The sequence below is a fragment of the Orbus sasakiae genome (genome assembly GCF_039542345.1).
In the GTDB taxonomy this organism is placed as follows: Bacteria; Pseudomonadota; Gammaproteobacteria; order Enterobacterales; family Orbaceae; genus Orbus; species Orbus sasakiae.
This window is the reverse complement of sequence record NZ_BAABHY010000001.1, coordinates 1,499,461-1,730,146: the sequence shown is the minus strand read 5'-3', so window position 1 is coordinate 1,730,146 and position 230,686 is coordinate 1,499,461. Positions and strand designations below refer to the sequence as shown.

Annotated in this window: 205 protein-coding genes, 2 other RNA genes and 5 pseudogenes (1 of these 212 cut by a window edge); 118 read left to right on the top strand and 94 right to left on the bottom strand. The window is 37.3% G+C overall.

Going from position 1 to position 230,686, the window contains the following annotated elements:
- Positions 1 to 138: 138 nt before the first annotated feature.
- Both ABEA36_RS07585 and lysC read right to left on the bottom strand, forming a co-directional pair.
- Positions 139 to 387 carry a GlsB/YeaQ/YmgE family stress response membrane protein gene (locus ABEA36_RS07585; protein ID WP_345490501.1) on the bottom strand — a complete coding sequence of 83 codons (249 nt, stop codon included), beginning with the start codon at positions 385 to 387 and terminating at the stop codon, positions 139 to 141.
- Between the two features lie 174 nt (positions 388 to 561).
- Complete coding sequence (gene lysC, locus ABEA36_RS07580; RefSeq protein WP_345490499.1) at positions 562 to 1,932, bottom strand: lysine-sensitive aspartokinase 3; 1,371 nt, start codon at positions 1,930 to 1,932, stop codon at positions 562 to 564.
- A gap of 375 nt (positions 1,933 to 2,307) precedes the next feature.
- On the opposite strand from lysC, the gene ABEA36_RS07575 reads away from it, so the two are divergent.
- From ABEA36_RS07575 to rplS, 7 genes are all read left to right on the top strand, one after another.
- On the top strand, positions 2,308 to 2,430 hold the full coding sequence (locus ABEA36_RS07575; RefSeq protein ID WP_345490497.1) for a hypothetical protein: 123 nt from the start codon (positions 2,308 to 2,310) through the stop codon (positions 2,428 to 2,430).
- 196 nt (positions 2,431 to 2,626) lie between these two features.
- Positions 2,627 to 4,048, top strand: a complete 1,422-nt coding sequence (locus ABEA36_RS07570) for a hypothetical protein (protein ID WP_345490495.1) — start codon at positions 2,627 to 2,629, stop codon at positions 4,046 to 4,048.
- A 193-nt stretch (positions 4,049 to 4,241) separates the two neighbouring features.
- Positions 4,242 to 4,565 carry a hypothetical protein gene (locus tag ABEA36_RS07565; RefSeq protein WP_345490493.1) on the top strand — a complete coding sequence of 108 codons (324 nt, stop codon included), beginning with the start codon at positions 4,242 to 4,244 and terminating at the stop codon, positions 4,563 to 4,565.
- Between the two features lie 189 nt (positions 4,566 to 4,754).
- Entirely contained in the window at positions 4,755 to 5,003 is a 249-nt protein-coding gene (rpsP, locus tag ABEA36_RS07560; protein WP_345490490.1) for a 30S ribosomal protein S16, read from the top strand.
- A gap of 35 nt (positions 5,004 to 5,038) precedes the next feature.
- Positions 5,039 to 5,566: a ribosome maturation factor RimM gene (gene rimM, locus ABEA36_RS07555; protein WP_345490488.1), complete on the top strand. Its 528-nt coding sequence runs from the start codon at positions 5,039 to 5,041 to the stop codon at positions 5,564 to 5,566.
- Positions 5,567 to 5,611: 45 nt separating this feature from the next.
- Positions 5,612 to 6,364 (top strand): tRNA (guanosine(37)-N1)-methyltransferase TrmD, encoded by a 753-nt coding sequence (trmD, locus tag ABEA36_RS07550; RefSeq protein WP_345490486.1) that lies wholly within the window; start codon positions 5,612 to 5,614, stop codon positions 6,362 to 6,364.
- A gap of 30 nt (positions 6,365 to 6,394) precedes the next feature.
- Positions 6,395 to 6,745 (top strand): 50S ribosomal protein L19, encoded by a 351-nt coding sequence (gene rplS / locus ABEA36_RS07545; protein WP_345490483.1) that lies wholly within the window; start codon positions 6,395 to 6,397, stop codon positions 6,743 to 6,745.
- A gap of 161 nt (positions 6,746 to 6,906) precedes the next feature.
- Here rplS and ABEA36_RS07540 read toward each other — a convergent pair whose 3' ends face one another.
- From ABEA36_RS07540 to ABEA36_RS07515, 6 genes are all read right to left on the bottom strand, one after another.
- Entirely contained in the window at positions 6,907 to 8,097 is a 1,191-nt protein-coding gene (locus ABEA36_RS07540; protein ID WP_345490481.1) for a BaiN/RdsA family NAD(P)/FAD-dependent oxidoreductase, read from the bottom strand.
- A gap of 20 nt (positions 8,098 to 8,117) precedes the next feature.
- The gene (locus ABEA36_RS07535) at positions 8,118 to 8,684 is read right to left on the bottom strand and encodes a hypothetical protein (protein WP_345490479.1); all 567 of its coding nucleotides are present in this window, start codon (positions 8,682 to 8,684) and stop codon (positions 8,118 to 8,120) included.
- 11 nt (positions 8,685 to 8,695) lie between these two features.
- Positions 8,696 to 10,825 carry an AAA family ATPase gene (locus tag ABEA36_RS07530; protein WP_345490477.1) on the bottom strand — a complete coding sequence of 710 codons (2,130 nt, stop codon included), beginning with the start codon at positions 10,823 to 10,825 and terminating at the stop codon, positions 8,696 to 8,698.
- A 13-nt stretch (positions 10,826 to 10,838) separates the two neighbouring features.
- Positions 10,839 to 12,470 (bottom strand): hypothetical protein, encoded by a 1,632-nt coding sequence (locus ABEA36_RS07525; protein ID WP_345490475.1) that lies wholly within the window; start codon positions 12,468 to 12,470, stop codon positions 10,839 to 10,841.
- 324 nt (positions 12,471 to 12,794) lie between these two features.
- Positions 12,795 to 14,231, bottom strand: a complete 1,437-nt coding sequence (locus ABEA36_RS07520) for a 6-phospho-beta-glucosidase (protein WP_345490473.1) — start codon at positions 14,229 to 14,231, stop codon at positions 12,795 to 12,797.
- A 12-nt stretch (positions 14,232 to 14,243) separates the two neighbouring features.
- Positions 14,244 to 16,115, bottom strand: coding sequence for a beta-glucoside-specific PTS transporter subunit IIABC (locus tag ABEA36_RS07515; RefSeq protein WP_345490471.1), 1,872 nt, complete (start codon positions 16,113 to 16,115; stop codon positions 14,244 to 14,246).
- A gap of 175 nt (positions 16,116 to 16,290) precedes the next feature.
- Here ABEA36_RS07515 and ABEA36_RS07510 point away from each other — a divergent pair, with 175 nt between their 5' ends.
- Positions 16,291 to 16,995: a GntR family transcriptional regulator gene (locus ABEA36_RS07510; RefSeq protein ID WP_345490469.1), complete on the top strand. Its 705-nt coding sequence runs from the start codon at positions 16,291 to 16,293 to the stop codon at positions 16,993 to 16,995.
- 226 nt (positions 16,996 to 17,221) lie between these two features.
- On the opposite strand, the gene ABEA36_RS07505 is transcribed toward ABEA36_RS07510, so the two are convergent.
- From ABEA36_RS07505 to ABEA36_RS07495, 3 genes are all read right to left on the bottom strand, one after another.
- The gene (locus ABEA36_RS07505) at positions 17,222 to 19,372 is read right to left on the bottom strand and encodes a carbon starvation CstA family protein (protein WP_345490467.1); all 2,151 of its coding nucleotides are present in this window, start codon (positions 19,370 to 19,372) and stop codon (positions 17,222 to 17,224) included.
- A 334-nt stretch (positions 19,373 to 19,706) separates the two neighbouring features.
- Positions 19,707 to 20,426: a two-component system response regulator BtsR gene (btsR, locus tag ABEA36_RS07500; protein WP_345490465.1), complete on the bottom strand. Its 720-nt coding sequence runs from the start codon at positions 20,424 to 20,426 to the stop codon at positions 19,707 to 19,709.
- On the bottom strand, positions 20,426 to 22,117 hold the full coding sequence (locus ABEA36_RS07495; RefSeq protein WP_345490463.1) for a LytS/YhcK type 5TM receptor domain-containing protein: 1,692 nt from the start codon (positions 22,115 to 22,117) through the stop codon (positions 20,426 to 20,428). Before ABEA36_RS07495 ends, btsR begins: the two co-directional genes overlap by 1 nt.
- Before the next feature lie 91 nt (positions 22,118 to 22,208).
- Between ABEA36_RS07495 and trmB the strand changes: the two genes are divergently transcribed.
- On the top strand, positions 22,209 to 22,952 hold the full coding sequence (trmB, locus tag ABEA36_RS07490) for a tRNA (guanosine(46)-N7)-methyltransferase TrmB (protein WP_345490461.1): 744 nt from the start codon (positions 22,209 to 22,211) through the stop codon (positions 22,950 to 22,952).
- 45 nt (positions 22,953 to 22,997) lie between these two features.
- A complete protein-coding gene (locus tag ABEA36_RS07485) occupies positions 22,998 to 23,873 on the top strand; it encodes an MBL fold metallo-hydrolase (RefSeq protein WP_345490459.1) in 876 nt (291 codons plus the stop codon).
- Positions 23,874 to 23,970: 97 nt separating this feature from the next.
- On the opposite strand, the pseudogene ABEA36_RS13265 reads toward ABEA36_RS07485, so the two are convergent.
- Positions 23,971 to 24,236, bottom strand: a pseudogene (locus ABEA36_RS13265) (aldehyde dehydrogenase family protein); the annotation flags it as partial.
- A gap of 477 nt (positions 24,237 to 24,713) precedes the next feature.
- Between ABEA36_RS13265 and ABEA36_RS07475 the strand changes: the two are divergent.
- The 13 genes from ABEA36_RS07475 to fba all read left to right on the top strand — a co-directional run bounded on the left by ABEA36_RS07475 (position 24,714) and on the right by fba (position 38,582).
- Positions 24,714 to 25,472 carry a DeoR/GlpR family DNA-binding transcription regulator gene (locus ABEA36_RS07475; protein WP_345490455.1) on the top strand — a complete coding sequence of 253 codons (759 nt, stop codon included), beginning with the start codon at positions 24,714 to 24,716 and terminating at the stop codon, positions 25,470 to 25,472.
- Positions 25,473 to 25,674: 202 nt separating this feature from the next.
- Positions 25,675 to 26,400: an oxygen-insensitive NADPH nitroreductase gene (nfsA, locus tag ABEA36_RS07470; protein WP_345490453.1), complete on the top strand. Its 726-nt coding sequence runs from the start codon at positions 25,675 to 25,677 to the stop codon at positions 26,398 to 26,400.
- Complete coding sequence (locus ABEA36_RS07465; protein ID WP_345490451.1) at positions 26,400 to 27,572, top strand: histidine-type phosphatase; 1,173 nt, start codon at positions 26,400 to 26,402, stop codon at positions 27,570 to 27,572. Before nfsA ends, ABEA36_RS07465 begins: the two co-directional genes overlap by 1 nt.
- Positions 27,573 to 27,661: 89 nt before the next feature.
- Entirely contained in the window at positions 27,662 to 28,357 is a 696-nt protein-coding gene (aat, locus tag ABEA36_RS07460) for a leucyl/phenylalanyl-tRNA--protein transferase (protein ID WP_345490921.1), read from the top strand.
- 74 nt (positions 28,358 to 28,431) lie between these two features.
- Positions 28,432 to 30,258 (top strand): extracellular solute-binding protein, encoded by a 1,827-nt coding sequence (locus ABEA36_RS07455; protein ID WP_425571898.1) that lies wholly within the window; start codon positions 28,432 to 28,434, stop codon positions 30,256 to 30,258.
- Positions 30,259 to 30,273: 15 nt separating this feature from the next.
- Positions 30,274 to 31,347, top strand: a complete 1,074-nt coding sequence (locus tag ABEA36_RS07450; protein ID WP_345490447.1) for a microcin C ABC transporter permease YejB — start codon at positions 30,274 to 30,276, stop codon at positions 31,345 to 31,347.
- Between the two features lies 1 nt (position 31,348).
- Positions 31,349 to 32,407: an ABC transporter permease gene (locus ABEA36_RS07445; RefSeq protein ID WP_345490445.1), complete on the top strand. Its 1,059-nt coding sequence runs from the start codon at positions 31,349 to 31,351 to the stop codon at positions 32,405 to 32,407.
- Complete coding sequence (yejF, locus tag ABEA36_RS07440; protein WP_345490443.1) at positions 32,404 to 34,098, top strand: microcin C ABC transporter ATP-binding protein YejF; 1,695 nt, start codon at positions 32,404 to 32,406, stop codon at positions 34,096 to 34,098. Before ABEA36_RS07445 ends, yejF begins: the two co-directional genes overlap by 4 nt.
- Before the next feature lie 332 nt (positions 34,099 to 34,430).
- The gene (locus ABEA36_RS07435; protein WP_345490441.1) at positions 34,431 to 34,883 is read left to right on the top strand and encodes a PTS sugar transporter subunit IIA; all 453 of its coding nucleotides are present in this window, start codon (positions 34,431 to 34,433) and stop codon (positions 34,881 to 34,883) included.
- A 12-nt stretch (positions 34,884 to 34,895) separates the two neighbouring features.
- Positions 34,896 to 35,180: a PTS sugar transporter subunit IIB gene (locus tag ABEA36_RS07430; protein WP_345490439.1), complete on the top strand. Its 285-nt coding sequence runs from the start codon at positions 34,896 to 34,898 to the stop codon at positions 35,178 to 35,180.
- A 24-nt stretch (positions 35,181 to 35,204) separates the two neighbouring features.
- Positions 35,205 to 36,590, top strand: coding sequence for a PTS ascorbate transporter subunit IIC (ulaA, locus tag ABEA36_RS07425; RefSeq protein WP_345490437.1), 1,386 nt, complete (start codon positions 35,205 to 35,207; stop codon positions 36,588 to 36,590).
- 113 nt (positions 36,591 to 36,703) lie between these two features.
- Positions 36,704 to 37,663 carry a carbohydrate kinase family protein gene (locus ABEA36_RS07420; RefSeq protein WP_345490435.1) on the top strand — a complete coding sequence of 320 codons (960 nt, stop codon included), beginning with the start codon at positions 36,704 to 36,706 and terminating at the stop codon, positions 37,661 to 37,663.
- Positions 37,664 to 37,721: 58 nt separating this feature from the next.
- The gene (gene fba / locus ABEA36_RS07415; protein ID WP_345490433.1) at positions 37,722 to 38,582 is read left to right on the top strand and encodes a class II fructose-1,6-bisphosphate aldolase; all 861 of its coding nucleotides are present in this window, start codon (positions 37,722 to 37,724) and stop codon (positions 38,580 to 38,582) included.
- A 57-nt stretch (positions 38,583 to 38,639) separates the two neighbouring features.
- On the opposite strand, the gene nfsB is transcribed toward fba, so the two are convergent.
- Positions 38,640 to 39,284 carry an oxygen-insensitive NAD(P)H nitroreductase gene (gene nfsB / locus ABEA36_RS07410; protein ID WP_345490431.1) on the bottom strand — a complete coding sequence of 215 codons (645 nt, stop codon included), beginning with the start codon at positions 39,282 to 39,284 and terminating at the stop codon, positions 38,640 to 38,642.
- Between the two features lie 715 nt (positions 39,285 to 39,999).
- Between nfsB and ABEA36_RS07405 the strand changes: the two genes are divergently transcribed.
- The 15 genes from ABEA36_RS07405 (at position 40,000) to ABEA36_RS07335 (ending at position 58,461) form a co-directional block, all read left to right on the top strand.
- Positions 40,000 to 41,082: a Gfo/Idh/MocA family protein gene (locus tag ABEA36_RS07405; RefSeq protein ID WP_345490429.1), complete on the top strand. Its 1,083-nt coding sequence runs from the start codon at positions 40,000 to 40,002 to the stop codon at positions 41,080 to 41,082.
- A gap of 10 nt (positions 41,083 to 41,092) precedes the next feature.
- Positions 41,093 to 41,989 carry a sugar phosphate isomerase/epimerase family protein gene (locus tag ABEA36_RS07400; RefSeq protein WP_345490427.1) on the top strand — a complete coding sequence of 299 codons (897 nt, stop codon included), beginning with the start codon at positions 41,093 to 41,095 and terminating at the stop codon, positions 41,987 to 41,989.
- Positions 41,990 to 42,009: 20 nt separating this feature from the next.
- Positions 42,010 to 43,320, top strand: a complete 1,311-nt coding sequence (locus tag ABEA36_RS07395) for an MFS transporter (RefSeq protein WP_345490425.1) — start codon at positions 42,010 to 42,012, stop codon at positions 43,318 to 43,320.
- 180 nt (positions 43,321 to 43,500) lie between these two features.
- Positions 43,501 to 44,403, top strand: coding sequence for a 50S ribosomal protein L3 N(5)-glutamine methyltransferase (prmB, locus tag ABEA36_RS07390; protein WP_345490423.1), 903 nt, complete (start codon positions 43,501 to 43,503; stop codon positions 44,401 to 44,403).
- A gap of 24 nt (positions 44,404 to 44,427) precedes the next feature.
- Positions 44,428 to 45,513, top strand: a complete 1,086-nt coding sequence (gene aroC / locus ABEA36_RS07385) for a chorismate synthase (protein WP_345490421.1) — start codon at positions 44,428 to 44,430, stop codon at positions 45,511 to 45,513.
- A 220-nt stretch (positions 45,514 to 45,733) separates the two neighbouring features.
- Positions 45,734 to 46,498 (top strand): TSUP family transporter, encoded by a 765-nt coding sequence (locus ABEA36_RS07380; RefSeq protein WP_345490419.1) that lies wholly within the window; start codon positions 45,734 to 45,736, stop codon positions 46,496 to 46,498.
- Between the two features lie 299 nt (positions 46,499 to 46,797).
- Positions 46,798 to 48,129 carry a hypothetical protein gene (locus tag ABEA36_RS07375; protein WP_345490418.1) on the top strand — a complete coding sequence of 444 codons (1,332 nt, stop codon included), beginning with the start codon at positions 46,798 to 46,800 and terminating at the stop codon, positions 48,127 to 48,129.
- A gap of 413 nt (positions 48,130 to 48,542) precedes the next feature.
- Positions 48,543 to 49,799 carry a serine hydroxymethyltransferase gene (gene glyA / locus ABEA36_RS07370; protein WP_345490417.1) on the top strand — a complete coding sequence of 419 codons (1,257 nt, stop codon included), beginning with the start codon at positions 48,543 to 48,545 and terminating at the stop codon, positions 49,797 to 49,799.
- Positions 49,800 to 49,947: 148 nt separating this feature from the next.
- A complete protein-coding gene (locus ABEA36_RS07365) occupies positions 49,948 to 50,388 on the top strand; it encodes an SdrD B-like domain-containing protein (protein ID WP_345490416.1) in 441 nt (146 codons plus the stop codon).
- 219 nt (positions 50,389 to 50,607) lie between these two features.
- Positions 50,608 to 51,111 carry a hypothetical protein gene (locus ABEA36_RS07360; RefSeq protein WP_345490414.1) on the top strand — a complete coding sequence of 168 codons (504 nt, stop codon included), beginning with the start codon at positions 50,608 to 50,610 and terminating at the stop codon, positions 51,109 to 51,111.
- Between the two features lie 207 nt (positions 51,112 to 51,318).
- Positions 51,319 to 52,260: a CYTH domain-containing protein gene (locus tag ABEA36_RS07355; protein ID WP_345490412.1), complete on the top strand. Its 942-nt coding sequence runs from the start codon at positions 51,319 to 51,321 to the stop codon at positions 52,258 to 52,260.
- Between the two features lie 18 nt (positions 52,261 to 52,278).
- Positions 52,279 to 55,095 carry a bifunctional [glutamate--ammonia ligase]-adenylyl-L-tyrosine phosphorylase/[glutamate--ammonia-ligase] adenylyltransferase gene (gene glnE / locus ABEA36_RS07350; RefSeq protein WP_345490410.1) on the top strand — a complete coding sequence of 939 codons (2,817 nt, stop codon included), beginning with the start codon at positions 52,279 to 52,281 and terminating at the stop codon, positions 55,093 to 55,095.
- A 424-nt stretch (positions 55,096 to 55,519) separates the two neighbouring features.
- Positions 55,520 to 55,768: a FeoA family protein gene (locus ABEA36_RS07345; protein WP_345490408.1), complete on the top strand. Its 249-nt coding sequence runs from the start codon at positions 55,520 to 55,522 to the stop codon at positions 55,766 to 55,768.
- On the top strand, positions 55,765 to 58,101 hold the full coding sequence (feoB, locus tag ABEA36_RS07340) for a Fe(2+) transporter permease subunit FeoB (RefSeq protein WP_345490406.1): 2,337 nt from the start codon (positions 55,765 to 55,767) through the stop codon (positions 58,099 to 58,101). The genes ABEA36_RS07345 and feoB overlap by 4 nt, the downstream gene beginning before the upstream one ends.
- A 114-nt stretch (positions 58,102 to 58,215) precedes the next feature.
- Complete coding sequence (locus ABEA36_RS07335) at positions 58,216 to 58,461, top strand: FeoC-like transcriptional regulator (RefSeq protein WP_345490404.1); 246 nt, start codon at positions 58,216 to 58,218, stop codon at positions 58,459 to 58,461.
- Positions 58,462 to 58,463: 2 nt separating this feature from the next.
- Here the strand turns inward: ABEA36_RS07335 and ABEA36_RS07330 are convergent, their stop codons facing one another.
- From ABEA36_RS07330 to xseB, 14 genes are all read right to left on the bottom strand, one after another.
- Positions 58,464 to 59,480, bottom strand: coding sequence for a nickel/cobalt transporter (locus tag ABEA36_RS07330; RefSeq protein ID WP_345490402.1), 1,017 nt, complete (start codon positions 59,478 to 59,480; stop codon positions 58,464 to 58,466).
- The gene (locus tag ABEA36_RS07325; protein ID WP_345490400.1) at positions 59,471 to 60,103 is read right to left on the bottom strand and encodes a DUF1007 family protein; all 633 of its coding nucleotides are present in this window, start codon (positions 60,101 to 60,103) and stop codon (positions 59,471 to 59,473) included. Before ABEA36_RS07325 ends, ABEA36_RS07330 begins: the two co-directional genes overlap by 10 nt.
- A 208-nt stretch (positions 60,104 to 60,311) precedes the next feature.
- Positions 60,312 to 62,318: a transketolase gene (gene tkt / locus ABEA36_RS07320; RefSeq protein ID WP_345490398.1), complete on the bottom strand. Its 2,007-nt coding sequence runs from the start codon at positions 62,316 to 62,318 to the stop codon at positions 60,312 to 60,314.
- An 80-nt stretch (positions 62,319 to 62,398) separates the two neighbouring features.
- A complete protein-coding gene (gene tal / locus ABEA36_RS07315) occupies positions 62,399 to 63,349 on the bottom strand; it encodes a transaldolase (protein ID WP_345490396.1) in 951 nt (316 codons plus the stop codon).
- A gap of 585 nt (positions 63,350 to 63,934) precedes the next feature.
- The gene (locus ABEA36_RS07310; RefSeq protein WP_345490394.1) at positions 63,935 to 64,903 is read right to left on the bottom strand and encodes a sugar-binding transcriptional regulator; all 969 of its coding nucleotides are present in this window, start codon (positions 64,901 to 64,903) and stop codon (positions 63,935 to 63,937) included.
- Positions 64,904 to 65,234: 331 nt separating this feature from the next.
- Complete coding sequence (gene pgl / locus ABEA36_RS07305; protein ID WP_345490392.1) at positions 65,235 to 65,930, bottom strand: 6-phosphogluconolactonase; 696 nt, start codon at positions 65,928 to 65,930, stop codon at positions 65,235 to 65,237.
- Positions 65,931 to 65,940: 10 nt separating this feature from the next.
- Positions 65,941 to 67,413, bottom strand: coding sequence for a glucose-6-phosphate dehydrogenase (zwf, locus tag ABEA36_RS07300; RefSeq protein WP_345490390.1), 1,473 nt, complete (start codon positions 67,411 to 67,413; stop codon positions 65,941 to 65,943).
- 377 nt (positions 67,414 to 67,790) lie between these two features.
- Positions 67,791 to 68,075: a 50S ribosomal protein L25 gene (rplY, locus tag ABEA36_RS07295; protein ID WP_345490388.1), complete on the bottom strand. Its 285-nt coding sequence runs from the start codon at positions 68,073 to 68,075 to the stop codon at positions 67,791 to 67,793.
- A gap of 122 nt (positions 68,076 to 68,197) precedes the next feature.
- Complete coding sequence (locus tag ABEA36_RS07290; RefSeq protein ID WP_345490386.1) at positions 68,198 to 68,773, bottom strand: 5-formyltetrahydrofolate cyclo-ligase; 576 nt, start codon at positions 68,771 to 68,773, stop codon at positions 68,198 to 68,200.
- A gap of 19 nt (positions 68,774 to 68,792) precedes the next feature.
- Positions 68,793 to 68,974, bottom strand: a non-coding RNA gene (gene ssrS / locus ABEA36_RS07285) — 6S RNA.
- 65 nt (positions 68,975 to 69,039) lie between these two features.
- The gene (gene zapA, locus ABEA36_RS07280) at positions 69,040 to 69,336 is read right to left on the bottom strand and encodes a cell division protein ZapA (protein WP_345490384.1); all 297 of its coding nucleotides are present in this window, start codon (positions 69,334 to 69,336) and stop codon (positions 69,040 to 69,042) included.
- 7 nt (positions 69,337 to 69,343) lie between these two features.
- Positions 69,344 to 71,200 (bottom strand): 1-deoxy-D-xylulose-5-phosphate synthase, encoded by a 1,857-nt coding sequence (gene dxs / locus ABEA36_RS07275; RefSeq protein ID WP_345490382.1) that lies wholly within the window; start codon positions 71,198 to 71,200, stop codon positions 69,344 to 69,346.
- 36 nt (positions 71,201 to 71,236) lie between these two features.
- Positions 71,237 to 72,121, bottom strand: a complete 885-nt coding sequence (gene ispA / locus ABEA36_RS07270; protein ID WP_345490380.1) for a (2E,6E)-farnesyl diphosphate synthase — start codon at positions 72,119 to 72,121, stop codon at positions 71,237 to 71,239.
- A gap of 16 nt (positions 72,122 to 72,137) precedes the next feature.
- Complete coding sequence (gene xseB, locus ABEA36_RS07265; protein ID WP_345490378.1) at positions 72,138 to 72,380, bottom strand: exodeoxyribonuclease VII small subunit; 243 nt, start codon at positions 72,378 to 72,380, stop codon at positions 72,138 to 72,140.
- Positions 72,381 to 72,771: 391 nt separating this feature from the next.
- On the opposite strand from xseB, the gene hpt reads away from it, so the two are divergent.
- From hpt to tamB, 3 genes are all read left to right on the top strand, one after another.
- A complete protein-coding gene (gene hpt, locus ABEA36_RS07260; RefSeq protein ID WP_345490376.1) occupies positions 72,772 to 73,308 on the top strand; it encodes a hypoxanthine phosphoribosyltransferase in 537 nt (178 codons plus the stop codon).
- A gap of 151 nt (positions 73,309 to 73,459) precedes the next feature.
- Positions 73,460 to 75,139 (top strand): autotransporter assembly complex protein TamA, encoded by a 1,680-nt coding sequence (tamA, locus tag ABEA36_RS07255; protein WP_345490918.1) that lies wholly within the window; start codon positions 73,460 to 73,462, stop codon positions 75,137 to 75,139.
- A gap of 3 nt (positions 75,140 to 75,142) precedes the next feature.
- On the top strand, positions 75,143 to 78,967 hold the full coding sequence (gene tamB, locus ABEA36_RS07250) for an autotransporter assembly complex protein TamB (protein ID WP_345490374.1): 3,825 nt from the start codon (positions 75,143 to 75,145) through the stop codon (positions 78,965 to 78,967).
- Positions 78,968 to 79,594: 627 nt separating this feature from the next.
- On the opposite strand, the gene ABEA36_RS07245 is transcribed toward tamB, so the two are convergent.
- The gene (locus ABEA36_RS07245; RefSeq protein WP_345490372.1) at positions 79,595 to 79,831 is read right to left on the bottom strand and encodes a YecH family metal-binding protein; all 237 of its coding nucleotides are present in this window, start codon (positions 79,829 to 79,831) and stop codon (positions 79,595 to 79,597) included.
- 448 nt (positions 79,832 to 80,279) lie between these two features.
- On the opposite strand from ABEA36_RS07245, the gene ABEA36_RS07240 reads away from it, so the two are divergent.
- The 10 genes from ABEA36_RS07240 to hxpB all read left to right on the top strand — a co-directional run bounded on the left by ABEA36_RS07240 (position 80,280) and on the right by hxpB (position 92,780).
- Positions 80,280 to 82,304 carry a KUP/HAK/KT family potassium transporter gene (locus ABEA36_RS07240; protein ID WP_345490370.1) on the top strand — a complete coding sequence of 675 codons (2,025 nt, stop codon included), beginning with the start codon at positions 80,280 to 80,282 and terminating at the stop codon, positions 82,302 to 82,304.
- A gap of 110 nt (positions 82,305 to 82,414) precedes the next feature.
- Positions 82,415 to 82,711, top strand: coding sequence for a YfcZ/YiiS family protein (locus ABEA36_RS07235; RefSeq protein ID WP_345490368.1), 297 nt, complete (start codon positions 82,415 to 82,417; stop codon positions 82,709 to 82,711).
- An 84-nt stretch (positions 82,712 to 82,795) separates the two neighbouring features.
- Positions 82,796 to 83,254 (top strand): phosphohistidine phosphatase SixA, encoded by a 459-nt coding sequence (sixA, locus tag ABEA36_RS07230; protein WP_345490366.1) that lies wholly within the window; start codon positions 82,796 to 82,798, stop codon positions 83,252 to 83,254.
- Positions 83,233 to 86,799: an exodeoxyribonuclease V subunit beta gene (gene recB / locus ABEA36_RS07225; protein WP_345490364.1), complete on the top strand. Its 3,567-nt coding sequence runs from the start codon at positions 83,233 to 83,235 to the stop codon at positions 86,797 to 86,799. Before sixA ends, recB begins: the two co-directional genes overlap by 22 nt.
- 179 nt (positions 86,800 to 86,978) lie before the next feature.
- Entirely contained in the window at positions 86,979 to 88,289 is a 1,311-nt protein-coding gene (gene ugpB, locus ABEA36_RS07220) for a sn-glycerol-3-phosphate ABC transporter substrate-binding protein UgpB (protein WP_345490362.1), read from the top strand.
- 60 nt (positions 88,290 to 88,349) lie between these two features.
- Positions 88,350 to 89,231 carry a sn-glycerol-3-phosphate ABC transporter permease UgpA gene (gene ugpA, locus ABEA36_RS07215; protein ID WP_345490360.1) on the top strand — a complete coding sequence of 294 codons (882 nt, stop codon included), beginning with the start codon at positions 88,350 to 88,352 and terminating at the stop codon, positions 89,229 to 89,231.
- Positions 89,231 to 90,079, top strand: coding sequence for a sn-glycerol-3-phosphate ABC transporter permease UgpE (gene ugpE, locus ABEA36_RS07210; protein ID WP_345490358.1), 849 nt, complete (start codon positions 89,231 to 89,233; stop codon positions 90,077 to 90,079). Before ugpA ends, ugpE begins: the two co-directional genes overlap by 1 nt.
- A gap of 58 nt (positions 90,080 to 90,137) precedes the next feature.
- Complete coding sequence (locus ABEA36_RS07205; RefSeq protein ID WP_345490356.1) at positions 90,138 to 91,241, top strand: ABC transporter ATP-binding protein; 1,104 nt, start codon at positions 90,138 to 90,140, stop codon at positions 91,239 to 91,241.
- A 49-nt stretch (positions 91,242 to 91,290) separates the two neighbouring features.
- Positions 91,291 to 92,043: a glycerophosphodiester phosphodiesterase family protein gene (locus ABEA36_RS07200; RefSeq protein ID WP_345490354.1), complete on the top strand. Its 753-nt coding sequence runs from the start codon at positions 91,291 to 91,293 to the stop codon at positions 92,041 to 92,043.
- Positions 92,044 to 92,099: 56 nt separating this feature from the next.
- A complete protein-coding gene (gene hxpB / locus ABEA36_RS07195; protein ID WP_345490353.1) occupies positions 92,100 to 92,780 on the top strand; it encodes a hexitol phosphatase HxpB in 681 nt (226 codons plus the stop codon).
- A gap of 276 nt (positions 92,781 to 93,056) precedes the next feature.
- Here the strand turns inward: hxpB and ABEA36_RS07190 are convergent, their stop codons facing one another.
- Both ABEA36_RS07190 and ABEA36_RS07185 read right to left on the bottom strand, forming a co-directional pair.
- Positions 93,057 to 94,316, bottom strand: a complete 1,260-nt coding sequence (locus tag ABEA36_RS07190; RefSeq protein WP_345490351.1) for an MFS transporter — start codon at positions 94,314 to 94,316, stop codon at positions 93,057 to 93,059.
- A gap of 128 nt (positions 94,317 to 94,444) precedes the next feature.
- Complete coding sequence (locus tag ABEA36_RS07185; protein WP_345490349.1) at positions 94,445 to 95,569, bottom strand: 5-methyltetrahydropteroyltriglutamate--homocysteine S-methyltransferase; 1,125 nt, start codon at positions 95,567 to 95,569, stop codon at positions 94,445 to 94,447.
- A 282-nt stretch (positions 95,570 to 95,851) separates the two neighbouring features.
- Here ABEA36_RS07185 and sstT point away from each other — a divergent pair, with 282 nt between their 5' ends.
- From sstT to ABEA36_RS07170, 3 genes are all read left to right on the top strand, one after another.
- A complete protein-coding gene (sstT, locus tag ABEA36_RS07180; protein ID WP_345490347.1) occupies positions 95,852 to 97,105 on the top strand; it encodes a serine/threonine transporter SstT in 1,254 nt (417 codons plus the stop codon).
- Positions 97,106 to 97,253: 148 nt separating this feature from the next.
- A complete protein-coding gene (gene lexA / locus ABEA36_RS07175; RefSeq protein WP_345490345.1) occupies positions 97,254 to 97,868 on the top strand; it encodes a transcriptional repressor LexA in 615 nt (204 codons plus the stop codon).
- Positions 97,869 to 97,923: 55 nt separating this feature from the next.
- A complete protein-coding gene (locus tag ABEA36_RS07170; RefSeq protein WP_345490343.1) occupies positions 97,924 to 98,292 on the top strand; it encodes a hypothetical protein in 369 nt (122 codons plus the stop codon).
- A gap of 52 nt (positions 98,293 to 98,344) precedes the next feature.
- Here ABEA36_RS07170 and ABEA36_RS07165 read toward each other — a convergent pair whose 3' ends face one another.
- The 3 genes from ABEA36_RS07165 to ABEA36_RS07155 all read right to left on the bottom strand — a co-directional run bounded on the left by ABEA36_RS07165 (position 98,345) and on the right by ABEA36_RS07155 (position 100,873).
- On the bottom strand, positions 98,345 to 98,665 hold the full coding sequence (locus ABEA36_RS07165; protein ID WP_345490341.1) for a Dabb family protein: 321 nt from the start codon (positions 98,663 to 98,665) through the stop codon (positions 98,345 to 98,347).
- A gap of 159 nt (positions 98,666 to 98,824) precedes the next feature.
- On the bottom strand, positions 98,825 to 99,652 hold the full coding sequence (locus tag ABEA36_RS07160; RefSeq protein WP_425571876.1) for a phosphoenolpyruvate hydrolase family protein: 828 nt from the start codon (positions 99,650 to 99,652) through the stop codon (positions 98,825 to 98,827).
- 12 nt (positions 99,653 to 99,664) lie between these two features.
- Positions 99,665 to 100,873 (bottom strand): Tm-1-like ATP-binding domain-containing protein, encoded by a 1,209-nt coding sequence (locus ABEA36_RS07155; protein ID WP_345490338.1) that lies wholly within the window; start codon positions 100,871 to 100,873, stop codon positions 99,665 to 99,667.
- A 178-nt stretch (positions 100,874 to 101,051) separates the two neighbouring features.
- Here ABEA36_RS07155 and ABEA36_RS07150 point away from each other — a divergent pair, with 178 nt between their 5' ends.
- Complete coding sequence (locus ABEA36_RS07150) at positions 101,052 to 101,684, top strand: TetR/AcrR family transcriptional regulator (RefSeq protein WP_345490337.1); 633 nt, start codon at positions 101,052 to 101,054, stop codon at positions 101,682 to 101,684.
- On the opposite strand, the gene pagP is transcribed toward ABEA36_RS07150, so the two are convergent.
- The 8 genes from pagP to ABEA36_RS07110 form a co-directional block, all read right to left on the bottom strand.
- Positions 101,655 to 102,203 (bottom strand): lipid IV(A) palmitoyltransferase PagP, encoded by a 549-nt coding sequence (gene pagP / locus ABEA36_RS07145; protein ID WP_345490335.1) that lies wholly within the window; start codon positions 102,201 to 102,203, stop codon positions 101,655 to 101,657. The two genes, ABEA36_RS07150 and pagP, sit on opposite strands and share 30 nt — an antisense overlap.
- 305 nt (positions 102,204 to 102,508) lie before the next feature.
- Positions 102,509 to 103,756, bottom strand: a complete 1,248-nt coding sequence (locus ABEA36_RS07140) for a zinc-binding dehydrogenase (RefSeq protein ID WP_345490333.1) — start codon at positions 103,754 to 103,756, stop codon at positions 102,509 to 102,511.
- Positions 103,757 to 103,825: 69 nt separating this feature from the next.
- The gene (locus ABEA36_RS07135) at positions 103,826 to 104,656 is read right to left on the bottom strand and encodes a mannose/fructose/sorbose PTS transporter subunit IID (RefSeq protein WP_345490331.1); all 831 of its coding nucleotides are present in this window, start codon (positions 104,654 to 104,656) and stop codon (positions 103,826 to 103,828) included.
- An 11-nt stretch (positions 104,657 to 104,667) separates the two neighbouring features.
- The gene (locus tag ABEA36_RS07130; RefSeq protein WP_345490330.1) at positions 104,668 to 105,477 is read right to left on the bottom strand and encodes a PTS mannose/fructose/sorbose transporter subunit IIC; all 810 of its coding nucleotides are present in this window, start codon (positions 105,475 to 105,477) and stop codon (positions 104,668 to 104,670) included.
- 37 nt (positions 105,478 to 105,514) lie between these two features.
- Positions 105,515 to 106,006 (bottom strand): mannose/fructose/sorbose PTS transporter subunit IIB, encoded by a 492-nt coding sequence (locus ABEA36_RS07125; protein WP_345490328.1) that lies wholly within the window; start codon positions 106,004 to 106,006, stop codon positions 105,515 to 105,517.
- Entirely contained in the window at positions 106,003 to 106,416 is a 414-nt protein-coding gene (locus tag ABEA36_RS07120) for a PTS sugar transporter subunit IIA (protein WP_345490326.1), read from the bottom strand. Before ABEA36_RS07120 ends, ABEA36_RS07125 begins: the two co-directional genes overlap by 4 nt.
- Positions 106,417 to 106,427: 11 nt before the next feature.
- Positions 106,428 to 107,231: an SDR family oxidoreductase gene (locus ABEA36_RS07115; protein ID WP_345490323.1), complete on the bottom strand. Its 804-nt coding sequence runs from the start codon at positions 107,229 to 107,231 to the stop codon at positions 106,428 to 106,430.
- Between the two features lie 77 nt (positions 107,232 to 107,308).
- Entirely contained in the window at positions 107,309 to 108,274 is a 966-nt protein-coding gene (locus tag ABEA36_RS07110; RefSeq protein ID WP_345490321.1) for a sugar-binding transcriptional regulator, read from the bottom strand.
- Between the two features lie 392 nt (positions 108,275 to 108,666).
- Here ABEA36_RS07110 and citG point away from each other — a divergent pair, with 392 nt between their 5' ends.
- Positions 108,667 to 109,557 carry a triphosphoribosyl-dephospho-CoA synthase CitG gene (gene citG, locus ABEA36_RS07105; protein WP_345490319.1) on the top strand — a complete coding sequence of 297 codons (891 nt, stop codon included), beginning with the start codon at positions 108,667 to 108,669 and terminating at the stop codon, positions 109,555 to 109,557.
- Between the two features lie 15 nt (positions 109,558 to 109,572).
- Here citG and ABEA36_RS07100 read toward each other — a convergent pair whose 3' ends face one another.
- Together ABEA36_RS07100 and ABEA36_RS07095 are read right to left on the bottom strand one after the other, a co-directional pair.
- Complete coding sequence (locus ABEA36_RS07100) at positions 109,573 to 110,274, bottom strand: response regulator (protein ID WP_345490317.1); 702 nt, start codon at positions 110,272 to 110,274, stop codon at positions 109,573 to 109,575.
- Between the two features lie 17 nt (positions 110,275 to 110,291).
- On the bottom strand, positions 110,292 to 111,884 hold the full coding sequence (locus ABEA36_RS07095) for an ATP-binding protein (RefSeq protein WP_345490315.1): 1,593 nt from the start codon (positions 111,882 to 111,884) through the stop codon (positions 110,292 to 110,294).
- A 271-nt stretch (positions 111,885 to 112,155) separates the two neighbouring features.
- Here ABEA36_RS07095 and ABEA36_RS07090 point away from each other — a divergent pair.
- The 7 genes and pseudogenes from ABEA36_RS07090 to citX all read left to right on the top strand — a co-directional run.
- Positions 112,156 to 113,448 (top strand): annotated as a pseudogene (locus ABEA36_RS07090) (2-hydroxycarboxylate transporter family protein); the annotation flags it as partial.
- Positions 113,449 to 113,537: 89 nt separating this feature from the next.
- Positions 113,538 to 114,383: a fumarylacetoacetate hydrolase family protein gene (locus tag ABEA36_RS07085; RefSeq protein ID WP_345490313.1), complete on the top strand. Its 846-nt coding sequence runs from the start codon at positions 113,538 to 113,540 to the stop codon at positions 114,381 to 114,383.
- A 5-nt stretch (positions 114,384 to 114,388) separates the two neighbouring features.
- Positions 114,389 to 115,435, top strand: coding sequence for a [citrate (pro-3S)-lyase] ligase (gene citC, locus ABEA36_RS07080; RefSeq protein WP_345490311.1), 1,047 nt, complete (start codon positions 114,389 to 114,391; stop codon positions 115,433 to 115,435).
- 4 nt (positions 115,436 to 115,439) lie between these two features.
- The gene (gene citD / locus ABEA36_RS07075; protein WP_345490309.1) at positions 115,440 to 115,730 is read left to right on the top strand and encodes a citrate lyase acyl carrier protein; all 291 of its coding nucleotides are present in this window, start codon (positions 115,440 to 115,442) and stop codon (positions 115,728 to 115,730) included.
- Complete coding sequence (citE, locus tag ABEA36_RS07070; RefSeq protein WP_345490307.1) at positions 115,727 to 116,614, top strand: citrate (pro-3S)-lyase subunit beta; 888 nt, start codon at positions 115,727 to 115,729, stop codon at positions 116,612 to 116,614. Before citD ends, citE begins: the two co-directional genes overlap by 4 nt.
- Positions 116,615 to 116,663: 49 nt before the next feature.
- Positions 116,664 to 118,160, top strand: a complete 1,497-nt coding sequence (gene citF / locus ABEA36_RS07065) for a citrate lyase subunit alpha (RefSeq protein WP_425571897.1) — start codon at positions 116,664 to 116,666, stop codon at positions 118,158 to 118,160.
- Positions 118,161 to 118,221: 61 nt separating this feature from the next.
- Positions 118,222 to 118,767: a citrate lyase holo-[acyl-carrier protein] synthase gene (citX, locus tag ABEA36_RS07060; protein WP_345490303.1), complete on the top strand. Its 546-nt coding sequence runs from the start codon at positions 118,222 to 118,224 to the stop codon at positions 118,765 to 118,767.
- A 48-nt stretch (positions 118,768 to 118,815) separates the two neighbouring features.
- On the opposite strand, the gene ABEA36_RS07055 is transcribed toward citX, so the two are convergent.
- Positions 118,816 to 120,069, bottom strand: a complete 1,254-nt coding sequence (locus ABEA36_RS07055) for a mechanosensitive ion channel family protein (RefSeq protein ID WP_345490301.1) — start codon at positions 120,067 to 120,069, stop codon at positions 118,816 to 118,818.
- 232 nt (positions 120,070 to 120,301) lie between these two features.
- On the opposite strand from ABEA36_RS07055, the gene clpB reads away from it, so the two are divergent.
- From clpB to fabR, 7 genes and pseudogenes are all read left to right on the top strand, one after another.
- Positions 120,302 to 122,872, top strand: a complete 2,571-nt coding sequence (gene clpB / locus ABEA36_RS07050) for an ATP-dependent chaperone ClpB (protein ID WP_345490299.1) — start codon at positions 120,302 to 120,304, stop codon at positions 122,870 to 122,872.
- Between the two features lie 267 nt (positions 122,873 to 123,139).
- Entirely contained in the window at positions 123,140 to 124,150 is a 1,011-nt protein-coding gene (argC, locus tag ABEA36_RS07045) for an N-acetyl-gamma-glutamyl-phosphate reductase (RefSeq protein WP_345490297.1), read from the top strand.
- 15 nt (positions 124,151 to 124,165) lie between these two features.
- The gene (gene argB / locus ABEA36_RS07040) at positions 124,166 to 124,939 is read left to right on the top strand and encodes an acetylglutamate kinase (protein WP_345490295.1); all 774 of its coding nucleotides are present in this window, start codon (positions 124,166 to 124,168) and stop codon (positions 124,937 to 124,939) included.
- A 99-nt stretch (positions 124,940 to 125,038) separates the two neighbouring features.
- Positions 125,039 to 126,256: pseudogene (locus ABEA36_RS07035) on the top strand (argininosuccinate synthase); the annotation flags it as partial.
- A 331-nt stretch (positions 126,257 to 126,587) separates the two neighbouring features.
- A complete protein-coding gene (gene argH / locus ABEA36_RS07030; protein WP_345490293.1) occupies positions 126,588 to 127,973 on the top strand; it encodes an argininosuccinate lyase in 1,386 nt (461 codons plus the stop codon).
- A gap of 181 nt (positions 127,974 to 128,154) precedes the next feature.
- Positions 128,155 to 129,078, top strand: coding sequence for a DNA-binding transcriptional regulator OxyR (gene oxyR / locus ABEA36_RS07025; RefSeq protein WP_345490292.1), 924 nt, complete (start codon positions 128,155 to 128,157; stop codon positions 129,076 to 129,078).
- 12 nt (positions 129,079 to 129,090) lie between these two features.
- Complete coding sequence (gene fabR, locus ABEA36_RS07020) at positions 129,091 to 129,756, top strand: HTH-type transcriptional repressor FabR (protein WP_345490290.1); 666 nt, start codon at positions 129,091 to 129,093, stop codon at positions 129,754 to 129,756.
- A 113-nt stretch (positions 129,757 to 129,869) separates the two neighbouring features.
- On the opposite strand, the gene ppa is transcribed toward fabR, so the two are convergent.
- Positions 129,870 to 130,397, bottom strand: a complete 528-nt coding sequence (gene ppa / locus ABEA36_RS07015; RefSeq protein ID WP_345490288.1) for an inorganic diphosphatase — start codon at positions 130,395 to 130,397, stop codon at positions 129,870 to 129,872.
- Between the two features lie 58 nt (positions 130,398 to 130,455).
- On the bottom strand, positions 130,456 to 130,980 hold the full coding sequence (yjgA, locus tag ABEA36_RS07010) for a ribosome biogenesis factor YjgA (RefSeq protein ID WP_345490286.1): 525 nt from the start codon (positions 130,978 to 130,980) through the stop codon (positions 130,456 to 130,458).
- A 342-nt stretch (positions 130,981 to 131,322) separates the two neighbouring features.
- On the opposite strand from yjgA, the gene pmbA reads away from it, so the two are divergent.
- The 3 genes from pmbA to ABEA36_RS06995 are packed head-to-tail and all read left to right on the top strand — an operon-like array spanning position 131,323 to position 135,628.
- Positions 131,323 to 132,690 carry a metalloprotease PmbA gene (pmbA, locus tag ABEA36_RS07005; protein WP_345490284.1) on the top strand — a complete coding sequence of 456 codons (1,368 nt, stop codon included), beginning with the start codon at positions 131,323 to 131,325 and terminating at the stop codon, positions 132,688 to 132,690.
- 9 nt (positions 132,691 to 132,699) lie between these two features.
- Positions 132,700 to 134,433: a SulP family inorganic anion transporter gene (locus ABEA36_RS07000; RefSeq protein WP_345490282.1), complete on the top strand. Its 1,734-nt coding sequence runs from the start codon at positions 132,700 to 132,702 to the stop codon at positions 134,431 to 134,433.
- Positions 134,423 to 135,628, top strand: coding sequence for a CinA family nicotinamide mononucleotide deamidase-related protein (locus ABEA36_RS06995; protein ID WP_345490280.1), 1,206 nt, complete (start codon positions 134,423 to 134,425; stop codon positions 135,626 to 135,628). Before ABEA36_RS07000 ends, ABEA36_RS06995 begins: the two co-directional genes overlap by 11 nt.
- A 51-nt stretch (positions 135,629 to 135,679) precedes the next feature.
- Here ABEA36_RS06995 and bamD read toward each other — a convergent pair whose 3' ends face one another.
- Positions 135,680 to 136,459 (bottom strand): outer membrane protein assembly factor BamD, encoded by a 780-nt coding sequence (gene bamD, locus ABEA36_RS06990; protein ID WP_345490278.1) that lies wholly within the window; start codon positions 136,457 to 136,459, stop codon positions 135,680 to 135,682.
- A gap of 175 nt (positions 136,460 to 136,634) precedes the next feature.
- Between bamD and rluD the strand changes: the two genes are divergently transcribed.
- Both rluD and pgeF read left to right on the top strand, forming a co-directional pair.
- Entirely contained in the window at positions 136,635 to 137,624 is a 990-nt protein-coding gene (gene rluD, locus ABEA36_RS06985; RefSeq protein ID WP_345490276.1) for a 23S rRNA pseudouridine(1911/1915/1917) synthase RluD, read from the top strand.
- 6 nt (positions 137,625 to 137,630) lie between these two features.
- Positions 137,631 to 138,362 carry a peptidoglycan editing factor PgeF gene (pgeF, locus tag ABEA36_RS06980; protein WP_345490274.1) on the top strand — a complete coding sequence of 244 codons (732 nt, stop codon included), beginning with the start codon at positions 137,631 to 137,633 and terminating at the stop codon, positions 138,360 to 138,362.
- Positions 138,363 to 138,887: 525 nt separating this feature from the next.
- On the opposite strand, the gene hemW is transcribed toward pgeF, so the two are convergent.
- From hemW to efpL, 4 genes are read right to left on the bottom strand one after another with little or no spacing between them, the layout of a single operon-like run.
- Entirely contained in the window at positions 138,888 to 140,015 is a 1,128-nt protein-coding gene (gene hemW, locus ABEA36_RS06975) for a radical SAM family heme chaperone HemW (protein WP_345490272.1), read from the bottom strand.
- Positions 140,016 to 140,018: 3 nt separating this feature from the next.
- Positions 140,019 to 140,912 (bottom strand): tRNA 2-thiocytidine(32) synthetase TtcA, encoded by an 894-nt coding sequence (gene ttcA, locus ABEA36_RS06970; RefSeq protein ID WP_345490270.1) that lies wholly within the window; start codon positions 140,910 to 140,912, stop codon positions 140,019 to 140,021.
- Between the two features lie 17 nt (positions 140,913 to 140,929).
- Positions 140,930 to 141,649, bottom strand: a complete 720-nt coding sequence (locus ABEA36_RS06965; RefSeq protein WP_345490268.1) for a phosphatase PAP2 family protein — start codon at positions 141,647 to 141,649, stop codon at positions 140,930 to 140,932.
- Positions 141,650 to 141,669: 20 nt separating this feature from the next.
- Positions 141,670 to 142,242, bottom strand: coding sequence for an elongation factor P-like protein EfpL (efpL, locus tag ABEA36_RS06960; RefSeq protein ID WP_345490266.1), 573 nt, complete (start codon positions 142,240 to 142,242; stop codon positions 141,670 to 141,672).
- 95 nt (positions 142,243 to 142,337) lie between these two features.
- Between efpL and ABEA36_RS06955 the strand changes: the two genes are divergently transcribed.
- Together ABEA36_RS06955 and ABEA36_RS06950 are read left to right on the top strand one after the other, a co-directional pair.
- Complete coding sequence (locus ABEA36_RS06955; protein WP_345490264.1) at positions 142,338 to 142,610, top strand: YkgJ family cysteine cluster protein; 273 nt, start codon at positions 142,338 to 142,340, stop codon at positions 142,608 to 142,610.
- Between the two features lie 95 nt (positions 142,611 to 142,705).
- Entirely contained in the window at positions 142,706 to 144,157 is a 1,452-nt protein-coding gene (locus tag ABEA36_RS06950) for an amino acid permease (protein ID WP_425571875.1), read from the top strand.
- 72 nt (positions 144,158 to 144,229) lie between these two features.
- On the opposite strand, the gene infA is transcribed toward ABEA36_RS06950, so the two are convergent.
- The 4 genes from infA to ABEA36_RS06930 all read right to left on the bottom strand — a co-directional run bounded on the left by infA (position 144,230) and on the right by ABEA36_RS06930 (position 147,975).
- On the bottom strand, positions 144,230 to 144,448 hold the full coding sequence (infA, locus tag ABEA36_RS06945) for a translation initiation factor IF-1 (protein WP_025315083.1): 219 nt from the start codon (positions 144,446 to 144,448) through the stop codon (positions 144,230 to 144,232).
- 290 nt (positions 144,449 to 144,738) lie between these two features.
- Positions 144,739 to 145,788 carry an L-idonate 5-dehydrogenase gene (gene idnD, locus ABEA36_RS06940; protein WP_345490184.1) on the bottom strand — a complete coding sequence of 350 codons (1,050 nt, stop codon included), beginning with the start codon at positions 145,786 to 145,788 and terminating at the stop codon, positions 144,739 to 144,741.
- Between the two features lie 10 nt (positions 145,789 to 145,798).
- Positions 145,799 to 147,148: an MFS transporter gene (locus ABEA36_RS06935; RefSeq protein WP_345490182.1), complete on the bottom strand. Its 1,350-nt coding sequence runs from the start codon at positions 147,146 to 147,148 to the stop codon at positions 145,799 to 145,801.
- A 59-nt stretch (positions 147,149 to 147,207) separates the two neighbouring features.
- Entirely contained in the window at positions 147,208 to 147,975 is a 768-nt protein-coding gene (locus ABEA36_RS06930; protein WP_345490180.1) for an SDR family oxidoreductase, read from the bottom strand.
- A 244-nt stretch (positions 147,976 to 148,219) separates the two neighbouring features.
- Here ABEA36_RS06930 and ABEA36_RS06925 point away from each other — a divergent pair, with 244 nt between their 5' ends.
- Complete coding sequence (locus ABEA36_RS06925; RefSeq protein WP_345490178.1) at positions 148,220 to 148,921, top strand: FadR/GntR family transcriptional regulator; 702 nt, start codon at positions 148,220 to 148,222, stop codon at positions 148,919 to 148,921.
- Positions 148,922 to 149,027: 106 nt separating this feature from the next.
- Positions 149,028 to 150,281 carry an enolase C-terminal domain-like protein gene (locus ABEA36_RS06920; RefSeq protein WP_345490916.1) on the top strand — a complete coding sequence of 418 codons (1,254 nt, stop codon included), beginning with the start codon at positions 149,028 to 149,030 and terminating at the stop codon, positions 150,279 to 150,281.
- A gap of 47 nt (positions 150,282 to 150,328) precedes the next feature.
- Here the strand turns inward: ABEA36_RS06920 and prmA are convergent, their stop codons facing one another.
- Genes prmA through ABEA36_RS06905 form a run of 3 tightly spaced genes read right to left on the bottom strand, consistent with a single transcriptional unit; the run spans position 150,329 to position 152,936 of the window.
- A complete protein-coding gene (prmA, locus tag ABEA36_RS06915) occupies positions 150,329 to 151,213 on the bottom strand; it encodes a 50S ribosomal protein L11 methyltransferase (RefSeq protein WP_345490176.1) in 885 nt (294 codons plus the stop codon).
- 2 nt (positions 151,214 to 151,215) lie between these two features.
- Entirely contained in the window at positions 151,216 to 152,649 is a 1,434-nt protein-coding gene (gene panF, locus ABEA36_RS06910) for a sodium/pantothenate symporter (protein ID WP_345490174.1), read from the bottom strand.
- Between the two features lie 8 nt (positions 152,650 to 152,657).
- Positions 152,658 to 152,936, bottom strand: a complete 279-nt coding sequence (locus tag ABEA36_RS06905; RefSeq protein WP_425571874.1) for a YhdT family protein — start codon at positions 152,934 to 152,936, stop codon at positions 152,658 to 152,660.
- 119 nt (positions 152,937 to 153,055) lie between these two features.
- Here ABEA36_RS06905 and ABEA36_RS06900 point away from each other — a divergent pair, with 119 nt between their 5' ends.
- The 3 genes from ABEA36_RS06900 (at position 153,056) to plsY (ending at position 156,998) form a co-directional block, all read left to right on the top strand.
- The gene (locus ABEA36_RS06900) at positions 153,056 to 153,256 is read left to right on the top strand and encodes an alternative ribosome-rescue factor A (RefSeq protein ID WP_345490172.1); all 201 of its coding nucleotides are present in this window, start codon (positions 153,056 to 153,058) and stop codon (positions 153,254 to 153,256) included.
- Between the two features lie 296 nt (positions 153,257 to 153,552).
- Entirely contained in the window at positions 153,553 to 156,384 is a 2,832-nt protein-coding gene (gene uvrA, locus ABEA36_RS06895) for an excinuclease ABC subunit UvrA (protein ID WP_345490912.1), read from the top strand.
- A 23-nt stretch (positions 156,385 to 156,407) separates the two neighbouring features.
- Positions 156,408 to 156,998 carry a glycerol-3-phosphate 1-O-acyltransferase PlsY gene (gene plsY, locus ABEA36_RS06890; protein ID WP_425571873.1) on the top strand — a complete coding sequence of 197 codons (591 nt, stop codon included), beginning with the start codon at positions 156,408 to 156,410 and terminating at the stop codon, positions 156,996 to 156,998.
- On the opposite strand, the gene ABEA36_RS06885 is transcribed toward plsY, so the two are convergent.
- Together ABEA36_RS06885 and mtnN are read right to left on the bottom strand one after the other, a co-directional pair.
- Complete coding sequence (locus ABEA36_RS06885; RefSeq protein ID WP_345490170.1) at positions 156,995 to 157,636, bottom strand: TRIC cation channel family protein; 642 nt, start codon at positions 157,634 to 157,636, stop codon at positions 156,995 to 156,997. The genes plsY and ABEA36_RS06885 overlap by 4 nt on opposite strands.
- Positions 157,637 to 157,653: 17 nt before the next feature.
- Positions 157,654 to 158,346 (bottom strand): 5'-methylthioadenosine/S-adenosylhomocysteine nucleosidase, encoded by a 693-nt coding sequence (gene mtnN / locus ABEA36_RS06880; RefSeq protein ID WP_345490168.1) that lies wholly within the window; start codon positions 158,344 to 158,346, stop codon positions 157,654 to 157,656.
- Between the two features lie 200 nt (positions 158,347 to 158,546).
- Between mtnN and ABEA36_RS06875 the strand changes: the two genes are divergently transcribed.
- Together ABEA36_RS06875 and ABEA36_RS06870 are read left to right on the top strand one after the other, a co-directional pair.
- A complete protein-coding gene (locus ABEA36_RS06875; protein WP_345490166.1) occupies positions 158,547 to 159,317 on the top strand; it encodes an SDR family oxidoreductase in 771 nt (256 codons plus the stop codon).
- A 40-nt stretch (positions 159,318 to 159,357) separates the two neighbouring features.
- The gene (locus ABEA36_RS06870; RefSeq protein WP_345490164.1) at positions 159,358 to 160,227 is read left to right on the top strand and encodes a co-chaperone YbbN; all 870 of its coding nucleotides are present in this window, start codon (positions 159,358 to 159,360) and stop codon (positions 160,225 to 160,227) included.
- Positions 160,228 to 160,475: 248 nt separating this feature from the next.
- Here ABEA36_RS06870 and map read toward each other — a convergent pair whose 3' ends face one another.
- The 3 genes from map to yaaA form a co-directional block, all read right to left on the bottom strand.
- Positions 160,476 to 161,267, bottom strand: a complete 792-nt coding sequence (gene map / locus ABEA36_RS06865) for a type I methionyl aminopeptidase (RefSeq protein WP_345490162.1) — start codon at positions 161,265 to 161,267, stop codon at positions 160,476 to 160,478.
- A 238-nt stretch (positions 161,268 to 161,505) separates the two neighbouring features.
- Positions 161,506 to 162,456, bottom strand: coding sequence for an AEC family transporter (locus ABEA36_RS06860; protein ID WP_345490160.1), 951 nt, complete (start codon positions 162,454 to 162,456; stop codon positions 161,506 to 161,508).
- 23 nt (positions 162,457 to 162,479) lie between these two features.
- On the bottom strand, positions 162,480 to 163,286 hold the full coding sequence (yaaA, locus tag ABEA36_RS06855) for a peroxide stress protein YaaA (RefSeq protein WP_345490158.1): 807 nt from the start codon (positions 163,284 to 163,286) through the stop codon (positions 162,480 to 162,482).
- 119 nt (positions 163,287 to 163,405) lie between these two features.
- Between yaaA and ABEA36_RS06850 the strand changes: the two genes are divergently transcribed.
- The 5 genes from ABEA36_RS06850 (at position 163,406) to mukB (ending at position 171,262) form a co-directional block, all read left to right on the top strand.
- The gene (locus tag ABEA36_RS06850; protein WP_345490156.1) at positions 163,406 to 163,633 is read left to right on the top strand and encodes a YccJ family protein; all 228 of its coding nucleotides are present in this window, start codon (positions 163,406 to 163,408) and stop codon (positions 163,631 to 163,633) included.
- A gap of 12 nt (positions 163,634 to 163,645) precedes the next feature.
- Positions 163,646 to 164,566 (top strand): ribonuclease Z, encoded by a 921-nt coding sequence (gene rnz / locus ABEA36_RS06845; RefSeq protein WP_345490154.1) that lies wholly within the window; start codon positions 163,646 to 163,648, stop codon positions 164,564 to 164,566.
- A 192-nt stretch (positions 164,567 to 164,758) separates the two neighbouring features.
- Positions 164,759 to 166,081, top strand: a complete 1,323-nt coding sequence (gene mukF, locus ABEA36_RS06840) for a chromosome partition protein MukF (protein WP_345490152.1) — start codon at positions 164,759 to 164,761, stop codon at positions 166,079 to 166,081.
- A 40-nt stretch (positions 166,082 to 166,121) separates the two neighbouring features.
- On the top strand, positions 166,122 to 166,853 hold the full coding sequence (gene mukE / locus ABEA36_RS06835; protein WP_345490908.1) for a chromosome partition protein MukE: 732 nt from the start codon (positions 166,122 to 166,124) through the stop codon (positions 166,851 to 166,853).
- 2 nt (positions 166,854 to 166,855) lie between these two features.
- Complete coding sequence (gene mukB, locus ABEA36_RS06830) at positions 166,856 to 171,262, top strand: chromosome partition protein MukB (RefSeq protein ID WP_345490150.1); 4,407 nt, start codon at positions 166,856 to 166,858, stop codon at positions 171,260 to 171,262.
- A gap of 121 nt (positions 171,263 to 171,383) precedes the next feature.
- On the opposite strand, the gene ABEA36_RS06825 is transcribed toward mukB, so the two are convergent.
- The 7 genes from ABEA36_RS06825 to ABEA36_RS06795 all read right to left on the bottom strand — a co-directional run bounded on the left by ABEA36_RS06825 (position 171,384) and on the right by ABEA36_RS06795 (position 177,700).
- Positions 171,384 to 172,064, bottom strand: a complete 681-nt coding sequence (locus ABEA36_RS06825; RefSeq protein ID WP_345490148.1) for a molybdenum ABC transporter ATP-binding protein — start codon at positions 172,062 to 172,064, stop codon at positions 171,384 to 171,386.
- A 3-nt stretch (positions 172,065 to 172,067) separates the two neighbouring features.
- Positions 172,068 to 172,757 carry a molybdate ABC transporter permease subunit gene (gene modB, locus ABEA36_RS06820; RefSeq protein WP_345490146.1) on the bottom strand — a complete coding sequence of 230 codons (690 nt, stop codon included), beginning with the start codon at positions 172,755 to 172,757 and terminating at the stop codon, positions 172,068 to 172,070.
- Positions 172,754 to 173,512, bottom strand: a complete 759-nt coding sequence (gene modA / locus ABEA36_RS06815) for a molybdate ABC transporter substrate-binding protein (protein ID WP_345490144.1) — start codon at positions 173,510 to 173,512, stop codon at positions 172,754 to 172,756. Before modA ends, modB begins: the two co-directional genes overlap by 4 nt.
- A 206-nt stretch (positions 173,513 to 173,718) precedes the next feature.
- Positions 173,719 to 175,185 (bottom strand): IMP dehydrogenase, encoded by a 1,467-nt coding sequence (guaB, locus tag ABEA36_RS06810; protein ID WP_345490142.1) that lies wholly within the window; start codon positions 175,183 to 175,185, stop codon positions 173,719 to 173,721.
- 119 nt (positions 175,186 to 175,304) lie between these two features.
- Entirely contained in the window at positions 175,305 to 176,711 is a 1,407-nt protein-coding gene (locus ABEA36_RS06805; RefSeq protein WP_345490140.1) for a heavy metal sensor histidine kinase, read from the bottom strand.
- Positions 176,692 to 177,390, bottom strand: a complete 699-nt coding sequence (locus ABEA36_RS06800; protein ID WP_345490138.1) for a heavy metal response regulator transcription factor — start codon at positions 177,388 to 177,390, stop codon at positions 176,692 to 176,694. The genes ABEA36_RS06805 and ABEA36_RS06800 overlap by 20 nt, the downstream gene beginning before the upstream one ends.
- Before the next feature lie 142 nt (positions 177,391 to 177,532).
- A complete protein-coding gene (locus tag ABEA36_RS06795; RefSeq protein WP_345490136.1) occupies positions 177,533 to 177,700 on the bottom strand; it encodes a hypothetical protein in 168 nt (55 codons plus the stop codon).
- Positions 177,701 to 177,956: 256 nt separating this feature from the next.
- Between ABEA36_RS06795 and purE the strand changes: the two genes are divergently transcribed.
- The 5 genes from purE to amtB all read left to right on the top strand — a co-directional run bounded on the left by purE (position 177,957) and on the right by amtB (position 183,088).
- Positions 177,957 to 178,487 carry a 5-(carboxyamino)imidazole ribonucleotide mutase gene (gene purE / locus ABEA36_RS06790; protein WP_345490134.1) on the top strand — a complete coding sequence of 177 codons (531 nt, stop codon included), beginning with the start codon at positions 177,957 to 177,959 and terminating at the stop codon, positions 178,485 to 178,487.
- 23 nt (positions 178,488 to 178,510) lie between these two features.
- A complete protein-coding gene (gene purK, locus ABEA36_RS06785) occupies positions 178,511 to 179,578 on the top strand; it encodes a 5-(carboxyamino)imidazole ribonucleotide synthase (RefSeq protein WP_345490132.1) in 1,068 nt (355 codons plus the stop codon).
- A 12-nt stretch (positions 179,579 to 179,590) separates the two neighbouring features.
- A complete protein-coding gene (gene dgt, locus ABEA36_RS06780; protein WP_345490130.1) occupies positions 179,591 to 181,081 on the top strand; it encodes a dGTPase in 1,491 nt (496 codons plus the stop codon).
- Between the two features lie 337 nt (positions 181,082 to 181,418).
- On the top strand, positions 181,419 to 181,757 hold the full coding sequence (gene glnK / locus ABEA36_RS06775; RefSeq protein WP_345490128.1) for a P-II family nitrogen regulator: 339 nt from the start codon (positions 181,419 to 181,421) through the stop codon (positions 181,755 to 181,757).
- A 47-nt stretch (positions 181,758 to 181,804) separates the two neighbouring features.
- The gene (gene amtB, locus ABEA36_RS06770) at positions 181,805 to 183,088 is read left to right on the top strand and encodes an ammonium transporter AmtB (protein WP_345490124.1); all 1,284 of its coding nucleotides are present in this window, start codon (positions 181,805 to 181,807) and stop codon (positions 183,086 to 183,088) included.
- Positions 183,089 to 183,136: 48 nt separating this feature from the next.
- Here the strand turns inward: amtB and hslU are convergent, their stop codons facing one another.
- Both hslU and hslV read right to left on the bottom strand, forming a co-directional pair.
- Positions 183,137 to 184,465 carry an ATP-dependent protease ATPase subunit HslU gene (gene hslU / locus ABEA36_RS06765; RefSeq protein ID WP_345490122.1) on the bottom strand — a complete coding sequence of 443 codons (1,329 nt, stop codon included), beginning with the start codon at positions 184,463 to 184,465 and terminating at the stop codon, positions 183,137 to 183,139.
- Between the two features lie 25 nt (positions 184,466 to 184,490).
- Positions 184,491 to 185,018, bottom strand: a complete 528-nt coding sequence (hslV, locus tag ABEA36_RS06760) for an ATP-dependent protease subunit HslV (protein ID WP_345490120.1) — start codon at positions 185,016 to 185,018, stop codon at positions 184,491 to 184,493.
- Between the two features lie 574 nt (positions 185,019 to 185,592).
- Here hslV and leuA point away from each other — a divergent pair.
- The 6 genes from leuA to tmaR all read left to right on the top strand — a co-directional run bounded on the left by leuA (position 185,593) and on the right by tmaR (position 194,088).
- Positions 185,593 to 187,137, top strand: coding sequence for a 2-isopropylmalate synthase (gene leuA / locus ABEA36_RS06755; protein ID WP_345490118.1), 1,545 nt, complete (start codon positions 185,593 to 185,595; stop codon positions 187,135 to 187,137).
- Positions 187,138 to 187,192: 55 nt separating this feature from the next.
- Positions 187,193 to 188,272 (top strand): 3-isopropylmalate dehydrogenase, encoded by a 1,080-nt coding sequence (gene leuB, locus ABEA36_RS06750; RefSeq protein ID WP_345490116.1) that lies wholly within the window; start codon positions 187,193 to 187,195, stop codon positions 188,270 to 188,272.
- A 70-nt stretch (positions 188,273 to 188,342) separates the two neighbouring features.
- Positions 188,343 to 189,755, top strand: a complete 1,413-nt coding sequence (gene leuC, locus ABEA36_RS06745; protein WP_345490114.1) for a 3-isopropylmalate dehydratase large subunit — start codon at positions 188,343 to 188,345, stop codon at positions 189,753 to 189,755.
- A gap of 8 nt (positions 189,756 to 189,763) precedes the next feature.
- Positions 189,764 to 190,369: a 3-isopropylmalate dehydratase small subunit gene (gene leuD / locus ABEA36_RS06740; protein ID WP_345490112.1), complete on the top strand. Its 606-nt coding sequence runs from the start codon at positions 189,764 to 189,766 to the stop codon at positions 190,367 to 190,369.
- Between the two features lie 409 nt (positions 190,370 to 190,778).
- A complete protein-coding gene (locus ABEA36_RS06735) occupies positions 190,779 to 193,535 on the top strand; it encodes an autotransporter outer membrane beta-barrel domain-containing protein (RefSeq protein WP_345490110.1) in 2,757 nt (918 codons plus the stop codon).
- A gap of 232 nt (positions 193,536 to 193,767) precedes the next feature.
- Positions 193,768 to 194,088, top strand: coding sequence for a PTS system regulator TmaR (gene tmaR / locus ABEA36_RS06730; RefSeq protein WP_345490108.1), 321 nt, complete (start codon positions 193,768 to 193,770; stop codon positions 194,086 to 194,088).
- A 67-nt stretch (positions 194,089 to 194,155) separates the two neighbouring features.
- Here the strand turns inward: tmaR and yciH are convergent, their stop codons facing one another.
- From yciH to tmk, 4 genes are all read right to left on the bottom strand, one after another.
- A complete protein-coding gene (yciH, locus tag ABEA36_RS06725; protein ID WP_345490906.1) occupies positions 194,156 to 194,476 on the bottom strand; it encodes a stress response translation initiation inhibitor YciH in 321 nt (106 codons plus the stop codon).
- Between the two features lie 10 nt (positions 194,477 to 194,486).
- Positions 194,487 to 195,185, bottom strand: a complete 699-nt coding sequence (gene pyrF / locus ABEA36_RS06720; protein ID WP_345490106.1) for an orotidine-5'-phosphate decarboxylase — start codon at positions 195,183 to 195,185, stop codon at positions 194,487 to 194,489.
- A gap of 105 nt (positions 195,186 to 195,290) precedes the next feature.
- Positions 195,291 to 196,298 carry a DNA polymerase III subunit delta' C-terminal domain-containing protein gene (locus ABEA36_RS06715; protein WP_345490104.1) on the bottom strand — a complete coding sequence of 336 codons (1,008 nt, stop codon included), beginning with the start codon at positions 196,296 to 196,298 and terminating at the stop codon, positions 195,291 to 195,293.
- Positions 196,285 to 196,923, bottom strand: a complete 639-nt coding sequence (tmk, locus tag ABEA36_RS06710) for a dTMP kinase (protein WP_345490102.1) — start codon at positions 196,921 to 196,923, stop codon at positions 196,285 to 196,287. The genes ABEA36_RS06715 and tmk overlap by 14 nt, the downstream gene beginning before the upstream one ends.
- Before the next feature lie 318 nt (positions 196,924 to 197,241).
- Between tmk and ABEA36_RS06705 the strand changes: the two genes are divergently transcribed.
- Entirely contained in the window at positions 197,242 to 197,430 is a 189-nt protein-coding gene (locus ABEA36_RS06705) for a hypothetical protein (protein ID WP_345490100.1), read from the top strand.
- 51 nt (positions 197,431 to 197,481) lie between these two features.
- Here the strand turns inward: ABEA36_RS06705 and ABEA36_RS06700 are convergent, their stop codons facing one another.
- Positions 197,482 to 198,132, bottom strand: coding sequence for an NAD(P)H-dependent oxidoreductase (locus ABEA36_RS06700; RefSeq protein ID WP_345490098.1), 651 nt, complete (start codon positions 198,130 to 198,132; stop codon positions 197,482 to 197,484).
- Between the two features lie 16 nt (positions 198,133 to 198,148).
- Entirely contained in the window at positions 198,149 to 199,420 is a 1,272-nt protein-coding gene (locus tag ABEA36_RS06695; RefSeq protein WP_345490096.1) for an AmpG family muropeptide MFS transporter, read from the bottom strand.
- 241 nt (positions 199,421 to 199,661) lie between these two features.
- Between ABEA36_RS06695 and ABEA36_RS06690 the strand changes: the two genes are divergently transcribed.
- Positions 199,662 to 200,654, top strand: coding sequence for a 2-hydroxyacid dehydrogenase (locus tag ABEA36_RS06690; protein WP_345490903.1), 993 nt, complete (start codon positions 199,662 to 199,664; stop codon positions 200,652 to 200,654).
- A 42-nt stretch (positions 200,655 to 200,696) separates the two neighbouring features.
- Here the strand turns inward: ABEA36_RS06690 and ABEA36_RS06685 are convergent, their stop codons facing one another.
- Genes ABEA36_RS06685 through galE form a run of 3 tightly spaced genes read right to left on the bottom strand, consistent with a single transcriptional unit; the run spans position 200,697 to position 202,700 of the window.
- Positions 200,697 to 201,281: a Maf family protein gene (locus ABEA36_RS06685; protein ID WP_345490094.1), complete on the bottom strand. Its 585-nt coding sequence runs from the start codon at positions 201,279 to 201,281 to the stop codon at positions 200,697 to 200,699.
- Positions 201,278 to 201,691 (bottom strand): GNAT family N-acetyltransferase, encoded by a 414-nt coding sequence (locus tag ABEA36_RS06680; RefSeq protein ID WP_345490092.1) that lies wholly within the window; start codon positions 201,689 to 201,691, stop codon positions 201,278 to 201,280. Before ABEA36_RS06680 ends, ABEA36_RS06685 begins: the two co-directional genes overlap by 4 nt.
- Complete coding sequence (gene galE / locus ABEA36_RS06675) at positions 201,684 to 202,700, bottom strand: UDP-glucose 4-epimerase GalE (RefSeq protein WP_345490090.1); 1,017 nt, start codon at positions 202,698 to 202,700, stop codon at positions 201,684 to 201,686. Before galE ends, ABEA36_RS06680 begins: the two co-directional genes overlap by 8 nt.
- 248 nt (positions 202,701 to 202,948) lie before the next feature.
- On the opposite strand from galE, the gene ffs reads away from it, so the two are divergent.
- Positions 202,949 to 203,044, top strand: an RNA gene (gene ffs / locus ABEA36_RS06670) — signal recognition particle sRNA small type.
- 247 nt (positions 203,045 to 203,291) lie between these two features.
- Positions 203,292 to 204,188: a protease HtpX gene (gene htpX / locus ABEA36_RS06665; protein WP_345490088.1), complete on the top strand. Its 897-nt coding sequence runs from the start codon at positions 203,292 to 203,294 to the stop codon at positions 204,186 to 204,188.
- Positions 204,189 to 204,247: 59 nt separating this feature from the next.
- Here htpX and ydiK read toward each other — a convergent pair whose 3' ends face one another.
- Positions 204,248 to 205,297, bottom strand: a complete 1,050-nt coding sequence (ydiK, locus tag ABEA36_RS06660; RefSeq protein ID WP_345490086.1) for an AI-2E family transporter YdiK — start codon at positions 205,295 to 205,297, stop codon at positions 204,248 to 204,250.
- Positions 205,298 to 205,470: 173 nt separating this feature from the next.
- Here ydiK and eco point away from each other — a divergent pair, with 173 nt between their 5' ends.
- Positions 205,471 to 205,968 (top strand): serine protease inhibitor ecotin, encoded by a 498-nt coding sequence (gene eco, locus ABEA36_RS06655; protein ID WP_345490084.1) that lies wholly within the window; start codon positions 205,471 to 205,473, stop codon positions 205,966 to 205,968.
- A 64-nt stretch (positions 205,969 to 206,032) separates the two neighbouring features.
- Here the strand turns inward: eco and tolC are convergent, their stop codons facing one another.
- Entirely contained in the window at positions 206,033 to 207,388 is a 1,356-nt protein-coding gene (gene tolC / locus ABEA36_RS06650) for an outer membrane channel protein TolC (protein WP_345490082.1), read from the bottom strand.
- A gap of 139 nt (positions 207,389 to 207,527) precedes the next feature.
- On the opposite strand from tolC, the gene nudF reads away from it, so the two are divergent.
- Both nudF and cpdA read left to right on the top strand, forming a co-directional pair.
- A complete protein-coding gene (gene nudF / locus ABEA36_RS06645) occupies positions 207,528 to 208,160 on the top strand; it encodes an ADP-ribose diphosphatase (RefSeq protein WP_345490079.1) in 633 nt (210 codons plus the stop codon).
- Positions 208,161 to 208,325: 165 nt separating this feature from the next.
- The gene (gene cpdA / locus ABEA36_RS06640) at positions 208,326 to 209,156 is read left to right on the top strand and encodes a 3',5'-cyclic-AMP phosphodiesterase (protein ID WP_345490077.1); all 831 of its coding nucleotides are present in this window, start codon (positions 208,326 to 208,328) and stop codon (positions 209,154 to 209,156) included.
- 25 nt (positions 209,157 to 209,181) lie between these two features.
- On the opposite strand, the gene cls is transcribed toward cpdA, so the two are convergent.
- From cls to fldA, 5 genes are all read right to left on the bottom strand, one after another.
- Positions 209,182 to 210,639, bottom strand: a complete 1,458-nt coding sequence (cls, locus tag ABEA36_RS06635; RefSeq protein ID WP_345490901.1) for a cardiolipin synthase — start codon at positions 210,637 to 210,639, stop codon at positions 209,182 to 209,184.
- An 11-nt stretch (positions 210,640 to 210,650) separates the two neighbouring features.
- Positions 210,651 to 211,112: an acyl-CoA thioester hydrolase YciA gene (gene yciA / locus ABEA36_RS06630; protein WP_345490075.1), complete on the bottom strand. Its 462-nt coding sequence runs from the start codon at positions 211,110 to 211,112 to the stop codon at positions 210,651 to 210,653.
- A gap of 12 nt (positions 211,113 to 211,124) precedes the next feature.
- Entirely contained in the window at positions 211,125 to 211,667 is a 543-nt protein-coding gene (locus ABEA36_RS06625) for a septation protein A (RefSeq protein ID WP_345490073.1), read from the bottom strand.
- Positions 211,668 to 211,753: 86 nt separating this feature from the next.
- A complete protein-coding gene (gene fur, locus ABEA36_RS06620) occupies positions 211,754 to 212,206 on the bottom strand; it encodes a ferric iron uptake transcriptional regulator (RefSeq protein ID WP_345490071.1) in 453 nt (150 codons plus the stop codon).
- A gap of 162 nt (positions 212,207 to 212,368) precedes the next feature.
- Complete coding sequence (gene fldA, locus ABEA36_RS06615; RefSeq protein WP_345490069.1) at positions 212,369 to 212,881, bottom strand: flavodoxin FldA; 513 nt, start codon at positions 212,879 to 212,881, stop codon at positions 212,369 to 212,371.
- Between the two features lie 384 nt (positions 212,882 to 213,265).
- On the opposite strand from fldA, the gene sucC reads away from it, so the two are divergent.
- From sucC to ABEA36_RS06565, 10 genes and pseudogenes are all read left to right on the top strand, one after another.
- Positions 213,266 to 214,438 (top strand): ADP-forming succinate--CoA ligase subunit beta, encoded by a 1,173-nt coding sequence (sucC, locus tag ABEA36_RS06610; protein WP_345490065.1) that lies wholly within the window; start codon positions 213,266 to 213,268, stop codon positions 214,436 to 214,438.
- A 16-nt stretch (positions 214,439 to 214,454) separates the two neighbouring features.
- On the top strand, positions 214,455 to 215,324 hold the full coding sequence (sucD, locus tag ABEA36_RS06605; RefSeq protein ID WP_345490063.1) for a succinate--CoA ligase subunit alpha: 870 nt from the start codon (positions 214,455 to 214,457) through the stop codon (positions 215,322 to 215,324).
- A 109-nt stretch (positions 215,325 to 215,433) separates the two neighbouring features.
- Complete coding sequence (locus ABEA36_RS06600) at positions 215,434 to 217,011, top strand: cytochrome ubiquinol oxidase subunit I (RefSeq protein WP_345490061.1); 1,578 nt, start codon at positions 215,434 to 215,436, stop codon at positions 217,009 to 217,011.
- A gap of 19 nt (positions 217,012 to 217,030) precedes the next feature.
- Positions 217,031 to 218,167 (top strand): cytochrome d ubiquinol oxidase subunit II, encoded by a 1,137-nt coding sequence (cydB, locus tag ABEA36_RS06595; RefSeq protein WP_345490059.1) that lies wholly within the window; start codon positions 217,031 to 217,033, stop codon positions 218,165 to 218,167.
- A gap of 310 nt (positions 218,168 to 218,477) precedes the next feature.
- On the top strand, positions 218,478 to 219,350 hold the full coding sequence (locus ABEA36_RS06590) for a carbohydrate ABC transporter permease (RefSeq protein ID WP_345490057.1): 873 nt from the start codon (positions 218,478 to 218,480) through the stop codon (positions 219,348 to 219,350).
- Positions 219,351 to 219,402: 52 nt separating this feature from the next.
- Positions 219,403 to 220,182 (top strand): annotated as a pseudogene (locus ABEA36_RS06585) (carbohydrate ABC transporter permease); the annotation flags it as partial.
- An 11-nt stretch (positions 220,183 to 220,193) separates the two neighbouring features.
- Positions 220,194 to 221,012 (top strand): phosphodiesterase, encoded by an 819-nt coding sequence (locus ABEA36_RS06580; RefSeq protein WP_345490055.1) that lies wholly within the window; start codon positions 220,194 to 220,196, stop codon positions 221,010 to 221,012.
- A gap of 3 nt (positions 221,013 to 221,015) precedes the next feature.
- Positions 221,016 to 222,101: an ABC transporter ATP-binding protein gene (locus ABEA36_RS06575; protein ID WP_345490053.1), complete on the top strand. Its 1,086-nt coding sequence runs from the start codon at positions 221,016 to 221,018 to the stop codon at positions 222,099 to 222,101.
- Positions 222,102 to 223,418, top strand: a complete 1,317-nt coding sequence (locus ABEA36_RS06570) for an ABC transporter substrate-binding protein (protein WP_345490051.1) — start codon at positions 222,102 to 222,104, stop codon at positions 223,416 to 223,418.
- 136 nt (positions 223,419 to 223,554) lie between these two features.
- Complete coding sequence (locus tag ABEA36_RS06565; RefSeq protein WP_345490049.1) at positions 223,555 to 224,292, top strand: type 1 glutamine amidotransferase; 738 nt, start codon at positions 223,555 to 223,557, stop codon at positions 224,290 to 224,292.
- 43 nt (positions 224,293 to 224,335) lie between these two features.
- Here the strand turns inward: ABEA36_RS06565 and ABEA36_RS06560 are convergent, their stop codons facing one another.
- The 3 genes from ABEA36_RS06560 to ABEA36_RS06550 all read right to left on the bottom strand — a co-directional run bounded on the left by ABEA36_RS06560 (position 224,336) and on the right by ABEA36_RS06550 (position 228,269).
- Positions 224,336 to 225,715: an L-serine ammonia-lyase gene (locus ABEA36_RS06560; RefSeq protein ID WP_345490047.1), complete on the bottom strand. Its 1,380-nt coding sequence runs from the start codon at positions 225,713 to 225,715 to the stop codon at positions 224,336 to 224,338.
- Positions 225,716 to 225,858: 143 nt separating this feature from the next.
- Complete coding sequence (locus ABEA36_RS06555; RefSeq protein ID WP_345490045.1) at positions 225,859 to 227,034, bottom strand: amidohydrolase; 1,176 nt, start codon at positions 227,032 to 227,034, stop codon at positions 225,859 to 225,861.
- Positions 227,035 to 227,066: 32 nt separating this feature from the next.
- Positions 227,067 to 228,269 carry an MFS transporter gene (locus ABEA36_RS06550; protein WP_345490042.1) on the bottom strand — a complete coding sequence of 401 codons (1,203 nt, stop codon included), beginning with the start codon at positions 228,267 to 228,269 and terminating at the stop codon, positions 227,067 to 227,069.
- Positions 228,270 to 228,466: 197 nt separating this feature from the next.
- Here ABEA36_RS06550 and ABEA36_RS06545 point away from each other — a divergent pair, with 197 nt between their 5' ends.
- A complete protein-coding gene (locus ABEA36_RS06545) occupies positions 228,467 to 229,390 on the top strand; it encodes a LysR substrate-binding domain-containing protein (RefSeq protein WP_345490041.1) in 924 nt (307 codons plus the stop codon).
- A 79-nt stretch (positions 229,391 to 229,469) separates the two neighbouring features.
- Here ABEA36_RS06545 and ABEA36_RS06540 read toward each other — a convergent pair whose 3' ends face one another.
- The 3 genes and pseudogenes from ABEA36_RS06540 to ABEA36_RS06530 all read right to left on the bottom strand — a co-directional run.
- On the bottom strand, positions 229,470 to 229,898 hold the full coding sequence (locus ABEA36_RS06540; RefSeq protein WP_345490039.1) for a hypothetical protein: 429 nt from the start codon (positions 229,896 to 229,898) through the stop codon (positions 229,470 to 229,472).
- 57 nt (positions 229,899 to 229,955) lie between these two features.
- Entirely contained in the window at positions 229,956 to 230,186 is a 231-nt protein-coding gene (locus tag ABEA36_RS06535) for a hypothetical protein (protein WP_345490037.1), read from the bottom strand.
- Positions 230,187 to 230,605: 419 nt separating this feature from the next.
- Positions 230,606 to 230,686: pseudogene (locus ABEA36_RS06530) on the bottom strand (DUF4393 domain-containing protein) (its annotated part continues 435 nt past the right edge of the window); the annotation flags it as partial.

Here is a 230,686-nt window from a genome sequence, read left to right as displayed (position 1 = left end):
ATTCGTTATTTTGTGATAAGACATTCTGAATGAACGCATTCAATACATTATGGGAGAAGTCAGATTAAAATGAAACGTTGCAGATAGATGAGGAATAATATTTGGCGGATGGACTCCGCCAATATTGAGAGTAGAAAATTATTTTTTGATTTGACGATAAATAAAAATCACCAGTAATGAACCTAAAACAGCAACAATTAAGCTATATAGGTTAAATCCGGTCACGCTGCCGCCCCAACCAAAAAATGTACTGATGTAGCCACCAACAACAGCACCAACAATACCTAGAATAATGGTCATAATAAGACCAACGTTACGCATAGGCATGATAAACTTAGCTAACCAGCCTGCGATTAAGCCTAAAATAATCCAACTCAAAATACCCATAATAATTTCCTCTTTTACCATTGATTATAATTTTATTCTACTACCTAGATTTTAAAAATCTAGCGGCTAATCATATTGGATGAAATAGATTTTATCAATTGATTTATAAAAATAAAATGCTCTAAGATGGTTATTTAATCAATGGGCATGACTGCCCATTAGGAATATAGATGGCTATTCAAATATCGCGTGGTGTAGAATTTTAACAATATTTTCAGCATCACTGCTTTTAACTAAGAAGCAAATATTATGTGTGCTTGCGCCAAAACAGGCTAGGCGGATACTAAATTGGTCAAGTTGCCCAAACACTTGTTTTGCCATGCCTTTAGTTGTCGTTAGGTTATTGCCAATGAGCGCTACTAAGGCTAAATCTTCTTGAACCTCAACACAACATACCGTTGACAGTTCATCAATCAATTCTTTAGTTAATAGGCTGCTACCATCAGTATTTGTACCGGTGGTATCAATTGTTACTGCAACGCTAACTTCTGATGTTGTAACGAGATCAACCGAAATACTGTGTTTAGCCAATATGGCAAACACATTCGCCAAAAAGCCTTGTGCATGTAGCATATTAAGGCTATTTAATGTCAGTAAAGTTTGTTTACGGCGTAATGCTACAGCTCTAAATAATGGTAAATCCGAGGTAATGCTGTTTGCATTGTAAACAATGGTTCCACCAGCGCTAGGGGCTTTGCTTGAACCAACAAATACGGGAATGTTACTGCGAACCGCTGGCACTAATGTTGCTGGGTGAAGTACTTTTGCGCCAAATGTTGCCATTTCAGCCGCTTCAGCAAAGGTGATTTCATCAATTCGCTTAGCATTAGGTGCAATGCGCGGATCTGTTGTATAGATTCCGGCAACATCAGTCCAAATGTCAATTTGAGATGCGTTTAATGCTTCACCTAATAATGCTGCGGTGTAATCACTACCACCACGACCAAGTGTTGTCGTTTTACCAGAGCTTTCACTACCAATAAAGCCTTGAGTAACAATGATTTGATTACTGTTTAAGGATTTTAAATGCGCACAGCAAAGTTGTTTGATTTCATCAATTTTAGGGCTGGCTTTACCAAATTTACTATCCGTTCGCATGACTTTACGTACATCAAACCACAATGCATTTTTGTGTTGTTCTTTTAGCACTTCAACGAATAAACGCGATGACATCATTTCACCATGACTCACTAACTCATCAGTAAGCGCTGCAGATGTCGCTAAACTTGCTGCTTCTGAGAGGAACGCAATATTACTAATGATTTGATCAATGTCTTCACGTAGTGATGGATTTTCAGGTAATTGCTCGAGTATATTATATTGAATTGTTTGAATTTTAGCGATGTGCTGTTTACGAATTTCGGCTTCGCGGCCTTCAGCTAAAGCAACCAATAAATTGGTAATGCCTGCTGATGCGGATAGTACGACGACTTTTACATTAGGGTTTGAAATAACAATATTTGCACTGTTACACATTGCCTGATAATCGGCAACACTTGTGCCACCAAATTTTGCGATAACACATGGTTGATTTGGACTGCTCATCTTTTCCTCGTTATTACTCTCAGCAAAATGCCGTTATAAAATCAGTGTTTACCGTATTGTACAGATTTTATTTGATTAACATAGTCGCAATTAAAAAATATTATGTTTCATTAATTTTCAAAAAAGAACATGATATCTTTGATTAAAAAGTAAGACAAAATATCAATATATTCGTGATTTACCCACTTTGCAAAGAAAGGAATTCAAATTATAATCAGCACAATTATTATTGGTTTCATATAAAAATGTAATGCATAGTACATCATTTTTATACTGAAATCATATGTTACAACAATATATTAATAAGCATTATTAATATAAAAATTTGGTAAAATTAAATAAAAAACAAACGACTAACTATAAAAGGAGAGGTAAATGTGTTATAATGTAGATAGCAGCACAGCACAGCACAGCACAGCACAGCACAGCACAGCACAGCACAGCACAGCACAGCACAGCACAGCACAGCACAGCACAGCACAGCACACAGATAAGTAGTTACTCATCTGAAGGTACAAATTCTTGTACAGCGTACCGATATCGACATTCTTTATTTAAATCGAGTTCTAATCTAAATCCACAATCTGATTTCCATTCCATCTTATTGCTGAATATAAATTCAAAGTTATCGTCACGTTTCAACGTATTAAGTTTATTGCTAACCACTATTGTTTTTAATCAAAGATCGCGTTTTTTGTTGCGACGGAATGTTCATACAAATGCATTGGAATCAAATACCAATGCGCCAGCTGGACTATCAAGCTACCCCCCTACATTGTTCCGCGTATTCAAAAGTATATTGGGGCTATTATCGTGTTTAGCGTTATTTGTAACAACAGTAACAACTGGGCAATCTGCGTTATCAGCCAAAACGGCGAATACGATTCATGGCACTGCGCCGTATTTAACATTTGACGGTGAGACGAAGGTGACGAACACGGATGAGCTTTTAGGGATTAAGTTATCGGACGGAACGAGTTATACGAAGTTAACTAATACATCAACAGCGTTGTCACCTATAGAATTGCCGGTTGCTGATCAGACATTCAGTGATGTTAAAACCTTAATTCCTGTTACGTTAACGACGGTGAACTTAAGTACGTTGATAAGTTCGCCGTATAATCGTTGGGGTGATGATGATGGGGATGGACAAGGAGCTGTAGGTGTCAGTGCTACAGGAAGTTTAAGCTTGAGTTTAAAGGATGTGAATAATAATCCAGTGGGTTTAACTGATACGTTAGAAGGATGTAAATCGCCTTATACGTTAACGTTAACGAGCACAGAGGGTACATTAAGTACGCAATATGGCGACCCACATAGCACGTCTTTCACCACCACGAGTACAAGTTACTATATCAAACCGAAGTTTAACGCGCCGTATGTGTGCTTTGCTCGGCCGAATTTAATGTTTAACTACGGCAGCCAAGCTGAATGGATTAGTACTAAAGGGTTTAAACTACAAGACTTAGGTTTACCAAGTAGTAATTTCCCACGAACGGGCTTTCACGGTGCATTTTTTGACTTAACGGTTGTTGGTGCGACGGTTGATGATGTGATGACAGCTACTGGTTCAACAATAAGCTTGGGAGGGGTAACGGTAGGATTAACGTCTCAGTCAACAAATGTGGTAAGGGTGACGTTAACTGGCCCAAACAACGCAAGTGGGGGAGGTAGCTTTACGCCATCGAGCTTCATAATCAAATCGAGTGCAACGAATGAAATCTATAGTTTCGAATTAAGCAAATGGTATGTTGCGAAGTCAGGCGGTGCTGGGGGTTACTCTGCAACACAAACCTATTGTAGTGGTTTAACAGGTGGCTATCGCGTACCGAGTGTGAGCGAGTACACGAATGGGAATGGCAGTGGCTGGACTGGTGGTTTGAGTGGTTGGAGTAATAATACTTATGCCAGAGCAATAGGAGGGGGATTATTTGCTGAGTGGGGCTTCGCTTATAATGGCTATTACAGCAGTAGTGATTTTCAGTATAACCGCTACTGGGCGGTCGAGCAGGATAGCTCCCGCACCTATCAGTACCATGTGTTATCACCCTTTGGCGGAATAGCTTATGCAGACTCCTCCACAATAGAGTATAGCGCGGCGTGCGTCACGCCTTAGAAGTAACGTGCAATATCATGTTACAAGATTGAGCTGCAAAATTTAAGTCATGCAGACATGAGGTATCAAGGTTTACTTTCTCGCGCCTTTTGGGTAAACGAAAAGCGCGAGTAGCCAGTCCAACCTTAGTTCTAAGTATTTTAACAATGGTTGTTTTATTTTATAGAACAATCAATTAAAAAGGGTTATTTTAATGAACACAAAACAAATCCTTGAAATTGAGGATTTATACCCTAAAACCGTTAATTTTATTTTGCAGGGTTTATTTATTAAAGTGCATAACCGTTCTTTTTATATTGTGACCGAGTTAATTGGTAAAAAGCTAATACCAACGTGCAGCTATGTTAAAAGTGCCAATAACCGTTTTGTGATTAAGGGTGGGTTTCCGGCTAAACAATTTATGCAACTCTTCCCAGACGCAGTGTTTACCGAGTGGGGCTATCAATTAGTAGGGGATTTTAATTTAGCTGCTTATGAGGTTTGGTTAGCTAATTGGGAATCTCGATTGGCGAGCTGACAGTAAATTCATTTACTGTCGTCGAGTCCAAAAAACACCGTTGTTGGCAATTGAAATCAATGATTGCACTTTAGTCAAAAAAGAGTATAATTCTGGGGCTTTTATTTCTGTTTTGCCGATGTGCTTTTTAGTGCATTTGCAAGATAGTCATTAACCAAGCAATATATAATTTAATTTTAAGAGGAAGTTATGGTAACTATTCGTTTAGCTCGTGGCGGTTCTAAGAAACGTCCATTTTATCAAGTCGTTGTGACTGATAGCCGTAACCCACGTGATGGTCGTTTTATCGAGCGCGTTGGATTTTTTAACCCAATCGCACAAGGTAATGCAGAAGAATTACGTTTAGATCTAGATCGCGTAAATCACTGGGTAGGTTTAGGTGCTACTGTTTCTGATCGTGTTAACGCACTAATCAAACAAGCACAAAAAGCTGCTTAATCATTATTGAATAACAGCTAAAGAGTAACATGTAAATGAATACTGAAAATTTAATCGTCGTAGGCAAGCTTGGTTCAAGTTATGGCATTCGTGGTTGGCTTAGGGTTTTTTCATTTACAGAAGATCCAAATAGTCTTTTTGATTATACACCGTGGTATATTCAAAGAGCGGGTAAATGGCAAGAAGTTGAAGTTGAAAGCTTTAAGCCACATAATCAAGATACCATTGTCAAACTTAAAGGCATTAACGATCGAGATGAAGCCAACGCATTAACGAATTTTGAAATTTTTGTTGATGTACAAAAATTGCCAGATCTTGAAGACGGTGATTTTTATTGGAAAGATCTGATCGGCTGTAAAGTGGTAACGGTAAATGGCTATGATTTAGGTCAAGTTGTTGATCTAATGGAAACCGGCTCAAACGATGTGCTCGTGGTCAAAGCAAATTTAAAAGATGCATTTGGAGCAAAAGAACGTTTGATTCCGTTTGTTGAAGATCAATTTATTAAACAAGTTGATTTATCAATTAAACAAATCACAGTGGATTGGGATCCTGCTTTTTAATTTTGTTATCAAAATTAAAATCACTAATGTCTTTGGGGGCAAAGCATGAAAATTGGCGTAATTAGCCTATTTCCTGAGATGTTCCAAGCAATTACAAGTTATGGTGTAACAGGTAGGGCCGTTAAAAACAGTTTATTGGACGTTCAGTATTGGAATCCACGTAGTTTTGCTTATGATAAGCATAAGACGGTTGATGATAGACCGTACGGTGGTGGCCCTGGCATGTTAATGATGGTGCAACCTTTACGTGATGCGATTCATGCGGCAAAAGCGCAATTGGGATCTGATACAAAAGTGATTTATCTGTCTCCACAAGGGCGTAAACTCGATCAAAAAGGGGTTTATGAGTTATCTAAGCAAAGTAAGATGATTCTTATTTGTGGTCGATATGAGGGCATAGATGAACGCATAATCCAAACCGAAATTGATGAAGAATGGTCAATTGGGGATTATGTGTTAAGTGGTGGTGAGTTACCGGCAATGGTGATGATTGATGCAATAGCTCGGTTCATTCCTGGTGTATTGAATCATGAATCGTCAGCAGAAGAGGACTCTTTTGCTAATGGTTTACTTGATTGCCCACACTATACTCGCCCAGAAGTGTTAGATGAAATGGCGGTGCCTGACGTGTTAATGTCCGGTCACCATGAAGAAATTCGTCGCTGGCGATTAAAGCAATCTCTAGGACGGACTTGGCTTAGAAGAGAAGATCTTCTAAATAATCTAGCTCTGACTGACGAAGAACAGCGTTTACTTGCTGAATTCAAACAAGAATACAGCACAAAACAAAGTAGCTAAGTTTTCAGTGTAACTAGGAAGAGAATTAATATGAAAAATGCAATTATTCAGCAAATAGAACAAGAACAGATGAAAAAAGACATTCCTGCTTTTCGTCCGGGTGATACCGTTGAAGTAAAAGTATGGGTTGTTGAAGGTAACAAAAAACGTCTTCAAGCATATGAAGGTGTGGTTATCGCTATTCGTAATCGTGGTTTACACTCTGCATTCACTGTACGTAAAATTTCAAACGGTGAAGGTGTTGAGCGTGTGTTCCAAACTCACTCACCAGTAGTTGATTCAATCAGCGTTAAACGTCGTGGTGATGTTCGTCAAGCTAAACTATACTACCTACGTGAACTTCGTGGTAAAGCTGCTCGTATTAAAGAGCGTCTTAACTAATTTTACGATTTCACAAAAAATCTTAAAATATAAGAGAAATAGCCACTCAATTAGTGGCTATTTTTTATTCCAGATATCGTTTCCTACCCCAAAAGTGTTTGTTCTGATGTAAACATACCCTATTTACCGTGAAAGTTATTGGTTAATTTTCGAATGCATTGTTATTTTTCATTAATGATTTCACTTGCACAGGCATAGGCACTGCTCCAAGCCCATTGAAAATTGTATCCACCTAACCAGCCACTAACATCGACCACTTCACCAATAAAATAGAGATCAGGGATTGATTTACTTGCCATTGTTTTTGACGATAAGGCATCAGTACTTACGCCGCCTAAGGTGACTTCTGCGGTACGGTAGCCTTCAGTACCATTTGGAATAATCTGCCAATCGTAAAGCTGTTCAATCAACTGGGATTGTTGCTTTAAATTAAGCTGTTTTAGCGTAATATCTTCTATAATATGAAGCTCAATCAGTACTTCAATCAGTCGCTTAGGCAATATTTTAGCTAAAATGGTTTTTAACTGTTGATTGGCGGCTTGTTCACGTTGTTGGTCAAAAAAATCAGCCAAATCGAGGTCTGGGACCAAGTTAATATGTACGATGTCGCCGGCTTGCCAATAGCTTGAAATCTGAAGTATAGCCGGTCCAGATAACCCTCTGTGCGTAAATAGAACATTACCTTTAAACTGCTGATGCTTAACCGAGACATTGGCAAATACTGAAATACCGGCAAGTTGTGATAAAATGTCAAGTAATGTCGGTTGTAATGTAAAAGGAACAAGACCCGCTCTAATTGGAGTGACGGGTAAATGAAATCTTTCTGCAATCTTATAGCCAATAGGCGTTGTACCCAGCCTAGGCATTGATAAGCCACCCGTTGCAACAATCACTTTATTTGCGCTGATTGGACCGTGAGATGTATCTAATAAAAAACCGGATTCAGTTTGTTTAAGATCAAGCAATTCAGTTTGCATTTTTAAAGTGACATGCCCTTTATGACATTCATTTAGCAACATATCAACGATATTTTGTGCACTTACGTCACAAAATAATTGGCCATGCTCTTTTTCATGATAAGCAATTTGGTATTGATTAACGAGTTGAATAAAGTCCCATTGAGTATAGCGTTTTAACGCAGATTTACAAAAATGAGGATTATTTGATAGATAGTTGCCAGCGTCAATATTTAGATTGGTAAAATTACAATAGCCGCCACCAGACATTAAAATTTTGCGTCCCACTTTTTTACCGTTATCAATAACAGTGACGTTAAAACCGTTTTGTCCCAGAATACTCGCACAAAACAAGCCGGCAGCGCCGGCCCCAATGATGATTATTTTTTGTTGCATACATTAACTATTAAACATTATCAAGGTTGAGAAGGTTGATTAACTGGAGATAATTCGTGGCAATTGATATGCAATACATTTGGATAAATATTAAAATACATTGTCATACGCATACGAACCCCATATGAGGTGACTTCACATCGAGTTAATCCTGTCGGTACACTTGAACCGATCGCATCAGGTAAAAAAATATTACCATGATGTATGATATTCCATGCGTGATGAAAAATCGAAGGTTTAATCCTAAAATAAAGCGACGATTCACTATCGCAAAATTGTGTATGGCATCCCCTTACTCCCCAAATATTATCGTCAGGGTAAATTTCTTCTGAATGATTAAGATAAACGACTTCTTGTTTGTATGTTGCAAAGTAATAGCCTAATAACAAAATAAAATAGAGTAGAAAAGGGACCAATAAAGTGCCAAGGAGCATCAATATGCCCCTTTTGTATACAAATTCATCATACTTGTTATAAGTGTATCTTACCCATAGTTTCTTATACCAACCCAAAACAATACTGAGTTTGCAACTCACATATTGCACTAAAGCAATGAGCTTTTGCAAAAAATTACGCAGTTGCTGCATTGGTTATTTCCTCAATGTTTAGAAAATGTAATGTCAAATTTATGCGACTCTCTATTATAAACGGCATTAAAATGACCTTGATCATGAGGATTAAGCAAAATATGGTTAACAATAATTGGTCTGATATTTGTTTTAATATATCCAGGTAATCCCCTCGCACCGCGAATTAAGTCATAATGATCCTGACAAAATGCACTAATACAGCTATCTTGCATATTAATAGCAAGTCCTCTTGCTTGATAAGATTTATTTAATTTGGTTATCTCTCGTCGAATAATTTTTTCAATAACCTCAATCGGCAAACGTTTAAAATGTAAAATATTTTCACGTCCATTAAAACGATTAAGAAGTTCTGAACGATAAGTATTATTCAGCTCATTGGTTGCAAGTTCACGTGCACTTTCATCTGATAATTCTGGATTTAAGTAGTAAGGTTGACCAATGTTGGATGTCATAATTATCATAATATCTGAAAAATCAACAGTTCGACCGACATTATCCGTTAACCGCCCATCAGAAAGGACTTGTAAAAATATATTAAACACATCAGGATGTGCTTTTTCTATTTCATCAAAAAGATAAATTCCGACTGGTTTTTTACGAACTGAGTTGGTTAAAATACCACCAGCTTCAAATCCTTCATAACCTGGTGGTGCGCCTATCAATTTTGCGACAGCGTGCTTCTCCATATATTCAGACATATCAAAACGGACTAATGATTTTTCATCACCATAAACATATTGTGCCAATGCCTTTGCCATCTCAGTTTTACCAACTCCAGATGGACCTAAGAATAGATAAGATACCGCTGGGCCTGATTCATCTAATGTATCAACTTTGGCAACTTTAACTGAGTTTGCAACATGTTTGACAACACTATCTTGACCAAAAATACGTGAGAGTAAATTCGTTTCAAGATTGATCAGATTTTCCACTTCATTTTCATCAAGTTTATTAGCAGAAATGCCAGATATTTTACTAAATTCAGCAATAACTTCATGACGCATTAATCGTAGATCTTTATTCGCTAGCATAACCAGTTGATTGTGTCGGACATTATTTTGCTCAATTTCTTTATCAATCTGACGAATTTTCTCTTTAATTTTACTCACAGCAGGTGAATCAAAGCCACTCGATGTCAGTTGAGCAAATGTTTTTACCGCGGCGGATTCAGGGACTATATTATTCTTTTCTTCTTCCTGTAGAACACTGATTTCATCTTGTAAGGTAAAACGTAATGTTTCAGCATCACGTTGATATTGATAAGTTTTACTGATTTCAGCTTTTAAATCTTGCCAATCATTTTGCCATTGTGTTAGTTGGCTTTGCAGCTGATGACGTTTTGCCTCATCGGTTGTTTTTGCAATTTGATATGTTAATTCTGTAATGACGGGATGCTGCTTATGGGTAAACTGTCGATAGCTTGCTAAGGCTCTATCCAGTAGTGAAATAGCTCGTTGTGGTTGTGCACCACCAAGACCTAAGCTATCTCGATATTTACTTGTTAAATGAATTGCCTCATCGACCGCGGCGGAATCTACTTCTATTTTATGATGTTCCGAGAGTTCTTTAGCAACCGCTGTTACGATTGCTTTTAAATCACTACCCATTGGTTCTTTTACATCATATAGCGTATATAATTCAGCCATATTTGTACTAGCTTTTAAAACACTACTGAGCTTTTCGTCTCGAACTTCCAGTATTACCTGAAAGTTATTCGATTTATCGGCATTGTTTAATGCATTGATAAAATGAGAGTTACCTGTATTATGGGCTCCCTCCAAAAAATTTGCAGTATCCGTAATGATTAATACAGACTCAGGGGTTTGCATTAATTTTTTTAAAATACCCTGAAATTCATTATTGATTTTACTGCTATCACCACTAGCAAAAAGGGCATCTGTATTTAACCAAAAAAGTTTTTTGACAATTAAATCAAACGGAGTGTCTGGAAATGTTTTTGCTGCTTGCAATCCTAATGTGAGGGCTGAAACCCCCACACCAGTTGGTCCAGTTAATAAAAGTGAATTTGATGAACGACGGATCAGAATTGATGAAATACGTTCTAGATCATGTTCTCTACCAACCAACGAAAAATGGGGATGTTTAGCTAGATATTCACGTCCTCTGACTAAGTACATAGTGAATTCCTTATCACAGTTTAAATGGTGAGGTCGTACCTGACTCGGTCTTTTTGGTGTCAGTTTTTTGTGATAAAACATCACTTGTGACAGCAATAAAATCACGTGTATCGGTCTGAACATCCTTAGCCATTTTTTCGATTTCTTCTAAGTTTGAACGCATTGTTTCAAGTGCTGAACGCGTAATTTCTGTTGCTTCACGTTGTGTATCACCAAATTCAGCCAAGTTTTGTAACATAAGTTCAAGATCATTATTAATTTCATCGCGACCCGTTGCAATACGGATGGCTTCATTTTTAGCTATATCGTTTGTTACTCGAGCCATTTCAGCAAGTGTGTTACCTGCCATAGATTGCGCTTCATTTATTGCAGCAGAGTTAACGGCTGTCACGACCACACTTAATTGTGATGCTACTGATGCAATACCTCGTGAGTGCATTGCTCGTGCACTTTCGACTTGTTTTTTTGTTGCAGTTTGCATATTACGAATTTTAATGGCTTCAGTAGTTAGCTCACCATAAGTTTGCATTGTATCAACCGTTGCTGTCGATACTGTATCAATATGTTCATCCAAATTACGACAAGTTTCATCTAACTTCATAGATTCAAGTAAATTATCGCCAGTGTTTTTTTCATCAAGTTCTTTACGACGTTCACGATGTGCTTTTTCGACCTTTTTCGTCGCCTCATTCATAATGGCATAGATTTGAATCATGTTACCGTTATTATCGCCGAGCCCTTCAATTTGTTTTACCATTTTTTCAAGGTGACCACGGATAGCACCAAAACGCTCTTTACCTTGATTAACAAATTTTAAAGCTGAACCCACCATTTCAGCTTGACGTTGAGTATGTTCTTCTGATGTTAAATTCAGTAGTTCTTTTAGTTTTTCAACTTCGATTGATTTTGAACGCTCAGCCTGATGGCTTTGAATTTCTTGATTGATGTTGTTAAGTTCTTGACGTTTTTTGTCAATATCTTGTTTAAGACTTTCTATTTTATTTTCATTGGAAAGAATTTTAGCTTTGGATGCTGCTTTGATTTGGCCTAATCCAAAAAAGCTTTTGTCTTGTTGTAATAGATAAATTTCATCTTGCAGAGTCGTGATTTCTGATTGAAGATGGGTAATATGGCTTTCAATATCGTTTTTTTGTTGATTTTTAGCACTATCCCATTCTTGGTCTGCTTTGATTTGTGCAAGTGCGTTTCGTGTTTCGCCATTTTGACGTAAATTATATAATGCGTCAGTGATTTCTGTTAATGGGGTAATTTTATCAATAAAATCATTAAGGTCATCATTAAAATCAGCATACACTTTCTGTAATTCAGCAAACACTTCAGTATCTGTCATTTGAATGCGTTGCTTAGACATCTCTTCTGAAATCGATTGTAAATACTCTTTAAAAGTATCAAATTCTTGGACTTTTAAGCGGTCCACTTCTTTGTCATCAGTAAATTCTAGAATTTGTGTAACATTTTCGACTTTTTCTTCAAGTGAAAAGCTATCTGAAAAGATCACTTTGAAAAAAGCGTTATCTTTAATATCAGCAAGTGGATTTTCAGATTTGGCGGTTTTAGGTCGTTGTCTGGTTAGATATTCATTGCGTTCTAAACTAGCGAGCTTCTTACTTGTAGATCCTGTCATTTTCTATTCCTTATTATAATGTTACATGTTTTAATTAATTCAAATGAAGATTCATCAATACCTTAAGTTTATAGCTATCATCGGAACTATAAAAATAAAATGTATTATCTAATTAGCGTAATAATTTGGCAAGTTAAAGCTCAGCATATTAAGGTATTTAACAACATAATTTTGAATAAATGATGAGAAAAAATAGGGTGACACAAGGCGATTTTACGGCGTGATTGTTTTTATTAATAAAATGCTAGAAGCCAAAATATTACCATTTTAGTCAAAATAGTAATGACTAAAATGGTAATCAGGAAATTTGAAATTACAAAATCATTATTTTAAATTTTCACCATTGGTATCAATAACCGATTTATACCAGTTGAATGAATCTTTCTTATAACGTTTCATCGTACCGTTACCCGCATTATCACGATCAACGTAAATAACGCCATAACGTTTTTTCATTTCACCGGTAGTAAATGATACAACGTCAATGATTCCCCAAGCGGTATAACCCATTACGTCCACGCCATCATAATGAATCGCTGTTAACATGGCTTTAATATGGGCTGCAAGATAGTCGATACGCGGTTGATCATGAATTTGGTGGTCACCCTCAACTTCATCGATAGCACCAAAACCATTCTCGACGATGAATAATGGTAATTGGTAACGATCATATAAACGATTTAGTGTGTAACGTAAACCTTCAGGATCGATTGGCCAACCCCAGTCACTACTTTTAATATAAGGATTTTCAACAGCATTAGGTAACGCGCCATTAACAATGTTATCACGGTTTTCATTCTTAACATCGGCTTTAACAACGGTTGACATATAATAGCTAAAACCGATGTAATCTACGGTACCTTTTTTAAGACAGGCTAAATCTTCTTCAGTAATATCTAATTGATAGCCTTCACGCTCAAATTCTTTTAATGCATATGAGGGGTAGTAACCACGTACATGTACATCGGCAAAGAAAAAGCGTTGATGCATGGCGATTTCAGATGCCATCATATCATCAGGATTACATGAGAATGGATAAATAGGGACATGCGAAACCATACAGCCAATTTGGAAATCAGGGTTAATTTTTTTACCAGCAATGACTGCTTTAGCGCTTGCTAAAAGTTCATAATGTGCAACTTGGTAAAGTACTTCTTGTGGATTTTCACCTGCTTTAACCTGAACACCAGAGTTTGTCCAAAAGAAGATAGGGTTGCTGGTATCCATTTGATTGTTAATTTCGTTAAATGTCATCCAATATTTAACTTTATGTTTGTAACGCTCAAAACACGTAATGGCAAAGCGTTCAAAAAAGTCGACGACTTTACGATTACGGAAGCCGCCATATTCACGGGCTAAATGCAATGGAATTTCAAAATGTGATAAGGTAATTACCGGTTCAATACCATGGGCAATTAGCTCGTCAAATACTGCGTCATAAAAACGTAAGCCTTCTTCATTAGGCTCTAATTCATCGCCTTTAGGAAAAATTCGAGTCCAAGCAATCGAGGTTCGAAGGCATTTTAAGCCAAGTTCTGCGAACATTTTAATATCATCTTTATAATGGTGATAAAAATCGATTGCAGTATGGTTTGGATAAAATTTATCAGCTTCGATATTTTGCGTTATTTGTCTTGCAACCCCATGTGCACCTGCTGTCATTACATCAACAACGCTTGGCCCTTTTCCGCCTGCATCCCAGCCACCTTCAAATTGGTGAGCGGCTAATGCTCCGCCCCATAAAAACGTTTTGTTAGTCATATCGCTACCTCGTTATTGCTTAATTGTAAATAAATCATCTTGTGGTGTAATTCGGGTCTTTTCGGTCACCGTTATCTGCTGATATTGAGCCGAGTTAAGAATAATAATTGGTGTAATTAACGGGTATCCAGCTTGTTTAATTGCGTCGGCATCAAATGTCATCAGTAAATCCCCTTTTTTGACTTTTTGATCTAATTTAACGTGATATTGGAACTCATTATTGGTTAAATTCACGGTATCAAGGCCAACATGAATAAGCAGTTCGACCCCATCATTTGAGACTAATCCGATTGCATGTTTAGAACTTTCAAATACCGCCGAGACTTCTCCATCACATGGGGCATAAACATGGTTATCTGTTGGAATAATTGCAATGCCATCACCCATTAACTTTTCAGCAAATGCGGGATCTGGGACTTGACTGAGTTCAACTACATCACCCGTCATTGGACTTGTGATCTGCACACTTTCAAGTAAAATTTTTGGTGTGTCATCTTCACACTCTGTGGTGGTTGTTTTATCTTCACCAGTACCGAGTAATTGAATGAATAAAATTGGACCAAAAAAGCCAATCGCACAACCGATAACGATACCAATGAATGACGTTGGAAATAGGGGACTTATACCATTTACAATTGTTAATGGTCCGGGTAATCCGGCATAAGCAAAATAGTATGGTGAAAAGAAACCAGCAACGATGCCACCAACACACGCTGAAATACAGCCATAAATAAACGGTTTTTTATAACGTAAGTTGACACCATATATGGCGGGTTCAGTAATACCAAATAAACCGGTAATAAATGCCGATAATGAAACGCCTTTCATATCTTTATTTTTGGTTTTAAGATAAAAGCCCATTGCTGCACCCACTTGACCAATAACCGCAATGGTTTGGAATGCTTGGAAAGAATCACGGCCATACATTTCAAAGTTAGCTAATACAACGGGTGTAATTCCCCAATGTACACCAAAAATAACAAATACTTGCCAAACTGCGCCAATAATTCCACCTGCAATCGATGGTGCAATATTCACTAACCAGTTATAGCTATCAGCGATGTAATGCGCCGCATTAGCAGTTAAGGGACCCACAACAAGTAATGTTAATGGAACCATCACGATCATACTGATTAATGGCAATAACAGCGGTTTCATAACACTGTGCAAGCGCGGTTCTAAAAAACGCTCTAAATAAGATAAAAGCCAGACTAAAAATAGTGGCGGCAATACCGTTGAACCGTAGGTGGTTTCTGATAATGCGATACCAAATAAATCAATTTCTTGACCTGATTTTATTAACATTGCCAGCTCACTCCATGTCGGTGAAAGTAAGGCTGCACAACAGGCTACCGCAATGTATAAATTACAACGGAAATGTTGTGATGCGGTAATCGCGATAAAAATAGGTAAAAAAGCAAAGGGTGACCAAGAAATAAAACTAAAAATTTGGTAGGTCCCTGTTGTACTAAAAGAAGGGAAAGCTAATGTGAGTAAAATTAAGCAACCTTGTAAAATCCCTGCACCCGCAAGTATATAGATGAATGGTGCAAAAACGGCAGACATGGTTGCGATCACACGATTTAATATACTGTTTTTATCGGTAGTGGTGACTTTTCCATCTGTTTTTACTAGTTGAGTAAATGCATCATAAACTTTATCAACATGGGTTCCTATTACGATTTGTATTTGTCCCCCTTTTTCAACAACGGTAATCACGCCAGGTAATTTTGCTATGCGTTCTTTAGCACCCTCAGGTGTTGTTTGTGTCACTAAACGTAAACGCGTTGCGCAGCGGGCTACGGTGACGATGTTCTCTTCACCACCTAACTCGTTCAAAATATCATGAGCGAGTTTGGTGTAGTCTCTGACTTTTGATGACATTATTAAAACTCCTTTATATTAAGTTTTTTTATACTATACACAATCAATAAAATTGTTAATAACCAATTTTATTGATTGTGATCTTGATCAGGTTTTATTTTTAGTTTAAATGTTAGAGTATCCAATATAAAATAGCGCGGTGAGCCTGTTACCAAACGATTAAAGAGAATATTGGATGCTTAAATATCAAGATGTTGCTTTGCGAATTAAACACATGATTTATCAGCAGGAATTACCTAAAGGTACCCAGTTGGCAAATATTGAAGAGTTGATTAACCAATATCAGGTGAGTCGTAGTACGATTATTAAGGCACTAGATCGTCTTGAACGTCATGGTGTAATTTATCAGGTACAAGGAAGTGGTATTTTTGTGCGTCAGCGCAAAAAAAGTGGTTATCTCAACTTTATGGAAAGCCACGGTTTTACGGTTGACCTACAAGATTTACCCGGTTCATCAACCGTCTTTAATGTTGATATTGTTAAACCTGATGCGCAAGTTCAAGAAAACCTACAATGTGATGCCGATGAGGAAGTCTACTTCATTAAGCGATTACGTTTTGTTGATGGTAAGGTTTATGGCCTTGAACAGTCTTATTACCGTAAAAAATTGGTGCCATATTTAAACAAGGAAATTGCTGAAAATTCGATTTTTAGTTATATCCGAGATATCTGTAATATTAATATTGGTTTTTCAGATAAATACATTCAAGTTACTAAATTGGATGCTGAAATGGCAAGTTATATTGGCCTTCCTGAAGGGGATCCTGCACTATTTGTGGAAGAAATTTTTTATACGACATCAGGTGAGCCATTCGATTTTTCACGCGTTGTGTATCATTGTGAGAATACCAAATTTTGTGTACAAGGGCATGCAAAATAGTCATTAATTGTCTGATTAAACAACTATTCTCATGCAATGTCTTTATTACTATCACGTAGCTTACGTTTATTTTATTTTTACACGATTTTAGCAAAAAAATACCCGATGCGTTTAAGCATCAGGTATTGGCTTACACCGTTTTAACTTAACATACATCTATTACAATTAAAAAGTACTGCTTTTATAAAACACTCACCCTATGGGTGATAGGGTGAGTCGATTTATGTTAATGAGACATGGATGTTTTTACGCCACCTTCTGGTACTGGGACATAAGGTGTCTCTTTATCGGTTCTCTCTTTGTTATTGCGAACTTTAAGTGCCGTTCGAATACCATAGAAAATAATGCTATATACGACGATTAAGAATAAAATGCTGAGTCCGGCATTCGTGTAATTGTTAATCACGATATGGTTCATATTGCTAATTTGCTGTGTGGTGAGCGTTGGATCTTCAGCAATACGACGATTGTATTCTTTCGCTAAGTATAGGAAACCTTCTAATTGTGGGTTGTCGCTAAATAGTTTCAGACCAAGAGCCCAAGTTGTACAAATCAATAGCCAGATAGCCGGTATAACCGTTACCCAAATATATTGTGCACGTTTCATTTTGATGAGTACAACGGTTGCTAAGACTAATGCTACCGCTGCTAGCATTTGGTTTGATATACCAAATAGAGGCCATAAACTTTTCACTCCTCCGAGTGGATCAACAACGCCTTGATAGAGTAAATAACCCCATAAACCCACGCAACCTGCTGTCCCGATAATACCGGCAATCAGTGAATCCGTTTTTTTCAAGAAGGGTACAAAGTTACCTAATAAATCTTGAAGCATAAAGCGGCCAGAACGTGTACCGGCATCAAGTGCAGTTAAGATAAATAACGCTTCAAATAAAATCCCAAAGTGATACCAAAAGCCCATATCAGCACCAGGTAAAATTTTATGGAAGACATGTGCAATACCGACAGCTAGGGTTGGAGCACCACCTGCTCTATTTAGTACTGAAGGCTCGCCGATATCTTTGGCTGTTTGCAGTATCTCTTCAGGTGAAATAGTAAAGCCCCATGAACTGACTGTTGCAGCAGCGTGTGCTGTAACATCTTTTAGTTGTTCCATAATTAATGGTGCCGCTTGCGGATCACCTAAATTATGTAAATTCGGCATGGTAAAACCAAGTCCGGCAGGAGGCGTATTCATGGCAAAATATAGGCCAGGTTCAATGATTGATGCTGCAACTAAAGCCATAATTGCAACAAACGATTCCATTAACATTGCACCATAACCAATAAAACGGGCATCTTTTTCATTAGCAAGCAGTTTTGGTGTTGTCCCTGAAGCGATTAATGCATGGAATCCGGATACTGCACCACAAGCGATAGTGATGAATAAGAATGGCATTAATGCCCCTTTCCAAACCGGACCTGTACCATCAATATATTGGGTAACTGCAGGCATTTTAAGATCAGGATTAATAATCACAATACCAATCGCTAAACCGACAATCACACCAATTTTTAAAAAGGTTGCTAAATAGTCACGAGGTGCCAAAATTAACCATACGGGTAGTAGGGCTGAGATGAAAGCATAACCAACTAATACATAAGTAATGGTGGTGTCTTTAAATGTTAATGCAGGTCCCCAATATGGGTCATGTGCGATCACGCCACCGAACCAAATGGATAATACCAGTAAAACAATACCAATGACAGACACCTCAAGAACGCGACCAGGACGAATAAATCGCATGTAAATTCCCATAAATAAGGCGATAGGTACGGTTGAACATACTGTAAAGACACCCCATGGGCTTTCAGCTAAGGCTTTAACCACGATTAATGCAAGTACGGCTAAGATGATTAACATAATCAAGAAACAACCAAATAGTGCAATTGTTCCTGGAATTTGCCCCATCTCTTGTTTGATCATTTCACCCAGTGAAGAGCCATTACGGCGAGATGAAAGGAATAATACCATAAAATCTTGTACAGCACCGGCTAACACAACACCAGCAAGCAGCCATAAAGTACCTGGCAAATAACCAACTTGCGCAGCCAGAACTGGGCCAACTAATGGGCCAGCACCTGCGATTGCCGCAAAGTGGTGACCAAATAAAACATATTTATTGGTCGGGACATAATTTAAGCCATCGTTGTTAATAACGGCTGGTGTGGCTCGGGTTGGGTCGAGTTGCATGACTTTATTCGCGATATAAAGGCTGTAATAACGGTAAGCCACTAAATAGACTGACACCGCTGCGGCAACAATCCATAGCGCGCTGACATGTTCACCGCGTCTTAATGCTACTACTGCTAAACAACATGCACCAATAAATGCCAGCAGCACCCATGGTATATGCTTCAGATATTTGTTATTCATTATATTTTCCTTAGATACTAGAACAATTAATTTCTAAAATTAACCAACGCTATAGTAAATAAGCTAAGAACTGAAATATATTGTGATTTAACTGACTGGTTAAATAGTTAAAGTGAGTGGTTTAAAACTGGGGATAAATGGTTTTACTATCTTGTTATTTAGTCGTAACTTTATGCTCAAAGCTTAATAGTACTTTTATGAGGATTGGATTTATTCGTATAGTGGTAGTCATATGCAATCAAATCGGTCAATTAGGATATCTCGAATAAATCAATCCCATATTTTTATTTTCAATAGATTGAAAGAAGTGGATCACGATTAAATAAAATGTCACTTAGACAAGCCCTAGCTGTTCTTTTAATGGTTTTAAATAGCGGCGACTGACGGGTACCGACGCGCCATTTGTTAAGATAATATCAGTGTGACCAGCTTGATCAAAACGAATCTCTTTCAGTTGTTTAATATTTACTAAATATTGGCGATGGCAGTAAATCAGAGATGTTTTATCCTCTAATGTTTTAAGCGTCAGTTCGGTAAAGTATTCACAATTATCTTTATTAAAAACATAAACACCGCTTGCCCTAGAATTCACATAATAAATATCATCGGGGTTGAGTAAATAGATTTTATTATGACCAGTACTTGGAATATATTTTAATTGGTGACTACTATCAAGGCGCGTTACATCTTGTTTACTTGGGCTGTTCAATAACCGTTGTATTGTTTTATTCAAACGTCCCGATTCAATTGGTTTGAGCAGATAATCAAATGCTTGTTCCTCAAAAGCTTTAATTGCATATTGTTCATAGGCAGTCAAAAACACAATATGCGGCATGTGCTCTGGGTCTAGCATGCTGAGCATCTCAAGACCACTGATTTTTGGCATTTGGATATCCAGAAAAACCACATCAGGATTGACACTATGTATGGTTTTTATTGCCTCAAATGCATTGCTACATTCAGCAACAATATGGATATGTTGATTTTGATTAAGCAGACAGCGTAAATTTTCACGAGCAAAAGGTTCATCGTCTACTATCATGACATTTAGCATCAATTTTTATCCTTTTCCATTGGTAGTGTCAAAATTACACGGGTATAAATATCAGGCTGGCACTCAATTCTCATTCCGTATTGTTCTCCATAACGGATTTGAATACGTTTATGTACTAGGTTGATTCCCAATCCTTGGTTATCTTTAAACGCTTCACGATAATTACCCGCATTATCTTCAACTTCAAGTGTTAATAAATCATGTAGTTGGTAAGCTCGAATCGTCACCACGCCTTGCCCAAGCATTTGTGATACGCCATGCTTTATGGCATTTTCTACTATCGGTTGAAGCGAAAATGCGGGTAAATGTGCACTTTCTAATTTGCTAGGGACATTGATTATAATATCTAGTTTATCCATAAAACGCAGTTTTTCAATTTCCAGATAGGCTGTTATGTGATCGAGTTCATCTTTTAGTGTTACTATTTCTTCTGGTCGCTTCAAATTTTTACGGAAAAACGTCGAAAGATTTTGAACTAACTGAGAGGCTTGTTGTTCATCGCGTCGAATCACAGCAAGCAAAGTATTTAAAGCATTAAATAAAAAGTGAGGGTTAACTTGGGCATGTAATAGTTTAATTTCTGTTTGTGACAACATTTGCTGATAACGTTGGTTTTGCCCTGCTAAAATTTGTGCTGAAAGTAAGCTTGCAATACCTTCGCCTAAAGTCCGATTAATCGTACTAAATAAGGTATTTTTAGCCTCATAAAGCTTAATCGTACCCACGACTTTATTATTCTCACCTCGTAATGGGATGACCAATGTTGACCCTAATCGACAATGTTTGTTGATAGAGCATTGATAAGGCTCATGAATACCATCTAGATACTTTACTTCATCATCTTCAATCGACTGTAGTGTCGCTTTTGAGGCGATAGGCGTGCCGGGTAGATGATGATCACTTCCTATACCGATAAAGGCTAAGATTTTATCGCGGTCCGTAATTGATACTGCACCAACACCAAGTTGCTGATAGATAATATGTGCAACTTTAGTGCTGTTTTCCTGATTAAAGCCATTACGTAATAGCCCCTCTGTACTTGCTGCAATACTTAATGCTTTAGATGAAAACGCAGAGGTGTATTTTTCAAACATGGCTTTGCGGTCTAGCAATATTCGCATGAACATAGCTGCACCAACACTATTGGCGACAATCATAGGCGCAGCGATACTTTGCACGGCATGAAGCACAACATCAAATGGTTTAGAAAAGAGTAAAATCATCACCATTTCTAATGACTCCATTAAAATGGCTAAGATGGCAATTAACAGTGGATTATAGATAAGATCAACACGGCCTTTCTTCATTAAAACATAATGAACCAGACCACTAATGAGTCCAATTAAAATTGTTGAGATCATACACATTTCTGCGGTTATTCCACCTAATGTGTAGCGATGTATTCCCCCAGTTAGACCAACCAAGAGCCCAACATAGGGACCGCCCAACAACCCACCTAAAATTGCCCCCGTTGCACGCGTGTTAGCAATGGTGTCTTCAATATGTAGGCCAAAATAAGTTCCCATGATACAAAAGAAAGAGAAGATGACATAACACAATAATTTATGCGGAAGATGTACTGTCACTTGCATAACAGGAATAAACAATGGTGTTTTACTCAGTAAATAGGCAATAACTAAGTACACGCACATTTGTTGTAAGAGTTGTAATATTAAATTAAATTCAAACATATTTGTCTTGTATAATTTGGTTACACGCTAGCGACAGATTCTAACTTACGATAAACTATTAAGCTAATTTATTGTATAGCAAGATAATCAAATGAATAAAAAAGACGAGATAAATCTTAAAAACAGCATGATGACATCTGAAATTATGCCTGATGGCCGACCTCGCCGTCAGATTCGTAGTTTTGTGTTACGTCAAGGGCGTCTAACAAAAGGTCAAGAGCATGCATTTCATGCTTTATGGCCAACGTTGGGAATTGACTATCGTGCAAGTCTAATTGATTTTACACAGATATTTAATAATCAAAATCCCATTACGTTAGAGATAGGTTTTGGTATGGGAGCTTCTTTTGTTGAGATGGCAACTGCCGCGCCACAGGAAAATTTTTTAGGTATCGAAGTGCATCAGCCTGGTGTTGGGGCCTGTTTAATGGCTGTGCAACAAGCTGAACTAAGTAATGTCAGAGTGATGTGCCATGATGCGGTTGAAGTACTTAACAATATGATTCCTGATAATTCATTAGCTAAAGTCCAAATCTTTTTTCCCGATCCTTGGCATAAAGCTAAACATAATAAGCGACGCATCATACAACCTGAATTTGTACAGTTATTAAGGCAAAAGCTCACTATCGGTGGAGTGCTACATCTCGCAACAGATTGGAAAAATTATGCAGAACATATGTTGGAGGTTTTAAACAGTGCAAGTGGCCTTGTTAATTTATCGGGAGATGGCATGTATATTCCAAGACCTGACTATCGGCCATTGACTAAATTTGAAAATCGTGGCTTAAATTTAGGGCACGGTGTATGGGATTTACAATTTGAACGCATTGACTAGTGTTAGTCATTATTGCTTTAAATAACTAAAATGGGAGAGGGTCATATGGCATTGTTAAAACGATTAGTGTTTTTATGCTCAATAGTATTGATGTTAGCGGCTTGTACTACTCAGCAAGCAGGAAAAATTAGCGCTTTTTCAGTTTATAACCCAAATAATAACGCGATTTTTCCAGTTACTTCGACGATTTTTTATAATCAATATGAGGCGATGTTAGTCGATGCCCAATTTACCGTACAAGATGCGCAGCATATTGTTGAAAAAATTCAAAAAAGTGGTAAACCTCTAACATTAATCTATATTAGTCATAGTGATCCTGATTTTTATTTTGGTCTTGATACAATTTTAAACGCTTATCCCAATGCACGTGTCGTGGCAACACAAGCAACCGTTGATAGAATTAAACAAACCAGTACTGATAAATTAAAGTATTGGCGTAGCCAATTAGGTAAACAAGCTCCAACAAAGATTGTTGTGCCAAATATATTAGCGAATGATGTGGTTTATTTTGGCGATGAAGTCTTTGAAATTAAAGGTCATGATGCATCACATACTTATCTTTGGTTACCCTCAATGAAAATGATTGTTGGAGGGGCTCTTTTATCAAACAATATGTATGTTTGGACTGCTGATGCCAAAACACCACAAGCTCGCTTAAATTGGGATAGTACGATTGTTGATATGCTGAATTTACAGCCACAAGTAGCTATTCCTGGTCATTATCTAGGTCCGCAGCCACAAGGTATTGAGGCAATTGATTTTACTCATCAGTATCTCAAAACATTCGACTATATATTATTAAGTCGAAGTTCAGTAAATGATGTAATAAGCAGTATGAAAAAGCTTTACCCTGATCTAGGTGGGGAGATTAATCTTGATATGAGTACAAAAATTACGTTAGGTGAGATGAAATTTGATTAGTGTTTCAGTATAATTAGCCCTACCATTGGGTGGGGTTATTGAGCTCGGTTCTATTGATGGTAAAACGTTTCAAGTACGCACTCTTCAATCTGTTCTAAATGCCGCTGACCACTTTGGCTGTGTAGCGGTAGTTGGCGGTTTTCGACATTCGTTGCCATCGTCGATAAAGAATCCCCCATCATTAGCGCAGCGGCGCCAGCTGCAAGATCGATACGATTCCTCTCTGCACTTCACCTAATGCTTAAGATCGATTTTTACCATTTTATAATGTGATCAAATGGGCTAATTCTTGTTTATTTTTCATTAATAACTGTTGATAACTAAACAGAATACGTGACGACGCGAAACCGCAATGTTAGACCATTTAATCAATGTATTATGTATAATTTGAGCAACGTCTGATAATCCCGAGTTGGTCGATAGGGTGACGACATCAATCACTTTTTTGTGGCTGGATTGATAACTTTCTCAAAACGATCAGTGTGACTCTCTATCCATTGCCTATTAACATTATTTTTAATTTTTCTGATCTGACTCATTGTTTTTCTCTAATTAAGTAGCACAGATAAAATGTCAGTCTAGTTATATCGTAAGTCAGAATCTTTTTTGTGATGAGCGTAACTTTTTGATACTTGATGAATATACTTTGACTATTTTTTGATTTTTTTTTGAATTTAAGATTTTTAATAAGAATAAATGAATATATTTTGATTCTTTTTGTTAGCGTTTTATATATTCTTGATAAATAATTTATGGCAGAATACAGAAATTAAGTATATGTACATACTAAATACAGACTGAAAAAGTTTATTTTTATTCATCTCAAGAGCGAAGCAAAATATGAAAGAAAAAAGAATTTATCAAATTGCTGATTATATTCAATCGATGGGGGTCGTATCGATGGATGAGCTATGTGAACATTTTGCGATTTCGATGAGTACATTGAGACGTGATATTAATATTTTGCTCAGTCAAAATAGCGTACAAAAAGTATACGGTGGGGTCGCTTCAAAAGAGCATGGACTGATTCCATTTGAAAACCGCGATACGATTAATAAATCAGATAAATCACTAATCGCAAAAAAAGCAGCTCAGCTTATTGATTCAAATGAATTAATTTTTATTGATTCAGGTACAACAACACGCGATATATTAAAATATCTACCTGAAAAGGTGACTAAGTTAACCATTTTAACGAATAACTTAGATGTCATTAATGATGTTGCCGATAGACCCGACATTAGCCTGCTTGTGCTTGGTAATATTTTTAAACATTCAACGCGCTCTTTTGTGGGTAATGATACGCTTGATATTATTGAAAAGTATAATATTAATAAAGCTTTTATGGCTGCAACAGCCGTATCGATTGAAAATGGCTTAACTAATTCTGATATACAGGAGTATGAGTTAAAAAAACGTATTGTGCGTAAAGCGCATCAGGTTTATTTATTAGCTGACGCATCAAAATTTGACCATGCGACATTACTCACTTATGCACAATTAACGGATTTATCTGCTATTGTGACCTCTAAGGCGATTCCTGAGAAATATCGGCATTATTTTGAAGACCATAACATTGATGTTTTTTTATGTAAATAGCCCTATTATTACATTAAAAAGTTTTATTCAAAACGTTAACTTGCAGTGAAGTTTGAGTCTTAAATGCTGGATTATTATTGTTTATATGGATTTATTAAATCCGAGAAAACACTCTAAATCAGCACAATTTATATATTAAAATTGTTCGCTATAAAGCATAATTGAAAAATTATTTTGGCTATTTTTATTAAAAGGCTATGTTATGAATAATTCAACAATTGACTTACTTTGTCGCCATCGTTCCATTCGTGCTTATTTATCGACAGCCCTCTCTGACGAGCAAATTGATTGCATATTTAAAGCGGCACAAGCTGCATCAAGTTCAAGTTTTTTACAATGTTCTACTATCATTCGCATCACAGATCAGGATAAGCGCCAACAATTAGCACACGATGCAGGTGAGCAATCTTATGTCATGAGTGCACCTGAATTTTGGGTATTTTGTGCCGATTTTAATCGACATCATCAGATTGATTCTTCAGTCAATTTAGGTAAAGCAGAGCAGCTATTACTAGGTTGCATTGATACTGCAATCATGGCTCAAAATGCAGTAGTCGCTGCGGAATCATTAGGGTTAGGTTGCGTGTATATTGGTGGTGTCCGTAATCATATTGACCATGTAACAACCTTGTTAAAGCTACCGCGTTATGTTTTACCGTTGTTTGGGCTATGCATAGGTTATCCCGATCAAAATCCTGACCCTAAACCGCGTTTACCAAGATCGTTAATATTTTTTGATAATGAATATCAAATGATGGATAAGACTATATTGAGCCAATATGATCAACAGATGAGTCAATATTATTCAGAACGCCCAACAAATCAAAAACCGGGTGGTTGGAGTGATAAAATTCCTACAACGATTAATAAAGAGCAGCGAGATTTTATGCTTAGCTATTTACATAAACAAGGGTGGATTACGAAATAATGGACGCGCTTGAACTGCAACAAGTGATTGTATTTAGTCGACACGGTATTAGAACTCCTTTACCAAATACGATTAATTTTTTAAAAACAGTGACGCTAAAACATTGGCCTAGTTGGGATTGTCCAGCGGGGTATTTAACCACTCGAGGTGGTATATTAGAGAGTTATTTTGGTGATTATTTTATTAAATGGTTAGCAAGCAAACACTTGAAGCTCTCGGCAGAAGATGTGTTTGTGTATGCTAATAGTCTCCACCGCACTGTGGCTACGGCACAATATTTCACGCTCGGTGCTTTTTCGGGTTTAGATATTCCTGTTAAGCATAAATATCCTATCGAAAGAATGGATCCTATTTTTAATCCCATTATTCATAATGATTGTGCCGACTTCAAAAATGGGTTGATTGATAATATTAGACAATTTACGGGGTCATCACAATTAATTGAAAAACTCGATGAACAGTTAATACCTGCCTATCGATTACTGGCGAATATTTTAGATTACAAGCACTCTTCACTTTATCAACAGTATCAATGTGAGTTTGAACAATTACCGACTATGATTGATTTTGTTAAAAATGATGAGCCGATTTTGAATGGTCCTCTTGCTATTGGGACCGCGGTTGCTGATGCTTGGACCTTACAATATTATTCGGCATTTGCAAAACAGGATATTGCATGGGGGATGATAAATAGTCATGAACAGTGGAAAATAATCACTGATATTAAGAATCAGTATATTAATTTATTATTTAAGTCACCAACATTATCTCGGCATATTGCCAAACCTTTGATTACATTTATCGCATCACTATTTGAATCTCAACAACATAAATTTAGTTTGCTTGTGGGACACGATAGCAATATTGCCGCATTTCTTGGGGCATTAGGATTTAAAAATTATCAATTGCCTGAGCAGTGTGAAACGACACCCATTGGTGGTAAAGTTGTGATGTGTCGTTATTATGATCGTCATGTTGACCAGCACTATTTTAAAGTTGAATATCTTTATCAGTCGTTTGAACAAATTCATCTCGGTGTACCATTGACAGCCAATAATCCACCAAACCATATAACATTAACCCTTTCTGATAAAGCACCTAATTCGCAAGGGATGTATTTATGGCAAGAGATTAAACAACGCGTTACACATTATCTATCTGACGAGATTTAATAAGACCGTCGTTTATAAAAGAACACATTTTTACACTGGACTTGTGTATACTATTAAATTAATTAACCATGTGAATTTGGATTGGATAAATTGTGTCACTACCCGTGTTAGATCATTCATTGATTTTCCCTTCTCCACATACCGCACTGAGTGAACCCAATGGTTTGTTAGCAGTGGGAGGCGATTTATCTTCTCATCGATTACTTGCAGCTTATCAGCACGGTATTTTCCCATGGTTTAGTGAAGATGAGCCAATTCTATGGTGGTCACCTGACCCGCGAGCAGTTCTGAATCCAACCCAGTTCAATGCTAATCGTACGTTTAGAAAATTCTTAAATAAATGTCACTATGAAGTAACAATGAATACACATTTTTCTGCTATTATTCAAGGATGTGCAACTTTTCATGAAGATACATGGATTACAGATGAAATGATCGACGCTTATATTGAACTTCATCAATTAGGCTTTGCTCATTCAATTGAAGTTTGGCAAAATAATCATTTAATTGGTGGGTTATACGGTGTCGCTCAAGGTGCTTTGTTTTGTGGTGAATCGATGTTTAGTCTTAAAACAAATGCCTCTAAAATTGGTTTATATGCCTTCGCGCTTCATTTTGCTCAAAATGGCGGTCAGCTAATCGATTGCCAAGTGTTAAATGAGCATACCGCCTCGTTAGGCGCATATGAAATACCGCGCGACACTTACCTGTCTTATTTAAAACAGTTACAAAACCGTATCATTAATCATGATTGTTTTAGTCAGCAATACATTGACTATCACTAAGTGATGGAGAACATAAGTTGAACGCTATAAAAAAAGTATTAGAGTCAGTGACATTCTTAATCATAACACTGGGTATGTTTTCTTTTTTAGCTTTTGCTGATGATGATAATATCATCGAAGTTACTGATGCGGTAGCGGCGCCCCAAACAGAACAAATCATCACTAAAACGGCATTTTCCTTGATAGGAGACCCTAAATACTCGTCTGATTTTACACATTTTGATTATGTGAATCCTAATGCTCCAAAAGCGGGTCGTATCACACTTGCCGAAATCGGTTCATTCGATAATTTTAATCGTTATGCAAGCCGAGGCTCAACAGAGCGTAATACTGATATGATTGATGAATCACTCTTTAGCCAATCAAGTGATGAGTTAACGAGCTATTACCCATTAATCGCCACATCAATTACCTATTCAGATAAATATCAGTGGGCAGAGGTAACGATAAATCCCAATGCCTATTTTAGCGATGGCGTACCTATTACGGCAGAAGATGTCGAATTTTCATTTCACAAGTTCATGACAGAAGGTGTATCTCAATATAGTGTCTACTATGCTGGTGTCACAGTTAAAGCCATTGATAAAGATCATGTACGGTTTGAAATTCCTACCCCCAACCGCGAACAACTACTCAGTTTTGTGGGGAATTTTAAAGTCTTAGCTAAACATTTTTGGCAAGATAAAAATTTTGCAGAGCCGTTAACAACGCCACCTATTGGTAGCGGCCCTTATGTTATTAGTCGCTATAAATTAGGTCAATATGCTATTTATCAGCGAGATCCTAATTATTGGGCAAAAGATCTTCCTGTCAATCGCGGTAGTTATAATTTTGATGAAAAACGTATCGATTATTATTTAGATGATAGTGTTGCATTAGAAGCTTTCAAAGCCGGAGAATATGATTTTAGAGCGGAAGGGCAGCCTAAAAATTGGTTTACTCAGTATCAAGGCACTTACTTTGATAATCATCAAATCATTAAACAACAAGATGAAGTTAAAAGCGCAGTTAATGCTCGTTGGTTAGCATTCAACCTTGAAAGGCCAATATTTAAAGATGTTAAAGTTAGACAAGCTTTAACACTTGCTTTTGACTTTGCGTGGCTTAATCATGCTTATTATTATGATAGTTATAAGCAACCAATGAGTTTTTTTGAAAATACAACTTATGCCGCTGTTGGTAAACCTGACCCGATGGAATTAGAGTGGTTAGTGCCTTATGCCGATATTATTCCTAAAGCAGCTTTTAATGAGGCATATCATATTGATGCCAGTGATGGTAACGGTTTTAATCGTCAAAATTTATTAAAGGCAAGAGAATTGTTACTCGAAGCGGGTTGGATTATTAAAAATAATCAATTAATCAATCAAACATCAGGTCAACCTTTTGAGTTTGAATTATTAACCTATATGGCTTCAGATATTAAATATGCGATTCCTTTTCAACAAAGTTTAGCTAAATTAGGGATCACGATGACTATTGCATCCGTCGATTACCCTCAAATCAACCATCGAATGCGTGAACGCGATTACGATATGATGCCGACCCTCTATTATGGTATTGCTTATCCTACGTCTCAGTTAAAAGTGATTTGGGGTAGTGAATATTTAAGTTCAAGTTGGAATTCGTCGGGTTTACATAATCGAGCGATTGATGAATTGATCGAACAAATTCCTCATTATATTGATGACCAACAAAATTTAACTGCATTGGCTAGAGCATTAGATCGTATTTTAACTCATGAATATCCCATGATTCCAATGTGGTATCCTCGTTATATTTATTACGCGTATTGGAATAAATTTATGAAACCGCAAACTAAACCACGGTATAGCATTGGGCTCGATACTTGGTGGTATGATGCTGATAAAGCAACGCAGTTAACCAAAAATAATGAGTAGTAAGGATTATCACATATGTTAAGTTATCTTATTCGTCGATTATTACTGATTATTCCTACATTATTGGTTATTTTAACGATTAATTTCTTTATTGTACAAATCGCTCCAGGTGGGCCGGTTGATCAAGCCATTACAATGTTGGAAATGGGGCCGCAATCCAGTTCTGGTTTATTACCCGGCAGTGAGATCCAAAATGTTAGTGATCATAATCCGTTATATCGTGGTGCCAGAGGGCTCGACCCTCAAATTATTGCCGAGATTGAAAAGCAATATGGTTTTGATAAACCGATATGGCAACGTTATTATGAGACAGTAAAAAACTTTATCTGTTTTGATTTCGGCAACAGCTTTTTTAAAAGCGAATCGGTTGTTGGCTTAATCATTAAAAGTTTACCGGTTTCAATTTCATTGGGATTGTGGAGTACATTACTTATCTATTTTATTTCCATTCCGCTTGGCATACGTAAAGCAGTAAAAGATGGCTCTAAATTTGATTTTTGGTCCAGTATTATCATTATTATTGGTTATGCTATTCCGTCATTTTTATTGGCAGTATTATTAATTGTGCTTTTTGCAGGGGGAAGTTATTGGGATATTTTTCCATTAAGAGGGCTTGTGTCAGCAAACTTTGATCAACTTGATATATGGTCAAAAATTAAAGATTATTTTTGGCATATTTGTTTACCAACAATTGCAATGGTGATTAGTGGCTTTGCGTCGTTAACTATGTTAACTAAAAATTCATTTTTAGATGAAATTCGTAAACAATATGTGGTGACAGCCAAGGCAAAAGGACTGAGTAATAAACAGGTGTTATATCGTCATGTTTTTCGTAATGCGACTCTTTTAATTGTTTCGGGTTTTCCTGCTGCCTTTATTGGAGTCTTGTTCACGGGAGCCTTACTTATTGAAATTATTTTTTCGTTAAATGGACTTGGTTTACTCGGTTATGAAGCTATCATCCAGCGCGATTATCCGGTTATTTTTGGATCACTTTACATTTTTACTTTAATTGGGCTAATCACAAAACTGATTACGGATTTGACTTATATGTTAATCGACCCTCGTATTGATTTTGAGGCACGCTAATATGGTCACTCAACACGCTTTAAATCGGCAGGCAAAACCGCTTTCAATAAACCAAATGCGTATAAAACGTTTTAAACAAAATCGACGTGGTTATATTTCATTATGGATTTTTATTATCTGTTTTATTATGAGCTTATTTGCTGAATTTTTTATTAATAATAAACCAATCATGATTAAATATCAGGATCAGTTCTATTTCCCAATTGTAAAAGATTATGTCGAAACCGATTTTGGTGGTGAATTTTCGACCACAGCCAATTATTTGGATCCAACCATTAGCCGTAAAATCAAGCAAGATGGTTTTATTATTTGGCCACCATTTCGTTATAGTTATAACACCTTAGTTTATAATACCAAAACAACGTTTCCGACGGCACCATCATCACAAAATTGGTTAGGAACAACTGATGCAGGTTTCGATGTACTCGCTAATATTGTATATGGTTTTAGAATTTCGATATTTTTTGCCATACTATTAACATTGATCACGTCGGTCATTGGTATTTTTATTGGTGCAATACAAGGCTACTATGGCGGTAAGGTTGATCTTGTCGGACAACGTTTTATTGAAATCTGGAGTGGTTTACCGGTACTTTTTGTGATCATTTTATTATCCAGTATTATGCCTTTAAGCTTTTGGTGGTTATTAGCCATTACTGTATTATTTGGTTGGATGGCATTAGTTGGCGTCGTTCGAGCTGAGTTTTTAAGAACACGAAATTTTGATTATATCCGTGCAGCAAGAGCCCTTGGTGTGAGTGACAGTAAAATTATGTTTAAACATATTTTACCTAATGCCATGGTGGCAACCTTGACCTTGTTACCTTTTATTTTATGTGGCGCCATTTCAACATTAACATCACTTGACTTTTTAGGGTTTGGTTTACCACTAGATGCACCATCATTAGGTCGGTTACTATTACAAGGTAAAAATAATTTACAGGCACCATGGCTTGGGATCAGCGCCTTTTTAGTCATCGCGACATTGTTATCATTACTCATTTTTATTGGAGAAGCGGTACGTGATGCCTTCGATCCAAATAAAGGAGGTTTACGATGAATCAACCTTTATTGTCGATTCGTGATCTGAGTATTGCGTTTGAGCATAATCCTGTTGTTAAACAAATCGATCTCGATATTCATGCATCAGAAACCGTTGCCCTAGTCGGCGAGTCTGGGAGTGGTAAATCGGTTACCGCATTGTCCATTTTACGTTTGCTTGATGAACATCTGGTAAATTATCCCTCAGGTGAAATTTGGTTTGAAAATAAAAATTTACTAAACGTTGATGAAAAATCGATAAGACAAGTTCGCGGTAATCAAATAAGTATGATTTTCCAAGAGCCGATGTTATCGCTGAACCCTTTACATACCATCGAAAAACAGTTGAATGAAGTTTTATCTATTCATCGTGGTATGCGTACAAACCAAGCACGAACTGAGATTATTGAATATCTTGACCGCGTTGGCATTAAAAATGCCAAGCAGCGTTTAAATAACTATCCACATCAGCTGTCTGGTGGTGAAAGACAACGCGTGATGATTGCAATGGCCATTTTGACGCACCCTAAATTACTGATTGCAGATGAACCAACAACGGCATTAGATGTATCGGTTCAAGCTCAAATTATTCAGTTGCTTAAAGAACTGAAACAAGAACTCAATATGAGTATGTTATTTATTACCCATAACTTATCCATTGTGAAACAAGTCGCCGATAAAGTGGCTGTAATGAATAAAGGTCAAATTGTAGAATTCAATAATCGACAACGCATTTTTTTAAGACCGCAACATGAATACACTCAATTATTGTTGAATTCACAGCCACAAGGCGATCCTGTTGCTCTCCCTAAAGAACCTGGAATTTTACTGAATGTTAATCATTTAAATGTCACAGTTAAAACAGGTAAAGGCCTATTTAAAAAGCAAAAAAGGATGTTAATTGATAATGTTGGTTTTGCTATACATCAAGGTGAATGTGTTGGATTGGTGGGGGAGTCAGGTTCTGGTAAAAGCACAACCGCTTTAGCTATTTTACGTCTTATCAAATCGACGGGTGAAATTGTATTTGATAGTAAACAGCTCTCAGATTTAAGTCAGCGAAAACTTTTACCATTCCGTAGCAGAATACAGGTTGTTTTTCAAGATCCTTTTTCATCACTTAATCCTCGATTTAATGTAGAACAAATTATTAGCGAAGGGTTATTGACGCATAAAAAAATGACTGTGGCACAACGAGAACAGAAAGTGATTGATATTATGCAAGAAGTGGGTCTGGATCCAAATAGCCGACATCGCTATCCTATGGCGTTCTCTGGTGGTCAAAGACAACGTATCGCGATTGCAAGAGCGTTAATTTTGGAACCCGAATTATTGGTTTTAGATGAACCGACTTCTTCCCTCGATCGTACAGTACAATTGCAAATTATTCATTTATTGAAATCGTTACAACAGTCACATCAATTAAGTTATTTATTTATTAGCCATGACTTATCCGTTGTTTATACATTTTGTCACCAAGTCATTGTTATGCAAGAAGGTAAAATTGTAGAGCAAGGTAGTCGGGATAAAGTGTTTAATGATCCCGAGCAAGCTTATACTAAAAAATTGTTGTCATTTTTAGATAGACCCGTTAAAGCAAAACCAAAACTGAATCCGAATTATCATCCACAGCCGGTAACGACACCACGTAAAAAAGATCCCAATAAAGTGAATTGGAGTGATGCATTGCTGATAAGACGAGAGGATTGATTCACGTTGCATGATAATTGCATTTTTTCTAGCGATTAAAGTTTAATCATTTTGTTTATTTATTTAGCAGAAATAGCAAATTTCCGTGATAGTTATCACAAAAAATAGCCAATTACATACAATTTTTACTGTCAAACTGGCTATTACTGATTAGATAAATTTTATAAAGTTAAATAAAATCATATAATTGAGTTTTTATTGATTTTATTGTAACTACTAATAGTTTGAACTCAATCACATTCTATTTTTTATGGTGTGATGGCCATCACAAACTCTCACTCACACGCTCTGCATAATATTCTCACTTAATGACCCCTAGTGAGAGATTATGTATGAGTATCATTTTCAATTCATCGCTAATTGCACTCAATGTTGTATGTCAAACACCTGAGCAGGTGATTGAAAAATCAGGACAACTTTTGTTTGATGCAAAGCTCTGCTCAGCGGATTATATTACTGCGATGAAACAAGTCTACCACGAATATGGTGCCTATATCGTGCTTGATCATGGTATTGCTATGCCGCATGCCAGACCTGATCGCGGTGTTTTAGCTAACGGATTTTCAATAATGACACTTGCACAACCTGTTAGCTTTGGGCATCCCGAATTTGATCCGGTACATGTTGTGATTAGTATCGCCAGTCAACAGTCTTCTAGTCATCTAACAATGATCCAACTTATTGCAAATTTAATCGAACAGGGCATCGTAAAAGTCGCGATGCAGGCAACAACACAAAAATATTTATTTGATTTTATTCATCCACTTATAACTGAAGAGAAATAAGAGAGGTTTGCTATGTTAAGAATTCGTGCAGTGTGTGGTAATGGTATCGGTAGCTCATTAATGGCAGCGAATCATGTTAAAAATCTATGTAATGAATTAGGTATTAAGGCTGATGTCGCATCGATTGATTTTGCAAATGCCGTAGGTGAAAGGGCTGATCTCTATGTCACGATTAAAGATTTAGCAAGGCAATTTCCTGATCAATCAAAAGTGGTTGTTATTCGCAGTTATGTTAATAAGAAACAGATTGCCGAAGATATTACCGAAAGATTACAACAACTAGCCGCCAATCAATAATCCTATTATCTTATGAGGTTTACTATGCAAGCTTTACTTTCATTCTTAACCGATATTTTTAGTCAGCCAGCATTCTTGATGGGTATCATCGCATTTGTTGGATTAGTCGCACTACGCTCACCATTTAACAAATTATTAACTGGGACATTAAAACCTATTTTAGGTTATTTGATGTTAAGTGCAGGGGCAGGTGTCATTGTGAGTAATTTAAATCCACTCGGTGATATCATTGAAGCAGGATTTAATATTCGAGGTGTGATTCCAAATAATGAAGCGATTGTTTCTGTTGCTCAGCAAATGCTAGGTGTAGAGACAATGAGTATTTTGTTACTAGGTTTTATTATTAATCTCATTATTGCTCGCTTTACTAAATATAAATACATCTTTTTAACTGGACATCACTCATTTTTCTTAGCTTGCTTATTTTCTGCGGTTTTACAAGCAGCGCATTTTTCTGGCTGGTGGTTAATTGCGATTGGCGGCTTTTTATTAGGTTCATGGTCCGCTATTTCCCCTGCAATTGGTCAACGCTATACCAAACAAGTGACTGATGATGGTGGCATCGCAATGGGGCATTTTGGTTCCTTAGGCTATTATTTGTCGGCTTTTATCGCTAAGCGAGTGGGTAATAAAGCAGACTCATTTGCGGATACAGAAATTTCAGAAAAATGGGGTTTTTTACGTGATACGACTGTAACAACAGGGATTATCATGGTCATTATTTACTTAATTTGTAGTTTAGTGGCTGGTACCCAATACATGAAAACGATTACCGAACTTAACCCGCTAATCTTCTCGATTTTATGCGGTCTACAGTTTGCCGTTGGTGTGGCTATTGTTTACAACGGTGTTCGTCTTATTTTAGGTGATTTGGTGCCCGCTTTCCAAGGGATTAGTCAAAAAATTATTCCAGATTCAATTCCAGCTGTTGATTGTGCTGTATTTTTTACGTTTAGCCCAACGGCAGTCGTGGTCGGTTTTATTTGTTCATTCATTGGTGGTTTAGTTGGGATGTTTATACTTGGTGGTGTTGGAATGGCCTTGATTATTCCAGGGATGGTTCCTCATTTCTTCTGTGGTGGTACATCTGGTGTGTTTGCTGACAAATTGGGTGGTAAACGCGGCTGTATTATTGCTTCATTTATTGGCGGGATCTTATTAGCATTTCTACCTGCTCTATTATTGCCTGCTTTAGGTGAATTAGGATTCCAAAACTCAACGTTTGCTGATTTTGACTTTGCCGTATGGGGAATCGTAATTGGTAACTTGTTTACACAATTTGGTCAAATCGCTATTTATGCTATTTGTGTCGTATTACTGATTACGCTATTGCTACCATTTTGCTTTAAGTCAGTCAAAGTGGTGGGTGATACCAAAACGTTAGATGAATTAAATAAATCATCTAAATAGCATCTTCGATTGAGCTTAAAAATAAGCTCAATCTCCTAATCCATAACGTTTTATTACTAATGAAAATTGGTAGATAGGGTTTTTGTAACTAAATTAAAGATAGAGGCATCATTATGACAATACTTTCTGTTGGCTTTGCCTGTTACGATCAGTTTTTCTTTACTACAACTTATCCAAAAGAGAATAGCAAAGCATTTTCTTATGATTTTATAGAAAGTGGTGGAGGGCCTTGTGCTAATGCAGCTTATCTATTGGGATTGTGGGGTGAAAATATTTATTATATAGGCCATTTAAATAATGATATTTATGCACAAAAAATCGTTAGTGAATTTGACGAAGTTGGCGTCAATACTCAACACATTATCTTCTCAGATCAAATGATTACACCACTGGCATCGGTACTCGTTAATAACCAAAATGGTTCACGTACTATCGTGACGCGTAAACTTAATCTCCCACCACCATTAATCGATGCCGATAAAATTAAGCTTAATCAATTAGTCTCACATTTACTAAACAATGAACGTGAGTTGGCCATTTTAATCGATGGCCATGAACCCGAACTGAGCGAGTATCTTATTGAACAATTACCCCACGCTAAAGTCGTGATGGATGCGGGGAGTTTACGTGAAAGTAATTTGGATTTGGCAAAGTACACCGATTACTTGGTTGCCAGTGAAAATTTTGCTTTGTCATATGCTGGATTGGATACCTTTACTAGTAAAAAACAGATTGAAAGCACGTTAAAACAAATTCAGTCCATTACCAAAGGGAACGTTTTTATTACGTTGGGTGAAAAAGGCTGTGCTTATCTTGAACTCAATAAAGTAAAAATTATTCCCGCTTTTATTTGCCAGTCAATTGATACGACAGGAGCTGGAGATATTTTTCATGGCGCATTTATTTATGGTGTGAGTTATGGCTGGAGCATTGACGATACGATTTCATTTGCCAGCTTAGTTGCGGCGATATCAATTGAACGCAAAGGGGTGCGTGATGCTATGCCAAATTTATTTGAAATTAATAAAGCTGAAAATCGCTTTGAACGTAATTTAACCGACTATTTTAAATAGTTATTAATTAAATCTAAATTTATTACTGCTTAATTTTAAGCGTCTAAAGGAGTCCATTATGTTAGTCTCAATGAATGCTATGCTTAATCGTGCTTATCAACAACACTATGCAGTTGGTCAATTTAATATCAATAACCTTGAATGGGTTGCAACGGTATTAAAAACGGCCAAGCAAAATCGTTCTCCTGCTATTTTAGGGGTATCTGGCGGTACGATTAAGCATATGTTAGGATTCAAAACCATTAGTGATATTGTTAAAAATGCGATGGATTATCTTGATATTGATGTACCGATCGCGCTGCACTTGGATCATGGTCAAAGCTATGAATCTTGTATTGATGCGATTAAAGCAGGCTTTAGTTCAGTCATGTTTGATGGTTCGCATCTTCCCTTTGATGAGAATCTTGCTATTACACAACGTGTGGTGGATTATGCACATAAACGTGGCGTCTCAGTAGAGGCGGAACTTGGTACGATTGCAGGTAGTGAGGATGGTATTGTTAATTCACATGTCATTTATGCTGATCCACAACAATGTTTACAAATGGTACAGCAAACTCAGGTTGATTGTTTAGCTGCAGCACTGGGTTCAACACATGGATTGTATAAGGACAAAGCTAAATTAGGCTTTAAAGAGATGGAACATATTTCTCACCTTATCAATATTCCGTTAGTATTACACGGTGGAACGGGGATTTGTGATGAAGATATGCTTAAAGCAATCAGCTTTGGTACCGCTAAGATCAATGTTAATACTGAAAATATGTACACTTGGTGTGTTGAGGTTGAACGTCTTTTTGCAGAAAAGGGCGAACATGATATTAATGATCCACGTAAAGTCATTAATCAGGGTTTAAAACCAGTGGCAGATAAAATCAGTGAAAGAATGCGTTTATTTGGTTCTGTAAATCGTTATTAATCACTTCAACAAAAGGATTTTAGGGGTATCCCTAGAATCCTGTATTGATAAAAATCACTATAAAATCGTAAAAATTTGTTCATTAGGTAGACGTGATTTTGGACGTTGTGCATTGCTATCGTTAGCTGCTCGATAACCAATCGTGGCAACAACCACACTTTTTAAACCTTTTGCTTTGAGATCTAAAATTTCATCCATTTTTGCACTGTCATAGCCTTCAATGGCCGTTGAGTCAATGCCAATTGCTGCCGCAGCAAATAGTAATTGACCTAATGCGATATAAATTTGTTTACTTTCCCACTGAATTTGTGACTCAACTGTTGTGCTGTTCAGATTAACAAAATAGTGGCGGCCTTTGTCTTGTCCTTCTTTAAGATCTGCTGAAGGGTAGCGACCATCTTTATCTTCTTGTTCTAAAACATTGTGTAAATGCGTTTCATCTAAAGGGGTTTTTGCACAAAATACGATAGTGTGAGATGAATCAACCACTCTAGGAAGATTAAAATCTGGGATGGCTGGCACGATTTTTTGTTTCGCTGCATCACTTTCAATCACGATAAAATGCCAAGGTTGTGAATTAACAGATGACGGGGTATTTCTTAGCACGGCTAATAGCTGCTCGATTTGCTGTGCTGGGATTTTTTTACTTTTGTCATAATGTTTGGTGGTATAACGGTAATTCGAAATTTCAACAATATTCATGTCTTGGCTCCAGTTTAAGATTACATCTTTATTATAAGCACTTTAATGATAATTTAAATGAATATTTTTATTGATCCTCTTGCTTGTTTTTTGTGAAATGGGGAGACCTTTTTTTATGATAGCAAATCTCATCTCTAAATTAGCGAGATAAGTTTATAACATGGCTTTCTATGGAAGTGTATTTAAAATGGTGCGCAAATCATTCTCTCATAATCAGTCTAACTGACTATAGGTTGCTTGATGTGGCTAACGTGATAATGTTTAAATATTTTGCCTATCTATCTTTATACTCAATATCATCAATGTTAATTGTATTGGCTGAACAACGCGTACATTAATTAAACTTTTTCCTAGGTGCGTGTTCACACATGGTAACTGACTAGGCTGTACTCGATTTTATAAATGTTATTAACGAGATGACGTTTATGGCGCATCAATCTATCAAAATCGTTGTGTAAACCTCTTCTAATCAAAAGATATAAAAAGGTAAAAATATTTTATTTATAGAATAATCATAGGGTTGATTTTGATATGAGCCAAAGTATGGGGAAGGTTATGTAGACTGTCCCTGACTAAATACATTTAAAATGTGACCGGTATCAAAAAATCAGAAAACTGATATTGAACAATTTTTGATGTATTTATACCATACAAATATTCTAAATTGTTACCAGTAACATTATTGATGAATATTAAAAAAAAAGGTAATTGAGCTATGACTAAATTAAGAACAGCATTAGTAGGTTGTGGTAAAGTTGGGCATTTTCATGCTAAAGCATTTGCCCGTTTAGCGCAGTCAGAATTTACAGCCGTGTGTGACGCCAATTTATCGAGAGCACAAGAGTTTGCCAAACAATATGGGGTAAAAGCTTATGACAATGTTGAAATGATGATTCGCGATGCAAAAATTGATATGTTAAGTGTTTGTACACCACATCCTATTCACGCCGCAATTGCAGTCCCTGCCGCCAAAATGGGATGCCATGTGTTGATCGAAAAACCACTAGCCTCAAATTTAGCAGATTGTGATGCAATTTTGGCTGCAGCTAAGCAGGGTGACGCTAAAGTTGGGACTGTTTGTCAACGTCGTTTCTATCGTCCTTGTATGAGAATGAAAAAAGCCATTGATGACGGCAAAATAGGTAAACCGATTATAGGTACTGTCACCATGCTTGGTTGGCGCGATAAAGCATATTATGAAAGTGATCCATGGCGAGGTACATGGCAAGGTGAAGGTGGCGGGGTTTTAGTAAATCAAGCTCCTCATCAATTGGATCTTTTACTTTGGTATATGGGAGAAATCGATGAAGTCTATGGTGTCTGGAAAAATTTGAATCATCCTTATATCGAAGTTGAAGATACTGCTGTTGTGATTGTTAAATTTAAAAATGGCGGTATAGGTAATATTTTAGTGAGTAATTCTCAAAATCCAGCGCTTTACGGCAAAGTGCATATTCATGGTGAAAATGGTGCTTCAATTGGTGTTCAAACGGATGGCGGAGCAATGTTTATTGCTGGCGTATCATCTATTACTGAACCACCCTACAATGATATTTGGACTGTTGATGGTGAAGCCAGTCATCTTGATGCATGGAAAACGCAAGATAGCGAATTCTTCAATAGCGTAGATTCAATGTACTATTACCATCAGTTACAAATTGAAGATTTTCTAAATTCATTAACGGGTCAGGGCCCAACATTGATTGATGGTGATGCAGGGAGAAGAACGGTCGAGTTAATTGAAGCAATATATCGCAGTACTAAAGAAAATAAAGTTATTAAGTTTCCATTAGTCTAAGGGATTGCTCATGAAAATCGGATATAACGAAGCAACAGCAATGAATTGTTCTAGTTTAGAACAAGATTTGATTTTATGTGAAGAAAACGGTTTTGACTATATCGAAATACGCCTTGATATGTTACATGATTATTTAAAACAACATACTGTGGATGACTTAGTTCGATTTTTCAAAACACATCGTATAAAGCCTCATGCGCTCAATGCACTCTATACATTCCCTGACTATTTTGATGGTGCTAATAGCCAGCAAGAACAAGCATTAACACACGAATTTATTTGGGGTTGTCAAATCGCTCAGCAAATTGGCTGTGAATATTTTATTATCGTCCCCCCCTTGCAGCGAGATCCTAATGGTGGTCCTTTTATTGGCTCTTGGGCTAATAATTGTCGCAATGCGGTGAGAATTCTTAACCATTTAGCGGATATCGCGAAGCCATATGATATAAAACTGTGCTTTGAGTTAGTCGGATTTGACCGTAGCTCAGTCAGAACCGTTGAACAAGCATGGGAAGTTGTCACGAAAGTGAATAAAGATAATGTTGGCTTAGTATTAGACTCATATAATCTTTATTTGTATCAACGCTTAAACGATTTTTCAGTCATTAAACATGTTGATGTGAATAAAATTTTTGCCGTGCATATTAACAATGGCGATGATGCACCAGATCATCAACTCTCTCAAGCATTACGACGTTTTTGTGATCACGGTGTTGTAAATTTAAACAGTTTTTTAACTAATCTAAAAGAAATGGGGTATCAAGGGATGGTTTCTATTGAGACATTCCGCCCTGAATATTGGCAAAAAACGCCGCAATGGGTTATTGCGCAAGCTTATAAAACAACTAAACAAATTATGGTTGATTGTGGTGTTTTCCATGATGAATCAAAACGCATTGATGCGTAATTTATTGATAGGGTAAAAATATGAAAGCAACAAAATCCAGATATTTTGTATTAGTACTACTTTTTATCGTTACGGCAATTAACTACATGGATAGGGCAAACTTATCGGTCGCAGGTACTAGCGTACAAGCTGAATTCAATTTATCAGCGGGTCAATTAGGTCTACTATTTTCGATGTTTACTTGGGCATATGTGATAAGTCAGATTCCGGTTGGGTACATTTTAGACCGAGTTGGTGTAAGAAAATTATATGGTGGCGCAATTATTGTATGGAGTATCTTTACTTTACTGATTGGTCTTGCGTCACACAATATTTTTACAACAGCCTCGTCTTCCTTTCTGTTTTTACTTGTTTGTCGAGCCTTAATCGGTGTTGCTGAAGCGCCATCTTTCCCGGCAAATACAAAAATCATATCAACCTGGTTCCCAACTCAAGAGCGCGCAAGTGCTACCGCAATGTATGGGTGTGCTCAATATATTGGTTTAGCATTTTTAACCCCTGTATTAGCATTTATTGTTGCTAACTATGGGTGGGAAATGTCATTTTATGCATCAGGTGGTGTGGGGATTATTTTTGGTATTTATTGGCTAATTCGATACCGTGATCCATTAGATAGCAAAAAAACGAATCAACTTGAAATTGATTACATCAAGCAAGGCGGTGGGCTTGGTCAAAGTGTAAAAGTTAAACAAAAAGTGGAATGGTTTGAAATCAGCCATGTACTTAAACAGCGCAATTTTTTAGGATTATGTATAGCTCAATTTGCATTAAACTCAACGCTGTACTTTTTCCTGACTTGGTTTATCGTGTATCTCGAAAAAGGGTTAAACTTATCCATTTCAAAAGCGGGTTTTGGTGCAATGTTCCCTTATATGATGGCAATGATAGGGTTACTATGCAGTGGGTTTGTCAGCGATGGTTTAATGAAATCAGGTAAAAGTCGTACATTTTCACGTAAGTTACCATCAATCTTAGGTTTAACTTTTGCCGGAACCATGTGTTTAGCTAATTTCTTTGAAGGTCAACCAGTAATTGCCATTGCTATCCTTTCATTTGCTTTCTTTGCTAATGCATTTGCCAATATTGGTTGGGTATTATTAAGTGATATTGTACCTGCAAAAGTGATGGGAACTATCGGTGGCTTTTTTAATATTTCAGGTAACGCTGCGGGTATTGTAACACCCATTGTAATGGGATTAATTTTACAATATACCGATAGTTTTGCTTATGCGATGTATTATATTTCCGCAGTATCATTAATTGGTGCTTTAGCACATATTTTTGTTATTAAAAAACTTGATACAATTGAATTACCAACTACTAAATCTTAGTTTTTAATCATGATAATCACTCTCTTCAACGTATTATTCGTTGGAGAGAGTGACAGTCTTCAATAAAAATGATCGAAAATGTTTTGGACGATTACCCTTTAATCCCATTTTATTGATTAACTATTCGTTGTGTTATCAGCGTATTGCGCCTAAAATAGCAAAAAAAGCAGGTGGAATACTATGGAACAAATCATTAACCAACTACATACAATTCAAGATTTTATCCGATGGGCAGCATCTATGTTCAATCGTGCGGATATCTACTATGGTCATGGCAGTGATAATGCGATTGATGAAGCAAAACAGTTAGTACTACCCAGTTTAGATTTACCGTTAACAATCCCAAGTGAGTTTTATGCGGCTAATTTAACACTAGAAGAAAAACACCTTATTATCGAGAATGTATTAGCCAGAACACAGCAACATATCCCAACCCCTTACTTGACGAATCGAGCCTGGTTTTGTGGGCATCAGTTTTATGTGGATGAACGCGTATTGATTCCTCGTTCACCAATTGGTGAATTAATTCAGCAGCATTTAGATGGTATTATTGATTTTGAGCCGCGTAACATTTTGGATTTATGCACAGGGAGTGGCTGTATCGGTATAGCATGTGCTTATGAATATCCGGATGCAGAAGTGGATGTTGCTGATATTTCGGCTGATGCATTGGAAGTCGCGCAAACGAATATCGAAGCTCATCAACTTTCACACCGTGTACTACCAATCCTGTCTGATTTATTTAATGATTTACCTGATGTGCAATATGATGTGATTATTACTAATCCACCTTATGTTGATGAAGAAGATATGGATGATCTGCCATTAGAATTTAAAACAGAGCCAGAACTGGCCTTGGCTGCCGGTAATGATGGTTTGGATATTGTGAAACGTATTTTAAAAGAAGCAGCCGATCATTTATCCAAATTTGGTGTGTTAATTTGTGAAGTTGGTAACAGTAGTGTTGCTTTACAACAGCAATATCCACAAGTTCCATTTAAATGGATTGAGTTTAAACATGGTGGTGATGGGGTATTTATGTTAACGAAAAAACAACTCATCGAATTTAGTGATATCTTTTAACGATATAAAAAGAAAAGGTTTATTATGGCTGGTAATACGATTGGATCGCTTTTTAAAGTCACCACTTTTGGTGAGTCACACGGACTTGCATTAGGCTGTATTGTTGATGGTGTTCCTCCAGGACTTGAACTATGTGAAGAGGATTTACAAAAAGATTTAGATCGCCGCAAACCAGGCTCATCTCGTTATACGACACAGCGGCGTGAAGCTGATGAGGTTAAAATTTTATCCGGTGTTTTTGAGGGTAAAACAACAGGGACGAGTATTGGTCTACTGATAGAAAATACAGATCAGCGTTCACAAGATTATAGCAGAATTAAAGATATTTTTCGTCCAAGCCATGCCGATTATACTTACCAGCAAAAATATGGTATTCGTGACTATCGTGGTGGCGGTCGTGCTTCAGCACGAGAAACCGCGATGCGTGTAGCTGCAGGGAGTATTGCTAAAAAATATTTACACGAAAAATTAGGGATCTCTATTCGTGCTTATTTAGCACAAATGGGCGATGTTCACTGTGAATTAAAAGATTGGCAACAAGTTTCGCAAAATCCGTTTTTTTGCGGTGATGAATCTAAGTTAGAAGCCTTGGATGAATTATTACGATCATTAAGAAAAGCAGGGGATTCAGTTGGCGCTAAAATAACGATATTAGCTGAAAATGTACCAGTTGGTCTTGGTGAACCCGTATTTGATCGTCTAGACGCCGACCTTGCTCATGCATTAATGAGTATTAATGCTGTAAAAGGTGTTGAAATTGGTGACGGTTTTGCTGTAGTGAATAAACGAGGCAGTCAAAATAGAGATGAAATCACTGCACAAGGGTTTTTATCTAATCATGCAGGTGGAATTTTAGGTGGTATTAGTTCTGGTCAAACGATAAAAGCTAATATTGCATTAAAAGCGACGCCGAGTATAGAAATTGCTGGGCAATCAATTGATATTCACGGCAATACTCTTGAAGTATCAACTCACGGACGACATGACCCTTGTGTCGGGATTCGTGCAGTACCGATTGCTGAAGCAATGACTGCCATTGTATTAATGGATCATTATTTACGCAACCGTGCACAATGTGCAGATGTTAACCAACTTAATTATTTCAAATAAACATTATGGAAAATGCAAGATTCACTGGTTTTATATTAGCGATTGCTATTGCAATTATTTTTTTTATTATGGTTATGCTTGATAAACATTACTTTAATAGTCGAGTTGCTAATTTTTTGCTGAATTATAAAGTGAGATGGATCATTATTGGTGGATTTTTTATGGTCCTCATTTTTTTTAATATGTTTAGATAAATTCGCATTCATTCTTTGGGATTAAAATGGCTATCTCGATCAGTTACGAATTACTTGCACTCCTTTTTGCTGTTGCACTGCTCGCTGGTTTTATTGACTCGATTGCTGGCGGTGGTGGCCTATTAACAGTCCCTGCATTACTGGCGGTTGGTATCGCCCCTCAGGCTGCTTTAGCAACCAATAAATTACAAAGTTGTGGCGGATCGTTTTCAGCTAGCTTGTATTTTATTCGCAGACGCATGGTTAATTTAAGCGATATAAAATTATCCATATTATTAGCATTTGCTGGTTCAGCATTCGGGACGTTGCTGGTCCTTCATATTCAAGCTGATTTTCTTCGTATCTTATTACCTATTTTGACGATTAGTGTCGGTCTTTATTTTCTTTTTTGTCCTAAAATTGGTGAAGATGATCGTAAAAGACGTTTATCAGAAACTCAATTTGCTATTTTAGCTGCAATGGTAATTGGTTTTTATGATGGTTTTTTTGGCCCTGGTGCGGGATCTTTTTACGCACTAGCCTATGTCACTCTTGCTGGTTTTAGTTTAACCAAGGCTACGGCTCATACGAAAGTGCTAAATTTCACGTCAAATATTGCCGGATTATTGTTTTTTATCTTTAGTGGGCAAGTGATTTGGATTGTAGGCTTAGTGATGTTGGTTGGACAAGTTATTGGCGCTCGAATTGGTGCTCGAATGGTCATCTCAAAAGGTAAAAAACTGATTAGACCAATGTTGATTATTGTTTCAACCGTTATGAGTATTAAACTTATTTGGGAAAATTTCTTTTAAGTGCTTAATAAAAATATATATTATTACCACTCATTTAATGAAGTGATAATCCTCATTGAATAATGATTTAGCTATAATTAGATGAATATCAAAAAATAGCCATCATATTCAAATAGTTATATAGTTTTTCACGATCAATTTAATATTAAATAATAGGAAAAAATTATCAAACAGATCTGATTGATCGAATTAAACAATTGGAATCCACTCTGATCATTATATATCCTATATAAGGACAAATTTTCGCTAATTTGTGCCAATTAAATCAAATAACAATATAATAATTAATGATGAAAAAAATGGCTAAAACAATAAATAAAAAAGAGTTCATTATCAGTGTTTTTACACTTTTTCTTCCTATAACACTATTTGCTAATACTAAAAATATTGGTATCACCGAAGACCAAGTTATTGGTCATGCCCCTCAACTAATTGAAAATGCGGATAAATATTTAAGTTTTAGTTATGATGGCAAATACTTTTATAGTGAACTCGGTAATCATTCTGTTCTTGATAACTACTTACCTACTTTAAAATTTAATGATTTTACAACTCAAGCTTTATCGGATGACGTGTATTTTGATCTCGATGGTGATTTAAAAGCCGATATTAATGCAATTACCACTCAATCAATGATGCTTTCTTGGAAGGATAGTACTGGAAAGCCAATAGATAGTGATGATATGGATAAAACGCTTGGTTGCGATGATTTAGCTGGGCCTTATGAATTAACTATCACAGCAAATAATATCCACATTAAATCAAAATATGGGAATCCGTCTAGTAACACGGTAGCAATTTTAAACAAAGCGTACACCATTAATGTCGGGCCAGGGGTCTGTGGTATCAAGCCGAACAATTTAGATTGGTATGATGGTCAGACGTTTAACAAAAATAGTGGAAATACGGCTCCAACGATGAATGGAGGGGGGTACACTGCTGATTTTGATCCTATTCATGGTTTTAAATATCAACCTACGCTTTCTGCTCAAACTTTTCCAACTATCGGTTATCCAGATGCTCGATTTATTTATGATATGTCTGGTGGGGCAACACAATATACTTGGTCAATTATCAGCAATCCCGGAAACGCGGTCACTCTTGACAGTACGAAAGGTGAAGTGATATTAATCAGTAAGCCATCAGGGCCAATTGTTATTCGCGCATCGCATATTGAAAGTGGCAAAGACTTTGATTACAGTTTTACGATTAATAAATGGATAGTTCCTCTTGGCAGTGATGTTTCTTTCCGTGAGGCAGCAGAATATTGTCGTTATTACCAAAAAATCAAGTTAGGTATTGATGGTCCCTCAGTTACCTCTGATGAGATTGCTTCTACTTATTTACCAGAGCGCAGTATTTTTACTAATTCACCTCAAACTTCTGCCGATGAAAATTGGGATGGTAACTATAATGTGGGTACCCGAGCAATAGATGGGTCTCTTTTTGCTGAATGGGGAAATGTCGCAGAGAATTATGCTTATGGTCAATGGAGTTGGTCAACGTATTTTACCGCAGGTCAGTGGAAACCTAATTATTTTTATACCGTAGCCGTGTCGAGTGGATCGATTATTCCAAATAGTTTTAGCCATCCAACTATGTCAAAACAAAATGTAGCGTGTTTGTTATAAGAATTATAATTTACCATAATATGGTGATTCACTGAGTTACCATATTATATTCTTCTCATCATGATCGTAGAGTTATTTTTATAATATGTCGGATGTACTTTATTTCTTTGTTATATTCACTAACAACTTGACTAACAACTCAGATTCAGACAGATAATGACTTATTGTTGCAATGGTGAAATATACTTGGCAAATTGTTGTTACATGGTATTGATAGCCAGTTCACTAATGAGCAATAGTAAAAAACGTTGAAAATAACCTAGTAAATAGCTAGGTTATTCTTTATTATATGTGCATATTTTCATGGATCGATTTCATTTAATGACTTAAAATTTCTGTTAAGAAATTGAGTAACATATCATTGATTACACCTGTTTTTATCTAATTATTAACTAAAGCTGTGAGGAGCAAAGATGTTTACTAAACAAATGACAATAGCCGAGTATGACAAAGATCTATGGGATGCCATTCAAGGTGAAAATAAACGCCAAGAAGATCATATCGAATTAATCGCTTCAGAAAATTATACTAGCCCCCGCGTTATGCAAGCACAAGGCTCACAGCTTACAAATAAATATGCTGAAGGCTATCCTGGTAAACGCTATTATGGTGGTTGTGAATATGTTGATATTGTTGAACAACTCGCTATAGACCGTGCAAAAGCCCTGTTTGGTGCGGATTATGCGAATGTGCAACCGCATTCAGGTTCACAAGCAAACTTTGCTGTCTATACGGCACTTTTAAATCCTGGCGATACCGTACTTGGTATGAATTTGTCAGAAGGTGGACATTTAACTCACGGCTCACCTGTCAATTTCTCTGGTAAACTTTATCATATTGCTGCTTATGGTGTCGATGAGACGGGTCATATTGATTATGATGATGTGGCAAGAATTGCTAAAGAAACGAAACCTAAAATGATTATTGGTGGTTTCTCTGCCTATTCAGGTGTGGTTGATTGGAAAAAAATGCGTGAAATTGCCGATAGCGTTGGCGCATATTTATTTGTTGATATGGCACATGTTGCGGGTTTAATTGCTGCGGGTGTTTATCCTAATCCATTACCTCATGCTCATGTTGTCACAACAACAACGCATAAAACATTAGGCGGTCCACGTGGCGGATTGATTTTAGCCCATGGTGGTAGTGATGAATTATATAAAAAATTAAATTCTGCCGTATTCCCAGGCGCCCAAGGTGGCCCATTAATGCATGTTATTGCTGGTAAGGCCGTTGCTTTAAAAGAAGCGATGGAACCTGCTTATAAAGCGTATCAAGAACAAGTTATTAAAAATGCCAAAGCCATGGTTGAAGAAATTTTAAAACGTGGTTACAAAGTGGTATCAGGTGAAACACAAAACCATTTATTTCTGATTGATTTAGTGAATAAAAATATTACTGGAAAAGATGCCGATGCAGCACTAGGCCGTGCGAATATTACCGTGAATAAAAACAGTGTTCCTAAAGATCCACAAAGCCCATTTGTCACTTCTGGTATCCGTTTGGGTACTCCCGCGATTACGCGTCGCGGATTTAAAGAACAAGATGCAAGACAATTAGCAAATTGGATCTGTGATATTCTCGATAATCTGGATGATGAAGCAACGATTGAAAAAGTCAAAGCTCAAGTACTAGAAATCTGTCGTCGTTTACCGGTTTACGAGAAATAATGACTGCTTTTAGTTAAAACATTAAGTGCGCCTAATTGGCGCATTTTTTTGATCTCATATCGATGAATTGACTATCGCATAAAAATAACTTTTTGGCTATGATACGCAAAATAAATCCGCTTATGGCTAAAATTATAAGGATGATATTATGCAAAATGTTTATCGAAAATTCATGACAGTGATTACCATTGCAGGCTTAATCTGCTCATTTCATTTTGTGAGTTTAGCGAATCAACCTCATTTTGAACAATCTTTGCAAGACAATAATTCGTTATTTGATGATAGTACAATTATGGGCACAGTCTATAATGATCGTAATCAAAATGGTATACAAGATGAAGGCGAAGAAGGCATTGGTGGTGTTAGGCTGGTCACCGCAACAGGGCAAATTATTATTACCGATCAGCATGGTCGTTATTCATTAGCGGCAATAGCTGGAGGTCTGAGTGAAAGAGGGATCAATTTTATCATTAAGCTTGATAAAGATAGTTTACCTGAACCGTATCAATTAATCAGTAGCCAAACACAAACAGTACGCTTATCGGCTGGCATTCCACAAAAAATCGATTTTCGCGTCATTGAAAAGTAGATATTTATCTCATTGTTCAACGGAAATACAAATAAGGCTTGGCTAATTGTGCCGGGTCTTTTTTGTTTATTGTTTCATATATGTAATATTTCATGCCTATTTATTATTTAAATAAACTTGACAAATACCAATAAGTGCTGTATATTTAAACAGTATTTTGAGTGGAGTTAAGCTTAAAATATACAATCTAAAAAAAATAATAATAAAGGAAAATTGAATATGTTAAATAATAAAAAACCAGAACTTATCATTCCAACTGGTGGTGCATTTGTTTTAGATGAAAGTTATCAAGGTAGTGCGATTCAAATTGGTGGTACAAAGCCTAATGTATCTTGGGATTTAAATACCTATTTATACATTAAACTAGCTGGTTATGCTGACACTAAATATCAAAATAAATATGTTAAAGTCACGGTTCCAGCAGATCAAAAAGTGGTTTTATTTACCACATTAGCAAGTGTTTCTTTTGATCAAAATAATCAAATTGAAGATCTTAACTTACCTTTACAAGGTTTTGCATTAGATGCTTTAGATGAGCCAAAAGGTTTACGTACCGAGTCAAGTGATGCAATTGATATTTCAATCAGCTACAATAAAACTGATGGCTGGTCACGTATGACAAGTCTTGCAGAACAACAATCATTAGGTAGCTTAACGATTGAAATTGTTGATCAACCATTCCCCACTTTCGTTAAATATTTAGTTGAAAACGGTAATATCTAAGTTTTGAATTCAAATCCTCCATTTTGGAGGATTTTTTGTTTCACTAATTTAACTTAAACTGAATTTTATTCTCTTGAACATTATCTTTGTTATATTGAAACAAATATTACTAAATTTCGAATAGATTAAATTTTATGTGTGATTAGACAGAGATATCTATTGCTTGTTATAGTATTACCAATAATACTATCAATAAGGCATGGATTTATGAGCCAAGAAATTGAACTTAAATTCGAAATTGATGCATCGACAATAGCCCCTTTATCGAATTTTTTAAACACACACTATATTGATCACGCTGAGACCCTGCAATTAACTAACACGTATTACGATAGTCATGCGAGTATTTTACGTCAAATAGCGTCAAGTATTCGCATTCGCGGTACTGCACGCTTAGGTCAAACGGCGCAATATGAAATAACCGTAAAATCTGCTGGCTCTGCTGTTGCAGGGTTGCATGCTCGGCAGGAAATAAATGTCAGTTTACCTAATGACCAGCTCAATCTGACTGTACTACCACCAAACACATTTCCTCCGCATATTCATATCATTGATTTAGCATCACAACTTATCCCACAGTTTACGACAAATTTTGAACGCCGGACTTGGCTTATCACCTATGCAAATAGTGTTATTGAAATTGCTTTAGATCAAGGTCAAATTACAGATTCGAAAAACTATTTACCTATTTTGGAAATTGAATTGGAATTGAAATCTGGCAGTCAGCTTGATTTAGTCCTCTTCGCACTTGAATTAAGCCAGTTTAATATCCATTTATTTTCTCAAAGTAAAGCGGCTCGGGGTTATCGTTTGATCAATAATGGGCAATTAAAAAAAATAGATATTAGGGCGAATTCGGATAGTGTATCACTTTCAGAACTACCACAATGGTTAGATTATTGGCAGACAAATGAAGAATATGCACTTGCTAATAATGACCCAATATTATACCAAACTGTATTAGATGCAGTAGCGGTCTATTTGAAACACATTTTAGCAGTACTAAATCATCAATATTCACCACAACTCAATGAGAGTTACCACAATTGGAACCAGCAACGCCAGCATTTTGATAGCATAAAAAAATTTGCTTATAGTGAATTAAATACCAAACTAAAATTATATTTAATTTTATTAACCTTTTCATGATGATATAAATGGTGGCCTATGTCTTTATTGATCGCACAACAACAAAAAGTCTTAACGCAATTAGCTAATTGCAATCAGCTACTGGTTAATCAACATATTAATACATTGGTTAAAAGTGATTTTATTGTTGATTCATTCTATCGTTTTCCCGATTGGCTCGTTGAATTAACACAGAATATGCCTGCACATGATGATTATATTCATTATCAACGCTGGCTAAATGAACTTATCACTGAGATCAGTAGTGAAGAACAATTAATGGCGATCTTACGGCACTTTAGACGCAAAATGTTAGTACGAATCAATTGGTCACAAATTGTGAATTCCAGTACCACAGAACAAACCCTCACACAACTTAGTGAATTGGCACAAATCTTGATCATAACGGCACGAGATTGGTTGTATAAATTGAGTTGTAAAGAATGGGGAACACCGTTCAATAGTAAAGGTGACATTCAGCCACTGATTATTTTAGGGATGGGTAAATTAGGTGGGGGGGAGCTCAACTTTTCATCCGATATTGATCTTATCTTTGCTTATCCTGAACACGGTTCAACCCAAGGGGGACGACGAGAATTAGACAATTCGATTTTTTTTACTCGGCTCGGCCAACGCTTGATTAAAACGCTTGATCAAATCACACAAGATGGTTTTGTATATCGTGTTGATATGCGACTTCGTCCATTGGGTGAGGGCGGGCCATTAGTGTTAAGTTTTTCTGCAATGGAAGATTATTACCAAGAACAAGGACGAGATTGGGAACGGTATGCAATGGTAAAAGCTAAAATATTAGGTGATCAAAATGATCCCTATGCTAAAGAACTCTATCAGATGCTTAAGCCGTTCGTCTACCGACGTTATATTGATTTTAGTGTCTTACAGTCGCTACGAAATATGAAAGGCATGATTGAGCGTGAAGTCCGTCGCCGAGGACTCACAAATAATATTAAATTGGGCGCAGGTGGTATTCGAGAAGTTGAGTTCATTGTACAAGTTTTTCAACTTATTCGTGGTGGACGGGTTACTGCGTTGCAAACACGTTCATTGCTTGATGCCCTTAACGTGATAGAACATGAAAAACTGTTATCTCAACAAGACGTTGAAGTTTTACATGATAACTATTTGTTTTTAAGACGCTGTGAAAATTTATTACAAGGCATTAATGATGAACAAACTCAAACATTACCGGATAATGAACTTGATCAATTAAGACTAGCATTCGGGATGGGATTTGATAATTGGCTCGATTTTCACCATGCATTAACCCATTGTATGTTCACTAACCGCATTATTTTTAATGAGCTTATCGGTGATGAAGAGTCTGAAAGTGCGCCGTCAAATTATAATGAACAATATGATGAATTATGGGCGTCAGATGTTACTGCTGATGATATTAAACATATCTTACCGCATCTCAATACTCAAGAGTCATTACAACTTTATCAATTGATCATTCAATTTCGAGAAAACATCAGTAAACGGACGATTGGAGTACGGGGGCGAGATATTCTTGATCAACTTATTCCTCGCCTTTTATCACTCGCCTGTGAAGAAGAATCACGGCTAACAATTTTAGGTCGAGTGTTACAGTTGTTAGTCAATATTGTCAGCCGTACTACTTATTTAGAACTTTTAGTTGAATATCCAAATGCACTCAAACAGCTCATTCGGCTGTGTGCAGCTTCCCCCATGATCAGTGATCAATTGACGCGTTACCCATTATTGTTAGATGAGTTAATTGACCTCAATTCACTTTATAAAACGGTTCCTATTGATCAATATAAAAGTGAACTTTATCAATACCTACTACGAATTGAATCTGATGATGAAGAACAACAAATTGAGGCATTACGACAGTTTAAACAGATGCAATTGCTGCATATTGCAGCGAGTGATATTGCACAGATTTTGCCGACGATGAAAGTTAGCGATCATTTAACCTATTTAGCTGAAGCGATGATAGATTTTGTTGTGCAAATTGCTTGGAACCAAATGATCGCACGTTATGGTAAACCTGATTTTTTAATTGATAACACACAAAAAGGGTTTATTGTTGTTGGCTACGGTAAGCTTGGTGGGCTTGAACTTGGGTATGGCTCTGATTTGGATTTGGTTTTTTTACATGATTGTCCCGCAAATAGCATGACCACGGGAGAAAAGATTATCGATAGCCGGCAGTTCTATTTACGTTTAGTACAACGGATTATCCATTTATTTAGTATTCGGACTAATTCAGGTATTTTGTATGAGGTTGATGTAAGACTACGTCCTCAAGGGGATGCGGGTTTGCTTGCATGTAGTTTAGACTCGTTTGCTGATTATCAAAATAATGACGCTTGGACATGGGAACATCAGGCATTAGTAAGGGCTCGAGTGGTATACGGGGAATCGCAATTACAATCTCGTTTTAATCAAATTCGCCATCAAGTCTTGATCCGACAACGTGATGAGCAAGCATTAAAACTAGATGTAAGACAAATGCGTGAAAAAATACGCATTCACCTGAGCAGTACAAATACTACCTACTTTAACATTAAAGTTGATGCCGGCGGAATTGGTGATATTGAGTTTATTTCACAATATTTAGTGCTCAATTATGCTCATTTTCAACCTAAAATGACAACTTGGAGCGATAATGTTCGTATTTTAGAGTTGGCAGCAAGATATGAGATTATGCCAAGCGATGAAGCAGAAAAATTGACACAAATTTATATTAATATGCGTAATGAAATTCACCGATTATCATTGCAGCTTTTATCAAGCAAGGTTGATTTACACCTATTTGAGCACGAACGTGCATATGTTAGCCAGTGTTGGCAAGCATGGCTGATGTAACATACTGACTGTACTAATGATGATAAAAATAACGGTGTGATTATGCGTGTCATTGCCGTTTCCTTAATGATATTATTCTGTTAGCTTGTTTTTCGCCATGCTCAGAAGACTTTGCTTACAAAGAGTGGCAATACTTATCATAAGGTAAATGACCTGATTAAGCTGGCTATGAACAGCAAGCAATGTGACGGTATGAGTTAACGGATTTATCTGTAATGCTTGAGTCACTATACTGTATGATAGTAAGGTGTTTTTTATGTGGTTTTGCTTAAAATAATGACGAAATTTATGGGTTTAACATAGAAAATGCCATAAAAAGCTTAGATTTTGTATGGATTAAGATTCCTTTCTTAATTCATTTGTATTAAGATTGAGAACAATTCGTATTATTGGTTCCGACTAAGCTCGGACAGGAACGTCTATCATGAGCACCTCTGAGTTAACATTAGACCGTCTTGCCTTTGGCAAAGAAGCGGTTATCGCTAAACTATTACCCGAATCTTTACCTTTTCGCCGTAAGCTACTTGCAATGGGCATAACGCCAGGCTGTAAAGTCTCAATCGTGAGATCTGCACCGCTAGGTGACCCTTTAGAAATTAAGATGCGAGGTTTCTTTTTGTGTTTGAGGCGTCAAGAAGCGGCATCGATTGCTGTGGTAGAGGTTGAAAAATGAGTATTGCATTAATTGGTAACCCAAACTGCGGGAAAACCACCTTATTTAATTTATTGACTGGCTCTCGGCAACGTGTAGGCAACTGGCCTGGCGTGACAGTAGAACGAAAAACTGGTGTTTTTAGTTACAATAAACAACAATTTGAAATTGTTGATTTGCCTGGTACCTATGCGATAGAAAGTAATACTCATACAACTTCACAAGATGAAATGATTGCACGTGACTACGTGTTATCTGAAACAGGTAACGTCATTGTTAATATTATTGATGCGACAAATTTACAACGTAGTTTATATTTAACTTTCCAATTAATTGATCTGAATTTACCATTGATCGTCGTATTAAATATGATTGATGCGGTTGATGAAATTGGAGAACACATTGATGTTGATACACTATCGCAACTTTTAGGATGTCCCGTCGTAGCGATCTCATCCACTAAAAAAAGCGGGTTAGACAAGTTTTATCATGAAATCCAACGCTTAGCTGCGAGTATGTCACAAGCTAAGCCAACAATCAGTACATTAGAACAGACTCAAACTAAAATTATAGAAAAACACCTTTCATCCCTACCCAGCGATAGCGATATACATCATTTAAATCGATGGCAACTGATTGAAGCATTTATTGATAACCATCAATTTGCATTTAATGAAGATGAATTAAAAGTGATTGAACAATGTCGCCAAGAACTTGCTGCTTGGTGTGATAATGAAGTTGATATTGCGATTGCCAGTAGCCGATATGAAGCCATTGATCAAGTATGTAAAATGGTAATAGATAAACCGCGTGAAGCCAGCACGTCGTTATCCGATAAAATTGATCGGATAACTTTGGGCAGAATAACGGGTATTCCTTTCTTTTTGTTAGCCATGTATTTGATGTTTATCCTTGCCGTCAACTTTGGCTCAGTCTTTATCGATTTCTTTGATGGATTATTTGCAACAATTTTTGTCGATGGATTGAGCCATCTACTTAATAGTATTGACGCCCCTAGCTGGTTAACCGTAATCTTAGCCGACGGTATTGGCACGGGGATTCAAACCGTTGCAACATTTATTCCTGTTATCGCAGCGATGTTCTTTTGTTTATCCTTTCTTGAAGATTCTGGCTATTTAGCAAGAGCTGCTATGGTTGTGGACCGTGGTATGCGTATGATTGGTTTACCTGGTAAGGCATTTGTACCGATGTTAGTGGGGTTTGGATGTGGAGTCCCTGCTATTATGGGAACGCGTACGCTTGACAGTACTCGTGATCGAATCATGTCAATTTGTATGATTCCTTTTATGTCATGTGGTGCTCGTTTACCCGTGTATGCTTTGCTTGCAGTCATTTTTTTCCCTAATAATGCATCAACAGTGGTATTTATGCTTTATTTATTGGGCATTGCAGTTGCTATTGTTACGGGGTTTGTTCTTAAATTTACTTTGCTAAAAGGTGATGTAACCCCTTTTATCATGGAAATGCCCGTGTACCGGATTCCCACCTTACGCAGTATGCTAAGCTTAACTTGGCAGCGTCTAAAAAGTTTTATTTTTAGAGCCGGTAAAGCGATTGTTTTAATGGTAACGGTATTGAGCGTCCTCAATTCTGTGAGTACTGACGGTAGCTTTGGTCATCAAGACTCAGATAATTCAGTACTATCCGTTGTCAGCCAAAAAATTACACCAGTTTTTGAACCGATGGGAGTGACTGAAGATAACTGGCCTGCGACAGTGGGGGTATTTACGGGTATTTTTGCCAAAGAGGCTGTCATAGCTACATTGAATTCACTTTACTCGATGGAAGATGACAGTGAAGAAACGTCGAGCGAATTCAATTTATGGGGTGGTATTTTTGATGCGACTATGACGATTCCTGAAAATTTAGCAGGCCTTACTGATGCATTATTAGACCCATTAGGCTTATCAACTGTTGATGAAGATATTGATGCTTTGCAAGATCAACTTGATGTGAATGCCAGTGCGGTGACCAAAATTGAAACGTCATTTGGAACGGGTGCTGCTGCTATGGCCTACCTTATTTTTATCCTGCTTTATACACCTTGTGCGGCGGCATTAGGTGCAGTATATCGTGAAGCTGGTGCAAAATGGACGGTATTTGTTGCACTGTGGACATTTATCATTGGTTGGATCTGTGCAAGTGCCTACTATCAATTTACTTTACTAGGTACATCTTCAACAGCATTGGTTTGGTTGGTGGGATTAGCTCTACTATTTATGTTGATCGTTTTCATCATGAGAATTGTGGGTAAATATACGACGATTGCGTCATCATCGGCAATATATAAAAAACCAGCCAAATGTGACAAATCGAGTTGTTGTTGCTCATGATGGCTATATTGATTAATGCTTAAGTTGAGGGATTACCCTCAACTTGAACACGCATTCATAAAAACTGATGTATATCGTTGAGTAAAACTAAGATTAAAAGGCTGGGTAACTGACATGTTAATGACTGATATTTCTGCGTATCTTCAATTACATGGGCGAGCTTCATTGTTGGATTTAGCGCGTCATTTTCATGTTCAAGAAAGTGCAATACAACATATGTTATCATTTTGGCTTAAAAAGGGGCAAATCACGCTAATTGATACCCAACAGATTAACTGCACAAGTGGTCACAAGTGCAGTGATTGTTTTGAATGTCAAGATAGTGCCCATCAAGTGTATATTTGGCATAAAGTCAATTAACCTTATCCGAGCAATAATGGATTTCCAATCGTATATGGTGAGCTACTCATGCCAAGACTTAAAATGATGCCCATAATGATAAAGATAATTCCCCCCACTAAAGCGATCGATTGTGCTGTCATCGGTAATAAAGAGACTGAAGTAACCCATTTTTGGTCAACTAAATACTTTGCAAAGCGGCGAGCAAAATGTACCAGTAAAGCAAACAATGATGTGGTTATTGCTGTACCAATAGACATCGCAAAGGTAGCTAACATTCCCCAATAATACACACCAATAGTATATGAAAATATCAACACAAGTAATGCACCTGAACAAGGCCGCATACCGATAGCAAATATAATACCTAAATCGCCAATCCATCCTTTTGAATGGTTCATCTCTGTTTGATTAGGGATGTGCTTGTGGCCACAGCACTCACAACTTGCATGATGCGTCTGCGTGAGTTTTACTGACGCATCAAGTGAGCGAATTTGACGAATATGAAGCGATTTTGGTCGTGGTTTTCTCATCATACCCAAAAGTTTTTTCAGCGAACGAAAACATAAAAATAGACCAACCATAATGATTAAAATATAGCTGGCAAATTCAAGCCAATACTCACTCATTTTTAAATGTTTAGTCGATAAATTTAAAATAATTAATAAACCACTTATTAAGGTAATAGCAACAATGCCTTGCATAATCGCGGAAAATAATGTTAACACAAGGCTCTTTTTCAACTGTTTAGGTTGGGTTGCTAAGTAAGTCGTAATAATCACCTTACCGTGACCTGGCCCTGCTGAGTGTAAAATGCCATATAAGAAACTAAAAAGGAGCAACCATAATCCTGTTTGCAAAGGTTGCTTTTTAGTTTGTAATAAAAATTGAACCAGTTTTTGATGAAAATAGCGCTGCCAATCTTGGCCCAAGGCTATCAAGTCGTACCATTTCATGGATAGCAAAACGGTTACTGAGATAATTAACAATAGCAATAGACTCAGTCCAATATAAAAATAAACGGTTTTTTTTATTGGCATGATACAACGACTTTTTGTGCAAACAATTTACCGAGAATAAAATCATCAGTTTCAATCGGTGTTTCATCTTGATCTAATGATTGAGCATAATCTAAGGTTGAATCATCTGGTGTTGGTTTGGTAATGGTTATTTTACAATTTGGATGGTTAATCGTAATATTACCCTCTTTGGCATAATACATATCAACATAAAATGTTTTTTCGTATGTCATCAATTCAAATTGGTTACCTGCTAATGTCAACGGATTTTTTAATCTTGCCCAAAAGCTAACAGTTGCTTTGTCGCTATTAAAATCGATTCTTGCATCTTGTTCTAATGGCATCAAAATTATCGGTTTATTTTTAGGTGATGATTTAAGCCAAAATTCGGAAAAGAAATGATTTTCAAAAATGTTAATCATTAATTCATTAAAGACAGATTTTGGATTTTGTTGATATTCAAGCTTCAGGTAACTGGTTGTCAGTTCATCCATCGTCCAGATAAAATGCAGTTTGGTGAGTTTATCTTGCTCGGTATAAAATTCAGTTTTTAAGGTGATAAAACTGTGTGGATGGCTATAGGCAATAGCAGAGATAAAAAGACTCATCAACAGGAGAATGTTTAAAAAAGTACGTCGAATCATTGATACAACAATCAGCAAATTAGAGATGTTATATCATAACATAGGCAGAATAAAATTAAGAGATATCAGCAGATATTTTAACTGATTTTTTATACTATAATGACATATTATGATAAAAATATAATGAAAATAAAACAGGCAGTTTTTTGACGTCTTGAGATAGCAATGAAGGGCGAATGATTTCGCCCTTTGCATACCGTATTTAGGTTTATTTTAATAATGCTTTTGCTTGAGCAAGCACATTATCAACGGTAAAGCCGAATTCTTTAAATAATAATTCAGCTGGTGCTGATTCGCCAAATGACGTCATACCAATCACTTTACCATTTAAACCAACATATTTGTACCAGTAATCCGCAATACCTGCTTCAATTGCAATTCGTTTGCTGACAGATGCAGGTAATACTGATTCCTTATACGCAGCATCTTGTTTATCAAATGCATCAGTTGCTGGCATTGAAACAACTCGCACTTTCTTACCATCTTTTGAAAGTTGCTCGTAAGCTTCAACAGCAAGTTCAACTTCAGAACCTGTTGCAATAAAGATCAGTTCAGGTGTACCAACACAATCTTTAAGTACATAACCACCACGATATACGTTAGCAAGTTGTTCTGCAGTACGATCTTGTTGTTTCAGGTTTTGTCGTGAGAAAATCAAGGCACAAGGGCCATCTTTACGTTCCACAGCATATTGCCAAGCAATCGCTGATTCAACCTGATCACATGGACGCCATGTGCTCATGTTTGGAGTTAAACGTAAACTTGCGATCTGCTCAACAGGTTGGTGAGTTGGGCCATCTTCACCGAGTCCAATTGAATCATGCGTATAAACAAAAATATTACGAATTTTCATGAGAGCAGCCATACGTACCGCATTACGTGCATATTCCATAAACATTAAGAATGTTGCACCATAAGGGATAAAGCCACCATGTAATGAGATACCATTCATAATTGCAGACATACCAAACTCACGTACACCATAGTGGATATAGTTACCATTTGGATTTGCTAAAATTTCTTTTGAACCTGACCACATCGTTAAGTTACTTGGTGCTAGGTCAGCACTACCCCCTAAAAATTCAGGTAATAATTTAGCAAAATCTTCGATAGCATTTTGCGATGCTTTACGTGAAGCAATTGAAGCCGGGTTAGCTTGTAACTTTTCAACAAACGCTTTTGCTTGTTGATGCCAATTAGCCGGTAACTCACCTGTAGTACGGCGTTTAAACTCTTTTGCAAGCTCAGGATAGGCTTTTTCATATGCAGCAAAACGTGTATTCCAATCAGCTTCTAACTGTTGACCTTTTGCTTTCGCATCCCACGCTGAATAATAATCTTGTGGAAGTTCAAACGGAGCATAATGCCAATTAAGCTGTTTACGTGTCGCTTCAATCTCAGCATCACCAAGTGGAGCACCATGGCTATCATGCGTCCCTGCTTTATTGGGTGAACCAAAACCAATGATCGTTTTACACATTAATAACGATGGTTTATCCGTTACAGCTTGTGCTTGCTCGATTGCGATTTTAACTGCATTAGCATCGTGGCCATCAATTCCACGAATGACATGCCAACCATAAGCTTCAAAACGTTTAGCGGTATCATCAGTAAACCAGCCTTCAATGTGACCATCAATCGAAATACCATTGTCGTCATAAAGTGCAATTAATTTACCTAATTTTAATGTTCCTGCTAATGAACACGCTTCGTGTGAAATCCCTTCCATAAGGCAGCCGTCGCCTAAAAAGGTATAAGTATAATGGTCTACAATATCATGACCTGGTTTGTTAAATTGTGCAGCCAGCGTTCTTTCTGCAATTGCCATACCTACTGCATTTGAAATACCCTGACCTAATGGGCCAGTTGTTGTTTCAATGCCAGGTGCATAACCGTACTCTGGATGACCCGGTGTTTTAGAATGCAATTGACGGAAGTTTTTTAAATCTTCGATAGTTAATTCATAGCCAGTTAAATGTAATAAACTGTAAATTAACATTGAACCATGACCATTAGATAGAACAAAGCGGTCACGATCTGCCCATTGTGGATTGCTTGGGTTATGTCTCAAAAAACCACGCCATAAAACTTCAGCAATATCTGCCATACCCATCGGTGCACCGGGGTGGCCTGATTTTGCTTTCTGTACTGCATCCATACTCAACGCGCGGATAGCATTTGCAAGTTCGCGATGAGATAGTGTCGTTGCATTCATGTTATCTTCTCTCCAATAGAATTATATTTGTAAACGGTGATGCTACCGAATTGTCGGTCGCATCAGCAAAATGCGTAAAATTATAGCTGTGAAGTCAGCATATCTTCCAATTTACCCTGATCAACGGCAAAGGCTCGAATCCCTTCAGCGAGTTTTTCAACCGCCATTGCATCAGAATTATGCTGCCATCTAAATTCAGCTTCGGTCATTGGCGCAGGTCGTTTCGCTTGAGCTTGATTTGGTTCAAGTTTACGTACTACTGCAGCATTAGAATTTTGCATTTCTGTTAAAAGATTTGGTGAAATGGTTAGGCGATCACAACCTGCTAGCGCAAGAATTTGTTCAACTTTACGGAAGCTTGCACCCATTACAATCGTTTTATAATCATGCTGTTTATAATAGTTGTAAATATTACGGACTGAAACAACACCCGGATCTTCATCTGCAACATAGTTTTGAGCCGGTTGTTTCGCTTGATACCAGTCATAAATACGACCGACAAATGGTGAAATTAAAAATACATCGGCTTCCGCACAAGCACGAGCTTGAGCAAATGAAAATAATAACGTTAAGTTACAGTTAATGCCTTCTTTTTCTAATTTACGGGCAGCACAAATACCTTCCCATGTTGAAGCCAACTTAATGAGAATACGTGATTTATCAATCCCTTTTTCTTGGTAAAGTTTGATCAGCTTACGTGCTTTTTCGATACATTTTTCTTCATCAAAAGAGAGTCTAGCATCAACTTCTGTTGAAATACGACCAGGTATATATTTTAAAATTTCAGCACCAATATTAACGGCCACTTGATCACTTGCGTTAATCAGTTGTTGCTCTTTAGAACCACCTAGTTTTTTAGCTGTTTCAATCGCTGAATCAATTAAGTGTTTGTATTGTGGTAATTGTGCTGCTTTTAAAACTAACGATGGGTTAGTCGTAGCATCTTCAGGGGAGAATTGTTTGATTGAATCGATATCACCGGTATCGGCAACAACAACAGTATATTTTTTAAACTCATCTAATTGACTCATATGAATATCCTCAACAAGAAAAACGTGTGCGTTATAAATTAATAAAACTGACTAACTATTATAGTAGAGTTATTGTGTTAATGACATAAGTTTTATGCCGTAATCGGGTCGTATTAATAACGAATCATTTGCAGATTAATTGTTTTATTAATTCACTGTTAACGGTTGCAAATAATGCCTTTATTGTATTTTTGTTCAAAATTACACGCCCAAAATGATCAAAAGTTCATGTTGTTAACTTTTGTTACTTAGTAATATAAATTGAAAAAGCTTGATTATCAAGCTTGCAATTGATTAATTTTATTTTTACTTTCAAATTGTTGATTTTTATATATTTTATTATGATTTGGTTGTTTGATTTTACCTGCATTATTAAGCAACGATTTATTGATGTCCTGCTATCGAAAGACAAATAGGAAGTTGTGTGTAGTAATTGATTGATTACACTGAGATAACATGCTCACTGCATTTGAGCCAGATTCTTGTTCAAATAAATATTATTTGAACAAATGTTAATGAGTGAGAGAGATATTTGAGTCAATCAAATCAAATAAAATTATATGATTAGCAGTCAATCTATGACGGCTATTTTTGTTGTTGTAAATTTAAAACAGTGCGAGCATTGGAGGCGCTGGTCGCAATAATGTCGATAACACCTGATCTTAATGCGCCTAAAATAGCCATCGATTTAGTGTTTTCGGATGCTATTGCGATAACACAAGGAATATTCCTCAGTTCTTCAATACTCAGTCCAATTACCCGATCGTTCATGACAGTTTCCACTGGCTGACCCTGAATATCAAAAAAACCATAACCGGCAATTTCACCAATGACGCCTTGATTAATACTCGCGTTTGTGACCTCTTGTGGCGTGAACCACCCAAGCTGTACCATATAACTGTTTTCATTCATATCACCCAGCCCAACTAGTGCAATATCAGCCTTGCTCGCTCGTTCGATCGTTTCTTTAATGACGCGATTTTGTAAAAAGGCTTTTTTAAGTTCACGATTTTCAACATAGGCTGGGGCATATAATGTTTCACTTGCGGCATTAAATTTTCGAGCTAGGTTACGACTGATATGATCCGCATCGATTAATTCCCCATCACGTAGCGTGCCGCCAATACCACAAATAAATTTACATTGTTTTTCAGGAAAAATACCAACATGGCTCGCAACTGCTGCGACATTACGTCCTTGCCCAACCGCCACCGTCATACCATTTTTTAGCATACTTGATAGATAATTTGTGACAAGCGCAGCGACTTGTCTACGTTGCTCTTCTTCATCCTGGTGGTCAACGGCAATAAGCGCTCGCTTAATGCCAAATGCATTAACGAATTGTTGCTCTATTTTAGAACTAAAGATTGGATGGTATTTTACATTTATCTCGACGATGCCTTCGTTACGTGCTTTTTTGAGTAAACGACCCACCTTGATGCGCGATATACCGAAACGTTTTGCAATTTCTTCCTGAGTCTGCTCATGTTCGTAATAAGCAACCGCTATCTCGGTCAAAAGTTCATTTTCTTGTGTGTTGTCAAATATATCCATCGCAGGTTCCTTGATGTATTATTAAACGAGGTACTTTTTGTCAATAATATAGTATAAAACGTAGTAGCTTACTACTTGTTGGGCAAATAAATCAAGCAAGTAAGTATAGCCAACAGTATGACCATTACTTATAAGAGAAATAACATGACGTTATTGCAAGCTTAATATGAAGAATTAACGCTTATTAGATAATCAAGATTGATGATAATGCTATTAGTCTATATGGCTTTTTAAAATTCACTATTGATAAGATCATTTGTACTGGTTTGAAAGAGGGGAATTGAAAAGGAATACCAAAAGCAACTATTGGTATTCCTGAATGTTACGGATATTATTTAGACCAATAGCCAATCACATTGACTTTATCTTGATGTAATACTGCACGAACTGGCATTTCTGTCACATCTTTACCATTAAGCGCATTATCTAAAACCGTTTTTTTACTTGCACCAGTAAGATGTAAATAGATATTACGGCTATTTAAAATAGTAGGTAACGTTAATGTAATTCGATCTAATGGTGCGGTGAGCGGTGTCATACCTGTTACCAACTTATCTGAATACATATCTAAACCTGTGGCTAAATGTTTAGCATGTGGGAACAATGAGGCGGTATGCCCATCTTCACCCATACCCAAAATTAGCACATCAAATGGCATAGGCACTTCGGCTAATTTTTGTTGTGCAACTTGCTCACCTTCAAATGGCGTTGCAGCACTGGTTTTTAAGCCAATAAAATTGGCTAATTTTGCTTCATTTTGCAATAAATAGGTATAGACCAGTTTTTCATTACTTGCATCGTCAGTATCGTCAACCCAACGGTCATCAACTAGCGTAATATAGACTTTATTCCATGGTAAAGGTTGTTTACTGAGCCGTTGGAAAACCGGAATCGGTGATTTACCACCTGATACCGCAATCGATGCAACACCACGAGTTGCAATACCTTTATTTAACTCGGTCACAATATTACTGACCATCTCTTCAATAAGTTGCTCTGATGAGCCATATTCTTTTAATGTAAACATTGATTTCACCTTATTCAAATTCGTTCCAAGAGCGTCCATCTTTCGTAATTAAGGCAACCGATGCAACTGGTCCCCAAGTCCCTGCTTGATAGGGTTTTGGTGGTTCTTTCTCATCAGCCCATGCTTTGATAATCGAATCAACCCATTTCCATGCGGCTTCTACTTCATCGCGGTGTACAAACAGTGCCTGACGACCCCGCATAACTTCTAATAATAAACGTTCATAAGCATCAGCAATATGTTGATGGAACGTTTCATTAAAACTAAGATCCAATTTCGTGGTTTGTAAATTATTATTGCTTTCTAAACCTGGGACTTTGTTTAAAATCTCAATATCTACACCTTCGTCAGGTTGTAAACGAATGGTTAATTTATTTTGAGGAAGTTGCGGATATGAGTCTTTAAATAAATTGAGTGGCTGATTTTTAAAATAGATCACCACTTCTGAACATTTACTTGGCAAACGTTTACCGGTTCTTAAGTAGAAAGGTACACCAGCCCATCGCCAGTTATCAATATCCACGCGAATTGAAATAAATGTTTCGGTATTACTGGTTTTATTGGCGCCATCTTCTTCAAGATAACCTGGTACATTCACGCCATTGACAAAACCGGCAGTGTATTGACCACGTACGGCTTTTTCACGGATATTACTTTTATTAATCGGTCTTAATGCTTTTAATACAGTAATTTTTTCTTGGCGAATACTATCATCTTGTAAGTCAGCAGGAGGAGACATGGCGATCATCGTTAGTATTTGTAATAAATGATTTTGTACCATGTCACGCATTTGACCGGCTTTGTCAAAATAACTCCAACGCCCTTCAATACCCACTTGTTCTGCAACTGTAATTTGAACATGATCAATAGAATTACGATCCCAAAGTGCAGAGAAGATCGGATTGGCAAAACGTAATGCAAGTAAGTTTAAAACCGTTTCTTTACCCAAATAATGGTCGATACGATAGACTTGTGACTCTTCAAAAAATTCTGCAACTGCATTGTTAATATCACGTGAAGACTGTAAATCAGTCCCTAATGGTTTTTCCATCACAATACGATTTTGTTTTTGGTTTAAGCCTGCATGCGCTAATCCATGGCAAATCGTTCCAAATGCACCTGGATGCATGGCAAAATAGAAAATAGCGGGTTTATCAGCATCAAGCTCATTTTTTAAACCATCAAATGCAGCCGTGTCAGTAACATCTAATTTGTGAAAGTCTAACCTTGCACAAAAACGTTGCCATATTTCATCATCAATGGGATCTTTCATAAAAGTGATTAAGGCATCTTTAGCGATTTCGGCATAGGCATTTTTATCCCAATCTGCACGACCAACCCCTAAAATTTTAGTCCCTTTTGGTAAATGACCATATTTTTCTAACTGATATAAAGAGGGTAGCAATTTTCGTCTTGTTAAATCCCCTTTGGCACCAAAAATAACTAAATCACATGCCGGGATGTCCAAATTATCAACGGACATAAAAGTCTCCTACAGTTGCTAATAATTAAATGAATGTATTGATACAACTACATCTATATTAATCTATTTAAAGATTGTTTTTTTATTATGCTCACATCCAATACTGCTGACGATAAGATTGTAGCTTATATAATAAAATTTTTTCTAATTATTATCATTCTTTGTTGTTAAAGATCCAGTCATTTATTTTTATCGGATTAATAGGTAATAATGCTTAGCGTTGTAACTACTGGATTAAGTGATATTTAAAAAATTTTATGGTGACTTAAATCATTTGCGAGGAATAGCAAATCGGTAAATGGATAAATTTGTGGTGTATTTAATATATTAATAAAAAAGGCCGCGTTACGCGACCTTAATTATCAAACAGACAGCCATTATGCTCTTACAAAATCCATATGTAATAATTTTGGTTTGAATGGATGACGTTGTACTGCTTGAATTTTTACTTTAACTTCTTTGCCATCAACAGCAATAGTTAACACTTCAGAATAAAATTCTGGTTTTGCTTGCATGTTGAATACTTGGTTATGGTCAAGTACGATAGCGATAGGTTCTTGTGAACCACCGTAAATGATCGCTGGGAATTTACCCGCGTGACGCAGGCGGCGGCTCGCACTCTTTCCCTGCTCAGTTTTAGCTTGTGCATTTAATGTAAACATAATATCTCTCTTTTTATTAATAAAACCAATTACAGGCGACCCAGCAATTAGCAAACATTCATTGCTTTTATAAAGCGGGGGGATTATAGCGGTTTATCTATATTATCGCAACTGATATTGTATTAAGCGCTGATGATCTCGGGTAATTGTACATCCCAAGGCTGATTATCGATATGTGCTATTTGTTGACAATTAAAGGCTATGCCAATCGGGTATACTGATGTTTTTTGATAATCAGCAAGTAAACGATCATAATATCCACCGCCCATTCCAATACGATAATTGCGATGATCAAATGCCACTAAAGGAGTCAAAACTACATTTAACTGATGAAAGGGAATAACATGATTAACGTTGAGTTTTGGTTCGAGTATACCAAATTGATTACGGGCAAGTTGGGTGTGTCTGTCATAACGTAGGAACATTAAATGTTTACGATTAAATGGATGAATGATGGGAAGATAGACTGATTTATTTTGTTGCCATAGATATTCAATAATGGGTTGGGTATTTAATTCACCATCAAAAGAAAGAAAGATTGCAATATGCTTGGCGGCTAAAATTTTGGGGTGTTGTTGCAATTGTTGATAAATTGATTGTTCTGCTTGATAACGTAAGGAAGAATCTAATTCACGTCGTCGTTGACGAACTTTTTTACGAATATCATGTGTTGCCAAAACAGGAGAATTTTTTTGCATAATTTTCTTGTGTAAGATTGAAGACTCCAAGATGCCGTTACGGGTTGTAACCCTTGAACCCACGGTTCAAGGTGAGCGCTATGTTTGATCTTTAGGTTTCCTTAACGAGAAGGCATACACACCGAACAATATTCATAGTAGCTCTATCATAAAGATTATCGGCTCAGGGGACTGACCCAATCGCGAACATCTCAGAGATAGTTATAATAATACAAAATTTATCAAATGAAACAATAACGTTTTTGTTATTTTTACGATACAGATCACTAATTGCTGAAATTTAAAGCACGATCTAACAAGAGCTGTAGATTTTTTAGTCTTTCCGTGAATTCACCATCGAGCTGATTATTTTTTAATTTTTCTTTCGTCAGTTCATATGAAATATTCAATGCTGCAGTAATAATCAATTGATCACTGTTCATTAATTGTGTTTTTCGGCGTAATTCATTGAGTCTATCATCCAGATCTTTTGCTGCTATATTAAGCGCTTCAATTTCATCAACAGGGCAAGTGAGCTTTAATGTTCTGCCAAAAACATGAATATTAACAACTTGAGTATCCATATGTTACCTATTGATTAATAAATGATTTAATTTTTTCGATAATTTTATCTGCGCTTAAGCCAACGCTATGACGCATTTCAGATTGTGTACCTTGTGAAATAAATTCATCTGGCAAGCCGATGTTTAACATATCACATTTCAGTTTTTTCGTCATAATAAATTCATTGACAGCACTACCGGCACCGCCTTGAACGGCATTTTCTTCAACCGTTACTAACGTAGTATGATGTTGCGCAGCAAGTAAAATGGCATCCTCATCCAATGGCTTAATAAAACGCATATCAATCAGTGTAGCATTAAGGTCTTCAGCAACTTTGTGCGCCTCATTAATTAATGTACCAAAATTTAAAATGGCAATATGTTGACCCTGACGCACTGTTTTACTTTTACCAATAGCTAACATTTCTATCGGTTGTAATGCGTTGCCATTACCTTCTCCACGAGGGTAACGAACAACGGCGGGACCTTGATAATGATAACCTGTATTAAGCATATGACGACATTCATTTTCATCACTCGGTGCCATGATCACCAAGTTAGGAATACAGCGTAAAAAACTAATATCAAATGCCCCTTGATGAGTCGGGCCATCAGCACCGACAATTCCTGCGCGATCTATTGCAAATAGAACCGATAAGTTTTGTATTGCAATATCATGGATCACTTGGTCGTATGCACGTTGTAAAAAGGTTGAGTAAATCGCGATAACAGGTTTTTTGCCACTAATTGCAAGTCCAGCTGCAAATGTAACAGCATGTTGTTCAGCAATCGCAACATCAAAAAATTGTTTTGGGTAAAGTTTGGCAAATGTGGTCATACCTGAACCTTCCCCCATTGCTGGCGTGACGGCGACAAGTTGTTTATCATGTTGCGCAGTTTCACATAACCAGTCACCAAATATTTGAGAGTAAGTCGGTGCTTTGCTGCTAGTTTTATTAATGATACCTTCAATCGGATCAAATTTTGGTACGCCGTGCCAAAGGATCGGATCTTGTTCTGCTGGAGCATACCCTTTGCCTTTTTGAGTAATAACGTGTAGCAGTTGGGGTCCTTTTAATTCACGCACTTTGTTGAGCGTGGTCACTAATGTATCGATATCATGTCCATCAATTGGACCAATGTAATTAAATCCAAGTTCTTCAAATAAAATAGCTGGAGTGACAAGCCCTTTAATATGTTCTTCTGTTTTCTTTAAAAACTCTTTAACAGGCGGAATACCTGAAAAGACTTTTTTGCTACTTTCTCGTAATGAAGCATAGGTACGACTTGATAAAATTTGAGCTAAATGTTGATTTAGTGCACCCACATTTTCTGAAATTGACATGTCATTATCATTAACGATGACCAACATATCGGGTTTTATATGACCAGCATGGTTCATCGCTTCAAAAGCCATGCCAGCTGTTAATGCACCATCACCAATTACACACGCCACTTTACGATGTGATTGATTTTGTTGTTCGGCGACAGCAATCCCAAGTGCGGCACTGATTGATGTCGATGAATGGCCGGTACTTAAGACATCATATTCACTCTCTTCTCGCCAAGGGAAAGGGTGTAGTCCATCTTTTTGGCGGATGGAGAGCATTTGATCGCGGCGACCCGTTAAAATCTTGTGTGGATAAGCTTGATGGCCAACATCCCAAATAAGCTGATCAAATGGTGTATTATATACATAATGTAATGCGACAGTGAGTTCAATAACCCCGAGCCCTGATGCCAAATGACCACTTGAACGGCTAACACTATTTAAAAGAAAGCGTCGTAATTCATCACTGATTTGTGACAGGCTATTTTGAGGATAAAGACGCAAATCCTTTGGGGAGTTAATCTGTTTTAGTAATGGGTAATTATCAAGATTCATTCGTTATTTAAACATCTCAAGTTATAACAGGATAAATTAACTGTTTCGTGTAATAATAAAATCAGCTAACTGACGTAGTGCTTCACTATTATAAGGTATTTTATCTAATGCTTCGATAGCTTGTGTGTAAAGTTGTTGGCAAGCTTCAACGGAGGCATCCAAGCCAATCAACGATGTATATGTATTTTTTGCTAACTGCTCATCAGCACCTTGATTTTTACCCATAATATTTTTATCACCAATCACATCTAAAATATCATCTTGAATTTGGAATGCAAGCCCAATAGATTCAGCATAGTTTTTTAATGCAGATTGATATTTTAGCGCAGACTCATCGGCGGCAAATAATCCTAAATTAACCGCAGCATTAATTAGAGCACCTGTTTTATTGATATGGATATATTTTAGTTCTTCAATCGTAATTGTTTTATGCTCTGATTGCAGATCTAAAGACTGTCCGAGACACATGCCAAACACACCACTGGCCTGGGTTAATTCTTTTATCATTGCAAGTTTGCTACTATCAGGTAATTCAGGCGCCTGAGCAATTAATGAGAAAGCGTAGGTTTGCAGAGCATCACCAGCCAAAATGGCAGTGGCTTCATCAAATTTGATATGGCAAGTTGGCATACCACGTCTTAAATCATCATTATCCATTGCAGGTAGATCATCATGAATCAAGGAATACGTATGAATTGCTTCAATTGCGCAAGCCGGTGCATCAAGTTTGTCTAGCGAACAACCAAACATTTGTCCAACAGCATAGACTAAAAATGGTCTGATACGTTTACCGCCGGCAAGTAAACTGTATGACATAGCCTCTTTTAATATAGATGGGCTTATTGTCGCGAGTGATTGAGTTAATTGATGATTAACGCGTTGTGAATATCGCGCTTGTAATGCAATAAATGAATGGTTCATCATAACGTCAATAGGATTAATTTTCAGAATCAGTAAAGTCAGTGAGCGGAGCTTCACTACTTTCATTGAGCAGTATTTGGATGCGTTGTTCTGCTTTTTGAAGCTGTACTTGACCTTGTTTTGCTAACTTTACACCTTTTTCAAATTCAGTCAGTGCTTCATCTAAAGGTAAATTACCGACTTCTAATTTGCTAACAATATTTTCAAGTTCTTTTAATGTGTCTTCAAAAGAGGTCGCTTTTGCTTGCGCTTTGGCCATATTCTATCTCCCGTCTAAGTCTGCTCAGTAGTATATACTTAATTCGATTTGAGTTGTAGGTTTTGTCAAATAATTGATCTATTTTACGCGATGTTTATCAATGACAAACCCATTAAAAATTCCGCTTGCCATTAACTCTCAATTATCATTGGAACAACCCAACATTGAGTTTGAATAACACATTTTAAATATTGACACCTAATGTCGTTAAAATAACGTAAAATTCTAGAACGATATGCAAGAATTTAGTATAGGTAATGCAAATTACAATAATCAATGCCAGTCTCATAAATAAAGCTGATATTATTTCGTCTGTGACAACAACTTTGCTATGATTTGATGTTAAATGTTGATAGAATTTACGCCAATTTTATAGTGAATTGGTTAAAAGATGAAAAAACATACAGTTGAAGTCATGATATCTGAAAATGATGTCCAAAAAAGAGTACAAGCATTAGGTCAAAAAATCAGTGAAGATTATAGTAAAAGTAATAACGAACTCGTATTAGTGGGATTATTACGCGGTTCATTTATTTTTATGGCGGATTTAAGTCGAGCAATTACAGTAGGTCATGAAGTTGATTTTATGACAGCATCGAGCTATGGCAGTGCGATGAACAGTAATCGTGATGTTAAAATTTTAAAAGATCTTGATGAAGATATTCGTGGCAAAGATGTCCTCATTGTTGAAGATATTATCGATACAGGTAATACCTTAAGCAAAGTGAAAGAATTACTTGAACTTCGTGGTCCAAGATCACTTGAAATCTGTACTCTATTAGATAAACCTTCACGTCGTGAAGTTGATGTACCTGTTAAATATATTGGTTTTTCTATACCTGATGAATTTGTTGTCGGTTATGGCATTGATTATGCCCAGCATTATCGTCATTTACCTTATATCGGTCATGTGACATTGTTGGAATAATTTAATTATCAAGTGAACTTTTGACCTCATGTTAGGTCAAAGAGTTCATTCATTGTTAAAATTAGTTACACCCAATACTGAAACGTTTTAGTATAGGTAGTATGGAGTAAATGTGCGTAGATTTATTCTTTTCTTCATCTTGTCACTCATAATGGTTCTAAATACTGTGTCAGCTAAGATGAAGTTATCTGTCGACGGCCTATCGGGTGAACTAAAAGATAACGTCGATGCACGTCTATCGATGGTTGATGAAAATAAAATCGATGATACACCTTATTTTAAACGCTATTTAGAAAGTGAAATTAAAAAAGGGTTACGTGCATTAGGTTATTATAATCCAACGTTTTCCTATGATGTTCCTGAGAAGGGCAATCAATTAATTGTCACCGTCGATGCGGGTGATCCCATCTTAATTGAACAAACTGATGTTAATATTACAGGTCAAGGTGCGCAAGATAAAGATTATATCAATATCTTGGATACTGATTTGCCTAAAAAAGGTTCGATATTGAATCATGGTGAGTACGACAGTTTTAAGAAAAAATTACAAAGTGTTGCGCTGCGTAAAGGGTATTTTGATGCTGATATGACCAAACATCAGTTAGCAGTGAGCGACTCTTTGCGGCAAGCTTTTTGGCGTATTGATTTTAATACCGGACAGCGCTATCGTTTTGGAGCAGTCACGTTTGGTGAATCTCAAATACGTGAGTCCTATCTAAGAAATATCGTCCCTTTTGATGAAGATGAACCCTATACCTCTGAGCAACTTTCTTTGCTAAGTCGACGCTTGTCTTCGACTAACTGGTTTAGTTCTGTGGCAGTCATTCCATTATTTAACAAGGTTGGCGAAGATAAAATATTACCTGTACATGTTGTGACAGTACCAAGGAAGAAAAACTCAGTTGATGTTGGTCTAGGGTATTCAAGTGATAATGGGATAAGAGGTAAGTTATCGTGGAATAAACCTTGGCTCAATGACCGGGGTCATAGTTTCCAAAGTGATTTAGCTTTGTCATCACCAGAACAAACTATTACCGCACTTTATAAAATTCCATTACATAAATCACCATTGGAAGATTATTACACGATTCAAGGTGGTTATAAAAAAATAGATAACAACGATACCTACTCTAATTCTTATTCTGCGGGCGTTATTCGTAACTGGGACAGTTTTGAGGGTTGGCAAAGTGCTGTCGGTCTTAATGTGATGTTTGATAACTTTACTCAAGCGAGTGATAGTTATAAAACATTCTTACTTTATCCTTCATTTAGTTTTTCAAGAGCAAGAACCGACGGTAAATTATTTCCTTTATGGGGGGATTCACAGCGCTATTCGTTAGAAACCGCTGCGGCTGATTTAGGTTCTGACATCAATTTTGTTCGCTTTCAGATTCAACAAGTGTGGATTCGGACAATGGAAGAGCGTCATCGTTTTGTCGCACGAGGGAATCTTGGACTGATTCAAGCAAATGATTTTGATCGCGTTCCACCTTCATTTCGATTCTTTGCTGGGGGGGATAGAAGTATCCGTGGATTCAGTTATCAATCTATTTCACCAGAAGATCGTGATGGCAAATTAAAAGGGGCTTCAAAATTAATTACAGGCTCGTTAGAGTATCAATATAATGTCACTGGTGCGTGGTGGGGAGCTGTATTTATCGATAGTGGTGAAGCAATAGATAAAATAGATAAAGCCAATTTCCATACCGGTGCAGGTATTGGAATTCGTTGGGCATCACCTATTGGTCCGATTAAATTTGATATTGCAACACCTATTGATAAATCCGAAAAATCAGCGCATTTTTACATTGGCTTAGGGTCAGAGTTATAAGTTATGAAAAGTCCACACCGAGTCAAACAAATCAAACGAATTAAGCGTATCCGTAAATGGAAAAAGCGTAGCTTAATCGTGCTTTGTTCTTTTATCTTTTTGATCTGTTTTTTATTAGTTTTAATCTATACCAGTTTGGGGATTAAAATTATTACGACAGTACTTGAAAAAGTCATGCCTGAAATTAAAATTGAGCATGCCAGTGGCGCACTAAATGATTTGGAAATCGAAGGCTTTTCAATGGTGCTAGATGGTGTCGAAGTGAAAGTTGGTAAAGTCGGCTTGTCATTATCTGGTCTGTGCTTAATCGAAGGTAAAATCTGTGTTAAAAATCTGGATGCCAGTGATGTATTGGTAAATATTGATACACAAGCCTTCCCTGTGGATGAAAATCAACCACAACCTGACGCTAATGCACAGCGAACAGTGATTAATATGCCATTACCATTAGAGCTACGTAATGCTGCTTTATCGAATGTCGCTGTCAATGTCGATGATATGCATTTTGGTTTATCATCATTTAAAGGCAGTGCAACATGGGCGAATGAAAAGGTGTATGTTTTTCCTTCGACAGCCATGGATGTTAAAGCCATTTTTGCCGATCAACCCGCGATTCAGACTGCACCTAAAGTTGAAACAACAACTTCATTATCAATCGGTGAAACAATCAATCAGCTCTTTAATAAGCCTTTAATTGCCACTTTACCTACCGTAAATATTCCACTGGATATTTATGTCAATAACTTGAAAGGGGATAATTGGTTATTACATATTGGTGGGCAAGATTATCAATTTAACCAAGTCGCGATTGCAGCAAGTACCGAAAATAATTTCATTAATGCCAAATCAATTCAAACGGATGCAAAAACACCTTATGCCAATGCTAATGTTAGTGTTACAGGTAAAATTACATTAGGTGATGATTGGCCTGTGAGTGCGAATATTCAAATTAAAACAGTACCTGCAACAAATCAGATTGCGACAGAGGTGACCAGCAAGATTGACGGTAAACTTTTAGGGACTTTGGCAACACAAACTCAAATAAAAGGTCTGAACCAAGCCGATATTGATGCAAAAATTGATTTCGTTGAAACCTATATGCCAGTCATGCTAAAAGTAAAAGGTCAAGCTATACAGTGGCCTATATTTGGTAAAGCAGATTATCAATTAAAGAATTTTGATGTTGATGTATCGGGCTCGGTTAAAGCATACGATTTAAATGCCAAAGGTGACTTTTACGGTAATGATTTACCGACCGTATTATTTAATATGCAGTCAAATGGAACCAATGAATCGATAAATATTAAACGTATGGCGGCAGCCTTACCGCAAGGCGAATTTGCATTATCTGGAAAACTTGACTGGCTAAAAGCATTAAAGTGGGATGCCGTCGTTAATTTTAATAAAGTGGATTTAAGTAAAGAAATACCCAATTATCCGATCAAAGTTGATGGCCAAATTAAAACGGATGGTTCACTTGATGGCGCTGACTGGATGGTGAATTTAAGCGAAATGCAGCTAAACGGAAATATCAACGATGCCCCATTACAAACTAGCGGAAATATTGCCATCGATTCACGTCAATATGTCACTGCCAATAAGTTTAATCTTAAATGGGGTGATAACCGTATTGATCTTAATGGTTCAACAACACAAAGCAATTTAATTGCTGATTTAAATCTGACTGACTTAAAAGTCATTGAAAAAGATCTAAAAGGCGAAGTTACCGGTCAATTAAAAGTGCATGGTTCGGTAAGTCAACCGATTATTGAAAGTCATGTATTAGTGAATAATTTAAGTTGGCAAGGCATGTTATTACATCAAGCTGAATTAACCGGGCAAGTGAAATATATTGAGATGCTTGAGGGGAATATTACATTACATGCCAATCGTTTTGAGATGTCGAGCTTGACCATAAATGATGCGGATATCGTGTTTTCTGGTAATGAACTAAAACATCATCTTAGTGTTAATGTGACGGGGCAACCTGTCTCGACAACACTGAATTTAGATGGTCAGCTCAATAAAGCGAGAACCAAATGGCAAGGTCAGTTAGCCGATGCCGTCATTTCACTAAATAAGAAAAATCGTTGGCAGTTAAGCAAGCCACTTGATTTGGGATATGATATTAAGCAAAGTTTGGCTACGATTAATGCACATTGTTGGGTCAATAATCAATCTAATATCTGTTTAGATAATAATGTGGTGTTAGCTAACAAAGGTGAAGCAACGGTAAGTTTGTCAGATATTGATCTAGCGATATTTGAAGCGATAAATCAAGGTGAAACAAAACTAGCGGGTACTGTTCACGGAAAAGCAAGTATTAAGTGGGATCCACTATATAAGATTCCGAGTATTGTCGCGAGCATTGACAGTAAAGATGTTTATGTGAGACAGCAAGTTGCTTCACAAGTCTTGCCGATCCCCTTTGATCTCTTCTCAATTAATGCCAATATTAATGATAAACAGGCAAAACTTGATTGGCAATTTAGTGTGAAAGAGTTTGGTCGTTTTAAAGGTAATGTGCAAATTGATGATCCAATGGACAAAAAACGTCTAAACGGTCAAGCCATTATTGATGATTTATCATTATCGATTATTAATCCTCTGCTTGATAATAATGAACATGCTGACGGTGTGATTAATGGCAATCTAAAATTTTCGGGAACATTACTTGACCCATATATTGTGGGTAATTTAGATCTAAAACACAGTGATATTAAAACCACTCAGTTACCTGCAGATATTAAATCAATCATGCTTGATATTAATTTCAAAGGGAAATCTTCTGAACTTAAAGGGCAGTTGCAAACTAAAGATGGTATGGTGAATATTGATGGACGAGCAGATTGGCAAAATATTCAAGCTTGGAAAGCCTATGTCACGGTTAAAGGTGCAGCAATAGAAGTGAGTGTCCCGCCGATGATTACCATGTCAGTGGTGCCGGATATTCGTATTGAAGCTAATCAAGATCAATTGGATCTCACCGGTAAAATTAACATTCCTAAAGCCAGCATCAAAGTGGAATCACTGCCGCCATCAACGGTTGATGTATCATCTGATGAAGTCATGCTTGATACGAATATGCAAGAGATCGCACCACAAAACTTTGGTATGCGTATAAACAGTAAAGTGCTGGTTACTCTAGGCGATAAAGTTAATTTGGACGCCTTTGGACTGACTGCGCGTTTAACGGGTGGTGTGTTTGTTACGCAAACGAATAAAGGTTTAACCGTCAACGGGCAAATCACCGTTCCGGAAGGACGTTTCCATGCTTATGGACAAGATCTCATTGTACGTAAAGGTGAGATTGTCTTTGTCGGACCTGCTGATCAACCTCGACTTAATATTGAGGCAATCCGTAATCCTGAATCGATTGAAAATAGCGTGACAGCTGGGATTCGTGTAACGGGTGTTGCTGATGATCCTAAAGTTGAAGTCTTTTCCGACCCGACGATGTCGCAGCAAGAAGCTTTATCCTATTTACTGCGTGGTCAGGGATTAGATAGCTCTGAGCAAAGTGACAATGATATGATGACTGCATTGTTGATTGGTTTAGGTACTGCACAGGGCGGTAAGATTATCGGTGATATTGGTGATGCATTTGGTATTAAAAACTTATCATTAGATACGCAAGGGGTTGGAGATAGTCAAAAAGTTGTGGTAAGTGGTTATATTTTACCTCATCTACAATTGAAATACGGAATCGGTATTTTTGATTCATTAGCGACCTTTACATTGCGTTATCGATTGTTACCTCGTTTATATTTGGAAGCTGCATCTGGGCTTGATCAAACGGTAGATTTAATCTATCAGTTTGAGTTTTAGGTTTTATGTTATTGTTGATGATTAGAACTATAACATAATAAATATATTGACCTTTTTTGAAAAACACTTTGTTTAGGAAGTGCGATGATTTTCGACTCAAAGACAGATCAAAATAGACTCGGTTATTGGCTCTACGGTAAGAAGGGGTGTTAACACGCCCCTTGGTATCCTTAGTTTATCCATTTAGAAGACATAAAGAGGGATATTTGAAGGTTTATGGTTTTCGAGTCCATCTCAGTATTAATAAATTTGTTCAGAACAAAAGTTAAAACCATATCCTTTTCGTGAGCTGCTCAGTATTAAGCCTCTATTTTATAATTTTATTTTTTTGTTGCCTTACTGAATGTTATGTGAAGAATTCACGGAATAAATGTTGCCAAGAAAGCAAAACGAGTTAAGCGCAAACAGGAATATGCGATACTCGGTGCTAGGTAAGGTACAGATAACGATAAGCGGGGAGATGACTGTACCACGGTGCTCAGCGTGACATCGGTTTGAATTATTGTGCAAAATCCGACTTGGGCGACATAATATACTGATAGGGTATCAAGACATGATTACGCCCAAGATAAATGCTTTGATTCGAATCGCCTAATATCAATCAAAGCAATAAACGTTAACGAAGAATTAATGATTACAAATTTTGCTACTGTCAACCGTGAAACCGGATTGTGCTGTGGGTGTAAATTTACCTTTTGCTTTTAACAAGTCAATCAATTGTTGGGCATTCATATCGAATTTAGAGCAAGTATGAAATATTGCATCGGTACCAAATTTTTGATTAATTGCAGCTAATAATGAGGCATCATCATACTGATTGCCAACCATCATATGTAACACTTCGTGACCATGAATTGAACTCATTACATTCTCCTTATTGTGATATTTAAAATTGATTCGTTAATCTGTCTCTTTTCCAGTCATTGCAGTTATGTGCTAATTAGCATTATTTATATTATTTTGAGATTTTATATATCTATCTGATATAATTAAATAAATTTAAAAAAATGACTTTCAACCATTTGATTTTAAACAATTAAAAATAAAGCATTGAATTTATTTAAAATTAACAAATTTCTTACGAAAGATTAAATAATAATTTTCGCCTAAAAGCCCTCTATCCAGTATGTACAATATAAAAATTAGCAGTATGATAGCAACTTCCTTATTTTGATTACGACAATTCTATCAAATGAATACAGTAAACAGAATGATATATGTCATATCATCACAATCTTTCAAGCGTCTTCATAACGCAGTTCGCTGCTGCTCAAATTAATCATTCAATCACAATTCAATTAATGTAAATATTATGAATAACACAAATCATAAAATTCCTGTCGGAATGCTAGGTATTATTAGTGCTGTGGGTATTGTCTATGGTGACATCGGTACTTCACCGCTTTACGTCTTAAAATCGATTATTTATGGTTTACCCGATAATCAATGGGCAAACCCGACTTACATTCTTGGTGCGGTGTCCTGTATTATCTGGACATTAACAATTCAAACTACGCTAAAATATGTCATTATCACATTAAGAGCAGATAACAAAGGTGAAGGGGGGATTCTATCGCTTTATGCACTCATTCGCCGTCGTTATCGTTGGACATTTGTTATTGCAATCATTGGTGCCGCCGCATTACTTGCTGATGGTGCTATTACACCCGCGATTACAATCATCACGGCGGTTGAAGGGCTTAACTCACTTTATTCGAGTATCCCCATTATTCCGGTAACGTTATTGATTATTGTGGTATTGTTTTTAATACAACCATTAGGTACCGCATCACTCGGGCGATATTTTGGCGTTGGTATGACGATTTGGTTTACAACGCTTGCGATATTAGGCTTAAACCGATTACTGCCTAATTTAGAGGTATTGGCGGCATTTAATCCACTGTATGCAATACAATTTATAATTAACGCGCCAAATGCGTTAATTATTCTCGGTGCTATTTTTATGTGTACAACGGGTGCGGAGGCGTTATATTCAGATTTAGGGCATTGTGGGCTTAAAAATATTCGTATTTCATGGGGATTTGTTAAGACCTGTTTGATTATCAATTATTTGGGACAAGCTGCGTGGATAATTCATAATCCTGAGAGTGTTAATCCAACAATTAACCCATTTTATATGATGATGCCTGAATGGTTTAGGTTGATCGGTATTATTATGTCAACAGTGGCGGCATTTATTGCTTGTCAGGCATTAATTAGTGGTGCTTTTACCATTATTAGTGAAGCCATTTCATTAGAATTATGGCCAAATGTGCACATTCGTTACCCAACCTTAATTAAAGGTCAAATGTATATCCCTTCTGTCAATTATATACTCTTTGTCTTATGTGCTTTGATGGTGCTAGGTTTTGGTTCATCCGTCAATCTTGAAGCGGCTTATGGCCTTGCCATTACACTCAGCATGTTAATGACGACAATTTTATTATTTTTCTATTTTATGAAAAATAATAAACCACTTTGGTATAGCGTGCCGTTGACGTTTTTCTTTTTAGTGATTGAATGTGGGTTTTTTGTTGCCAACATTCAAAAATTCTTCCATGGTGGTTATGCATCGATTTTAATCGCCGGCTTTGTTTTTGCTATTATGTATGCTTGGTATTGTGGCCGACGCTTAAAACGTGAATACAATACTTTTGACCGTTTAGACAGTGACTATTTAGCCAAAATTGTGGCCGTCAGTCACGATAAAACCGTGGACAAAGTGGCGACGCATCTTTTCTATTTAACCCGTGCACAAAGCCCACACTCCATTGAAAGTAAGATCAGTTATTCTTTATTTGAGAAAAAGCCAAAACGTGCAGATACCTATTGGTTTGTCGGTATTAATCGTATGGATGAACCCTATCAGTTTGATTATGAAATTGAAATATTAGTGCCTTATAAAGTGTTTAGGATTAACATTAATTTAGGGTTTAAAGTCGACATGCATGCAGAGCAGTATATTCAATTGATTGCAACAAAAATGGAACAACAAAAACTGGTTTGTTTATCTTCACGATATTCATCCTTAAAAGATAAACGTGGTGATAGCTTGTATGTCATTGTTGAACGAACATTACGTAATGTTGATATCTATTTTATCCAAAAACCATTATTAGTGTTGTATACCTGGATTAAACGTAAATTTACGTCTGATACTGAAATGTTTGACTTAGATCCGACATCGACATTGATTGAGTATGTACCGATTGTTGCAAATGAGTATGAAAAAGATAGTGAAACATTAAAACAACTGATTGAACAATCCCAAATGAGTATTACGGGCGAACTTCCACCAGAGGATGGCGATTTTAACTGTGATCGCCACCATCAATAAACGGTGATAGGTCAAAATCTCTTAATGGTAATCAAGCCATGATTACGTTATACTACGTGAGTGTATTGGCTTGATAATCTGTTTAGTCGAGAACATTGTGAGGGTAAGATATGTCAAATTCTATTAATAAATGTAAAAGTAACGAAACAGCGGCGTGCTGTTGTGTTGATGTCGGTACGATTATCGATAACGAAGATTGTACCGCTGAGTATGAAAATGTGTTTACATCTGAATCATTAGCACAAGAAAAACTCCAAGCGTTAACACAAGCTGCTAGAGATGTTGAGTCAGAGCCTTGTCAAATTGTTAGTCAAATTGATAACGTTGAAGATGGGTATCAACTTTCCGCCAAATTCCATTTTTGCTGTGGCGCTGAATGCTTGATTTTTCAATTAAAATTGCGTTAATCATTTTACTATTGCCAATAAATTTAAGATGCAGTATTTACTATCAATGAAAATGTTGCATCTTTGCTTGACGAGTTTATCAAAATGAAAGTATATATTATGCGTCATGGTGAGGCCGGTTATAGTGCATCATCAGATTCAAGTCGCCCATTAACACCTTTTGGTGAAAAGCAATGTAAATCGATTGCTCACTATTTTCTTCAGCAAGCGATTACATTTGATTTAGCCCTAGTTAGCCCTTATTTACGAGCTCAACAAACCTTTTCAATTGTTGCTGATCTTGTTTCAGTTAAGCAGACAGAAACCAATGAATTGCTTACGCCAGGTGGCTGTGCAACGCATATTGTTGATAATTTAACCATGTTACCTTTAACGGGTATCGAGTCCGTGCTTATTGTTTCTCATTTACCGTTAGTTGGCTATTTAGTGAATGAGTTATGTCCGCAAATAGCACCACCCATGTTCTCAACTGCTGATGTCGCTTGTATTTCACTATCTCAAGACAGTGAAGGGAAATTGGAATGGTTTCATCATCCACTTTAAAACAGTTTGATGAACTTAATTTACTGACATTACCATTAACAGGGCGTTCGCTAATTGAAGCCTCAGCCGGAACGGGTAAAACTTACTCGCTGGCATTTATCTATTTACGACTTCTTTTAGGAATAGGTGAAAACAATTATCCACGACCTTTATCTATTGAAGAAATTTTAGTTGTTACCTTTACTAAAGCAGCAACCGAAGAATTACGTTATCGCATCCGCCAAAATGTACATCAATTACGACTTGCTTGCATTCAAGGATATCATGCTGACCATGATTATCAGCAGTTGCTCAATCAAATTGACGATAAACCCAGTGCATTAAAACGTTTATTGTATGCCGAACAAAATATGGACGAGGCTGCCATTTTTACTATCCATGGCTTTTGCCAGCGTATGTTAAGTACCTATGCTTTTGAATCAGGTATTTTATTTAACCAGACGTTAGTTAAAGATGAAAGTGCACTTTATTTACAGATTGTGAGTGATTTTTGGCGCGACAATTTTACGCCGTTGCCTGCTGATATTGCACAAGTGATATGGCAAAACTGGGCAGACCCGAGTGCATTATTAGCCGACATTATGCCTTATCTGAATCAAGTCTTGCCAGTAAACGTTAGCTTATCGGCGTCCCCTATATCAGAAATCATTAGGCAATTTCATTCCGATAATATTACTAAAATCAATGTGCTTAAATCGCACTGGCACGATGCAGTTAATGATATTGAAACGCTCATTACCAATTCAGACGTGAGTAAGCGTTCATATAGCAAAAGTAACCTACCAAGATGGTTGACTACAATATCTGAGTGGGCAACCAACCCAACAAGCGATTATAGTGTGCCATCAGAACTGGTTAAATTTACACAAAGCGAACTCAATAGCAAAACGGAACCTGATAAACGCATCGCGGAGCACCCATTATTTACAGAGATTGAACAATTTTTAGCAACTGAATTTAAGCTGCGTAATGTTATCTTATTTGATATCGTCAACGTGATACGTCAGCAAGTAACCAAACAAAAATTTGCGCTTGCTCAAATGGGGTTTAATGACTTACTGAGTTTTTTTAATCAAGCATTGCATGGTGATAATCGCGCCGCCTTGGTTAAACAAATTCTTAATCAGTATCCTGCTGCGATGATTGATGAATTTCAAGATACGGACCCCATTCAGTATCAAATATTTGATACAATATATCATCAAAGACCGCAATCGTGTTTACTGTTTATTGGCGATCCTAAACAGGCCATTTATGGTTTTAGGGGCGCGGATATTTTTACTTATATCAAAGCGAAGTCATCGGTCGATCATCAATTTACGATGCTAACAAATTGGCGTTCAAGTGAAAACATGGTCAACGCGGTGAATTGTCTTTTCATTCGTCAAACACGGCCGTTTATTTTTGCCGAAATTCCCTTTATTGAAATGAACAGTGCCCGCAAAAATCAGCATAAAGGACTCTTTGTTGATGAGCAAGAAATCAGTGCAATGCACTGCTATTTATTACCTGAATCGGTGACCAGTAACAGCGATTATTTGCAATGTGCAGCGGAACAGTGTGCAGAACAGATTAGCCAATGGCTATCGGCAAACAGTTATTTACATGACTCCGCATTTGGTGATACAAAAATCCAGTCATCAGACATTGCGATTCTCGTCAGGACAGGAAGAGAAGCTGAGATTATTCAGCAACAATTAACTAAACGTAATATTAAAAGTGTTTATGTTTCAAACCATAAAAGTGTGTTTGAATCATTGGAGGCCCGTGAGGTATTACGAATTTTACAAGCTGTTTTGTCCCCGACACATGAAAGCCACCTACGCAGTGCGTTAGCAACCCAATTAGTGGGTGCATCAATGGCTGATATTGATCGCTTAAATCATGATCCTAGCCATTTAGAAAGTGTGGTGGAGGAATTTAGAGAATATCAATCAATTTGGTTACGATATGGTGTATTGGTCATGTTGCGACGCTTAATGAATCGACGCCACCTAGTCGAAAATCATTTAAGCCTGATTAATGGTGAACGCATTATCACGAACTTTATGCATTTGGCTGAACTTTTGCAAGAAATGTCACAAGATATTGATACACCTCATGCCCTCATTCGTTGGTTAACCAAACAAATTAATCAGCCTGATCGTAATATTGAAAACCATGAACAACGCTTAGAAAGCGATGAAAACCTAATCAATATTGTGACAATCCATAAATCAAAAGGACTTGAGTATCCGATTGTTTTTTTACCCTTTATTGGCATTCATCGTGAGTCAGATAGTCGAATCTATCACGATAGTGCAACGCATAAGCTCAAATTTGCCTATCACTTATCTAATGAGGTTAAAGCGCTGATTGAGCAAGAGAGACTGGCAGAAGACTTGCGCTTATTATATGTCGCACTGACACGTTCTATTTATCATTGCAGTTTTGTTATCGCGGGATTAAAAAAAGGGCGGGCGAATCAGTTGAGTTTAGGGCATAGTGCAATTGGTTTCTTATTACTTGAACAAACTGGCCAAGACTATCAAGGATTGGTTGATGCACTCAATCAATTGGCATCTACCAAAGTCATTCCTGTCGAATTACCGGTTCCTCTGTCAATGTTACATCAAGAGCAAAATCAGTCGAAACTTGAGTTGACAGCCAATGTGTTTAAACGTCAGCTTGATAGCAGTTGGCGGGTCACGAGTTACACGGGATTATTACATGCTTCAAGCTATGATGATTCTCGATCTGCGGGGCTGCTCAACGACATTTTACCGACTTTTGATATCGAAGTTATCGCTGATAATGTTCGTGATGACGAAATGACATTAAGCCATGATAACGATCGCATTATGTATGATATTCACCATTTTCCAAAAGGTGCGATTGTCGGGACGTTACTGCATGAGTGTTTTGAAAATAGTGATTTTAAACACCCTAATACCGATGAGATTGCCGCACAATTGGTCACAAAGCTAAACCTAGAATCTGCTTGGTTAACACCGTTATCACAGTGGTTTAGTGATGTACTGCATGCACCGTTACAGCAACGTTTAAGTTTGTCTGATTTATCACTCGAGCAGCGATTAAATGAACTTCAGTTTTATTTACCGATTCGTCAAGAAGTTTCTGCATTGCAGTTAGACCGTCTTTGTAAGCAATATGATCCTTTATCACAACAGTGTGATGTATTAAATTTTTCGACTGTACAAGGTATGTTAAAAGGGTTTATTGATATGGTATTTGAGTGGCAAGGTAAATATTACATCGTCGATTATAAATCAAATTATCTTGGTGAAACGCTCGACGATTATCGTCAAACTTCAATTGAAGAAGCGATGTGTGAACACCGTTATGACTTACAATATCAACTTTACGCTTTAGCTTTACATCGCTATTTGAAAAGTCGCATGATTCATTATCACTATCAAACCCATTTTGGTGGTGTTTATTACTTATTTGTACGCGGTATGACGACTGGCGATAAATCGCATGGTATTTTCTATACCAAACCGGATATTCAATTTATTGAGCAATTAGATAAACTCTTTGGTTAGCCAATAATATCGTCAAATATCACAGCCAGTTAATCATTCTATCCATCTTAAGCAAAACGTACCACATTTCGCTACGGTTTGTCATGAAATTGACATACTCTTTTTTTATACTTTTATGGAACATTCGCTTGGCTAAACCCCGTTTTAGCTGTGATTTTTGTGTATAAGAAGGAAGCAAAATGAAACGAAAAGTGACAAAAACCATTATTGCCGCAGTACTTGCTACAACCAGTTATGTTGCCTCAGCTAAAACCGATATACAGTGGTGGCACTCAATGAGTGGTTCACTGAATGAATGGGTCAATGATTTAGCTACACGTTTTAATGACAGCCAAGATGAATACCGTATTGTTCCTGTTTACAAAGGAGAATATGAACAATCGATGTCCGCGGGCATCGCGGCATTTCGTGCGGGCAGTGCACCTGATATTTTACAAGTTTATGAAGTTGGAACGGCATCAATGTTTTACTCAAAAGGGGTGACCAAATCCGTTACTGAGATCATGAACACGGCAAATATTCCATTTAATCCTGCCGATTACATTCCTGCCGTGAGTGGTTATTACACTGCGCCAAGTGGTGAGATGTTATCGTTTCCATTTAATAGCTCAACGACGGTGATGTTCTATAATAAACATGCATTTAAACAAGCAGGGCTTGATCCTGAAAAAGCGCCTAAAACGTGGACTGAATTGCGGACCGCCGCAGACGCGCTAAAAAAAGCAGGAAGCCAATGCCCATTAACAATTTCATGGATGGGGTGGACGCAACTAGAAAGTTTTTCAGCGTGGCATGACGTTCCTTTTGCCTCTAAAAATAATGGTTTTGATGGTTTAGATGCTCGATTAGTCTTTAACTCACCACTGCATGTTCGTCATATCGAAAATTTAAGTGACATGGCTAAAAATAAATTATTTGTTTATAAAGGCCGAGCGAGTGCTTCTCAGCCAAGTTTCCTATCTGGTGAATGTGCGATGTTTATTGGTTCTTCAGCATCTTATTCCTCAGTAAAACGTGATGCAAAGTTTGATTTTGGTGAAGCTGCTTTACCTTATTATGAGGATGTTAAAGGCGCACCACAAAATACCGTCATTGGTGGTGCAAGTTTATGGGTGATGGCGGGTAAACCACAAAGTCATTACCAAGGGATCGCACAATTCTTCCAGTTTTTATCTGATCCGCAAATTCAAGCCAATAATCATATGTTAACAGGCTACTTACCCATTACGCTTAAGGCTTATCAAATTACTGAACAATCTGGGTTTTATCAACAAAATCCGGGTACCGATATTGCCGTTGAGCAAATGATCCGTAAAACGACAGAGCGTACACGCGGTATTCGATTAGGCAATATGCTACAGATTCGCGCGATTATCGATGAAGAAACGGAGCAAGTTTGGACGGGTCAAAAGACGGCCAAACAAGCTTTAGATAGTGCTGTTAAACGTGGGAATGTGTTACTTGAACGTTTTCAAACGATTAATCAATAAGTGTGTTTATGAGTAGGGGATAACCCTACTCAGCTTGTTTTGACTATATGTGAAAAGCCTATGAAACTTTATTACAGTCACTATCGCTGGTTGCCTTGGGCATTATTGTTGCCACAATTGCTGATTATTCTGATTTTCTTTTATTGGCCAGCCGTACAAGCTTTATACCAGTCTTTTCTGATGCAAGATATTTTTGGTGCGGTTAGCTACTGGGTTGGGTGGGATAATTTTATTAATTTGTTTGCCGATCCAACTTATATCCAATCTATTTACACAACGCTCTACTTTGCTTTTTGGGTTACGCTACTTGGCTTGATGATATCGTTATTATTGGCTTTTTTTATTCAAAAAATTGTACGAGCATCACTTTATTATCGTACTGCTTTGATCCTGCCTTATGCGATTTCACCTATTGTAGTCGGTGTATTGTGGACGTTTATGTTCTCGCCTTCATCTGGGGTCATAACCTACTGGCTAAAAAAATTAGGTATTGACTGGAATTATCAAATGGATGCAGATCATGCCATGTGGCTAGTGATTATGGCATCGATTTGGAAACAATTGTCTTATAACTTTATTTTCTTTTACGCCGGTTTACAAGCCATTCCCAAATCACTCATCGAAGCGGCGGCAATCGATGGTGCCGGTCCCTGGCGACGTTTTTTTACAATTCAATTGCCATTACTTGGGCCTACCACATTTTTTTTGTGTGTCATTAATATTGTGTATGTCTTTTTTGATACCTTTGCCATTATTGATGCACTAACGCACGGCGGCCCAGGTAAAGCGACATCTACATTAGTGTATCGTATTTATTTTGATGGATTTAAAGCAATGGATTACGGCAGTTCAGCTGCACAGTCAGTGATTTTAATGCTATTTGTATTACTCCTGACCGTCATTCAATTTCGTTATATTGATCGAAAGGGGAAAGGGCAATAATGGTAGAGAATCGTCCATGGTTAACATTTTTTTCTCACTGCGTTTTAATCATCAGCATTTTATTCATCTGCTTCCCGCTTTATTTAGCAATGGTTGCATCAACACAAACCAGCGCTGAGGTTTTGCAAGCACCAATGTCATTAATACCAGGTAGTCACTTAGTTGACAATTATTGGGCTGCATTAACGGGACAACAATCCTATGGTATTTCACTGCCAGTATCACGCATGTTATGGGTGACATTAGTGATAACGGTTATCATTACTTTTGGTAAAATAGCGATTTCATTGCTGTCAGCATTCGCGATTGTTTATTTTCGTTTCCCTTTCCGTAAAACCTGTTTTTGGCTTATTTTTATTACCTTAATGCTACCTGTTGAAGTTCGTATTATCCCAACTTATGACGTGGTCGTAAATTTGCATATGATTAACAGTTATGCTGGTTTTACTATTCCCTTAATTGCTTCAGCAACAGCAACATTTTTATTTCGACAATTTTTTATTACGGTACCTGATGAGTTGATGGAGGCGTCAAGAATGGACGGGTCTGGCGCTTTAACCTTTTTTAAAGATGTGTTAGTTCCTTTATCCATTCCAAGCATTGCCGCTTTATTTGTTATCCAGTTCATCTATGGCTGGAATCAATATTTATGGCCACTCTTAATGGCCACGGATGAGTCCATGTTTCCGCTTTCAATTGGTTTGCGACAAATGATTGGTAATGGTGATGTGCCCGTTGATTGGAATTTGGTTATGGCCAGTGTGGTATTAATGCTCATTCCTCCAATTACCGTCATCTTAGTGATGCAACGTTGGCTCGTTGATGGTTTGATTGATACTGAAAAATAACGCATGTGCACCATTGCGTCACTTGAGTGTGAAAGAGAAAAAACAGGAGGTCCATCTTATGGCTGCCGTATTATTAGATAATATTACCAAGCATTATGGTAAAAAGAACCAACAAGCACCATTGATCCTCAAAGGTATTAATGCCCAAATCGATGATGGTGAATTTATAGTGGTTGTCGGTCCATCAGGGTGTGGTAAATCTACGTTATTAAGAGTTATCGCAGGATTAGAAATGCCAACCAGTGGTAATATTGTGATTGGTCATAAAACGGTAACGGCTTTAGAACCTTCACAACGCGATATTGCAATGGTATTTCAAAATTATGCTTTATATCCGCATATGACAGTTAAACAAAATATGGCATATGGGATTAAACTTGCCAAAATGCCTACCCATGAAATTGAAAGACGCATCACACAAACCGCTAAGATGTTGGATATTGACGGTATTTTGGATAAAAAACCAAAACAGTTATCTGGCGGACAACGACAACGAGTTGCAATGGGACGGGCAATTGTGCGTCAACCGCGGTTATTTCTGTTTGATGAGCCCTTATCTAACTTAGATGCGAAATTAAGGACGTCAACTCGACTAGAAATACGCCGTCGTCATCACGAAATTGGAATTACCTCGCTTTATGTGACGCATGATCAAACCGAAGCGATGACTTTAGCCGATCGTATTATCGTGATGAACAAGGGCAAAATTGAACAGTTTGCAACACCGTATGACATTTATCACCAACCCGCATCGACGTTTGTCGCCAGCTTTATGGGATCCCCCGCGATGAATTTATTGAATGTTCAAATCTTCAATCAAAAAGTATGCTGTGATAATACAATATTTGAAGATATCATTATTCCCACGTCGATTCAAAATAGCGGTAAGTCAAAATGGATTTTAGGCATTCGGCCTGAACACCTTACCATTGTCCCTTATGGTACAAAACATGCGTGGCAAATTGATTCAACCATGGTGGAAACACTCGGTGCCGAACAATTAATTTATGCCAAAATCGATACCCAGCCAATTATTATTCGTACGGCTAATCAGTCACATTTAAAGGATTTTTCTCGGCAAAATAATCAGTTATTTTTGCAACTGGATCAGACCAAATTACACTGGTTCGATGCAGAGAGTCTATTAAGTGTAGCCTCGTAATTGGTCTGCTTACGCTTATTAATGATTTTAAAAGAATAGGACATTATGTATGACATTATTGAATTATCCTTATCCGAATTTAATTGCACATCGTGGTGCCGGTCACCACGCTCCCGAAAATACATTAGCGGCTTTTCGTTATGGTGCTCAACATGGCTACACGATGTTTGAGTGTGATGTCAAACTATCAAAAGATAAGCAATTATTTTTATTGCATGATGATACGCTTGACCGGACCACAAATGGACAAGGTTCACCGAAACAGCAAGCTTGGGCAGATCTGTCTTGTCTTGATGCTGGGGGGTGGCATTCATCACTGTTCACCGGTGAATCATTAGCTCGATTAGACAATATCATGCAATTTATCCTTCATAATCGCTATCAGCTGGATATTGAATTAAAAGCAAATCCGGGGGAAGAGTATGAAACAGGTAAAGCATGTGTCACGCTTCTTGAACAACATTATCCCTTTACTGCGCAGTCACATTATCCCTTTTTATTATCTTCATTTAGTCCGCTTGCACTGCAAGCAGCATTCGATCATCAAATCGACATTCCTCGTGCGTTATTACTTCATCAATGGCATGACAATACGTTTGACTTACTTGAACAGCTTGATTGTCGCGGTTTGATAACTAATTACCAGATTATTTCAAAGAGTATTGTTGAACAGTGTCATCAACAAGGTCGGTTTGTCATGGTTTATACCGTTAATGATGCGGCAAGTGTTGCCCAAATGTATGACTATGGTGTGGATTCGGTCATTACTGATAACATGAAATTAATGCAATCTCATTGCTGATTTTTCAGGCTGATCTTGAGGATATCATCAGCTAATTATTCGATAAGGACTTACTTATGAACAAGAGTTTAACATTGCAGGCCGTGATTTTTGATTTAGATGGTACATTAATTGATTCTGAACCCTTGTTGCAACAAGCCAAAAACACGGTTCTCAATGATTATGGTTATGATACAAAGTATTTTTATCAACATTCTGGGGTATCAACAACCGGTGTGCGTATCACTGACTTAGTCAGACGTTTTCAGACTTATTTTCCTGATGTGATTGCTGATAATGATAAAATTACCCATGATATTTTAAATTTTGCTTTAGAGAAAATTAAAGCTAATCCGCCTATCTTACCTGGTGTGATGGAAGCCATTGAGTGTTGTAAATCATCAGGATTACGTCTTGGATTAGCGTCTTCATCACCTATTTACTATATTGCAACGGTGATTGAGTTGCTCGGTATTAGTAATGATTTTGAGTGTAAGTTATCGGCCGATAAACTTGATTATGCAAAACCCCATCCTGAAGTTTATCAACTCGCAGCTGAAAAATTAGCGTTATTACCCGAACAATGCGTCGCAATTGAAGACTCCATTGTTGGAATGATCGCAAGTAAAAGCGCAAATATGCACTCAATTGTCGTCCCTTCTTCAATGCAATACGAATTGCCACAGTGGGGGTTAGCGGATATTAAATTGCCATCGTTATGTCATCTGACTCAGCAGCATTTTTTAACATTATCTTAACCGCTAAACGTTTAACTAGCCGATTATGAATAAATTGTGATTAGCCGATATCATCTTTGATTTTCGTTAAATTATTGTCATAACCTATGATTATAGTGTAAAAACCGCGGATAAATTCAAAAACGATGTGGAATGCTTGTTTAGAAAAGATGTCATCGGGTATTTTGAGGCCCAGCTACTTTTTGGGCGGTGATTTAATTGGTTCAATATAATGATATATCATCATTGACCGCAGTATAGGCAAAACCGTACTGCGGCATGCATCAAAATGATATTTTATTCTTGATAGGGTTTGATGACAAACACACAAATTGCCGACACCAGTAGTGGTAACGCCAGGATTAAAAAATAATAACCTCGTGGTAATTCTGCTGCAATCAAGAGTCCGGCAACATAGGGACCAAGTGTTGCACCTAAACGAGCTAATCCCAGTACAATCCCAGTACCTGTTGCACGAATTTGCGGAGGGAATACAGCGGGCGCAGTTGCATAAAGTCCCGCCATGGCGCCAAATATGGTAAAGCCGATAAATGCAATTAACGTAAATAATAGTGGTAACACATTTGCACTAAATCCAAAGGCTGTGACGACGATAAAAGCCGTTACCAGCATGAGTGCGGCGACGTTTTGTACTGAGTATTTTTTTGAGAACCAACCTAACAGTAATCCACCTGCAATCCCAAAAATATTCATGACTAACGAGCCGGTGATACTTAAATCGGTTGAATATCCCAAACTGACTAAAATCTTAGGTGTCCAATTTGCTAAAAAATAGAACGAACACATTAACATAAAATTACTCACACACAGTAAAATAGTCGATTTTAATATGTTTGGCGCTAACAGTAATTTAAAACTTTTTTGGTGAGTTTCAATTGATGCCTGTGGAAAGCTGCTACATGTTTGTAATCCAAGTTTACTTAGCAGGTGATTGAGTTTATCCAGTGCGTTGTTACTTTTTTTGGTTAGAATGAAATCAAGTGATTCGGGTAATTGAAAAAATACCACGGGTATCATCAAACAAGAGAATACACCACCAAAAAAGAACACATATTGCCAACCAAAGTGTTTAATTAAATAGATTGAAATAACGCCACCAATTAATGCACCTACTGTGTAACCTGCAGCCATAATACTGATTGCCAAAGAGCGATAACGATTTGACGAGTATTCAGCAACTACGGTATTAATTCCCGGTAAAATGGCCCCCATACCCAGACCTGTGAATATGCGTGAAATCACTAATTCGGTATGGTTTGTTGATAAACCCGATGCAAACATTCCAACTGTTAGGATGACTAAACAACATAGGATGATAAAACGTCGACCAAATTTATCGGCAAACGGTGAAATGATCAATGCTCCAATAACCATACCGGCTAATCCAGCGCTGAATAAAACACCGAGTTGTTGAGGTGCAAGCCCCCATTGTGCAGAAATAGATGGCGCTACAAATGCGATAGTTAACACGTCAAACCCATCAATTAAGCTAATGAGTACACAAACGCTCACTGCAAAAATTTGAAAGGGACTCATGGGATTGTTGTATATCGTCTGTTTTATTTGGCTGACATTCATATTATGTGTTCTCTATACAGTAAAATGAGGGCAAAAATAGCCCAATTACCGCTATGACGGCGGTAATTTTATGATGTTAAATGGGGTTATTTTATTTCGAGTGAGCCCCAAACATCGTTAGCAATATCAACCGTCAATTTTAGTTTGGCGCGTTGATCGTCAACGGTCACATTGTTACCATGCACAGTACTACTAAAACCACATTGTGGTGATAGTGCCAACTGATCGAGTGACACGTATTTTGCGGCTTGATCAAGGCGACGTTTGATATCATCTGGATTTTCAAGTTGTGGGAATTTACTGGAAATTAAACCTAAAATTGCGATTTTACCTTTTTGTAAATATTTTAATGGTTCAAATCCACCACTTCGTTCATCATCATATTCAAGGAAATAACCATCTAATTTCATTTCGCTCAATAGTGCTTCAGCAACTGGACCATAATTACCACTTGCAGCAAATGTACTTTTAAAATTACCGCGGCAAAGGTGAATAGATAAGATCAAATCTTTTGGTTTTAAATCAACCACCTTATTAATAAATTCAGCGTATTTGTAAGGTAATTGATTCGGATCATCGCCACGTTGACGTGCTGCTTCACGCATCTTTTCGTCACAAAGATAAGCAAGGTTGGTATCATCCATCTGAACATGGCGACAACCTGCTTTGTATAATGATTCAAGTTCTAGCGCATAGGCTTTAGCAACATCATTATAAAAGTCTGGATCTAAAATCGGATACGCGGCCTCATCAATCCCACCACGGCCACCACGAAAATGTAGCATAGTCGGTGATGGAATCGTCACTTTTGGAACTGACGTTGGGCTTGATTGGCTTTTTAAGAAATTAAAGTCAGCGAGTTGGATATCTTTAATATGTTTTACTTTTCCAGTAACGCGGATATTGGGTGGTAATAGTTTTTCTTTACCGTCACTATCAATCACTGTGCCGGGTGCGTCAGTTGTCACACCGCCAAGCTGTTGTAAAAAGTCTAAATGGAAATAAGTACGACGAAACTCGCCATCTGTCACACTGCGAATTCCTGCATCTTCTTGAAATTTGACAATTTCACTGATGGCTTTATCTTCAACAAGACGTAATTGTTCAAAGGTAATTTGTTTATTGGCAAATTGTTCACGAGCATCGAGTAAAAATTTAGGGCGTAAAAAACTACCGACGTGGTCTGCACGAAAAATAGGGTAAGTGCTCATAGTGTATTCCTTTTATATTCTGTTATTTACATCTAAAGACGTTTAGACGTCTAAATGAGAATAATTATAGAGGGCAAGGGTTTCAATTACTAATTGAATTTGTATATAGTTAGATATAGTAAAAAACTATAACAAATAATCTGAACATTTCAAATTAAATATAATCCGCCATAATATTTATTAATTACTGTATAAAAAAACGTTATTTAAATCATTTTTATCTACTAAAAATACATTGATAATGATACAGTTTCGCCTTATTTTAAGAATTAGGAAAACAATATGGTTCATCACCAACATCCCTTAGTCCGATTTTATTTTAAAGTTGGGTTAATCCCACAAATAATATTAGGTTTAATTTTAGGTATTACACTAGCATTCATTTCTAAAGATGCTGCAATGAATGTGTCATTATTAGGTCACTTATTTATTAATGCATTAAAATCTGTTGCGCCTATTCTTGTATTAGTTTTGGTCATATCATCAATTGCAAATCACCAACATGGCAAAAAATCCAATATGAATACCTTAATGGTGCTCTATTTTGTTGGGATGATGTCTGCCGCGCTTTTAGCCACCGTGGTGAGTTTCGTTTTTCCATCACACATTACCATTGTTGAAAACGTACAAGAAATTGGTTTAACGCCGCCAAGTGGTGTTAAACAAGTTTTAACCACGCTATTAGGTCGAATGATAGATAATCCTGTCAATGCATTAGTTCAAGCGAATTACATTGGTTTAATTGTGTGGGGAATTGGGATTGGTTTAGCATTACGTCATGCCAATCAAACAACGAAAACGATGGTGGCGGATCTTTCTTATTCTATCTCATTTATTGTAAGAATTATTATTCGCTTTGCGCCATTAGGGGTATTTGGCCTTGTTGCTTCAACGCTTGCAGAAACAGGTTTTGCTGAATTATTAAACTATGGTCACTTACTTATCGTGTTAGTCAGTTGTATGTTAATTGTGGCATTGGTTATCAACCCATTGTTAGCCTTTTTTGTGATGCGTAAAAATCCTTATCCTTTAGTGTTGACATCATTAAAAGAGAGTGCAATTCCAGCGTTTTTCACCCGAAGCTCTGCTGCCAATATTCCGGTGAATATGGAACTGTGTAAACGACTGAAAATGGACGAAGATACCTATTCTGTTGCAGTACCATTAGGTGCGGCAATTAATATGTCTGGTGCGGCGGTCACCATTACCGTACTTACCCTAGCGACAGTCTATTCAATGGGCATTAGTGTTGATATATACTCTGCGGTATTGCTATGCATTGTGACATCAGTTTGTGCGTGCGGTGCGTCGGGAATTGCGGGCGGTTCACTATTATTGATCCCGGTTGCATGCAGTATGTTTGGTATTCCAAATGAGATATCTGTAAAAGTCATTGCGATAGGGATTACCATTGGGGTTATTCAAGATTCAGTCGAAACGGCACTTAACTCATCAAGTGATGTGGTCTTTATTGGGGCGATTTCTTCATCACTTAAAGATAAAAACGCCAAAATAATATCTTCTGATAACTTGTAATAACCAGTTGATTAGGCTTTATTCGCCCTATTGAATAGTAATAGGGCGCTTATTTTAAAATATCCCCATCCATGATGATAAAACTATTGGCTTTCTGAATTTAACTGTATATAATCACATAATCTGTATAAAAACACAGGAATAAAGTATGAAACCACTTACAGAGCGTCAACAGCAAATTTATGACTTGATTAAGCTCCATATTCAATCAACCGGGATGCCGCCCACTCGTGCCGAAATTGCTTCACAATTAGGCTTCCGTTCAGCAAATGCAGCAGAAGAACATTTAAAGGCGTTAGCGCGTAAAGGGGCGATTGAAATGATTGCCGGTTCTTCACGAGGTATTCGACTTTTACTTGAAGAAGAAGAGGAAGAAGGCTTACCATTAATTGGGCGTGTTGCAGCAGGTTCCCCAATCCTTGCCCAAGAACACATAGAAAGTCGTTATCAAGTAGATCCAGCACTATTTAAACCTAATGCTGACTTTTTATTACGTGTTAATGGGATGTCAATGAAAGATATTGGGATTTTAGATGGCGATTTACTGGCTGTACATAAAACACAAGATGCCCGTAATGGCCAGGTTATCGTTGCACGTATTGGCGAAGAAGTTACCGTAAAACGTTTAGAGCGTAAAGGCACTAAAGTGCGTTTGTTAGCTGAAAACGATGCGTTTTCACCCATTGAGGTTGATTTGCAAAAACAAGAGTTTTCAATTGAAGGTTTAGCAGTTGGTGTCATTCGTAATGGGTCGTGGATGTAATTGTGAATGAATTCATGTAAAATGACCAAAATTACCAGCAATGAGGTGAAAGGAAATGTGGCTATTTTGGTTATTTGAAGCATTGGGGTTTATCGCGGTTTTAGTGCTAATATTTATCTATTGTCGTTTTCGTAAACAGGGATTTTGGTCGTTTGTTTGGCAAAAGTTAAAATGGGTTTCATTAGCTATCGTTGCAGTTTGGTTGATCATTGCTATTTTATGTTGGAATCACCTCTATAGTGCCACTCAATGTTATTTCCGTGGTTTGAGCATGAAAGCCAATACAAAATATTCTATTTATTTAGGTGAATGTCAAATTGAAACGCCAAGAGGATCATTTATTCCTATTGATAGAACTCGTTCGTTACCAGATGGTAGCAAATCGGGTGATGAAGGCTCGCACGATGAGTACTATGGTTACTAAGTAAGATTGACATAAATAAAACGCGACATAAACGTCGCTTTTTTTATTTAAATTAGAGACCTTTACTTGGGTCATAATCAAAAGCAATTAATGAATCAGTCCCTTTTTCTAATAATGGGATAATCTGATTGGCAACCTCTAAATGTGTCGGATGATACAGATAAATATCACGATCTTCAGCATTATCAAATTCCATTTCAAAACCATAATCAAATCCGTGATTCATACCTTCTTTACTGTCATATTTACCAAACTTGAATGATTTAATTTGTGGGATGGGCTGGCGCAAACCATCAAGTAAAGCAAACGCATGTTCAATTTGTGTTTTTGGTGTATCAGATTTAAATTGTAAAAAAACGATATGTTTCATCATGTTGCTATCCCTTATTGTGAGTTTTTTATGGTAGAGCTATTTTCCTACTATATCTAAATTAATGTTGTATCAGCGTCATATCATCGATAGCCATGTCAGTTTACTATCGCGATATGACGACTGATACCCCATTAAAATCGGTACCTTATATCGAGACGATTAACGTTTTATGGATTTAAACTGTTTTGTTGTTTCTTTTAAAGCGACTTCAGTTGGTAAACGTTCCATTGAACTTGCACCATAAAAGCCATTACAATCTGGGCAATGTTTTAAGATATAAGCAGCATCTTCTGGCGTGGCAATGGGTCCACCATGACATAAAATGATGACATCTGGTCGAATCGCTTTCGCTGCTTTTGCCCATTGATTAATTAATGGTACACAATCGGCAAGGGTTAATGCGGTTTCTGCTCCGATGCTACCGCCTGTGGTTAATCCCATATGTGGGACTAAGATATCAGCGCCTGCTTTTGTCATATCAATCGCATCTTGCTCACTAAATACGTAAGGTGTTGTTAGTAAACCTTTCTCATGTGCTTTGCGAATCATCTCAACTTCTAAGCCATACCCCATTCCGGTCTCTTCAAGATTCGCCCTGAAATTACCATCAATTAAGCCAACAGTCGGGAAGTTTTGTACGCCAGCAAAACCGGTAGCTTTAATGTCATCTAAAAATTTATCGAATTGACAAAATGGATCGGTACCATTGACGCCAGCGAGTACTGGTGTATGAGTAACAACTGGCAAGACTTCTTTTGCCATGTCCATAACGATCTCATTGGCATTGCCATAGGCAAGTAAGCCAGCAAGTGAACCTCGGCCAGCCATTCGATAACGACCTGAGTTATAAATGACGATCAGATCAATCCCACCAGCTTCTTCACATTTTGCTGATAATCCTGTTCCAGCGCCACCACCGATGATCGGATCACCTTTGGCTATCATATCTCGAAATTTATTAAGTAATTGTTCACGATTTAGTTTCATCATCTTCTCCTGTTACTTCATTAATTGGTTAAATTCATTTATTACACGCTGACAAAACTCTAAGGAGTTAATATGATCGGAGACTTTGATTAATCTACGTTTATCTGTTTGAATAAATGTTTGCTCAAATGCATCGACAAAAGCTTGATCTGCCGTAGGATCCCAGAAATTGCCACCTTCAATATCAAGTGCTGAAAATCCACCTTGTGGAATAATAAATCTGACTTCACCCTCACATTGATTAAGCTTATTCGCAATCCAATGTCCCATTTTGGCATTTTCTTCAGGTGTTGTTCGCATTAATGTGACTTGAGGATTGTGAGCGTAAAAATGACGATCTTTATATTTTTCAGGAATGGTGTCAGGACTGCCGAAGTTAACCATATCTAATGCACCACAAGAACCAATATAAGGCACTTGACTACGTGCAATCGCACCAAAGCGGTCTTCGTTACACGCGAGTACACCATCAAACAGATAATCACACACTTCCGTCGTAGTAATATCTAACACACCACGTAAAAGATGACTATCGGCTAATTTTTCCATGGCTTGCCCACCACTGCCTGTTGCATGGAAAACTAAACAGTCGTATTGATTATGGAGTTGTTTCGCAACCAGTTGTACACACGCGGTGGTCACCCCAAACATGGTTAAACCGACGGCGGGTTTATCTTCGATCACTTCATCTAAATGAAATAAAATAGCACCAGCAATAAAATTGGCTGCATTCGTTAACACTTTACGTGAAATGATATTCAAGCCTGAAATGTCAGTAACCGAATAGAGCATAGCAATATCACTCGCGCCGATATAACCAGAAATATCACCAGATGCCATGGTAGAGACCATCAATTTAGCAACGCCAACAGGCAACGCTTGCATCGCTGGGGTGATAAGTGCGGTTCCACCTGAACCACCGAGCCCTAATACCGCGCCAATATCGTTTTGGCTACTTAAAAAATGGGTGAAGGCGATAGACATGGCAATAATTGCTTTTCCGCGATCACCACAAAATACAGCCTGTTGACCTTGTGGATGATAGTTTGCAACTGTTGCAGCATCAACGTCAATGGGATATTTAGATGTATAAGGCTGAGTCGATAAATCAATGATTTTAGTTGTAATATTTTGTTTTATCAGTAAATCTCGAACATAAATAACTTCTTCGCCTTTTGTATCCAGCGTTGTTACAAGGTATGCCACTGCATTTTTATTCATGATGATTTTTCCTCATTAATGAAAATAGTTTTATTATTTTTAACAAAAGCAATGTGAGATGTCATCGATTATATTACATTAATGAGACGCAAGTCTCAATTTTTATGGTGAATTTTGTAAACTAACCACAATAAATGAGTTATCATATTGCTATTACTCAATTTTATTTTAGATATTTATGGACAAAAAACAGTTGTATTGTGGTGTAAAAAAACGGAATTATGAGCGCCTAATTAATATTGCACTTGAAGAATATGAACATGGTAATGCATTATCCATTACCGAATTGGCGACAAAAGCCAAACTTTCCCGAGCAACAGCTTACCGTTACTTTCCAACCCAAAGTGAGTTAATTTCAGCGATTGTAGAGAGTTCTTTAGGACCCATTTTCCAATGGCAATCAGATAAAGATGACCCAGAAGAAAGGATTTGTGATTTTTTAGCCTTTGCCTTTCCGCAGATGTTAAAGCATGAAGGGGCTTTACGTGGTGCACTACAAGTTTCTTTACAACAGTGGGCAGAAGAACGCTCTACGAAGAAAAAACAAAAAAATAAATTGATCAGAGGTAATCGTAAAGAGATACTCTCAACGATTTTAGCACCGCTGAAAAAAGAGTTATCGCAAGATTTATACGATACGGTGATCTATACCATGTCAATTATTTATGGTTCTGAGATTTTTATGGTACTCAAAGATATCTGGCAACTGGATAATGAAAAGATTATTTCATTATCGCAGTGGATTGCTAAAGCTGTGATTCATCAAGCCCGATTAGAATCACTAGAGTTGCCATCTAAGCCAAGTGAATAAAATATTACCGGTATTTTTTTTGACACCAGGGACATAAGTACTTTGAATCGATAAACGATCATACTCTACCGAAAATAGTGGTAAAGGGGCAGGGAAAGGAATCCAGTTGTAATCCTTACGCGCGGTGATACTGAGTGTATACCCAACACCGATTCGCCATTTATCACTATTACCTGGTCGCCAGTATGTTTGATAAGCATAACCACCAATTGGCTCAATCACATTATGCGAGTCTTGAAATTCCATGATGTATAATGAATGCCAGTCACCATCTTGATCAAATCGTGAAACACCAATACCAATTCCCCATGGGCGCTCGTTATAGCTATCAATCTTATCTTTATCATAGGTAGCACGGTTGTGCCAAGTATTCACGGGAACATATAATTCATAATTATCTGAATGCCATGTGTCCGATAAACTTTGTTTAATATCTTGCCATAAACTAGTATCATTCTCTTGAGCAAAAACAGAAAAAGGCAACAATAATAAAACAGGAAGTAAATATTTTTTTAACATGTAACTATCTTCATTTTAAATTTTGAAGACATATTTTAGAGAGATCCTGTTTTTTGTGAAGTAAAATTTTGTTAGAAAATGGATAAAATCATATTTTTAACACAAATTATTAGCAACAGCCCCTTAGGTTATTTAAATATGACTGCACAAAAATCACTGACTTTTTATTTTGAATTGATAGTTTATCTAAATCATCATGATGAGATTGGGTGCATTTAACAAATGACAACGCGAGTAATTAAATCAACGAATGCAGGACACCAAACGATGATTTAATTACTACACAGATTCTCAATTTTTACCGATCAAATATTGGGGGCATGATCTAAAATATAGTTCTCTGCTTCTTTACTCCATAATCCACCTGATTTGACTAAAATCTCTTTAAGTTGCTGCTGGAATGTGTCTGGTGCAGGTTCTGACAATAACTTGCCTAAATCAATCAACGGTAATCGTTTTTGAGAATAGATGAGTTTTTTACCCCCAGCAATTTGAGGTTGGTTGATGGTGACATAGGCAGCAGAATCGAGTCCTAATACATGGGTAATGATTTTATTTACCTGGATCTTTTTATCTTCGATTAATGCAATCCCTTCACGCATATCTTGTGTATTCCCGCCCGATGTACCGACATAATGGGTAAACGCGTAGTGAATATCATAGAAATTAATTGAGGCTTCAAATTTACTGTCCTGAGGACCGGCAAAAAAGTTAACGCAGCCATCTGTCGCTAAAATATTTGAGCTTAAATTAACGAGTTCTTTATCAGGGACAAAAATAAAGATATCGTCATAGCCTTCATTATTGACTAAATCCATCAAATAGTGTTTATGGTCATCAACATCACTGACATTTACATAAAATACGTCTACGCCATTTTCTGCTGGATAATGTTTTTTACAATATTCCACACGTTCATCACTACGACCTGTAACGATTAGACGTTTTGGCTTAATTGGACCATGCAATGCGAGATCAATGGCGAGCATTCCCATTGGTCCCATACCGCCTAATATAATCAAATTACCGCCTTCTTTTATCCCCATTTTATGGTTATAGGTGCCTTCAACTAAATGGTAATTGGCATTAAATGCTCCAATCACACAAGATAGCGGTTCAATCATTGACGCTTCAAAATAAGAATCGCCATTGTAGGCCAGTAAACAATCTTGCATTAAGACTTCTTTAGGGATAACAACGTAAGTTGACTCACCGCCAATATAAGGAAATGAGTAACCAGGGCAAGCTAAAGAAGGTAACTGTAAATTAGCTTGAATAATATATTTACTGCCCACTTTAAATTTATGTTGCCATGCTTTACCAACTTGGACAATATTGCCACTAAATTCATGTCCAACAATAATGGGATTGGTCGCGATATCATTTGGCACTTTTTTATGGTCCGCCCCTTGATTGACTTCTTTCCACGTTGAAAAGCAAATACTGTCAGTGATCACTGACGCAAGAATTTCATCATCTTTGATTTCAGGTAGTTCAAACTGCTCTAAACGCAGATCATTTTTACCGTATAAACGGAGTGCTGTCGTTAACATATATCGCCTCTTACTGATTTTGCTGTTAAATTGATGACGCTTGCACATGACGTACAAGCGCAATAAACATTACACAAGTATCCCTAGCCAATATCCGATAATTCCCACACCAAATAATGAGAAAATTAAGGTGATAGGGCTCACTTTTTTCTTCAATAATTTCATCATCAATAACGTCAATCCTAATGCTAATAGACCTGGACATAAGTCATTTAAGATGTCTTGAAAAGTAGTAACCACTTCACCACCATCTGGTGATGGGGTTACCGAAACAACAATCGCGGTATTTATCGTTGTCCATTTGGTGACCAGAACGCCCATAATAAAAAGTCCTAATATGGAAGCGCCTTCGGTCAGTTTTTGTAAAATATTGTTCGCCATGTCTTTTACGATATTAATGCCTTTATTAAAGCCATATTGCAGACCAAACCACTTAAGGCTCAAACGTACCGCATTAAATAGGACAAAAAATAGCAGTGGTCCCATAATGCTGCCTGATAAGGCAATTGAAGCACCAAGTGCAGCGGTGATAGGGCGTAATGTTCCCCAAACGAGGGGATCTCCAACACCAGCAAGTGGACCCATTAACCCCACTTTAATGCTGTTAATTGTGCCGCCATCGATGTCAGCGCCATTTGCTTTTGCTTCTTCCATTGCCGCGGCAACACCGACTACCGGTCCGCAAACTGCAGGGGTTGTATTAAAGAAAACTAAATGACGTTTTAGCGCCTCAGCTTGCTCTTCTTTAGTGCTATAAAGTCGCTTGATAGCGGGGATCATGTCATAACAAAAGCCTAAAGCATGGATACGTTCATAATTAAATGAAGCTTGTTGTAAGTTTGAACGCAAGAACATTTTTACTAAATCAGATTTGGTCAGTTTTTTGCTATATTCGCTCATATTGGTATCCTTTAATCATCTAATTCATCAAAAGCAACATCGTTTTGCGTTGCAGATGCTTGACTATCGTTATGATTTTGTTTGCGGTAATTGGGATTCAGTTGGATATAAAGCACGGCTATAATTGCACCGATTGCGCCGAAGGCAAGTAGGCTAAAGTTAAGGTAACCGCCAACAATGAATCCAGCAAAGAAGAATGGCACCAAATATTTAACCCACATCATATTCAGTACCATTGCATAACCCACAACCACGATAAATCCACCTGCAATTTGCAATCCTTTCGTTACTACATCAGGAATGTAATTAAGCATCGTGTTTAAGGTGGCTGCATCAACATAAATGGCAATAATCAGCGAGGGAATAGCAACGCGTAGCGCTTGTACCATTAGGGCTGAAACATGTAACATATCCAACCGTCTAAAGTTTGCTGTTAAAGCCGCTTTATCGGCAGCATGTTGGAAAAAGACGGTAATAGTACGTGCAAATACGGTTAAGATCTGACCCGCCGCGGCAACAGGGAGCGCAATAGCAATACCGGTGGCAATTTCTTGTTTACCCACAATCACCAAAATAGCGGAGATAATACTGGCAAGTGCTGAATCCGGGGATTGTGCTGCACCAATGTTCATCCAGCCTAGTGCGATAAATTCCAATACACCGCCTAATACCACTCCTTTTTCAACATCACCAAGTATTAGTCCAATTACGGAACAGGCAATGAGGGGGCGGTGTGTTTGAAATTCATCTAACACACTGCCCATACCAGCTATACACGCATAAAGAAAAATTAAAATAATTTGTAAGATACTAATTTCCATGTGTTTTCCCTCATAATCGATTTAGGTTGGGACGTATTTAGTCCCATTTGAATTCATTAATTTTTTTTATAAAATCAACATTTGGATCGGAATAAACAACTCTGAGATCTAATTCAACACCCAATTTATCCAATTGATTGAAAGCATCAACATCGTTTGCGTCAAGTGAAACAGCCTTGGTTATTTGAGTTTTACCTTCGTGGTAAGCCATTCCCCCGATATTGATTTTTTTAATATCAACACCTTGTTCAACTAAGCGGACAACGTCGTGTGGATTTGTAAATAAATAAAACACTGTATCTTTTTCATATTTTGGATTGTTATAGACCGATACCGCTTTTTCAATATTTACCACATTGACTTTAATGCCGGGTGGTGCGGCTTGCTTGAGTAACGTAGTCCGAATCGGGTCTTGATGAATTTCATCATTACAAATGATAATTCTTTCTGCTTTCGCTTCTTTTACCCAAACGGTAGTTACTTGACCATGGATAAGTCTGTCATCGATTCTAGAAAATTGAATAATCATAGAAAATCTTCCTCTGTTTCTGATATCACGGTTTTATTAAGTTTTTTGACACATTGCATACCGACATCAACTAAATGTTCGACAAGCTCGGGTAACGCTAACGTTTCTCGATTGTCGACAAGTTCAAGGCAAAGCGGTAATGACATACCTGCAATGACTTCAACATCGGGTGTGGTTAGTGCGATTGATGAGGCAGCATTAAATGGACTTCCACCAAACAAATCGACAACAATCAATACATGATCTTGTGGGTTAATGAGTGATCTCATTTTGCGTTCAAGATCATCGCGACCTTCTAATTTTTCAAATGAAATCGGTAATAAATAATTAACATCACCATAAACCATTTCAATCGACTCTTTCATGCTGTGCGCTAACTGTCCATGGCCACACATAATCACTTTTGTCATGGTATTCTCCTTTAGCCGCGGCTTTTTCCGCCGGAAATGTTATAGGTCACACCAGTGATGTAACTTGCTCTATCGGAGATCAAAAATGCAACCAGATCAGCCACTTCAGATAACTTACCATCACGTCCAATTGGAATGGCACTTTTGCCATAGTCAGCTCGCAATTGGTCGACTGTTTTATTACGTGTATAGGCTAATGCATCTTCATAAGCAGGGGTGCGTAAACCGGTTGTTTCTAAAATACCCGGCGCGACACCAACCACTCGAACATTAAATTTGCCCAGTTCTTTAGCCCAAGAACGCGTAAAACTGTTGATTGCCGCTTTTGTTGCCGCATAGGCACTTTGGCCTTCTGAGCCTTCTAGTCCACTTTCTGAGGAAATATTGATAATAACGCCATGTTGATTGGCGACCATATTTCGTGCCGCTGCTTGGGTTAGTAAAAAAGCCCCTTTTTGGTTAATGTTGACCAATCGATCAAAATCGGCTTCAGATAGTTCGTACTGACTTTGTGGTGTTTTGCTATCAACGAGTAAACGCGGTAAATTGATGCCAGCATTGTTAACAATTGCATCAATATGACCAAATTTATCGAGTACTGTTGTGATTAGCTGATCAATATCATGTTTATTACTCACATTTGTTTTAATAAACGTGACTTGATGATGCTGGCTAAAATCGGTGTTATTTTGTAGATCGGCTAAGATGACATGTGCCTGTTGTGCAATTAATTCATCAACAATCGCTTTACCGATTCCTGATGCCCCACCCGTAACAATAATGACTTTATTATCGAGATTTAACCAATTTTTCATACAAAAGTGCCCCTATCACATAACAATGTGAAATTTAAGTTGTTGTTTTAAGAATGAATATTGAAACTAATTGACGATTAGTCAGGTGACAATGTGCGATCCAGTATTGCTTGAGCTGTTTCTTTGGTGGTAATTAATGTATTTAAATACCCCCCCTTCATTGCTCCAATCATGGCGTCGGCTTTTTCGATAGATTGCGCTACACCAATTCGGTGTTTTGCTTTTTTGAGTTGCTGTAAATGAATATTAATAATGGTTTCAGAAATCGTAGTTTGAATTGGTTGACCACGATAACTATAAAAACGAGAACAAATATCGCCTGCAATTGGTTCTTGATTGATTGGCTTAACATCATCGCCATCGCCATAAAATCCATACCAAATCGATTTATCTGATACTTCACATGAACCAATTCCAAAGATGGCGATAGACAGTGAATCCCAATATTTTGATATTTGTTGATAATGTTGTGATTTGACAATAGCATCACGTAAAAACTGTTCATCCAAAATCGCCGGAAAGTCCATCAATAATGATTTACCATGTAATTTTGATGCAATGTTATAGACAATAGTATTAACGTGATATTTGCTTTCGAGTTTACCAGCAGGACCACCAACCATCGGTACGCAAAGGATATCTTTATAACTTGAGGCATCAAGTTGTTCAGCGACGGCCGCTAAAGAGCTTCCCCAAGAAAGGCCAAGAATATCGCCATCACAAATGATCTGTTTTAAGTAATCAGCACAGGCAAGCCCCATCGTATTGAGTTTGTCCTGTATTGTACTGCTATCACTGTTATGTGTGACAATAACATGGGTTAAGTTAAATAATTCTTTGAGTTGTTTTTCGAGTAAAAATGTACTGCTTAATTCATAATTAATTGAAAAAGAAACGATACCTTGTTCTTGGGCTTTTTTTAATAATCGACTGATGGTTGTCCGGTAAATTGATAATTTTTTAGATATCTCATTTTGTGTTAAGTTTTGCTCATAATACATTTGTGCAATTGTGATTAACAATTTGAGTTCATTATTATCCATATCCCTTCAACCTTTAGCACATATGTGCAACGTATCATCTTAATATGATTGTATTTATACATTATTGACTGACAAGTTCAAATCATATTTAACCTGAGTTTTTAAAAATAAAATATGAGTCACAGAATTAATGCGTCAAAAATGATAAAAGCACATATGTGCAGATAAATGTGCAATATTTTTTATCCATATCATTAGGAGGTAGCTGTCGACATCGTATTTTTATTGTCGAAAGCGATTGAATAACCTTTCGAGTTTATGCTATTACTAATACTCGATTAACGCTCATATTAATCAGATCGAGGGTTTAGCGTGATTGAAGGGAATGTTTAATGTTCCTCTCAGTGTGTTTTTTGATAAGATATGCAAAATCAACAGATTATAGGCAAAAAATGGATTACTACTCACGTCAAGATGTACTCTTAAATTCGGCAATTGCAGTATCTGATTTACAGCATCAACCAGCCCAATGGGTAACCAAAGCGTTATTAAAAGAGGTTTGCCTATCACCAAAACCAGGTTTAGTGGATATGAATAATAGTGGTGCACACCGTGATATGGATTTTTCGACATTTGTTTCTAGCATTAGCGCTATTGTTCCTTGGTTAGATGCCTTTTATCAGTATGGATTATCATTTCCCCTTCAGCAACAGCAAAACTTTTTAACAGGAATCAGGCCAATTGGTATTGAGTGTGAACATGCGATGTTTCAGGCCACACATCAAGTAAATACGCATAAAGGTGGTATTTTTGCGTTTGGCTTATTACTTGGTGCCATTGGAAAACTGCAACAATACGCTCAACCCATTGATTATCAATTAATTTGTGAGGAAGTGGCTAAAATTTGCCGAGGTATTGTCAAACAGGAATTAACAGGGCAACAGCATGCAAATACCGTGGGTGAAAAATTGTTTAAATTGCATCAATTGACAGGTGCAAGGGGCGAAGCTGAGTCAGGTTATCGCACGGTCAGGGAGATTTCATTACCCGTGTATTGTCAGATGCAAAGTGATGGTTATGATGAGGAAACCAGTTTGCTACAAGCATTATTGTATTTACTTGCTTATAATCAAGATACTAATCTGGTTTCTCGTGGTGGGCTTCAAGGTTTAGCTTTTGTCCAAGAAGCCGCTAAACAGTTAATCGATAAAGGCGGAATTTGTCACCCAAAGGGGCGCCAATTTTTATATGAACTTGATCTGGCATTAATTCAACGCAATTTAAGTCCAGGTGGAAGTGCTGATTTGATCGCGATTACTTGGTTCTTAGCCCAATATCCCTAACTTAACTGTGTGTGATTATTTACCTAAACGTCGATATAATCTTTCTGGACGACCAATTTTTCCATGGTTAATTTCTATCGTTAATAATTTGATTTGTACACAATACTCCAAATACCGTCTAGCGGTAGTTTTACTAATTTGTGTTTTTTCCACGACATTTTCAACTGTTTGTGCTGTATTTGTTTGCATAAAGAGATCTTTGACTTTTTGTAAGGTGATCTCTTCAATTCCTTTGGAATGACGATTAATATCAACAAAATCTTTGGTTTGTAAATTAAACAATTCATCGATACGACGTTGATTAAGGTGCTGCTGGATACTTTGTCGATATAAAAAAAGTTCAAACCGTTCAAGTGAGTGTTTTAACCGCTGATAAGAAACCGGTTTAATCAAATAATCAAAAGCACCGTAACGAATGGCTTTACTACACGTATCAATATCACTCGCTGCAGTAATAAAAATCACATAGCATGACAAGTGATGATTAATAATATGTTCAAATAATTCAATTCCTTTACCATCAGGTAAATAGTTATCGAGCAGAATCAAGGTTGGTTTTAGTTTATCCACCATGACTTTGGCCTCGGCTAAATTTGACGCGATACCTAATACTTTAACATTCGTATCACGTTGAATAAAATCCGCATTTAATTCAGCCAGAATTGGCTCATCCTCTACAATAAGCGCCTCAATGATATTTTCTTTTGTTTTATTCATAGGATTATCTCTTTTTATTATTTTGGTATAAAAACAGAAAAGATTGCACCATGTGGTTGATTATCGTCAAACATAATGTAACCCTTTGCTTTCTTTGTATAAGTTGATACTAGATGTAGACCAATGCCATGTTCTTTGGGATTTTGTGAGGTGACTCCTGGCTCAAAAATTGAATCTCGTATTGCGTCATCAATCCCTGAACCTTGATCACTGACTTCCAATACAATTTCATCAGTTGCATCACTTAAATATAATTGAATTGTTTTTGTTCCTTGTGGATTATTAAGGCAGGCATTAAATGCATTGTCGAGTAAATTACCGACAATTGACATAAACTCTGTCTCAGTGATTGTTGGAGGGAGTGCCTTTAGTTGGCAAGCAGGATCAAAGATCAGTTTTAGACCGATTTCGTGTGATTTTGAGTATTTTCCAATCAGTAGTCCGCAAATTGCGGGTACTTTAAAATGTTGGGTAATGAAATCTAAACTTTTCTGATTATCGCTTGAATGTAATGTGATAAATGCTTGGGCTTCATCATACCGTTTCATGTAAATAAGACCGGATAACGTTGCCATCCAGTTTAAATGCTCGTGCCGCAAGGTTCGCAGGTTATCAACGTACTGTGTAATTTGTGTTAATTGCATGCTTAATAAATTGATATCATTAAAATTACGAAAGGTAATCACCCACCCTTGGATCTGGTTATCAATGATGACACGTATTCGACTCGCAATCACAATAATATCGTTAAAGTAGCAGATGTGATCATGCACGTCTTCAATTTGATTAGCTTGGCCATAAATAAAATCAGTTGATTTAATTAAGGTCGATAAGTTTTGATTAATTAATTGATTATCTGTGATTTTAATATTTAACATGTTACGCGCAGATTGGTTAATATTCATAATTTTATAATTCAGATCAATCGCAATAATTCCTTCAAAAATGGACTCCATAATCGATTTCTGGCTCTTAACTAATAATGCAATTTCTTTCGGCTCTAAGTTGAACATTTGTTTTTTTATTGCTTTAGCAAACAGTAATGAAAACATAAATAATGCAAAAAATAGCATTGAACAAAATAAGATAAATGGAATGAACTGTTTTTTATGCAGTTCATAAATATCATCAATCATGTATCCCACAGAAACAATTCCAATCACCTCCTTATTGATATTTATAATCGGGGCTTTACCACGCAGAGATGATCCTAAAGATCCTTCGCGAATAGTAATAATGCTATTGCCATTTAATACTTCAATATTATCTCCTCCTACCATTGGTGCATATAAAGGGCTATTGGCAGTGTGAAATAGCCGGTAAGCATGGTTATCACCGATAACAATATAACTAGCATCACTTTGTTCAAAAATAAAGGTAACAAGTTCGGCAATTTTTTGCGTGTTTTTATCTTCAACATACTTAATTAAATTAGGAATTACTGACAATTCTTTGGCTTGAATTTGGGCTTTTTCACCTAAACTGCGATATAGCGCTGTCTCGGTCACATTCCAAATATAGCTTTGTAAAAGGGCAAGACAAATTAAGGAAAAGAGTAATAAAGATACAAATAGTTTATGGGTAAAAGATAGGGGTCTTTTTGTGAACATTTTATCTTCATTTTTTATTATTAAATATGCAGAAAAGTGTAGCACAGCATTAAAAAATATAGAGCCTTTAACACCATAAAAACCACGGTTAATTTATGATTTATATCACAAAATTAATATTAATATTTTGTCATCATGAGCTCCGATTATAAATAATTTTGGAGAGACGCATTGTATGACAGACTTAAGTTCAGCAAAAAAACTGCAGCCTGAAAGTCAGCCAGGTAACACAGTTAATTTAGATTCAAAACCCAAGTTTTGGCCTTATGGGTGGTGGAAACTGATGGATGATTACAAAGTGGGGGTGATCCCGTTACCGTTTTTTATCATTGCCGGCATACTCATTTTGACCGAAGTCTTTGTCACAGGGAAATTACCGAGTGAAATTGTAGTAATGGTTGTAACATGTGGCTTTTTTGGTTTTTTATGTGGCGAAATTGGTAAACGATTACCAATCGTTGGAAAAATGGGAGCCGCAGCCATTTGTGCCACTTTTATTCCTTCCGCTTTAGTCTATTACGGTATTTTGCCTACGCCGATAGTTGAAGCAACCACAAAGTTTTATAAAGATACCCACATTCTTTATTTATACATCTGTTGCATCATTGTTGGCAGTATTATGAATATGGATAGACGTACCTTAATTCAAGGATTTTTAAGAATATTTGTACCAATGGTGTGTGGTGAAATTGTTGGTATGTTAGTGGGGGTTGGTGTAGGCTTTTTATTGGGATTATCGCCATTTGAGACGTTCTTCTTTTTGGTGTTGCCTATTATGGCTGGTGGGGTTGGTGAAGGGGCTATCCCGCTTTCGATTGGTTATGCAGCGATATTAGGTATGGAACAAGGAGATGCGCTAGGTCGAGTTTTACCTATTGTGATGTTAGGGGGATTAACGGGCATTATTTGTGGTGGTATTTTAAATCGTCTAGGAAAAATGTATCCGCATTTAACGGGTAATGGAAAACTATTACCACCTTCAGAAAAAGATGACTTACTTGCACATAAAATCACAAAAACAGAATCAGCAATGGATGTAACAACGTTTGCATCAGGAGTCCTATTGGCTGCAATGCTTTATATGGTCGGAATGATTGGTCATAAAGTTACCGGCATACCCGCACCAGTCGGGATGTTGTTCGCTGCAGTGTTTGTCAAATTAGTGAGCGGTGTATCACCAAAAGTCTTAAGCGGTTCACAAGTGGTCTATAAATTTTTCCAAACTTCAGTAACTTATCCCATTCTTTTTGCTGTTGGGGTAGCGATTACACCATGGGAAAAAATTGTTGAGGCATTTACCATTACGAATTTAATTGTGATTGTTTGCACCGTTGTCAGTCTTGTCACAACGGGATTTTTTGTCTCTAAAAAATTAGGCATGTATCCAATTGATGCGGCGGTTATTTCATGTTGTCAAAGTGGTCAAGGGGGAACGGGTGATGTTGCCATCTTGACGGCGGCAGAACGTATGGAACTGATGCCATTTGCTCAAATTGCAACGCGAATTGGTGGTGCGATTAATGTCTCCGTTTCATTACTGATTCTTGGAAATTTTTTAGTCTAATGTTCTAAGAACAACTTTAGTTTTCACTAAAGTTGTTCGTCTTATCTGTTTAACATTATTAGTACAAATAGCTTTATTAAGGAGTATTTATGAAGCTGGTAAGTTATCTCGTATCAGGAAGAGCAAGTTTTGGTATTTTAACTCAATATGGCATTATTGATTTAGGCCAAAAATTGGGACAGCAATTTTCAGATTTAAAATCATTGATTACGGATCAAGATGGATTAGCGATTGCTCAAACTTTTGTTCATTCACCTTGTGATATTGATGAACAACATATTGTGTATCTACCGACCATTCCTAATCCCAATAAAATTTTATGTGTGGGCATGAATTATGCTGAAAAACGCGTTGAGTTTAATGAAACCTGTTCTGCTCCCACTATTTTTGTGCGTTTTCCTGATTCTCAAACCGGTCATAAAACCAATATTATCAAACCGACAGTCTCTAATGAGCTTGACTATGAGGGGGAGCTTGCGGTGATTATTGGTAAAGCCGGATCGCATATTCTAAAAGAGGAGGCATTAACACACGTTGCTGGTTACAGTTGCTATATGGATGGTTCGATTCGTGATTGGCAATACTCATGGTTTACTGCCGGTAAAAATTGGCCAAATACGGGGGCTTTTGGACCTTGTTTAACGACGGCAGACGAAATTCCTGATCCTCAAACACTGTTTATTACGACTTACTTAAATGGTCAGCAAGTTCAACATGATACAGTTCGGAATTTGGTTCATACGATTCCCGAATTAATTGCTTATATTAGTTCTTTTACACACTTATCAGCTGGGGATGTCATTATTACGGGCTCACCTGGTGGCGTAGGTAAAAAACGCAATCCGCCTTTATTTATGCAAGAGGGCGATAAGATTGAAGTGGATATCACGCAAATTGGACGACTCACAAATACGGTTGTCTCAGAAAAAAGGTAAGCTTTATGTATAGCCTAATTGATTATACCGTGATTAATATTACTCAATGTCCGCTTGATAAGGTGCAGATAAAACAGCTATTACAATTATCAGCACTTGATTTAGATCCAAATGTGATACTCTTTATTGTAGCTAAACTCGATTCTCGCATCATTGCTTGTGCTGGAATCGAACACAACATTATTAAATGTGTGGCAATTCATCCTGATTATCGAGGTTACCAATTGAATCTCGCTTTAATGGATAAAACGATTAAATATGCTAATGAAAAGGGTCATTTTCACCTTTTTTTATACACTAAGCCTGACAATCAACCTTTTTTTAGTGGATGTGGTTTTTATCCGATAATCGAGATTAAAGATTTAGTTGTTCTCATGGAAAATACGCCGATTGGCATTAAACAATACTGTAAACATTTAGCATTACAACGTCGAGATGGCACTAAAATTGGTAGTATTGTCATGAATGCAAATCCATTTACTAAAGGTCATCAGTACTTAATAGAATGTGCAGCAAGTCAGTGTGATTGGTTACATGTTTTTGTGGTTAATGAAAACGCATCCTTGTTTCCGTTTACCACGCGTTTACAATTAGTGAAAGCAGGGACAGCATCGATTAACAATATCTCTGTTTTTCCTAGCTCATCTTACATTATATCAAAAGCAACATTTCCGACTTATTTTTTGAAAGATAACATCAAAGTTGATTATGCCTATATGGGGATTGATCTGCTGATTTTCCGTAATTACATTGCGCCTGCATTGAATATCACACATCGATTTGTTGGGAGTGAGCCACATAGCCCAGTTACGGAGGCTTACAACAACGCAATGTTACATTGGCTAGAAGATACTCATGTGAGTGCTTATCCTGTTATTAAGCAAATTGAAATTGAACGTATCACAGTGGGTGATCAAGTTATTTCAGCATCATTAGTCCGGCGGCAACTGGCACAAAAACAGTATCAGCAACTCGAAGAGTTAGTTCCCCCATCGACTTGGGACTATCTCAAATCAAATTTAAATACTCTCTCAGATGAGTTTAAAAGGTAAATATATGAAAATACAGCAAGAGGCAATGGCAGGAACGCTCGAATCAAGTGATTTGTTGGTTAAGGTTATGCCAAATCAAGGTATTGAAATTATTATTAATAGTGATGTTAATAAGCAGTTTGGGGAACAAATCTTTACCGTTGTCCGTAACACATTACAGACGCTCAATTTAACGGATGGATTGATCATCATTGATGATAAGGGCGCACTCGATTGTGCGATCAAAGCAAGAGTTCAATGTGCAGTATTACGTGGAGCTGTGGAACAGCATTCAGATTGGAGTCAATTGCTATGAAAAGAATCCGTCGAAGTATGTTATTCCTACCTGGGGCAAATGCTGCCATGTTATCAACCTCATTTGTCTATAAGCCAGATTCAATTATGTTTGATTTGGAAGATGCCGTATCCATTAAAGAGAAAGACTCTGCCAGATTATTAGTTGCGCAGGCGTTACAACTGCCGATTTATCGAGAAAGTGGTATTGAAACTGTTGTAAGAATCAATGCGCTAACTACACCGTTTGGTTTACACGATCTTGAAGCCGTGGTCCGTGCAGGTGTTGATGTAGTGCGTTTACCCATGACTAACTGTGCTCATGATATTCATCAATTAGAAGATGAGGTCACGCGTATCGAAAAATCCTGTGGGCGTGAAGTTGGCAGTACTAAATTGATGGCTGCAGTCGAATCGGCATTAGGTGTTGTCAATGCCGTTGCAATTGCACAATCTTCACCTCGTTTAATCGGAATTGCATTAGCTGCTTTTGATTATTTAGTTGATATGCAAACGGAACGGGGTGATGGCACGGAGCTATTTTACGCACGTTGTGCAGTATTACATGCAGCGCGCGTTGCTAAAATTGATGCGTTTGATGTGGTGTACGCAAATGTTAACGATGATGAAGGATTTTTAAAAGAAGTGAATTTGGCCAAAAAACTTGGTTTTAATGGAAAATCATTAATCAATCCGAGACAAATTGAATTACTGCATAATGCTTATGCACCAACGTTAGCTGAATTTGAATATGCTAAAAAAGTCGTTGAAGCAGCAGAAGAAGGTGAACAGGCTGGTTTAGGTGTCATTTCGTTAAATGGCAAAATGATTGATGCACCGATTATTGCACGAGCAGTGACAACAATTGAGCTGGCTAAATATTCTGGTATTCGTCGAGAAATTTAATAGGATGACTAAGATGACAACGGTTATAAATAAAAAAATAGATGATTTAATGAGTCAATATCCTTCACTTGATCACATTGTGCCTTTTAGTGGTGCTAATACTTCGACGCCTTATCTCATGAATGATGAAGCTAGACATTCAAGAAAATTGTGTCAATCAATTGAACAAGTTATTAAAAAATGTCAGTTACAAGACGGTATGACTATCTCGTTTCACCATGCTTTTCGAGAAGGTGATAAAGTGATTAATCAAGTCGTTGACGTTATTAGCCAAATGGGGTTTAAAAATTTGACGTTAGCCTCTAGTTCACTCTTGGGGTGTAATGCTGAATTAATTAAGTACATCGAGTCTGGCGTAATTACTCAAATTTATACATCCGGTTTAAGAGGCAAACTGGCGGAGGCTATTTCGCATGGTATCATGGCAAATCCGGTTCATATTCATTCTCATGGTGGGCGGGTAAAATTGATTCAAAATGGTGAAATTAACATTGATGTCGCTTTTTTGGCTGTATCGACCGCTGATGAATTGGGCAATGCCAATGGTGTATCAGGAAAATCGCAATGTGGTTCATTAGGGTATGCAATGGTTGATGCACAATTTGCACATCATGTTGTTTTATTAACGGAAGAGATTGTGCAATACCCAAATAGCCCAGCCAGTATTCGCCAAGACCAAGTTGACTATATTGTTAAAGTCGATGAAGTGGGTGATCCGAGTAAAATTAGTGTCGGCGCCGCAAGAATAACGAATAATCCTAGGGAACTAATGATTGCCCGCTATGCAGCGGAGGTCATTGAACATTCAGGTTATTTTCAAGATGGCTTTTCTATTCAGACCGGTTCAGGTGCTTCGTCGACTGCAGCTACGCGTTTTTTAGAAACAAAAATGCGGTCCAAAAATATTACGGCATCATTTGCGCTCGGCGGTATTACGGCTAGCATCGTGGATTTACATGAAAAGGGCTTAATCAAAACACTGCTTGATACACAAAGTTTTGATGGTGCAGCCGGTCAATCCTTAGGCCGCAATAAACATCATATTGAGATTTCAACGAATGGTTATGCTAATCCTGCGTCTAAAGGCGCAAGTTGTGATGAATTAGACATTGTCATATTGAGTGCGTTAGAAGTTGATTTGAATTTTAATGTTAATGTATTGACTGGCTCTGATGGCGTAATGCGAGGTGCATCAGGTGGGCATTGTGATACAGCGGCAGCCGCTAATTTAACGATCATTGTCGCACCATTGATCCGTAGTCGAATTCCTACCGTGATAAAACAGGTTACCACTGTTGTAACCCCAGGGGAAAGTGTGGATGTTATTGTGACTGATCACGGTATTGCCGTTAATCCGACACGAGCAGATATTGCTGAAAAGCTTCGTGCAGCTAATTTACCCATTATGACGATTGAAGCTTTATACGAACGTGCTATTTCATTAACGGGTGAACCTAAACCGATTACGTTTGACGACAAGATCGTGGGCATTGTTCATTATCGAGATGGCTCAATTATTGATGTTGTGCGTCAAGTTCAACACTAGTCTAGTAAAAAAGTAGTACAGATTTCGAGTTTCTGTACTACGCTCTATTTGAGAACATTCTATGCTTATTGATTTTAATGATGGTTTACCCGTGACTCTCGAACAAGTTTTAGCTGCCAAAGAACAGCGGGTTGAGCGTCAACACCTAGCAATTAAACGCTATCAGTCTGCAATCATTTCATTAACATTAGTCATGCCAGGTCAAATCAAAAAAAGTCCAATAACCGACTATCTTTTTGATCAAGCGATTAAGGCGATTACACACAGTTTAGCAATCAAACATTTGCTAATACTTGAAAAACAGTGTATTTCATTACAAACTGGGCATGAGGCAATTATTGTGGTTGATTGTTGTGCTTACCGATTAAAACAGCTTTGTATCATGCTTGAACAACAGCATACATTGGGGAGATTATGGGATATTGATATTATCGATCCCGTGACACAAAACAGTGTTTCACGTACACAATTTTCTTATCCGCCGCGTCGGTGTCTTGTCTGTGGTGAACCGGCTAAAGTGTGTGGACGCTTACGTCAACATACGCTTGTTGAACTTTTTGCCGCGATGGCAAACATAATTCAGCGCCATCAGCAGACAAATAATTAAATCGATGCTGGTATAACGATTATTACACCAGCATAACTGTTTGTTGTATTATGATTTTAATTGTAGACCTAATTCACGCACATCGTTACCTGTTGGAGTTTGATGTACACGTAAACCAAACTCTGGAATGACGGCAAAAATATGGTCAAATATATCCGCTTGTATATTTTCATAAGCAATCCATTGCGTCGTATTGGTAAAGGCATAAATCTCTAGCGGTAAACCATTTGATGACGGGGCAAGTTGCCTAACCATTAACGTCATATTCTGATGAATATTCGGATGATGGCGTAAATAGGCTTCTAAATAGGCTCGAAATGTCCCTAAATTAGTTAAACGACGACCATTGATTTGATACCCTGTATCAATTTGATTTGACTGATTATACTGTGAAATTTCATTAATTTTATTATCAATGTACGGAGCAAGTAATTGTGCTTGCTTGAGTTTATCACAATCGTCTTTTGTTAAAAAATGCACGCTGGTGGTATCAATAAAAATGCTTCTTTTAATACGACGACCACCCGATTCACTCATACCTTGCCAGTTTTTAAATGAATCAGAAATCAATGCATAAGTCGGAATGGTTGAGATGGTTTTGTCCCAGTTTTGGACTTTGACCGTCGTTAATGTAATATCAATCACGTCACCATCTGCGCCATATTTTGGCATTTCAAGCCAGTCACCGACATTAAGCATTTTATTCACTGACAATTGAATACCAGCAACAAGTCCTAATAATGGGTCTTTAAACACTAACATTAGCACTGCCGTCATGGCACCTAAACCGCTTAATAATAGTACGGGAGAACGATCAATCAATAATGAAATAATCAAAATGGTAATAAATACCGATATGATGATTTTAATACTTTGATTAATTCCTCGAATAGGAATTTTTTTAGCTAATCCACTTTTTTGGCAAATATGTAGCCATATATCTAATAAAGAAAATACAGATAATGTAATAAAAATTAAAATCCAGACTTGTGCTGCCACCATCAAAATGGTTTGCGCTGTTTCGCCATTGTTTAACCAAAGCTTTGCTTGTAAATAAATGACAAAGCCTTGTAATGTGAGGATTATCCGATTAAATAATTTATGTTCGATTAAAATATTAGCCCATTGATGATTGCCTTTTTTGGCATAATGATGTGTGACACTTTTTAGTAATATTTTATGCAATATAAAATGGATAATAATGGTAATAATAACAATTAAACAAATAATTAAACCAAGCGAAATCCAGTTTGCTTGTTCAATATTGTGACGAGTTAATAGATCGAAAAGATAATTTTGCATTACGATTTTAGTCCTGTAGGTTCCTTCGCTTATCAAAAACATGAATAAACTATTCTAGGGACATTACGTTCAGATCGCAATGTTCAATTTTTGTATAAAGACGTTTTATTCATTACAAAAAAAATCTTGACAGATACTTGAAATTTAATTATGTGGCCATATTTATTATACCAAGCAAGGGTTTAAGTCGATGTCATGCTTAAACCAAATTATTGCAAAGGAGATAGTAAATATGAGGTTAGATAAACTCACTAATAAATTTCAACAAGCATTATCCGATGCGCAATCATTAGCGCTCGGCAAAGATAACCAGTATATAGAGCCAGTCCACGTACTGGCAGCGATGCTCAATCAAGATGGCAGCAGTGTTAAGCCATTGTTAGCATCAGCAGGCGCTAACTTAAATTTTTTACAACGTGATGTGAACCAAGCAATCGATAAATTACCTCAGGTTCAAGGGTCCGGTGGTGAAATTATTCCATCACAAGATTTTATCCGTGTATTAAATTTATGTGACAAATTAGCGCAAAAAGGTGGAGATAGTTATATCTCATCAGAATTATTTATTTTAGCCGCATTAGATGATAAAGGCCCATTAGCTGATATTTTGAAAAAATCAGGGGTAACCAAAGAACGATTTACTCAAGCGGTTAATCAAGTTAGAGGAAGCGATAACGTGAATGATGCCAATGCAGAAGATCAAAGAGAAGCATTAAAAAAATATACGATTGATTTAACGCAGCGAGCAGAACAAGGCAAACTCGATCCGGTAATTGGTCGTGATGAAGAGATTCGTCGTACAATCCAAGTATTGCAGCGTCGTACTAAAAATAACCCTGTTTTAATTGGTGAGCCAGGGGTCGGTAAGACGGCGATTGTTGAAGGGCTTGCGCAACGAATTATTAATGGCGAAGTACCCGAAGGTTTACGTCATAAACGTGTATTGTCACTTGATATGGGGGCATTAATTGCTGGCGCAAAATATCGTGGTGAATTTGAAGAGCGCTTAAAAGCCGTATTAAAAGACATCTCTAAAGAAGAAGGTAATATTATCTTATTTATTGATGAAATTCATACAATGGTCGGCGCAGGTAAAAGTGATGGTGCGATGGATGCCGGTAATATGTTGAAGCCTGCACTTGCACGCGGTGAACTACACTGTGTAGGGGCGACAACACTTGATGAATATCGTCAATATATTGAAAAAGATCCCGCTTTAGAACGTCGATTTCAAAAAGTGTATGTGGCAGAGCCAACCGTTGAAGATACTATCGCTATTTTACGCGGTTTAAAAGAACGCTATGAATTGCATCATCATGTGCAAATTACGGATCCAGCGATTGTCGCAGCAGCAATGTTATCACATCGTTATATTTCGGATCGTATGTTACCCGACAAAGCTATCGACTTAATTGATGAGGCTGCATCGAGTATTCGGATGCAGATGGATTCAAAACCTGAATCACTTGATAGGCTAGAACGCCGTATTATTCAGTTAAAACTTGAGCAACAAGCGCTTAAGAAGGAGACCGATGATGCGAGTAAAAAACGTCTTGAGATGCTCAATGAAGAGCTATCAGAGAAGGAGAAAGATTATGCTTCGCTTGAAGAAGAATGGAAATCAGAGAAGGCTGCAGTTTCGGGCACTCAAACTATCAAAGCAGAATTGGAAAAAGCACGTACAGAGCTAGAACAGGCACGACGAGCTGGCGATTTAAACAAAATGTCTGAATTGCAGTATGGTAAAATTCCGGAGCTTGAAAAGAAACTCGCTTCAGCAACACAGCTTGAAGGGAAAACCATGAAACTGTTGCGTAATAAAGTGACGGATCATGAAATTGCTGAAGTGTTATCAAAATCAACGGGTATTCCGGTTTCGAGAATGCTCGAAGGTGAAAAAGATAAATTACTGAGAATGGAAGATGCGCTTCATCAACGTGTTATTGGTCAAGATGAAGCCGTGGTGGCGGTTGCTAATGCGATTCGACGTAGTCGTGCAGGGCTTTCTGATCCGAATAAACCGATTGGTTCTTTCCTATTTTTAGGGCCAACCGGGGTTGGTAAAACGGAACTTTGTAAATCACTGGCTAACTTTATGTTTGATAGTGAAGATGCGATGGTACGTATTGATATGTCTGAATTTATGGAAAAACATTCCGTTGCGCGCTTAATTGGTGCGCCTCCAGGGTATGTTGGCTATGAAGAAGGCGGTTATTTAACAGAAGCCGTCAGACGTCGGCCGTATTCCGTTATTTTACTTGATGAAGTTGAAAAAGCGCACCCTGATGTCTTCAACATTTTATTACAAGTATTGGATGATGGGCGTTTAACTGACGGACAAGGTCGCACGGTTGATTTCCGTAATACGGTAATTATCATGACTTCAAACTTAGGTTCGGATTTAATTCAAGGTCAAATTGAATTGACATATGATGAAATGAAAGCCTTAGTCATGACCGTTGTAACCAAACACTTTAGACCTGAATTTATCAATCGTATTGACGAAACAGTGGTATTTCATCCATTGGCAAGAGAGAACATTAAAGCGATTGCAAAAATTCAATTGGCTCGAGTTGAAAAACGTTTAGAAGAACGCGATTACACAATGCATATTTCTGATGCGGCATTGGAACACTTAGCTAAAGTTGGCTTTGATCCGATTTATGGTGCAAGGCCGTTGAAACGAGCAATTCAACAAGAAGTTGAAAATCCATTGGCGCAACAAATGTTATCCGGTAAATTAATACCAGGTAAAATCATCAACCTGGAGTTAGAAGATAACCAGATTGTTGCGAAACAATAATGATTGATTTAATCCGATAAAACCGACCTTATGGTCGGTTTTTTTTATGTTAAAATATTATCGAGATAAAAAGGATGATGCTTATACTGCTTATTCACTATTCATCAGGCATACATTTTTATGCTCATTGTTTAGTGGATGGATAGCTATTTTTAATTTAAATAAAAATTCATTTTTAATGAATAAAAATTCAATTTAGTATTGAAATAGTGAATAAAATCCATTATTCTATTGCACAATTATGGTAATCGAATAGTAGGCATTATTATGTTAAAAGCGTTAATTGTTGGAGCGAGTGGTTATGCTGGTGCACAGCTAGCACATTATCTACATAAACATCCTCATATTGAAATAGCAGGCTTAACGGTTTCAGAAAAAAGCCAAGATGCAGGTAAGCTCATTTCTGATTTTGATCTACACCCTCAGCTAAAAGGACTGGTCGATTTACCTTTACTTGCAACCTCCGATTATTCATCAATAATCAATGATATTGATATTGTCTTTTTAGCAACAGAGCACTCTGTGAGTCATGATATTGCCCCTTACTTTTTAGAACAAGGTTGTGTTGTCTTCGATCTGTCAGGTGCATTTCGTGTTAACTCTGCCTCTTTTTATACTGATTACTATGGTTTTTCTCACCAGCATCAAGAATGGCTTGATAAAGCCGTTTATGGCTTAGCCGAATGGAATGATACACAAATTAAGCAAGCACAGCTGGTCGCTGTACCTGGTTGTTATCCTACTGCATCACAACTACCGTTAAAACCATTATTAGCTGAAGGTTTACTCGATACTTCTCAGTGGCCAGTGATTAATGCGGTCAGCGGTGTGAGCGGAGCGGGGCGTAAAGCGTCATTAAAAAACCACTTTTGTGAAGTGAGCTTGCATGCTTATGGTTTGTTCACCCATCGTCATCAACCTGAAATTGCTACCCACTTAGGACAGGAAGTGATCTTTACCCCGCATCTTGGTAGCTTTAAGCAAGGTATTCATGCCACGATTACATGCCGCGTTAAAGACGATGTAACGGCGAATGATATTCTTGCTGCATTAAATAAATATTATGCTCACAAGCCATTAGTGCGGGTTTATCAACATGATTGGCCTGCATTAAAATCGGTGGTGGGGCTACCGTTTTGTGATATTGGATTTGTATTGAAAGGTAATCACTTAATTCTTATTTCGGTAGAAGATAATTTATTAAAAGGCGCCGCAGCACAAGCGGTACAATGTATGAATATCCGATTTGGTTTTGATGAAACCTTATCTTTATTATAACTGTAAGGGATAAGCATGAATCCGTTAGTCATTAAATTAGGTGGTGTATTGCTTGATAATCAAGATGCGCTAGAAAAACTTTTTACAGTTATCAGTCAATATAAACAACAATATCAGCGGCCATTAGTGATAGTACATGGAGGTGGATGTGTCGTTGATGAATTAATGAATAAACTTGCATTACCTGTCGTGCGTCGTAATGGTTTACGTGTCACACCTGTTGATCAAATTGATATTATTGTTGGCGCATTATCTGGCAGTGCGAACAAAACGCTACTTGCTGAGGCGAAAAAACATCAGTTAGTATCAGTTGGATTATCACTAGCAGATGGTAATAGTGTCGTGGTTAAACAGATATCACAAGAACTTGGTTGTGTTGGTGAAGCATCTAAAGGGGATCCTAAGCTGCTTAACATGTTGTTAACCAATGGTTATTTGCCAATTATCAGTTCAATTGGTATAACAGACAGTGGGCATCTAATGAATGTTAATGCCGATCATGCTGCGGTTGCAATTGCTAAAACGATTGATGCGGATCTGGTATTATTGTCAGATGTTGCAGGCGTATTAGACCAAAATAAACAACGTATTGCTTCATTAACAGAGCAACAAGCAGACCACTTAATCGATCAAGGTGTCATTACTGATGGTATGGTTGTCAAAGTCAAATCAGCATTTGAAGCGGCAAAGATGCTTGCCAGACCAATTGATATTGCAAGTTGGAAAGAAAGCGAACAATTAATCGCACTATTTAATGGTACGCCAATCGGCACAAGAATGATTGCGTAATCATATTTGAACAAGTATATTAAACACGATTGCCAATAATAAGTTATTGGTTAGTAATGTGTTAATTCATTGAGAACATAAATTCATAAAGGGTATAACATGAAACAAAGCGGAATCAAAAAAGTTGTTTTGGCCTATTCAGGTGGTTTAGATACATCAGCAATCATTCCTTGGCTTAAAGAAAATTACGCAGGCTGTGAAGTCTATGCTTTTGTTGCCAATGTCGGTCAAGATCCAAAGGAACTGATTGACGTTGAGAAAAAAGCAAAAGCATCGGGTGCCGTTGCATGTCGCGTTGTTGATTTACGCGAAGAGTTTGTGAAAGATTATGTTTACCCAGTACTTAAAACAGGTGCACTTTATGAAGGGACTTATTATTTAGGTACATCGATGGCTCGCCCAATCATTGCTAAAGCTCAAGTTGAATATGCATTAGAAGTGGGTGCTGATGCACTTTGTCACGGTGCAACCGGTAAAGGTAATGACCAAGTCCGCTTTGAAACAACCTATACCGCATTGGCTCCGCAATTAAAAGTGATTGCACCATGGCGTGAATGGGATTTACGTTCACGTGAAGCGTTAATCGATTATCTTAAACAACGTAAAATTCCAACGACAGCAACGATTGAAAAAATTTATAGTCGTGATGAGAATGCATGGCATATTTCTACTGAAGGTGGTGTTCTTGAAAGTACTTGGAATGAAGCTAATGCTGACTGTTGGGCATGGACAGTATCACCTGAAGATGCACCAAATAAAGCGGAGCTTGTCACCATTGGTATAGAAAAGGGTGAAGTTGTCTCTGTTAATGGTAAAAAATTATCACCTTATAACTGTGTCGCAACCTTAAATAAAATCGGTGCTAAACATGGTGTTGGGCGTGTTGATATTATTGAAAATCGTCTTGTCGGTATTAAATCACGAGGTTGTTATGAAACCCCTGGTGGTACCATTATGATGACGGCACTACGAGGCCTTGAACAACTGGTGCTTGACCGAGATAGTTTTAAATGGCGTGAACAACTTGGTCTGGAAATGGCTTATGTGGTATATGATGGTCGTTGGTTCGCACCATACCGTCGTTCATTACAAGCTTCTGCTGAGGTATTGGCGGAAGATGTGAACGGTGAAGTTGTGGTTAAATTATATAAAGGTAATGCAACCGCTATTCAGAAGAAATCACCAAACAGCTTATATAATGAAGAGTTTGCGACATTTGGTGAAGATGATGTCTATGACCATAGCCATGCAGGTGGGTTTATTCGTTTATTCTCATTATCGTCACGAATTCGTGCGTTAAATGAGGAAGCGAGTAAAAAAACAACAAAAGTGAAGAAAGCTCCGGTGAAAAAAGCAGAGGCGAAAGCTACGACAGCAACAGCTAAAAAAGCACCAGCTAAAGCAAAGACAGCGAAGAAAAAGTAACATACTCTATAGGGGGGTGTTAGCTTATTTTGCATAAATAAGGCGATGAATAATCGCCTTTTACTTTCATCGTTCGAGGAAGAATGGTGGAAGTAAGGGAGATAGGTTATTTCCCTATTACAGATTGAATAAAATATCTTATTTAGTCGATGTTTGTAATCACATATTAAAAAACATTTTAAATATAATATAAAATAAGCCATTTGGCTTGATTGAGGTAATTATGGCACTTTGGGGTGGGCGTTTTAGCCAAGCAGCAGATCAGCGTTTTAAACATTTTAATGATTCATTGCGTTTTGATTATCGTTTAGCTGAGCAAGATATTATCGGCTCAATTGGTTGGTCAAAAGCATTGGTAACAGTGAATATCTTAACTGCTGATGAACAAAAACGTTTAGAACAAGCCCTTAATGAATTATTAACCTCAGTGCGAAATGACCCTCAACAAATCATTGCTAGCGATGCTGAAGATATTCATAGCTGGGTTGAGCAAAAATTGATTGAAAAAGTGGGTGATTTAGGTAAAAAATTACACACTGGTCGGAGTCGTAATGATCAGGTTGCCACGGATTTAAAACTATGGTGTAAAGAAGAAATTGCATTGTTAATCCAAACCATTGAACATTTCCAACTAAAATTAGTGAACACGGCACAACAGTATCAAAATGCAGTGATGCCAGGTTATACGCATCTACAACGTGCGCAGCCAGTCACCTTTGCACATTGGTGTTTAGCATATTATGAAATGTTAGTACGGGATAAAAGTCGTTTAACTGATACACTAGACCGCCTTAACGTCAGTCCATTAGGTTCAGGTGCGCTAGCTGGAACCGCCTATGCAATTGATCGTGATTTATTAGCTCAATATCTTGGTTTTAAAACAGCGACCAATAATAGTCTGGATTCGGTATCTGATCGTGATCATGTATTAGAACTTTTATCAAATGCTTCAATTGGTATGAATCATCTTTCACGTTTTGCTGAAGATTTGATTATTTATAATAGCGGTGAGTCCAATTTTGTTGAATTATCTGATCGGGTGACGTCTGGTTCTTCACTCATGCCTCAAAAGAAAAACCCAGATGCATTAGAATTAATTCGCGGTAAATCTGGCCGTGTGTTAGGCGCTTTAACTGGTGCGATGATGACATTCAAAGGTTTACCCCTAGCTTATAACAAGGACATGCAAGAAGATAAAGAAGGTCTATTTGATGCGCTTGATACTTGGCATGAGTGTTTAGATATGGCTTCGCTTGTTTTAGATGATATCAAAATTAATTATGACGTTTGTCTTGCAGCGGCTAAACAAGGTTATTCAAATGCTACGGAATTGGCCGATTACCTTGTGGCTAAAGGTGTTCCCTTCCGTGAAGCCCACCACATTGTAGGAGAGGCTGTTGTGGGGGCAATTGCTAAGCAAAAAGCGCTTGAAGAGTTGACTATTGATGAACTTAAATCCTTTAGTTCTGTAATTGAATCAGATGTTTATAGCATTTTATCGATCGAATCGTGTTTGAACAAACGTTGTGCTAAAGGTGGTGTGTCACCATTACAAATCGCTGAACAAATCAAAAAAGCAAAAAATAGCTTAAAGGATTCAGCAAGTTAATTAATTGAATAAAATTGTTATTAATAATTTCTTTAAAATATCGATAATTAGCGCTTAATTTGTGATGCGGAATCGTATAAAATGGAATATAAATATAATGATGAAGTTATAAAAACACGTTATACTTCATCCCTGTATTTGTTATATTCATTTTATAAAAACAGATCCATCGGGGGCATTCATGAATATTCGTGATCTAGAATATTTCGTTGCGCTAGCTGAATATCGTCATTTTCGTAAAGCAGCAGATGCGTGTAATGTAAGTCAGCCAACGTTAAGCGGGCAGATTCGTAAATTAGAAGATGAGCTAGGCGTTATGCTGCTTGAGCGAACAAGCCGTAAGGTATTGTTTACTCAAACGGGGTTAATGTTGGTTGATCAAGCACGTGAAGTGTTGCGTAATGTTCAGATTTTTAAAGAAATGGCAAGTAAGCAGGGCGAAGACATGTCGGGTCCTATGCATATTGGTTTAATACCAACGCTTGCACCTTATTTGTTACCACATATTATCACGTTATTACATGATACTTATCCGTCTTTGGAACTCTATCTTCATGAAGCTCAAACTCATGTTCTAGTGTCTCAATTAGAACAAGGTAAATTGGATTGCGTGATTTTAGCTCAAGTTAAAGAAACCAGCCCATTTATTGAGTTACCACTATTTGATGAGCCGATGTATTTAGCGGTGCCAGCAAGTAATTCATTAGCTAAACAGCCGTTGGTGAATTTATCTGATCTGCGGGGTGAAAAATTCCTCATGTTAGAAGATGGTCATTGCTTAAGAAATCATGCAATGGGCTATTGCTTCCAAGCGGGTATTGAAGAAGATAAACGCTTTAAAGCAACGAGTCTTGAAACACTACGTAGTATGATTTCGGCGGGACGCGGTATCACATTATTCCCTGAACTTGCGGCACCAAATGAACGAGTTCGTGACAATATTTGTTATATCCCATGCCTTGACCCAATTCCATCACGTGCTATTGAATTAATTTATCGTCCAGGTTCCCCATTACGTTCTCGTTATGAACAGGTCGCTAAAAAAATTCGTGCTCACATGCCAGAAGTTTTTGCTGAAAAAGAGATGCTTTTAAAAGCGGGTTAAAAGTCAGACTCTATGAAAAATCCTAAATACTGTCAATCGTCCGGTGTCCGGGCGATGCAGAAAGAGCGTACCAGACGATCTTTAATTGATGCCGCGTTTAATCAATTAAATGCTGAGCAAGGTTTTGCAAGTTTAAGCTTGCGAGAAGTTGCCCGCGAGGCTGGTATTGCACCTACATCATTTTATCGTCATTTTCGTGACATGGATGAACTTGGTTTGGCGATGGTTGATGAAAGTGGTCTTACTTTACGTCAATTAATGCGTCAGGCTCGAAAACGTATTGAAAAGGGCGGTAGCGTTATTCAGACATCAGTGACTACGTTTATTGAATTTATTGATAATAATCCAAAAGTCTTTTTATTATTATTACGTGAAAGAGCTGGCACATCTGCGGCTTTTCGTTCAGCGATTGCCCGAGAGATTCAGCACTTTATTGTCGAATTAGCGGATTATCTGGATAATGCAAACAACATGCCTCGTCGCTATAATGAAGCGCAAGCTGAAGCGATGGTGACGATTGTTTTTAACTCTGGTGCCGATGCCATTGATTTTGAACCTGAACAAAAGCAAAAGTTAATTGATAACCTGATATTTCAATTGCGAATGCTATCGCGTGGCGCCTATTATTTATATCACCGTGAGCTGTTAAAAAAACACAATAGCATCGATCACAAATAATTGTCATCCACATGATGAGTAAAATACATTATTGTATTGAGTGAATAAAAAAAGCTACTTGTTATAAACGAAGTAGCTTTTTAATTTTGATTTGCTATTCAATAATCAGGTGATTATTTTTTTGCTCGTTCAAATGATTCAACGATTTCTTTACGGGCAGCTTCTGCATTATCCCAACCATCCACTTTAACCCATTTACCTGCTTCAAGGTCTTTGTAGTGTTCAAAGAAATGCTTGATTTGTGCTTTTAATAATTCAGGAAGATCATTAACATCTTTGATATGATCATACTCTTTAGATAATTTAGAATGTGGAACCGCAACCAATTTTGCATCTTGGCCAGCTTCATCAGTCATTTTGAGTACACCAACTGGGCGACAACGGATAACAGCACCTGGTTGAAGTGGGTAAGGTGTGGGTACTAATACGTCAACGGGGTCACCATCAAGTGATAATGTATGGTTAATATAGCCATAGTTACATGGATAAAACATTGCTGTTGACATAAAACGATCAACAAATACTGCGCCAGTATCTTTATCAACTTCATATTTAATAGGGTCAGCATTTGCTGGAATTTCAATTACAACATAAATATCATCGGGTAAAGATTTACCGGCAGGTACGTTTAATAGTCCCATTTATTTTTCCTCAAATTTAAATCTAATTTGTGTTTAAAAAGTTCAGTTATTATATCGATTATCCAATTTCACTCAATTCTTTTAGATATTGAAAAATCTGCCTTGCTGATTTTGGTGCTTTATTGTCTTCTTGCTCTTTTTTGGCTGAACGAGCTAAGTTCCGTAATTGTTGACGATCTGCGGTAGGATAAAGAGCTAAAACAGTTTCAGCATTGCCAGTTTCAATTAATTCATCACGTAATTTTTCGATTTTATGGAACTGGGCAATCTGTTGATTATGTCGGTTTTTTAATTTATCCAATGCTTGGGTAAGTGGTTCAATATCACGATTACGGAGTAATTTACCGATATATTGAATTTGACGACGATAACCCTCTTTTTTAATTTTTTGGGCTAATTCAATCGCGCGGTCTAAATCTTCATCAAGTGGAATTTTTTCCAGTTCATTTTTACTTAATTGAACTAACTCAACGCCAAGTTTTTTTAAGGCTTCAGCGTCACGTTTTATTTCACTTTTGCTAACATAAATGATTTCATCATCGTCATTTAAGGCATTATTATCTTCGTTTTCAAATGGTGTCATACGTTTTCTTTAAATAAATATTATTAAAAATATATCAATGATAAATACTAATCTGAGTTATTATAACGTATCATTAAGGTAAAATCAGAAATTAAATAAAAATTGCCAAGATAATACGCATAATTTCTGTCTCGTTTAAATTTCAAATCATTCAAAATGCATCTTTAAGGGTAGTTTATATTGGTTTTGTGAATGCATAAAAACAAAAATTGCATTTCGCCGATAAGATAGCATCGGCTTCCAAAAAATAGATTCACTTTACTGCTATATTGCAATGATCATAAGAAACGACATACTTTAAAAACATAATAAAAACCACTCAGCATTTAGCCGGATAATTTGATGAATATAAAACAAATAAAACAGCAATCCTACACGGAACAAAAAGATCTCGAGGCTGTCGTTGCACAAGCCATTGAAATAGCTAAACGCAAAGTTGATTCGGTGGAAGTCGGAATCAATAAATCAACGGGCATTAATGTCAGTACGCGTTTGGGTGAAACAGAAAATATTGAATTCAACAGTGATGGTGTACTGGGTATTACCGTTTATCAAGATAACCAAAAAGGTAATGCATCCACCAATGACCTTTCACCTCAAGCAATTGAACATGCCATCAATATGGCGATAGAGATTATGAAATATACTTCACCCGATCCGTATTCTGGATTAGGTGACAAATCACAAATGGCCTTTGATAGTCTTGATTTAGATCTATTTCATCCTAGTGATCTCAATGTTGATCATGCCATTAAGCAAGCAGCCAAGGCAGAAGCCACTGCTTTAGATTATGCTGAAATTAAAAAAAGTGATGGTGGCTATTTCAATAGTAGCTACGGTATACGAGTGTATGGCAATAGTGAAGGGATGCTACAAGGCTACCGAGCAAGTTCTCATTCATTATCATGTTGCGTGATTGGTGAGAGAGAGGGGCATATGGAAAGGGGCTACGCTTATACCAGTTCACGTGACATTGCTGCATTAAAATCAGCAGAAGACATTGGTTTAGAAGCAGCACAAAAGACAGTGTCCCATCTTGGTGCTAGGCAAATTAATACCATGCAAGTACCGGTGCTATTTAGTCCGGATGTGGCAACCGGCTTAATTGGTCACTTAGCCTCTGCGATTAGTGGTGGAGCTATTTATAAAAAGTCATCGTTTTTATTAGACAGTATCGGTAAAACAATTTTACCTACATGGTTAACAATAAAAGAGTTACCACATCTGCTTCGAGGAGTGGGGTCTAGCCCTTTTGACAGTGATGGTATACGTACTTTTGATAAAGATATTATTACCCATGGCGTATTACAAACGTATTTGTTAAGTTGTTATTCTGCGCGTAAATTATCGACACCTCAAAAGCCATTAAAAAGTACGGCTAATGCGGGAGGAATTCATAACTGGCAGTTATTGACTGACAATGACACACAGACATTTGAACAACTTGTCAAAACCATGGATAAAGGCATTGTGGTGACATCATTAATGGGTCAAGGTGTTAATTTAGTCACAGGGGATTACTCACGCGGTGCCAGCGGTTTTTGGGTAGAAAATGGTGTCATTCAATACCCGATTAATGAATTTACGGTTGCCGGAAATTTGAATCATATTTATCAAAATATTGTGGCGATAGGTAACGATATTGAAACGCGAAAAAGCATTCAATGTGGTTCAATTTTAATTGAACAGATGAGCATTGCAGGGAAGTAAGTGGTCATTATGGAAAAACTTAGAAATCGATTATTTTTTCAAAAGCTCTTGCAATGGGTGCCGGGGTTAGAAAATTTTTTCTCCTACCGTAAAGAATATCTTAGTTTTGATATTCGAGCTGGATTATCTGTTGCTGCGGTTTCATTACCTGTATCAATTGCATATGCTGAATTAACTGGCGTTGGAGCAATAGCAGGTTTATATTCAACTATATTACCGTTAATTGCGTATGCATTATTTGGATCTTCAAAACAATTAATTGTTGGACCTGATACCGCAACATGTGCTGTGGTTGCGGCGGTGGTAATTCCTTTAGCCGCAGATAATGTGGTTTTACGTTGGCAACTGGTCATCATTTTAACCATTATGATTGGGATCTGGTGCCTTGTCGCCGGAAAATTGCGACTAGGAGCATTAGCTGATTTACTCAGTAGACCGATTTTAATCGGCCTACTTAATGGTATTTCGATTACCATTATTATTGACCAGATTGCAAAGGTATGTGGCTTTAAATATGATTATGCCAGTCTGTTTGAACGAATCATTCACCTGCCGACTAAATTAACTCAGATTCATGTTGGGACTGTTTGTATTGCCTTTTTTACGTTGATGATTTTGATTGCTGTTAAAAAAGCACGTCCACGTTGGCCTGCGCCATTGATTGCCGTTGTCGTTATGACCTTTTTTTCGTGGGCAATCGATTTTCAACGCTACAACATTAAAATTATTGGTGAATTTAGCAATGAAATCATTCCGTTTTCATCTTGGATTGATTTTGATCCTGGTCTTATGCGTGAATTGGTTGTTCCTTCACTGAATATCGCGGTGATTTGCTTTATTAGTATGATGATTACGGTACGTAGTTTTGCGGCTAAAAATAATTATGACACGAATGCAGATACTGAATTTAAAGCATTAGGCATTGCCAATATTGTGGCGGGTTTATCTCATGGATTTGTTGTCAGTGGAACATCATCAAGGACAGCAGTCAATGACGTTAGTGGTGGCAAAACTCAGCTTGTCTCGATTATCGCGGCTGTGGCAATTGCCATGGTGGTATTGTTTTTACTTTCACCTTTACAATACATCCCAACAGCAGTATTAGGCATTATTTTGATTTATTCATCGTGGTCACTTATCGATATAAAATCAATTATTCGTTTTTTTAAATTAAATCGTGATGCCTTTTATTTAAGCCTAACGACGTTAATTGCGGTGCTCTTGATTGGCATTATTCCAGGGATGGCACTTGCTGTTTTACTGGGCTTATTTTTATTTTTAAGACGTGTTTTTAGACCAACCGATCAGCTCCTAGGTGTGGATGCTGATGGGCGAATTCACTCTTTAAGCAATAATGTGATGCCAATCGATAATGCCATAATTTATCGATTTAATTCGCCATTGACCTATTTTAATATTGCTTACTTTAAAAAACGCCTTATCAATTTAGTGGATGAAGCGCCAGATAAAGTCAGCTATGTGGTAGTCGATGCGATACCGTGTTTTACCTATCAAGATGTTAGCGTTCTACTTGGTATCGAAGAGTTAGTTCGAGCATTAAAAGTTCGTGATACGGTTTTAATTTTGGCTGGACGGCGTAAAACATTAAAGCGTTGGTTTAAAGATATGAACATTCATATGGATAAAGATTATATTGAGTTTTCTTACGATCTTTATTTTGCTGTAAAAATGCTACAAAGCAAAGAACACATGTCTGATGCTGAGGAAAACGATGAACCATAAGATACGAATTGAAATGGTTAGCACGGGGGATGAAGTGCTATATGGCCAGATTACCGATACTAATGCAGCATGGTTATCGGGTTTTTTATTTCAAGAAGGATTCTTAATAACATCACGCTATACAGTTGGTGATGATTTAACACAACTGATTACGACCTTACAATCACGAAGTAAAGTCAATGACATTATTATTTTTAATGGCGGGCTAGGACCAACCAGTGACGATCTGACTGCCCAAGCGGCGGCTATCGCTAATCAAGAAGAGTTAGTATTGCATCAAGAGTGGGTTGATGAAATGGAACGTTATTTTTCCACTCGAGGTAAAACAATGCCTCCCGCAAATATGAAACAGGCCATGTTACCCAAGAGTGCCTATATTGTGGATAACCCGGTCGGAACAGCATGTGGTTTTAAAATGGTGATAAATAGCTGTGTCATCTTTTTTACCCCAGGTGTACCATCAGAGTTTAGAGCAATGATGCGAAACCAAATATTACCAGCTATTAAAAGTCAATTTCCGCAGGATGTTCAGCCTATTTGTTATCGGCTTACAACGATGGGGCGAAGCGAAAGTGATTTAGCGACCGAAATTGATGCAAAATTATCGGTACCTGCTGATATTAGTGTGGGTTACCGCTCGGCAATGCCAATTATTGAGCTTAAATTAACGGGCAATACTCATAATCAAACAGCTATGGATGAATTATGGCAACAGCTTAAAGTATTGGTTAATGATAATACGCTTTATGAGGGGGCAACGAGTCTAGTTAAGGTGGTGAGTGAATTATTGGCGGAACAATCCCAGCCCTTAATTATCATTGAACAGCAAACCGCAGGTTTAATGACATATCAATTGCTTGGTGCTGATGCGCCATTGATTAAATCAGAGATTATCACTGGCCAAATCAATATGCAACAGTATATTCAGCAGTTACGTCAGATGCATAATAACGCAATTTTTTTATCGTTATATGATTTTGAATGTGACAATAGTCACTTTAAACTTATATTAGCCACACCCGCGAATACTTATATTTACCAATTAAAATATACTAGTCGTAAACATAATAAATTAACAGAGCAAGCGATTTTTAGCGCAATTGGGTATGATGCTTTAAGGCGATATTTAACGAATAACCCCATTCTGGTCGGGCCAAATATATGGCTTGAAGTCGTTGATAAGCAAAGTGACTAAAATAGTGTGAATAAAAAAGGCGATGAGATCGCCTTTTTTAATCGTTATGGTTTAGAAAATCCATAAATAGGGTTTATCTTCATCCATTGGTGTGCTCACGTTATTTAGATTTGCTTCAATTAACTGTGTGGTTTTATCCGCTTCGTCTTTTAGACCTAATTGATTATAAGCATTTCGCATCAAATACAGTGCATGTTTTGTGGCATCTGTATCCGGATAGGTTTTTAGCATTTCGGTCACGCGGTTGATTACAGCAACATATGCACCACGTTTCGTGTAGTATTGCGCCACTTTAAATTGATATTTTGCTAAACGATTTTTTAAGAATATAAGGCGTTTTTCTGCATCATAGCTATAAGGGCTATACGGGTAGCTTGAAATCAAATAGGTAAAGTCTTTAAATGCAGCCTGTGCATAAGAGGCATCACGGTCAGAACGGTCAACATTAAACCATCCTTGAATTTGATTATCGTCTTGCGCCATATTAGCCAGACCACGTAAATAAATTACCCAATCCACATTAGGGTGCGTTGGATTCAATTTAAGAAAACGGTCGATGGAAGCAATTGTCAGTGGCAAATCGGCTGATTTATAATAAGCGTAAATCAAGTTAAGTTGCACTTGCTGTGAATAAGGGCCAAAAGGATAAGCTTTATCCATTTCTTCTAAAATAGTAATACTTGATCGAATATTGCCATTTTGTAATTCTTGCTCTGCTTTGGTGTAGAGTTCTTGTTCTGGTACATTTTCAACATCCGGTTTTGATGAAGTACATGCAATCAACAAACCCGTCATTGCTGCGATAACAGAATATTTAAGATATAATTTCATTCAGTCATTAATCCATTGTTATTTATTTTAAGAATCTTTTTCAAAGCGTTAAATTCAAAACTTTTTACACAAAGAAAGAAAATAAACATTAACCCATTTGAGCGTATATGATACTCTAATTTATTATAGCTTAAAACACTCAAGAGTGAAAACTCCACTTAGTATAGATAATTTTATGTCAGATAATACACTAAAAAATTTAGAATTAACCGCGGATATTGAACATCATCAATTAGGAATGAGATTAGATCAAGCCTTAGCTGAGATCTTTTCACAATATTCACGTTCAAGAATTAAAGATTGGATTGTTAACGGCCATGTAAAAATTAATGGTGTTGTTGTTGATAAGCCAAAGGAAAGGGTACTCGGTGGTGAGCATATTACGCTTAATGCATTAATCGAAGAAGAGACTTACCATCAGGGAGAGCAAATCTCCTTAAATATTGTTTATGAAGATGATGATATTTTAGTCATCAATAAACCGCGCGATTTAGTTGTTCATCCTGGTGCAGGTAATCCTAACGGTACCGTTTTAAATGCATTACTTTACCATTACCCAGATATTGCCAGTGTTCCAAGAGCGGGTATTGTGCACCGATTAGATAAAGATACCACTGGGTTAATGGTGGTGGCTAAAACGATTGAAGCACAAACTCGCCTGGTTGAGTCACTACAACTACGTGAAATCACGCGCGAATATGAAGCAGTAGCTATGGGGATTATGACGGCTGGGGGAACAATTGATAAGCCAATTACTCGTCATCCGACTAAACGTACTCATATGGCCGTGTTCCCAACCGGGAAACCCGCGGTAACACATTACCGTGTGATGGAAAAGTATCGAGCCCACACCCGGTTACGGTTACGACTTGAGACGGGACGTACACACCAAATTCGTGTGCATATGGCTCATATGGCTCATCCATTGGTTGGTGACCAACTTTATGGCGGCAGACCAAGACCACCAAAAGGTGCATCAGAAGAATTTATTCAAACACTACGTGATTTTGATCGCCAAGCACTGCATGCAGCCATGTTAAGATTATTTCATCCGATTACCGGTGAACAAATGGAATGGCATGCCCCCATTCCTGAAGATATGCAGCAATTGATTAAAGTCTTACAAGACGATACTAAACTCTATCAAGATCAAATTGATTGGTAAAATAGTATGAAGGTAATTTCGCCAACTTGGCCTGCACCACACAATATTCGCGCTTTGACCACGACGCGTCAAGGAGGGGTTAGCCAAGTCCCTTTTTCGTCTTTAAATTTAGGTAGCCATGTGGGCGATAACATCCATCATGTTATCGCCAATCGTCAGCGGGTAGTGTGTGCTAATCATTTACCAAAAGATCCGCTATGGTTAAATCAAACTCATAGTACCAAAGTCATCAATTTAAGTGACTATGATTCAACTGATGCTGATGCCAGTTATGTTAATCAAGCTATGACCGTTAGCGTCGTATTAACCGCTGATTGTTTGCCCGTCCTTTTTTGTTCTCTATCAGGCGATGAAGTGGCCTCCGCGCATGCAGGGTGGCGGGGCTTATGTGATGGTATTTTAGAAAATACAGTCAATCATTTCCAATGTGCTCCTTCACAAATTATGGCATGGTTTGGGCCCGCCATTGGTCCACAAAAATTTGAAGTTGGTGCTGAAGTTAAAGCGCAATTTGAAGCACATGATTGCAATGCCTCATTAGCTTTTGATTTAATTGACTGTAAATCACAAAAATATTTAGCAGATCTGTATTTATTAGCACGCCAACGTTTGCAAAAATTAGGTATCACGCAAATTTATGGTGGTGAATATTGTACCTATAGTCAAACTGACCTGTTTTATTCCTATCGACGAGAAAAACAGACCGGCCGCATGGCCTCTATGATTTGGTTTGAATAGCAAATAACGTTATCTTTTTAATATAACATTAATACAAAACGTTACAATCAATGTACTACCAATACTTAATAATGCCATGATAGACATGACGTCAAGCATTTGGTCAAGAGTAGGGGGCTGCAACAGGTCTAAAATAACGACAGACATAAAGTGAATCATCCCGCTTAACATCGACTGTAACCATAAAAATAGGCATCTACTGTATCTTTGTAATAAAAATCCATAAAAAAACCGTGATTAGCGCGGGTATAAACATAAAGATATAAGTCACAGACAGTAAGGACAACATGTTGGTCATTGTGAAATCTACTTGGTAATTATTTGCGATGTCACAATATATGTAAGTGAAAATACAATTAAAAAAGGGAATGGTACATATAAACATCAGTGATAATAAATTACGGTAAATCAGTTATGCATCAATAAGTACCTTATTTTTATCTGTCTTTATATCTTATTGTCATGAATAGCCAAATGATCAATATTTTTTATGTTCAAAGCGTTATGAATTGCTTGTGTTATCAATTATAAAAACAATTCTAACAGCGAATTCAAAAAGAGCTTACCGTGTTTCGTCAGGTACCAATAATCATTATCCTCAGTAATATAGCCTTTTTGTAATGCTAACGAGATCGGCTTATCTAACCGACTTAATGGTAATGAGGTACGTTGTTCAAAACGTGCTTTAGGTGCGGGCTCAAACAATCTGAACTGATTCATAAAGAACTCGAAAGGTAGCTCATCTTGTGGGACTAAATAGGATTTTTCAAGGTAACGACCTTCCATATAACCTTTGGGATGGCGGGTTTTTATTGTCCGTATAATTGAGCCATCTGCTTGGGTTAATTTTCCGTGTGCACCACAGCCAATTCCAAGATAGTCACCAAATTGCCAATAATTGAGATTATGTGCACATTGCATTCCTGTTTTAGCGTATGCTGATGTTTCATATTGGTGATAGCCATGGGCTGTTAATAATTGATCACCCTGTTCATAAATATCCCATAGTAAATCGTCATTAGGTAATATTGGCGGTTTTGAACCAAACAAGGTATTAGGTTCAATGGTTAATTGATACCAAGATAAGTGTGGCGGCGATAAATCTATCGCTTGTTGTAAATCATATAAGGCATCGGCTAGGGATTGATTGGGTAAACCATGCATTAAATCGGTGTTAAAACTGCGTAGAGGCAAGGATTGAGCGAGTTTTGCAGCCTGTATTGCTTCAAGTGGATTATGTATCCGACCCAGTTTAGTGAGTTTATCGGGTTGAAAACTTTGTACTCCAATTGAAATTCGATTGATGCCAGCATGAATGTAGCCAGCAAAATTATCCGCATCAGCTGAATTCGGATTTGCTTCAATAGTTACTTCTGCACCAGGTTCAAAAGGCAAATAAGTTTGAACCTCACTTAATAAGCGCTCAATCAAGGATGCTGAAAATAAACTTGGTGTGCCACCACCAATAAATACTGAATGGATAGGGCGCTGAGCAGTAAGTGGTAAATCGCAGGCAAGATCTGCAAGCAAATGCTCAATATAATGTTCATATTGAGGTGCTTGCTTGATATTATGTGAGTTAAAGTCACAGTAAGGGCATTTTTGCACACACCAAGGCATGTGGATATAAAGACTAAGTGGAATCATACCCATAAATTAGTTAACGTCTTTCCATAAAATGATATCTTGCTCAGCAATATCAGTTGCATCAAAACTATTCAATGGCATGTCTTCCTTATCAAAGGCTATATCCCCGCCATTAACAATCGCATCACCTTTTTGGATTCCTTTGAAATCAAACAGATTGGTATCACATAAGTGAGATAGCGTAATATTTTGTGTCGCACGAAACATTGTCTCGATGCGCCCAGGAAATTTTTTATCCCAATCATTTAACATCTCTTTAATGACTTGACGTTGTAAGTTAGGCTGTGAACCACATAAGTTACATGGAATAATTGGAAAGTTTTTTAATTGTGCGTATTGGGTAATATCTTTTTCTTTACAATAAGCAAGGGGACGAATAACGATATGTTCACCAGTATCATTCATTAATTTTGGTGGCATCGCTTTCATTTTCCCGCCATAAAACATGTTTAGAAACAGTGTTTCTAAGATATCATCACGATGATGGCCTAATGCGATTTTAGTCGCACCAAGTTCTGTTGCTGTGCGATATAAAATACCCCGCCGTAGACGTGAGCATAATGAACACGTTGTTTTTCCTTCTGGAATTTTTTCTTTCACAATACCATATGTATTTTCTTCAACAATTTTATATTCAACACCTAATGATGCCAGATATTCAGGTAAGATATGTTCAGGAAATCCAGGCTGCTTTTGATCAAGATTCACCGCAACGAGATCAAAATGCACAGGGGCACTGATTTTTAAATTGATTAAAATATCAAGTAGGGTATAGCTGTCTTTACCGCCTGACAAACAGACCATGATACGATCACCGTCTTCAATCATATTAAAATCGGCAATGGCTTCACCAACTTGGCGTCTTAAGCGTTTATGTAATTTATTTTGGTTGTAAACTTTCATGTAATTTGATTAACTGATTATGGGGATTTAAAAAAACGTTTAGGCATTAAACGCAGGAGTAAATTAACGATGGTGTCACAAGCAGGGGTCAATAAAAACCAACTCAGTACAAAACTGGTGATGGCAAGTGAGCCAACATAAACATCAGTAAACCAATGTGCACCAGCAATAATACGTGGAGCTGAAAATATCACAACAATTATTGATGCTTGTATAAAGGCTTTTACGCCAAAATAGCGCCACATAAAGGCCGCAAAGATCATCAGCATCATACCATGATCGCCAGGAAAGCTATCACTTGCTGCATCTTTAGTGCCAAAATGCGTCAATTTTGAGATTCGATTAATATGCTCAAACTGTTCAAAATAGAGTGTAGGGCTTTCATGTGCAATGGGAATGAAACGTCCCCATTGTTTGATGACTACCGCGATGATAAGCATCATTAGTCCAATGATGATCATTTTACGCTTACATTCGTTATTTTGCTGACGAAAATAGGTGTAATACAGCAATGCCATAGCTAAAAAAGACACAATGTCAAAACTACGATGATTAGTTATCGCAATCAAGTATAAAAAGATTTGATGGCTACCATCTAAAAATTGATTAAAAAAATGAAAGATGGCCGCATCAATATTAAACCAAAAACCTTGGCGATAAGTATAATATTGACTGACGAGTAATACTACAGCCAATATATTCCAAAGTAGAATCTGCCTTATACGTTTTGTAAGCACGTTATCATTACTCATTAAAATTAATCAGCTCGGCTCATAAAACGACGTTCAGCAACGTGAATTTTAATTTTTTCACCATTATTAATATATTCGGGTACTTGTACTGTCAGACCTGTTGTTAACGTTGCAGGCTTCGTTCGAGCACTCGCTGATGCACCTTTAATTCCCGGATTTGTTTCGACAATGTCAAGTTCTACTGTTTGTGGTAATTCAAGCGCAATGATTTGACCATCAACAGTTAAGACTTGAATGCCAGGAATGCCACCTTCAGGAATAAATAATAACTCGTCTTCAATTTGGTCATGTTTGAAAATATAAGGTGTAAAGTCTTCATCATCCATAAATACATACTCATCACCATCAATGTATGAAAAGGTTACTGCACGACGGTTTAATTCAATGGTCTCTAAAATATCGTCACCTTTAAAACGCTCTTCAACTTTTAAACCTGTTTTTACATCAGCAAAACGCATTTTATACAGTGTACTTGCACCGCGAGCACTTGGACTTTGTACCTCAACGTCTTTTACTAATAATAATTTGCCATTGTAAGCAATTGCATCGCCGCGTTTTACATCATTTGCCTTAGCCATAATTCGTGTTCCAATCAATAATAAAGAAGATAAATAAGCTCGCTATTTTAACGCTAACTTGCTATTGTCACCAGTAAATTTATTTAATTAAGGTGATGATGGTGGATAGCCATTTTGAATGTCGTGCCAATTGTGGAGCGTGTTGTATTGCTCCTTCGATAACCAGTCATATTCCAGGCATGCCAAATGGTAAGCCCGCTAATGTTGCGTGTATCCATCTTAATGAACAAATGCGTTGTGGATTATTTGGCCAATCATCAAGACCCGCTGTTTGTGGTCATCTAAAACCGTGTTTTGAGATGTGTGGAACACATCAACAAGATGCTTTGAACTATTTAAATAATTTGGAAAATTTAACTCGACCGTAAATAATTCTAATAAAAGATAAATTATATTAGAATTATTTATCTACAAAGCTGTTTTTTTTGTTACACTTCGCTAAATTTTATTCTCAATAAAAAATATGACTATGCAAAATAAACTTAAACGTGATCTTAAAGCTCGCCACTTAACGATGATTGCCATCGGTGGTTCTATTGGTACCGGACTTTTTGTCGCCTCTGGTGCAACGGTTGCACAAGCAGGTCCTGCTGGTGCCTTACTCTCTTATGTCATTATCGGTATTATGGTTTACTTCTTAATGACCAGTCTTGGTGAGCTCGCGGCTTATTTGCCTGTATCGGGCACATTTGCGACCTATGGTTCCCGTTATGTCGATGAATCATTTGGCTTCGCGATTGGTTGGAATTATTGGTATAACTGGGCTATTACTGTGGCTGTCGATTTAGTTGCAGCTCAGCTTGTTATCTCTTATTGGTTTGACTCTGGCAGTTACAGCTGGCTGTGGAGTGTATTGTTTCTCACCTTGATTTTTTTACTCAACTATATTTCAGTAAAAGGGTTTGGCGAAGCTGAATTCTGGTTCTCTCTCATCAAAGTGGTGACAGTCATTATCTTTATCGCTGTGGGTTTATTGATGATTATTGGTATCATCCGTGGCGGGGAAGGCGCGGGTTGGCACAATTGGCAAATTGGCGATGCACCATTTGTTGGTGGTTTCTCGTCGATGATTGGGGTGGCAATGATTGTCGGCTTCTCTTTCCAAGGGACTGAGCTGATAGGTATTGCAGCAGGTGAATCGAAAGACCCAGAAAAAAACATCCCTAAATCAATGAAACAAGTCTTTTGGCGAATCTTATTATTTTATGTACTAGCGATTTTTGTTATCAGCCTCATTATCCCTTACACTGATCCGCGTTTATTACGTAATGATGAAACTGATATTAGCTTAAGTCCATTTACACTGGTCTTTCAAAATGCGGGTTTATTGTCAGCCGCGGCATTAATGAATGCGGTTATTTTAACGTCAGTACTTTCTGCAGGTAACTCAGGTTTATATGCCTCAACGCGTATGCTATATGCGTTAGCCAAAGAAGGCAAAGCCCCGAAAATCTTTTCTCGGTTATCCCATTCAGGTGTACCAAGAATGGCATTGATTGCGACGACCTTTGTAGCAATGCTGTGTTTTTTAACCTCGAAATTTGAAGATCAGCAAGTCTATCTTTGGTTACTGAACTTATCAGGCATGACCGGCTTTATTGCATGGTTAGGTATTGCCATTAGCCATTATCGATTCAGAAAAGGGTACATAGCACAAGGATTGAATCTGAATGATTTACCTTATCGTTCAAGTTTATTCCCATTTGGCCCTGTCTTTGCTTTTGTATTATGTTTAACCATAACACTTGGACAAAACTATGCAGCGTTCCTTGAAGATACCATTGATTGGAATGGTGTCATTGCGACTTATATTGGTATTCCGCTATTTTTAATCATTATGTTTAGCTACAAACTGTTGAAGAAAACAAAATGGATTAAATATCAAGATATGGATTTTACACGTATTAAGTACTAAATCTCAGTCAATAAATCCCAGTATCGCGCAATCTTGCGCGATACAACATGACATAATATAGAAAAAATAGAATTAGCGACTACGAAAGATAATGCGGGCTTTAGATAAGTCATATGGAGTCATTTCAACAGTCACTTTATCGCCTGTTAAAATACGGATATAGTTTTTACGCATTTTGCCAGAAATGTGCGCAGTAACGACATGACCGTTTTCTAGTTCTACACGAAACATTGTATTTGGTAATGTATCAAGTATCGTGCCTTGCATTTCAATGTTATCTTCTTTTGCCATTGGGTCCTCGTGATGTTTATTTTTACTAAAAATTGCTAAATTTACCCAAAATAGGAATGTTGACTACCTGAGTATTTACCTATTTTTTAAAATGATAAATTGCGGCAAAATGATGCCGAAAAAATTGTCAGATGTAAAGGAGTTTCTATAATTTTTGACTAAATAAGCGATTATTTCTTTAATCGGGCGGACAATTTTTTACATTATGATTACCGATTACGATAACATTTTAACCAAACGATGAACAGCAAAACCGAATAATTTATTCGGTTTTGCTGATGAAAGGGTTGCTAATCAAAAAACGTTACAATCACTTTCGATGAGATATTTTTGTCTGTGGCTGTGATTAAAGCCTGTTCGACTTGCTGGTAGTCAAATTCACTCGAAATTAACGGTTGTGGATTGATGATTCCTTTTTCCAACCACTTAACTGCAACCGCAAATTCATCGATAAAACGGAACGATCCTTTCCATGTAAGCTCTTTAGCAAGCATTTGTGCGACAGGATACTGTACTGGGCTTGCCCCCATACCAACTTGTACAACGACGCCATTGGCACGTGTGGCGGCAACCGTTGATGCTATCGCTGATGTGGCACCACTTGCTTCAAACGTGACATCAAAGTATCCTTTATTGATTGAAAACGCCTCAAAGGATGCTTCATCTAATGGAGCAATCGCTAGGTCTGCCCCCATGGCGATGGCGATTTTACGGCATCTTTCACTGATGTCGGCAGCAACAATTTCAACGGCACCAGAGGCTTTGGCTGCAGCAATAATTAATCCCCCAATGGGGCCTGCACCAATAACTAATACGCGTTTACCGACTAAACTACCTGCCACATTAACGGCATGAATGGCGACAGTCGTGGGTTCCGTGAATGTCATGATTTGTGCACTCATTCGTTCATCATAAGTAAAACATTGATTTTCAGATACCACTACATATTGAGAAAATCCGCCATGATTATGGGGGTTATATTGTGCACTTCCCATAAAGCGCATATTTGGGCACTGATTTTGCTTTCCTTGCAAACAGAATTCACATTGATTACAAGGTTGTGACGGGTTTATTACTACTTTTTGACCCACTTTTAAATTAGAGCCTGTTGGTGCTTTGGCAATGCTTCCCGTAAACTCATGACAGATAACCATGGGATGTTTTAATACAGATAAACCCGCGTGACCTTCTTGATAATAATGGATATCTGAACCACAAATACCTCCTGCTTCAATTTTAACTAGCACATCATTATCAGTATAAGTCAATTGCCGATCTTCAATTTTAATTGTCTTTTTGCCATGAACAAAACAGGCTTTACACGTTAAAGTATGATTCATGTTTTACTCCTTAATGTGATTGAGTAGCATTATGGGGATTTTGTGGCTCTCTTAGGCTTGGGATATTCATCACTTCAATTTTGCCAACTAAGAACAAATATGCTAAAAATCCCATCAATGACACAGCTGAAATGTAGTACATGGCATATTGAAAGTTATTCGTTTTATGCAAAATGATCCCAATAATAATCGGCGAAACAATACCTGATAAATTACCAAAAACATTAAGGAATCCCCCTATCGTACCAATGATTTTACGGGGTATAACATCACTACATACTACCCAACCTAAGTTAGAAAACGCATTCGCAAAGAAGGCAATGGATAAGATAGCAATGGCAATGGCGGGTTGATCTTCAAAAAAGTTAACAAAACACATGATAGTGGTGACCAGTAAACCTGACATTACCGGTAACTTTCGAGCAAATGTTTTAGAATAATTTTTCTTGATTAGCATGTCACTAAGTACACCACTGCATAATACACCTGCCATCGCCATCAAATAGGGAAACATGGCACCAAATCCCGCATTAGAAATTGATAAATTTAGTCCTTTTTCCAAATAGACAATAAACCAGGTTAAAAAGAAGTATAAGGTCGATGAGGCCGCAAATTGAGCAATAAATAATCCCCACATAGTGCGTTGACGTAATACATAGAAAATGTCACTCCAAACGACTTTTTCAGCTTTACCTGTATGCTTATTCTGATCAAATCCTCCTCCTGCTTTAATATAGTCGAGTTCTGCTTGATTGGTTTTTTTGCTTTCATAAGGTTCTCGGTATTTGATTAACCAAACGATACCAAACAAAATGCCAACGCCACCTGAGACATAAAAAGACATCTCCCATCCATAATTAGCAACAATAAGTGCAAGTACAGGTGTTAAAGTCGCTAAACCAATATATTGTCCGCTTGAATAAATAGCAGTAGCGCGTGCGCGTTCTTGTGATGGGAACCACGTCGCAATAATTTTTGTATTAGATGGAAAAGAGGGGGCTTCGGCGATACCAATTAAACCCCGACATACCATTAGCATTGCAAATGATGCGGTTACTGTCGTGAACCAATGATATGACGCTAATCCCATTAAGAATGTAAATACGCTCCACAATATAATCGCACCGCCATAAAGCTTTCTAATACCAATTCTATCTAAAATATAGCCTACAGGAATCTGGCTGATAGCATAAGTCCATGTAAACATTGAAAACAACCAGCCTAATTGTGTTGCTGAAAATCCAAAATCATTTTGTATATTCGAGCCAGCTACAGCTAGGTTAGCGCGATCGATATAGTTAATTGCTGTGACGATAAATAACATCGCTAAGATCATAAAACGTGTTTTAGTCGGTTTCATATTGAATATCTCGTTGAATTATTAGTTATTTAAATATAGTGTGTTGGGCTGATGGTGAGCTATAAAACAGCCAGCCACCCCCCGTCAACGTAAATTACTTGTCCATTAATATAATCTGACGCGGGGGCAGCAAGGAAAATCGCTGTACCAATGAGTTCTTCCGTTTTTCCCCAACGCTTGGTCGGATTACTATTTTTGACCCAAGTATCAAAGGCGTGGTCGTTAATTAAAGCTTCATTCATGTCGGTAAGGATATAGCCAGGACCGATCGCGTTCGCCTGAATATGGTATTGAGCCCACTCGGCGGACATTGATTTCGTTAACATTTTTACCCCACCTTTTGCTGCGGTATAAGGCGCTACAGTTGGGCGTGCTTGCTCACTGGTTAATGAACAGATATTGATAAACTTACCGCCGGATTGACGTTTTATCATCCTTTTAGCGGCTTCACGTGACACTAAAAATGTGCCAGTGAGATGGACATCAAGTACGCGTTGCCAATCTTTCAATTCAAGTTCGACCATGGGTTGGCGATGCTGAATACCAGCATTGTTGACGACAATATCAATGGTGACGCCGGCTTGATCCATTTGCTTAAACACGTCAATAATCTGTGTCTCGTTTGCAACATCAAAAACGTATCCGGTTGCATGATAACCTTGTGAGGTTAATGTCTCGATTGCGGTTTGTAGCGTTTCATGATGCGTACCGTTTAATACAACTGATGCACCAGCAGAGGCAAGCCCTTGCGCGTAGGCAAAGCCAAGACCTCGACTTGACCCTGTTATCAACGCTGTTTTACCCGAGAGATCAAATAATTTATGCATAATCTATGTATCCTTTTTATCAACATGAATGATGTTATTAAGATAGTATAACTAGTTGTATGACAACATATGTGTTAATTAGAATCCGTGTCTTTAAGATTAAAATCAATGAATAAAATCTATTTTTGTGATCTTGATAACACAAATATTTGAGATCAAAATAGGCGTATAAGGCTAAATGGGTTGATAAAGCGGGTTAAATCAGTTGTAATATATCTATGTAGTCACGACTTAGAATATGTAGATGACAATACAAACTATCACAAAAAGTAATATTGTTGATGCCGTGTATCAACAGATGTTAAATAAAATTCTAGATAACAGTTGGTCATCTGGAAGTAAGTTACCTTCAGAATTTGAACTCACTGAGCTATTTAATGTTAGCCGTACGAGTGTTCGTAGTGCAGTACAAAAATTACGAGATTTGGGGATTATTTATACCAGACATGGTATGGGCTCATTTGTCTCTGAAAATCTCGATAAAGATAAGATTTTAAATAAAAATCAACCAATTATGCATTTAAGTCAAGATGAGTTTATGGACATGATGATTTTTAGGCAAACCGTTGAATTTAAATGTATTGAGTTGGCGGCAGAAAGAGCTAATGAGCAAGATATTGAGGCAATAGAAGAAGCCTTAAACCGAATGCTAGTCAGTAAAAATGACTATAAAAAATATACACAAGCCGATTTAGACTTCCATATTGCGGTTGCGGCGGCATCACACAATAAGATTTTTATTAAGATCCTTCATGATATTAAAGATATGTATTATTTTTACTTAGAGGAACTTAATCGGGTCTTGGGGATTACGTTAGAAAGTATTGATGCACATATCAAAATCTATATGTCGATTAAAGACCATGATGTTGAAACGGCTAAACGTTCTCTCGATAGTGCCATGAAAACCAATATTATTGCGATTGAAAAATTAAAAGACGAATAACAAAAATGTTTAAATAATTGTTGCATACTTTATTCGGATAGTGCTATTTTTAATTATAGAAATATGATGTCATACAACCTAATGAGTTAAATCGTATCGATTGGAGATTTTTATGATAAAAATAACAAATGTGAAGACCATTTTAACTGCCCCTGGCGGCATTGATTTGGTTGTCGTCAAAGTAGAGACAAACCAAGATGGTTTATATGGTTTGGGATGTGCAACATTTACACAACGTATTTTTGCTGTTGAAGCTGCAATTAACGACTATATGAAACCTTTTGTCATTGGCAAAGATCCCCGTCGAATTGAAGACATTTGGCAATCAGCGGTAGTCAGTGGCTATTGGCGTAATGGTCCGGTGATGAATAATGCTGTGTCAGCGATAGATATGGCGTTATGGGATATCAAAGGTAAAATGGCCGGTATGCCAGTCTATGATTTACTCGGTGGAAAATGCCGAGATGGTGTTCCATTATATCGTCATTGTGATGGCGGCGATGCGATTGCTGCTGAAGATAATATTCGAGCTGCAATGGAGGAGGGATACCAATATGTTCGCTGTCAAATGGGGATGTACGGTGGTGCTGGCACAGAAGATCTAAAACTGATTAATACACAATACGATAAAGCAAAAAGCATTCATCCAAAACGTTCGCCTCGACATAAAACACCCGGTATCTATTTTGATCCAGATGCTTATGCACGCAGTATTCCGAAATTCTTTGATCATTTACGTAATAAAATCGGTTTTGATGTCGAATTTATTCACGATATTCATGAACGCATTCAACCTGTTGCAGCAATGCAAATGGCAAAGAGTCTTGAAGATTATCGTCTATTTTATTTAGAAGATCCGGTGGCCCCAGAGAATGTTGATTTTCTAAAAATTATGCGTCAACAAACATCGACGCCAATTGCAATGGGCGAATTATTTGTCCATGTTGCTGAATATAAACACCTTATTACCCATCATTTAATTGATTTTATTCGTTGCCATATTAGCATGATTGGCGGCATAACGCCCGCTAAAAAACTTGCAAACTTGTGTGAGTATCATGGTGTGCGTACTGCTTGGCATGGACCAGGCGATATCTCACCAATCGGTGTTGTGGCCAATATGCATATCGATATGAGTATTACTAATTTAGGGGTGCAAGAGTATACCCCGATGAACAGTGCACTTCATGAAGTATTCCCGGGCTGTCCTGAGATTGAACAGGGTTACGCTTATCTTAATGATAAACCGGGGCTGGGCATTGATATTGATGAGCAAAAGGCGAAAAAATTCCCAATAACAGGGGGATTACCTTCTTGGACGAATGCCAGAACACCTGATGGAACGGCGTCACGGCCATAAAACCTGACATGGCAAAATAGCCCGGGATTACCGGGCTACATCTTACATTAAGCGTGTTTTTTACCGGTAATACGGCACCATTCTTCTTGTGTGACAACGGGATCAAGGTCAAAATGAGCTTGATAAGCATCACAAACACTCTCGGATTGACTTTCTAAAATACCGGACAACCCTAATAATCCTGCCGGTTTGACCAAAACACGAATATGAGGTTCTAACTCTCTTAGTGGACCCGCTAAAATATTTGCTACCACCACATCTGCCAATAAATTATCGGGAATATCTTTGGCTAAATACAGGGCTAATTGATCGCTTACATGGTTACGTTGTGCATTATCACGGCTAGCTTGTAAGGCTTGTGGATCAATATCAATCCCTATTGCTGCTTTTGCACCAAGCTTAAGTGCTGCAATGGCCAAAATACCTGAGCCACATCCATAATCAATAACAGTTTTACCCACTAAGTCTAAACCATCGAGCCATTGTAAACATAATGATGTGGTTGGGTGTGTCCCTGTACCAAATGCAAGACCCGGATCAAGCATAACATTGACAGCATGAGGATCGGGGATTTCTCGCCAACTTGGGCAAATCCAAAGGCGTTTACCAAATTGCATTGGATGAAAATTATCCATCCATTCACGTTCCCAGTCTTTGTCTTCTAACTGCTCAATTTTATAGTTTAGCGTGTTGGCAAATAGCGGTGATGCTTGTAAGAAATTAATCAGCTGCGCAGTCTCGGTGTCTGCTTCATACAAACCAATGACATCGGTATTACCCCATAAACGTGTTTCGCCGGGCAGCGGTTCAAAAACAGGTGTGTCATACGTATCTTGAAATGTGACTGAAACCGCGCCACTTTCTTCAAGTAAATCACTAATTTGTTCAGCAAGTTGATTAGTGGTATTAATTTTAAGTTGAATCCAAGGCATCATTAATCCTTATGTTGTAAATGCTGGCCAAACGGGTTAGCGACTAAAAAGGCGACTAAGCCAAGTATTAATGCTGGCACAATCGGGTGAAAATCAAATAATTTAATATTATAGCTGGCAAGTAATGCATAACAGACTGCGCCAAGGACCATTGAACTTAAGGCACCATATGCATTGGCTTTTTTCCAATATAGGCCTAAAACCAGTGGCCATAAAAAAACGGCCTCAAGTCCACCAAATGCCAGTAAGTTGAGCCATATCACCATGTCTGGTGGGTTCCACGCTGCAATAATTAATAATGCTCCAAAGATAAATGTGATCAACACAGACAGTCGAGTTAGGGCTTTATCGTGTTTTTTTGCTTCAGGTTTTATTGATAAAAAGAGATCTTTAATAATAACAGAAGACACCTGCAAGAGTTGGGCATTAATTGTCGACATAATGGCCGCTAGAGGGGCTGCTAAAAAAATACCCGCCGCAATGGGGGGCATGACCGTCACAATCAAATTGGGTACGACTTGATCAGGAATCGTCAAGTTAGGTAAAATAGCGCGACCGAGTGCGCCGGATAAATGCATCGTAAACATTATGACGGTAACAATAACGGTACCAATAAGAATGCCACGATGTACGGCTTTACTGTCTTTATATGCCATACACCTGACGGCGGTATGTGGTAATCCAACAACGCCAAAACAGACTAAAATCCAAAATGAAGTCATAAAGGGAAAGTCCATAAAGTTATTCGGACCTTCTGGTGTTAAAAGCGCAGGATCAATCTGTCTCATCGAATCCATAATATGCGCGATACCTCCGCCCGCATAAATGACAGCTACTAATAAAATTATTGCGCCGATGAGCATAATTAGCCCTTGAAACGCATCATTCAAAATCCCCGCTCTAAAACCGCCAAATGCAGTATAAATTACGGTACCGACACCAAAAATAATTAATCCATAGCCATAGGGTAAACCGACGGAAGACTCTAATAAGCGAGCGCCACCAATAAATTGTACGGTCATTGCTCCAATAAAAGCAATCACAATAGCAATACTTGCAAACCAAACGATTAAGCGGCTTTTATAATGCGCATATAGCATATCACTTAGGGTAATGGCATTGTATTTGCGAGCCAAAATAGCGAATTTTTTACCCAGTATCCCAAGTGAGAGTAACACGGTTGGAACCTGAATCATGGCTAATAATACCCAACCAAGACCAAATTTATATGCCGCGCCTGGCCCACCAATAAATGAGCTTGCACTAATATAAGTCGCGGCAAGTGTCATGGCGAGTAAAAATCCCCCCATGGTACGATTACCAATAAAATAATCCGTAAACTGATTGGTTTTTTTACGTTTGAGATAAGCATAAGCCGATATCGCAAACACCAATACTAAATACAGGACTAATGGAATGATAATATCAGTGTGCATAATTGATTTTACTCATGAGGTGGTATTGATTGAGGACTTTCCAGTGGAATGTCTTTAAATTGATATTTAACAATAAAATAGCAAGCGATAATAAATCCAATGGGGGCGAATAGACATGATAATTCGAACCAAGCCGGAAAGCCAAGTAACCCGGCTTGATCTCCTAATAAATAGGCAAAGGCAATCCAAAAAATAAGGTAAAGCAGCGTCAAATATAATGATAATCGCGCTTCTTTATTTGCTTGTCGATAACGTTTATCCATTGCAATAAATATTCTGTTGGTCATTGAGGTCGTTAGAGTAAAATAAACCACCTAAATAATCAAGCCAGTTATTGGGCTGTTAGCATTTGCGCTTTTTGTTAAGGCGAGTATAATTTAAGCGATATTAACAATCGGAGGTCAATATGACAAAATATCAACACAAAAGAGGTACGATTCGTGATAATGCCTTAGCCGCATTGATGAATGATCCACTGTTCAAACAACGTATTGAGAAAAACTTAAAAGGTAAAGGCAGTTTCCAACGCAAAGCAAAACATTGCAAACTGCGTTATCAGGGCGCAGATAAGAATGGTCTAACAAGTCTATTGTTATCTGCGCTTTGAGATTAAGCGTGTTTTTACACTATAATCATACCTTACGACAATAATTTAACGAATCCATTTACGATTTACTTCATTTTTTCTTACTTTATTGGAATTAACAATAAATTAGATTGATTTTTACGATATTAGCCCCTATATGATAGTTATCATGGGCTTAATGGGCTATTGTACCTTTCACAACAATTCACATATTTAATATATTTACGCTTAAAATACTGATATAATATACAGTTCATTGTTGGGTGTCTGGCCCAAAGCTGTTTACTAAAACACCAATTAAGAAGAGATACATGTCAATTAAAAATATTGAAATTCGTGGTGCTCGTACTCACAATCTCAAAAATATTAATGTTACTATTCCACGCGATAAATTAGTTGTTATTACTGGCATTTCAGGTTCAGGTAAATCATCGTTGGCATTTGATACTTTATACGCAGAAGGACAACGACGGTATGTTGAGTCATTATCTGCCTATGCGCGTCAATTTTTATCATTAATGGAAAAACCAGATGTCGATCATATTGAAGGATTGTCACCTGCGATTTCGATTGAACAAAAATCCACTTCGCATAATCCGCGTTCGACAGTGGGTACGATTACAGAAATTTATGACTACTTACGTTTACTTTATGCTCGCATTGGTGAGCCACGTTGTCCTACCCATCACCTACCATTAGCCGCTCAAACCGTATCGCAAATGGTTGATTCAATTATGGCGTTACCGGATGAACATCGCTATATGCTACTTGCACCGGTTGTAACAGAACGGAAAGGTGAGTTTGTTAAACTGTTTGAACAGTTAGCGGCAAGCGGTTATATCCGTGTCCGTGTGGATGGTGATATTTATGATTTGTCTGATCCTCCCGTATTAGAATTACAGAAAAAACACACAATTGAAGTGGTTGTTGATCGTTTCCGAATCCGTGACGATCTTAAACTGCGTCTGGCTGAATCCATTGAAACAGCATTATCCATCACAAATGGGATTATTAAAGTTGCAAACTTGGATGATCCTAGCAGTCAAGAAATCCTGTTTTCGGCTAATTTTGCGTGTCCAATTTGTGGTTACAGTTTGTCAGAATTAGAACCTCGGTTATTTTCTTTTAATAATCCAGCAGGTGCCTGCCCTGAATGTGATGGTTTAGGCGTACAACAATATTTTGATGAAAACCGCGTTGTACAGATGCCTGATGTTTCGCTTGCTGCTGGCGCAATCAAGGGGTGGGATCGTCGCAATTTTTATTATTTTCAAATGCTAAAATCATTAGCTGAACACTACAAATTTGATATTGATTTACCATTTGAACAGTTACCCGATAACGTTAAAGAGATTATTTTACATGGTTCGGGTGATGAAGAGATTCAATTTGTTTATACCAACGATCGTGGTGATTCGGTGAAACGTAAGCATCCGTTTGAAGGTATTTTAAATAATTTGAATCGACGTTACAAAGAGACTGATTCACAAACAATTCGTGAAGAGTTAGCCAAGTTTATCAGCAATCGCGCGTGCCCAAGTTGTCATGGTTCAAGGTTACGCATCGAAGCTCGTAATGTGTTTGTAAATGATACGAATTTACCGACTATTTCGGAATTGAGTATTCAAAATGCGAAACACTTTTTTGATGGTTTAACGTTAACAGGTCAACGAGCACAAATTGCTGAAAAAATCTTAAAAGAGATTAATGAACGGCTACAGTTTTTAATTAATGTGGGACTAAACTACTTAAATCTATCTCGTTCAGCAGAAACCCTATCAGGTGGTGAAGCTCAGCGTATTCGACTTGCAAGTCAAATTGGTGCAGGTCTAGTCGGAGTGATGTATGTGCTTGATGAACCATCTATTGGTTTGCATCAACGTGATAATTCAAAACTGATTGATACCTTAACCCACTTACGTGATTTAGGTAATACGGTGATTGTGGTTGAACATGATGAAGAAGCCATCTTAGCCGCCGATTACCTCATTGATATCGGACCTGGAGCGGGTGTTCATGGTGGTTCAATTGTGGCACAAGGCACACCTGCACAGGTTATGAAAAATAAAGATTCATTGACCGGTCGTTACTTGTCGGGTAAAGAGCAAATTGATATTCCGGCTAAGCGTACCAAAATGGATAAGAAGAAATTATTATCATTAATTGGTGCAACTGGTAATAACTTAAAAAATGTGACGTTGAATATACCGGTAGGTCTATTTACCTGTATTACAGGGGTATCTGGATCCGGTAAATCTACCTTAATTAATGATACACTTTATCCTTTGGCACAAAACGAATTAAATCGTGCTGAAAAAAGTGATATTGCGCCGTATAAAGCGATCAAAGGCCTTGAACATTTTGATAAAGTAATCGCGATTGATCAAAGTCCAATTGGACGAACACCGCGTTCTAATCCTGCAACGTATACTGGTTTTTTCACTTCTATTCGTGAACTTTATGCAGGCGTACCAGAAGCAAGAGCCCGTGGTTATAATCCGGGACGATTCAGCTTTAATGTTAAAGGTGGACGGTGTGAAGCGTGTCAAGGTGATGGTCTAATCAAAGTCGAAATGCACTTTTTGCCAGATATCTATGTGCCTTGTGATCAGTGTCATGGCAAACGTTATAATCGTGAAACGTTAGACATCAAATATAAGGGTAAAGCGATTAATGAAATATTGGATATGACGGTGGAAGAAGGGCGCGAGTTTTTCGAAGCGGTACCAATGATTTCACGTAAATTACAAACATTAGTCGATGTTGGTTTATCGTATATTACTATTGGTCAGTCGGCAACAACCCTATCTGGCGGTGAAGCTCAACGTGTTAAATTAGCTAAAGAGCTGTCTAAACGTGATACTGGCAACACACTTTATATTTTAGATGAGCCAACAACGGGTCTCCATTTTGCTGATGTAAAACAATTATTAAACCAATTGCATCTTTTACGAGATCGCGGTAACACTGTTGTTGTGATTGAACATAATCTTGACGTGGTTAAAACAGCTGACTGGATTGTTGATCTCGGTCCAGAAGGCGGAAGCGGCGGCGGTGAAATCATTGCTGAAGGAACCCCAGAAGATGTTGTAAAATGCAAACGCTCGTATACAGGAATCTATTTAAAACCTATACTAGGGAAAAAATAGAAACTCGATAAGAGGGTAACTTGTTGCAAATTACAGTTATGTTGCTAGTCGCTTATTTTAGCGGCTCATTATCAGGTGCCGTTATTTTTAGTAAAATACTGCACGTGCGTAATCCCAGTGATTATGGTTCTCATAATCCTGGGGCAACGAATATGCTGCGAGTTAATGGGATATTACCGGCACTCTGTGTTTTAATCTTTGATATGTTAAAAGGTCTAATTCCGGTCTATATCTCTTACCGTTTAGGCATTTCTCCCTTTTTTCTCGGGATTATTGCGATCGGTGCTTGTCTTGGGCACATATTTCCTTGTTTCTTCCATTTTCGCGGTGGCAAAGGTGTTGCTACCGCGTTAGGATCAATGGTCATGATTGGTTTTGACTTTTCCGGTCTATTCATGGCTACTTGGTTAATCGTGGTATGCGTTACCGGGTATGCATCGGTAGGCGCCATCGTGAGTTTCCTACTAGCGCCATTATTTGTTTGGTTTATTAAACCCGAACTGACCATGCCTGTTGCGATGCTATCTTGCTTAATTATTGTACGTCATAGCAGCAATATTCAGCGACTAATTAAAGGTGAAGAACCTAAAGTTATTCGTAAAAAACGTGATTAATTTTTCGGTAAACAACTGTTTTTAGCAACCACTGCGGGCAACTTTAAATGCCAGTAAATGGCAGATAAGCGAATCGTCAATGTCACAATAATCCCCAATAATGTTGCAATATCAAGTGGAATATTAAAATACAAATAAGATGTGACATGGACTGAACCTCCAATTAAACAGGCGGTAGCATAAATATCGGTTCTAAATACCATGGGAATATCACGAGCGAGCACATCGCGTAAAATACCGCCACCCACTCCCGTTAAAACCCCCATACAAGTCATTACCAAGCCATTAACATCAGAGGCTGCAGCCTTATTGACACCGATACCAACAAAAACAGCTAAACCAATTGCATCAAGTACTGGTAGCCACCATTTGGGGTATTTTTCCATTGACGAATAACGAATAAATAGCATCGCAATTAATGAGCTCAGTATCGCAATCCACAGATCGGTCGAATCAGTGATCCAAAATATGGGGCCATGGTTTAAGATAATATCTCGGATTGTTCCGCCACCAAGTGCCGTAATAACCCCTAAAACTAATGCACCAATTGAATCCATCTCTTTTTTGGAGGCCAGTAATACACCTGAGATTGCAAATACAATTGTACCTAAAATATCACACCAAAATATGTAGTTCATCGTTGACTCGAATGACGTTACTTAAGTTTTTTCAACATTGCTTCAACTATGCTTGAAGACTGTTTAGCGGCTAATGGCAAGAACTCTTCAAAACTGATTGCAGATGATTTATCACCATTATCGGAGATAGCTCTAACTACAACAAATGGGATACTAAAGATCCAGCACACATGAGCAATTGCGGCTGCTTCCATTTCGACAGCAATGGTATCGGGGAACTGACTTTTAATCATTTTTAATGAGGAGTCACTATTGATAAAGGCATCACCGCTTGCTATAACCCCTTCGACAAAGTTTGCACCTTGTTCAACAATTGTATTGCGTGCAACTTCACGTAGATTTTTATCGGCTTGGAATGAGATAGGGCAGCCAGCCATTTGACCCGGTTCATAACCAAAAGCGGTTAGATTCACATCATGATAAAGGGATTGTGTTGAAATTACGATATCACCAATGTTCAAACGTTTATCAAGTCCGCCAGCAGAGCCTGTATTGATCACCGCATCCACGTCAAAGCGGCTCAATAAAAGTGTGGTACCCGTGGCCGCAGCAACTTTACCAATGCCTGATTGTAATAAAACAACATCACAACCTTGAATTTGACCTGAATAAAAATTAATGCCTAAAATATTATCTACTTGGCAATCGGTAATTTTATTTTTTAAAATAGCAACTTCTTCTTCCATTGCGGCAATAATGGCAATTCGCATAATCATGGTCCTAAAAAAATAGATTTATCAAATGGTTAATTTAATATGATACACATTAATTGATAGCCAGTATGATAAGTTTAATAGTGAGTGATTACAATATGATATTGGCAATTTTTATTCGATAGCAGCTAATGGATAGGCATATTACAAATAATTCCTTATACTAATTGTTAATAGAGAGTAAAACGGGGTTTAACGTGAAATCAATTTTTATAACGGGCTGTTCAAGTGGTATTGGACTATTAGCCGCTAATGCACTAAAAGCCAGAGGCTATCGTGTCATCACTTCATGCCGTAAGCAACAAGATTATGATAAGTTAGTTGAATTAGGCTTTGAAGCCGTCTTACTTGATTTAGATGATGCCAATTCAGTTGAACAAGCGGCCAAACAGGTTTTGGCATTAACTAACAATAGACTGTATGCATTATTTAATAATGCGGGTTTTGGTGTGTATGGCAAATTAGCAAGTATCAGTCGTCAACAACTTGAAGCTCAGTTTTCGACCAATTTTTTTGCCGTTCATCAATTAACGCATCTGCTATTACCCGCCATTAAAAATCATGGTGGTGGACGGATCATCCAAACCAGTTCAATTGTTGGCATTATTGCCACACCCGGTCGAGGTGCATACAGTGCTAGCAAATACGCACTTGAAGCTTGGTCAGATGTATTAAGGTTGGAGTTGGCTGACACTGATATTAAAGTGTGTTTAATTGAGCCCGGTCCATTAAAAACACAATTTTCAACTAATGTACAACAGGCTGAGCAAAATCACGTGGTAAAAAATCCACCGATTGCTAAACGTTTTACCTTACCACCAGAGGCGATTTTACCTAAGTTATATCATGCACTTGAAAGCCGTCATCCTAAAGTTCGTTATCGTGTGACATTAGTAACAACATTGGCAGCTATTGCAAAACGCATTTTACCAGATAAATTAATGGATAAAATCTTAGCCAATAAATAATATAGCCAAGCGATCACGTTTTAGTTAATAGGGAAAATATATGCAAAACCAATTTATTGTTGATATTAATGAACAGAATATTCAAACCGTATTACAGCAATCCACTGAACTGCCAGTGCTTTTCTATTTCTGGTCAGAAAGGAGTCCACATTGTCAAGAATTAACCGTAACACTGGATCGAATTGCCCGTGAATATAATGGTAAATTTATCTTAGCAAAATTAAATTGTGATGAGCAGCAAATGCTTGCTGGACAATTTGGCTTAAGAGCAATTCCAACGGTATATTTATTCCAAAATGGTCAACCCGTGGATGGTTTTCAAGGTCCACAACCTGAAGCGACAATTAAAGCATTACTTGAAAAAGTACTCCCTAATGAAGATGAGCTTAAATTGCTGGATGCTAAAAAATTACTGGAAGAGGCGAATTATTCTGATGCATTACCGTTATTAAAACATTGCTGGACTCATTTAAAAGATCATTTAGGCAAGCCACGTAGTGATATCGGTCTCTTGTTAGCAAAAGCACTCATTGCATCAAAACAGCTTGATGAAGCGAAAACCACATTAGCCACCATTCCGTTACAAGATCAAGATTCAACGTTTCATGGTTTAAATGCTGAGATTGAACTGTTAGAACAAGCTGCAAATTCACCCGAAATTCAGCAACTACAAAATGCATTACACAATGATCCAACTAATTTTGAGTTAATGATTCAATTAGCATCACAGTTAATGCAAGTTGGTCGTCAGGAAGACGCTTTAGAACTGATTTTTAAACCATTGAGTAAAGATCTGAATGCGGGTGATGGGCAATTGAAAAAAGCGCTACTTGATATGTTGGCTGCATTAGGGACAAGTCATCCACTTGCAGCAAGTTATCGACGTAAACTTTATACTTTATTATACTAAACGCTGTTATGACGAAAATATTTTGGATGTTATGCGTTTTTAAATTTAGTGAACTTAATCAGCATTAATTCTCAGGCTGTTTATCAGCTAAGCGGTAATGCTTTGTCGCTAAAACGAGAGATTCAACGCAATAAAATTGATGAATGTAATCAAAAGCAAGCGACGAAAAAACATTGTTCGTCTAATCGATAGCGATTTAATCGTGAGTCATTCAGCATAATGTGACATTATGCTGAATGATAATGAGACTATTTATGTTCAATTGTTCTTGGAAAATCTTCGTTTGAACGAAGGGTCAAAATTTCAACGCCATGATCAGTGACTAAAATCGTGTGTTCATACTGGGCAGATAACCCATGATCTTTTGTCTTCACTGTCCAACCATCTTTCATAGTGCGGGTACGCCAGTCACCTGTATTGACCATTGGCTCAATAGTAAATGTCATACCAGACTTTAATATAACGCCACCATCATCAGCATCATAATGTAATACCTGCGGTTCATCATGATATACTTCACCAATACCATGACCACAATATTCACGTACACTAGAAAAACCAAATGATTCAACGTACTTTTGAATGGTTTTACCAATTTCTCGTAGACGAATACCCGGTTTAATGATTTTAATCGCTTCATAGAGACTTTGCTGGGTAACATCACAAAGACGCTGTCCTGTAACGGTTGGTTTACCCGCAATATACATTTGCGAGTTATCACCATGATAACCATCTTTTATCACCGTTACATCGATATTTAAAATATCACCGTCTTTAAGATACTTTTCAAAGTTAGGAATACCATGACACACAACATCATTGATTGAGATGCAGGTGGTGTGTTGGAAACCATGATAACCAATATTTGCTGGAACTGCTTTTTGCACATTAACAATATAATCATGACAAATTTTGTCTAATTCACCTGTTGAAATGCCCGGTTTCACATGTGGTGCGATCATTTCGAGTACGTCTGCGGCTAACTTGCCAGCGACTCGCATTTTTTCAATTTCATCTGCAGTTTTAATTCTTATAGCCATTCGATCCGTCCTAAAATCAATAAACTTACCTATTCTAACATAAAGCTTATCGTGGATAAATTGATTGTATTGATTGATGATATTTTCATTGTCGGAGCATGACGTATCTATCTGTCATATCGATTAGGAAGTGATGATGATAGCCCCGCTGTTTTGGTAATATCATTAAATTAAAACGGCATATAATATGCCGTTGTTTACACATCATCCTGGTAAAGCGAAGCAAAAGCGTGTTTACTTATAAATGCGTTAAAACCGTCAAAATAAATGGCGTAGTTATTGATGATAATATTGTTGAAATCAGTAAACTTGACGCGATTTGAGCTTGTAACAAATTAAATTGCCTTGACATAATATAACAGTTAATCGCAATTGATATCGAACCAAGCAATACCACAACATAAGTTTCAAGCGTCGGTAAGTTTAGGAGTTTTGCCAATAGATAAATAACAAAAGGAAGCACGACTAATTTAATTAAACAGATCGTCGAACTCAGCCGCCAGCCATCACGAATCCTATATTCAGCCAGCCCCATTCCCAATACGATTAATGATAACGGTGCAGCCATATCACCTATCATTTTGGTCGATTGGCTAACAAATGAGGGCATTGGTAAACCGACATAATTCACCAATAAGCCCGTTAAAATACCTAAAATAACTGGATTTTTTAAAATACTTTTTGAGGCCTTTGTAATGCTTTTACTTGTGAGTTTACCAATTTGGGCAAATTCAATTGAGATTGTCGCCAAAGTCCATAGTATTAATGCACTAAAAGCCACCACCAATGCGACACTTGGTACAGCATGATCTCCCAACAAGGCTCTTACAATTGGTAGGCCAACAAACACATTATTACTGTATATTCCTCCCATGGCGAACATGGTACCTGTTGAACCATCAAGTTTGAAACATTTGGCTGCAATAATCCGTCCAAGTAAAAACACCAAGAAGGTGCCACCAAAAAATGCAAACAATAATCGATAATCCGCGCTTGGTTGTTCCGAAAAATGACTCATAATGTGGAATAACATAATCGGTATGGCAACAGAGAAAGTGAATTTGGTTAATCCGTCAGTGACTGATTTTGGCCATTTAAAGATCTTTATGAGTAAAAAACCGAGCAATATTAAGATAAAAAGCGGTAACGTTGCTAAAAATTGAACGGCTAATGTTTGCAAAAATTCCATAGTAATGTTCTGTTGTTCTATGATTACGCTTTAGACTGTTGTTTATCGTGTTCTGCTTGTTTTTCACTGCGTTTAAACACCCATTGATGTTCATCTGAAAGCGATTTATCAAATTGGTAAGCAGCAAGATCAAACGATAGCATATCATTAGCTTGTTGAAGCTGATTTTTGATGAGATAACGGCTCATTAAACCGCGGGCTTTTTTAGCATAAAAACTAATGACTTTATATTGGCCTTTACTTTCATCTAAAAATACAGGGGTAATAATATTGGCTTTGAGCTGTTTAGGTTTTATCGATTTAAAGTATTCGTTAGAGGCTAAATTGACTAAAGTGGGGTGCTTTTCACTCGCTAATTGCTGATTGAGTTGCTGAGTGATGATATCGCCCCAAAATTGATATAAATTTGAGTTAGTACCATTTTTAAGTTTAATTCCCATTTCTAATCGATAGGGCTGCATTAAATCTAATGGTTTAAGCAAACCATATAACCCTGATAAGATTCTAAGATGGTTTTGCGCGAATGAAAAATCTGCTTCGCTAAAATCTTCAACATGCAGCCCTTCATACACATCACCTTTAAACGCTAAAATCGCTTGTCGTGCATTTTGTGTGGTAAAATTTGGCTGCCAATTTTGAAATCGCTCATAATTTAATTCTGCTAACTTTGGACTGATTTTCATGAGATCAGCAATCGCATTAGCATTTAATGATTTGCATGATTTTATCAGTGTTTGAGAATAATTCATTAACTCAGGTTGTGTAAATTTTGCATCGTTAACCGGTGTATCATAATCAAGCGTTTTTGCAGGTGAAATAACGGTAATCATTGCCTTTTCCTATTATATTAAGAGAAAATAAGATGAAAAATTATTACTATTCTACCTCGTAAATTTTTATTTTGAGAGTATTATTTAATTAATGACATCGTCACTAAGGAGAAATAAAAATGAATCCAATGAAAAAAGAGCTACACGAAATTAAATCATGGGCGACAGTACGTCAAACGTCACTAGAAATTGCAGAAGCGATTTTTGAACTTGCTAACTATGATGAAGTGGTTGCTGAGCAAATCTGGCAAGAAGGCAGTGATGAAGTATTACCCTTAGCATTTTCAAAAACAAACGCGGATCAATTATTTTGGGGTGAACAAACCATTGAACGTAAAAACGTTTAATCAATACGATTTATGAAATTAATTTTTTTAGGTACTAGTGCCGGAACCATTACCGTCGAACGGAATGTTTCGGCCATCGTTCTTGATTTAGTTAAAGAGCGAAATGCTTTGTGGTTATTTGATTGTGGAGAAGGGACGCAACATCAAATGCTAAAGGCGAAATTAAGTTTAGCAAAACTCGAACATATCTTTATTACCCATCTTCATGGTGACCATCTCTTTGGCTTGCCTGGTGTGTTAACAACTCGATCGCTGATGCAAAATATGTCACCCTTGACGTTATTTGGTCCAAAGGGGATAAAACAATTTATTGAAACAGTGATTAATATTAGTTACTCATGGCTAACATATCCACTGACCATTATTGAAATTGAGAAACCAATGACGGTGCTTGATAATGAACAATTTATTGTGACTTGTGATGCATTACAACATCGCGTTCCCTGTTTTGGATATCGAATTGTTGAAAAAGACACAATGCCCAAACTTGATGTTGATCGACTACGCTCTGAAAATGTACCGCTAGGCCCCCATTATGCTGAATTAAAATTGGGTAAAACGGTGCAACTTGAAGATGGTCGAATAATTGATGGAAAAGCATACTTTGGTGAGACTAAACCAGGTAAAAAAATTGCGATTTTAGGTGATACGATTCCGTGTGATGCGGCGATTAATTTGGCAAAAAATGTTGATGTGCTAGTTCATGAAGCGACACAGAAACACGAACTTGTCGATAAAGCCAATGAACGTGGTCATTCAACGACGCTTCAAGCGGCAAGCATTGCACAACAAAGTTGCACTAAAAAATTAATTATCACGCATATCAGTCCTCGATATCGTCTAAGCGATAACGCATCCATTATTGATGAGTGTCGACAACGCTTCCCCAACAGTGACATTGCGACCGATTTTTATCGAGTTGATATTGAATAATATCATTACAATTTTATCGCAATTTGTTATATAATCGGCAATATTTTTGTTTTCAACACAATATGTAGTGGTTTAGAGCATTCAAGGCCAAATCAGAATTGTTGCCGTATTGTTCATTAATTTGATTTACTCAACAATCATGTTGCGCCAGTTCTAAATTGAAATAGATTGCATGTTTTAGAAAGGATAACTATGACTGATTTTTCCCAATCAGTGCCGGAACTGGTCTCTTGGGCAAAAAAGAATGATTTTTCAATCTCTTTACCGCCTGAAAGGTTAGCATTTTTGCTTGCTGTTGCCGCTTTAAATGGTGAACGATTTGATGGTGAGATGAGCGAAGCCGAGCTAATTGATGCCTTTCGTCACGTCAGTAAAATTTTTGCACAAAGCCAAGATACGATAACACTTCGAGCAAACAATGCCATTAATGATTTAGTGCGTCAACGCTTAATCAATCGTTTTACTAGTGAAATGACGGACGGTTTAGCCATTTATCGTTTAACGCCGTTAGGTATTGGCATAACTGATTATTATATTCGGCAGCGCGAATTCTCATCTTTACGCCTTTCTATCCAGCTTTCGATTGTTGCTCAGGAACTCAAACGCGCAGCTGATGCTGCCGTTGAAGGTGGTGATGAAATACACTGGCACCGTAACGTTTTTGCGCCTTTAAAATATTCTGTTGCTGAAATCTTTGACAGTATTGATATGACGCAACGTATTATGGATGAGCAACAAACAGAGGTGAAACAAAATATTGCGTCGTTGTTAAGTCAAGATTGGCAATCAGCCATTACCAGTTGTGAAAGTCTGTTATCTGAAACATCTGGTGCATTGCGTGAATTACAAGATACGCTTGAAGCCGCGGGCGATAAATTACAAGCGAGCCTTTTACTTATTCAAGATGCGACATTAAATGATCCTTCATTAGATAAAATTAGTAATGTTGTTATTGATTTACAATCCAAACTCGATCGTATTATGGGATGGGGACAACAAACCATCGATCTGTGGATTGGCTATGACCGTCATGTACATAAGTTTATTCGTACTGCGATTGATTTAGATAAAAATCGCGTATTTTCACAGCGTTTAAGACGTTCGATTCAAACCTATTTTGATCTGCCATGGGCGTTAACATTTGCTAATGCTGACCGTTTACTCGATATGCGTGACGAAGAGTTAGCCCTGCAAGATACGGATGTTACAGGTGAATTACCCGATGAGCTTGAATTTGAAGATATTGAGCACATTCAAGAACACATTATTGCGCATATTGAACAAAATTTATTGGTATTTAAAGAACAAAAACGACCATTAGATATCGGCAGTTCAATTCGCAGCTATTTAGAACAGTTTCCTCGTGCACAGCATTTTGATGTGGCACGTTTATTTATTGATCAAGCGATTCGTTTAGGTGTCGCTGATGCTGATTTAGCCGGTATTCCAGCGCAATGGAAGCCGATTAACGATTATGGAGCTAAGGTACAGGCACATGTCATCAACTCATACTAAAGAATTTGAAACAGAAACTAATGCCGCACTCGACGATGTGATGAATCGCATTGCGGGTGCGTCACAAGCGACACTTGATAAGTATATGCCAGTTAAATTGGCACAAGCGATTGCCAATCCGATTTTTCCAGAATTGGACAGTTCATTACGCAGTGGTCGCCACATCGGCATCGATGAGCTGGATAACCATGCATTTTTAATGGATTATCAAGTTGAGCTTGAACAATTTTATGGGCGATACAATGTTGAACTTATTCGCGCTCCCGAAGGATTCTTTTATTTAAGACCACGTTCAACCACGTTGATTCCACGTTCAGTGTTATCGGAACTCGATATGCTAGTTGGTAAAGTTTTGTGTTATTTATATTTGAGTCCCGAGAGATTAGCTCATGAAGGGATTTTTACGCTGCAAGACTTACAAGATGAACTGATGTCTTTGGCTGATGAAAGTAAATTACTTAAACTGGTCAACCAGCGTTCAACCGGTTCGGATTTAGACCGGCAAAAACTTTATGACAAAGTAAAAACATCACTCAATCGTTTACGACGTCTTGGTATGGTATTTTTTATCATTGGTAATGACAGTAGTAAGTTTCGCATTAATGAAGCGATTTTCCGCTTTGGGGCTGATGTGCGCAGCAGTGATGAAATGCAAGAAGCACAATTACGCTTAATTCGTGACGGTGAAGCAATGACGATCGAATCATCACTGTCATTAGCAGACGGTGAAGAGAACGAAGAGAATGACGTTAATGAGGAGACAGAGGAATAGTTATGATAGGTCACGGTAAATTTCACTCATTAACATTAGTTAACTGGAACGGTTTTTTTGCCCGTACATTTGAACTTGATCAATTAGTTACTACCTTATCGGGTGGTAATGGTGCAGGTAAATCAACAACAATGGCGGCATTTGTTACCGCGTTGATTCCTGATTTAACGTTATTACATTTTAGAAATACAACGGAAGCGGGTGCAACAGGCGGTTCACGCGATAAAGGTTTACATGGTAAATTGCGCCCTGGTGTCTGTTACTCAATGCTTGATGTGATTAATTCACGTAATCAACGCATTATTTGCGGTGTTCGATTACAACAAATTGCGGGTCGTGATAAAAAAGTTGATATTAAACCCTTCATTATTCAAGGTGTTGAAAACAGTATTGCGCCAACTGATTTAGTCACCGAACGTTTAGGCGACCGTCAGGCCCGTATCTTATCACTTGCGGAATTAAAAGATAAACTCGAAAACTTGGACGGTGTTATTTTTAAACAGTTCAACTCGATTAGTGATTATCATTCTGTTATGTTCGATTTTGGTGTTTTACCAAAACGTTTACGATCGTCATCGGACCGGAGTAAATACTACCGTTTGATTGAAGCATCATTATACGGTGGTATTTCGAGTGCGATTACGCGTTCATTACGTGATTATTTATTACCCGAAAATGGTGGTGTGCGCAAAGCATTCCAAGACATGGAAGCCGCACTACGTGAGAATCGAATGACGCTTGAAGCGATTCGTGTGACGCAATCTGATCGTGATTTATTTAAACATTTAATTACCGAATCAACTAATTATGTTGCTTCTGATTATATGCGTCATGCTAACGAAAGACGAGTGCATATTGAATCTGTACTTGGCTTGCGTCGTGAACTCTTTGCAACCAAACAGCAACTTGTCGACAATCAATATCGTCATGTTGAGATGGCCAGAGAGCTTCAAGAAAATAGTGAAGCACAATCAGGGTTAGAAATCGATTACCAAGCTGCCAGTGATCACCTTAATTTAGTCCAAACGGCTTTTCGTCAACAGGAAAAAATTGATCATTACCAGATCGATATTGATGAGTTAAATGAAAAACTGATCGAACAAACTGAAATTGTTGAGCAAGCAAATGAACAGTATTTAACTTATCAAGAACAAACCGAAGCGACTGAACAAGAAGTTGATGAGATTAAAACTCAGTTAGCCGATTATCAACAAGCACTTGATGTACAGCAAACACGTGCAATTCAGTATCAACAAGCTTTGCAAGCATTGGAAAATGCTAAAAAATTGTGTCAGTTACCTAAATTAAGCGCAGATAATGCCGATGAGCAACTTGACATCTTTGCAGAAAAAGAAGCAGAAATTACAGAGACCGTTTTACAATTAGAGCAAAAGCTCAGTGTTGCAGATGCGGCGGTGAATCAATTTGAGCGTGCTTATCAACTCGTCATTAAATTGGTGGGTGAGGTGACGCGCAGTGATGCATGGCAAGCTGCTCGTAATGCTTTAAAAGCTTGGCCATCACAAAGTTATCAAGCACAAAAAGCCGAAATGTTACACTTACAACTCGCTGAGCTTGAACAACGCTTTTTTGAACAACAAGAGGCACAAGAGCTCCTCAATCAGTTTTGTAAACGTATTGGACGCAAAGTTGGTTACGAAGATCTTGATGAACTTAAACAAACGTTAGAAGCCTCACTTGAAGAGAACGCCGCGATGGCGGGGGAATCAAGTGAAAAGCGTATTGCGATCCGCCAGGAACTTGAACACATTCAGGCAAAAATCGCAGAATGTCGCCAAAAAGCACCCAACTGGCTAAAAGCACAAGATGCCTTAATGGCTTTGCGTGAACAAGTTGATGCCCCTTTAACATCAAGCGGACAAGTTACTGAGCATATGCAAAAACTGCTTGAGCAAGAAAGGCAGTTGACCGTTGATCGTGATCGCGTCATTGCACGTCGTGACACGCTTGATGAACTGATAACTCAGTTAAATCAACCGAACGGGGCTGATGATAGCCGATTAAGCACCTTAGCCGAGCGTTTTAATGGGGTATTATTATCGGAAATCTATGAAGATGTTACTATTGATGATGCACCGTTTTTCTCGGCGCTTTATGGTCCGTCAAGGCAAGCCATTGTTGTACCTGATTTAGAACAAGTCAAAGCACAATTAGAGAATTTGGATGATTGTCCTGATGATCTCTATTTTATTGAAGGTGATCCTGCTTCATTTGATGATAGCGTTTTTGAAAGTGAAGAGCTAACTAATGCAGTATTAGTAAAAAGTGGTGATCGCCAATGGCGTTATTCACGGTTCCCACAAGTCCCTCTATTTGGTCGTGCAGCACGTGAAAAACATTTGGATAAATTAACTGATGAACGTGATACGTTACATGAACGTTATGCCAATTTATCGTTTGACTTACAAAAAGTACAGCGTATTGAACAAAACTTTAGTCAGTTTATTGGCCAGCATTTAGCGACCGCTTTCGACGCTGATCCTGAAGCTGAAAGTCAAAGATTATCAGCAAGGCGTAATGAAATTGAGCGTGAATTAAATCAACAGCAAGCCGTTGACCGACAAAATCAGCAGCAAGTTACGGATCTCAAAGAACAACTTAGCTGGCTCAATAAATTAACTGCACATCTTCATTTATTAGCCGATGATGATTTAGCTGATCGCGTTGATGAACTCCGTGAACAATTATCCGATGCCCAAGATGCTGCAAGCTATGTTAATCGTCATCAGCAAACGATTGCTGAGCTTGAGCCAATGGTTGCTGTTTTACAAAGTGATCCACAGCAAAATGATAATTTGCATCAGCAGTATAATGAGATCAAATTAAAGCAACGCGAAATCAAGCAACAAGTCTTTGCGTTGACCGAAGTTATCCAGCGCCGTGCGCATTTCAGTTATGCAGATTCAGTTGGTATGTTGGGTGAAAACGCTGACCTTAATGAAAAATTACGTAAACGTTTAGAAACTGTTGAAAAAGATCGTGTTGATGCACGTAGTAAAATGCGTCAATATCAAGAGCAATACAATCAATATAATCAAACATTAGCGTCACTAAAAAGTGCATTTGAAACGAAGCGTGATATGCTCAATGATTTGAAAAAAGAGATTGAGCAAATTGGTGTTAAAGCGGATGCTGCAACGGAAGAAAGAGCGCGTTTACGCCGCGATGAAATCCATCAAAAAGTGAATCAAAACCGTCAGCTTTGCACATCACTCGAAAAACAATTAGTCATGTGTGAAAATGACATGACGCAATTACAGAAAAAATTACGTCAAGTTGAAAAAGATTATCAAGCATTACGTGAACAAGTCGTACAAGCCAAAGTAGGGTGGTGCATTGTATTGCGTTTGGTCAAAGATAACCGTGTAGAGCGCCGATTACATCGTCGTGAATTAGCGTATTTAAGTGCTGACGAATTGCGGTCAATGTCGGATAAGGCGTTAGGTTCCTTAAGACTTGCTGTTGCTGATAATGAACACTTGCGTGATGTACTGCGATTATCTGAAGATCCAAAACGTCCGGAGCGTAAAATTCAGTTTTATATCGCTGTTTATCAGCATTTACGCGAACGTATTAGACAAGATATTGTTAAAACCGATGATCCGATTGAAGCCATTGAACAGATGGAAATTGAGTTATCACGTTTAACTGAAGAGCTGACTTCCCGTGAACAACAACTTGCGATCAGTTCCAAAAGTGTCGCAAACATTATTCGCAAAACGATTCAACGCGAACAAAATCGTATCCGCATGCTTAATCAGGGTCTACAATCCGTTGCCTTTGGTCAAGTCAGTGGTGTGCGTTTAAATGTGACGGTTCGTGAAGCTCATGCGACGTTATTAAGTGCACTGGCTGATCAGCATGATGATCATCAAGATCTCTTTAATAATAATCGCATTACCTTCTCTGAAGCCTTGGCAAAACTTTACCAGCGTTTAAATCCCCATATTGATATGGGGCAACGCACTGCACAAACAATAGGTGAAGAGCTGCTTGACTACCGTAACTATCTCGAACTTGATGTTGAAGTTCATCGTGGCGCTGACGGGTGGCTACGTGCTGAAAGTGGTGCGTTATCAACCGGTGAGGCGATTGGTACCGGGATGTCAATATTATTGATGGTTATTCAGAGCTGGGAAGAAGAGTCAAAACGTTTGCGTAGCAAAGACGTCATACCATGTCGTTTATTATTTTTAGATGAGGCTGCTCGTTTAGATGCCAAATCGATTGCAACTCTCTTTGAGTTATGTGAAAAATTAGAGATGCAATTGATTATTGCTGCACCTGAAAACATTAGTCCAGAAAAAGGTACAACCTACAAACTGGTCCGTAAAATCGTGAATAACAATGAATTTGTTCATGTGGTTGGTTTAAAAGGTTTTGCATAAAAAAAGAGCCATAGCGTAAATCACTTTATGCTATGGCTGACCTTACTTTGATGAGTGCTTACACGCTTGATTATTTTCACACTGTAATCGACGATAACAGCACATTTTTAACGAAGCGTATTTATAACCATTCTTTGAGATATTGACTTTGCAATATTGTTTCAGTATCACCATAATCATACAACTTACCTTGCTCAATGATCGCAACCCTGTTAGCTAATTTTTTGACTTCATTAATATTGTGTGTCACGTAAATAATTGGAATATTGATCTCACTGACTAAATGATGAATATAATTAATCAATTCTTTTTTTCGTGGCATATCGAGTGCCGATAAGGGTTCATCCATTAACAGTAACTGTGGGTTAGTCAATAATGCCCGACCAATTGCTACTCGCTGTTTTTCACCGCCTGATAGCATTGCTGGATAACGATTTAGCAGATGACCAATATTAAGAACATTCACAATTTCATCAAATCGCTCAGCCATCGGTTGACGTAATCCATAATTCAGATTTTTAATCACTTTATAGTGAGGAAAAAGTAGCGGATCTTGAAAAACAGTCGCGATACCACGGTATTGAGCGTCAACAAATTGGTGATTATTTGTATCAACTAATGTCGTATTGTTGAGTTTTATGGTTCCAGTATCGGGCTTTATTAATCCATTAATTAAATTAATTAATGTTGATTTACCTGAACCAGAGACGCCTAATATCGCCGTTATACCTTGGCATTCAATGGATTGATGAAATGAAAATTGAAATGAAGCGAGCTTTTTTTCAATATGAATATCAAGCATACATTATCCTGCCAGTTTCTTTTTATGCCAACGATTCAGCCATTCAGATGCAATGAGAGCAATTAAGGATAATACAATGGAAATCACACATAATCGCATTGCGGCTTGTTCGCCGTTTGGAACCTGTAATAGCGTATACATTGCAAGTGGGATGGTGCGAGTTTCACCTTGAATGTTTGACACAAAGGTAATGGTTGCACCAAACTCACCTAAACAGCGAGCAAATCCTAAAACCACACCCATTAAAATACCGGGAAAAGCCAGCGGCAGGGTGATGGTAAAAAAGACACGGAGCTTATTTGCACCTAATGTTCTAGCCACATTTTCAAGTCGTGTATCAATTGATTCAATTGCTAAACGTATTGAACGTACTACTAAGGGAAAAGCCACAATGGCAGAGGCAAGGGCAGCACCTTTCCAATTGAAACTAAAGCTGATACCCAATGTATCATATAACCATTGGCCAATAACACCGCGTCGACCCATTGTCATTAATAATAAATACCCCAATGCAACGGGGGGTAAAACAAGTGGCAAGTGGATAATACTGTCAAACAGTGATTTTCCCCAAAATTGGCAACGTGCTAATAACCATGCACTAAAAATGGCGATAGGTAAACTGAACACAATCGCCATTGCGGCTATTTTTAAACTGAGTAGTAAAACTTGCCACTCATATTCAGTCAACATCATTGAGTCACAAAACCGTATTTTTCAAAAATAACCTTAGCTTGTGATGATTTTAAGAAATTATAAAATGTTTTGGCTGAGTCTGAATGTGTTAATAAAGTGATCGGATATTCAATGGGTTTAAATGAGTCAGCGGGAAAATCAGCAATTATTTTAACGTTTTGGCTGACCTTTGCATCCGTACTGTAAACAATGCCTAGTACCGCTTCACCGCGTTCAACAAGCATTAACGCATCACGCACATTACTGGCTCGCGCAAGTTGGGGTTCTAATTGATTAAATACACCTAAATTAGTCAATGATTCTTTGGCATAAAGTCCAGCTGGAACATGGTCAGGGTCGCCAACTGCCATTTTTTCATTGTGGGGTAAAATGACCTGCCAATCAGTTGTGTTATTAATCGTTACTTGATCGAGTTTTGATGATGTTGGTGCAATGAGGACCAGTGAGTTTTTAAGCAACGTTTCTTTATTACTTGCTAAATGACGATCGACAAGGTAATCCATCCACTTTTGGTCTGCTGACATAAAAATATCCGCAGGTGCACCTTGTTCAATTTGACGTGCGAGTACCGAAGAAGAAGCAAATGAAAACACGATTTCACTATCTTGATGCTGTGTTTGATATAATGTACTGATATCTTGCATGGCATTGGTTAATGATGCCGCAGCAAATACCATCACTTTTTCTGCCGCATTCGCACTGACGCTCATGAATATGGCGCTGATTGCAAAAACAATTCCAGTCAGTTTTTTCATATTTTATTCCTACTTAAGCTCACATTGATGATGTATCACAATGGCTGTGATACTTTTGATTGTTACATTGAAAAAATCGTTATATAAAAATTAATATAGCGATTTTAACAAAATAACCCAATGAAGTATATTGAAATCATTGAGCAAATAGGGACAATCGTTTATTGTAACAATAAAAAAGGCGACTATAGGTCGCCTTTCAATATTTATTGACCTAAACGGTAGTTAGGTGGCTCTTTTGTAATTGAGACATCATGCACATGACTCTCTTTCATACCTGCACCAGTAATACGCGTAAATTGAGATTGAGTTCTTAATTCATCAATAGTTGCACAACCAGTTAACCCCATACATGAACGTAAACCACCCATCTGCTGATGGATAATTTCTTTTAGGGCTCCTTTATAAGCAATGCGACCTTCAATGCCTTCAGGAACTAATTTATCCGCCGCATTATCACTTTGGAAATAGCGGTCAGATGAACCTTTAGACATTGCACCTAATGACCCCATACCGCGGTAAGATTTATAAGCACGCCCTTGGTATAATTCGATTTCACCTGGCGCTTCTTCAGTACCCGCAAACATTGAGCCCACCATAACACAACTTGCGCCAGCAGCTAATGCTTTCGCAATGTCACCTGAATAACGAATACCACCATCGGCAATGACCGGGATGTTATAAGCTTTAGCGGCTTCAACTGCATCCATAATCGCGGTAATTTGTGGTACACCTACACCAGTAACGATACGGGTTGTACAAATTGAACCAGGACCGATACCAACTTTTACAGCGCTCACGCCAGCTTTAATTAGGGCTAGTGCCCCTTCAGCTGTTGCGACATTCCCGCCAATAATTGGTAAATCAGGGTAAGCCTGTCTTGCCGCTTTAATACGTTGTAAAACACCTTCAGAGTGGCCATGTGATGAGTCAATCAGTAATACATCAACACCGGCTTCAACTAATGCTGCAATGCGCTCTTCATTACCTGGTGCAGCGCCGACTGCAGCACCAACACGTAAACGACCTTTATCATCTTTACATGCATTAGGTTTTTCTTCTGCTTTTTGGAAGTCACGAACGGTAATCATCCCTTTTAAGCGGAAAGCATTATCGACGACCAATACTTTTTCAACACGTCGTTCATGCATTCTTTGTAAGACGATTTCACGAGGTTCACCTTCTAATACGGTGACAAGTCGCTCTTTTGGCGTCATAACGGCGGTAACTGGTTGGGTTAAGTCTGTCGCAAAACGTACATCACGTGCAGTAATAATCCCGACCAGTTCATTATCTTTGGTCACGACAGGAAAACCCGCGAAACCATAATCTTTTGCCAATTTGATCACATCTTTAATGGTGGCTGTAGGTAATACACTGATCGGATCTTGTACAACACCACTTTCGTGTTTTTTCACACGTCTTACATGGTCAGCTTGTACTTCAATTGGCATATTTTTGTGAATAAAACCGATGCCGCCTTCTTGCGCAAGGGCAATAGCCAGACTTGCTTCGGTAACGGTATCCATTGCCGCAGAAATCATAGGAAGATTAAGTTTAATAGTTTGAGTAAGCTGTGTACTGATATCAGCTGTATTAGGTAAAACATTTGAATGAGCAGGAACTAACAAAACATCGTCGAAAGTTAGTGCTTCTTTGATTATGCGAGACATAGCAATATTCACCGTGATTGAGATAAAAAGTTGATAAAATATTGCCGAAGCATTCTACATTTATTTATTCGATAAAGCTACTTTTTTATTGAATAAATTTAAATGTCAGGCCCATTTGGTTAATGTTTTGGCAAATAGATAGTAAAGCAAGTGATATCATTTTTTGAACTTACATCGATTTTGCCACCGTGGGCATGAATAATCGAACGGGTAATGGCGAGCCCTAAGCCAACACCGTCAGACGCGACTTGTCGAGAATCGTTGACACGATAGAATCGACTAAATAAATATGGCAAATGTTCTTCAGTAATGGTTTCGCCTGAGTTTTTGATGGAGATCATGTTCATCTCACTGCTTTGCTCAATAATAATTTTAATGTCTGAATCGGGATAACTATAAGTAATCGCGTTCATAATCAGATTGCTCAGTGCCCGTTTTAACATAATGGCATCGCCTGAAATCTGCGCATTACCAATAATGTTAAATGTGTTGCCTTTTTCTTCAGCAATAAAAAGATAAAAATCCAACACTTTTTGAATCTCTTCACGTAAATTGAGTTGTGAAGGCTTTGGCAAATTCAAGCCGTTATCGGTTTTCGCTAGAAATAAAATATCTGAAATCATCTGGCTTAAATGATCGAATTCTTCAGCATTAGAATACAGTACATCACGGTATTCTTCATTCGTACGCGGCTGTGATAAAGTTACTTGAGTTTGCATTTTAAGGGTATTAACTGGCGTTCTTAACTCATGCGCTAAGTCAGATGAAAAGCCCGATAATCTTGAAAATGAATTTTCAAGACGTTCTAACATGCTGTTAAGTGTCTGACTTAATGCAGCAAGTTCAGTTGGTATGTGTTTGGCTGGTAACCGCATACTGAGTTGGTTTACATCAATTTTTGACGTTTGATCAACCATTTTCTTTAACGGCTTTAACCCATTTTTGGCCACGATCCATCCGCTGCTACCCATAATAAAAATGGCAATTAAGATGCTGATCCACATGGTTTTATTACATGATGAGAAAAAATTTTGATACTCACTGACATCTTTTGCAATAATTAATTTGATGATTGGTTGATTGTTTGCATTATTAACGGTGCCATTCATACCACGGTAAAAAATATGGTTATGATTCCACATAAAGATTTCATCATTATCATTATTTTTAAATTGATTTAAAAAACTATCGGTAAAGCGATCATTAGTCGAATTGGTATAAAGAACCTTGCCATCAGGGGTGATCGCAAAAAATATAAAATTATGATTACGTTCAAGTTTATCAAGTGCTTGGTTTTTTGTTATTGGTTGATTAAGGTTTAGTGTATGGTTGTTAACATAAATGTCGGTAATAACTTGATTAAAATGAAACATTTTTTCATCAAGTGCAATTTGATCTTGGGTTGCGGCATATTGCGAAATATAACGATTAATACAGATACCCACAAAACCTAAAGCAAATATTGAAACGATCAGAAACAAAAATGTTAGGCGAAAGGTTAAGGAATTATATAGTCTTTTTATCATAATTTGGTCCTTCTAAAACATAACCCATGCCGCGCATTGTTTGAATAAGTTTGACATCATAATCATCATCAATCTTTGCTCGTAAACGGCGCATTGCAACATCAATAATATTGGTATTACTGTCAAAGTTCATATCCCAGACTTGTGATGCAATAAGTGAACGCGAAAGCACTTCACCTTGACGGCGCATGAACAGCTCCAATAATGTAAATTCTTTTGGGGTTAATAAAATATGTTTATCACCGCGCAAAACATAGCGTCTTTTCATATCTAATTGCAGATCGGCTATGGTTAATACATCCGATTCATGAGTATTGTTATTAATTCGACGTAATAAAGTGCGGATTCTGGCAAGGAGCTCAGTAAAATCGAAAGGTTTTACTAAATAATCATCGGCACCAAGGTCTAAGCCTTGCACGCGATCAGCAACTTGATCTTTGGCAGATAATAATAAAATAGGTAAGTCTTTATTTACGGTTCTTACCGTTTTTAAAATACTCCAACCATCAAGCTTGGGGAGCATGACATCAAGAATAATGAGGTCATAACTTTCGGTCAACGCATAATGTAAGCCATCTAGACCATCTCGAGCAAGGTCAACAATATAGCCCGATTCAGTTAAGCCTTGTTTAAGGTAATCACCCGTTTTTATCCCATCTTCTACAATCAGTAGTTTCATGCTTGTTTCGTTAATTAAATGATATTTGATGATAAGTATAAGAGAATATGTTAATTCAATCTACCTGGGGAAATCTATTCCTTGAGAATCATCTCGCGGAATAGAGAGGGTAAGGTATGAATCTCGATGTTTAAGCTGACGTTTATTTATTGGTAATACGAGGATTATCAATTAAATTTGGCGCAGTAAATTTTTCAATTTTACCGTTACAAGGTCTTTCTGAATCTTTTGCTGTGCCCATGTTTGCATAACTTGCCACAGAGACAAAAGATAGTGTGCAAGCGGCAACGATTAAAGCGAGTTTTTTCATATATTTTTCCTTAAATTATTATTAAATGATTTGTCTTAATGACAAGGCATATGCTAGCAAATGAAAATTACGATTCGCTTGCAAGAACATTTCAATTTTTGTAATGAATCACAAATCGATAATTGAGTAATTGTAGGGTAAAGTACGGTGGTAATGACTATTCTCAGCATTAATACATATTAGATGAAAATTATTCTATAACTCATTAGCTAAATTCTTTATAATACTTATCTATTGATTTTGATGAGTATTTATTATGTCTAAAAAACCATTAGCAAGTCCGTCAGTCAAACCAAAGCAGATTAAAGTCGCCATTGTCATGGGCTCAAAAAGTGATTGGGATACCATGCAACATGCTGCTGATCTGTTAACACAACTTGATGTTCCTTTTGATGTTGACATTGTTTCAGCACATCGCACACCAGATAAACTTTTTCACTTCGCTCAGTCAGCTAAAAGTCAGGGTATTCATGTCATCATTGCTGGCGCAGGAGGTGCTGCACATTTACCAGGTATGTTGGCGGCTAAAACGTTAGTCCCTGTTTTGGGTGTACCAGTACAAAGTGCTGCATTAAGCGGTGTTGATAGTTTATACTCGATTGTGCAAATGCCAAAGGGGATCCCTGTAGGTACTTTAGCTATTGGCAAAGCCGGTGCGGCAAATGCTGCCTTACTTGCTGCACAAATTTTAGCCGTAAATGATAATGAATTATTTAAACGGTTGGCGGCATTTAGGCAATCACAAACGGATGAAGTACTTGCTCATCCTGATCCAAGGGTTATTTAATCAATTACTATTAGGACTTTTTCATGAAATCGGTATGTGTGTTAGGTAATGGACAACTCGGGCGAATGCTGAAACAAGCAGGTGAGCCATTAGGTATTCATGTTTTCCCCGTCGGCTTAGATGTGGAGCCTGCATTAGTTCCTTATCAAGACTCGGTGATTACAGCTGAAATTGAACGCTGGCCAGATACCCCATTCACACAAATTTTGGCACAGCATGCGGCATTTGTTAATCGGGATGTATTTCCGATTATTGCCGATCGTTTGACGCAAAAACAGTTATTTGATCGACTTGCGTTACCTACTGCCAAGTGGCGAACACTCGATAAATCAACGGATTGGTCAACACTATTTGATGTTTTGACCCCTTTACTAATCGTAAAACGCCGAGTCGGTGGCTATGATGGTCGCGGTCAATGGCGAGTAAGAAGTGATTCTACATCACTCGTTCCTGATGATGCTTATCAAGCTTCGATTGTCGAACAAGCGATTGATTTTGATGGTGAAATGTCTTTAGTTGGGGCTCGTGATAAACAAGGCCATACTGTTTTTTATCCTTTAACACACAACTTACATCAAGATGGTATTTTGAAAATGAGCGTTGTTACCAACAATGTCAATCCCATCATGCAGCAACAAGCCGAAAATATGTTAAGTACTATCATGCATGAGCTCAACTATGTTGGTGTGATGGCAATGGAGTGTTTTATCGTTGGCGATACATTGCTGATCAACGAATTAGCGCCTCGTGTACATAACAGTGGGCATTGGACTCAAAATGGGGCATCAATCAGTCAATTTGAACTTCATCTGCGAGCCATTTTAAATTTACCTATGCCCAAACCAGATGTATTTGCACCTTCTGTAATGGTTAATCTAATAGGAACACCATACAATCTTGATTGGTTATCGCTACCGTTAGTGCATGTTCATTGGTACGAAAAGGCTGTGAGAGCGGGTCGCAAAGTTGGCCATTTAAATCTTACTCACCATAACTATACGTGTTTACATCAAACATTAGAAGCATTGACCAATCAGTTGCCTGATGATTACATCACTGCCGTTCGATGGGCACAAGATAAATTGCAATAACAATGATTAAGGGTGAGCATGATCAATTTCAATAATAAAATCAGTTATCAACGTCACAGTGGTGTACAAAAAGATCGTTTATTTGATGAATACGCATTGATTCGTTGTTTTGAAAGTGATCGTGGTCGAATTTTAAATTCTGCAGCCATCAGGCGTTTGCAACAAAAAACACAGGTGTTTCCGCTTGAACGCAACGCAGTTGTTAGAACGCGCCTTACGCATTCATTAGAAGTCCAACAGGTTGGGCGCTATATCGTTAAAGATATTTATCAACGACTTGCAGGTCAAAATCAACTTAAGCAATATGGACTCGATAAACTAAGTGTGGTCATTGAAAGTTTAGTTGAAATGGCATGTTTAATGCACGATATTGGTAATCCACCCTTTGGACATTTTGGCGAAGCTGCTATTAACCACTGGTTTACCAAACGATTAGGTATTGATGGGCAATCTGATTTTGCGTGTTTGAGTTATCATGCAAAACAACCCGAATTAAATGAATTACGCCAAAAAGTGCGTCAGGATTTATGCAATTTTGAAGGTAATGCACAAGCGATACGTTTAGTGCATACGATTTTAAAATTAAATCTGACGTATTCACAGATTGCCTGTATTTTAAAATATTCTAAACCCGCTTATTGGATTGGCGAAACACCTGCGGAATTTAGTTATTTAATGAAAAAACCGGGTTTTTATTTAGCCGAAGAAGCCTTTGTCCAAACATTAACCGACAGTGTTGAACAAAAACCGTATCATCGCTACCCTCTGACTTATATTATGGAAGCTGCTGATGATATTTCCTACTGCATTGCTGATTTAGAAGATGCGGTTGAAAAACGCATTTTTACGGTTGAGCAGCTTTATCAATATTTGTTAAAAGAGTGGGGACCAAAAAAAGATGGCGATCTTTTTGATTTGGTTGTCCAACGAGCCTTTGATGGTTTAAAAAACTGTGAATATTACCCTATTGGTGTTGACCAATTTTTTATGTACTTGCGTGTAAATACGATTGGTAAATTAGTTCCTCATGCGGCGGAGCGATTTATTGAAAATATTGAAGCCATTTACGATGGATCATTTAATCATGCTTTACTTGAAGATCATGATGCTGAATTTAAATTATTGGGTATTTTTAAAAATGTGGGTTTTAAGTATGTTTTTAATCATGAATCCGTCGAAAACATTGAATTACAAGGTTACCGAATCATCAATGGTTTACTGGACATTTACAGTCCATTGTTAGCGATGCCTGCGGTCGATTTTTTACAGTTAGTTGAAAAAGATAAACATCCAAAATATATGATCGAAACACGGCTCTATCATAAACTTTCGGCAAAACATTGCGTTGCTTATAAACAGGCAATTAAATTACTGGATCAAAATGATCCTAGTTTTGGAATTTGGGAATTTTATTACCGTTCACGATTAATGCAAGATTATATCAGCGGAATGACAGATCATTTTGCCTATGATGAATATCGCAAGCTTATGGTGAGTGACTAGCACTAAAATGGTGCAAAAGACTGCGACATCACAGTGATTATTTGCCCGTGTGTTCATTTTTAGTCCCTTCAATCGATGAATAATCCCATTTTGTCAGTCAACAGTAATTGACGATGAGATTATTCATTTATCGATTACTATTGAGCTTACTAATAATCCAATATCAATCAGCATTGAATCGGCTTTTTGTAGGATTAATATTTAGTACAAGCAACCAAAAATTTATTATTATCTAACTCTTTTCACTCAATTTTTTAGTCCCTCAATAATAAATAGCACAACTTGGCATGGCATTTGCAAAGTTATCATTGTTATTTTCAATTATGAGGATCAATCAATGAAATTAGTCACCGTCATCATTAAACCTTTCAAATTAGAAGAAGTTCGTGAAGCGTTATCGAATATTGGCGTCAATGGATTAACCGTTACTGAAGTAAAAGGATTTGGTCGCCAGAAGGGCCATGCTGAGTTATATCGCGGTGCAGAATATACCGTTAACTTTTTACCAAAAGTGAAAATTGAGATAGCAATCGTTGATGAGTTATTAGATGACGTTATCACTACGGTGACTAAAGCTGCCTATACTGGAAAAATTGGTGATGGCAAAATTTTTGTCAGCCACCTTGAAAATGCAATACGTATTCGTACTGGCGAAACCGATGAAGCTGCACTTTAATTGTCAGCGACGTAATAATAAATGATTTTTAAGATAGGACTGCGGTTATGTTAAAAAAATTAATGGTATTAGCAACAATGTTTATCTCAGCCAGTGTATTTGCCGATGATGCGGTTAACGTAGCAGATAAAGCAGATAATGGTTTTATGATGATATGTACAGCATTGGTTTTATTTATGTCTGTACCGGGTATTGCATTATTTTATGGCGGATTATTACGTTCTAAGAATGTGCTTTCCATGTTATCTCAGGTATTATTCACCTTTTCTTTAATCTCTGTATTGTGGATTTTATATGGTTATTCGTTAGCGTTTGGTGAGGGTAACTGGTTTTTTGGTAATTTTGATTGGGTCATGTTATCAGGCATTAAAATCACAGATGTGCAAGGCACAATTTATCAGTTCATTTGGATTGCTTTTCAGGGGTCATTCGCCTGCATAACATGCTGTTTGATTCCAGGTGCATTTGCTGAACGTATCAAGTTTTCTGCGGTGATCATTTTTATGATGATTTGGTTTACTTTCTCCTATATTCCAATGGCACATATGGTATGGGGTGGGGGCATTTTAGGGGACGAAGGCGCACTTGATTTTGCAGGTGGTACAGTGGTTCATATTAACGCGGCTGTGGCCGGTTTAGTGGGGGCATACTTAATTCGTACTCGTCTTGGCTTTAACAAAGAAGCACTAAAACCATTTAATTTACCTTATGTTTACATCGGTGCAGCCATTTTATATATCGGGTGGTTTGGCTTTAATGCCGGGTCAGCAACCCATGCGGATGAAATTGCAGGGCTCGCTTTCATCAATACTGTTGCCGCAACAGCAGCTGCAGTTCTTGCTTGGTCAGCTGTTGAATGGATACACCGTGGTAAGCCTTCTTGTTTAGGCGCATGTTCGGGGGTGATTGCTGGTTTAGTCGGCATCACTCCAGCAGCGGGTTTTGTTGGTGTGGGTGGCGCGCTAATTATTGGTTTAGTGTGTGGTGCAACAGGTGTCTGGGGTGTTTCAGCGTTAAAACGTATGTTACGCGTTGATGATACGTGTGACGTATTTGGGGTTCATGGTGTGTGTGGTATTGTCGGTTGTCTATTAACTGGGGTGTTTACATCAGAATCATTAGGTGGTGTTGGTTATAGCGAAGGTGTAACGATGTTATCACAAATAGGTGTGCAAGCGATGAGTATTGTGACATGTGTAATTTGGACTGGCGTTGTTGCATTTATAGCATTCAAAATTGCTGATAAATTGGTTGGATTACGCGTTCCAGAAGAACAAGAGCGAGAAGGGCTTGATATCAATAGTCATGGTGAAAGTGCGTTTAATAATTAATGTTTTACTCGATAAGAAAAGGGCTAGATTAACTAGCCCTTTTTATTTTTATAAAATAAATTTACTCAAGTCTTCATCTGCCACTAATTTATCAAGATGATCGCTAACATAATTCGCATCAATAGTGATCGTTTTACCACCGAGTTCACTTGCATCAAATGAAACGTCTTCCATCAGACGCTCAAGTACGGTATGTAAGCGGCGAGCACCGATGTTCTCATTTTGTTCATTAACTTGCCATGCTGACTCAGCAATTTTACGGATACCGTCTTGTGTAAATTCAATATCCACCCCTTCCGTCGCCATTAATGCCTTATATTGCACTGTTAATGACGCATTCGGTTCGGTTAAAATACGCTCAAAATCTTCGGTAGTTAATGCTTGCAATTCTACTCGAATCGGTAAACGACCTTGAAGTTCAGGAATAAGATCCGATGGACTTGCCGTTTGGAATGCACCAGAGGCGATAAACAAGATATGATCAGTTTTAACCGCACCATGTTTAGTTGAAACCGTGCATCCTTCTACTAGTGGTAATAAATCACGTTGTACTCCTTCACGTGAAACATCGGGCCCCGATGAGTTACCGCGTTTACAGACTTTATCAATTTCATCGATAAAGACAATACCGTTTTGTTCCACGGCTTCGATAGCTTCATGTTTCAGATCATCTGGATTGACGAGTTTAGCTGCTTCTTCTTCAATCAACTGCTTAAATGCCTCTTTGATCTTCATTTTACGCGGTTTACTTTTTTGACCACCTAAATTTTGGAACATGGATTGAAGTTGATTTGTCATCTCTTCCATTCCAGGAGGAGCCATAATTTCTACACCAATATTGACCCCAGATATTTCAATTTCAATCTCTTTATCATCTAAGGCACCTTCACGTAATTTTTTACGAAATGCTTGTCTGGCTGTTGAATCAGTATTATTTTCCGTTTGCCCCCAGCCATCTTTCGCCGGTGGAACTAAAACATCTAAAATACGTTCTTCAGCTAGTTCTTCGGCACGATTGCGGTTTTTTTCCATCGCTTGTGAGCGTATCATTTTGACCGCAGAATCTGTCAAATCTCGAATAATGGAATCCACTTCTTTACCAACATAACCGACTTCGGTAAATTTGGTGGCTTCCACTTTAATAAATGGCGCATTGGCTAATTTTGCAAGTCTGCGAGCAATTTCCGTTTTACCAACACCTGTTGGACCAATCATTAAAATATTTTTAGGGGTAACTTCATGACGCAGTGCTTCATCAAGTTGCATGCGACGCCAGCGATTACGTAGCGCAATAGCGACGGCACGTTTAGCTTTATCTTGACCAATAATATGTTGGTTAAGTTCGCTTACTATCTCTTTTGGGGTCATCTCGGACATAATGTATTCTCTTCAATTCGGTTGATTAATAATCTAATTCTTCAATTGTTTGGAAGCCATTGGTATAAACACAAATGTCGCCTGCAATTGTTAATGATTTTTGTACAATGTCTTTAGCTGATAATTCTGTACTGTCTAATAGAGCCCTCGCGGCTGCTTGAGCATAGGGACCGCCCGAACCGATTGCAATAAGATCATCTTCAGGTTGAATCACGTCACCAGTACCCGTAATGATTAAAGAAGCGGTTTCATCAGCAACAGCAAGCAAGGCTTCGAGTTTACGCAGCATACGATCTGTACGCCAATCTTTGGCCAACTCAACGGCGGCTTTCGTCAAATGACCTTGGTGTAATTCCAACTTACGTTCAAATAATTCAAATAACGTGAAAGCGTCGGCAGTTCCACCAGCAAAACCTGCGATCACTTTATTGTTATAGAGACGACGCACTTTTTTGGCGTTGCCTTTCATAATAATTCGTTCCCCTAGTGTTACTTGACCATCTCCACCAATGGCAACTTGTCCGTTACGACGGACACTCACAATTGTAGTCACAATCTGCTCCTTAATTAAACCTGTTGTACATCATGAATTTTATGTACTTACTTTGCGCTTGATAAAAGGTATATTGGGACAATAAACACATTTTCAACTGTAAAAATAGTGAGAAATTATTATTAAGACTAAAGGGTTTTACCTGAGTTTGGACTTTATCAACTCAGGTCGGCTGCTTTTCATCGATTTAAAATTATGGTACTGATGATAAAATTATTTCCATTAAAATGATGATTTTTACACTATAATTATAGCTTATGATAAAAATTTAACGAAATATATCCTTACTGATTAAATTGTTGCTTGACGCACTGTTTAAAATTTGATAAAAATAGCACCAATATTTGTATAAAAAAATTAAGAGAATTTAATGTTTAGTTCAATGAACCTACTCCTCAGCCTCCTCCTCGCATTTAATTGCGCGGATAGTCTGTATTCGGAGTAAAGTTGAACTAGTCATCAACTTCATAACAAACAGAAACCCGCGCTAAGTTGCGGGTTTTTTGTTTTTAACGACATGAAAAACTCGCAAATGAATTCGCAATTTAGGGCTTAATAAAAAAGGAAAATCAAAATGAGCGATCAAGTTATTATTTTTGACACAACGTTGCGTGATGGTGAGCAAGCATTGCAAGCGAGTTTAAGTGTTAAAGAGAAGCTACAAATAGCGCTAGCATTAGAAAGAATGCGAGTTGATGTTATGGAAGTTGGTTTTCCGGTTTCGTCTCCTGGTGATTTTGAATCAGTCCAAACCATTGCAAAGACAATTAAAAATAGTCGAGTATGCGCATTAGCACGATGTGTGGATAAAGATATTGATGTCGCCGCAGAAGCATTGAAAGTTGCAGAGCAATTTCGTATTCATACCTTTATGGCAACATCAACATTACATGTGCAAGATAAATTAAGAATGACGTTTGATGATGTGGTTGCAAGGGCTGTGCATAGCGTGAAACGTGCTCGAAATTATACAGATGATGTTGAGTTTTCATGTGAAGATGCAGGCCGCACACCTATTGATAACTTATGTCGTATTGTTGAGGCAGCAATTAGTGCCGGTGCAACCACGATTAATATCCCAGATACTGTAGGGTATACCGTTCCTTATCAATTTGGTGGTATTATTCGAACATTGTTTGAACGTGTTCCTAATATTGATAAAGCGATAATTTCAGTACATTGCCACGACGATTTGGGCATGTCGGTTGCCAATTCAATCAGTGCTGTTCAAGAAGGTGCAAGACAAATTGAAGGGGCAATGAACGGATTAGGTGAACGCGCGGGTAATACTGCTTTAGAAGAAGTGATTATGGCCATTAAAGTTCGTCAAAATATCTTAAATGTTCACACCAATATCAATCATCAAGAAATTTATCGTACTAGCCAAATTGTCAGCCAAATTGCCAATATGCCCATTCCTGCAAATAAAGCAATTATTGGTAGCAATGCTTTTGCCCATTCTTCAGGGATTCACCAAGATGGTGTATTAAAAAATCGTGAAACCTATGAAATCATGACTCCTGAGTCAATCGGCTTGAATCAAGTTCAATTAAATTTAACGTCGCGTTCTGGTCGTGCAGCGGTAAAACACCGTTTAGAAGAATTAGGTTATCGTGATGAAGACTACGATTTAGATCAAATTTACGCTGCCTTTTTAGCTTTAGCGGATAAAAAAGGTCAAGTCTTTGATTATGATTTAGAAGCCTTAATCTTTATGAACAGTCTTAAAGATGATGAAGAACATTTTTCACTAGAATATTTTAATGTGCAATCAGGCACCACAGTGGTTTCAACTGCATCAGTCAGTTTAACTGCTGGTCATGAGAAAAAATCAGATGCAGCAACAGGTAATGGACCCGTTGATGCCGTTTATCAAGCGATTCATCGCATTACCCAAATTCCAGTCTCTATTGTTAAATATCAATTGGCGGCAAAAGGACAAGGCGAAAATGCATTAGGTCAAGTTGACATCGTTGTTGAGCATAATGGGCGCCGTTTTCATGGAGTCGGGCTAGCCACCGATATCGTTGAAGCGTCTGCAAAAGCATTGATTAATGCGTTAAATAATATCTATCGTGCAACAATTGTTGCGGAAGCAAAACAGCGCTTGCACGGCTAATGTATAGCGATACCAAATTGTAAAATAACAACGTATAAAATATTTGAGGATTATTATGTCACAGTCGTATCATATTGCAGTACTTCCCGGTGATGGGATCGGTCCAGAAGTAATGAAACAAGCTTATAAAGTGCTTGATGTTATTCGTGAAAAATATCAATTAGCGATTACTACTAGTGAATATGATGTGGGAGGTGCGGCAATTGACATTCATGGTTGCCCATTACCTAAAGATACATTAGCTGGGTGTGAAAAGGCTGATGCTATTTTATTTGGTTCAGTAGGTGGGCCAAAATGGACTAATTTACCGCCGGATCAACAACCTGAACGCGGTGCATTATTACCTTTGCGTAAGCACTTTAAACTTTTTGCTAATATGAGACCAGCAAGTCTTTATCAAGGCCTTGAAGATCTTTGTCCATTACGAGATGATATCGCTAAACGTGGTTTTGACATATTATGCATGCGTGAATTAACCGGTGGCATTTATTTCGGTTTACCAAAAGGCCGTGAAGGCAATGGTCCACAAGAACGTGCATTTGATACAGAAGTGTATCATCGTTTTGAAATTGAACGTATTGCAAGAATGGGCTTTGAAGCCGCTAAAATTCGTCGCAAAAAAGTAACTTCAATCGATAAAGCCAATGTTTTACAAACATCCATTTTATGGCGTGAAGTGGTCAATGAAGTTGCGCAAGAATACCCAGATGTTGCTCTTGAGCATATGTATATCGATAACGCAACAATGCAATTAATTAAAGATCCGTCACAGTTTGATGTGTTGCTATGCTCAAATTTATTTGGCGACATTTTATCAGATGAGTGTGCGATGATTACCGGTTCAATGGGAATGTTACCGTCTGCAAGCTTAAATGAACAAGGTTTTGGATTATATGAACCCGCAGGGGGAAGTGCGCCAGATATCGCGGGTAAAAATATTGCTAACCCTGCTGCACAAATATTGTCATTAGCATTACTTGTACGTTATAGCTTAAAACGTGACGATATTGCAAAAGCAATTGAACAAGCAGTGACGAAAGCCTTAGAACAAGGCATCAGAACGATTGACCTCGCTCGCGGTGGTAAACACGTTTCTACTGATGAAATGGGCGATACCATCTGCCGTTTAATTTAATGATTTAATGTTAGACAGGGGATTCATAAAGACACATATCCCCTGATAAATACAATAAAGGAACACCGCAATGTCACAATTAAATCCAAAAACATTGTATCAAAAATTGTATGATGCACATGTTGTTTATGAAGCTCCTAATGAAACACCCATTTTATATATTGACCGTCATTTAGTTCATGAAGTGACGTCACCGCAGGCTTTTGATGGTTTACGTGCGATGAATCGTCGTGTGCGCCAACCACATAAAACGTTTGCAACAATGGATCATAATACATCGACGAAGAGTAATGATTTAAATGCTTGTACGCCAATGGCACAAATTCAGTTAACTGAATTAGTTAAAAATGCCAAAGAATTTGGTGTGTCATTGTATGATTTAAAAAGTCCACTACGTGGTATTGTCCATGTTGTTGGACCAGAACAAGGCATGACGTTACCGGGTATGACAATTGTTTGTGGCGATTCCCATACCGCAACACATGGTGCATTTGGTGCATTGGCATTTGGTATTGGGACATCTGAAGTTGAGCACGTTTTAGCAACTCAAACACTAAAACAAGGCCGTGCTAAAACAATGAAAATTGAAGTAAAAGGCGATGTTGCTCCTGGTATCACTGCTAAAGATATTATTTTGGCTATTATTGGTAAAACGACCAGTGCTGGTGGTACGGGTTATGTTGTTGAGTTTTGTGGTGATGCAATTCGTTCATTATCAATGGAAGGACGTATGACATTATGTAATATGGCCATTGAAATGGGGGCTAAAGCCGGGATTGTTGCACCAGACGAAGTGACGTTTGCCTATTTAAAAGATCGTCAGTTCTCACCTAAAGGTGAGCAGTATGATCAAGCCGTTGCGTATTGGAAAACCCTAAAAACGGATGAAGGCGCAACGTTTGATAAAGTTGTTACATTAGCCGCAAAAGATATCGCACCGCAAGTGACTTGGGGAACGAACCCTGGACAAGTAACATCTATTGACTCAACAGTACCTAGTCCTAGTGATTTCAATGATCCAATTGAAAAGCATTCAGCAGAACGAGCTTTAAATTATATGGGACTTTCTGCCGGTACAAAAATGTCTGACATTAAAATTAACAAAGTGTTTATTGGTTCATGTACCAACTCACGTATTGAAGATTTACGTGCTGCTGCAGAAGTTGCTAAAGGACGGAAAGTTGCTAGTGGCGTTCAAGCACTGGTAGTACCGGGTTCTGGCCCAGTGAAAGCACAAGCAGAAGCAGAAGGACTTGATAAAATTTTTATTGATGCAGGATTTGAATGGCGGTTGCCTGGTTGCTCAATGTGTCTTGCGATGAACGATGATAAATTGGCTCCCGGTGATCGCTGCGCATCAACGAGCAACCGTAATTTTGAAGGTCGTCAAGGTCGTGATGCAAGAACACATTTAGTTAGCCCCGCAATGGCTGCCGCCGCTGCTATAACGGGCCATTTTACTGATATTCGTAAACCATTTTAAGGAGATTGATGATGGCTAAATTTATTAAACACACTGGCTTGGTCGTTCCTTTAGATGCTGCAAATGTCGATACGGATGCGATTATCCCTAAGCAATTTTTACAAAAAGTTACCCGTACAGGATTTGGTAAACATGCATTCCATGAATGGCGATTTTTAGATGATGCAGGCCAAAAACCGAATCCTGAATTTGTGCTGAACAAACCGCGTTATCACGGTGCCAGTATTTTACTGACGCGTGAAAACTTTGGTTGTGGTTCTTCACGGGAGCATGCACCTTGGGCTTTAGCTGATTATGGTTTTAAAACCATTATCGGATCGAGTTTTGCCGATATTTTTTATAATAATTCATTTAATAACCAATTATTATTGGTTAATCTTTCGGAAGAAGATATTGATGAATTATTTAAAATCGTTGAAGCCAATGAAGGCATTGAGTTTACGGTTGATCTTGAAAATGAAGTGGTGATTGCTGGTGATAAGCAATATTCATTTAAAATTGATGGATTCAAACGTCACTGTTTATTAAATGGTTTAGATAATATTGGTTTAACGTTACAACACGAAGATGCCATTAGCACTTTCGAAGATAAAATTCCGACATTTTTAGCTTAACGATCCCTCTTTTTGCATTGATAACTGGTTAGCCAGTTATCAATGTGCTTCATGATACCTTTTATTAGCGGCAACGGTTATTGCTAAACTGTCAGGCTGTTATTGTCACTGAATTGTTTTTTTTACTTTACATAAGCATACATTTTTTAAAATTAATTTCATTTACAGCATTAATCGGTTTAGGTTATCATTCCGTATGTTGATATATGATTTCATCATTTTTTATTAAAAACATTGATTTATATCAATACATTAATTTTTTCTTAAGTCGGTTTGGAATGATTAAAAATAATCAGTCTTAGTCTTTTTTTGTGTTTTCACCAAAGGAGGTGTTAGCGTTATCACCATTATGATTATTAAAATAATTTTGGTATTAAATCAGATAAAAAAATAACGAAAGGAAGGGAACATGATAAAAAAAATAAAATTTTCACAAAAAATCCTCAATAAAAAACTACTGACTATTTTAATTGGCTTAAGTTCATATTCGGTTTATGGTGAATGTGTTGATTTAGCGTCGGCTGCTAACAATGCTGTTAGGGCAAATGACGGCTCTACTTGTACTGCAACAAAAGAAGATTATCAAGGTAATAATACGGTTACTTCAAAAGAAAGCTCCACGTTAGAATTCACGGCAAGTTCTGTTAGTATTTCTAATCTCCATGCTAATGCAATAACCGTATTAGCTGAAAATGATGGTTCAATTATATTTGATAATGATGTAAATATTTATGTTCATAAGGCTGGTAACAGCCGTGGGGTCCAAGTTGGTTATTATTTACAAAGTGGCGCTTTACCAAGCAATATAACTGTAAAAGGTGATGCCACAGTTAATTTTCTTGGTGATACATCAGATGCTAAATATTGGAACTATGGTATTTTTGTTAATGCTGCAAAAAGTTTATTTGATGTAAAAGGGAATCTTACTATTAATAAATTCCTCAATGGAATCAATGTTGAAAATGGTGGATATGTTAATGTTGACGGAAAAACCACAGTTAATGGTTCCGGATCAGGTATTGTTTTGAATGTTGGTGAAAACAAAGCAACCTTTAACGAACTTGAAATTAATACGATTAATACTGGTATTACCATCCGCGATCAAAGCACTATCAGCAGTACGGGGAGTACGATAATTTCAACCAGTGGTTATGCTTCATCAGCAATATCAACTGGAAGTTTATTTACCGGTAGCATCTCATTAGGTGATACCAACATCAACTCTGAATCTAGCACTATTTATATCGGTGAAAATGCACAACTCACGTCTAGTGGTGATGAATCTGTGACGATAAATAATTCGCTTAATCTACAAAATACCACAGTAAATATTAAAGGGAGTGTTAGTAACACCAGTGGTGGAAAAAGTATTGTGATGGGGTATGGTGATGATACGCTAATTCAATCTGCTGGAAGTATTATTGGCGATATTTATATGGGAAATGGGAACAACCGTTATCAATTCTCTGGTGGTACGATGAATGGTAATGTATACATGGGGTATGGTGATGATGTCGCGATTATCTCCCAAGATGCTGATGTTTCAAATTTATCCCTTATCGACGGTGGTGCAGGTACAAATACATTAACACTCAATAATCAAAATATAAGCATATATACCAGTGACAGCGCTGATAAAACATTGGGCCTAGATGTTTTAAATTGGAATATGATTAATTTAGAAAATAGCCAAATTACCTTATCGGATAATCTATTTGAAGTGCCGACAACGGCAGATAATAACGTATTGAATATTGATCAAACAACGGTACTTAACACGGCCTTAGCGCAAACAACCATTTATGCAAATGTGGATAATCAAGGGACGATTAATTTACAAAATGGAGATGTGCCGACGATATTAACCATTGAAGGTAACTACGTGAGCAATGGTGGTTCATTAAAGCTTGATTCTATTTTAGGTAATGACACGTCAGTAACGGATAAATTAGTGATTACAGGGGATGTTTCTACTGGAGCAAGTGGTGCAACAGCCGTCTATATTAATAATATTGGTGGCCTAGGTGATAAAACAATAGAAGGTATCAAAATTGTTGAGGTAAACGGCACGTCAAGCGATGATGCATTTGTTCAAGGAGCACGTATTGTAGGCGGAGCTTATGATTATAAGCTTAAACAAGGTAGTAGTAGCGATACAAATAGTTGGTACTTAACCAGCGAAAGGGGAGAGACTCCTATTAAAGAACTTCGACCAGAAGCAGCATCTTATATCGGTAATTTAATGGCCGCCAATTCACTGTTTAATTTACGTTTACATGATCGTTTGGGCGAAACACAATATACTGATTTGTTAACGGGCGAACAGAAAGTCACCAGTATGTGGATTCGCTATAAATACGGTTATACAAAATATGAAGTTGGTAGTCAGTTAAACGGCAAAAATAACTGGAATATCACTCAGTTAGGTGGTGATATTGCGCAATGGGGAAATGAAGGGAAAAGTCGTTTACATTTAGGTTTAATGGCGGGATATGGGCGTAGTACGAATGATGCAAACTCTAAGTTAACAGTCTATAAATCGTCTGGTAAAGTAGATGGCTACAGTTTTGGTGTTTATGGCACATGGTATAGCAATGAAGATAGTCATAACGGATTCTATCTCGATTCATGGGCCAGTTGGAATCGTTATCATGGCTCAGTACATGGCCAAGATCAGGCAAGTGAAAAATATGATCTTAAAGGATTAACGGCATCAATTGAAAGTGGCTATACATTATTGGCTGCACAATCGGCAAATTATAATTTGCAGCTGCAGCCAAAAGGACAACTTACTTGGATGGGAGTAAAAATGGTTGACCATACTGAGAATGAAGGGACTAAAGTAAGTGCTAATGCAAATAACCTTCAGTTACGTTTAGGTTTAAAAACGATTATTGGTTATCACTCAACTGCTAACTCCGTTAATCAACAAGCGGGACAACTCTTTTTAGAGGCAAATTGGCTACATAATACGAAAGCATATAGTGTCCAAATGGATGATGTACGCGTTAGCCAAGACGGCGGTCGTAATATTGCTGAAATTAAAGCAGGTTTAGAAGGGCGTATTACACCACATACTGATATTTGGTTTAATCTAGCACATCAAGTTAGTAACCATGGTTATAGTGATACCGGGTTAATGCTAGGGCTAAAATATCTCTTCTAATCTTTTACTTTTATGGAAAAGCCCTTGCTAAAATGAGGGCTTTTTTTATTAAATTTTATACAATATACATTTATGCTTCAGATTAATCTCAAATTCGCTACTGTGCTCACATTTTTCATCACTGAAAATGACTATTAAGCTTGGATTTTTGTGCACTTTGGGTTATATATAGTATATACTTGTGAGCATCATGACATTTTATATATTAACAATTTGATATAAGGGGTTATTAATGGAAAAGGATAAAGTAACAAAACCTTCATTCCAGAGCGTATTAGAGTATGTTCGTTTATCTCGTCGTTTAAATAAACTTAAGCGTGAAATTACTGATAATGAAAAGAAAATCCGTGATAATCAAAAACGCGTTTTATTACTTGAAAATTTAAGTGACTACATTAAACCGAATATGACTTATGATGAAATTCAAGCGATCATTGCGAATATGAAGTTAGATTATGAAGATCGTGTTGATGATTTTATTATTAAAAATGCAGAAATTTCAAAAGAACGTCGCGAAATTTCAGCAAAAATGCGAGCCATGAGCAGTCATTAATGGCTAACGAATAAAATAAAAAAACCAAAACATTTTGTTTTGGTTTTTTTTTATTCATCACGGGATTTTATCCCCCAGAAAATTTAACTTTAAACCCTTTTTGCTCAAGTAACTCTTTTAGTAAATCTCGTTTATCACCCTGAATTTCAATCATGCCATCTTTAACACTGCCGCCACAACCACAGCGTTTTTTTAATTCAGCGGCGAGTTTTGTCAGTTCATTATCGTCTAAATTAATACCCGAAATAACGCTCACACCTTTGCCTTTACGACCAGCCGTCTGTTTTTGGATACGTACGATACCATCGCCTTTTGGGCGAGTAACTGTTGGTTCGACCGCTTTTATTCGACCGCCTTCAGTCGAATAAACAAGGGGATTATCAGATATGCTCATGGTTTTAATTAAGCTCTAATGTTGACAAGATACTTTTTAACGTTTTTTCTGGTTCATCTGATTGCGTGATTGGACGACCAATTACTAAATAATCAGATCCGGCAGCCTGTGCTCGTTGAGGCGTCATGATGCGGCGTTGATCATCTGGATCTGCGCCAATCGGTCGAATACCTGGCGTGACTAATTTAAAATCACTGCCTAAACGTGTTCTAAAACTTTGCACTTCTTTCGCTGAACAAACAACTCCATCGAGTCCACAGTTTTTCGCTAAGACCGCAAGTTTAGTCGCTTGTTCTAATGGTGATACATCGATACCGATTTCTTGTAAATCAACAGATTCCATACTGGTTAAAACGGTAACTGCAATTAAAAGTGGGGCATCTTTTCCGTAAGAATATAACGCATCCTTAGCCGCTTGCATCATACGTGAACCACCACTCGCATGCACATTGGTCATCCATACGCCTAAGTCAGCTGCTGCCGCAACGGCTCTTGCAACGGTGTTGGGAATATCATGAAATTTTAGATCAAGAAAAACATCAAAACCTTTATTTTGAATTTGACGAATAAAGTCAGGTCCGGCAAGCGTAAATAACTCTTTTCCTATTTTTAAACGGCAATCTGTTGGTTCGACACGATCAATAAAATTCCAAGCTGATTTAGTATCAGCAAAATCCACAGCAACAATAATCGGGGATGGCATGCTTATAATTCCTTTGTATATATAATGTCTTAATAATTAATCGAAAATGCTTGTTTAATACCACTATTATAGCAAGAGTATTCACCTATTTTGAAGCTAATTAGCTTAAGATTGTAGGATTATTTCTGATTGTGCAAGTAAATTACTTATCATGAGCTCTTGATTTAAACCATTTATCATTTGCAGCTGTTGGCGAGTCTCGTTCCAAATATGATAGAGTTGAATAATTTTTTCACTATTAAAACTTGCTATCATTCGTACCAATGGCACTTGATCACGATTAATAATAAATCGTCCTGATTTTTGTGTTGCTTTTAATCCATCACTTAATAACGAGCAAAACCAATCTATTAGCATAAATATTTGGTCATTGATAAATGTGTCGCGTAAAGACCAAAAATCACTTTCCGATAAATACGTTTGTAGGTTCTGACTAAAATGCATTCTTTTTTGCCATTGGTCTGCATGCAATAATGCAAGTGCTGCTAAGGGTGCATTTCTGTTAAGCAATAATGCCGTAGCCAATTCGTTGTCAGTATATTGTGCAGTGCCGATGTGTGATTTTAACCATATCATTGAGCCATCGAGTTCGGGAATGGTTAAAAAATAAAATTGGCATCGACTTCTAATTGTAGGTAATAGTTGACCATTATCAATATCGGAGAGTAAAAAATACGTATTTTCAGGCGGTTCTTCTAACGTTTTAAGCAACGCATTAGCTGCCGCATCCGTCATTAAAGATGCGGTTTTAACCCAAATAACTTTATTGCCACCTTGCTGGGCTCGTTCATATATTTTTTGTGATATTTGTCTAATTTGATCGATACCAATGGATTGTTTATTTTTTTCTGGTTCTATAATGTAATAATCTGGATGATGATCTGCTAAAAATAACTGACAGCTATGACAATTTTGACAAGGTTGATTATGCTTGGGAGCGAGGCACAGTAGACGCATTGCAAGTGTAGAGATTAAAATATCTTCACCGCAACCGGTTATAAACTTAATCAATAAGGCATGGTGAGCTCGTTCATGAACCAGTGGTAATGTGAGATCATGGTAAGCCTTTTTCAACCAAGGATAATGATCGATTTGATGATTATTTAATGCCATTTTCAATTAACCATGTATTTAGTTTTTGCTCAATAGAATGTGTCACATCTTCAAACGATTGCGAAGCATCAATGGTAATTATCGAGGTATCTTGAGCGGCTAGTTCTAAATAACGTTGGCGAGTACGTTCAAAAAAGTCGAGCGACTCTTGCTCGATACGATCCAGTTCTCCACGTGCTTTGGCTCGCTGTAGGCCCAGTTTAGGATCGATATCCATATAAAGTGTTAAATCAGGTTTAAATCCGTCGAGTACATTTTGTCTTAACATCGCCATAAAATGAGGATCAATTTGTCGACCACTTCCTTGATAAGCTTGCGTGGAGAGATCATGCCGATCACCAATTACCCATTGATTATTTAATAGAGCTGGTTTAATCACATTATCAATTAATTGGATTCGGGCCGCATAAAACATAAGCAGTTCAGCTTTATTCGTTAACGGTTCATTGTCTAAACCATTTTTTATAATATTACGTAATGCTTCAGCAATAGGTGTTCCGCCAGGTTCACGTGTGTAGATTAACTGCGTAATCTTATTCTGGTTTAAAACTCGTGATACTGTTTTAATTGCTGTCGTTTTACCTGCACCTTCCAAACCTTCAATGACAATAAATTTACCAAGCATATCTGATCCCTCATCGTATTGCTGCCGATTATACTATTTATCCCACAAAATGCCCATGAATTTAGTGCCTTGGTTTTGAGTAAGGTGCTTTTGGGATGATATCAAATTTCATTTCTGTGTTTTTTCAGTTGTTAAATATTTTTTTGAATTGTTATTTTTTAAAAAAAGAGGTTTTAAAGGTTTTAAAAACGTATTTTAAATGTAAAAAAGGCGTTAATTTTATTTTTTGTGTTGAAAAATAATTTTTTACATCCATAATGATATTAAACCGTTAATCGGTAAAGGTGTTGTTATTAAAATCAGTAGGAGAGAAAAGCAATGACATATGAAATGACTATAGAACAAATTGAAGATGTGCTTCGTAAAATAAACTGGGCACAGGAAATTATTAACTCTGCTCAAGAAAGTACTGAAGATGTTAAGACTGCCAACATTTTATCAGGTGTGTCTTTTATTATTGATTCAGCATCACATGACGCAGAGAAGCTATACCGATCAATGCGATAATCGCTAGACGTTTTGTTTCCTCATATTGCCCGCTTTTTTGCGGGCCTTTTTTTATAAAAATGTTGTTGTATCGTTTTGTGACCATCTATATTGTGGCGTTTGTTCATTTTTTCGATAGCCAAATGCTAAGCATAATGCCACACCAAAATTATTATTATTGAATTGTGGTTTTACTTTTTCAAGTTCAGCCATTAACTTATCATGCTGGAAACCACCAATTGCACAGGAATCAATTTGATGATATGCCGCAGCTGTCATCATATTTGCACACGGAATATAACATTGCATTTCAGCCCAATTATCCATGCTTACCCCTTGTGGTAAACCGTTTGTAAAATAATTGATAAAATACTGACATGCGGCATCTAAATCGAACGATACCCCTTGTGGTGGTAAACTACGCTGTACTGTTTGTCTTAAATACTCACTTTGCATCGTAAACTGTGACGCTTTACGGTAAAGAACAATGATTAAATGTGAACTACTGCTGATTTGCGCTTGACCGTAGCAGATAGGTTTTAATTGTTGTTTTAATGCTTCATCACTAATTACCACAAAATGCCAAGGTTCCATTCCAAAAGACGACGGCGAAGTGCGGCCTGCTTCTAAAATATACTCAATATCTTGTGATGAGATTTTTTTTGTCTCGTCAAATACTTTACAAGCGTGACGAAAATGAAAGGCTTGAGTCAGTTTATCCATGTAATCTCCATTTAATTTATTTTTTTACTTGCCATGGCGCGACTTTAAAAAGTAGAAGCATACCAGGAATAGCAAGTATGGTGCATAACCAGAAAAAGTTTGTCCAACCAAAATACTCAACCATAAATCCAGTCGAAGCATTGATTAATGTGCGTGGAATTGATGCAAAACTGGTAAATAAAGCAAATTGTGTTGCGGTATAAAGTGGATTCGTCGTTTTAGCAATAAATGCAACAAATGCAGCTGAACCTAATCCTACGCCAAGCGCTTCAAAACTAATGACTAGCGCAAGGATAATGACTTGGTGGCGACTAATAACGTCAAAAGGTCCTTCGATAGACAGCCAAACAAATCCTAAAATAGAGACAACTTGCACGATACCAAATAACCATAATGCCCGATTGATACCTATTTTTATCATCAATATCCCGCCAACAAGGGCACCGATTACACTTGGCCATAATGAGGCATTTTTAGCGATAAGTCCGATATCAATTCGGCTATACCCCATTTGCAAATAAAAAGGCGTTGCTAATGATGTGGCCATACTGTCACCTAATTTATATAGAAATATAAAAGCAAGGATTAACAGCGCTGATTTAATTCCGTTACGTTGGATAAATTCAATAAAGGGTTTAGTGATGATATCTTCAATCTTATGTTTAGTTGGTACCTGCGTACTCACTTCTTTGACTAATAAAGTCATTAAAATAGCTGGAAACATGAAACAACCCGTCACGATAAAGACAATGTCCCATGAAAAATAATTCGATAATATGAGTGATAAGGAACCCGGTACTAGCCCTGCAATACGATATGCATTAATATGAATGCTATTACCTAATCCAAGCTCTTTATCTGACAGTAATTCACGCCGAAATGCATCTAAAGCCACATCTTGTGTCGCGGAGAAAAATGCAATTGCAAAACTAAGCGACGCAATTAAGAGAATGTCAAGTTGAGGTGAAAAAAATCCAAGGCATACGATAATGATGAAAATAGCTACCTGTGAAAGTAGCATCCAACCTCTGCGTCGCCCTAAATGGAATAATGACATATTATCCATAAATGGAGCCCATAAAAATTTCCAAATATAGGGCAACTGGGTCAGGGTAAAGGCTCCGATTGTTTTAATGTTAATGCCTTCACTTTCTAACCATGCAGGCATTAGTTGTATAAGTAAATAAAAAGGTAATCCTGAAGCAAAACCCGTAAAGACACAAATTAACATTTTAGTGTTAAAAATTGTACTTAAAATAGGCTGTTTATTGTCTTGTACACTATTCATTAAACTGATAACAATATCTTTATTTGATTCGCGAATGGAAATTCATTTTAGTATAACATAGGAAACACGAAGGGAAAGATAGAACATTGTAAACAGCCGTGATGTTTTCAGTAATATTTTCATTATATACATGGTCAGGAATAATTGCTGATATCGATTTATCTTTGCTGTGGATTGTGCTATTAATTAAGCCAGTAAATTAACCATCCCGTAGCAAGAATGAGGTTATATGAAAAGTAAAATGAAAGTTGCCGTTTTTAGTAGTAAACACTATGATCGAGAACACCTTGAAATGGTGAATAAACGTTTTGGTTTTGAGATTGAATATTACGAGCATAAACTAAGTTGTAAAACCGCAATTACGGCTAAGGGGTTTGACGCTGTTTGTATTTTTGTTAATGATGAAGCGGATAAAAAAGCACTCAAAGAGCTATCAACTTTAGGCGTCAAAATTCTTGCGTTACGCTGTGCAGGTTTTGATAATGTAGATTTAAAAGAAGCTGAAAAACTGGGCATAACGGTGGTGAGGGTACCCGCTTATTCTCCAGAAGCTGTTGCCGAGCATGCGATTGCGTTGATGATGACGCTCAATCGCCGTACGCATAAAGCCTATCAGCGTACTCGTGACGCTAACTTCTCATTAGAAGGTTTAACCGGTTTCAATATGCATAGCCGTACTGCTGGTGTAATAGGGACGGGTAAAATTGGTTTAGCGGTGATTCGTATCTTAAAAGGATTTGGTATGAATATTTTAGCTCATGATCCTTATCCATCAGATGTTGCTGTTGAGTTAGGCGCGAGATATGTGAGCTTAGATGAGTTATATGCAAATTCAGACGTTATTACTTTACATTGCCCAATGACACCTGAAAATTATCATTTATTAAATGAACAATCATTTAATAAAATGAAAGATGGTGTCATGATTATCAATACCAGTCGTGGCGCTTTACTTGATGCTGTTGCTGCTATTGAAGCTTTGAAACAATCAAAAATTGGGGCGTTAGGTATGGATGTTTATGAAAATGAACGCGATTTATTTTTTGAAGACAAATCAAATGATGTTATTCAAGATGATGTATTTCGTCGATTATCAGCATGCCATAATGTCATCTTTACTGGCCATCAGGCATTTTTGACGCAAGAAGCACTATTGAATATTTCAGAAACAACCTTATCCAATATTGAAGCGATTCATGATGGTAAAGTGTGTTTAAATGTTGTAAAACAATAATTGATTTAGTCCCCAAGCAGTAAACTGGCTTGGGGACTCTATTTAAGACAGTAAGAGTGGATTAAATCCCATATTGATCATAATTTTATTGAGCTTAATTAATGGTAATCCAACTAGCGTATTAATATCATCTCCTTCAAGTTTATCAAATAATGTAATACCCAATTCATCACATTTAAAGCTACCAGCACATTGTAGTGGTAACTCTTTAACGACATACGATTCAATTTCAGCACATGATAACGTTCTAAACTTAACTTTAAATGGCTCACAAATTGTGGTTATTTGTTGACTATGACGGTGTATAACACAAAGTCCAGTATAAAAATCTACGGTTTTACCACTGCTATTATGTAATTGCTCAATTGCTTTCTCAATGGTATGGGGCTTACCAATAATTTGACCATCAAGCACACCGACTTGATCTGACCCAATTACGAGATGATGAGGGTATTGCTGTGCAACAGACTGGGCCTTTATTTGTGACAGACGCAGTACCAGTTCAGGAGCACTTTCATTCATTAATGGTGTTTCGTCACAATTAGGTGCAACACATTCGAATGGAATTAAAAATTTTTCGAGTATTTTTTTACGTGATACTGACGTAGATGCAAGAATAATGTTCATATTAATGGTTCTAATCGTGTCCAGGCTGAAGGATGGGCTTGAAAACCTATGTGTGAGTAATAGTCGATAGCTTGAGGAGCGGCTAATAATATCACTCTACACCCGGGTTGAGTATGGTTTTGTACCTCTTTTATCAACTGTTTACCAATACCTTGTCTTTGATAGTGTTCATCTACCGCCAAATCCGATAAGTAAGTTGAAAAAACAAAATCAGTGATGCAGCGAGCCATCCCTACCAAAGATTGCTGAGAATCCCAAGCTGTAATAATCAGATTTGCATTATCTAACATTGCTTGAAACCGAATTTTATCCGTAATTGGGCGCCTTGTTCCTAATGAACAGTTGGAATATAACGTTACAGCATCTTCTATGTGTGGCTTGATATCTGAACGATATGTGATGTTACTCATCAGGATATCCATTGGGATTTTTGACCTGCCAATGCCAACTGTCTGAGGTCATTTGGTCTAATGTATGTTTTGCATGCCAATTTAGCTCTAGCTTTGCTTTTTTTACATCAGCAAAACATTCTGCTATATCTCCAGCCCTTCTTGCGACTATTTTATAATTAATCGGTGCTCCACATGCTCGAGAAAATGAATCGATGACCTCTAAAACACTGTTACCTATTCCTGTACCCAAATTATAAATATGAACTCCTGAGTCATTCATTTTCTTTAATGCATCAACATGCCCTTGTGCCAAATCTTCGATATGAAGATAGTCACGAACACCAGTACCATCTCGAGTAGGGTAATCATTACCATAAATAGATAAACATTCACGTTTGCCAATTGCAACTTGAGTTATATATGGCATTAAATTATTTGGGATGCCCTGTGGATCCTCGCCCATCAATCCTGATGGATGAGCACCAACCGGATTAAAGTAACGTAACAAACATATACTCAGTTGTGGGTTTGCTTGATAAAAATCAGTATAAATTTGTTCTACCATCAATTTGCTCGTGCCATAAGGATTAGTCGTTTTACCCGTTGGCATTGATTCAATAAATGGTGGGGTATTATCTTCACCATAGACGGTTGCTGATGAACTAAAAATAATATTATTAACTTTATTATCTCGCATTACTTGTGCCAAACAAATTGAACCATATATGTTAACTTCGTAGTATTCTAATGGTTTTGTCACTGATTCCCCAACCGCTTTTAGACCTGCAAAATGAATAACAGCAGAAATAGAATGTTTCTTGAAAATCGAGTCGACATAGGCTTTATCGCGAATATCGCCATAATAAAACTGAGGTAGATGTCCTGTTATTTTTTCGATACGTTTTAAGACACTTTTTTTACTATTATATAAATTATCAATAATAATGGGTGTATAACCAGATTCAATTAATTTAACACAAGTATGACTACCGATATAACCAAGGCCGCCTGTAACCAAAATATTCATCGTTTAGATCCCATTACAATTTACGAACGGTTTAGTATAGCGTGAGTGAACTAATAAATATAGCGCATGGGATAAAATAGAATGGAATTCATGTACCAACGTTGAGTTATCTAGTATCTATAGGTTGCTTTTTTGTTTGGTAAATGAACACTTAAATAAGATAAATTATACAATTTGAGCGATTGCCATTATTTTTATTGTGTTTTACTGATGATTAAAGGATAATGTCAGCTCTTCAATGGAGGCTCTATGGGTCCTCTTGCAACATTTGCTTGCTCACTAGGTCAGGTCCGGAAGGAAGCAGCCAAAGTAAGTTATATGTGTGTGGGATGTGGCTGATAGGGTCTCCTCCAGTTTTAATCTTTTCATTCTAAATCTTTTTATCTTTATGCTTTGTGATTAATTTTATACCTTCATGTTATTGCATAAAATGCTTACCTATCCCTTTCATTTTATTGTTTATTCTAAACATATTCTCATTAATAATAGGATTATATATTTCACTTTTTTTACATAAAAAAACACTTTAAATATCTTTATTTATCTATATATTATTGAATAGGTTTATTAGTAATTAACAGGACATGATTTATGATGCGAATCGGACTTTTTATTCTTACCAACTTAGCCGTTATGTTTGTTTTTGGTATTATTTTAAGCCTACTTGGCATTGATGCCAGTAGTATGACGGGATTATTAATTTTTGCCGCAATTTTTGGTTTTGGTGGTTCGATCATTTCCCTGTTACTTTCCAAAACAATGGCACTACGAGCCGTTGGTGCACAGGTAATTAAACAACCAAAAAATGCTCAAGAACAATGGTTATTTGATGTAGTACGCCGACAATCAGAGCAAGCAAAAATTAAAATGCCAGATGTTGCAATCTATCAAGCACCTGATATGAATGCGTTTGCGACAGGTGCTCGTCGAGATCACTCTTTGGTTGCAGTCAGTACTGCGTTACTTGAAACGATGAGTAAAGATGAAGCCGAAGCCGTGATTGCTCACGAAATTAGCCATATTGCTAATGGCGATATGGTAACCATGACCTTATTACAAGGGATATTAAATACCTTTGTGATTTTTATCTCTCGTGTATTGGCCTCGGTTGTTGCACAAGCTATGTCAGAACGAAATCGTGGTATGTCGACAATGATATATTTTTTAATCGTGATGGTTTTTGAGTTTGTCTTTGGTATTTTAGCGAGTATTATTACTATGTGGTTCTCACGACGCCGCGAGTTTTATGCTGATGCCGGCTCAGCAAGAATTGTTGGTGCACATAAGATGATTGCAGCATTAGAACGATTAAAAGTGAGTTATGAACCAAAAGAAGACGCTTCAATAATGGCATTTTGTATTAATGGTGTTAAAAAAGCTAAATTCTCTGAACTGTTTATGTCTCATCCACCGCTTGATAAACGCATCGAGGCATTACGTAATGGGACATATTTATCTAAAACAGAAAACAGTCAGTTAGTACGCTAGACGATAAGAATACAAAAAAGTTGATGTAAACGGCCATCAATGAATGGCCATTTATATATTTAATCTTGTTCTTCAACCCAGGCTTGAATGAAGTTATAAGATAGCGCTAAGATGACAGGCCCAATAAATAAACCCATTGCACCAAAGCCTAGTATCCCACCAATAACCCCAAAGAAGATAAGTAAAAATGGCAAATCTACGCCTTTGCGGATTAAGTAAGTCCTCATCAAACTATCAATTGTGGTTAAAATTAACGTTACAATAACTAAAATGATTCCGGATAAAAGGTTACCATCCCAAAATTGCCAAGCTGCACATCCCCCCATAATTAAGACAGGACCAATTTGCGCAACACAGCAAACAAATAACAATAGTGTCAGTAGACCCGGAAATGGCATATTCGTAAAGACTAAACTTAACCCACCAATAAGGGCTAAAGTTACGGCTGTTACGACAACACCTAACGCCACAGCTCGAATCGATTTGCCGGCTAATGTCATTGTATTTTCCCCATGAAGTTTAGATAAACGATGGGCAAAGTGGTAAACATGCTTTTTAACATCTTCACCTTTTAAAAACAGCAGAGCACTAAACACAATCATGACACCACAGTGGAAGATGAAAACACTGATATTGGTTAGTTGCTCAATTGTCCAAGAAATGACAGTGCCAAGGTAGGGTTGTACTTCTTTAACCAGCTCACTACCATCATTATTAATTAAGTCTTCCCATTTCAAATAGAGTTCATTACCGATCAACGGAATGCTTTCTAACCATTGTAATGACGGGAGCTTTTGCTGTGATATATTTTTTGCTATCTCTATTAAAAAACCACCATTTTTAGCAATGCTGGTAATAATCATCATAAATGGGATAATAAAGAATAGTGAAAGGATCACTGTCATGACAAATACGGCGAGTATTCGTTTATCAAAGAGTTTATGTTGGAACCAGATCATTAATGGCCAAGTAGTAATAACAACCATCACAGCCCAAAAGAAACCAAATAAGAAGGGTTCAACAACTCGGTACATGATGATAATAAATAGGCCAATAATTAGTAAATTAAGAATTAATTTTAGTAAATCGTTACTCTTTTCAGTAGGCATAAGTGGATAATATAGATAATTAAGAACGATAATATGATAGCTGATAAAGCGATTTGCTGCTATTATTTTTATTGAATTTTAGCCTTGAAATCATTTGTTTAGCCTATACATATTAAAAGATTAGCAATTAATTTTTGGCCTTCTCAATAAGGGATGTTTATAAGGAGTTTAGTATGAAAAAACTAGCATTATTGGTTATCGGTGCTGCTGGAACATTACTTGCGGCATGTGGAACATCAAGCACACCTTCATTTAAAAGTCTGAATGAAGTTGCACCTTATCCTGATGCTAAAGATGGATATGTGCGTTCTGTGATTTACTTGCCTGAATTAAAAAATGAGCAAGATGCTAAAGTTGAATTGATGATTGGCAAACAGATGTTAGTTGATTGCAATGTTCAACGTTTATCTGGCATAATCAAACAAGAAGATTTAAAAGGTTGGGGATATCAATATTATGTGGTTGATAAAGTCGGTGCTGGTATTTCAACGTTAATGGCTTGCCCTCCTGACTACAAAGCGAAAATGGAGTTTGTAACCATCAATAATGATTTAGGTTTAATCCGTTATAATAGCCGTTTACCGATCGTGGTTTATACTCCACAAGATGTGCAAGTTAAATATCGAGTTTGGACTGGCAGGGATACTATCAAATCAGCTACGATAAATTAAATATTTTGTATTATGTTTATAAAAAAACCTGCTTAAAAGCAGGTTTTTTTGTTCCAGTAAATGATTAATCAATACTGACTAATGTGCTTGTTTCTTTACCTAACATGTTATTTAATTGAATCAAATCATCAGCAGTTAGTGTACCAATCGCATTTTTAAGCGTGAGTAAACTAATTAAATAATCATATTTAGCATCAGACAATTGCTTTTTAGAATTGTAAAGTTGTGTGGTTGCACTTAATACATCAACAATTGTACGAGTTCCGACTTCATAGCCAGATTCTGTGGCATTTAAAGAGCTTTGTGCAGAAATCACACTTTGTTCATAAGCTTTGATTGAACTGATTGCAGCAGAAATATTATTGTATGATGAGCGGACTTTATTAATGACAGAGCGATTAGCACTTTCGAGTTTCTCACTAAAACTTACGTAGTTATATTGCGCTTGTTCAACCTGTGACATGGTTGCACCACCAGCAAATATTGGCATTTCAAAGGTTATACCTATCGAGTTTGTCCCTTTAATTGTGTTAGAATGTCCATAACTATAACTTGGTACAGTGTTGACTCGCTCACCATAAGGTTCACTTTTACTTAACCCAGTTGATGCATTTAGTGTTAATGTCGGTAAGTGCCCTGATTGTGCTAGGCGAATTTGTTCTTTAGCAACATCGCGGCTTAAACGTGCAGTTAATAAATCTAAATTAGAATTTTCTGATTGTTGCAATAATTGGCTTATATTGCTTGGTTTCTCAGTATTAAATGCATTGATATTAATCGTTGATAAGTTTGCATAAAAACGGCCACTTACTTGCCTTAAATCTTCTAATGCATTGTTTAAGCTATTAAGTGCAGTTACTTGTTGTGCAATAGTTAAATCATAGTTGGCTTGAGCATTTTGTACATCGGTGATGGCAACTAAACCAACTTTATGTTGCTGTCTGGTTTGTTCGAGCTGTCGATAAATTGATTTCTTTTGTGCATCAATGTAACTTAATGCATCAATTGCTTTTAACACATTAAAATAATTAGTTGCTGTATTTAAAATTAAGGTTTGTTCTTGTGCTTGGTAAGCGATATCAACAATACTTGCTTGTTGTTTTGAAATATCTAAATTTTTCCACTTAGAAAAATCAAATAAGCTTTGAGAAAGTTTTAAACTTAAATCACCACTTTTGCTATTTTGATCTTTTGCTTCACGATAGCCGTAGCTTATACCGTATGATGCGCTAAGACCCAACTGAGGAAGTAAACTTGCTCGCTGACCTGTAATTGCTGAGTACGCCTTATCTTTATCAGCTAAAGCACTCTTTAGTTCAGGGTTTGTTTGTCTTGCTTGTTCATAAACTTGGATTAAGTTTTCAGCAAACGCTGAAGGTGCTACCATTAAGCTAATAAGAAGAGGTAATACTTTTTTCATGGGCTTTCCCTAAGAATTAAACATAATTATTTTTACTAAATGATTGCGCAATTCTACCAGATAATTAGTATATACATAAGAGTTGGTTGTTTAGCATTCGCACTTTTTATTAAAAATTTTCTTTATTGCGAGAGTTTGTATGAAAAAAATTATCAATAATCCAGTTTTTTTGAATAAAAATGATGTACTTAATCTAACAAAGCGAGTTTTATATAAAGGTTATTTTTCATTATTAGAGTACCGTTTTCAATACCGTAAATTTGATGGTACGGTGAGTGATATAGTGACGCGTGAAATTTTGGAAAGAGGTCATGCCGTTGTATTATTAGCCTATGATAAACATCGTGACAATGTTGTATTAATTGAACAGATCAGAATTGCGGCAATTGAAACTGAGAATACACCGTGGATGCTAGAACTGATTGCAGGTATGATTGATCATCAAGGTGAATCGATTGAAGATGTCGCTAGACGGGAAGCAAAAGAAGAAGCGGGTATTGAAGTAGGCCGCTGTAAACCCATTATTAATTATTTAGCTAGTCCAGGTGGCTTAACTGAAAAATTGCACATTTTGGTAGGAGAAGTTGATTCATCTTTGGCTAAAGGTATTCATGGTTTAGATGAAGAAAATGAAGATATTAAAGTTCATGTTGTGAGTCGAGAGCAAGCCTATCAATGGGTAGAAGATGGGGTAATAAATAATGCGGCTTCTATCATTGCACTTCAATGGCTACAACTTAATTATTCTAAATTACAAACTGAATGGCAGTAATGAGTCAATTAAATTCCCCAAAATCAGTGATATAAAATGTGATTAAATTCACATTTTTTCATATAACATATAGGTTTATAATAAAATTGTGCGCCATTCGACAGAATTGCTAACATTTTTATTATAAACTTAACTTAGTGATTTAAATAACTTTTGGGGTTAGCTTTGAAAGCGAATTCATCCCTTCCAATTAGCAACAATAATAACAAAGTAAAAATATTGCATATTACTGATACTCATCTTTTTGCAAAGGATAACGATGTACTTTTAGGTATCAATACCAATGCAAGTTTTTGCTCAGTTATTAATGAAATAAAACAACAACCGTGTGACTTTGATTTAATTGTTGCAACGGGTGACTTTGTACAAGATGGTAGTGAAGCCGCTTACTATCGGTTTACTCATGAAATCAAGCAATTTGCCATACCCTGTGTTTGGTTGCCAGGGAATCATGATGTTTATGATACTATGAAGTCAGTCTTCGAAAAGCAAAATATGCCAGAACGAAAAGTGATCTTGTGTGGTGAAAAATGGCTTATTGTCATGCTTAATAGCCAAGTACCGGGGAAAGCATACGGGTTACTTGGTGATAATGAGTTAGCCTTTTTAACGGAGACGTTAAATCAATATCCTTCTCGACATGTGATGCTATTTTTACATCACCATCCTGTTTTATCAAACTGCTGTTGGCTAGATCAACACTGTTTAAAAAATAGAGTTGAATTTGGCAATTTAGTTGCACAATATCAAAATATTAAATCGATTGCTTGGGGACACATTCATCAGAACTTTGAAAGCACGTGGCAACAATGTAAAGTCTTTTCAACGCCTTCAACGTGTGTACAATTTAAACCGTCATGTCACGAATTCAGTTTAGCAAATGATTCACCGGGTTGGCGAATTATTGAATTATACCCTAATGGAATTGTAGATTCGACAGTGCATTGTTTAAATGAAAATGCTTTTATACCGGATATGACAGTTAATGGTTACTAAGCGTAGTATCAAGTCATACAATTGATTAGAGCAAGGGTGCAAAGAAATAGAAAAGTCGTTCAATAATATGTTGCCAAAAGGGTCTTTTTCTCCACTCAAGTAATGGAATCTCTTTTGACTGTTGAAGATAGCTTTGTAATAATTTATTTAAGTTATTGGCAAATTCAGTGTCATCAATGACTGCAGTAAGTTCAAAATTCAGCCATAAGCTACGCATATCTAAATTAACCGTACCCACTAAACTTAATTGATTATCGATTAGTACACTTTTGGTATGCAGTAGGTTATGTTGAAATTGGTATAGTTTTACGCCACTTTCTAATAAATCACTGAAAAAGGCGCGGCTAGCCCAGTTAACCATCAGTGAATCATTATTCTGTGGAATGATAATACTCACCTTTACACCTCGTTGTGCAGCAGTACATATTGCATGAAGTAAATCATCGCTTGGCACTAAATAGGGCGTGGTAAAGATGATTTCGTCCTGTGCAGAGTAGATAGCAGTCAGTAGTGCTTGATGAATCATGTTTTCTGTATAGCCAGGTCCTGATGGAATTAATTGCATGATATGCTGTTTTTCTTCAGGAGGCTCAACAAAATCTGTCACTTTTGGTAAAGATAATTTTTTACCGGTTTCTAGCTCCCAATCACTGGCATAAATGGCACCCATCAGTGTGGTAATTGGGCCATTCATACGGATCATCACATCGACCCATTCCCCCACATTTTTATTTTGTTTAAAAAATCGGGGATCAACGATGTTCATGCTACCTGTATAAGCTATATGATTATCAATAATTGCAACTTTGCGGTGTTGGCGTAGATCTAAACGTCGAAACATGAATCGCAATAAATTAACTTTTAACGATTCAACTATTTCAATACCCGCTTCTCTCATACGGTGACTTTCATCTGTTTTTAGAAATTGACGGCTACCAGCTGAATCAAGCATCAGTCGACACACTACACCTCGTTTAACTGCGTCAATTAAGGCATCTTCCACTTCATTAGCACGGCCACCTTTATACCAAATGTAAAAGACCATCTCAATATTTGAGGATGCTTGATTGATATCAGCAATTAAATTATCGAAGATTTCATCGGGGGTGCTCATTAATACGATATGATTACCACTAATACCATCTAAACCCGTTTGGTGTTTGCATAACTGAAACAATGGTTTGGCAACACTACTGACCTGTTTAGTGAAGATCGAGGGAAAATCATGTAACTTTTGAATAAACGTGTTGATAATGGGACGCATTTCTTGTGCTCTTTTTACTCGGCGTTGTCCTAAATGGGTCTCACCGAGTAAAAAGTAAAGAATAATACCGACGACAGGCAGGATATAAATCACCAACATCCATGCCACAACGAAGGTAGTTGGCCTTCTTTTAGTCACGATTCTTAATGTGGTTGCAACAACTAAAAACCAATAGCTAAAAAAGATAAGAGAACTCATCCAAGCGTAAAAAGCGGCCAATGATACATTCATTAGGTATGACTTAGTGCTAATTTGCTGATGTCATCAGTTTCGCAATTAAAATTTTGAAACTGTTCAGCCAATGGACGCGGTTTGTTATGTTTGTCTACAGAAACATAAGTATAAATAGCATCGGTAATACAGTAACGCTGTCCCAATGAATTACCGCTGTCTGAAATTTTCTTTACCCAAATTTCAATGGCAATTGTAATTGAAGACGTCCCTGTTTTTAAACAACGGGCATAACAACATACTACATCACCAACCATCGCTGGTTTGTGAAACGTGATACTGCTTGCATTGACCGTCACAATTCTACCGCGTGCAATTTCTTGAGCAAGAATACCACCGCCTACATCCATTTGTGACATAATCCATCCACCAAAAATGTGACCATGCGGATTAGTATCACTTGGCATAGCAAGGGTTCTTAAAACTAATTGACCTTTTGGCGATTCCGTTTCTTTATTCATATTAATACTCCATTAACTGTGATTATTATTTTTATCGCTTTTTTGGTAGATATATATACCGGATACCAAAGCAAGTAGTAAAGATGCCCCTGGTAAAATAAAAGTTTTAAATACACCAAAAAACTCAGTAGACATATTGTACGTGACATACAAACTAATAATGCCACAAAAAATAAAGAAGAATGCCCACAGTATGTTTAGTTTATTCCAAACAGATGCTTCTAACTGAATTTCTTTACCCAATAGCTTTTGAATAAGATTCTTTTTAAAGAAGACTTGGCTAATAAGTAATACTATCGCAAATAGGAAATTAATTAATGTAACTTTCCATTTGATAAAATCTTCGTTATGTAGATAAAGTGTTAATCCACCAAACACCATAATCATTAAATAAGAAAAGAGTTCTACTTTTTCAATTTTTTTATAAATTAACCAACTAATAACAAATGCAACAGTTGCAGATATCATTAATGCTTTAACACCAGCAAAAATATCATACATCATTAAAAAAACAAAAAAGAAGATTAACGGTATAAAATTAAGTAGTTGTTTCATGTTTGGAAAAACCTAAGAAAATCAATATGAGAATTTAATGATAAAAACCTGATTTTCATCAGGCTTTCATCATTAACATAAGTAGGTTACTTTTTGTGATGAAGAGCGGGATCTTGTTTGCAGTCGCCGTCAGCACAGTGACCATATAAGTATAAGCTGTGGTATGTTAATTTAATACCATATTGTTCAGCAATTTCTTTTTGTCGTTTATTGATGACTTCATCTCGAAATTCAAATACATCACCACAGTCTAAACAGATAAGATGATCATGATGGTATTGTGTCGCTAATTCAAAAACAGCTTTACCGCCTTCGAAGTTATGTCTAGTGACAATACCCGCATCGTCAAACTGGTTTAAAACGCGATAGACTGTTGCAAGGCCGATTTCTTCACCTAAATCTAATAGCTTTTTGTAAAGATCTTCAGCTGTAACGTGTTGGTATTGAGGATCACGCAATAATTCCAAAATTTTTAAACGGGGGAGGGTGATTTTTAATCCTGCATTTTTTAACGCGGCATTATTTTCTTGAGCGGTCATATAAAATCCCAATACTATATTAAATTCTTACATGTATTATAGGAAATTTTTAAAAAAAATAAAGCAATCATTTTGAAAGGGTATTCCAATCTACTTATTAAGATTAAGTAAATCTTATATAAATAGATTAGAATTATTAGCGAGTTAAGTCTAATACGTGGATTAAAGAGCCATCTCTTTTTTTACTTGTTCGACCCAATTTTGAATACGTTCTTGAGTTAAATCCGCTTGACGGTCTTCATCAATAGCTAGTCCGACAAAGTGTTTATCATCAACCAAGCTCTTTGAGGATTCAAAATAATATCCTTCTGTCGACCAGTGACCAACGATTTTAGCACCTTGAGGTTCGATAATGTCACGCAAGGTACCCATTGCATCACAAAAATATTCAGCGTAGTCTTCTTGATCACCGCAACCAAAAATTGCCACCGTTTTTCCCGAAAAATCGACTTGTTCCAGATTAGGGAAGAAATCATCCCAATCACATTGCGATTCACCATAGTACCAAGTTGGGATACCGAAAAGAAGATATTCGTATTTTTCAATTTCTTCTTTAGTACTTTTGGCAATATCATAAATCTCTGCCGTATCATTACCTAATAGTTGTTGGATTTGTTCTGCTACTTTTTCAGTATTGCCGGTGTCACTGCCGAAAAAAATTCCTACTTTGGCCATATTTTTACCCTATAGTCTTAATTACTGTATTGCTTATAAACGCTCAAATATCGTCTCCATATGTCATACTAATTAATGCGAAAGGATCAATATAAAGGATGAACAGTACTAACCAGCCAGACTATTGCTATCAATACTACCAATCCCCATCCTCGCATTGGTATCAATGATACTTGCATAATAAATGAAGAAGACAATTGAGATGTAAACTTAGAATTATAGTATCACAGAATAAGAAAACAGCAATAATGCTTCATTTTTCATAGATTTTATTTATGAAAACACTACAGTGCTACACAATTGGTTAATATTGGATTACACTTAGTCATTATCGAATTTATCCATTTAGTATAAGTTTATTATCAATTTCTTTGGAAAATATCTATGAATCTGCATGAGTATCAATCAAAGCTATTATTTAAAAAATATGGATTACCTGTTCCAGTTGGGTATGTGTGTCATTCTGTTGATGAAATTTCAGAAACATTAGCCGAACTCACATCACAAAATTTATTAGGTAAGTGGGTTGCTAAGTGCCAAGTTCATGCCGGCGGCAGAGGAAAAGCCGGCGGGGTTATCTGCACAGATAAATTTCAAGAAATCAAAAAATTTGGTGAGCATTGGTTAGGGCAACGTTTGGTCACTTATCAAACAGATCAGTATGGGCAACCAGTTAATAAAATTTTGATTGAACAAGCTTCTGATATCCAAAGCGAAATTTACCTTGGTGCGATTGTTGATCGTAGTCAAAAACGCATTGTGATTATGGCATCAACCGAAGGTGGTATGGAAATTGAATCTGTGGCGGCCAATACGCCAGAATTAATTTTTAAAGTCGAAATTGATCCGTTAATAGGACCGAGTGCTTATCAAGGCCGTGAACTCGCTTTTAAACTTGGGTTAAGTGGAAAACTGATTAATCAATTTACTAAAATTTTTATTAATCTAACGAAATTATTTATTGAAAATGATGTGTCACTTGCTGAGATCAATCCATTGGTTATTACTCAATCAGAAGAATTGTTGTGTTTAGACGCCAAAATTGTACTCGATGATAATGCATTATATCGTCATCCTGATCTCAGTGTATTACGTGATATCACTCAGGAAGATGAACGAGAATCTATTGCAACTAAGCAAGGAATCAGCTACGTCTCTTTAAATGGGAACATCGGGTGCATGGTAAATGGTGCGGGTTTGGCAATGGCAACCATGGATATCATCAAATTATACGGTGGTGAGCCAGCTAACTTTCTTGATGTTGGGGGCGGCACGACTAAAGAACGAGTAACCGAAGCATTTAAATTAATCTTATCTGATAAAAATGTTAAAGCAATATTGGTCAATATTTTTGGTGGTATTGTTCGTTGTGATTTAATTGCTGAAGGCATCATTGAAGCCATCAAAGAAATTGAGTTAACGGTACCAGTTGTGGTGAGATTAGAAGGAAATAATGCCAGCATTGCAAGAGACATTCTTGCCAAAAGTAAACTGAATATTATTAGTGCGGAAAGTTTAGCTGATGCAGCACAAAAAATTTCGGCTGTCGCTAAATAAAGGAATGGAGTAGAAAATGTCAATTTTAATTAATAAAGATACCAAAGTTATTTGTCAGGGATTTACGGGCAGTCAGGGTACACTTCATTCCAAACAAGCGTTAGAGTATGGCACAAAATTAGTGGGTGGAGTTACGCCTGGCAAAGGTGGGTCAACTCATTTAGGTTTACCGGTTTTTAATACGGTCCAAGAAGCCGTCGATGAAACAGGTGCAACTGCAACTGTCATTTATGTTCCAGCTGCCTTTGGTAAAGATTCTATTTTAGAAGCAATTGATGCTGGGATTAAACTGATTGTCTGTATTACAGAAGGGATTCCAACCCTTGATATGTTATACGTGAAAGAAAAGTTACAACAAACAGATGCAATCATGATTGGACCTAATTGCCCAGGTATTATTGTTCCAGATCAATGTAAAATTGGTATCATGCCAGGCCATATTCATTTAGCGGGTAAAGTGGGCATTATTTCTCGTTCAGGGACCTTAACCTATGAGGCAGTGAAGCAAACTACTGATATTGGGGCAGGGCAGTCTGTGTGTATTGGTATCGGCGGCGATCCGATTCCTGGTAGCGATTTTATTACCATGCTAGCATTACTTGAAAAAGATCCTGAAACAGAAGTGATTGTTATGATTGGTGAAATTGGTGGAAATGCAGAAGAATTAGCCGCTCAATATATCAAAAAACACATTACTAAGCCTGTTGTTAGTTATATTGCTGGCGTTACTGCACCAAAAGGCAAAAGAATGGGGCATGCAGGGGCGATTATTTCAGGTGGTAAAGGCACCGCCGCAGAAAAAACCAAGGCACTGCAAGACGCTGGTGTGACTGTTGTATCGAGTTTAATTGATATTGGTGAGGCCGTAAAAAAACAAATTAATTAATTTTTTTTGATCATCATCAATTTAAATACTAAAAATTAGTGTACAATAGCGGCAAGATTTTCTTATATAATTATATTGTGGGCTTTAGTTGTAGTCTTAGGGAGCAAAAATGTTAGATATCGTTGAACTATCAAGACTCCAGTTTGCACTTACAGCAATGTATCATTTCATATTTGTCCCGTTAACATTAGGGATGGCATTTTTACTTGCCATTATGGAAACTGTATACGTTGTTAGCGGTAAACAAATCTGGAAGGATATGACAAAATTCTGGGGGAAATTATTTGCAATTAATTTCGCTCTAGGTGTTGCTACTGGTTTAACAATGGAATTCCAGTTCGGTACAAACTGGTCATATTATTCACATTATGTGGGTGACATCTTCGGTGCACCGCTTGCTATTGAAGGTTTAATGGCATTCTTTTTAGAGTCAACCATGGTTGGACTTTTCTTTTTTGGTTGGGACCGAATGAGTAAAGGAAAACATTTAATGGTGACTTGGTGTGTTGCACTAGGCTCTAATTTGTCAGCATTATGGATTTTAGTAGCTAATGGTTGGATGCAATTCCCTGTAGGGTCTGAATTTAATGCATTTAATGCTCGAATGGAAATGAGTAGTTTTTTTGATTTAATTTCCAGTTCAGTTGCACAATATAAATTTGTTCATACAGTTGCTGCTGGTTATGTGACTGGTGCAGTATTTGTTCTTAGCATAAGTTCATATTATTTATTGAAAAAACGAGATGTGGAGTTTGCAAAACGTTCATTTGCGGTCGCTGCAATGTTTGGTTTTGTTATGTCAATTACCCTGATTATGATGGGGGATGAAGCTGGTCATGAAATGGCAACAGTTCAACCGACTAAACTTGCCGCAATAGAAGGTGAATGGGAAACACAACCTGCACCAGCTGCATTTAATGTCATTGCTTTCCCTTCTCAGTCAAAACAAGAAAACTTGTTTGCGATTGAAATTCCTTACGTAATGGGAATCATGACAACTCGTTCACTTGATACTGAAGTTAAAGGTTTAAAAGACATCATGATTGATAATGAAGCTAGAATTCGTAATGGTATTTTAGCTTTTGATAGTCTTGAAAAAATCAAAAAAGGCAGTCAGGATCCTTTAGTTCACCAGATTTTTGATGAGCATAAAGATGATCTAGGTTATGGTTATTTAGTAAAACGTTTTACTGATAGAGATAATGTCACCATTCCTCAAGCAACTGAAGCACATATTCAAGCTGCTGTACAGGACTCGATTCCGGCTGTTGCTCCATTATTCTGGGCATTTAGAATCATGGTCGGACTTGGCTTCTTAATGCTACTAGGTATTGCAATGTCAGTCTGGATTACATGTAAAAATAGAATCGGCAAATATCGCTGGTTCCATCGTTTGGTTTTATTAAGTCTACCATTCCCTTGGATAGCAAGTGAGTGTGGTTGGTTTGTTGCAGAATACGGACGTCAACCATGGGCAATTAATGGTATATTACCAACCGGTGTTGCCAATTCTTCATTAACAGCAGGTGAAGTACTATTTACAATGATTTTGATTTGTGGATTGTATACGCTGTTCTTGGTCGCAGAAATGTTCTTAATGTTTAAATATGCTCGCCTTGGACCAAGTTCATTAGGTACAGGTAAGTATCATTATGAAAATACGCAACCACAAGCGACCACAGAATAAGGCATGAGGAGTATTGACAATGTTTGATTATGAAGTTTTACGCGTTATTTGGTGGGTAATCATTGGTCTTGTATTAATCGGATTTGTGATTACAGATGGTTTTGACATGGGGGTTGGTATTTTATTACCGATTATTGGCAAAACAAATAATGAACGCAGAATTATGATTAACTCGATTGCACCTCATTGGGATGGTAATCAGGTTTGGTTAATTACTGCTGGTGCTGGAATTTTTGCTGCATGGCCGATGGTTTATGCCGCTGCGTTCTCTGGTTTTTATATTGCGATGATATTAGTATTGTGCGCATTGTTCTTTAGACCTTTAGGGTTTGACTACCGCGGTAAAATTGAAGATTCTAAATGGCGTAATTTATGGGATTCAGGTATTTTTATTGGTAGCTTTGTCCCATCACTTGTTTTTGGTGTTGCTTTTGGCAATTTATTACAAGGCGTACCATTAGAAATCGATTTATTCCAACGAGCTTCTTATCATGGTAGTTTTTGGGGATTACTCAATCCATTTGCTTTATTAGCAGGAATTGTAAGTTTAACCATGATCATTACACAAGGTGGTGCTTGGTTGCAAATGAAGACCTCTGGTGAACTTTATTTAAGAGCGCGTAAAGCAACGCAAATTTCGACTTTAATTATGATGGTAGCATTTGTGTTAGCGGGCGTTTGGATTATTTTCGGTATTCATGGTTACGAAATTACCAGCATTATTGATACGCGTGCTGATTCTAATCCACTATTAAAAACGGTGACAACAGATACTACTTGGTTAACTAATTTTAACCAGACGCCAATTTTGTGGGCAGTCCCGCTTCTAGGTGTGGTATTACCAATTCTGACTGTTATTATGTCTGGATTGAATAAGAATCCTTTGGCATTCTTAACATCATCGTTAACCATTGTGTGTGTATTATTTACGTTTGGTATTGCTACATTCCCATTTGTTATGGCGTCAAGTATTATGCCAGATGTTAGCTTAACGATTTGGGATTCAACATCTAGTCATTTGACATTGACTGTTATGTTCTGGGTTGTTGCGATATTCTTACCAATTGTCTTGTCTTATACCATTTGGTCTTATATCAAGATGTTTGGTCGCTTAAATAAAAGCTATATCGAAAAGAACGATCATGCGCTATATTAATTAAAATCCAAAAGATAAAGAGGAAAGACATATGTATTATATTTTTTGGTTTATCACCACTATGGCAGCAAGTTTGTTAGCTGTTGTGATTGGTTTATGGATCGATCGTAAACTAGATGAAAAGAAAGACGATTAATTTTTAGTAATTGATCAATCATATTATAAGGCGGTTAATGTAATAACCGCCTTTTTGTTTGTGCTAAACACGGATTAAGATTGTATTGTCATAAAACTTTTAAATTTCTGACATTATTCTGTAACAAACTACACCTATACTGCATGCATGTTAATATCTTAATTATAAATTGGTATGCGGAAAAAACTCTCTCTGTATCTTATACTGTCTCCAACATTTATCTTTTTAATTATTTTTACCTATTTACCTCTATTACGTTCTTTAACTGATAGTCTTTACGATTCACGTTATTCCGTTGAGGGTGAAAAATTTGTAGGGTTAGATAATTTTTATCGCTTATTTGATGATCCTATATTTTGGTTATCACTTAAAAATAATCTACTCTATATCTTACTGACCGTTATACCTAGCATTTTGCTTGCATTGGGATTGGCATTAGCTCTATGGGAAAATAAGCGCGTCAACCGTTGGCTAAGAACCGCTTTCTTCTTTCCTACAATTATTCCATTGGTTAGTGCGGCCACAATTTGGACCTTCATTTTTATTCCGAATTTAGGTTTATTGGACTACTATTTGGCAAAGTGGTTTGGACCAATGAATACAAATTATTTAGGAATGAGTAACAGTGCACTGCTTGCATTAAGCCTTGTTGGAATATGGAAGTTTGCGGGTTACTACATGTTATTTTTTCTTGCAGGATTACAAGCGATGCCAAGTTCTGCCCGAGAAGCAGCGGTGATGGAGGGCGCGTCTCGTTGGCAAATTTTCTATCACATTACCTTGCCTCTGCTTAGACCTACTATCAATTTTGTTATCATCATTGCTTTAGTTTATTCCATTACGCAAATTGATCATGTTGTTGTGATGACGCAAGGTGGTCCTAACCATGCAACTTCAGTCATGCTCTATTATATCCAAGATTTAACATTAAACAGTCATGATATTGGAAAAGCGTCTGCGGCAACATTTGTTTCACTCATTCTACTATTTAGTTTTTCTATTGTTAATTTACGTATTTTGGAAAAAGGTGTCCATTATGAACACTAATCAATCAATGGCTTATCGTTTATGGCTTATCACCTTACCCATAATTCTAATTTGTTCCGCTATTTTATGGATAAGCCCGTTTTTATGGATGATTTCATCATCATTAAAAGAAGACAGCTTTAGTTTAGATATGGCGTCAATTTTACCGCATCTGCCTTTATCGTTTGAGAATTTTGTACTCGCTTGGGATAGTGCAAATTGGCCAAGGCTCTATATTAATACGGTTATTTTCTCGGTTGGCACATTTGTTATTCAGCTTGTCACGATTACCACCGCAGGTTATGTGTTTGCTTATCACGAGTTCAAAGGTAAAACATTATTATTTTATTTATTATTGATTCAGCTCATGATTATGCCAGTCATTATGATGGTTCCCAATATGATGACACTTCAAGAGCTAGGATTACTCAATTCATTATTTGGTACTATGATGCCGTATTTTGCCTCTGCTTTTGGTGTTTTTTTAATGCGGCAAGCCTTTCTTAATATTCCTAAAGAACTAGAAGATGCGGCATTAATGGAAGGATGCCGTTGGTGGCAAATTATTTGGTATGTGTTACTCCCAATGACAAAACCAGCATTATTAGCATTTGCAACAGTCAGTATTACTTATCATTGGAATGAATATATTTGGCCATTAATGACATTAAATGATCCTTCACAACAAGTGCTAACCGTTGGTTTAGTCTCATTTGCAATGGGGGCTGAATCAGGTGGTCAGTGGGGAATGATTAGTGCTGGCACGCTATTGGTTTGTTTACCGCTTATGTTGGTGTTTATCTTATTCCAAAAACAATTTTTAAGTAGTTTTGGATTTTCCGGAATTAAATAAGGGACTTAATTATGTTATTCGCACATATTTCTGATCTTCATTTTCGAAGTGAAGGCAGGAAATTATATGATTTTATTGATACGAATACCGCTAATGCTGACGTTATGAATCGTATTAACTCGCTAGATGAAAAGCCTGACGCAGTTATTATTACCGGTGATATTGTAAATTGTGGATTACCTTCAGAATATAATGTCGCCAAGCGAATACTCGGTTTTTTAAATTATCCGATCTATGTGATTCCAGGCAATCATGATGACAAGGTTCATTTTCTGGATCATATGGGGCCCTTATGTCCACAACTGGGAAATGATCCAGAGAATATTGCCTATAAAGTAAATACCGATCACGCACAATTGCTGTTCATTGATTCAAGCCAAAGTGGTGAATCTGCTGGTTGGATTAGTGAGTCGATTTTAGCTTGGCTAAAAAATCAGTTAAAACATAATACAAAGCCGAGTTATTTATTTATGCATCATCCGCCGATTGCTTTTGGTAATCGCCAAATGGATCGTATTGCCTGTAAAAATGGTCATGAACTCTTAGCATTAATTGATGAGTTTCCTCATTTTTTACGTATATTCTGTGGACATGTTCATAGAACGATTTTTACACAATACAAACAAGCCATTATTGCTTCGGCACCAGGAACCGTTCATCAAGTTCCTTATCATTTTACCGATCCTACAGACGTATACAGCATTGAGCCACCTGCAATGTTAATGCATCGATTAGTTGATAATGTTGGTTTAGTGACTTATAGCCAGCCATTATCACAAATATCAGGCCCCTATCGTTATTTTTCATCAATAGGTTGTCCGGGAGATTAATCAATGTCACAAATACAATTAGAAAACATTAGCAAAAACTTTGGTGAAAATTACGTCCTAAACAATATCAATCTTGAAATTAAAGATGGTGAGTTTTTAGTGTTAGTTGGGCCATCGGGCTGTGGTAAAAGCACGTTACTGCGCATCCTAGCAGGATTGGAATCCTCGTCAAGTGGTTCTATTTTGCTTAATAATCAAAATATTAATGATTGGGATCCACGGAAACGAAACTTTTCGCTCATCTTTCAAAATTATGCATTATTTCCTCATATGACAGTCGAAAATAATATTACTTTTGGTATGAAAATGCGGGGTGAACATAAAAGTACTTTTAATGAAAAAGTGGCGCATGTTGCACAATTATTACAACTTCAACCCTTATTAAAAAGAAAGCCCAAAGAACTTTCAGGAGGTCAAAGACAACGCGTTGCAATGGCTCGAGCAATTGTCCGTGATCCGGCCTTATTTTTAATGGATGAACCTTTATCGAATCTTGATGCTAAATTAAGGGTTGAAGTCCGTGAAGGTATTATGAAATTACATCAAACACTCAAAACGAGTACTGTTTATGTGACACATGACCAAATAGAGGCCATGACTATGGCTGACCGAATTGTGGTTTTAGATAAAGGCCGATTACAGCAAATAGGGACGCCTGAACAGCTCTATTTATGTCCTGAAAATCTGTTTGTCGCAACATTTATTGGGACGCCAGCCATGAATATTTTAACTTTGCCATGTCGTGATAATTTGGTCATGTTAAATAGCCAAACAATAGCCATACCGAAAACAACAAATGCATATCAGTCTTCTCGTATTCATCTTGGTATTCGCCCTGAGCATATCACTGAGACACCAGTAGATAAAGGTCAAAATTATATGACCATTGATGGGAAAATTATCAATCGTGAATTACATGGTGCAGAGTATTTAGTTCAGGTTGATACAGAATTTGGACGTTTGCAATATCGAAAAGCGAATCAAGGTGAAGCGCCAACATTAAATAGTGATATAAGACTTTATTTAAACCAAAATAAGCTCTATTTTTTTTCAACTCAAACACAACATAATCTTGCTTTGGAGATTTAAATGAAAAAACGTACTTTAGTGACAATACTTTCACTGGGTCTATTGACCATAAGTAGTGCTTTTGCAAAGGAAAAAATTGATTTTATGTTTCCTGCTCCCGTCGATGGTAAGTTGACAATGGAAATGACTCGAATCATTAAAGAATTTAATCAATCACAAAATGATGTTGAAGTCCGCGGTATTTTTACAGGTGACTATGACACAACAAAAATGAAGGCAGAAGCTGCGGCTAAAGCCGGTCAGCCCCCAGCACTTGCTATTATGTCGGCTAACTATACTGTTGATTTAGCGCTTAAAGATGCCATTTTACCGATGGATGATTTATTTAAGTACAGCAAAGATTCAGTGTCCGCTACCGATTTTTTAGTAAACAACTTTTGGCCAGCTATGCATAAAAATGCCCAGTTAATGGGGAAAACTTATGCGATACCCTTTCATAACTCAACGCCTATGTTGTATTACAATAAGCAGTTGTTTGAACAAGCGGGTATAAAACAACCACCTCAAAATTGGCAAGAATTGATTGACGTCGCTAAAAAATTAACCGATAAATCAAAAGGTCAATGGGGGATTATGTTACCGTCGACCAATAATGATTATGGTGGGTGGATATTATCATCATTGGTTCATGCAAATGGCGGATGGTTTAATAACCCTGATTACCCAGGTGAGGTATACTATAATTCACCTACCACGAAGGGTGCTCTGCAATTATGGCAAGATTTAGTTTATAAACATGAGGTCATGCCAGCAGGGGTTTTAAATTCAAAACAAATTAGTGCAAACTTTTTTTCAGGGAAATTAGGCATGGCCTTTTTGAGTACCGGTGCACTTGGCTTTATGAGAGAAAATACGAAAAGCTTTGATTTAGAAGTTGCTATGTTGCCAGAAAAAGAGCGTCGTGGGGTGATTATTGGTGGAGCGAGTTTAGTCAGTTTTAAAGGGATTGATGAATCACAAAAGAAAGCAGCTTATCAGTTTCTAACCTATTTAGTGAGTCCAGAAGTCAATGGGAGCTGGAGTCGATTTACCGGCTATTTTGCACCACGTATGGCGGCCTATGATTTACCTGAAATGAAAACATATTTAGATAATGACCCGAGAGCAAAAGTCGCTTTAGAGCAGCTAAAATATGCGTATCCTTGGTATGCAACTTATGAAACCGTATCAGTGCGTAAAGCTATCGAAGATCAGTTGGCGGAGTTAGTTAATAATAAAAAATATACTGTTGATGAAGCTGTACAAAATGCACAACAAAAAGCTGATGAAATCATGTTACCATATCAAAATGCCACATCACTAAAAACAGATAAATAATCCTTTTTATTGTTAGGTAAGCCGTAGGCTTACTTAACTTCAGGTAATACCGCATTTCTTAATGAGATAAAATGATTTGCATTATGCAGATTCTGATTTAAGCTATTATTTACTTATTGAGAGAAGGTAATTATTAATGCGCGTACATTTTATTATTCATGAAGATTTTGAAGCGCCTGGTGCTTATGAGATATGGGCTCGAAATAATGGCTATGAGATCAGCTATTCACGTGTTTATCTGGGTGAGGCATTACCCAAAACGGTGGATGATATCGATTTTTTGATTGTCATGGGTGGGCCACAAGATCCTGCAACGAGTATAAAAGCATGTCCTCACTTTGACTCAAAAGCTGAACAAGCTGTTATCTTATCGGCATGTAAAGCAGATAAAGTTGTGATTGGTATTTGTCTGGGGTCTCAATTAATCGGTGAGGCATTAGGTGCTCAATTTGCGCATAGCCCACAAAAAGAAATTGGTAAATTCCCTATTAGATTAACCGAAGTGGGATTAAACCATCAATTGTTCGCTCATTTTGGCCCTCAATTGGATGTTGGTCATTGGCATAATGATATGCCAGGGCTTACACAAAATGCAAAAATTATTGCTTACAGTGAAGGCTGTCCACGTCAAATAATAGCATACAGTGATTTAGTATATGGTTTCCAATGCCATATGGAGCTTACTCTCGAGGTTGTCGAACGGTTAATTACCCATTCACAAAATGATCTACAGCAAGCTGCAAACTATCGTTTTGTTGATACTGAAGATAAACTCCGAGCCCATAATTATCAAGAGATGAATCAGAAGTTATGGGAATTTCTTGATAAGCTAAGCGCGCTCTACTTAAATGATAAAATCAAACATCCCAAATAATGGGATGTTTAATGCATTATGTTTTTTATTGATGTTAACGATTTTATTCACAGCTTTTAACAAAAATGGCTAAGCCACCGAGCGAAGTCTCGCGGTATTTAGCATTAATGTCTTTACCTGTGGCAAACATGGTTGTAATAACTTCATCCAAAGAGACAAACGGATTGGTTGTTCTTTGAAGTGCCATCCTTGCTGAATTCACCGCTTTAACTGATGCGATTGCATTTCTTTCGATACATGGGATTTGTACTTGGCCTGCAACGGGATCACAGGTTAAGCCCAGATGATGCTCCATACCAATTTCCGCAGCAATACAAACTTGAGTAGCAGTTCCTCCCATTAGTTCTGCTAAACCTGCCGCAGCCATTGAACACGCTACGCCGACTTCCCCTTGGCAGCCAACCTCAGCCCCGGAAATGGAAGCATTTGATTTGTAGAGAATACCAATAACACCACAGACTAAAAAGTAGCGGTTAATTTCATCTTGCTCGACCGGTTTAATAAATTTATTGTAATAACTCAATACCGCTGGCACGATACCACACGCACCATTTGTGGGTGCAGTGACGACTCTACCGGCTGCTGCATTTTGTTCATTGACAGCAATCGCAAATAAATTTATCCAATCAATAATGCTCATAGGATCGGTTGTGATATCACTATTATGTTGTAATGTTTGGTATAGCGCAGAAGCTCTGCGAGGTATTTTTAAAGGACCGGGTAAGACACCTTGAGCATGTAGGCCTTTATCAATACATTCTGACATGACTTGCCAAATTTTCGCAAAATAATCATTGATTTCAGTTTGTGTGTGTAACGTCAATTCATTTTGTAAAACGAGTTGAGATAAAGACAGACCACTAGCTTGACAGTGTGCAAGCAAATCATTTGCAGATTGAAACGGGTAGGGAAAATGGATTTTCGCTTCGATGGTATCTTGTGCTTTAGAGGCAAAGTGAGCTTCATCGACAATAAATCCTCCACCGGTTGAGTAGTAAGTATTGGCGTAAATTAGTTTGTCGCCTTGAAATGCCTTAATGGTCATACCATTTTCATGCAACGGCAGCCTGTCTGAGTGAAACACAATATGTGTTTTCGGATCAAAGGTAATGATTTGGTGTCCCTTTGCCAAACTTAATTGCTTGGTTTGGATCAAGTTTTGAATAAATTCAGGGATAATATCAGGGTCAATGGTATTAGGTCGATAGCCAGCAAGCCCCATAATGGTTGCAACATCGGTTAAGTGACCCTGTCCGGTCAATGATAAAGAACCATAAAGATCAACGGTCACTTTTGTCACATCGTCAAGTAAATGATGTTCAACCGTATGTTCTATAAATTCAGCTCCCGCCGTCATAGGCCCCATAGTATGTGAGCTTGATGGACCAATTCCTACTTTAAAAATATCAAAAATGCTTAACATACATTGCCTCTAATGCAAAATAGATACTTATTAGCACGTCCGTGTAATAAGTATCTAATATATTATTATCTTATATCATATTGGTAATGCAATATTTTTATTTAATAAAGCAATCGAAATAAAAAAACTATATCTTAATGTGATTAAGACATTAAAATATGTTGAATAAAGCCAACATGCATTTTGACTCCGATCTCTAATACATCTTCATCTAGTACAAATTTAGCGTTGTGCAGACCGACTGTTGCACCTTTTTCTTGATTACCTGAACCAATGAAGAGGAAACAACCCGGTACCACTTCTTGATAAGAAGAAAAGTCTTCGCTACCAAACATGGGTGCTTGTGAAATAATTAAGTTTTCTTCACCTACAACGTTATGAATAACCTCTTTTGCAATATCACATGCGGGCTCTGCATTATTACCAATCGTATAGCCTTGTGTCCATTTAAATTCATAACTTGCCCCATGAGCTTGTGTGATGCCAGCAATGATACGTTCCATAAGTTGAGGGACTTTTGTTCGTACACTTTTATTATGCGTTCTTAATGTTCCCGCTAAATGAGCGGTCATTGGAATGACATTGTAACTATCACCCGCTTGGAAAGTTGCAACAGTTAGAACGGGCGCATTTAATGGGGCAAGATTACGTGCAACAATGTGCTGTAAAGCTGTCACTACCTCTGCGCCAATTGCGATGGGATCGACACAAGCCTGTGGCATTGAACCATGCCCACCAACCCCTTTAATTGTTATATCAAAGTTATCACTTGATGCACTAAAAACACCATATTTTAATGAGACTTTACCCGTTTCGATTGTTGGGAAAACATGAAGACCAAAGATCATATCAACACCATCGAGAACCCCTTTTTCAACCAATTCTTTTGCCCCACCAGGCGGAACTTCTTCAGCAGGTTGAAAAATAAAGACGACATTGCCTTTAAGTTGAGATTGTACTTGTGTCAGTACTTTAGCCGCACCTAATAACATTGCTGTGTGGGCATCATGTCCACATGCATGCATAATACCCGGATTTTTAGAACTAAACGATTCACCACTATCTTCATTAATTGGTAGTGCATCAGTATCAGCTCTTAGTGCAATTGTTTTACCTGGGAGAGCGCCTTGTAGATGAGCAACAACGCTAGTCGGTGTTGGTCGGCTTAAGGTAAGTCCATTGAGTTTACTGAGTTGTTCATAAATATAATTTGCTGTGATTTGTTCGTTAAATGTTAAATCAGGGTATTGATGAATATGGCGCCGCCATTGAATGACCTCATTTTTTACCGATTCAATTAAAGTATTTATTGTTTGCATAGTGTTGTCCTCTTATTGATTCATCAATCTCGTTAATCTTGTGGTTTTTTAAGTGGTAAAACAATTAATGCAGAGAGTAACATACCTGCTGCTAAAAACATGAAAGCATAAGAAAAATCGCCTGACATTGTTTTACTATCTGTTGAAAGTAATATACCAATAACAATAGGTGAAACAAATCCACCAAGTGTTCCCCCAGTATTAACGAGCCCCATGACAGAACCAATGATATTGGAAGGTAACCACTTCATCGGTAGTGTAAAAATAGTGACAAATGAAGTCATTAAGAAAATATAAGCAATGAATAAGAATAAAGCAGACAGTAAAATATTATTATTAAGATACACTAACCAGATGCAGACAGCAGAAATCAGTGAGCTGACAAAAATAACCATTTTTTCTTTGTTCTTTAAATATTTACCGACAATCCAGCCACTACCAATCGATGATATCCATTGCGCAATTCCTCCTAAAGCAATCATATAGGCGGCCCATTCTAGTTCAAGTCCTCTAACTTGGACTAAGTATTTCGGCAACCAAGCCATTAAACCATAAGCTGGAATATTCACACCAAATATGGCAATAAACAGTAAAATTACAACGGGATTTTTGAGTAATGAAAAATAAGAAATTTTAGGTGCATCATTGGTGACATTTGCTGTTTCTTGTTTCTTCAGGTTTGGTACCCAAAGGAAAATAAACATGACGACAATCATTGCAATAATTGCCAAATCAATATATGTCCAGCGCCAACCAATTGAGTTTAAGGTATAACTAACAACAATCGGGCCAACCACCATGGCAACACCTGATGAGGACAGCAATATTGATTGTGCTAACGTGCGTTCATCAACACTAAAATTTGAAGAAACCGCCTTTGCACATGAACAAGGGTAGCCAGAATGGCCAATACCAGCTAAAAAACGAAATGCAATAAGTAAGGAAATGGTTGCACCAACAAAGCCGAATAAAAAAGCGCATCCACTAATCATGATCAATGAAAGTAATAAAACTTTTTTATACCCAATACGATCATTGAGCCAACCAGCTGGAATTTGAAATAACGAATAAGACAGGAAAAAAATACCGGTGATATAACCAACATGTTGTGGCGTAAGATCGAGATCTTTTTCAATGTTGATCATAGCAAGGCCAATCACTGTTTTGTCTATATAAACAATGAGGTAACCGATAAATAAAAGTAATATCATAATATATTTTTTTTCTACTTTCATTGACTCACCTATAGTTAAATTAATGATACGTTTTTGTTTTCACTATTACTTGTATTGGAATAAAAGTGTGATCTGCGTCACAAAAAACTTATTGTATTACAACAAATTAGTAATATTTGGTTAGTATATATTTCCCTGTAATTTGTAGGGAGATACTATTTTTTTAATAGTGATAACAAAAACTGATAGGGGTGGAAATGAAGTATTTGCCTAAAATTAACCAGTTGAAAGTGTTTCAGGCCGTCATTCGCCATGGTAGTATTCGTGCGGCTGCACGTATCTTGAACCAATCTCAACCGGCATTAACACGTTCAATAAAAGAACTCGAAAATAGTTTGGGCACAGCCTTAATCATTCGCGGAGTGAGAGGGATACAGCTAACTGAAGCAGGGCGGCTTTTTTCTATTCGGATGGAAATTATCTTAAGTGAATTACAAAAGGCCACAGAAGAATTACAACATGTTAATGAACAAGCTGAGGGTCACTTACGGATTGGTTGTTCTTCATTAATTTTATTGACAATTTATCCTAAGATGCTTGCTGATTTTAAAAAATACCAAGCAAAGGCAGCCTTATTTTTAAAAGAAGGCCAACTTTCTTCACTGATGCCCGAACTAAGAGAGAATCGGCTTGATTTTGCCATTGGTTCCGTGTCCGAAAATATTCCATTACATGAATTTATCGAAGAACCTTTATTTGAGGCTTCATTTACGATTTTATGTCGTAAAGGTCATCACTTAGAAAATAGTACTGAACTAGAGCAGTTAGTCAATGCTAATTGGATGATTCCAGCTACCGATATGGGCTATTATCAACAATTACAAAACTTGTTGGGTGGCATGTATGGACGATTAGCATCCGCACCGTTATTTACGGATTCTGTTGTGTGTGGATTGAACTTAGTGCTAAAAAGTGATTATTTAATTATTATTGCCAAGTCGATGTCTAAGCCTTTCTTTTTAGAACAGTATTTTTCTGAAATTAAATTAAAAAGTGTATTACCTAAAGCAACGTATAGTCTGATTTATCCACGTAATATTCCGCTGACATTAACGGCTAATCGAATGATTAAAATTTTACGTTGGCATTGTCAAAATACCGATTGGAGTGCGTTATATTAATATTGCTTAATTCAACGGTTAATCGATCATGTTGAATTAAGCGAACTATCAGATTATTGAAAACTTGATATGATTAAGTTTACTCACTGTTTATCATATCGACAGGTAATGACTTAAAAACCGATAGATCATAAATCTCATCAAGAATTTTTTGGTTGCTATCAATTAACCAAAAAACCATTCTTTCATAAGAATCTAGTTTTTGTTGATTGCGTTGTTCTTTTAGTTCTGTTTGTTGAAGTTTTAATTGTTTTTGTTGGATTATTAAAGTATAAATCACAGCGATAATACTAATTCCACCTAAAAAACCACCGAAGAAATCGCCAAATTCTCCCCAACGACTATGATCATTACTAAATTCAGTTCCAAATATTTCCCTATAATTGTAAACAGCAACACAAAAAGCGACAAGAATTAAAATTGATATCATCGTTACAAGATGATTTGAAATAAACGCCTTAATACTCAACGTTTTCTCGGATTCTTGACTAATGTCTTTATTTTGCATTTTATTATTCCTATTCTCTAATGAAAGGGTACTCACAATATGAGCACCCCCTAAATACTACATATTAATATTATCATTAACCAAAACCGATATAGCTTCAATGTTTTTGTTCATATTTCTTGTGATATTGTCGAGTAGGGGAACAAGCAGTTCAAGGCTTACGGTTCTCTTAGCTGTTACGCCACAATCCGCCAGTTCGGTAATACACTCAAAGGCTTTCAAATCGTTTTTAAGATTCACCACCACATCATCAATTTCAAGTAATAAACTACGGTTATGCTTATCCATTAGTGGCTCCTTATTGTGAGTGGTTTTAGCGAAACAAAGACTAATGGATAAAGATTTAGCTTAATGCGCGCTTCATGATCTGAATTGGCAATGATTGATACAAAATGGATAGGCTTATTTTGAAATGGATTGTTCAAATATGATGAATGAACATAAGTGAATAGTTTAGGCATGATTGCCTCCGTGTTATTTAATCTGATTTAATCCCTAATTCTGACAATAGGGCGCCAAGAGGTTCAGAAGTCCTAACACGAAAGACCGGAGTTATTCCCCTTGCGGGTATTATATTCCTCGCCCTCTCGGCATTAAATTTTGAGCATAAAAAATCCGCAATACTAACGGGTGCGGTTTTTCCGCGTGATAAGGTTTCTGACGCCTCTGGTTAAATAAGATAACGGAAGAAGATTAATTTAGCAAGTTTATTCAGGTTGCTTTGGTTTTACAATAATAGGTTGAGCTTCTTGTATACATATGTCAGTGAATAGCTTTCCAAGATCTGT

Bases quoted from the DNA above. Each gene is read 5' to 3' on its own strand.
- ABEA36_RS07585 (WP_345490501.1), bottom strand. From the start codon at position 387: ATGGGTATTTTGAGTTGGATTATTTTAGGCTTAATCGCAGGCTGGTTA.
- lysC (WP_345490499.1), bottom strand. From the start codon at position 1,932: ATGAGCAGTCCAAATCAACCATGTGTTATCGCAAAATTTGGTGGCACA.
- ABEA36_RS07575 (WP_345490497.1), top strand. From the start codon at position 2,308: ATGTGTTATAATGTAGATAGCAGCACAGCACAGCACAGCACAGCACAG.
- ABEA36_RS07565 (WP_345490493.1), top strand. From the start codon at position 4,242: ATGAACACAAAACAAATCCTTGAAATTGAGGATTTATACCCTAAAACC.
- rpsP (WP_345490490.1), top strand. From the start codon at position 4,755: ATGGTAACTATTCGTTTAGCTCGTGGCGGTTCTAAGAAACGTCCATTT.
- rimM (WP_345490488.1), top strand. From the start codon at position 5,039: ATGAATACTGAAAATTTAATCGTCGTAGGCAAGCTTGGTTCAAGTTAT.
- trmD (WP_345490486.1), top strand. From the start codon at position 5,612: ATGAAAATTGGCGTAATTAGCCTATTTCCTGAGATGTTCCAAGCAATT.
- rplS (WP_345490483.1), top strand. From the start codon at position 6,395: ATGAAAAATGCAATTATTCAGCAAATAGAACAAGAACAGATGAAAAAA.
- ABEA36_RS07540 (WP_345490481.1), bottom strand. From the start codon at position 8,097: ATGCAACAAAAAATAATCATCATTGGGGCCGGCGCTGCCGGCTTGTTT.
- ABEA36_RS07535 (WP_345490479.1), bottom strand. From the start codon at position 8,684: ATGCAGCAACTGCGTAATTTTTTGCAAAAGCTCATTGCTTTAGTGCAA.
- ABEA36_RS07530 (WP_345490477.1), bottom strand. From the start codon at position 10,825: ATGTACTTAGTCAGAGGACGTGAATATCTAGCTAAACATCCCCATTTT.
- ABEA36_RS07525 (WP_345490475.1), bottom strand. From the start codon at position 12,470: ATGACAGGATCTACAAGTAAGAAGCTCGCTAGTTTAGAACGCAATGAA.
- ABEA36_RS07520 (WP_345490473.1), bottom strand. From the start codon at position 14,231: ATGACTAACAAAACGTTTTTATGGGGCGGAGCATTAGCCGCTCACCAA.
- ABEA36_RS07515 (WP_345490471.1), bottom strand. From the start codon at position 16,115: ATGTCATCAAAAGTCAGAGACTACACCAAACTCGCTCATGATATTTTG.
- ABEA36_RS07510 (WP_345490469.1), top strand. From the start codon at position 16,291: ATGCTTAAATATCAAGATGTTGCTTTGCGAATTAAACACATGATTTAT.
- ABEA36_RS07505 (WP_345490467.1), bottom strand. From the start codon at position 19,372: ATGAATAACAAATATCTGAAGCATATACCATGGGTGCTGCTGGCATTT.
- btsR (WP_345490465.1), bottom strand. From the start codon at position 20,426: ATGCTAAATGTCATGATAGTAGACGATGAACCTTTTGCTCGTGAAAAT.
- ABEA36_RS07495 (WP_345490463.1), bottom strand. From the start codon at position 22,117: ATGTTTGAATTTAATTTAATATTACAACTCTTACAACAAATGTGCGTG.
- trmB (WP_345490461.1), top strand. From the start codon at position 22,209: ATGAATAAAAAAGACGAGATAAATCTTAAAAACAGCATGATGACATCT.
- ABEA36_RS07485 (WP_345490459.1), top strand. From the start codon at position 22,998: ATGGCATTGTTAAAACGATTAGTGTTTTTATGCTCAATAGTATTGATG.
- ABEA36_RS07475 (WP_345490455.1), top strand. From the start codon at position 24,714: ATGAAAGAAAAAAGAATTTATCAAATTGCTGATTATATTCAATCGATG.
- nfsA (WP_345490453.1), top strand. From the start codon at position 25,675: ATGAATAATTCAACAATTGACTTACTTTGTCGCCATCGTTCCATTCGT.
- ABEA36_RS07465 (WP_345490451.1), top strand. From the start codon at position 26,400: ATGGACGCGCTTGAACTGCAACAAGTGATTGTATTTAGTCGACACGGT.
- ABEA36_RS07455 (WP_425571898.1), top strand. From the start codon at position 28,432: ATGTTTTCTTTTTTAGCTTTTGCTGATGATGATAATATCATCGAAGTT.
- ABEA36_RS07450 (WP_345490447.1), top strand. From the start codon at position 30,274: ATGTTAAGTTATCTTATTCGTCGATTATTACTGATTATTCCTACATTA.
- ABEA36_RS07445 (WP_345490445.1), top strand. From the start codon at position 31,349: ATGGTCACTCAACACGCTTTAAATCGGCAGGCAAAACCGCTTTCAATA.
- yejF (WP_345490443.1), top strand. From the start codon at position 32,404: ATGAATCAACCTTTATTGTCGATTCGTGATCTGAGTATTGCGTTTGAG.
- ABEA36_RS07435 (WP_345490441.1), top strand. From the start codon at position 34,431: ATGAGTATCATTTTCAATTCATCGCTAATTGCACTCAATGTTGTATGT.
- ABEA36_RS07430 (WP_345490439.1), top strand. From the start codon at position 34,896: ATGTTAAGAATTCGTGCAGTGTGTGGTAATGGTATCGGTAGCTCATTA.
- ulaA (WP_345490437.1), top strand. From the start codon at position 35,205: ATGCAAGCTTTACTTTCATTCTTAACCGATATTTTTAGTCAGCCAGCA.
- ABEA36_RS07420 (WP_345490435.1), top strand. From the start codon at position 36,704: ATGACAATACTTTCTGTTGGCTTTGCCTGTTACGATCAGTTTTTCTTT.
- fba (WP_345490433.1), top strand. From the start codon at position 37,722: ATGTTAGTCTCAATGAATGCTATGCTTAATCGTGCTTATCAACAACAC.
- nfsB (WP_345490431.1), bottom strand. From the start codon at position 39,284: ATGAATATTGTTGAAATTTCGAATTACCGTTATACCACCAAACATTAT.
- ABEA36_RS07405 (WP_345490429.1), top strand. From the start codon at position 40,000: ATGACTAAATTAAGAACAGCATTAGTAGGTTGTGGTAAAGTTGGGCAT.
- ABEA36_RS07400 (WP_345490427.1), top strand. From the start codon at position 41,093: ATGAAAATCGGATATAACGAAGCAACAGCAATGAATTGTTCTAGTTTA.
- ABEA36_RS07395 (WP_345490425.1), top strand. From the start codon at position 42,010: ATGAAAGCAACAAAATCCAGATATTTTGTATTAGTACTACTTTTTATC.
- prmB (WP_345490423.1), top strand. From the start codon at position 43,501: ATGGAACAAATCATTAACCAACTACATACAATTCAAGATTTTATCCGA.
- aroC (WP_345490421.1), top strand. From the start codon at position 44,428: ATGGCTGGTAATACGATTGGATCGCTTTTTAAAGTCACCACTTTTGGT.
- ABEA36_RS07380 (WP_345490419.1), top strand. From the start codon at position 45,734: ATGGCTATCTCGATCAGTTACGAATTACTTGCACTCCTTTTTGCTGTT.
- ABEA36_RS07375 (WP_345490418.1), top strand. From the start codon at position 46,798: ATGGCTAAAACAATAAATAAAAAAGAGTTCATTATCAGTGTTTTTACA.
- glyA (WP_345490417.1), top strand. From the start codon at position 48,543: ATGTTTACTAAACAAATGACAATAGCCGAGTATGACAAAGATCTATGG.
- ABEA36_RS07365 (WP_345490416.1), top strand. From the start codon at position 49,948: ATGCAAAATGTTTATCGAAAATTCATGACAGTGATTACCATTGCAGGC.
- ABEA36_RS07360 (WP_345490414.1), top strand. From the start codon at position 50,608: ATGTTAAATAATAAAAAACCAGAACTTATCATTCCAACTGGTGGTGCA.
- ABEA36_RS07355 (WP_345490412.1), top strand. From the start codon at position 51,319: ATGAGCCAAGAAATTGAACTTAAATTCGAAATTGATGCATCGACAATA.
- glnE (WP_345490410.1), top strand. From the start codon at position 52,279: ATGTCTTTATTGATCGCACAACAACAAAAAGTCTTAACGCAATTAGCT.
- ABEA36_RS07345 (WP_345490408.1), top strand. From the start codon at position 55,520: ATGAGCACCTCTGAGTTAACATTAGACCGTCTTGCCTTTGGCAAAGAA.
- feoB (WP_345490406.1), top strand. From the start codon at position 55,765: ATGAGTATTGCATTAATTGGTAACCCAAACTGCGGGAAAACCACCTTA.
- ABEA36_RS07335 (WP_345490404.1), top strand. From the start codon at position 58,216: ATGTTAATGACTGATATTTCTGCGTATCTTCAATTACATGGGCGAGCT.
- ABEA36_RS07330 (WP_345490402.1), bottom strand. From the start codon at position 59,480: ATGCCAATAAAAAAAACCGTTTATTTTTATATTGGACTGAGTCTATTG.
- ABEA36_RS07325 (WP_345490400.1), bottom strand. From the start codon at position 60,103: ATGATTCGACGTACTTTTTTAAACATTCTCCTGTTGATGAGTCTTTTT.
- tkt (WP_345490398.1), bottom strand. From the start codon at position 62,318: ATGAATGCAACGACACTATCTCATCGCGAACTTGCAAATGCTATCCGC.
- tal (WP_345490396.1), bottom strand. From the start codon at position 63,349: ATGAGTCAATTAGATGAGTTTAAAAAATATACTGTTGTTGTTGCCGAT.
- ABEA36_RS07310 (WP_345490394.1), bottom strand. From the start codon at position 64,903: ATGGATATATTTGACAACACACAAGAAAATGAACTTTTGACCGAGATA.
- pgl (WP_345490392.1), bottom strand. From the start codon at position 65,930: ATGTTTACATTAAAAGAATATGGCTCATCAGAGCAACTTATTGAAGAG.
- zwf (WP_345490390.1), bottom strand. From the start codon at position 67,413: ATGTCCGTTGATAATTTGGACATCCCGGCATGTGATTTAGTTATTTTT.
- rplY (WP_345490388.1), bottom strand. From the start codon at position 68,075: ATGTTTACATTAAATGCACAAGCTAAAACTGAGCAGGGAAAGAGTGCG.
- ABEA36_RS07290 (WP_345490386.1), bottom strand. From the start codon at position 68,773: ATGCAAAAAAATTCTCCTGTTTTGGCAACACATGATATTCGTAAAAAA.
- zapA (WP_345490384.1), bottom strand. From the start codon at position 69,336: ATGGATACTCAAGTTGTTAATATTCATGTTTTTGGCAGAACATTAAAG.
- dxs (WP_345490382.1), bottom strand. From the start codon at position 71,200: ATGAATCTTGATAATTACCCATTACTAAAACAGATTAACTCCCCAAAG.
- ispA (WP_345490380.1), bottom strand. From the start codon at position 72,121: ATGAACCATTCATTTATTGCATTACAAGCGCGATATTCACAACGCGTT.
- xseB (WP_345490378.1), bottom strand. From the start codon at position 72,380: ATGGCCAAAGCGCAAGCAAAAGCGACCTCTTTTGAAGACACATTAAAA.
- hpt (WP_345490376.1), top strand. From the start codon at position 72,772: ATGAAAAAACATACAGTTGAAGTCATGATATCTGAAAATGATGTCCAA.
- tamA (WP_345490918.1), top strand. From the start codon at position 73,460: ATGGTTCTAAATACTGTGTCAGCTAAGATGAAGTTATCTGTCGACGGC.
- tamB (WP_345490374.1), top strand. From the start codon at position 75,143: ATGAAAAGTCCACACCGAGTCAAACAAATCAAACGAATTAAGCGTATC.
- ABEA36_RS07245 (WP_345490372.1), bottom strand. From the start codon at position 79,831: ATGAGTTCAATTCATGGTCACGAAGTGTTACATATGATGGTTGGCAAT.
- ABEA36_RS07240 (WP_345490370.1), top strand. From the start codon at position 80,280: ATGAATAACACAAATCATAAAATTCCTGTCGGAATGCTAGGTATTATT.
- ABEA36_RS07235 (WP_345490368.1), top strand. From the start codon at position 82,415: ATGTCAAATTCTATTAATAAATGTAAAAGTAACGAAACAGCGGCGTGC.
- sixA (WP_345490366.1), top strand. From the start codon at position 82,796: ATGAAAGTATATATTATGCGTCATGGTGAGGCCGGTTATAGTGCATCA.
- recB (WP_345490364.1), top strand. From the start codon at position 83,233: ATGGTTTCATCATCCACTTTAAAACAGTTTGATGAACTTAATTTACTG.
- ugpB (WP_345490362.1), top strand. From the start codon at position 86,979: ATGAAACGAAAAGTGACAAAAACCATTATTGCCGCAGTACTTGCTACA.
- ugpA (WP_345490360.1), top strand. From the start codon at position 88,350: ATGAAACTTTATTACAGTCACTATCGCTGGTTGCCTTGGGCATTATTG.
- ugpE (WP_345490358.1), top strand. From the start codon at position 89,231: ATGGTAGAGAATCGTCCATGGTTAACATTTTTTTCTCACTGCGTTTTA.
- ABEA36_RS07205 (WP_345490356.1), top strand. From the start codon at position 90,138: ATGGCTGCCGTATTATTAGATAATATTACCAAGCATTATGGTAAAAAG.
- ABEA36_RS07200 (WP_345490354.1), top strand. From the start codon at position 91,291: ATGACATTATTGAATTATCCTTATCCGAATTTAATTGCACATCGTGGT.
- hxpB (WP_345490353.1), top strand. From the start codon at position 92,100: ATGAACAAGAGTTTAACATTGCAGGCCGTGATTTTTGATTTAGATGGT.
- ABEA36_RS07190 (WP_345490351.1), bottom strand. From the start codon at position 94,316: ATGAGTCCCTTTCAAATTTTTGCAGTGAGCGTTTGTGTACTCATTAGC.
- ABEA36_RS07185 (WP_345490349.1), bottom strand. From the start codon at position 95,569: ATGAGCACTTACCCTATTTTTCGTGCAGACCACGTCGGTAGTTTTTTA.
- sstT (WP_345490347.1), top strand. From the start codon at position 95,852: ATGGTTCATCACCAACATCCCTTAGTCCGATTTTATTTTAAAGTTGGG.
- lexA (WP_345490345.1), top strand. From the start codon at position 97,254: ATGAAACCACTTACAGAGCGTCAACAGCAAATTTATGACTTGATTAAG.
- ABEA36_RS07170 (WP_345490343.1), top strand. From the start codon at position 97,924: ATGTGGCTATTTTGGTTATTTGAAGCATTGGGGTTTATCGCGGTTTTA.
- ABEA36_RS07165 (WP_345490341.1), bottom strand. From the start codon at position 98,665: ATGATGAAACATATCGTTTTTTTACAATTTAAATCTGATACACCAAAA.
- ABEA36_RS07160 (WP_425571876.1), bottom strand. From the start codon at position 99,652: ATGAAACTAAATCGTGAACAATTACTTAATAAATTTCGAGATATGATA.
- ABEA36_RS07155 (WP_345490338.1), bottom strand. From the start codon at position 100,873: ATGAATAAAAATGCAGTGGCATACCTTGTAACAACGCTGGATACAAAA.
- ABEA36_RS07150 (WP_345490337.1), top strand. From the start codon at position 101,052: ATGGACAAAAAACAGTTGTATTGTGGTGTAAAAAAACGGAATTATGAG.
- pagP (WP_345490335.1), bottom strand. From the start codon at position 102,203: ATGTTAAAAAAATATTTACTTCCTGTTTTATTATTGTTGCCTTTTTCT.
- ABEA36_RS07140 (WP_345490333.1), bottom strand. From the start codon at position 103,756: ATGTTAACGACAGCACTCCGTTTATACGGTAAAAATGATCTGCGTTTA.
- ABEA36_RS07135 (WP_345490331.1), bottom strand. From the start codon at position 104,656: ATGAGCGAATATAGCAAAAAACTGACCAAATCTGATTTAGTAAAAATG.
- ABEA36_RS07130 (WP_345490330.1), bottom strand. From the start codon at position 105,477: ATGGAAATTAGTATCTTACAAATTATTTTAATTTTTCTTTATGCGTGT.
- ABEA36_RS07125 (WP_345490328.1), bottom strand. From the start codon at position 106,006: ATGATTATTCAATTTTCTAGAATCGATGACAGACTTATCCATGGTCAA.
- ABEA36_RS07120 (WP_345490326.1), bottom strand. From the start codon at position 106,416: ATGACAAAAGTGATTATGTGTGGCCATGGACAGTTAGCGCACAGCATG.
- ABEA36_RS07115 (WP_345490323.1), bottom strand. From the start codon at position 107,231: ATGAAAAATTGGTTAAATCTCGATAATAAAGTCATTATTGTTACGGGT.
- ABEA36_RS07110 (WP_345490321.1), bottom strand. From the start codon at position 108,274: ATGGATAATAATGAACTCAAATTGTTAATCACAATTGCACAAATGTAT.
- citG (WP_345490319.1), top strand. From the start codon at position 108,667: ATGGATTACTACTCACGTCAAGATGTACTCTTAAATTCGGCAATTGCA.
- ABEA36_RS07100 (WP_345490317.1), bottom strand. From the start codon at position 110,274: ATGAATAAAACAAAAGAAAATATCATTGAGGCGCTTATTGTAGAGGAT.
- ABEA36_RS07095 (WP_345490315.1), bottom strand. From the start codon at position 111,884: ATGTTCACAAAAAGACCCCTATCTTTTACCCATAAACTATTTGTATCT.
- ABEA36_RS07085 (WP_345490313.1), top strand. From the start codon at position 113,538: ATGAAGCTGGTAAGTTATCTCGTATCAGGAAGAGCAAGTTTTGGTATT.
- citC (WP_345490311.1), top strand. From the start codon at position 114,389: ATGTATAGCCTAATTGATTATACCGTGATTAATATTACTCAATGTCCG.
- citD (WP_345490309.1), top strand. From the start codon at position 115,440: ATGAAAATACAGCAAGAGGCAATGGCAGGAACGCTCGAATCAAGTGAT.
- citE (WP_345490307.1), top strand. From the start codon at position 115,727: ATGAAAAGAATCCGTCGAAGTATGTTATTCCTACCTGGGGCAAATGCT.
- citF (WP_425571897.1), top strand. From the start codon at position 116,664: ATGAGTCAATATCCTTCACTTGATCACATTGTGCCTTTTAGTGGTGCT.
- citX (WP_345490303.1), top strand. From the start codon at position 118,222: ATGCTTATTGATTTTAATGATGGTTTACCCGTGACTCTCGAACAAGTT.
- ABEA36_RS07055 (WP_345490301.1), bottom strand. From the start codon at position 120,069: ATGCAAAATTATCTTTTCGATCTATTAACTCGTCACAATATTGAACAA.
- clpB (WP_345490299.1), top strand. From the start codon at position 120,302: ATGAGGTTAGATAAACTCACTAATAAATTTCAACAAGCATTATCCGAT.
- argC (WP_345490297.1), top strand. From the start codon at position 123,140: ATGTTAAAAGCGTTAATTGTTGGAGCGAGTGGTTATGCTGGTGCACAG.
- argB (WP_345490295.1), top strand. From the start codon at position 124,166: ATGAATCCGTTAGTCATTAAATTAGGTGGTGTATTGCTTGATAATCAA.
- argH (WP_345490293.1), top strand. From the start codon at position 126,588: ATGGCACTTTGGGGTGGGCGTTTTAGCCAAGCAGCAGATCAGCGTTTT.
- oxyR (WP_345490292.1), top strand. From the start codon at position 128,155: ATGAATATTCGTGATCTAGAATATTTCGTTGCGCTAGCTGAATATCGT.
- fabR (WP_345490290.1), top strand. From the start codon at position 129,091: ATGAAAAATCCTAAATACTGTCAATCGTCCGGTGTCCGGGCGATGCAG.
- ppa (WP_345490288.1), bottom strand. From the start codon at position 130,397: ATGGGACTATTAAACGTACCTGCCGGTAAATCTTTACCCGATGATATT.
- yjgA (WP_345490286.1), bottom strand. From the start codon at position 130,980: ATGACACCATTTGAAAACGAAGATAATAATGCCTTAAATGACGATGAT.
- pmbA (WP_345490284.1), top strand. From the start codon at position 131,323: ATGAATATAAAACAAATAAAACAGCAATCCTACACGGAACAAAAAGAT.
- ABEA36_RS07000 (WP_345490282.1), top strand. From the start codon at position 132,700: ATGGAAAAACTTAGAAATCGATTATTTTTTCAAAAGCTCTTGCAATGG.
- ABEA36_RS06995 (WP_345490280.1), top strand. From the start codon at position 134,423: ATGAACCATAAGATACGAATTGAAATGGTTAGCACGGGGGATGAAGTG.
- bamD (WP_345490278.1), bottom strand. From the start codon at position 136,459: ATGAAATTATATCTTAAATATTCTGTTATCGCAGCAATGACGGGTTTG.
- rluD (WP_345490276.1), top strand. From the start codon at position 136,635: ATGTCAGATAATACACTAAAAAATTTAGAATTAACCGCGGATATTGAA.
- pgeF (WP_345490274.1), top strand. From the start codon at position 137,631: ATGAAGGTAATTTCGCCAACTTGGCCTGCACCACACAATATTCGCGCT.
- hemW (WP_345490272.1), bottom strand. From the start codon at position 140,015: ATGGGTATGATTCCACTTAGTCTTTATATCCACATGCCTTGGTGTGTG.
- ttcA (WP_345490270.1), bottom strand. From the start codon at position 140,912: ATGAAAGTTTACAACCAAAATAAATTACATAAACGCTTAAGACGCCAA.
- efpL (WP_345490266.1), bottom strand. From the start codon at position 142,242: ATGGCTAAGGCAAATGATGTAAAACGCGGCGATGCAATTGCTTACAAT.
- ABEA36_RS06955 (WP_345490264.1), top strand. From the start codon at position 142,338: ATGATGGTGGATAGCCATTTTGAATGTCGTGCCAATTGTGGAGCGTGT.
- ABEA36_RS06950 (WP_425571875.1), top strand. From the start codon at position 142,706: ATGACTATGCAAAATAAACTTAAACGTGATCTTAAAGCTCGCCACTTA.
- infA (WP_025315083.1), bottom strand. From the start codon at position 144,448: ATGGCAAAAGAAGATAACATTGAAATGCAAGGCACGATACTTGATACA.
- idnD (WP_345490184.1), bottom strand. From the start codon at position 145,788: ATGAATCATACTTTAACGTGTAAAGCCTGTTTTGTTCATGGCAAAAAG.
- ABEA36_RS06935 (WP_345490182.1), bottom strand. From the start codon at position 147,148: ATGAAACCGACTAAAACACGTTTTATGATCTTAGCGATGTTATTTATC.
- ABEA36_RS06930 (WP_345490180.1), bottom strand. From the start codon at position 147,975: ATGCATAAATTATTTGATCTCTCGGGTAAAACAGCGTTGATAACAGGG.
- ABEA36_RS06925 (WP_345490178.1), top strand. From the start codon at position 148,220: ATGACAATACAAACTATCACAAAAAGTAATATTGTTGATGCCGTGTAT.
- prmA (WP_345490176.1), bottom strand. From the start codon at position 151,213: ATGCCTTGGATTCAACTTAAAATTAATACCACTAATCAACTTGCTGAA.
- panF (WP_345490174.1), bottom strand. From the start codon at position 152,649: ATGCACACTGATATTATCATTCCATTAGTCCTGTATTTAGTATTGGTG.
- ABEA36_RS06905 (WP_425571874.1), bottom strand. From the start codon at position 152,936: ATGACCAACAGAATATTTATTGCAATGGATAAACGTTATCGACAAGCA.
- ABEA36_RS06900 (WP_345490172.1), top strand. From the start codon at position 153,056: ATGACAAAATATCAACACAAAAGAGGTACGATTCGTGATAATGCCTTA.
- ABEA36_RS06885 (WP_345490170.1), bottom strand. From the start codon at position 157,636: ATGAACTACATATTTTGGTGTGATATTTTAGGTACAATTGTATTTGCA.
- mtnN (WP_345490168.1), bottom strand. From the start codon at position 158,346: ATGCGAATTGCCATTATTGCCGCAATGGAAGAAGAAGTTGCTATTTTA.
- ABEA36_RS06870 (WP_345490164.1), top strand. From the start codon at position 159,358: ATGCAAAACCAATTTATTGTTGATATTAATGAACAGAATATTCAAACC.
- map (WP_345490162.1), bottom strand. From the start codon at position 161,267: ATGGCTATAAGAATTAAAACTGCAGATGAAATTGAAAAAATGCGAGTC.
- ABEA36_RS06860 (WP_345490160.1), bottom strand. From the start codon at position 162,456: ATGGAATTTTTGCAAACATTAGCCGTTCAATTTTTAGCAACGTTACCG.
- yaaA (WP_345490158.1), bottom strand. From the start codon at position 163,286: ATGATTACCGTTATTTCACCTGCAAAAACGCTTGATTATGATACACCG.
- ABEA36_RS06850 (WP_345490156.1), top strand. From the start codon at position 163,406: ATGAATCCAATGAAAAAAGAGCTACACGAAATTAAATCATGGGCGACA.
- rnz (WP_345490154.1), top strand. From the start codon at position 163,646: ATGAAATTAATTTTTTTAGGTACTAGTGCCGGAACCATTACCGTCGAA.
- mukF (WP_345490152.1), top strand. From the start codon at position 164,759: ATGACTGATTTTTCCCAATCAGTGCCGGAACTGGTCTCTTGGGCAAAA.
- mukE (WP_345490908.1), top strand. From the start codon at position 166,122: ATGAATCGCATTGCGGGTGCGTCACAAGCGACACTTGATAAGTATATG.
- mukB (WP_345490150.1), top strand. From the start codon at position 166,856: ATGATAGGTCACGGTAAATTTCACTCATTAACATTAGTTAACTGGAAC.
- ABEA36_RS06825 (WP_345490148.1), bottom strand. From the start codon at position 172,064: ATGCTTGATATTCATATTGAAAAAAAGCTCGCTTCATTTCAATTTTCA.
- modB (WP_345490146.1), bottom strand. From the start codon at position 172,757: ATGATGTTGACTGAATATGAGTGGCAAGTTTTACTACTCAGTTTAAAA.
- modA (WP_345490144.1), bottom strand. From the start codon at position 173,512: ATGAAAAAACTGACTGGAATTGTTTTTGCAATCAGCGCCATATTCATG.
- guaB (WP_345490142.1), bottom strand. From the start codon at position 175,185: ATGTCTCGCATAATCAAAGAAGCACTAACTTTCGACGATGTTTTGTTA.
- ABEA36_RS06805 (WP_345490140.1), bottom strand. From the start codon at position 176,711: ATGATAAAAAGACTATATAATTCCTTAACCTTTCGCCTAACATTTTTG.
- ABEA36_RS06800 (WP_345490138.1), bottom strand. From the start codon at position 177,390: ATGAAACTACTGATTGTAGAAGATGGGATAAAAACGGGTGATTACCTT.
- ABEA36_RS06795 (WP_345490136.1), bottom strand. From the start codon at position 177,700: ATGAAAAAACTCGCTTTAATCGTTGCCGCTTGCACACTATCTTTTGTC.
- purE (WP_345490134.1), top strand. From the start codon at position 177,957: ATGTCTAAAAAACCATTAGCAAGTCCGTCAGTCAAACCAAAGCAGATT.
- purK (WP_345490132.1), top strand. From the start codon at position 178,511: ATGAAATCGGTATGTGTGTTAGGTAATGGACAACTCGGGCGAATGCTG.
- glnK (WP_345490128.1), top strand. From the start codon at position 181,419: ATGAAATTAGTCACCGTCATCATTAAACCTTTCAAATTAGAAGAAGTT.
- amtB (WP_345490124.1), top strand. From the start codon at position 181,805: ATGTTAAAAAAATTAATGGTATTAGCAACAATGTTTATCTCAGCCAGT.
- hslU (WP_345490122.1), bottom strand. From the start codon at position 184,465: ATGTCCGAGATGACCCCAAAAGAGATAGTAAGCGAACTTAACCAACAT.
- leuA (WP_345490118.1), top strand. From the start codon at position 185,593: ATGAGCGATCAAGTTATTATTTTTGACACAACGTTGCGTGATGGTGAG.
- leuB (WP_345490116.1), top strand. From the start codon at position 187,193: ATGTCACAGTCGTATCATATTGCAGTACTTCCCGGTGATGGGATCGGT.
- leuC (WP_345490114.1), top strand. From the start codon at position 188,343: ATGTCACAATTAAATCCAAAAACATTGTATCAAAAATTGTATGATGCA.
- leuD (WP_345490112.1), top strand. From the start codon at position 189,764: ATGATGGCTAAATTTATTAAACACACTGGCTTGGTCGTTCCTTTAGAT.
- ABEA36_RS06735 (WP_345490110.1), top strand. From the start codon at position 190,779: ATGATAAAAAAAATAAAATTTTCACAAAAAATCCTCAATAAAAAACTA.
- tmaR (WP_345490108.1), top strand. From the start codon at position 193,768: ATGGAAAAGGATAAAGTAACAAAACCTTCATTCCAGAGCGTATTAGAG.
- pyrF (WP_345490106.1), bottom strand. From the start codon at position 195,185: ATGCCATCCCCGATTATTGTTGCTGTGGATTTTGCTGATACTAAATCA.
- ABEA36_RS06715 (WP_345490104.1), bottom strand. From the start codon at position 196,298: ATGGCATTAAATAATCATCAAATCGATCATTATCCTTGGTTGAAAAAG.
- tmk (WP_345490102.1), bottom strand. From the start codon at position 196,923: ATGCTTGGTAAATTTATTGTCATTGAAGGTTTGGAAGGTGCAGGTAAA.
- ABEA36_RS06705 (WP_345490100.1), top strand. From the start codon at position 197,242: ATGACATATGAAATGACTATAGAACAAATTGAAGATGTGCTTCGTAAA.
- ABEA36_RS06700 (WP_345490098.1), bottom strand. From the start codon at position 198,132: ATGGATAAACTGACTCAAGCCTTTCATTTTCGTCACGCTTGTAAAGTA.
- ABEA36_RS06695 (WP_345490096.1), bottom strand. From the start codon at position 199,420: ATGAATAGTGTACAAGACAATAAACAGCCTATTTTAAGTACAATTTTT.
- ABEA36_RS06690 (WP_345490903.1), top strand. From the start codon at position 199,662: ATGAAAGTTGCCGTTTTTAGTAGTAAACACTATGATCGAGAACACCTT.
- ABEA36_RS06685 (WP_345490094.1), bottom strand. From the start codon at position 201,281: ATGAACATTATTCTTGCATCTACGTCAGTATCACGTAAAAAAATACTC.
- ABEA36_RS06680 (WP_345490092.1), bottom strand. From the start codon at position 201,691: ATGAGTAACATCACATATCGTTCAGATATCAAGCCACACATAGAAGAT.
- galE (WP_345490090.1), bottom strand. From the start codon at position 202,700: ATGAATATTTTGGTTACAGGCGGCCTTGGTTATATCGGTAGTCATACT.
- htpX (WP_345490088.1), top strand. From the start codon at position 203,292: ATGATGCGAATCGGACTTTTTATTCTTACCAACTTAGCCGTTATGTTT.
- ydiK (WP_345490086.1), bottom strand. From the start codon at position 205,297: ATGCCTACTGAAAAGAGTAACGATTTACTAAAATTAATTCTTAATTTA.
- eco (WP_345490084.1), top strand. From the start codon at position 205,471: ATGAAAAAACTAGCATTATTGGTTATCGGTGCTGCTGGAACATTACTT.
- tolC (WP_345490082.1), bottom strand. From the start codon at position 207,388: ATGAAAAAAGTATTACCTCTTCTTATTAGCTTAATGGTAGCACCTTCA.
- nudF (WP_345490079.1), top strand. From the start codon at position 207,528: ATGAAAAAAATTATCAATAATCCAGTTTTTTTGAATAAAAATGATGTA.
- yciA (WP_345490075.1), bottom strand. From the start codon at position 211,112: ATGAATAAAGAAACGGAATCGCCAAAAGGTCAATTAGTTTTAAGAACC.
- ABEA36_RS06625 (WP_345490073.1), bottom strand. From the start codon at position 211,667: ATGAAACAACTACTTAATTTTATACCGTTAATCTTCTTTTTTGTTTTT.
- fur (WP_345490071.1), bottom strand. From the start codon at position 212,206: ATGACCGCTCAAGAAAATAATGCCGCGTTAAAAAATGCAGGATTAAAA.
- fldA (WP_345490069.1), bottom strand. From the start codon at position 212,881: ATGGCCAAAGTAGGAATTTTTTTCGGCAGTGACACCGGCAATACTGAA.
- sucC (WP_345490065.1), top strand. From the start codon at position 213,266: ATGAATCTGCATGAGTATCAATCAAAGCTATTATTTAAAAAATATGGA.
- sucD (WP_345490063.1), top strand. From the start codon at position 214,455: ATGTCAATTTTAATTAATAAAGATACCAAAGTTATTTGTCAGGGATTT.
- ABEA36_RS06600 (WP_345490061.1), top strand. From the start codon at position 215,434: ATGTTAGATATCGTTGAACTATCAAGACTCCAGTTTGCACTTACAGCA.
- cydB (WP_345490059.1), top strand. From the start codon at position 217,031: ATGTTTGATTATGAAGTTTTACGCGTTATTTGGTGGGTAATCATTGGT.
- ABEA36_RS06590 (WP_345490057.1), top strand. From the start codon at position 218,478: ATGCGGAAAAAACTCTCTCTGTATCTTATACTGTCTCCAACATTTATC.
- ABEA36_RS06580 (WP_345490055.1), top strand. From the start codon at position 220,194: ATGTTATTCGCACATATTTCTGATCTTCATTTTCGAAGTGAAGGCAGG.
- ABEA36_RS06575 (WP_345490053.1), top strand. From the start codon at position 221,016: ATGTCACAAATACAATTAGAAAACATTAGCAAAAACTTTGGTGAAAAT.
- ABEA36_RS06570 (WP_345490051.1), top strand. From the start codon at position 222,102: ATGAAAAAACGTACTTTAGTGACAATACTTTCACTGGGTCTATTGACC.
- ABEA36_RS06565 (WP_345490049.1), top strand. From the start codon at position 223,555: ATGCGCGTACATTTTATTATTCATGAAGATTTTGAAGCGCCTGGTGCT.
- ABEA36_RS06560 (WP_345490047.1), bottom strand. From the start codon at position 225,715: ATGTTAAGCATTTTTGATATTTTTAAAGTAGGAATTGGTCCATCAAGC.
- ABEA36_RS06555 (WP_345490045.1), bottom strand. From the start codon at position 227,034: ATGCAAACAATAAATACTTTAATTGAATCGGTAAAAAATGAGGTCATT.
- ABEA36_RS06550 (WP_345490042.1), bottom strand. From the start codon at position 228,269: ATGAAAGTAGAAAAAAAATATATTATGATATTACTTTTATTTATCGGT.
- ABEA36_RS06545 (WP_345490041.1), top strand. From the start codon at position 228,467: ATGAAGTATTTGCCTAAAATTAACCAGTTGAAAGTGTTTCAGGCCGTC.
- ABEA36_RS06540 (WP_345490039.1), bottom strand. From the start codon at position 229,898: ATGCAAAATAAAGACATTAGTCAAGAATCCGAGAAAACGTTGAGTATT.
- ABEA36_RS06535 (WP_345490037.1), bottom strand. From the start codon at position 230,186: ATGGATAAGCATAACCGTAGTTTATTACTTGAAATTGATGATGTGGTG.